Origin of the sequence: Streptomyces sp. NPDC049541, assembly GCF_044465725.1 — a bacterium.
In the GTDB taxonomy this organism is placed as follows: Bacteria; Actinomycetota; Actinomycetes; order Streptomycetales; family Streptomycetaceae; genus Streptomyces.
Map to the genome: position 1 here is coordinate 789706 of NZ_JBITLY010000001.1, position 226992 is coordinate 1016697.

At 70.3% G+C, this 226992-nt stretch carries 203 protein-coding genes, 1 tRNA gene, 1 other RNA gene, 8 pseudogenes and 2 riboswitches; of the genes and pseudogenes, 101 read left to right on the forward strand and 112 right to left on the reverse strand.

The window, feature by feature from the left end:
- Positions 1–144: 144 nt before the first annotated feature.
- Positions 145–591: a MarR family winged helix-turn-helix transcriptional regulator gene (locus ACIBW9_RS03555; protein ID WP_398950787.1), complete on the reverse strand. Its 447-nt coding sequence runs from the start codon at positions 589–591 to the stop codon at positions 145–147.
- A 123-nt stretch (positions 592–714) separates the two neighbouring features.
- Here ACIBW9_RS03555 and ACIBW9_RS03560 point away from each other — a divergent pair, with 123 nt between their 5' ends.
- Both ACIBW9_RS03560 and ACIBW9_RS03565 read left to right on the forward strand, forming a co-directional pair.
- Entirely contained in the window at positions 715–1713 is a 999-nt protein-coding gene (locus ACIBW9_RS03560) for an NADP-dependent oxidoreductase (RefSeq protein ID WP_398950789.1), read from the forward strand.
- A gap of 107 nt (positions 1714–1820) precedes the next feature.
- Positions 1821–2240, forward strand: a complete 420-nt coding sequence (locus tag ACIBW9_RS03565; RefSeq protein ID WP_398950791.1) for an organic hydroperoxide resistance protein — start codon at positions 1821–1823, stop codon at positions 2238–2240.
- A 239-nt stretch (positions 2241–2479) separates the two neighbouring features.
- Here the strand turns inward: ACIBW9_RS03565 and ACIBW9_RS03570 are convergent, their stop codons facing one another.
- Complete coding sequence (locus tag ACIBW9_RS03570; protein WP_398950793.1) at positions 2480–3631, reverse strand: serine hydrolase domain-containing protein; 1152 nt, start codon at positions 3629–3631, stop codon at positions 2480–2482.
- 215 nt (positions 3632–3846) lie between these two features.
- Between ACIBW9_RS03570 and ACIBW9_RS03575 the strand changes: the two genes are divergently transcribed.
- Positions 3847–4710 carry a hypothetical protein gene (locus tag ACIBW9_RS03575; RefSeq protein WP_398950796.1) on the forward strand — a complete coding sequence of 288 codons (864 nt, stop codon included), beginning with the start codon at positions 3847–3849 and terminating at the stop codon, positions 4708–4710.
- Between the two features lie 55 nt (positions 4711–4765).
- Entirely contained in the window at positions 4766–5581 is an 816-nt protein-coding gene (locus tag ACIBW9_RS03580; RefSeq protein WP_398950798.1) for an EI24 domain-containing protein, read from the forward strand.
- On the opposite strand, the gene ACIBW9_RS03585 is transcribed toward ACIBW9_RS03580, so the two are convergent.
- Positions 5559–6815, reverse strand: a complete 1257-nt coding sequence (locus ACIBW9_RS03585; RefSeq protein WP_398950800.1) for a pyroglutamyl peptidase — start codon at positions 6813–6815, stop codon at positions 5559–5561. The genes ACIBW9_RS03580 and ACIBW9_RS03585 overlap by 23 nt on opposite strands.
- A gap of 152 nt (positions 6816–6967) precedes the next feature.
- On the opposite strand from ACIBW9_RS03585, the gene ACIBW9_RS03590 reads away from it, so the two are divergent.
- Positions 6968–7306, forward strand: a complete 339-nt coding sequence (locus ACIBW9_RS03590) for a YrdB family protein (RefSeq protein WP_398950802.1) — start codon at positions 6968–6970, stop codon at positions 7304–7306.
- Positions 7307–7315: 9 nt separating this feature from the next.
- Here the strand turns inward: ACIBW9_RS03590 and ACIBW9_RS03595 are convergent, their stop codons facing one another.
- Positions 7316–7894 carry a TetR/AcrR family transcriptional regulator gene (locus tag ACIBW9_RS03595; RefSeq protein ID WP_398950805.1) on the reverse strand — a complete coding sequence of 193 codons (579 nt, stop codon included), beginning with the start codon at positions 7892–7894 and terminating at the stop codon, positions 7316–7318.
- Between the two features lie 103 nt (positions 7895–7997).
- On the opposite strand from ACIBW9_RS03595, the gene ACIBW9_RS03600 reads away from it, so the two are divergent.
- Positions 7998–10442, forward strand: coding sequence for a beta-glucosidase H (locus tag ACIBW9_RS03600; RefSeq protein WP_398950808.1), 2445 nt, complete (start codon positions 7998–8000; stop codon positions 10440–10442).
- Positions 10443–10519: 77 nt separating this feature from the next.
- Here ACIBW9_RS03600 and ACIBW9_RS03605 read toward each other — a convergent pair whose 3' ends face one another.
- Positions 10520–11494 (reverse strand): aldose epimerase family protein, encoded by a 975-nt coding sequence (locus ACIBW9_RS03605; RefSeq protein WP_398950810.1) that lies wholly within the window; start codon positions 11492–11494, stop codon positions 10520–10522.
- 46 nt (positions 11495–11540) lie between these two features.
- Positions 11541–12428, reverse strand: a complete 888-nt coding sequence (locus tag ACIBW9_RS03610) for an SGNH/GDSL hydrolase family protein (RefSeq protein WP_398950812.1) — start codon at positions 12426–12428, stop codon at positions 11541–11543.
- A gap of 266 nt (positions 12429–12694) precedes the next feature.
- Between ACIBW9_RS03610 and ACIBW9_RS03615 the strand changes: the two genes are divergently transcribed.
- Positions 12695–13189 (forward strand): DUF3145 domain-containing protein, encoded by a 495-nt coding sequence (locus tag ACIBW9_RS03615; RefSeq protein ID WP_115908388.1) that lies wholly within the window; start codon positions 12695–12697, stop codon positions 13187–13189.
- Between the two features lie 152 nt (positions 13190–13341).
- On the opposite strand, the gene fabF is transcribed toward ACIBW9_RS03615, so the two are convergent.
- From fabF to fasR, 5 genes are all read right to left on the reverse strand, one after another.
- Positions 13342–14613, reverse strand: a complete 1272-nt coding sequence (fabF, locus tag ACIBW9_RS03620) for a beta-ketoacyl-ACP synthase II (protein ID WP_398950814.1) — start codon at positions 14611–14613, stop codon at positions 13342–13344.
- A gap of 79 nt (positions 14614–14692) precedes the next feature.
- On the reverse strand, positions 14693–14941 hold the full coding sequence (locus ACIBW9_RS03625; RefSeq protein WP_015660680.1) for an acyl carrier protein: 249 nt from the start codon (positions 14939–14941) through the stop codon (positions 14693–14695).
- 108 nt (positions 14942–15049) lie between these two features.
- Entirely contained in the window at positions 15050–16051 is a 1002-nt protein-coding gene (locus ACIBW9_RS03630) for a ketoacyl-ACP synthase III (protein WP_398950816.1), read from the reverse strand.
- A 21-nt stretch (positions 16052–16072) separates the two neighbouring features.
- On the reverse strand, positions 16073–16990 hold the full coding sequence (locus ACIBW9_RS03635; RefSeq protein WP_398950818.1) for an ACP S-malonyltransferase: 918 nt from the start codon (positions 16988–16990) through the stop codon (positions 16073–16075).
- Between the two features lie 89 nt (positions 16991–17079).
- Positions 17080–18285, reverse strand: a complete 1206-nt coding sequence (gene fasR / locus ACIBW9_RS03640) for a fatty acid biosynthesis transcriptional regulator FasR (protein WP_398950820.1) — start codon at positions 18283–18285, stop codon at positions 17080–17082.
- A 71-nt stretch (positions 18286–18356) separates the two neighbouring features.
- Here fasR and ACIBW9_RS03645 point away from each other — a divergent pair, with 71 nt between their 5' ends.
- On the forward strand, positions 18357–19040 hold the full coding sequence (locus ACIBW9_RS03645; RefSeq protein ID WP_398952080.1) for a pirin family protein: 684 nt from the start codon (positions 18357–18359) through the stop codon (positions 19038–19040).
- A 135-nt stretch (positions 19041–19175) separates the two neighbouring features.
- Here ACIBW9_RS03645 and ACIBW9_RS03650 read toward each other — a convergent pair whose 3' ends face one another.
- Together ACIBW9_RS03650 and ACIBW9_RS03655 are read right to left on the reverse strand one after the other, a co-directional pair.
- Positions 19176–19997, reverse strand: coding sequence for a serine hydrolase domain-containing protein (locus ACIBW9_RS03650; protein WP_398950822.1), 822 nt, complete (start codon positions 19995–19997; stop codon positions 19176–19178).
- A gap of 18 nt (positions 19998–20015) precedes the next feature.
- On the reverse strand, positions 20016–20486 hold the full coding sequence (locus ACIBW9_RS03655) for a GNAT family N-acetyltransferase (RefSeq protein ID WP_398950824.1): 471 nt from the start codon (positions 20484–20486) through the stop codon (positions 20016–20018).
- Between the two features lie 127 nt (positions 20487–20613).
- Here ACIBW9_RS03655 and ACIBW9_RS03660 point away from each other — a divergent pair, with 127 nt between their 5' ends.
- Both ACIBW9_RS03660 and ACIBW9_RS03665 read left to right on the forward strand, forming a co-directional pair.
- Positions 20614–21054, forward strand: a complete 441-nt coding sequence (locus tag ACIBW9_RS03660; RefSeq protein ID WP_115908394.1) for a MerR family transcriptional regulator — start codon at positions 20614–20616, stop codon at positions 21052–21054.
- Positions 21051–22067, forward strand: a complete 1017-nt coding sequence (locus ACIBW9_RS03665) for an aldo/keto reductase (RefSeq protein WP_398950827.1) — start codon at positions 21051–21053, stop codon at positions 22065–22067. The genes ACIBW9_RS03660 and ACIBW9_RS03665 overlap by 4 nt, the downstream gene beginning before the upstream one ends.
- Before the next feature lie 174 nt (positions 22068–22241).
- Here the strand turns inward: ACIBW9_RS03665 and ACIBW9_RS03670 are convergent, their stop codons facing one another.
- The 3 genes from ACIBW9_RS03670 to ACIBW9_RS03680 form a co-directional block, all read right to left on the reverse strand.
- Positions 22242–23099, reverse strand: a complete 858-nt coding sequence (locus ACIBW9_RS03670) for a DUF4429 domain-containing protein (RefSeq protein ID WP_398952082.1) — start codon at positions 23097–23099, stop codon at positions 22242–22244.
- Positions 23100–23156: 57 nt separating this feature from the next.
- Positions 23157–24374 carry an alpha/beta hydrolase gene (locus ACIBW9_RS03675; RefSeq protein WP_398950829.1) on the reverse strand — a complete coding sequence of 406 codons (1218 nt, stop codon included), beginning with the start codon at positions 24372–24374 and terminating at the stop codon, positions 23157–23159.
- A gap of 113 nt (positions 24375–24487) precedes the next feature.
- Entirely contained in the window at positions 24488–25114 is a 627-nt protein-coding gene (locus ACIBW9_RS03680) for a TetR family transcriptional regulator (protein ID WP_398950831.1), read from the reverse strand.
- 66 nt (positions 25115–25180) lie between these two features.
- Here ACIBW9_RS03680 and ACIBW9_RS03685 point away from each other — a divergent pair, with 66 nt between their 5' ends.
- Both ACIBW9_RS03685 and ACIBW9_RS03690 read left to right on the forward strand, forming a co-directional pair.
- A complete protein-coding gene (locus ACIBW9_RS03685) occupies positions 25181–26800 on the forward strand; it encodes an MFS transporter (protein ID WP_398950833.1) in 1620 nt (539 codons plus the stop codon).
- A gap of 279 nt (positions 26801–27079) precedes the next feature.
- Positions 27080–27388: a small hydrophobic protein gene (locus ACIBW9_RS03690; protein WP_344406725.1), complete on the forward strand. Its 309-nt coding sequence runs from the start codon at positions 27080–27082 to the stop codon at positions 27386–27388.
- A gap of 146 nt (positions 27389–27534) precedes the next feature.
- Here ACIBW9_RS03690 and ACIBW9_RS03695 read toward each other — a convergent pair whose 3' ends face one another.
- Both ACIBW9_RS03695 and aceE read right to left on the reverse strand, forming a co-directional pair.
- Positions 27535–28272 (reverse strand): potassium channel family protein, encoded by a 738-nt coding sequence (locus ACIBW9_RS03695; RefSeq protein ID WP_398950835.1) that lies wholly within the window; start codon positions 28270–28272, stop codon positions 27535–27537.
- A 71-nt stretch (positions 28273–28343) separates the two neighbouring features.
- Positions 28344–31091 (reverse strand): pyruvate dehydrogenase (acetyl-transferring), homodimeric type, encoded by a 2748-nt coding sequence (aceE, locus tag ACIBW9_RS03700; protein WP_398950837.1) that lies wholly within the window; start codon positions 31089–31091, stop codon positions 28344–28346.
- A 353-nt stretch (positions 31092–31444) separates the two neighbouring features.
- Here aceE and ACIBW9_RS03705 point away from each other — a divergent pair, with 353 nt between their 5' ends.
- The 6 genes from ACIBW9_RS03705 (at position 31445) to ACIBW9_RS03730 (ending at position 36090) form a co-directional block, all read left to right on the forward strand.
- On the forward strand, positions 31445–31876 hold the full coding sequence (locus tag ACIBW9_RS03705; RefSeq protein ID WP_030931848.1) for a DUF3052 domain-containing protein: 432 nt from the start codon (positions 31445–31447) through the stop codon (positions 31874–31876).
- A 179-nt stretch (positions 31877–32055) separates the two neighbouring features.
- Entirely contained in the window at positions 32056–32514 is a 459-nt protein-coding gene (locus ACIBW9_RS03710; RefSeq protein ID WP_398950839.1) for a peroxiredoxin, read from the forward strand.
- Between the two features lie 230 nt (positions 32515–32744).
- A complete protein-coding gene (locus ACIBW9_RS03715; RefSeq protein ID WP_115908402.1) occupies positions 32745–33320 on the forward strand; it encodes a calcium homeostasis/redox stress adaptation protein in 576 nt (191 codons plus the stop codon).
- A 121-nt stretch (positions 33321–33441) separates the two neighbouring features.
- Positions 33442–34020 carry a TerD family protein gene (locus ACIBW9_RS03720; protein ID WP_115908403.1) on the forward strand — a complete coding sequence of 193 codons (579 nt, stop codon included), beginning with the start codon at positions 33442–33444 and terminating at the stop codon, positions 34018–34020.
- A gap of 52 nt (positions 34021–34072) precedes the next feature.
- The gene (locus ACIBW9_RS03725) at positions 34073–35221 is read left to right on the forward strand and encodes a DUF475 domain-containing protein (protein ID WP_398950841.1); all 1149 of its coding nucleotides are present in this window, start codon (positions 34073–34075) and stop codon (positions 35219–35221) included.
- A gap of 131 nt (positions 35222–35352) precedes the next feature.
- The gene (locus ACIBW9_RS03730; RefSeq protein WP_389071572.1) at positions 35353–36090 is read left to right on the forward strand and encodes a Tellurium resistance; all 738 of its coding nucleotides are present in this window, start codon (positions 35353–35355) and stop codon (positions 36088–36090) included.
- A gap of 84 nt (positions 36091–36174) precedes the next feature.
- On the opposite strand, the gene ACIBW9_RS03735 is transcribed toward ACIBW9_RS03730, so the two are convergent.
- Entirely contained in the window at positions 36175–36930 is a 756-nt protein-coding gene (locus ACIBW9_RS03735) for a TerD family protein (RefSeq protein WP_398950844.1), read from the reverse strand.
- A 205-nt stretch (positions 36931–37135) separates the two neighbouring features.
- Between ACIBW9_RS03735 and ACIBW9_RS03740 the strand changes: the two genes are divergently transcribed.
- Genes ACIBW9_RS03740 through ACIBW9_RS03750 form a run of 3 tightly spaced genes read left to right on the forward strand, consistent with a single transcriptional unit; the run spans position 37136 to position 41644 of the window.
- Positions 37136–38302 (forward strand): HpcH/HpaI aldolase/citrate lyase family protein, encoded by a 1167-nt coding sequence (locus ACIBW9_RS03740; RefSeq protein WP_398950846.1) that lies wholly within the window; start codon positions 37136–37138, stop codon positions 38300–38302.
- A 28-nt stretch (positions 38303–38330) separates the two neighbouring features.
- The gene (locus ACIBW9_RS03745) at positions 38331–40829 is read left to right on the forward strand and encodes a phosphoribosyltransferase (RefSeq protein WP_398950848.1); all 2499 of its coding nucleotides are present in this window, start codon (positions 38331–38333) and stop codon (positions 40827–40829) included.
- Positions 40829–41644 carry an HAD family hydrolase gene (locus ACIBW9_RS03750; RefSeq protein ID WP_398950850.1) on the forward strand — a complete coding sequence of 272 codons (816 nt, stop codon included), beginning with the start codon at positions 40829–40831 and terminating at the stop codon, positions 41642–41644. The genes ACIBW9_RS03745 and ACIBW9_RS03750 overlap by 1 nt, the downstream gene beginning before the upstream one ends.
- 3 nt (positions 41645–41647) lie before the next feature.
- Here the strand turns inward: ACIBW9_RS03750 and ACIBW9_RS03755 are convergent, their stop codons facing one another.
- Positions 41648–41863, reverse strand: coding sequence for a zinc ribbon domain-containing protein (locus ACIBW9_RS03755; protein WP_398950852.1), 216 nt, complete (start codon positions 41861–41863; stop codon positions 41648–41650).
- A 294-nt stretch (positions 41864–42157) separates the two neighbouring features.
- On the opposite strand from ACIBW9_RS03755, the pseudogene ACIBW9_RS03760 reads away from it, so the two are divergent.
- Positions 42158–42538, forward strand: a pseudogene (locus ACIBW9_RS03760) (penicillin-binding protein); the annotation flags it as partial.
- 78 nt (positions 42539–42616) lie between these two features.
- Positions 42617–43894, forward strand: coding sequence for a hypothetical protein (locus tag ACIBW9_RS03765; protein ID WP_398952084.1), 1278 nt, complete (start codon positions 42617–42619; stop codon positions 43892–43894).
- Positions 43895–44074: 180 nt separating this feature from the next.
- Here ACIBW9_RS03765 and ACIBW9_RS03770 read toward each other — a convergent pair whose 3' ends face one another.
- Positions 44075–45448, reverse strand: coding sequence for a hypothetical protein (locus ACIBW9_RS03770; RefSeq protein ID WP_398950854.1), 1374 nt, complete (start codon positions 45446–45448; stop codon positions 44075–44077).
- An 81-nt stretch (positions 45449–45529) separates the two neighbouring features.
- Positions 45530–46312, reverse strand: coding sequence for a DUF4097 family beta strand repeat-containing protein (locus ACIBW9_RS03775; protein WP_398950856.1), 783 nt, complete (start codon positions 46310–46312; stop codon positions 45530–45532).
- A 173-nt stretch (positions 46313–46485) separates the two neighbouring features.
- Here ACIBW9_RS03775 and ACIBW9_RS03780 point away from each other — a divergent pair.
- Positions 46486–46557: transfer RNA gene (locus ACIBW9_RS03780), tRNA-Val, on the forward strand.
- A 45-nt stretch (positions 46558–46602) separates the two neighbouring features.
- On the opposite strand, the gene ACIBW9_RS03785 is transcribed toward ACIBW9_RS03780, so the two are convergent.
- Positions 46603–46938 carry a hypothetical protein gene (locus ACIBW9_RS03785; protein WP_398950858.1) on the reverse strand — a complete coding sequence of 112 codons (336 nt, stop codon included), beginning with the start codon at positions 46936–46938 and terminating at the stop codon, positions 46603–46605.
- Positions 46939–47036: 98 nt separating this feature from the next.
- Here ACIBW9_RS03785 and ACIBW9_RS03790 point away from each other — a divergent pair, with 98 nt between their 5' ends.
- Positions 47037–47561, forward strand: a complete 525-nt coding sequence (locus ACIBW9_RS03790; protein WP_398950860.1) for a GNAT family N-acetyltransferase — start codon at positions 47037–47039, stop codon at positions 47559–47561.
- 31 nt (positions 47562–47592) lie between these two features.
- On the opposite strand, the gene ACIBW9_RS03795 is transcribed toward ACIBW9_RS03790, so the two are convergent.
- Positions 47593–48495, reverse strand: a complete 903-nt coding sequence (locus tag ACIBW9_RS03795; protein WP_398950862.1) for a ketopantoate reductase family protein — start codon at positions 48493–48495, stop codon at positions 47593–47595.
- Positions 48496–48588: 93 nt separating this feature from the next.
- Between ACIBW9_RS03795 and ACIBW9_RS03800 the strand changes: the two genes are divergently transcribed.
- Positions 48589–48813, forward strand: coding sequence for a DUF2277 domain-containing protein (locus ACIBW9_RS03800; RefSeq protein ID WP_232646796.1), 225 nt, complete (start codon positions 48589–48591; stop codon positions 48811–48813).
- 191 nt (positions 48814–49004) lie between these two features.
- Here ACIBW9_RS03800 and ACIBW9_RS03805 read toward each other — a convergent pair whose 3' ends face one another.
- From ACIBW9_RS03805 to ACIBW9_RS03820, 4 genes are all read right to left on the reverse strand, one after another.
- Positions 49005–49616: a DedA family protein gene (locus tag ACIBW9_RS03805; protein WP_398950864.1), complete on the reverse strand. Its 612-nt coding sequence runs from the start codon at positions 49614–49616 to the stop codon at positions 49005–49007.
- Between the two features lie 240 nt (positions 49617–49856).
- Complete coding sequence (locus ACIBW9_RS03810; RefSeq protein ID WP_398950866.1) at positions 49857–50312, reverse strand: DoxX family protein; 456 nt, start codon at positions 50310–50312, stop codon at positions 49857–49859.
- 510 nt (positions 50313–50822) lie between these two features.
- Positions 50823–52466: an alkaline phosphatase D family protein gene (locus ACIBW9_RS03815; RefSeq protein ID WP_398950868.1), complete on the reverse strand. Its 1644-nt coding sequence runs from the start codon at positions 52464–52466 to the stop codon at positions 50823–50825.
- 146 nt (positions 52467–52612) lie between these two features.
- Entirely contained in the window at positions 52613–53257 is a 645-nt protein-coding gene (locus ACIBW9_RS03820) for an HNH endonuclease family protein (protein WP_398950870.1), read from the reverse strand.
- A gap of 379 nt (positions 53258–53636) precedes the next feature.
- Between ACIBW9_RS03820 and ACIBW9_RS03825 the strand changes: the two genes are divergently transcribed.
- Both ACIBW9_RS03825 and ACIBW9_RS03830 read left to right on the forward strand, forming a co-directional pair.
- Positions 53637–54218 (forward strand): TMEM165/GDT1 family protein, encoded by a 582-nt coding sequence (locus tag ACIBW9_RS03825; RefSeq protein WP_398950872.1) that lies wholly within the window; start codon positions 53637–53639, stop codon positions 54216–54218.
- Positions 54219–54381: 163 nt separating this feature from the next.
- Entirely contained in the window at positions 54382–55050 is a 669-nt protein-coding gene (locus tag ACIBW9_RS03830) for an HAD family hydrolase (RefSeq protein WP_398950875.1), read from the forward strand.
- A 275-nt stretch (positions 55051–55325) separates the two neighbouring features.
- Here ACIBW9_RS03830 and ACIBW9_RS03835 read toward each other — a convergent pair whose 3' ends face one another.
- Positions 55326–56273, reverse strand: coding sequence for a peptidoglycan-binding protein (locus ACIBW9_RS03835; protein ID WP_398950878.1), 948 nt, complete (start codon positions 56271–56273; stop codon positions 55326–55328).
- A 168-nt stretch (positions 56274–56441) separates the two neighbouring features.
- Here ACIBW9_RS03835 and ACIBW9_RS03840 point away from each other — a divergent pair, with 168 nt between their 5' ends.
- Positions 56442–58535, forward strand: a complete 2094-nt coding sequence (locus ACIBW9_RS03840) for a DHA2 family efflux MFS transporter permease subunit (protein WP_398950880.1) — start codon at positions 56442–56444, stop codon at positions 58533–58535.
- Here ACIBW9_RS03840 and ACIBW9_RS03845 read toward each other — a convergent pair.
- Both ACIBW9_RS03845 and ACIBW9_RS03850 read right to left on the reverse strand, forming a co-directional pair.
- Complete coding sequence (locus ACIBW9_RS03845) at positions 58459–59025, reverse strand: GNAT family N-acetyltransferase (protein WP_398950882.1); 567 nt, start codon at positions 59023–59025, stop codon at positions 58459–58461. The genes ACIBW9_RS03840 and ACIBW9_RS03845 overlap by 77 nt on opposite strands.
- Before the next feature lie 50 nt (positions 59026–59075).
- Positions 59076–59780, reverse strand: a complete 705-nt coding sequence (locus ACIBW9_RS03850) for a hypothetical protein (protein WP_398950884.1) — start codon at positions 59778–59780, stop codon at positions 59076–59078.
- 64 nt (positions 59781–59844) lie between these two features.
- Here ACIBW9_RS03850 and ACIBW9_RS03855 point away from each other — a divergent pair, with 64 nt between their 5' ends.
- From ACIBW9_RS03855 to ACIBW9_RS03865, 3 genes are all read left to right on the forward strand, one after another.
- Positions 59845–60336 carry a CGNR zinc finger domain-containing protein gene (locus ACIBW9_RS03855; protein ID WP_398950886.1) on the forward strand — a complete coding sequence of 164 codons (492 nt, stop codon included), beginning with the start codon at positions 59845–59847 and terminating at the stop codon, positions 60334–60336.
- 102 nt (positions 60337–60438) lie between these two features.
- Complete coding sequence (locus ACIBW9_RS03860; protein WP_398950888.1) at positions 60439–61110, forward strand: hypothetical protein; 672 nt, start codon at positions 60439–60441, stop codon at positions 61108–61110.
- Between the two features lie 5 nt (positions 61111–61115).
- Positions 61116–61556, forward strand: coding sequence for a hypothetical protein (locus ACIBW9_RS03865; protein ID WP_398950890.1), 441 nt, complete (start codon positions 61116–61118; stop codon positions 61554–61556).
- Here the strand turns inward: ACIBW9_RS03865 and ACIBW9_RS03870 are convergent.
- Complete coding sequence (locus tag ACIBW9_RS03870) at positions 61545–61997, reverse strand: DUF1992 domain-containing protein (protein ID WP_398950891.1); 453 nt, start codon at positions 61995–61997, stop codon at positions 61545–61547. The two genes, ACIBW9_RS03865 and ACIBW9_RS03870, sit on opposite strands and share 12 nt — an antisense overlap.
- An 81-nt stretch (positions 61998–62078) precedes the next feature.
- Between ACIBW9_RS03870 and ACIBW9_RS03875 the strand changes: the two genes are divergently transcribed.
- Positions 62079–62471 carry a hypothetical protein gene (locus tag ACIBW9_RS03875; protein ID WP_344406529.1) on the forward strand — a complete coding sequence of 131 codons (393 nt, stop codon included), beginning with the start codon at positions 62079–62081 and terminating at the stop codon, positions 62469–62471.
- A 22-nt stretch (positions 62472–62493) separates the two neighbouring features.
- Here the strand turns inward: ACIBW9_RS03875 and ACIBW9_RS03880 are convergent, their stop codons facing one another.
- Positions 62494–63165, reverse strand: a complete 672-nt coding sequence (locus tag ACIBW9_RS03880; protein WP_398950894.1) for an O-methyltransferase — start codon at positions 63163–63165, stop codon at positions 62494–62496.
- 310 nt (positions 63166–63475) lie between these two features.
- On the opposite strand from ACIBW9_RS03880, the gene ACIBW9_RS03885 reads away from it, so the two are divergent.
- Entirely contained in the window at positions 63476–65527 is a 2052-nt protein-coding gene (locus tag ACIBW9_RS03885) for a bifunctional glycosyltransferase 87/phosphatase PAP2 family protein (RefSeq protein WP_398950897.1), read from the forward strand.
- Here the strand turns inward: ACIBW9_RS03885 and ACIBW9_RS03890 are convergent.
- On the reverse strand, positions 65509–66744 hold the full coding sequence (locus tag ACIBW9_RS03890; RefSeq protein WP_398950899.1) for a cytochrome P450: 1236 nt from the start codon (positions 66742–66744) through the stop codon (positions 65509–65511). The genes ACIBW9_RS03885 and ACIBW9_RS03890 overlap by 19 nt on opposite strands.
- A gap of 248 nt (positions 66745–66992) precedes the next feature.
- Between ACIBW9_RS03890 and ACIBW9_RS03895 the strand changes: the two genes are divergently transcribed.
- From ACIBW9_RS03895 to ACIBW9_RS03920, 6 genes and pseudogenes are all read left to right on the forward strand, one after another.
- Positions 66993–68162 carry a steroid 3-ketoacyl-CoA thiolase gene (locus ACIBW9_RS03895; protein WP_398950900.1) on the forward strand — a complete coding sequence of 390 codons (1170 nt, stop codon included), beginning with the start codon at positions 66993–66995 and terminating at the stop codon, positions 68160–68162.
- Positions 68163–68208: 46 nt separating this feature from the next.
- Positions 68209–68448, forward strand: coding sequence for a hypothetical protein (locus ACIBW9_RS03900; RefSeq protein ID WP_398950902.1), 240 nt, complete (start codon positions 68209–68211; stop codon positions 68446–68448).
- 98 nt (positions 68449–68546) lie between these two features.
- Positions 68547–69089, forward strand: coding sequence for a GNAT family N-acetyltransferase (locus ACIBW9_RS03905; RefSeq protein ID WP_398950904.1), 543 nt, complete (start codon positions 68547–68549; stop codon positions 69087–69089).
- A gap of 55 nt (positions 69090–69144) precedes the next feature.
- The gene (locus tag ACIBW9_RS03910) at positions 69145–69603 is read left to right on the forward strand and encodes a hypothetical protein (RefSeq protein ID WP_398950906.1); all 459 of its coding nucleotides are present in this window, start codon (positions 69145–69147) and stop codon (positions 69601–69603) included.
- Positions 69600–69794, forward strand: a pseudogene (locus ACIBW9_RS03915) (pyridoxamine 5'-phosphate oxidase family protein); the annotation flags it as partial. The gene ACIBW9_RS03910 and the pseudogene ACIBW9_RS03915, both read left to right, overlap by 4 nt.
- A gap of 154 nt (positions 69795–69948) precedes the next feature.
- Positions 69949–70254, forward strand: a complete 306-nt coding sequence (locus ACIBW9_RS03920) for a hypothetical protein (RefSeq protein ID WP_398952143.1) — start codon at positions 69949–69951, stop codon at positions 70252–70254.
- A gap of 16 nt (positions 70255–70270) precedes the next feature.
- Here the strand turns inward: ACIBW9_RS03920 and ACIBW9_RS03925 are convergent, their stop codons facing one another.
- The 9 genes and pseudogenes from ACIBW9_RS03925 to ACIBW9_RS03965 form a co-directional block, all read right to left on the reverse strand.
- Complete coding sequence (locus tag ACIBW9_RS03925) at positions 70271–70690, reverse strand: transglycosylase SLT domain-containing protein (protein ID WP_398950908.1); 420 nt, start codon at positions 70688–70690, stop codon at positions 70271–70273.
- Positions 70691–71002: 312 nt separating this feature from the next.
- The gene (locus ACIBW9_RS03930) at positions 71003–71815 is read right to left on the reverse strand and encodes an ECF transporter S component (protein ID WP_398950910.1); all 813 of its coding nucleotides are present in this window, start codon (positions 71813–71815) and stop codon (positions 71003–71005) included.
- A complete protein-coding gene (locus ACIBW9_RS03935) occupies positions 71812–73560 on the reverse strand; it encodes an ABC transporter ATP-binding protein (protein WP_398950912.1) in 1749 nt (582 codons plus the stop codon). Before ACIBW9_RS03935 ends, ACIBW9_RS03930 begins: the two co-directional genes overlap by 4 nt.
- Complete coding sequence (locus ACIBW9_RS03940) at positions 73557–74702, reverse strand: energy-coupling factor transporter transmembrane component T (protein ID WP_398950914.1); 1146 nt, start codon at positions 74700–74702, stop codon at positions 73557–73559. Before ACIBW9_RS03940 ends, ACIBW9_RS03935 begins: the two co-directional genes overlap by 4 nt.
- Positions 74692–75330 carry an SCO2322 family protein gene (locus ACIBW9_RS03945; protein ID WP_398950916.1) on the reverse strand — a complete coding sequence of 213 codons (639 nt, stop codon included), beginning with the start codon at positions 75328–75330 and terminating at the stop codon, positions 74692–74694. Before ACIBW9_RS03945 ends, ACIBW9_RS03940 begins: the two co-directional genes overlap by 11 nt.
- Positions 75327–76520: a prenyltransferase/squalene oxidase repeat-containing protein gene (locus tag ACIBW9_RS03950; RefSeq protein ID WP_398950918.1), complete on the reverse strand. Its 1194-nt coding sequence runs from the start codon at positions 76518–76520 to the stop codon at positions 75327–75329. Before ACIBW9_RS03950 ends, ACIBW9_RS03945 begins: the two co-directional genes overlap by 4 nt.
- A gap of 137 nt (positions 76521–76657) precedes the next feature.
- Positions 76658–76778, reverse strand: a riboswitch (cobalamin riboswitch).
- A gap of 187 nt (positions 76779–76965) precedes the next feature.
- Positions 76966–77301, reverse strand: a complete 336-nt coding sequence (locus ACIBW9_RS03955; protein ID WP_398952086.1) for a RidA family protein — start codon at positions 77299–77301, stop codon at positions 76966–76968.
- 72 nt (positions 77302–77373) lie between these two features.
- Positions 77374–77820 (reverse strand): annotated as a pseudogene (locus ACIBW9_RS03960) (nuclear transport factor 2 family protein); the annotation flags it as partial.
- A 42-nt stretch (positions 77821–77862) separates the two neighbouring features.
- Positions 77863–78891, reverse strand: coding sequence for an MBL fold metallo-hydrolase (locus ACIBW9_RS03965; RefSeq protein ID WP_398950920.1), 1029 nt, complete (start codon positions 78889–78891; stop codon positions 77863–77865).
- A gap of 283 nt (positions 78892–79174) precedes the next feature.
- On the opposite strand from ACIBW9_RS03965, the gene ACIBW9_RS03970 reads away from it, so the two are divergent.
- From ACIBW9_RS03970 to ACIBW9_RS03980, 3 genes are all read left to right on the forward strand, one after another.
- Entirely contained in the window at positions 79175–80632 is a 1458-nt protein-coding gene (locus ACIBW9_RS03970; RefSeq protein WP_398950922.1) for an aldehyde dehydrogenase, read from the forward strand.
- Between the two features lie 6 nt (positions 80633–80638).
- Positions 80639–80872: a ferredoxin gene (locus ACIBW9_RS03975; protein WP_398950924.1), complete on the forward strand. Its 234-nt coding sequence runs from the start codon at positions 80639–80641 to the stop codon at positions 80870–80872.
- Positions 80873–80962: 90 nt separating this feature from the next.
- Positions 80963–81150: riboswitch (TPP riboswitch) on the forward strand.
- A gap of 57 nt (positions 81151–81207) precedes the next feature.
- Positions 81208–82071: a tetratricopeptide repeat protein gene (locus ACIBW9_RS03980; protein ID WP_398950926.1), complete on the forward strand. Its 864-nt coding sequence runs from the start codon at positions 81208–81210 to the stop codon at positions 82069–82071.
- Positions 82072–82093: 22 nt separating this feature from the next.
- On the opposite strand, the gene ACIBW9_RS03985 is transcribed toward ACIBW9_RS03980, so the two are convergent.
- Positions 82094–82744, reverse strand: coding sequence for a TetR family transcriptional regulator (locus tag ACIBW9_RS03985; protein ID WP_398950928.1), 651 nt, complete (start codon positions 82742–82744; stop codon positions 82094–82096).
- 210 nt (positions 82745–82954) lie between these two features.
- Between ACIBW9_RS03985 and ACIBW9_RS03990 the strand changes: the two genes are divergently transcribed.
- From ACIBW9_RS03990 to ACIBW9_RS04000, 3 genes are read left to right on the forward strand one after another with little or no spacing between them, the layout of a single operon-like run.
- Positions 82955–84331 (forward strand): glycosyltransferase family 4 protein, encoded by a 1377-nt coding sequence (locus ACIBW9_RS03990; protein WP_398950930.1) that lies wholly within the window; start codon positions 82955–82957, stop codon positions 84329–84331.
- Positions 84325–85059: a class I SAM-dependent methyltransferase gene (locus ACIBW9_RS03995; protein WP_398950932.1), complete on the forward strand. Its 735-nt coding sequence runs from the start codon at positions 84325–84327 to the stop codon at positions 85057–85059. The genes ACIBW9_RS03990 and ACIBW9_RS03995 overlap by 7 nt, the downstream gene beginning before the upstream one ends.
- Entirely contained in the window at positions 85056–86126 is a 1071-nt protein-coding gene (locus tag ACIBW9_RS04000; RefSeq protein WP_398950934.1) for a prenyltransferase/squalene oxidase repeat-containing protein, read from the forward strand. The genes ACIBW9_RS03995 and ACIBW9_RS04000 overlap by 4 nt, the downstream gene beginning before the upstream one ends.
- A gap of 25 nt (positions 86127–86151) precedes the next feature.
- Here the strand turns inward: ACIBW9_RS04000 and ACIBW9_RS04005 are convergent, their stop codons facing one another.
- The 8 genes from ACIBW9_RS04005 to ACIBW9_RS04040 all read right to left on the reverse strand — a co-directional run bounded on the left by ACIBW9_RS04005 (position 86152) and on the right by ACIBW9_RS04040 (position 93250).
- Positions 86152–86439 carry a hypothetical protein gene (locus tag ACIBW9_RS04005; protein ID WP_398950936.1) on the reverse strand — a complete coding sequence of 96 codons (288 nt, stop codon included), beginning with the start codon at positions 86437–86439 and terminating at the stop codon, positions 86152–86154.
- 48 nt (positions 86440–86487) lie between these two features.
- The gene (locus tag ACIBW9_RS04010) at positions 86488–87498 is read right to left on the reverse strand and encodes an LLM class F420-dependent oxidoreductase (RefSeq protein ID WP_398950938.1); all 1011 of its coding nucleotides are present in this window, start codon (positions 87496–87498) and stop codon (positions 86488–86490) included.
- 118 nt (positions 87499–87616) lie between these two features.
- Entirely contained in the window at positions 87617–88426 is an 810-nt protein-coding gene (locus tag ACIBW9_RS04015) for a hypothetical protein (protein WP_398950940.1), read from the reverse strand.
- Positions 88427–88509: 83 nt separating this feature from the next.
- Complete coding sequence (locus ACIBW9_RS04020) at positions 88510–89481, reverse strand: N-acetylmuramoyl-L-alanine amidase (RefSeq protein ID WP_398950942.1); 972 nt, start codon at positions 89479–89481, stop codon at positions 88510–88512.
- A 241-nt stretch (positions 89482–89722) separates the two neighbouring features.
- A complete protein-coding gene (locus ACIBW9_RS04025; protein ID WP_398950944.1) occupies positions 89723–90142 on the reverse strand; it encodes a type II toxin-antitoxin system VapC family toxin in 420 nt (139 codons plus the stop codon).
- Positions 90139–90372 carry a FitA-like ribbon-helix-helix domain-containing protein gene (locus ACIBW9_RS04030; RefSeq protein ID WP_398950946.1) on the reverse strand — a complete coding sequence of 78 codons (234 nt, stop codon included), beginning with the start codon at positions 90370–90372 and terminating at the stop codon, positions 90139–90141. Before ACIBW9_RS04030 ends, ACIBW9_RS04025 begins: the two co-directional genes overlap by 4 nt.
- A 324-nt stretch (positions 90373–90696) precedes the next feature.
- Entirely contained in the window at positions 90697–91350 is a 654-nt protein-coding gene (locus ACIBW9_RS04035; RefSeq protein ID WP_398950948.1) for a class I SAM-dependent methyltransferase, read from the reverse strand.
- Between the two features lie 166 nt (positions 91351–91516).
- On the reverse strand, positions 91517–93250 hold the full coding sequence (locus ACIBW9_RS04040; RefSeq protein WP_398950950.1) for an MFS transporter: 1734 nt from the start codon (positions 93248–93250) through the stop codon (positions 91517–91519).
- 215 nt (positions 93251–93465) lie between these two features.
- Here ACIBW9_RS04040 and ACIBW9_RS04045 point away from each other — a divergent pair, with 215 nt between their 5' ends.
- The 4 genes from ACIBW9_RS04045 to ACIBW9_RS04060 all read left to right on the forward strand — a co-directional run bounded on the left by ACIBW9_RS04045 (position 93466) and on the right by ACIBW9_RS04060 (position 97560).
- Positions 93466–94656: a lipid-transfer protein gene (locus tag ACIBW9_RS04045; protein WP_398950952.1), complete on the forward strand. Its 1191-nt coding sequence runs from the start codon at positions 93466–93468 to the stop codon at positions 94654–94656.
- A 64-nt stretch (positions 94657–94720) separates the two neighbouring features.
- On the forward strand, positions 94721–96160 hold the full coding sequence (locus tag ACIBW9_RS04050) for an MFS transporter (RefSeq protein ID WP_398950954.1): 1440 nt from the start codon (positions 94721–94723) through the stop codon (positions 96158–96160).
- Positions 96161–96211: 51 nt separating this feature from the next.
- A complete protein-coding gene (locus tag ACIBW9_RS04055; protein ID WP_398950956.1) occupies positions 96212–96754 on the forward strand; it encodes a SigE family RNA polymerase sigma factor in 543 nt (180 codons plus the stop codon).
- Entirely contained in the window at positions 96754–97560 is an 807-nt protein-coding gene (locus ACIBW9_RS04060; RefSeq protein WP_398950958.1) for a hypothetical protein, read from the forward strand. The genes ACIBW9_RS04055 and ACIBW9_RS04060 overlap by 1 nt, the downstream gene beginning before the upstream one ends.
- Before the next feature lie 25 nt (positions 97561–97585).
- On the opposite strand, the gene ACIBW9_RS04065 is transcribed toward ACIBW9_RS04060, so the two are convergent.
- Positions 97586–98218 (reverse strand): response regulator, encoded by a 633-nt coding sequence (locus ACIBW9_RS04065; protein WP_398952088.1) that lies wholly within the window; start codon positions 98216–98218, stop codon positions 97586–97588.
- Positions 98219–98339: 121 nt separating this feature from the next.
- On the opposite strand from ACIBW9_RS04065, the pseudogene ACIBW9_RS04070 reads away from it, so the two are divergent.
- Positions 98340–98540 (forward strand): annotated as a pseudogene (locus tag ACIBW9_RS04070) (AbfB domain-containing protein); the annotation flags it as partial.
- Between the two features lie 23 nt (positions 98541–98563).
- Here ACIBW9_RS04070 and ACIBW9_RS04075 read toward each other — a convergent pair.
- The gene (locus tag ACIBW9_RS04075) at positions 98564–99826 is read right to left on the reverse strand and encodes a sensor histidine kinase (RefSeq protein WP_398950960.1); all 1263 of its coding nucleotides are present in this window, start codon (positions 99824–99826) and stop codon (positions 98564–98566) included.
- A 19-nt stretch (positions 99827–99845) separates the two neighbouring features.
- A pseudogene (locus ACIBW9_RS04080) lies at positions 99846–100178 on the reverse strand (ABC transporter permease); the annotation flags it as partial.
- 327 nt (positions 100179–100505) lie between these two features.
- Between ACIBW9_RS04080 and ACIBW9_RS04085 the strand changes: the two are divergent.
- From ACIBW9_RS04085 to ACIBW9_RS04095, 3 genes are all read left to right on the forward strand, one after another.
- Entirely contained in the window at positions 100506–101363 is an 858-nt protein-coding gene (locus ACIBW9_RS04085) for a MaoC/PaaZ C-terminal domain-containing protein (RefSeq protein WP_398950962.1), read from the forward strand.
- 29 nt (positions 101364–101392) lie between these two features.
- A complete protein-coding gene (locus tag ACIBW9_RS04090) occupies positions 101393–102469 on the forward strand; it encodes a Zn-dependent alcohol dehydrogenase (protein ID WP_398950965.1) in 1077 nt (358 codons plus the stop codon).
- A gap of 80 nt (positions 102470–102549) precedes the next feature.
- A complete protein-coding gene (locus ACIBW9_RS04095) occupies positions 102550–103455 on the forward strand; it encodes a 3-oxoacyl-ACP reductase (protein WP_398950967.1) in 906 nt (301 codons plus the stop codon).
- Positions 103456–103771: 316 nt separating this feature from the next.
- Here ACIBW9_RS04095 and ACIBW9_RS04100 read toward each other — a convergent pair whose 3' ends face one another.
- A complete protein-coding gene (locus ACIBW9_RS04100; RefSeq protein WP_398950969.1) occupies positions 103772–104950 on the reverse strand; it encodes a hypothetical protein in 1179 nt (392 codons plus the stop codon).
- A gap of 276 nt (positions 104951–105226) precedes the next feature.
- Between ACIBW9_RS04100 and ACIBW9_RS04105 the strand changes: the two genes are divergently transcribed.
- From ACIBW9_RS04105 to ACIBW9_RS04115, 3 genes are read left to right on the forward strand one after another with little or no spacing between them, the layout of a single operon-like run.
- The gene (locus ACIBW9_RS04105) at positions 105227–106078 is read left to right on the forward strand and encodes a Nif3-like dinuclear metal center hexameric protein (protein WP_398950971.1); all 852 of its coding nucleotides are present in this window, start codon (positions 105227–105229) and stop codon (positions 106076–106078) included.
- The gene (locus ACIBW9_RS04110) at positions 106075–106818 is read left to right on the forward strand and encodes a zinc ribbon domain-containing protein (RefSeq protein WP_398952090.1); all 744 of its coding nucleotides are present in this window, start codon (positions 106075–106077) and stop codon (positions 106816–106818) included. The genes ACIBW9_RS04105 and ACIBW9_RS04110 overlap by 4 nt, the downstream gene beginning before the upstream one ends.
- An 11-nt stretch (positions 106819–106829) precedes the next feature.
- Entirely contained in the window at positions 106830–108146 is a 1317-nt protein-coding gene (locus ACIBW9_RS04115; RefSeq protein WP_398950973.1) for a bifunctional RNase H/acid phosphatase, read from the forward strand.
- Here ACIBW9_RS04115 and eda read toward each other — a convergent pair.
- Together eda and yaaA are read right to left on the reverse strand one after the other, a co-directional pair.
- Positions 108121–108759 carry a bifunctional 4-hydroxy-2-oxoglutarate aldolase/2-dehydro-3-deoxy-phosphogluconate aldolase gene (eda, locus tag ACIBW9_RS04120; RefSeq protein ID WP_398950975.1) on the reverse strand — a complete coding sequence of 213 codons (639 nt, stop codon included), beginning with the start codon at positions 108757–108759 and terminating at the stop codon, positions 108121–108123. The two genes, ACIBW9_RS04115 and eda, sit on opposite strands and share 26 nt — an antisense overlap.
- 97 nt (positions 108760–108856) lie before the next feature.
- A complete protein-coding gene (gene yaaA, locus ACIBW9_RS04125; protein WP_398950977.1) occupies positions 108857–109639 on the reverse strand; it encodes a peroxide stress protein YaaA in 783 nt (260 codons plus the stop codon).
- 230 nt (positions 109640–109869) lie between these two features.
- Here yaaA and ACIBW9_RS04130 point away from each other — a divergent pair, with 230 nt between their 5' ends.
- The gene (locus ACIBW9_RS04130; protein WP_398950979.1) at positions 109870–111303 is read left to right on the forward strand and encodes an RNB domain-containing ribonuclease; all 1434 of its coding nucleotides are present in this window, start codon (positions 109870–109872) and stop codon (positions 111301–111303) included.
- On the opposite strand, the gene ACIBW9_RS04135 is transcribed toward ACIBW9_RS04130, so the two are convergent.
- The gene (locus tag ACIBW9_RS04135) at positions 111254–111823 is read right to left on the reverse strand and encodes a hypothetical protein (protein WP_398952092.1); all 570 of its coding nucleotides are present in this window, start codon (positions 111821–111823) and stop codon (positions 111254–111256) included. The two genes, ACIBW9_RS04130 and ACIBW9_RS04135, sit on opposite strands and share 50 nt — an antisense overlap.
- A gap of 56 nt (positions 111824–111879) precedes the next feature.
- Entirely contained in the window at positions 111880–112635 is a 756-nt protein-coding gene (locus tag ACIBW9_RS04140; RefSeq protein WP_398950981.1) for a MerR family transcriptional regulator, read from the reverse strand.
- A 163-nt stretch (positions 112636–112798) separates the two neighbouring features.
- Between ACIBW9_RS04140 and ACIBW9_RS04145 the strand changes: the two genes are divergently transcribed.
- The 4 genes and pseudogenes from ACIBW9_RS04145 (at position 112799) to rnpB (ending at position 115817) form a co-directional block, all read left to right on the forward strand.
- Entirely contained in the window at positions 112799–113377 is a 579-nt protein-coding gene (locus tag ACIBW9_RS04145; RefSeq protein ID WP_398950983.1) for a Uma2 family endonuclease, read from the forward strand.
- Between the two features lie 292 nt (positions 113378–113669).
- Positions 113670–114491 carry a helix-turn-helix domain-containing protein gene (locus tag ACIBW9_RS04150; protein ID WP_398950985.1) on the forward strand — a complete coding sequence of 274 codons (822 nt, stop codon included), beginning with the start codon at positions 113670–113672 and terminating at the stop codon, positions 114489–114491.
- An 85-nt stretch (positions 114492–114576) separates the two neighbouring features.
- A pseudogene (locus tag ACIBW9_RS04155) lies at positions 114577–115296 on the forward strand (DMT family transporter); the annotation flags it as partial.
- A 118-nt stretch (positions 115297–115414) separates the two neighbouring features.
- An RNA gene (rnpB, locus tag ACIBW9_RS04160) (RNase P RNA component class A) lies at positions 115415–115817 on the forward strand.
- Positions 115818–116853: 1036 nt separating this feature from the next.
- Here rnpB and ACIBW9_RS04165 read toward each other — a convergent pair.
- Positions 116854–117045, reverse strand: coding sequence for a hypothetical protein (locus tag ACIBW9_RS04165; protein ID WP_398950987.1), 192 nt, complete (start codon positions 117043–117045; stop codon positions 116854–116856).
- Between the two features lie 509 nt (positions 117046–117554).
- Here ACIBW9_RS04165 and ACIBW9_RS04170 point away from each other — a divergent pair.
- The 4 genes from ACIBW9_RS04170 (at position 117555) to ACIBW9_RS04185 (ending at position 120588) form a co-directional block, all read left to right on the forward strand.
- Positions 117555–118886, forward strand: a complete 1332-nt coding sequence (locus ACIBW9_RS04170) for an RHS repeat-associated core domain-containing protein (protein ID WP_398950989.1) — start codon at positions 117555–117557, stop codon at positions 118884–118886.
- A 20-nt stretch (positions 118887–118906) separates the two neighbouring features.
- Positions 118907–119506, forward strand: a complete 600-nt coding sequence (locus tag ACIBW9_RS04175; RefSeq protein ID WP_398950991.1) for a hypothetical protein — start codon at positions 118907–118909, stop codon at positions 119504–119506.
- A 1-nt stretch (position 119507) separates the two neighbouring features.
- On the forward strand, positions 119508–120089 hold the full coding sequence (locus tag ACIBW9_RS04180) for an RDD family protein (RefSeq protein ID WP_398950994.1): 582 nt from the start codon (positions 119508–119510) through the stop codon (positions 120087–120089).
- Between the two features lie 127 nt (positions 120090–120216).
- Positions 120217–120588 (forward strand): hypothetical protein, encoded by a 372-nt coding sequence (locus ACIBW9_RS04185; protein ID WP_398952145.1) that lies wholly within the window; start codon positions 120217–120219, stop codon positions 120586–120588.
- 474 nt (positions 120589–121062) lie between these two features.
- On the opposite strand, the pseudogene ACIBW9_RS04190 reads toward ACIBW9_RS04185, so the two are convergent.
- From ACIBW9_RS04190 to ACIBW9_RS04255, 14 genes and pseudogenes are all read right to left on the reverse strand, one after another.
- Positions 121063–121254 (reverse strand): annotated as a pseudogene (locus tag ACIBW9_RS04190) (DUF397 domain-containing protein); the annotation flags it as partial.
- 234 nt (positions 121255–121488) lie between these two features.
- The gene (locus tag ACIBW9_RS04195; protein ID WP_398950996.1) at positions 121489–123429 is read right to left on the reverse strand and encodes a DNA/RNA helicase domain-containing protein; all 1941 of its coding nucleotides are present in this window, start codon (positions 123427–123429) and stop codon (positions 121489–121491) included.
- A gap of 271 nt (positions 123430–123700) precedes the next feature.
- The gene (locus tag ACIBW9_RS04200; protein WP_398950998.1) at positions 123701–124219 is read right to left on the reverse strand and encodes a hypothetical protein; all 519 of its coding nucleotides are present in this window, start codon (positions 124217–124219) and stop codon (positions 123701–123703) included.
- A 131-nt stretch (positions 124220–124350) separates the two neighbouring features.
- Positions 124351–125772 (reverse strand): DUF6177 family protein, encoded by a 1422-nt coding sequence (locus ACIBW9_RS04205; protein WP_398951000.1) that lies wholly within the window; start codon positions 125770–125772, stop codon positions 124351–124353.
- Positions 125769–129776 (reverse strand): type VII secretion protein EccCa, encoded by a 4008-nt coding sequence (gene eccCa / locus ACIBW9_RS04210; RefSeq protein WP_398951002.1) that lies wholly within the window; start codon positions 129774–129776, stop codon positions 125769–125771. The genes ACIBW9_RS04205 and eccCa overlap by 4 nt, the downstream gene beginning before the upstream one ends.
- Positions 129773–131296, reverse strand: a complete 1524-nt coding sequence (locus tag ACIBW9_RS04215) for a hypothetical protein (RefSeq protein ID WP_398951004.1) — start codon at positions 131294–131296, stop codon at positions 129773–129775. Before ACIBW9_RS04215 ends, eccCa begins: the two co-directional genes overlap by 4 nt.
- Before the next feature lie 16 nt (positions 131297–131312).
- Positions 131313–132662, reverse strand: coding sequence for an EsaB/YukD family protein (locus tag ACIBW9_RS04220; RefSeq protein ID WP_398951006.1), 1350 nt, complete (start codon positions 132660–132662; stop codon positions 131313–131315).
- 13 nt (positions 132663–132675) lie between these two features.
- On the reverse strand, positions 132676–132969 hold the full coding sequence (locus tag ACIBW9_RS04225; RefSeq protein ID WP_398951009.1) for a hypothetical protein: 294 nt from the start codon (positions 132967–132969) through the stop codon (positions 132676–132678).
- Between the two features lie 121 nt (positions 132970–133090).
- A complete protein-coding gene (locus ACIBW9_RS04230) occupies positions 133091–133957 on the reverse strand; it encodes an immunity 49 family protein (protein ID WP_398951011.1) in 867 nt (288 codons plus the stop codon).
- A 15-nt stretch (positions 133958–133972) separates the two neighbouring features.
- Positions 133973–136567, reverse strand: a complete 2595-nt coding sequence (locus ACIBW9_RS04235) for a hypothetical protein (RefSeq protein ID WP_398951013.1) — start codon at positions 136565–136567, stop codon at positions 133973–133975.
- 2 nt (positions 136568–136569) lie between these two features.
- Positions 136570–136968 (reverse strand): DUF6507 family protein, encoded by a 399-nt coding sequence (locus ACIBW9_RS04240; protein ID WP_398951016.1) that lies wholly within the window; start codon positions 136966–136968, stop codon positions 136570–136572.
- A gap of 60 nt (positions 136969–137028) precedes the next feature.
- Positions 137029–137340 (reverse strand): pore-forming ESAT-6 family protein, encoded by a 312-nt coding sequence (locus ACIBW9_RS04245; protein WP_398951018.1) that lies wholly within the window; start codon positions 137338–137340, stop codon positions 137029–137031.
- Positions 137341–137401: 61 nt separating this feature from the next.
- Positions 137402–137734 carry a hypothetical protein gene (locus tag ACIBW9_RS04250; protein ID WP_398951020.1) on the reverse strand — a complete coding sequence of 111 codons (333 nt, stop codon included), beginning with the start codon at positions 137732–137734 and terminating at the stop codon, positions 137402–137404.
- Positions 137735–137995: 261 nt separating this feature from the next.
- On the reverse strand, positions 137996–138589 hold the full coding sequence (locus ACIBW9_RS04255; protein ID WP_398951022.1) for a hypothetical protein: 594 nt from the start codon (positions 138587–138589) through the stop codon (positions 137996–137998).
- Positions 138590–138825: 236 nt separating this feature from the next.
- On the opposite strand from ACIBW9_RS04255, the gene ACIBW9_RS04260 reads away from it, so the two are divergent.
- Entirely contained in the window at positions 138826–139860 is a 1035-nt protein-coding gene (locus tag ACIBW9_RS04260; protein ID WP_398951024.1) for a sulfotransferase, read from the forward strand.
- 30 nt (positions 139861–139890) lie between these two features.
- Here ACIBW9_RS04260 and ACIBW9_RS04265 read toward each other — a convergent pair whose 3' ends face one another.
- Positions 139891–142503 carry a LamG-like jellyroll fold domain-containing protein gene (locus ACIBW9_RS04265; RefSeq protein WP_398951026.1) on the reverse strand — a complete coding sequence of 871 codons (2613 nt, stop codon included), beginning with the start codon at positions 142501–142503 and terminating at the stop codon, positions 139891–139893.
- Between the two features lie 975 nt (positions 142504–143478).
- On the opposite strand from ACIBW9_RS04265, the gene ACIBW9_RS04270 reads away from it, so the two are divergent.
- Positions 143479–144486, forward strand: coding sequence for a substrate-binding domain-containing protein (locus tag ACIBW9_RS04270; RefSeq protein ID WP_398952094.1), 1008 nt, complete (start codon positions 143479–143481; stop codon positions 144484–144486).
- 18 nt (positions 144487–144504) lie between these two features.
- On the opposite strand, the gene ACIBW9_RS04275 is transcribed toward ACIBW9_RS04270, so the two are convergent.
- From ACIBW9_RS04275 to ACIBW9_RS04285, 3 genes are all read right to left on the reverse strand, one after another.
- The gene (locus ACIBW9_RS04275) at positions 144505–146127 is read right to left on the reverse strand and encodes an AMP-binding protein (RefSeq protein WP_398951028.1); all 1623 of its coding nucleotides are present in this window, start codon (positions 146125–146127) and stop codon (positions 144505–144507) included.
- Positions 146128–146241: 114 nt separating this feature from the next.
- Positions 146242–146607, reverse strand: a complete 366-nt coding sequence (locus ACIBW9_RS04280) for a MazG-like family protein (RefSeq protein ID WP_398951030.1) — start codon at positions 146605–146607, stop codon at positions 146242–146244.
- A 24-nt stretch (positions 146608–146631) separates the two neighbouring features.
- Positions 146632–147201: a DoxX family protein gene (locus ACIBW9_RS04285; RefSeq protein ID WP_398951031.1), complete on the reverse strand. Its 570-nt coding sequence runs from the start codon at positions 147199–147201 to the stop codon at positions 146632–146634.
- A gap of 222 nt (positions 147202–147423) precedes the next feature.
- On the opposite strand from ACIBW9_RS04285, the gene ACIBW9_RS04290 reads away from it, so the two are divergent.
- Both ACIBW9_RS04290 and ACIBW9_RS04295 read left to right on the forward strand, forming a co-directional pair.
- Positions 147424–147750, forward strand: a complete 327-nt coding sequence (locus ACIBW9_RS04290) for a nuclear transport factor 2 family protein (protein WP_398951033.1) — start codon at positions 147424–147426, stop codon at positions 147748–147750.
- A 76-nt stretch (positions 147751–147826) separates the two neighbouring features.
- A complete protein-coding gene (locus tag ACIBW9_RS04295) occupies positions 147827–148807 on the forward strand; it encodes an aldo/keto reductase (RefSeq protein ID WP_398951034.1) in 981 nt (326 codons plus the stop codon).
- Positions 148808–148848: 41 nt separating this feature from the next.
- Here the strand turns inward: ACIBW9_RS04295 and ACIBW9_RS04300 are convergent.
- Together ACIBW9_RS04300 and ACIBW9_RS04305 are read right to left on the reverse strand one after the other, a co-directional pair.
- Positions 148849–149140: pseudogene (locus tag ACIBW9_RS04300) on the reverse strand (ABC transporter ATP-binding protein); the annotation flags it as partial.
- Complete coding sequence (locus tag ACIBW9_RS04305) at positions 149125–149286, reverse strand: hypothetical protein (protein WP_398952147.1); 162 nt, start codon at positions 149284–149286, stop codon at positions 149125–149127. The gene ACIBW9_RS04305 and the pseudogene ACIBW9_RS04300, both read right to left, overlap by 16 nt.
- Positions 149287–149497: 211 nt before the next feature.
- Between ACIBW9_RS04305 and ACIBW9_RS04310 the strand changes: the two genes are divergently transcribed.
- Positions 149498–150646, forward strand: a complete 1149-nt coding sequence (locus ACIBW9_RS04310; RefSeq protein WP_398951036.1) for a D-alanyl-D-alanine carboxypeptidase family protein — start codon at positions 149498–149500, stop codon at positions 150644–150646.
- Between the two features lie 242 nt (positions 150647–150888).
- Here ACIBW9_RS04310 and ACIBW9_RS04315 read toward each other — a convergent pair whose 3' ends face one another.
- A complete protein-coding gene (locus ACIBW9_RS04315; protein WP_398951038.1) occupies positions 150889–151674 on the reverse strand; it encodes an SDR family oxidoreductase in 786 nt (261 codons plus the stop codon).
- Between the two features lie 142 nt (positions 151675–151816).
- On the opposite strand from ACIBW9_RS04315, the gene ACIBW9_RS04320 reads away from it, so the two are divergent.
- The 5 genes from ACIBW9_RS04320 to ACIBW9_RS04340 all read left to right on the forward strand — a co-directional run bounded on the left by ACIBW9_RS04320 (position 151817) and on the right by ACIBW9_RS04340 (position 156984).
- The gene (locus tag ACIBW9_RS04320) at positions 151817–153130 is read left to right on the forward strand and encodes a multidrug effflux MFS transporter (RefSeq protein WP_398951040.1); all 1314 of its coding nucleotides are present in this window, start codon (positions 151817–151819) and stop codon (positions 153128–153130) included.
- A complete protein-coding gene (locus ACIBW9_RS04325; protein WP_398951042.1) occupies positions 153082–154269 on the forward strand; it encodes a serine hydrolase domain-containing protein in 1188 nt (395 codons plus the stop codon). Before ACIBW9_RS04320 ends, ACIBW9_RS04325 begins: the two co-directional genes overlap by 49 nt.
- A 242-nt stretch (positions 154270–154511) precedes the next feature.
- Positions 154512–155507 carry a small ribosomal subunit Rsm22 family protein gene (locus ACIBW9_RS04330; protein WP_398951044.1) on the forward strand — a complete coding sequence of 332 codons (996 nt, stop codon included), beginning with the start codon at positions 154512–154514 and terminating at the stop codon, positions 155505–155507.
- A 40-nt stretch (positions 155508–155547) separates the two neighbouring features.
- The gene (locus ACIBW9_RS04335; RefSeq protein WP_398951046.1) at positions 155548–156210 is read left to right on the forward strand and encodes a TetR/AcrR family transcriptional regulator; all 663 of its coding nucleotides are present in this window, start codon (positions 155548–155550) and stop codon (positions 156208–156210) included.
- A 39-nt stretch (positions 156211–156249) separates the two neighbouring features.
- Entirely contained in the window at positions 156250–156984 is a 735-nt protein-coding gene (locus tag ACIBW9_RS04340; RefSeq protein ID WP_398951048.1) for a bifunctional DNA primase/polymerase, read from the forward strand.
- A 93-nt stretch (positions 156985–157077) separates the two neighbouring features.
- Here the strand turns inward: ACIBW9_RS04340 and ACIBW9_RS04345 are convergent, their stop codons facing one another.
- Genes ACIBW9_RS04345 through efeO form a run of 4 tightly spaced genes read right to left on the reverse strand, consistent with a single transcriptional unit; the run spans position 157078 to position 161356 of the window.
- Positions 157078–158079, reverse strand: coding sequence for a hypothetical protein (locus ACIBW9_RS04345; RefSeq protein WP_398951050.1), 1002 nt, complete (start codon positions 158077–158079; stop codon positions 157078–157080).
- Positions 158039–158911: an iron uptake transporter permease EfeU gene (efeU, locus tag ACIBW9_RS04350; RefSeq protein WP_398951052.1), complete on the reverse strand. Its 873-nt coding sequence runs from the start codon at positions 158909–158911 to the stop codon at positions 158039–158041. Before efeU ends, ACIBW9_RS04345 begins: the two co-directional genes overlap by 41 nt.
- 3 nt (positions 158912–158914) lie before the next feature.
- Positions 158915–160192 (reverse strand): iron uptake transporter deferrochelatase/peroxidase subunit, encoded by a 1278-nt coding sequence (gene efeB / locus ACIBW9_RS04355; protein ID WP_398951054.1) that lies wholly within the window; start codon positions 160190–160192, stop codon positions 158915–158917.
- 24 nt (positions 160193–160216) lie between these two features.
- The gene (efeO, locus tag ACIBW9_RS04360; RefSeq protein ID WP_398951056.1) at positions 160217–161356 is read right to left on the reverse strand and encodes an iron uptake system protein EfeO; all 1140 of its coding nucleotides are present in this window, start codon (positions 161354–161356) and stop codon (positions 160217–160219) included.
- Between the two features lie 247 nt (positions 161357–161603).
- Here efeO and ACIBW9_RS04365 point away from each other — a divergent pair, with 247 nt between their 5' ends.
- Together ACIBW9_RS04365 and ACIBW9_RS04370 are read left to right on the forward strand one after the other, a co-directional pair.
- Complete coding sequence (locus tag ACIBW9_RS04365; RefSeq protein WP_398951058.1) at positions 161604–162491, forward strand: hypothetical protein; 888 nt, start codon at positions 161604–161606, stop codon at positions 162489–162491.
- Positions 162484–163140 (forward strand): PhzF family phenazine biosynthesis protein, encoded by a 657-nt coding sequence (locus ACIBW9_RS04370; RefSeq protein WP_398951060.1) that lies wholly within the window; start codon positions 162484–162486, stop codon positions 163138–163140. The genes ACIBW9_RS04365 and ACIBW9_RS04370 overlap by 8 nt, the downstream gene beginning before the upstream one ends.
- A 9-nt stretch (positions 163141–163149) precedes the next feature.
- Here the strand turns inward: ACIBW9_RS04370 and ACIBW9_RS04375 are convergent, their stop codons facing one another.
- Positions 163150–163797, reverse strand: a complete 648-nt coding sequence (locus tag ACIBW9_RS04375; RefSeq protein WP_398951062.1) for a heme oxygenase (biliverdin-producing) — start codon at positions 163795–163797, stop codon at positions 163150–163152.
- 102 nt (positions 163798–163899) lie between these two features.
- Entirely contained in the window at positions 163900–164757 is an 858-nt protein-coding gene (map, locus tag ACIBW9_RS04380; protein WP_398951065.1) for a type I methionyl aminopeptidase, read from the reverse strand.
- 58 nt (positions 164758–164815) lie between these two features.
- Between map and ACIBW9_RS04385 the strand changes: the two genes are divergently transcribed.
- Positions 164816–165046, forward strand: coding sequence for a hypothetical protein (locus ACIBW9_RS04385; protein WP_398951067.1), 231 nt, complete (start codon positions 164816–164818; stop codon positions 165044–165046).
- Here the strand turns inward: ACIBW9_RS04385 and ACIBW9_RS04390 are convergent, their stop codons facing one another.
- Both ACIBW9_RS04390 and ACIBW9_RS04395 read right to left on the reverse strand, forming a co-directional pair.
- Entirely contained in the window at positions 165047–166342 is a 1296-nt protein-coding gene (locus ACIBW9_RS04390; protein WP_398951068.1) for an MFS transporter, read from the reverse strand. It lies immediately after the preceding gene.
- A 263-nt stretch (positions 166343–166605) separates the two neighbouring features.
- Positions 166606–167208: a hypothetical protein gene (locus ACIBW9_RS04395; protein WP_398951069.1), complete on the reverse strand. Its 603-nt coding sequence runs from the start codon at positions 167206–167208 to the stop codon at positions 166606–166608.
- Positions 167209–167376: 168 nt separating this feature from the next.
- Here ACIBW9_RS04395 and npdG point away from each other — a divergent pair, with 168 nt between their 5' ends.
- Together npdG and ACIBW9_RS04405 are read left to right on the forward strand one after the other, a co-directional pair.
- Complete coding sequence (gene npdG, locus ACIBW9_RS04400) at positions 167377–168093, forward strand: NADPH-dependent F420 reductase (protein WP_398951071.1); 717 nt, start codon at positions 167377–167379, stop codon at positions 168091–168093.
- Between the two features lie 63 nt (positions 168094–168156).
- Entirely contained in the window at positions 168157–168333 is a 177-nt protein-coding gene (locus tag ACIBW9_RS04405) for a hypothetical protein (RefSeq protein WP_398951073.1), read from the forward strand.
- Here ACIBW9_RS04405 and ACIBW9_RS04410 read toward each other — a convergent pair.
- Complete coding sequence (locus tag ACIBW9_RS04410) at positions 168318–169103, reverse strand: site-2 protease family protein (protein ID WP_398951075.1); 786 nt, start codon at positions 169101–169103, stop codon at positions 168318–168320. The genes ACIBW9_RS04405 and ACIBW9_RS04410 overlap by 16 nt on opposite strands.
- A 219-nt stretch (positions 169104–169322) precedes the next feature.
- Here ACIBW9_RS04410 and ACIBW9_RS04415 point away from each other — a divergent pair, with 219 nt between their 5' ends.
- On the forward strand, positions 169323–173234 hold the full coding sequence (locus ACIBW9_RS04415) for an AfsR/SARP family transcriptional regulator (RefSeq protein WP_398951077.1): 3912 nt from the start codon (positions 169323–169325) through the stop codon (positions 173232–173234).
- A gap of 28 nt (positions 173235–173262) precedes the next feature.
- On the opposite strand, the gene ACIBW9_RS04420 is transcribed toward ACIBW9_RS04415, so the two are convergent.
- The 3 genes from ACIBW9_RS04420 to panB form a co-directional block, all read right to left on the reverse strand.
- Positions 173263–174078, reverse strand: coding sequence for an ABC transporter permease (locus ACIBW9_RS04420; protein ID WP_398951079.1), 816 nt, complete (start codon positions 174076–174078; stop codon positions 173263–173265).
- On the reverse strand, positions 174075–175100 hold the full coding sequence (locus ACIBW9_RS04425) for an ATP-binding cassette domain-containing protein (protein WP_398951081.1): 1026 nt from the start codon (positions 175098–175100) through the stop codon (positions 174075–174077). The genes ACIBW9_RS04420 and ACIBW9_RS04425 overlap by 4 nt, the downstream gene beginning before the upstream one ends.
- A gap of 306 nt (positions 175101–175406) precedes the next feature.
- Positions 175407–176282 (reverse strand): 3-methyl-2-oxobutanoate hydroxymethyltransferase, encoded by an 876-nt coding sequence (gene panB, locus ACIBW9_RS04430; RefSeq protein ID WP_398951083.1) that lies wholly within the window; start codon positions 176280–176282, stop codon positions 175407–175409.
- A 201-nt stretch (positions 176283–176483) separates the two neighbouring features.
- Here panB and ACIBW9_RS04435 point away from each other — a divergent pair, with 201 nt between their 5' ends.
- The 4 genes from ACIBW9_RS04435 to ACIBW9_RS04450 all read left to right on the forward strand — a co-directional run bounded on the left by ACIBW9_RS04435 (position 176484) and on the right by ACIBW9_RS04450 (position 181352).
- A complete protein-coding gene (locus tag ACIBW9_RS04435; protein WP_398951085.1) occupies positions 176484–178073 on the forward strand; it encodes an MFS transporter in 1590 nt (529 codons plus the stop codon).
- Between the two features lie 60 nt (positions 178074–178133).
- Entirely contained in the window at positions 178134–178793 is a 660-nt protein-coding gene (locus ACIBW9_RS04440) for a TetR/AcrR family transcriptional regulator (protein WP_398951087.1), read from the forward strand.
- A 277-nt stretch (positions 178794–179070) separates the two neighbouring features.
- Positions 179071–180030 (forward strand): endonuclease/exonuclease/phosphatase family protein, encoded by a 960-nt coding sequence (locus tag ACIBW9_RS04445; RefSeq protein ID WP_398952096.1) that lies wholly within the window; start codon positions 179071–179073, stop codon positions 180028–180030.
- Between the two features lie 101 nt (positions 180031–180131).
- Positions 180132–181352 carry an MFS transporter gene (locus tag ACIBW9_RS04450; protein ID WP_398951089.1) on the forward strand — a complete coding sequence of 407 codons (1221 nt, stop codon included), beginning with the start codon at positions 180132–180134 and terminating at the stop codon, positions 181350–181352.
- A gap of 326 nt (positions 181353–181678) precedes the next feature.
- Here ACIBW9_RS04450 and ACIBW9_RS04455 read toward each other — a convergent pair whose 3' ends face one another.
- The 4 genes from ACIBW9_RS04455 to ACIBW9_RS04470 form a co-directional block, all read right to left on the reverse strand.
- Positions 181679–182155 carry an SMI1/KNR4 family protein gene (locus tag ACIBW9_RS04455; RefSeq protein ID WP_398951091.1) on the reverse strand — a complete coding sequence of 159 codons (477 nt, stop codon included), beginning with the start codon at positions 182153–182155 and terminating at the stop codon, positions 181679–181681.
- Complete coding sequence (locus tag ACIBW9_RS04460; RefSeq protein ID WP_398951093.1) at positions 182152–186639, reverse strand: RICIN domain-containing protein; 4488 nt, start codon at positions 186637–186639, stop codon at positions 182152–182154. The genes ACIBW9_RS04455 and ACIBW9_RS04460 overlap by 4 nt, the downstream gene beginning before the upstream one ends.
- A gap of 223 nt (positions 186640–186862) precedes the next feature.
- Positions 186863–187222: an ATP-binding protein gene (locus tag ACIBW9_RS04465; RefSeq protein ID WP_398951095.1), complete on the reverse strand. Its 360-nt coding sequence runs from the start codon at positions 187220–187222 to the stop codon at positions 186863–186865.
- The gene (locus tag ACIBW9_RS04470) at positions 187219–187449 is read right to left on the reverse strand and encodes a hypothetical protein (protein ID WP_398951097.1); all 231 of its coding nucleotides are present in this window, start codon (positions 187447–187449) and stop codon (positions 187219–187221) included. Before ACIBW9_RS04470 ends, ACIBW9_RS04465 begins: the two co-directional genes overlap by 4 nt.
- A gap of 111 nt (positions 187450–187560) precedes the next feature.
- Here ACIBW9_RS04470 and ACIBW9_RS04475 point away from each other — a divergent pair, with 111 nt between their 5' ends.
- Positions 187561–188424 (forward strand): helix-turn-helix transcriptional regulator, encoded by an 864-nt coding sequence (locus tag ACIBW9_RS04475; RefSeq protein ID WP_398951098.1) that lies wholly within the window; start codon positions 187561–187563, stop codon positions 188422–188424.
- Entirely contained in the window at positions 188396–188674 is a 279-nt protein-coding gene (locus ACIBW9_RS04480; protein ID WP_398951100.1) for a DUF397 domain-containing protein, read from the forward strand. The genes ACIBW9_RS04475 and ACIBW9_RS04480 overlap by 29 nt, the downstream gene beginning before the upstream one ends.
- Before the next feature lie 125 nt (positions 188675–188799).
- Here the strand turns inward: ACIBW9_RS04480 and ACIBW9_RS04485 are convergent, their stop codons facing one another.
- The 4 genes from ACIBW9_RS04485 to ACIBW9_RS04500 form a co-directional block, all read right to left on the reverse strand.
- Complete coding sequence (locus ACIBW9_RS04485; protein ID WP_398951102.1) at positions 188800–190836, reverse strand: NAD(+) synthase; 2037 nt, start codon at positions 190834–190836, stop codon at positions 188800–188802.
- Positions 190837–190965: 129 nt separating this feature from the next.
- Positions 190966–192873: a protease pro-enzyme activation domain-containing protein gene (locus ACIBW9_RS04490; RefSeq protein ID WP_398952097.1), complete on the reverse strand. Its 1908-nt coding sequence runs from the start codon at positions 192871–192873 to the stop codon at positions 190966–190968.
- A 249-nt stretch (positions 192874–193122) separates the two neighbouring features.
- Positions 193123–193755, reverse strand: a complete 633-nt coding sequence (locus ACIBW9_RS04495; RefSeq protein WP_398951104.1) for a DUF305 domain-containing protein — start codon at positions 193753–193755, stop codon at positions 193123–193125.
- Position 193756: 1 nt separating this feature from the next.
- On the reverse strand, positions 193757–194431 hold the full coding sequence (locus tag ACIBW9_RS04500) for a DUF3105 domain-containing protein (protein WP_398951105.1): 675 nt from the start codon (positions 194429–194431) through the stop codon (positions 193757–193759).
- A gap of 354 nt (positions 194432–194785) precedes the next feature.
- Here ACIBW9_RS04500 and ACIBW9_RS04505 point away from each other — a divergent pair, with 354 nt between their 5' ends.
- Positions 194786–196147: a glutamine synthetase family protein gene (locus tag ACIBW9_RS04505; RefSeq protein ID WP_398951106.1), complete on the forward strand. Its 1362-nt coding sequence runs from the start codon at positions 194786–194788 to the stop codon at positions 196145–196147.
- A gap of 74 nt (positions 196148–196221) precedes the next feature.
- On the opposite strand, the gene ACIBW9_RS04510 is transcribed toward ACIBW9_RS04505, so the two are convergent.
- On the reverse strand, positions 196222–196662 hold the full coding sequence (locus tag ACIBW9_RS04510; protein WP_389069758.1) for a VOC family protein: 441 nt from the start codon (positions 196660–196662) through the stop codon (positions 196222–196224).
- Between the two features lie 34 nt (positions 196663–196696).
- Entirely contained in the window at positions 196697–197209 is a 513-nt protein-coding gene (locus tag ACIBW9_RS04515; RefSeq protein ID WP_398951108.1) for a pyridoxamine 5'-phosphate oxidase family protein, read from the reverse strand.
- Positions 197210–197380: 171 nt separating this feature from the next.
- Here ACIBW9_RS04515 and ACIBW9_RS04520 point away from each other — a divergent pair, with 171 nt between their 5' ends.
- Positions 197381–200377, forward strand: coding sequence for a bifunctional [glutamine synthetase] adenylyltransferase/[glutamine synthetase]-adenylyl-L-tyrosine phosphorylase (locus ACIBW9_RS04520; protein WP_398951110.1), 2997 nt, complete (start codon positions 197381–197383; stop codon positions 200375–200377).
- 150 nt (positions 200378–200527) lie between these two features.
- Here the strand turns inward: ACIBW9_RS04520 and ACIBW9_RS04525 are convergent, their stop codons facing one another.
- Both ACIBW9_RS04525 and ACIBW9_RS04530 read right to left on the reverse strand, forming a co-directional pair.
- Entirely contained in the window at positions 200528–201379 is an 852-nt protein-coding gene (locus tag ACIBW9_RS04525) for a phosphatase PAP2 family protein (protein WP_398951111.1), read from the reverse strand.
- A gap of 131 nt (positions 201380–201510) precedes the next feature.
- The gene (locus ACIBW9_RS04530; RefSeq protein WP_398951113.1) at positions 201511–202545 is read right to left on the reverse strand and encodes a LacI family DNA-binding transcriptional regulator; all 1035 of its coding nucleotides are present in this window, start codon (positions 202543–202545) and stop codon (positions 201511–201513) included.
- A gap of 569 nt (positions 202546–203114) precedes the next feature.
- Here ACIBW9_RS04530 and ACIBW9_RS04535 point away from each other — a divergent pair.
- From ACIBW9_RS04535 to ACIBW9_RS04580, 10 genes are all read left to right on the forward strand, one after another.
- Positions 203115–204386, forward strand: a complete 1272-nt coding sequence (locus tag ACIBW9_RS04535; protein WP_398951114.1) for an extracellular solute-binding protein — start codon at positions 203115–203117, stop codon at positions 204384–204386.
- A 134-nt stretch (positions 204387–204520) separates the two neighbouring features.
- Entirely contained in the window at positions 204521–205528 is a 1008-nt protein-coding gene (locus ACIBW9_RS04540; protein ID WP_398951115.1) for a carbohydrate ABC transporter permease, read from the forward strand.
- A gap of 13 nt (positions 205529–205541) precedes the next feature.
- Entirely contained in the window at positions 205542–206450 is a 909-nt protein-coding gene (locus ACIBW9_RS04545; protein ID WP_398951116.1) for a sugar ABC transporter permease, read from the forward strand.
- A 208-nt stretch (positions 206451–206658) separates the two neighbouring features.
- Complete coding sequence (locus ACIBW9_RS04550; protein WP_398951117.1) at positions 206659–208335, forward strand: glycoside hydrolase family 13 protein; 1677 nt, start codon at positions 206659–206661, stop codon at positions 208333–208335.
- A gap of 63 nt (positions 208336–208398) precedes the next feature.
- Entirely contained in the window at positions 208399–208917 is a 519-nt protein-coding gene (locus tag ACIBW9_RS04555; protein ID WP_398951118.1) for a GNAT family N-acetyltransferase, read from the forward strand.
- Positions 208918–209040: 123 nt separating this feature from the next.
- Entirely contained in the window at positions 209041–210414 is a 1374-nt protein-coding gene (locus ACIBW9_RS04560) for an alpha-amylase family protein (RefSeq protein ID WP_398951120.1), read from the forward strand.
- A 137-nt stretch (positions 210415–210551) separates the two neighbouring features.
- Positions 210552–211952 (forward strand): glycoside hydrolase family 30 beta sandwich domain-containing protein, encoded by a 1401-nt coding sequence (locus ACIBW9_RS04565; RefSeq protein WP_398951122.1) that lies wholly within the window; start codon positions 210552–210554, stop codon positions 211950–211952.
- 144 nt (positions 211953–212096) lie between these two features.
- A complete protein-coding gene (gene pulA, locus ACIBW9_RS04570; RefSeq protein ID WP_398951124.1) occupies positions 212097–217475 on the forward strand; it encodes a pullulanase-type alpha-1,6-glucosidase in 5379 nt (1792 codons plus the stop codon).
- Between the two features lie 71 nt (positions 217476–217546).
- On the forward strand, positions 217547–219169 hold the full coding sequence (locus ACIBW9_RS04575; RefSeq protein ID WP_398951126.1) for a SpoIIE family protein phosphatase: 1623 nt from the start codon (positions 217547–217549) through the stop codon (positions 219167–219169).
- Between the two features lie 38 nt (positions 219170–219207).
- On the forward strand, positions 219208–219567 hold the full coding sequence (locus ACIBW9_RS04580) for a 5-carboxymethyl-2-hydroxymuconate Delta-isomerase (protein WP_398951127.1): 360 nt from the start codon (positions 219208–219210) through the stop codon (positions 219565–219567).
- 5 nt (positions 219568–219572) lie between these two features.
- Here ACIBW9_RS04580 and ACIBW9_RS04585 read toward each other — a convergent pair whose 3' ends face one another.
- The 5 genes from ACIBW9_RS04585 to ACIBW9_RS04605 form a co-directional block, all read right to left on the reverse strand.
- Complete coding sequence (locus ACIBW9_RS04585; RefSeq protein WP_398951129.1) at positions 219573–220262, reverse strand: TetR/AcrR family transcriptional regulator; 690 nt, start codon at positions 220260–220262, stop codon at positions 219573–219575.
- Between the two features lie 56 nt (positions 220263–220318).
- Entirely contained in the window at positions 220319–221359 is a 1041-nt protein-coding gene (locus tag ACIBW9_RS04590; RefSeq protein WP_398951130.1) for a PDR/VanB family oxidoreductase, read from the reverse strand.
- On the reverse strand, positions 221359–222252 hold the full coding sequence (locus ACIBW9_RS04595) for a metal-dependent hydrolase (protein WP_398951131.1): 894 nt from the start codon (positions 222250–222252) through the stop codon (positions 221359–221361). Before ACIBW9_RS04595 ends, ACIBW9_RS04590 begins: the two co-directional genes overlap by 1 nt.
- A gap of 88 nt (positions 222253–222340) precedes the next feature.
- Positions 222341–224260, reverse strand: a complete 1920-nt coding sequence (locus tag ACIBW9_RS04600; RefSeq protein WP_398951133.1) for a hypothetical protein — start codon at positions 224258–224260, stop codon at positions 222341–222343.
- A 49-nt stretch (positions 224261–224309) separates the two neighbouring features.
- Positions 224310–224837, reverse strand: a complete 528-nt coding sequence (locus ACIBW9_RS04605; protein WP_398951135.1) for a tetratricopeptide repeat protein — start codon at positions 224835–224837, stop codon at positions 224310–224312.
- A 105-nt stretch (positions 224838–224942) separates the two neighbouring features.
- Between ACIBW9_RS04605 and ACIBW9_RS04610 the strand changes: the two genes are divergently transcribed.
- Positions 224943–225359 (forward strand): hypothetical protein, encoded by a 417-nt coding sequence (locus tag ACIBW9_RS04610; protein WP_398951137.1) that lies wholly within the window; start codon positions 224943–224945, stop codon positions 225357–225359.
- 65 nt (positions 225360–225424) lie between these two features.
- On the opposite strand, the gene ACIBW9_RS04615 is transcribed toward ACIBW9_RS04610, so the two are convergent.
- Positions 225425–226981 (reverse strand): DUF1996 domain-containing protein, encoded by a 1557-nt coding sequence (locus ACIBW9_RS04615; RefSeq protein WP_398951139.1) that lies wholly within the window; start codon positions 226979–226981, stop codon positions 225425–225427.
- Between the last annotated feature and the right edge of the window lie 11 nt (positions 226982–226992).

Here is a 226992-nt window from a genome sequence, read left to right on the forward strand (position 1 = left end):
CGCCGCGCGGGCGGCCCCCGCCCCCCGCCCCCCCCCCCGCCGCCCCCGCCCCCCCCCCCCCCCCCCCCCCCCCCCCCCCCCCCCCCCCCCCCCCCCCCCCCCCCCCCCCCCCCCCACCTCTCGCGTGTCGGGCCCTGCCGGGTCTCAGCTCTCGGGCTGCTGCAGCATCCGCTGCAGCAGGCCCCTCAGCGCCAGCCGTTCCTCCCTGCCGAGCCCGGCCAGCGGTTCGCGCGCGAAGCGCAGGGACTCGCGCAGGTTCTTGGCCACCTGACGGCCCTCCTGCGTCGCCGCGGCCAGCTTCACGCGCCGGTCGGCCGGGTCGGGGCGGCGTTCCACCAGGCCACGGGACTCCAGGCGGTCGACGATGCCGGTCACGTTGGACGGCTCGCACTTCAGTTTCTGGGCCAGCTTGCGCATGGGCAGCGGTTCCAGGGAGAGCAGACTCAGCAGGCGGGCCTGGGCGCCGGTCAGCGAGTGCTCGGCGGCGGCGTTCTCGTAGTCCTCGTGATAGCGGGCCACGATGTCGCCGATGAGCTCGACGACCTCCAGGGTCAGTTCATCGGGACGACGGGTGTTCGGTGGAGTGGCCATGGGTTCAGCGTACCCCGTTACTTGACAACCTGAAATATTCAGGAGCATGGTTGTTTCAGGTACTGAAGTATTTGGTACCCGCAGCTTCTGAAGTTCTTCCCGCACGCTTGAAAGGCACTCGTCATGATCAACCGCGAATGGCACCTGCTCAGCCGTCCCGTCGGCTGGCCGAAGCCCGAGGACTTCGCCCTGGTCGAGACGGAGGTCGCGGCGCCGGGTGAGGGGCAGGTGCTGGTCCGCAACAAGTACCTCTCCGTCGACCCGTACATGCGCGGCCGCATGAGCGACGCCAAGTCGTACGTCGCGCCCTTCGAGCTGGGCAAGGTCATGCAGGGCGGCGCGGTCGGCGAGGTCCTCGAGTCCAACGCCGAGGGCATCGCCGTCGGCGACCATGTGCTGCACTTCCTCGGCTGGCGCGAGTACGCGGTCGTGGACGCGAAGACCGCCGTCAAGGTCGACCCGGAGGCCGCGCCACTGAGCACGTATCTCGGTGTGCTCGGCATGACGGGTCTGACGGCGTACGCCGGCCTGCTGCGGGTCGGTGCCTTCAAGGAGGGCGACGCGGTCTTCGTGTCCGGCGCCGCGGGTGCCGTCGGCAGCCAGGTGGGCCAGATCGCGAAGCTGAAGGGCGCCTCCCGGGTCATCGGCTCGGCCGGCTCCGACGAGAAGGTCAAGCTCCTGGTCGAGGAGTACGGCTTCGACGCGGCCTTCAACTACAAGAACGGCCCGGTCTGGGAGCAGCTCAAGGCGGCCGCCCCGGACGGCATCGACGTCTACTTCGACAACGTCGGCGGCGAGCACCTCGAGGCCGCGATCGGCGCGCTCAACCTCAAGGGCCGGGCCGTGATCTGCGGCATGATCTCGCAGTACAACTCGACCGAGCCGACGCCCGGCCCGCGCAACATGGTCAAGATCCTGCAGAACCGGCTCCGCGTCGAGGGCGTCCTGGTCGGCGACCACTACGACCTGCAGCCCGAGTTCGTCCGGGAGGTCGGCCCCTGGGTCGCCTCGGGGCAGCTGAAGTACCGCGAGACGGTCGTCGAGGGCATCGAGAACAACCTGGAGGCCTTCCTCGGGGTCCTGCGCGGCGACAACACCGGCAAGATGATCGTCAAGCTGTAGGTCTGCCCCGGACCCTTCTCGCTGTTTCCGGTATGCGGTAACTTCTTTCCGAAACCGTCGTCGATCGTGGGCGCGAGTCGCGGCGGACCGAGGAGGAAGACAACCGCATGTCCATCCAGCAGACCGACGTCCTCTACACGGCCGTCGCCACCGCCGAGAACGGTCGCGACGGCCGGGTCGCCACCCACGACGGCAAGCTCGACGTCGTCGTGAACCCGCCCAAGGAGCTGGGCGGCAGCGGCGCCGGCACCAACCCTGAGCAGCTGTTCGCGGCCGGGTACAGCGCCTGCTTCCAGGGCGCGCTGGGCGTCGTGGCGCGCCAGGAGAAGGCCGACATCTCCGGCTCGACGGTCACCGCGAAGGTCGGCATCGGCAAGAACGACGACGGCTTCGGGATCATCGTAGAGATCTCGGCCCACATCCCGAACGTCGACGCGGAAACCGCCGGTGCCCTCCTGGAGAAGGCCCACCTGGTCTGCCCGTACTCCAAGGCAACCCGCGGCAACATCACCGTGACGCTGGTCTGACGAACTCGTTGCTACGACGGAGGCCGCACCCTTGGACGTGGGGTGCGGTCTCCATCCTTTTGCTTCGTTCGCCTCCGGGGGCGCTTTGTGCCGGTGTCGAGAGACCGATCGTGCTCAGCGCTTCGCGCCTCCGCGCGTTCGGTCTCTCGACACCGGCGCGCCCCCTACGGCTCTCTTCACGGCCGGTGTCCGGTGGTGCAGTGGGCGTCGGAGGGCCTGTGGCCCTTGGTGCAGCGCTGTCAGCTTGCCAGGGCGGCTGTGTGCACCGCCTTCACCAGCCGCTCGTTCTCCGGTGCCGCCCCGCCCGGGAAGGCGATGCGCCGCCGGGTGTAGCCGTACGCCAGCCCGCTGCGCGGGTCCGCGAAGGCCTGGGAGCCGCCCGCCCCGGAGTGCCCGAAGGCCCCGGCGCCCAGGAACAGGTACCAGGCCTCGCCCGTCGCCTGGAAGCCGAGGCCGAAGGCCCGGTGGGCGCGGGTCACCAGGTCGTACCCGACCGAGTGGACCTGCCCGACCTCGGCGACGGTGTCCGGCTTCAGCAGTGGCGGCCGCCCCGCCACCTCGCTGATCGCCGCCGCGTACATCCCGGCGAGCCCGCGCGCCGCGGCCACTCCGCCCGCCGACGCCGGGCCCTTGGCCCGCACCGTACGGGAGTTGGCGTGGTCGACCAGGTCCCCGGGCTCGGGCACATGGGTGTTGAAGGCGATGGAGGAGAGCGTGTGCGGCCCTCTCGGCGCCGCGTCCAGCACGGCCTGCTGCTTCGCCGTCGGGGTCATGGGCTGCGCGGACCGGAAGCGGGGCTCCAGTGCCTCGGGCAGCCCCAGGTGGAAGTCCAGCCCGTAGGGCGCCCGCACCCGCTCCTCGTAGATCTCCTGGAGGGTGTGGCCTGTGGCCCGCCGCACCACCTCGCCGGTGAGCGCGCCGATGACGAGCGCGTGGTAGCCGAACGCCGTGCCCGGGCGCCAGAACGGCCGCTGGTCCGCAAGCCGTTCCGCGATCGCGCGGTCGTCGGTCAGCTCGTCCTTGCTGAACCCGGTGTCGAGCCCGATCAGCCCGGCGCGATGCGTGACCAGGTCGCGCAGCGTCAGCACCGCCTTGCCCTCGGCGCCGAACTCCGGCCAGTAGTACGCCACTTTGCGGTCCAGCTCCAGCGTGCCGTCCTGCACGAGGAGCGCGACGACCAGATGGGCGGCACCCTTGGTCGAGGAGAACACGCCGTAGAGGGACTCGGCGTCGTTGTCGTCCCCGGCCCACAGGTCGACGACCTTCCGGCCGTGCACAAAGGCGCACAACTGGCCCTCGTAGTCGGGCAGTTCCCCCGCCACGAACGCGGCGAACTCCTCACGCACCGCCTCGAAGCCGTCCGCGACGGTGCCGTGGATCTGCTGCGTCATCCGTTCTCCTCAAGCTCGGGCGCTGGGCGAGGGGGCTTGCTGAGATCGATACGGCGAGATGTACCTGTTCGACTCAACCCCAACAAGAGGCGGTTCATGTCACGGATGCCCCGTATGACGTGGCGCGGGTGGGCCGGAGGGGGCGACGCAGTCCGTCGGATGGGGGCATGCTGAGGGGCGACCGTCGGCACCGAGGCTCCATCCGAGGAGAGCCCATGGCAACGATCCGTTCGCTTCCCAGCAGGGACGACGTGCTGCGCATGGCACGCAACACCACCGACATCACCGGCCAGCTCCTGGACACGGCCGGGAACATCACCCGGATCGCGATCAACACCTTCGACCCGCGGGACGGCTCGGGCGCGGAGGTGCTGCGCGTGCTGCGCGAGACCACCGCGGAACTGGCCGAGGCGAGCGCGTCCCCGCAGGCGCAGGAGGCGTTCTACCGGATCGTCGACACCCTGACCCGGCTGGGCACGAGCGGGGCGCCGCTCGCCGTGCACCCCGTGAGCGAACCGGCGCAGGCCCTTCTGGCGGCGATCGGCGACAGCCTGCTGCCGGTGCTGGACGCGGTCGAGCCGGCCGTCGAGGAGTTCGCGGACGCCCTCGGCGACCTGGTCGAGGCGACGTCCCCCGTGCTGCCCGCGGCGGCGGGCGTGGCCGCGGGTGCGCTGCTCGCGTTGACGCCGGTGCTCCGAGCGGCAGCGGACGTCCTGCGCGACTCGTCCCCCGAACTCCGCCGCGTCGCCGACGCGCTGACCGCCGCCCTCGCCCCGCTGATGCCACTCCAGGTCGCCCTCGCAGAGCGCGCCGCAGCCGCCGGAGCGGGCGTGGTCCGAGCAACCCTGCCGCCACTGGCCGACCTCGCGGAGGCAGCAGCGGCCACGACAAAGGCGGCCCGCCCGCTCCTGGTCGCGAGCGAGGAGCTCCTGGTGTCCGGCCTGGAGCAGCTCCAGCCCTTGCTGCTGGCCGCGGCGGCCCGAGCGGGGCGGGTGGCACGGGCGGCGGCGATACGGGTGAGCGCGGCGGTGTCGCCGGCGGCGGATCAGGGAGTCGTGGTGGCCGTCACCCCGGTGTAGTGCCAGGTGTTCGACGGGGGCCGTCGGAGAAACCGGGGCCCGATAGGGTTCCCGCATGCGCGATCTCGGGGCGGGCTTCACCTACCTTCTGAAGGGCCAACGCTGGGTGTCCAGGCATGGCAAGCAGTACGGCTTCGGCCTGCTGCCGGGCCTGATCACCCTCGTCCTCTACGCAGCGGCGCTCATCGCCCTCGCCGTCCGGGGCGAAGACGCCGTCACCTGGGCGACCCCCTTCGCCAACGACTGGTCCAGCCCCTGGCAAGGCCTCTTCCGCGGTTTCCTCACGGCGGTGCTCTTCGCCCTGGCCCTCCTCCTCGCCGTCCTCACCTTCACGGCCGTGACCCTCCTCGTCGGCCAGCCCTTCTACGAGAACCTCTCGGAGAAGGTCGACGCGGACGTGTCGCCCGACGGCACCGCCCCCGAGTCCGGACTGCCCCTGTGGCGCGAGCTGTGGATCTCGGCCCGCGACAGCCTCCGTATCCTCGTGCGCGCACTGCTCTGGGGCGTCCTGCTCTTCGCCCTCGGCTTTCTGCCGCTCGTCGGCCAGACCGTCGTCCCGGTGATCGGCTTCTTCGTCACGGGGTTCTTCCTCACGGAGGAGCTGACCGCCGTCGCCCTCCAGCGCCGCGGCGTGGAACTGCGCGCCCGCCTCACCCTCCTGCGCTCCCGCAAGACCCTGGTCTGGAGCTTCGGCACCCCGCTGGGCCTGGCCTTCCTGGTGCCGTTCGTCGCGGTGTTCCTGATGCCGGGCGCGGTCGCGGGCGCGACGCTGCTGGCGCGGGAGCTGCTGGGCGAGGAGACCGAGGACGGCGACGAAGACACCGCCGAGGATGCCGAAGGGGAGGACGTCACCCAGCGGTCGTGGCGTTGACCGCGACGGTCAGGATCGCCCGTACCTGAGTGATGATGTCCTGCCGGTTCTGCAGGAACTGCGGGTCCGTGACCGACCCGGTCGCCGGATCGGTGTTGCCCGTGCCGAACTGCAGCACGGGCGTGTGCACATGGCCGCCGGGCAGGGTGTCGTGCAGCCCGAGACGGTCCCGCAGCAGGGTGGCCCGGTAGGCGATCTCGTTGGACAGGTAGTTCCCGCCGCCTCCGGCCCGCGCGGTGGACCCGTCCGTCGGCCCGTCCGGGCGTACCACCGCATCCGTGCCGCCCGCCGGGATCTCCGTCACCTCCGTGTGGTCGTACACCGGGAAGCGTCCCGTGTCCGCGGCCACGATCGCCTTGTACGGCAGGGTGGTCGTCGTCCACTGCGGCTGTGAGGCCGGATCGGTGACAGGGACGGTCTCCGTCCGGCTGACGTTGTCGTTGTCGGGGAACCCGCCCCGCCAGGCCCCGTTGGTCCGCTCCACGTCGAACCGCCCGACCCGCCCCTGGCTCACGGTCGTGAACAGGTCCACCCGCTTCAGATACGGCCGCAGCGTCCGCTCCACCGTCCCGTCCGCGAAGTCCTGCCAGCGCACCGGAAAGACGACCGTCTCGACCCGCGCGGGCCCCTTCGCCGTGTCGATCACCGTTCCGTCGAGCGCGAGCGCGGTGGCCCCGGAGGGATTGGAGATCCGGATGTCCCGGTCCAGCGTGAAGGGGTCGAAGCCGGTGACCAGCACGCGCCTGAGGTCCTTGCCGTGCTGCGGGTGGCGGACGTCCGTCTGCCCGCGCGAGGTGCGCTCCAAGACATCGATCAACGCGGCCCGTTGCTGGTCGCCCAGCCCGAACTCGGGCTCCCAGGTGCGCACTTCACGGGTCATCCCGAGCCGCGCCCAGTACAGCGGCCGGTCGTCGTCCCGTGCCAGGTCTCCACCCGCCGGACCACGCCCCTGAGCCCGGTCCACCGCCCGCCGCCACAGCACCGAACCCTCGTGTACGACGACGCGGCGGGCCTGCGCATACGAACGGGCCTTCTCCAGCGCGCGCGTGAGCCGTGGGGCCACGTCGTCGAACCCGGACCGTTCGAGGATCTCCTGCGGTACGGCCTTGTCGAGCCGCTGCTCCTCCGCGGTGGGGGAGGGGACGGTCGCGGCGGCGGTCGCCGTGGTGGGGGTCGCGAAGCCGGCCAGCAGCGCCAGTCCGAATACACCGATCCGAACACGTATGGAGTTCAAGGGAGTTCAGGTCCTTCCGTCGCCGTCGTGGGGGGAGCGTGGTGCGGACGGCCGCAGTATCGCCCGACGGAAGTGGTCTACGCCATGGTGCGGGTGTGTCAGGTGTGCATCGAGTGCTCCGGAGTGATCGATTCCGGGTGATACTGCCACCCATGAAGGCAGTCAAGGCAGTGAACCTCGGCGTCCTGTTCCTCATCGAACTCGGCGCCCTCGCTGCCGTCTCCTACTGGGGCTTCACCCGGGACGTGGCCGCCCCGCTCGGCTGGCTCCTCGGCCTCGGTGCCCCGGCCGTACTGATCGTGCTGTGGGCCCTGTTCGGCTCCCAGAAGGCCTCGTACAAGACGCGCGGTGCGGTCCGCGTCGGCTTCGAACTGCTCTGGTTCGGGGCCGGTGTGGCCGCGCTGTTCGCCGCCGGGGCGGTGGGCTGGGCCGTCGCCCTCGCCGCGGTGTGCGCGGTGAGCAAGACGCTCGCCGTGATCTGGCGTCAGTAGCGGGGGAGGTCAGACCTCCTCGCCCAGCAGCGCCAGGAAGTCCCGGAACGCCCCCGGCATGTCCACCGACTCGGGGTCCAGCAGCCACTGGTACTGCAGACCGTCCATCACCGCCACCAGCAGCGGAGCCGTCCGTTCCGGGGTCAGCCCGTTCGGCAGCCGCTCCCCGTACTCCGCCCGGAGCACCGCCGCCATGCTCTCCCGTACCTGCCGATACCGTCCGGTGAAGTACGCCCGCGCCGGATGCCCCTCCGTCACGCTCTCGCCCAGCAGTGCCGAGAAGGTCTGGATGATGCCGGGCCGCATCGCGTTGTACTCGACCAGCGAGGCCAGCAGATCCACCCGCCACTGCGTGGCCGGTACGGCGTCCCACTGGTCCCGGTCCTTCAGGACGGCGACCAGCAGCGCGTCCTTGGTCGGGAAGTAGTGCAGCAGCCCCTGCTGGGTCAGCCCGACGCGCTCCGCCACCGCGGCCAGGGACGCCCCCCGGTACCCGCGCTCGGCGATCACCTCCAGCGCCGCCCGCACGATCTCCGCGCGCCGCTCCTCGCTTCTGACCCTGGCGTTCATGGCGTCACCGTACGACATCCCCGTCCAGTCGATATTACGGCACGATAACGAAACCTACCAAGTTACAGGGAGCGGGTGCACGATGGGGCAGGACGACATGACTCGATGAGGAGGCACCGCCATGGCGGGAACCCCTGGAACCTCTCCGGCCGACCGGGCGCGCGAGGCCGCCGTGGACGCGGCGCTCGGCAAGCTGGACCTGGACGCCAAGGCCCGGCTGCTGTCCGGCCAGGACATGTGGTCCCTGCCCGCCCTGCCGGAGATCGGCCTGAAGTCCCTCGTCATGTCCGACGGCCCGATCGGCGTCCGGGGCGTGCGCTGGACCGCCGACGACCCCTCCATCGCCCTGCCGTCCCCGACCGCCCTGGCCGCCACCTGGGACCCGGAACTCGCCCGCCGCGCCGGCACCCTGCTCGCGCAGGAGGCCCGCCGCAAGGGCGTGCACGTCCTGCTCGCCCCCACGGTCAATCTCCACCGCTCCCCGCTCGGCGGACGGCACTTCGAGGCCTACAGCGAGGACCCGTATCTGACCGGGCTGATCGGCACGGGTTATGTGCGGGGCGTCCAGTCCGGCGGCGTCGGCACCACCGTCAAGCACTTCGTCGCCAACGACGCCGAGACCGACCGCTTCACCGTCAACAACCTTGTCTCCCCGCGCGCCCTGCGCGAGCTCTACCTGGCGCCCTTCGAGCTCATCGTCGAGAACGCCCACCCCTGGGGCATCATGACCGCCTACAACACGGTCAACGGCACGACGATGACCGAGCACCGATACCTGGTGAACGAGGTCCTGCGCGGCGAATGGGGCTTCGACGGCTACAACGTCTCCGACTGGATGGCCGCCCGGTCGACGGTCGGCGCCATCGAGGGCGGCCTCGACGTCGCCATGCCCGGCCCGCAGACCGTGTACGGCGCCCCGCTCGCCCAGGCGGTGCGGGACGGCGAGGTCGAGGAGGCCGTCGTCGACGAGGCCGTACGCAACGTCCTGCGGCTCGCCGCCCGCGTCGGCGCCCTGGAGAGCGCCGAGCCCGCCGTCACCGCCCTGCCCGAGCCCGTCGACGGCATCGCACTGGCCCGCGAGATCGCCCGCCGCGCCTTCGTCCTCGTCAAGAACGACAGCAACGCCCTGCCCCTCAAGCCCGGCACGGTGGCGCTGATCGGCGCCGCCGCCCGCGACGCCCGCGTCCTCGGCGGGGGCTCGGCCACGGTCTTCCCGGCCCGGATCGTCTCCCCGCTCGACGGCCTCACCGCCGCCCTCCCCGAAGGCACCCTCAGCTATGCCGTCGGCGCCGACCCCACCACCGAACTCGCCGTCGCCGACAAGGGCTTCGAACTGCGGGCGGTGTGCCGGGACGCGGACGGGAACGTCATCGGGACGGGCTCCGCACCGGGCGGCCAGATCCAGTGGATGGGTTCCGACCTCCCCGAGGGCGTCACCCACGACCGCCTGCACACCGTCGAGCTGACCGGCACCTTCACCCCGCGCGAGACCGGCCTGCACACCTTCGGCGCCAAGGGCACCGGCCACTTCACCCTCACCGTCGACGGCACGACGTACTACGACGACGTCCAGCGCCCCGCAGACGACAGCGACCCCTTCGAGGCCTTCTTCGGTGCCCCGGTACCCCGCGCCCAGGCCGAACTGACCGCGGGCCGACCGGTCGAGGTCTCCCTCACCTACGTCTACGCACTCCCCGAGGAGATTCCCTTCAAGGTCGTCGCCTTCGCGCTCGCCCACCAGGCGCCGCAGCGCGACGCCGACGAGCTGATCGCCGAGGCCGTCGAGGCCGCCCGCGCCGCCGACACCGCCGTCGTCGTGGTCGCCACCACCGACCGTGTCGAGTCGGAGGGCTTCGACCGCAAGGACCTCGACCTCCCCGGCCGCCAGGACGACCTGGTCCGCGCCGTCGCGGCCGCCAACCCGAACACCGTGGTGGTCGTCAACTCCGGCTCCCCGGTCGAGCTGCCCTGGCGGGACGAGGTGGCGGCGGTGCTGCTCAGCTGGTTCCCCGGCCAGGAGGGCGGCGCGGCCCTCGCCGACGTGCTGACCGGCGCACACGAGCCGGGCGGCCGCCTGCCCACCACCTGGGGCTCCCTGTCCGGGGCCCCGGTCACCCAGGTGGTGCCGGTGGACGGCGAACTCGCGTACACGGAGGACGTCTTCATCGGGTACCGGGCCTGGGAGAAGCAGGGCCGCACCCCCTCGTACCCCTTCGGCCACGGTCTCGGCTACACCGACTGGACCTACGAGTCCGTCGAGGTCGACGGCACCACCGCCACGATCCGCGTCCGCAACTCCGGCGAGCGCGCGGGCCGGGAGGTCGTGCAGGTCTACCTGGCGCCGGCCGGGCCCGGCCCGGACCGCCCGGCACGGTGGCTGGTGGGCTTCGCGGGGGTCGAGGCGGCCCCCGGCGAGACGGTGGAAGCGGTCGTCGAGATCCCCCGCCGCGCCTTCGAGGTCTGGGACGAGGAAACGAACTCATGGTCACTTGTGAAGGGTTCGTACGAGATCCAGGTGAGCCGCTCGATCAGCGACCGCCGCCTCGCCGCGACGATTAACGTCTGATCCGGGACAAGTCTCCCCACGAACAGCCCCGGCCCGGGACCTGACCCCTGGGCCGGGGCTCGTGCGTTCCGCTGCCGCTAGCGGATGGTGAAGCCGTACACCGTCTGCGACCGGAACACCCCGCCCGGCCGCAGCACCGTGCTCGGGAAGTCCGGGTGGTTCGGGGAGTCGGGAAAGTGCTGGGTCTCCAGTGCGATGCCCTCGCCGGGGGCGAAGGGGGCGGACAGGTGGTCCGCGGTGTAGATCTGGAGGCCCGGCTCGGTGGTGGCCACGGTCAGCACCCTGCCGGAAGCGGGATCGTGCAGCTCGGCCACCTCACGGGCCCTCTCGGTCACTCCGCCGTCGAGCACGAAGTTGTGGTCGTATCCGGCGCCGACCTTCCGCGCCTGACGGAAGTCGAAGCGCGTGCCCGTCACATCGGCGAGCTCGCCGGTCGGGATCAGATCGGCGTCGACCGGGGTGTAGCGGGAGGCGGCGAGCCGCAGTTCGTGGCCGCCCGCGCTGCCCGCGCCGCCGAGGTTGAAGTAGCTGTGGTTGGTCAGGTTCACCACGGTCGGCGCGTCCGTCACCGCCTCGTACGCGATGCGCAGGGCGCCGGACTCGTCGAGCGTGAACGTCGCCGAGACCTCCAGCCGCCCCGGGAAGCCCTCCTCGCCGTGCGCACTGACCCGGCTCAGCCGCACCCCGTACTCCCCGGCCCGCGTCACCTCCCACACCCGCTTGTCGAAGCCGTGCGCGCCGCCGTGCAGGGAGTTGGGCGGAGTGTTCTGCTCCAGCGCGTACGTCACCCCGTCCAGCGGGAAGCGGCCGCCCGCGATCCGGTTGGCGTACCGGCCGATCAGCGCGCCGAGGTACGGCTCCGGGTGCGCGAGATAGCCGTCCAGGTCCGCGAACCCCAGCACCACGTTCCCGGCCCGCCCGTCCCGGTCCGGGACCTCCAGGGACTGCACGATCCCGCCGTACGACAGGATCCGCACCCGCACGCCGGCGCGGTCCAGGGTCCAGCGGTGAACCGGGGTGCCGTCGGGAAGTGTGCCGAAGAGTTCGTTCATGTGCGGAACTTTAAAACACGGCCCTCTGACCCCGGATCACAGCACCTCACGCCTTCTTCCCCGTGACCTTCCGGTAGGCGATCTCCGCCAGCCGCGCCTGCCCGTTCACACTGGGGTGGAACCAGTCCCACTGGCTCAGCTGGGCCGTGCCGAACCGGTAGTCGTACACCGCGCCCCCGTCGAACCGGCACCGCCGGTCCTTCGCGCAGACCTCCTCCAGCACCTTGTTGTACGCCTCCACGCGCTTCTGCACGGTGTCCCGTCGCAGCGTCGCCGCCGAGTCAAGCGCGTCCGCGTCGCCCAGCATGGACGGGCAGATGCCGAGCTTCCACACCTGCTTGCCCAGCGGATTGGTGCGCCCCTCGGACCACAGCCGCTTCAGGTTCGGCACGCTCGCCACGTACACCTGCGTCTTCGGCAGCGACCTGCGCAGGGTGCTCAGCGCATCCTGGAAGTCGGCGCGGAAGCTCTCCACCGAGGTCATGGCGGCGGTGCTGGCCCGGCAGGCGTCGTTCGCCCCCGCCATCACCGTCACCAACTGCGGCCTGCGCGTCACCGCCTGCGCCATCTGACCCGGCAGGTCCGCCATCCGCGCCCCGGTCACCGCGTAGTTCCAGCTGCGCTCGGCGGCCTGCGCCTTCCCCAGCAGCCGTACCGCGAGGCTGTCGACCTTGGCGCTTGTGCCGGTCGCCCAGGACACCTCGGGGCAGTCCGACAGGACCGTACAGGCGTCGAAGCCACGCGTGATGGAGTCACCTACCGCCGCGATCGAACGGGGGCTCACGTCCCACGCCGGCGCGGGCTTCGCGCTGTGTGCCTTCGTGCCCGTCGGCCCGGCGGAGTTGCCACCGACGGCGTCACACCCGGCGACGCCCAGGACGGTCACCGCCACGGCGGCCAGAACGGTCCGTGAACGGTGGCTTGGCTTCCGCATACGCCGGTGATCCCCTCGGTGCGTCCGTCTGTGTACGGATGTGTCACCCCATAACAACGCGCGGGAGTTCCCGATCCACGCACCCTGCAACGGTTCACACCCGTACAAGCGTCCTGCCGGGTGAATGGCGGACGTTTCAGCGCATCGGGACCGACGGTACGTCACACTCCTTGCGCCGCCGCACGGTAGCCTCGCCATCAACGTGGCCGTCCGGCCACGGCCGTCCGCCCGTTCGCCAGATTGTCCTGCTCTGCCCGGAGGTCCCGGTGACGACACGTGGGGTTCTGTACGTGCACTCCGCGCCGCGCGCGCTGTGCCCGCACGTCGAGTGGGCCGTCGCCGGGGTGCTCGGCACACGCGTCAACCTCGACTGGATCCGGCAGCCCGCCGCGCCGGGCACCTGGCGCTCGGAGTTCTCCTGGCAGGGCGAGGTCGGCACGGCGTCCAAGCTGGCCTCCGCGCTGCGCGGCTGGCAGCTGCTGCGCTTCGAGGTCACCGCCGAGCCCTGCCCCACCGCGGAGGGCGAACGCTACAGCTGCACCCCCGACCTCGGCATCTTCCACGCCGTCACCGGCATCCACGGCGACATCCTCATCCCCGAGGACCGCCTCCGCGCCGCCCTGACCCGCTCACAGCAGGGCGAAACGGAACTGGAGTCCGAAATCACCAAGCTCCTCGGAAAGCCGTGGGACGACGAGTTGGAGCCTTTCCGTTATGCGGGAGAAGGAGCACCGGTTCGCTGGCTCCACCAGGTGGTGTGAGTTTTTGGGGGGCGCGGGGCTGTGTCGATATGCGGCTCCGCCGCGTGGGCGCGACAAGCCGCAGACGGCCCGCAGTAGGCCGACAACAGACGTCAGAACGGTGAGTGGCCCGCCCCCAATCCGGGGACGGGCCACTCACCGTTCACGACACATCAGATCGTGCGGAACGCGAGCACCACGTTGTGCCCACCGAACCCGAAGGAGTCGTTGAGGGCCGCGATACGGCCCTCAACAGGCAGCTTCCGCGCCTCACCGCGAACGATGTCCGCAGCCGCCTCCGCCTCAGGGTCAAGGTTCTCGACATTGATGGTCGGCGGCGCGACCCGGTGGTACAGCGCCAGGATCGTGGCGACGGACTCGACACCACCCGCACCACCCAGCAGATGACCGGTCATCGACTTGGTGGCCGAGACCGCCATGTGGTCGGCATCGTCGCCGAACACCTTCCGCAGCGCCTTGAGCTCGGCCACGTCACCGGCAGGCGTCGAGGTGGCGTGCGCGTTGACGTGCACGATCTCCGCCGGGTCCAGGTCGGTGCGCTCCAGCAGGTTCTGGAGGGCGTGCGAGATGCCGCGGCCCTCGGGCTCCGGCTGCACGATGTCGTGGCTGTCGGCGGAGATGCCCTGGCCGACCGCCTCCGCGTAGACGCGGGCACCGCGCTTGGCGGCGTGCTCGGCGGACTCCAGGACGAGGACGCCGGCGCCCTCGCCGAGGACGAAGCCGTCACGGGCGACGTCGTAGGGCCGCGAGGCGCCCTGCGGGTCGTCGTTGTTCTTGGACATCGCCATCATGTTGCCGAACGCGGCGATGGGGAGCGGGTGGATGGCCGCCTCCGTGCCACCCGCGACGACGACGTCGGCGCGGCCGGTGCGGATCATCTCGATGGCGTAGCCGATGGCCTCGGCGCCCGACGCACAGGCGGAGACCGGGGTGTGCACGCCCGCACGGGCGCCCACGAGCAGACCCACGTTGGCGGAGGGGCTGTTCGGCATCAGCATGGGGACGGTGTGCGGGGAGACGCGGCGTACGCCCTTCTCCTTGAGCACGTCGTACTGGTCGAGCAGGGTCGTCACACCGCCGATGCCGGAGGCGATGACGGCACCGAGACGGTCCGGGTCGATGCTCGCATCGTCGCCCGCCTTCTCGGTGAAACCGGCGTCCGCCCAGGCCTCCTTGGCCGCGATCAGCGCGAACTGCGCCGAGCGGTCCAGGCGGCGGGCCTGCGGACGGGGGATGACCTCGGTGGGCTCCACGGCGACCGGTGCGGCGATACGGACCGCCTGCTCGGCGGCCCACTCCTGCTCCAGGGGCTTCACGCCGGACTTGCCGGCGATCAGGCCCTCCCAGGTAGAGGCTGCGTCGCCACCCAGCGGTGTGGTTGCGCCGATACCGGTGACGACCACGGTGCGATTGGTCGGGCTCACGGGAATTCTTTCTCCAACGGATCGGGATTCAGCGGCGCCACCGCCGGGTGGCGGGGCAATGCAGCCGGGCCTAGAAGGCTCAGGCCTGGTGCTTGAGGATGTAGTCGGTCGCGTCGCCGACCGTCTTGAGGTTCTTGACGTCCTCGTCCGGGATCTTGACGTCGAAGCGCTCTTCGGCGGCGACGACGACCTCGACCATGGACAGCGAGTCGACGTCCAGGTCGTCGGTGAAGGACTTGTCCAGCTGGACGTCCTCAACCGGGATGCCGGCGATCTCGTTCACGATGTCGGCGAGACCGGCGACGATCTCTTCCTGAGTGGCGGCCATGTCAGGCGCTCCTTCGTAGTAATCCAGAGGGTGTGGCGCCCGCCGCGTCAGCGGCAGGTGTTGCAGTGCTTTCCGCACCGGATCCGATGATGATCCGGCACGGAGTGCCTAGGGGAGGGTAACGACCGTCGCGGCGTACACGAGACCCGCCCCGAAGCCGATGACGAGCGCGGTGTCGCCGCTCTTCGCCTCACCGGTCGCCAGAAGCCGCTCCATGGCGAGCGGAATCGAGGCGGCCGAGGTGTTGCCGGTGGTGCGTACGTCACGCGCGACCGTGACGTGCTCCGGCAGTTTCAGCGTCTTCACCATCGAGTCGATGATCCGCTCGTTGGCCTGGTGGGGAATGAAGACGTCCAGGTCGTCCGGGGTGATCCCGGCCGCGTCCAGCGCCTGCTGGGCGACCTTCGCCATCTCGAACACGGCCCAGCGGAACACCGCCTGGCCTTCCTGCGTGATCGCAGGGAACTTGGCGACCGAGCCTTCGCGGTAGTCCGTCCACGGCACGGTCTGCTTGATCGTCTCGGACTTGTCGCCCTCCGAGCCCCACACCGTCGGACCGATCGCCGGCTCCTTGGAGGGGCCGACCACGACCGCGCCCGCGCCGTCGCCGAACAGGAAGGCCGTCGCGCGGTCCTCCAGGTCGGTGAGGTCGGACAGCCGCTCCACACCGATGACCAGGACGTACTCCGCGGAGCCCTCGACGATCATGCCCTTGGCGAGGGTGAGCCCGTAGCCGAAGCCCGCGCAGCCCGCGGAGATGTCGAAGGCGGCGGCCTTGTTCGTGCCGAGCTTGTCGGCGATCTCCGTGGCCACGGCGGGGGTCTGCTTGAAGTGCGACACGGTCGAGACGATCACGCCGCCGATCTGCTCGGCGGAGATCCCGGCGTCGGCGATCGCCTTGCCGGACGCCTCGATCGACATCGCGGCGACGGTCTCCTCGGCGGAGGCCCAGTGCCGGGTCTCGATGCCGGAGCGCGAACGGATCCACTCGTCGGACGAGTCGATCGTCTCGAGGATCACCTCGTTCGGCACCACCCGGGTCGGGCGGTAGCCGCCCACACCGAGGATGCGCGCGTACGGGGCGCCCTTGCTGGGCTTGATCTTCGACATGTTCGTACGGCTCCTTGGGTGTCAGGCTTGGGCGTGCTCAGAGATGAGCTCGCGGGCCGCGTCGAGGTCGTCGGGGGTCTTGAGCGCGAGCGTCTTCACGCCCGGCAGCGCGCGCTTGGCGAGGCCGACCAGCGTGCCGCCGGGGGAGACCTCGATCAGGGCGGTCGCGCCGAGCTCCTTGAAGGTCTCCATGCACAGGTCCCAGCGGACCGGGTTGGCGACCTGGCCGACCAGGCGCTCCAGCACCTCGGCGCCGGTCGCGACCGTCTGCCCGTCCTTGTTGGACACGTACGTGAACTTCGGGTCGGCGGGCGCCAGTTCGGCGGCGGCCTTGGCCAGCGCGTCGACGGCGGGCGCCATGTGGTGCGTGTGGAAGGCGCCGGCGACCTTCAGCGGGACGACCTTGCGGACGCCCTCGGGCTTGTCCTCGTTCAGCACGGCGAGCTGCTCCAGCGTGCCGGCGGCGACGATCTGGCCCGCGCCGTTCACGTTCGCCGGAGTCAGGCCCAGCTTCTCCAGATGCGCGACGGAGACCTCGGGGTCGCCGCCGAGCAGCGCCGACATCCCGGTCTCGGTGATCGCGGCGGCGTCGGCCATGGCCAGACCCCGCTTGCGCACGAGGGTGAGCGCGGAGGTGTCGTCGAGGATGCCGGCGAAGGCGGCGGCGGTGATCTCGCCGACGCTGTGGCCCGCGACGGCGCCCGGCGTGACGGCACCGAGTGCCGCGGCGGACAGGATGCCGGCGGCGACGAGCAGCGGCTGGGCCACGGCGGTGTCGCGGATCTCCTCTGCGTCGGCCTTCGTGCCGTAGTGAGCGAGGTCCAGTCCGATGGCGTCCGACCAGGCGGCGACGCGGTCAGCGGCACCGGGCAGTTCGAGCCAGGGAGTCAGGAAGCCGGGCGTCTGGGCGCCCTGGCCGGGAGCGACGAGTACGAGCACTCTCACACTCTCTCTTGTGGACGGCCAAGGCCGCCCGTGGGGACAGGGACGAAGAACACGAGGGGGTTTTGTGGACCCCCGACAAAAGACTAGGCGGGGAGATCCCCGTCGGCTAGACGCCCCAGGATCAGCGCGATCCGTAGCGTGAAGGCGGAGCGTACATCGGAAGGCGACCAGCCGGTGACGTCAGTCACACGTCGGAGCCGGTAGCGCACGGTGTTCGGGTGAACGAAGAGCATCCGGGCGGCGCCCTCCAGACTGCTCGCCTGCTCCAGATAGACGGAGAGCGTCTCCAGAAGCGCCGACCCGGCCTCCTCCAGCGGTCTGTAGATCTCCTCCACCAGCTGCTCGCGCGCGCTCGGGTCACCGGCGATCGCACGCTCCGGAAGCAGATCGTCCGCCAGTACCGGCCGCGGGGCGTCCTGCCAGGCGGAACACGCTTTGAGGCCGGCGGCCGCGGCCTGCGCGGACCGGGTCGCGGCGAGCAGATCGGCCACCACGGGCCCGGCCACGACGGGCCCGGCGGCGTACGGGCCGATCAGCGACTTGGCCACGCCGATCGGGTTGTCGCTGCCACCGGCGATGACGACGAGGCGGTCCCCGAGCACCCCGGTGAGCACCTGCAGCTTGGCGTGCCGGGCGGCCCGCCGGATCGCCTCCACCGTCAACTCGGAGTCCCCGTCGGGCGCGGTTCCGAGGACCACACACACATGCTCCGGGGCGTTCCACCCCAGGGCGGCGGCTCGGCTGACGGCACCCTCGTCGGCCTCACCGCTCAGCACGGCATTGACGACGAGTGACTCGAGCCGCGCGTCCCAGGCACCGCGTGCCTCGGCGGCCTGGGCGTACACCTGGGCGGTGGCGAAGGCGATCTCCCGCGCGTACACGAGCAGCGCCTCGCGCAGCACGCTCTCGTCGCCGGGCGCCGCCACCTCGTCGATGGCGGACTCCATGACCTCGATGGTGGTGCGCACCATCTCCACGGTCTGCCGCAGCGTGATCGCCCTGGTCAGTTCGCGGGGCGCGGTCCCGAACACATCCGTCGAGATGGCCTGCGGGGCGTCGGGGTGCCGGAACCACTCGGTGAAGGCGGCGATACCGGCCTGGGCGACCAACCCGATCCAGGACCGGTTCTCCGGGGGCATCGCCCGGTACCACGGCAGCGTCTCGTCCATGCGCGCGATGGCCTGCTGGGCGAGAGAGCCGGAGGACTTCTCCAGTCGCTTCAGGGTCGCCGCGTGCGGGTGGACGCCGCGCGCGGCGGCTTCGGGCTTGCTCGTTTCGGGTTCGGGCACGGGGACAAGACTGCCTTATCCGGACGGGAGCGTGCGTCGCCGGGTGCGGGCTGAGGGCTACCGTGGAGTACGTGATGGACGTACGGCGCGCTGCGGAGCGCTATCCAGGGGGCGACCCGGCAGCCGGCATCGAGTCGTGGCACGCCTTCTCCTTCGGCCCGCACTACGACCCCGACAACCTCCGCTTCGGCGCGGTGATCGCCTGCAACGAGGAGCGGCTCGCGCCCGGCGCCGGCTTCGACGAACACCCGCACAGCCACACCGAGATCGTGACGTGGGTGGTCGAGGGCGAGCTGACCCACCGGGACTCCTTCGGCCACGAGACGACGGTCCGGCCCGGCGACGTCCAGCGGCTGAGCTCGGCGGCGGGCGTACGGCACGTGGAGCGCAACGACGGCGACGGCCCGCTGACCTTCGTCCAGATGTGGCTGGCCCCCCGCGACCCCGGCGGCGACCCCGCCTACGAGATCGTCCACGGCATCGCGGACTCGACGCCGTACGCGGTCCCGGAGGCGGGAGCGATGCTCCATGTACGGCGCCTGGGGGCGGGGGAGCGGACGGCGGTGCCGGACGCGGCGTATGTGTACGCGCATGTGGTGCGGGGTGAAGTGACCCTGGACGGGGAGCACTTGGGTCCCGGTGATGCGGCCCGCATCACGGACGCCAAGGACCTGGAGGCACTGGCCGCGACGGACGCGGAGCTGCTGATCTGGGCACTCGAGAACGAGGCGGGAAGACCCCCGCTTCCGGCCTGAACGGCCTCGTCCTCAAACGCCGGAGGGGCTGAAAAATTCAGCCCCTCCGGCGTTTGAGGAGCGGGGGTCCGGGGGCTGGCCCCCGGGTCGGGACGGGAAGGGGCGGGCGGGGGCGAAAAACCCGGGGTGCCGAACTCAGCGGCGCAGCTCCGAGAGCACCGCATCCGTGAACACCGGCCAAGCCTCCACCGCCCACGGCCCGAAGGCCCGGTCGGTCAGGGCCACGCCCGCCACCCCCGCATCCGGGTCGACCCACAGGAACGTACCCGCCTGCCCGAAGTGCCCGAAGGTCCGCGGCGAGGACGAAGACCCCGTCCAGTGCGGCGACTTGGAGTCCCGGATCTCGAAGCCGAGCCCCCAGTCGTTCGGATTCTGGTGCCCGTACCCCGGCAGAACACCCTTCGTCCCCGGGTACTGCACCGTCATCGCCTGCGCCACCGTCCGAGGATCCAGCAGCCGCGGCGCCTGCACCTCGGCCGCGAACCGCAGCAGGTCCTCGACCGTCGAGACACCGTCCTTGGCGGGGGAGCCCTCCAGGGACGTGCCGCTCATCCCCAGCGGCTCCAGCACCGCCTGCCGCAGATACTCCCCGAACGGGATGTCCGTCGCCTTGGCGATGTGGTCGCCGAGCTGCTCGAACCCGGCGTTGGAGTACAGCCGCCGCTCCCCGGCCGGCGCGGTCACCCGGTGCTCGTCGAACGCGAGCCCCGAGGTGTGGGCCAGCAGATGCCGGACCGTCGAGCCGGGCGGCCCTGCCGGTTCGTCGAGCTCGATCGCGCCCTCCTCGTATGCGACGAGGGCGGCGTACGCGGCGAGAGGCTTGGTGACCGAGGCGAGCGGGAAGCGGTGGCCGATCGGACCATGGGTGCCGAGGACCGTGCCGTCGCCCCGCACCACACCCGCCGCAGCGGTGGGAACCGGCCAGTTTTCGATCAGCGCAAGGCTCTTCAGCGACATGCCGTCGAGCCTAAGCGCTCACAGCGTGAGCTCCAGCAACGGGTCGGGCTTGGGCTTGAACCCGAGCGACACATAGAGCGGCTCGGCGTCCGGGGAGGCGGTCAGGTGCACACGCGCGGCGCCGCGCTCCCGGAACCAGTCCAGCAGTACGTCCATGCACGCGCGCGCATAGCCGCGACGGCGCGCGTCCGGATCGGTCGCCACACTGAAGACGAAGCCGACCGCCCCGTGCGGATCTCCCGCCTTCCCGATCCGGTAGTCCACCGTCCCGGCCACCAGCGCGGCCAACGCGCCCGGCCGCTCGGGATGGTCGACGACGAAGGCGGCGAAGTTCCCCTCCGTCTCGCCCAGCCTCTCCCGCAGCCCGGGCAGTGACTGCGCGTGCCAGTCCGTGGCCGGATCCGAACCCGGCAGCGCGTCGATCATCACCTGGCGCAGCCGCAGCACTTCCCGCGCGTCCTCGGGCCCGGCCCGGCGTACAAGACTCATGCCCCGCACGCTAGTCACCGCCACAGCGCCATGTCCCGCGGATTTCTGCTGTGCTGATCTCTGCTGTGCTTGTTTCTTACCGGTTCCGCTTGCTTGGAGTGCACTCGAAGGTCATAGCGTTGAGGCCATGACGGTGATGGAGACCACGCCCACCAGGACCGACAGCTGCGGTGCCCCGCCCCACCCCCATCGACGCCCCGAAGGCCAGGACAGTTACACGATCAGCGAGGTCGTCGCGTTCACCGGCCTGACCGCGCACACCCTGCGCTGGTACGAGCGCATCGGACTGATGCCGCACGTGGACCGCTCGCACACGGGCCAGCGCCGCTACAGCAACCGCGACCTCGACTGGCTGGACCTCGTCGGCAAGCTCCGGCTCACCGGTATGCCGGTCGCCGACATGGTGCGGTACGCGGAACTGGTGCGCGAGGGCGACCACACGTTCGGCGAGCGCTTCGAACTCCTCGAGCAGACCCGCCGGGACGTGCTGTCCCGGATGGCGGAGCTCCAGGACACCCTCGCGGTGCTCGACCGGAAGATCAGTTTCTACGCGGAGAAGGTGCGATGACGGACAGCAGGATCCCGACCGTACGACTGGGCGCCGACGGCCCCGAGGTCGGCGTACAGGGCCTCGGCTGCATGGGCATGAGCTGGGCGTACGGCCCCTCGGACGCGGAGGAGGCGCGGGCCACCCTGGAGCGGGCACTGGAGCTGGGCGTCACGCTGTACGACACGGCGGAGGGCTACGGCGACGGCGACAACGAGCGTTTCCTCTCGCCCTTCTTCAAGGCCCACCGAGACGAGGTCGTCATCGCGACGAAGTTCGGCGTACGCGTTCCGGCGGGTGACCGCACCAAGCGGGTCATCCGCGGCGACGCCGCGTACGTCCGCCAGGCCGCCGAGGGCAGTCTGCGCCGCCTGGACGTCGACGTCATCGACCTCTACTACATGCACCGGCGCGATGTGAAGGTCCCGATCGAGGAGACCGTCGGCGCCATGGCCGAGCTGGTCCGCGAGGGCAAGGTCAAGCACCTCGGCCTCAGCGAGGTCACCGCCGACGAACTGCGCGCAGCGCAGGCCGTACACCCGATCGCCGCCGTGCAGTCGGAGTGGTCCCTGTTCAGCCGGGACATCGAGACCAACGTGGTGCCGGCCGCCCGCGAACTGGGCGTGGCCCTGGTCCCGTACTCCCCGCTGGGTCGCGGCTTCCTCGCCGGCTCCTTCTCCAACGCGGCAAAGGACCTCACCGACGGCGACGTCCGCCGTACGATGCCCCGCTTCCAGGGCGACAATGCGGCCACCAACGCAACGCTCCTGGAACCCATCCGAGCGGTGGCCGAGGCCCACGGCGCCTCCCCGGCCCAGATCGCCCTGGCCTGGGTCCAGCAACGAGCAGCCGTACACGGCCTCCCGGTGGCCCAGATCCCGGGCACGACAAAGGTCAGGCGCGTAGAGGAAAACGCAGCGGCCACGTCAATCGTCCTGACGGATGACGAGCTGGCTGCGCTGGAGCCGATCGCGTCCAAGGTGGCCGGCACCCGCTACCCGGACATGAGCTTCGCTTCAGCAGGCAGGGAGTAGGGCTTCCAGGGGGCGCGGGGACGGCTCTTACGGGGGCCGCCGGGTCCGGCTTTTACGAGGGGGCGCGGGCACGGTTTGTAGGGGCGCGGGGCTGTATCGATTTGCGGCTCCGCCGCGTGGGCGCGACAAGCCACAACGCACCCGCACCAGCCAACGAACCGGACCCCGCACCCCCTAAAGCTCCGCCAGCAGTTCCGCCTTCTTGAGGGAGAACTCCTCATCCGTCACCAGCCCCGCCTGATGCAGCTCCCCCAGGTGACGAATGCGCTCAGCGATGTCGGCCGGATCGCGCCTCGGCGCACCGGCCGACACCACAGCCGCCGGCCCGGCATCCCGCACCGCGGCCAACACAGCCGCCGCAAACGGCAACGACTCATGCACAGGCCCGTACCCCAGCCCGAACACCACAGCCGCCGGATCCTGGTCCACCTGCTCAGCCTGCGCAGCATTCCGTCGCAACAACCGCAGATGCCCCTCGAACACCTCCGGTGACCGCCACTCCACCCCGCTCAGCTCCCCGACGGGAAAGCTCTGGTCGCCGGCCTTCCACTTCGCCGACGACGCCCCCGTCCAGAACCACCGGAAGTGCACGGTCTTCCCGTCGAAGGACGCCTTGGCGTCATACGCCTTGAACTGCCGGGGCGCCTCGGGCGCAGCCACCAGAAACCGCTCGGCGGGCTCCGGGTCCGCGGTCAGCTGCCCCCGCAGCTCATCGGCGTAGTACTCGGCGAGAGCGTCCCGTTCGGCAGGCAGCACCAGCCGGTACGGATCGCACCCTTCCTTCAGCTGCCCCGCAGCCGCCTCCAGCAGCGGATCGGCCCCGGGCCGCACCTCCGCCCGCAGGACGACGGTGCCGCGCTTGCCGGGTGACAGCGTCACCCCGGAGATCGCCTCCAGCGGAACCCGGCGTTCCCCCAGCGCCTGGAAGAGCTTGGGTGTTCGAATCCCCCGTTCGTAGCGGATGAGCACGGAGTCGGACTCGAACTCCCAGGCGGCATGAAATCCGGCCAGTACGTCACCCATGCGGCTCATCGTATGCATGACCCGCTCCTTCGTCTCCACCCCGCGCGGACCGCAGTTTCTGCGCCTCTACGCGCGTCCGGCCGTGGACGCGTCGGACAAACCCTCCCGGCACACGTTCTCCTCGCGTGCGCAGCGCACCGACCGGTACGCGCCAACGCCGATCTCCGCGAAGTTCCGCACGCTCTCCGTGCCCGGCTCGAAATAACCGGCATGTCCCTTCGCACCCTGCGCGGACAGCACTCGCGCCCCGAACGCGGCCGACACCGGGTCGGCGCCGTGGCCCAGCCCGCCGAGCTCCAGGTAGGGCACGTCCTGGACCCAGTCGGTGGCGTCCCGCATCGCCCACACCTGGGCGGTGGTGCGCAGATGGGAGGCGTTCGACACACGCATGCCGGGGCTGGCGGCCACCGCTATGTCCGCGACCCGGCGCGGCAGTCCTGGCGCGGCGATGCCGCACACCACGGAGCCGTAGCTGTGGCAGAACAGCGAGACCGGCGCCTTGCCTGGCAGCCCGCGCAACATGGCGTTCAGCCGCAGCGAGCCCTCCGCCGCGCGCATCGCCGTCGCCGAGTCGATGCCGAGCCCGGCGGGCGCCGTGTAGTCGGCCCAGGCGATCACGGCCGTACGCGTCGTCGGGCTCGCCGCCCGCTCCGCCGCGTACAGCGACTGGGCCATGCCGAGGGCCGCCGAGTACGGGCGGTTGGTCTTCTGGAAAGTGAGCAGGTTGGTGTCGACTCCGGGGACGACGACCGACACACGCTCGGCGCGCTTCAGGTCCCCGATCACCTCCGCGACCCGCCCCGAGCCCTCGGGGTCGAAGGCGAGGATCTGCCGGCCCTGTCGCAGCAGCGACTCGTAGCGGTGCATACGCCGGCCGGCGTCCTGCTGCCCGAGCAGCGAGAGCTGGCTGTCGTGCATGCGCCGGAGCTCGACCTTGCGCTGCGCGGTGAGCGCGAGCCGGTTGGCGCGGTAGCGCAGCACGAGGGGAGCACCGTTCATGTTGCCGACCGCGAGGGGGTAGCGGCGGGCGAGACGGTCGCGCTCCTGAGCGGTGAGCGAGGCGAAGAAGCGGGCGAGGCGCGCGGGGGACGCGTCCGGGTCCGGCAGATGGTGTCCGTGGAGAGAGCCGTGCTCCCAGGAGGAGAGCGAGGCCTGCAGCGGAGTCACCGCGCGATGGCTGCGCAGGGCGGTCCATCCGGTGGTCGCCAGCATCACGAACACGACGGCCAGCGCGAGCAGGGCGCGCCAGACGTTCAGTTGCGGGGAGGTGTCGAAGGAAGTCACTGGGAGGACACACTAGGAGAACGAGAGGGTCTCGCGTGAGCTGAGTGACGGGTATCACGTTTCGATAAACGCGACGATGACCTCAGTGTCTGTCAATGTCCTCGCGATGTGTCTCAGCGTGTGCGCCAGCTCTCCGTGAGTGCGGGCCCCACCTGTTCGAGGTACGAGATCGTCAACGCGCGCATCGCCTCGACACTGAAGTCCTCACCGGTGGACCACTGCCGTTCCGTCACCCGCATCACCCCGCTGAAGATCGCCAGGGCGAGGCGCGGCCGTGGGTCGGTGTCCACGTCCAGGCCCTCCCGCTCGGCGAGCACCCGCGCGATGGCCTCCTCGGTCTCCTCGTTGCGCCGCAGATGCGCGGCGAGCAGGACCGGCGTCGACTCGATCACCCGGTACATCCGCAAGTACAGCTCGACCGGTACGACGGCCTCGATGGTCTCGTGGAGCGTGTCCCAGCCCTCCAGGACCGCCTGGCGCAGCGCGGCCAGCGGCGCCTCGTCCGCCGGCCGCTCGCGCACGGCCTCGACGAACCGCGCCACCGCCAGCTCCTGCAGGGCGAGCGCGGCCTCCTCCTTGCCCGCGAAGTAGCGGAAGAAGGTGCGCTGCGAGACGTCGACGGCCTCGGCGATGTCATCGACGGTCGTCTGCTCGTACCCGCGGGTGGTGAACAGCTCGACGGCGGCCCGCAGCAGCGCGTCCCGGGTGCGCTGCTTCTTGCGTTCGCGGAGTGTTTCCATATGCGTCAGTTACTGACTTGTGAATTGGTTTGTCAATTGTCAGCGGCTGTCACTAGCCTCGAACGCATGACTAGTCAGACCGCCATCGACACGACGGGGCCGGGGGACAAGGCACCGGAAGCCCCGTCGGACGCGCCGGGGGCCTCCGGGCTGCGCGGCCACCCGTGGTTCACCCTCATCACCGTCGCCGTCGGGGTCATGATGGTGGCCCTCGACGGGACCATCGTGGCCATCGCCAACCCGGCCATCCAGAAGGACCTGGGGGCGAGCTTCGCCGACGTCCAGTGGATCACCAACGGGTACTTCCTCGCCCTGGCGGTCTCCCTGATCACCGCGGGCAAGCTCGGCGACCGCTTCGGACACCGCCAGACCTTCCTGGTCGGCGTGACCGGCTTCGCCGCCGCCTCCGGTGCCATCGGCCTGTCGAACAGCATCGCCGCGGTCGTCACCTTCCGCGTCTTCCAGGGACTGTTCGGCGCGCTGCTGATGCCGGCCGCGCTCGGCCTGCTGCGGGCGACCTTCCCGGCCGAGAAGCTCAACATGGCCATCGGCATCTGGGGCATGGTCATCGGCGCCTCCACCGCCGGCGGCCCGATCCTCGGCGGCGTCCTGGTCGAGCACGTCAACTGGCAGTCGGTGTTCTTCATCAACGTGCCGGTCGGCGCGATCGCCCTGCTCCTGGGCCTGCTGATCCTGCGCGACCACCGCGCGGAGAACGCCCCGCGCTCCTTCGACCTCCTGGGTATCGCCCTGCTCTCGGGCGCGATGTTCTGCCTGGTCTGGGCCCTGATCAAGGCCCCGGCCTGGGGCTGGGGCGACGGCAAGACCTGGACCTTCATAGCCGCGTCCGTCCTCGGCTTCGCCCTGTTCTCCTTCTGGGAGACGAAGGTCAAGGAGCCGCTGATCCCGCTGACCCTCTTCCGCTCGGTCCCGCTGTCCGCGGGTGTCGTGCTGATGGTCCTGATGGCCATCGCCTTCATGGGCGGCCTGTTCTTCGTGACGTTCTACCTGCAGAACGTGCACGGGATGAAGCCGATCGACGCCGGTCTCCATCTGCTCCCGCTCACCGGCATGATGATCGTCGGCTCCCCGCTCGCAGGCGTGCTGATCACCAAGCTGGGCCCGCGCATCCCGCTGGCCGGCGGCATGGCGGCCACCGCGATCGCCATGTACGGCATGTCGACGCTGAAGGCGGACACCGGCAGCGCCGTCATGTCCCTCTGGTTCGCCCTGCTCGGCCTCGGCCTCGCGCCGGTCATGGTCGGCGCCACGGAGGTCATCGTCGGCAACGCGCCCATGGAGCTGTCCGGTGTCGCAGGCGGCCTCCAGCAGGCGGCGATGCAGATCGGCGGCAGCCTCGGCACGGCCGTCCTCGGCGCCGTGATGGCGTCCAAGGTCGACAGCGACCTCGCCGGCAACTGGAAGGACGCCGGCCTCCCCCCGCTCACCCCGACCCAGCTCGGCCAGGCCTCCGAGGCCGTCCAGGTCGGTGTGGCCCCGGTCGCCAAGGGCACTCCGGACGCGATTGCTGCGAAGATCGCGGGCGTCGCGCACGACACGTTCATCTCCGGTATGAGCCTGGCGTCCCTGGTGGCGTGCGGAGTCGCGGTCGTGGCGGTCTTCGTCGCCCTGCTCACCAAGCGCGGCGAGAACGCGGAGGCGGGTGCGGGCGCGGCCCACATCTGACGCGGGGAAGCCCGGCGAACTTGACGGGTTTTCAAAGGACTTCGCCTATCAGGGTGAAGAAGCTAAAGATTCCTCGCATCCGGTGCGCACCGCAGGCCACAGTGGTCAAGTCCTCCCGCACGGCATGTTCCTCGGGCAAGTTCGTACGGAGTGGAGGGCGACCGGTGCTGCGGCGCGCTGCCGGAGGGGGGCAGCGCGCCGGCAGCACCGAGGATTAGGAAGCGCACCGTGGGTACTCGCTCGTTGAACCCCGAACAGACCCCGGGGTTCAGGGAGTTGATGATGGCGGGCTTCGGACATGGAACGCGCAGGTACCCCCGCTCACGTGGCCGTACGTGGTCACGGACCGGGCCGGATCGCGCAACGCTCGGAATCATCGGAACCATCTGCGCGGTCGCGGGATTCTTTGTGCTGGGGATCATCCTCGGCCCCGCCGCGATCGTCTGCGGCTGGCTCGCAATGGGCCGCACCTGGGCGGGCAGCCGCTCGGTTCCGGCCTTGGTCGCCTTCGTACTGGGCGCCATCGACACGCTCCTGGCGATCGTGTGGCTCGCAGGAGCGGCAACCCCGGGCAACGGTTTGTTCTGACCCGGGGCGAGTGAGGGACAGGGCCCCCGGCTGATGGACCGGGGGCCCGCCCGCATGGCAGTCGTGCCTCCGGGGCGGCGCCCGTCCCGAAGACAGCGGCACCGCGCAAGCGCGGGCAAGCAAACCCGCCCCCACAGCAACCCCGTTCACGGCGCACCCGACGGCTCCCGCAACGCCGCCACCTCGGCCCGAAGCGCCCGCACCTCCTCAGTGAGCGCCTCGATGGCCTCGGTCTGCCGCCGCTCCTCGACGTCGTCCATCTCGAACCGCGCAATGAACCACGCGGCGATGTTCGCGGTCACCACACCCAGCAGGGCTATCCCGGCCAGCATCAGCCCGACGGCGATCATCCGCCCCAGCCCGGTCGTCGGCGCATGATCCCCGTACCCCACGGTCGTCATCGTGGTGAACGACCACCACACGGCGTCACCCAGTGTCCGGATGTTCCCGTTCGGCGAGTCCCGCTCCACCGAGAGCACGGCCAGTGACCCGAACATCAGCAAACCGATGACGGCACCCGCGACATACGTCGTCAGCCGGATCTGCGAGGCCATCCGCGCCCGCCGCCCGACGAGTATCAGCGTCGACACCATCCGCAGCAGCCGCAACGGCTGAAGCATCGGCAGCACCACCGCACACAGGTCGAGCCAGTGCGTCCGCACGAACTCCTTGCGCCGCGGGGAGAGCCCCACCCGTACCAGGTAGTCCGTGGCGAACGCCCCCCAGACCACCCACTCCACCACCGTGCACGCGGACGTCAGCGAGTGCCCCGCGGAGTGGTCCACGATCGGCACGGCATACGCGACGGCGAAAGCCACCGCGAGCGCCAGCAGGGGCCGTTGGGTGTACTGCTCCCAACGTCCCTGCGCCGTTTGTTGCTTCATGCCCGCATCGTAAGGAATGAGTAAGGGCGGCGAGACCATCTGGTCCCGCCGCCCTTGCATCGGCCTCGGTGTTACGCGTCGCCGCCTGCGGCACCCGGATCCGCCGCCGCAACATCCAGCAACTGATACCGGTCAATGGCCTGCTTGAGCACCGACCGGTCCACCTTCCCCTCCTTGGCCAGTTCCGTGAGCACCGCCACCACGATCGACTGCGCGTCGATGTGGAAGAACCGCCGAGCCGCCCCCCGGGTGTCGGCGAAGCCGAACCCGTCGGCACCCAGGGACTGGTACGACCCCGGCACCCACCGGGCGATCTGGTCCGGAACCGCCCGCATCCAGTCGGAAACGGCCACGAAGGGACCCTGTGCGCCCGACAGCTTCTGTGTCACGTACGGCACCCGCTGCTCCTCCTCGGGGTGCAGGAGGTTGTGCCGCTCGACCTCGACGGCCTCGCGCCGCAGCTCGTTCCAGGAGGTCGCCGACCAGACGTCGGCCTTGACGTCCCACTCCTCGGCGAGGATCTTCTGCGCCTCGACGGCCCACGGCACCGCGACACCGGACGCCATGATCTGCGCCGGAATCGACCCCGAAGCGCCCTCGGAGAGCCGGTGGATGCCCTTGAGGATGCCCTCGACGTCCACGTTCTCCGGCTCGGCCGGGTGCTGGATGGGCTCGTTGTAGACGGTGAGGTAGTAGAAGACGTCCTCGCCGTGCGGGTGCTCCGCGTCCCCGCCGTACATCCGCCGCAGACCGTCCTGCACGATGTGCGCGATCTCGTACGAGTACGCCGGGTCGTAGGCGACACAGCCCGGGTTGGTCGAGGCGAGCAGCTGTGAGTGGCCGTCCGCGTGCTGCAGACCCTCACCGGTCAGTGTCGTACGGCCGGCGGTCGCACCCAGTACGAAACCGCGCGCCAACTGGTCGGACATCTGCCAGAACTGGTCACCGGTGCGCTGGAAACCGAACATCGAGTAGAAGACGTAGACCGGGATCAGCGGTTCGCCGTGTGTGGCGTACGCCGAGCCCGCCGCGATCAGCGAGGCCGTGCAGCCCGCCTCGGAGATGCCGTCGTGCAGCATCTGGCCGGTCGGCGACTCCTTGTACGCGAGCAGCAGATCGCGGTCGACCGCCTCGTACTGCTGGCCGAGCGGGTTGTAGATCTTCGCGCTCGGGAAGAAGGAGTCCATGCCGAACGTGCGGTACTCGTCCGGCGCGATCAGCACGAACCGCTTGCCGAGCTCCTTGTCCCGCATGAGGTCCTTCAGCAGTCGTACGAAAGCCATGGTCGTGGCGATCGACTGCTGACCGGAGCCCTTCTTCACGGTCGCGTACGTCTTGTCGTCCGGCAGGGCGAGCGGCTTGGAGCGCACGACGCGCGTCGGGACGTACCCTCCGCACTGCTTGCGGTGGTCGTGCATGTACTGGATCTCTTCCGAGTTCCGCCCCGGGTGGTAGTACGGCGGAAGCCCGCTCTCCAGGTCCTTGTCGGAGATCGGCAGGTGCAGCCGGTCGCGGAAGCGCTTGAGGTCGTCGACCGTCAGCTTCTTCATCTGGTGCGTGGCGTTGCGGCCCTCGAAGTTGGGGCCGAGCGTCCAGCCCTTGATCGTCTTGGCCAGGATCACCGTCGGCTGGCCCTTGTGCGCCTTGGCCGCCGAGAACGCCGCGAAGATCTTCCTGTGGTCGTGACCGCCACGGCCCAGGTGCAGGATCTGGTCGTCGGTCATGCCCTCGACCATCGCGCGCAGCCGCTGGTCGTCGCCGAAGAAGTTCTCGCGGATGTACGCCCCGGACTCGGTGGCGTACGTCTGGAACTGGCCGTCCGGCGTCGTGTTCATCTTGTTGACGAGGAGGCCGTCGCGGTCCTGCGCGAGCAGCGGGTCCCAGGAGCGGTCCCAGATCAGCTTGATCACGTTCCAGCCGGCGCCGCGGAAGACCGATTCCAGCTCCTGGATGACCTTGCCGTTGCCGCGCACCGGGCCGTCCAGGCGCTGCAGATTGCAGTTGACGACGAAGGTCAGGTTGTCCAGGCCCTCCCGGGCGGCGATGGTCAGCTGGCCGAGCGACTCGGGCTCGTCCATCTCGCCGTCGCCGAGGAACGCCCACACATGGGACTTCGACGTGTCGGCGATCCCGCGCGCGTGCATGTAGCGGTTCATCCGGGCCTGGTAGATCGCACCGATCGGGCCGAGGCCCATCGACACGGTCGGGAACTCCCAGAAGTCCGGCATCGAGCGCGGGTGCGGGTAGGAGGACAGGCCGTACGGGGCCTTCGACTTCTCCTGCCGGAAGCCGTCCAGTTGCTGCTCGCTGAGGCGGTCGAGCAGGAACGCGCGGGCGTAGATGCCCGGGGAGGCGTGGCCCTGGAAGAAGACCTGGTCGCCGCCGTCGCCCTCGTCCTTGCCGCGGAAGAAGTGGTTGAAGCCGACGTCGTAGAGCGACGCGGAGGAGGCGAAGGTGGCGATGTGGCCGCCGACGCCGATGCCGGGGCGCTGGGCGCGTGAGACCATGACCGCCGCGTTCCAGCGGGTCGCGTTCAGGACCTTGCGCTCGATCTCCTCGTTGCCGGGGAAGAACGGCTCGTCCTTGGTCGCGATCGTGTTGACGTAGTCCGTGCTGCGCATCTCGGGCACGGCCACGCGCTTCTCGCGGGCCCGCTCGATCAGCCGCAGCATCAGATAGCGGGCCCGCTCACGGCCGCGCTCGTCGACGGCGGCGTCAAGGGAGTCGAGCCACTCCTGGGTTTCCTCGGGATCGAAGTCAGGAACCTGACTCGGAAGGCCGCCAATGATGATCGGGTTGCGATCGGATCCGGAAGCCACGCTGTTCCTTACCTGTCAGAGGGCTGCATTGAGCTGCTTTTCGGTACGCCTGCACCGCTCCCCATCGTGTACCTCGGGGAAGCAAACGTCATCTCTACTGAGAGGTAACCGAGACCTACGTCAGCTCCGGCTGGTTCCCAATGCCACAAAGGGGGCAGAAAGGTGTGGTGTAGGTCACTTGTGGCGGCGGTTGCATGCCTGGAGTTGCGGTGACACGGCCAGGATCGTCACCGTTTCGGCGGTCTGAACGGCCGGGTACTTGCGCGATCCGCCCCGCCCGTGTGGACTACGGCCAATGCTTCGCGCACGCGCGTGGCTGAGATACTCACCAAGACATGATCAGGAGGCAACCCGTGAGCGCGACCGCGGACCACGCGGAGACGAGCCCTGCCGTCAGGCTGGGGTTCCAGCCCGAGCAGGTGGTCCAGGAGATCGGCTACGACGACGACGTAGACCAGGAACTCCGCGAGGCCATCGAGCAGGTCATCGGCAGCGACCTTGTGGACGAGGACTACGACGACGTCGCCGATGCCGTGGTGCTCTGGTTCCGCGACGAGGACGGCGACCTGACCGATGTGCTGGTGGACGCCACCACCTACATCGAGGAGGGCGGCTCCATCCTGCTGCTGACGCCGAAGACCGGCCGCGACGGCTACGTGGAGCCGAGCGACATCTCCGAAGCCGCGACGACGGCGGGGCTGTCCGCCTCCAAGAGCGTCAGCGTGGGCAAGGACTGGAGCGGCAGCCGGCTGGTGACGCCGAAGGCCGCCAAGTCCAAGCGGTGACCGGCGGCCGCAGCGGCCGTGGCTGGGGGCTGCGCCCCCGGACCCCCCTCTCGGCCTGAACGCGGCCTCGTCCTCGAACCCCGGACGGGCTGAATTCACTCAGCCCGTCCGTCGGCTTTCGGTGATCTCTGCGTAGGGTGGTGCCACCCGAACAGCCCCACCGAAAGGGACGTATCCCGATGGCGATCCAGGTCGGCGACAAGGCCCCCGACTTCGAGCTCAAGGACAACCACGGCGCCACCGTGAAGCTCTCCGAGTTCCGCGGCAGCAAGAACGTGATCCTGCTCTTCTACCCCTTCGCCTTCACCGGTGTGTGCACCGGCGAGCTGTGCGAGGTGCGGGACAACCTGCCGCAGTTCTCCGACCGCGACACCCAGGTGCTCGCCGTCTCCAACGACTCCATCCACACCCTGCGCGTCTTCGCCGAGCAGGAGGGCCTGGAGTACCCGCTGCTGAGCGACTTCTGGCCGCACGGCGAGGTCTCCCGCGCCTACGGCGTCTTCGCCGAGGACAAGGGCTGCGCGGTGCGCGGCACCTTCGTCATCGACAAGGAGGGCGTGGTGCGCTGGACCGTCGTCAACGCGCTGCCGGACGCCCGCGATCTGAACGAGTACGTGAAGGCGCTCGACACCCTGTGATGCTGTGTCTTCGGGTCAGCCTGCGAGGCGCTGAAGCCGGTGTCGGGAGGACGACCGTGCTCAGCCCTTCGGGCCTCCGCGCGCTCGTCCTCCCGACACCGGCGCGCCTCTTCGGCTGACTTCGGCTCCAAGCCATGCGTGGGGCGGGAACCCGTCACTAGGATCGACTCGTTGATCCGGTATCAAACGCACGGCGGGGCGCCCCGCCCCTGGACACCAATGGAGGACTCGTGGGAGTCAGCCTCAGCAAGGGCGGCAACGTATCGCTGACCAAGGAGGCCCCGGGCCTGACCGCGGTCATCGTCGGTCTGGGGTGGGACGTCCGCACCACGACCGGTACCGACTTCGACCTGGACGCGAGCGCACTGCTGCTGAACTCCTCGGGCAAGGTCAGCAGCGACGCCAACTTCGTCTTCTTCAACAACCTCAAGAGCCCGGACGGCTCGGTCGAGCACACCGGTGACAACATCACCGGTGAGGGCGAGGGTGACGACGAGCAGATCAAGATCAACCTCGCTGCCGTCCCGGCCGACGTCGAGAAGATCGTGTTCCCGGTCTCCATCTACGACGCCGAGAACCGCCAGCAGTCGTTCGGCCAGGTGCGCAACGCGTTCATCCGCGTGGTGAACCAGGCGGGCGAGGCGGAGATCGCACGCTACGACCTCTCCGAGGACGCCTCGACGGAGACCGCCATGGTCTTCGGCGAGCTGTACCGGCACGGCGCGGAGTGGAAGTTCCGCGCCATCGGCCAGGGGTACGCGTCGGGCCTGCGTGGCATCGCGCAGGACTTCGGCGTGAACGTCTGAGGCCCGTCACGGGGTCTCGAACCGTCCGGCGCCGCACCGTTCGTGTGCGGCGCCCGGGGGGTCCCCCTCCGGGGGAGCGCAGGACAACCAAAGAAGCACCATCTCGGGGAGGACCAGCATCATGGGCGTCACGCTCGCCAAGGGGGGCAATGTCTCCCTGTCCAAGGCCGCACCCAACCTGACCCAGGTGATGATCGGGCTCGGCTGGGACGCGCGCTCCACCACCGGAGCCCCGTTCGACCTCGACGCCAGCGCCCTGCTGTGCGGCGCCGGCAACCGGGTCCTGGGCGACGAGTACTTCGTCTTCTACAACCAGCTCAAGAGCCCGGAGGGCTCGGTGGAGCACACGGGCGACAACCTCACCGGCGAGGGCGAGGGTGACGACGAGTCGATCCTGGTCGACCTGACCCGGGTGCCGGCCCACTGCGAGAAGATCGTCTTCCCGGTCTCGATCCACATGGCCGACGAGCGCGCCCAGACCTTCGGACAGGTCAGCAACGCCTTCATCCGCGTCGTCAACCAGGCCGACGGCCAGGAGCTCGCCCGCTACGACCTCAGCGAGGACGCCTCCACCGAAACCGCGATGATCTTCGGTGAGCTCTACCGCTACCAGGGCGAATGGAAGTTCAGGGCGGTGGGACAGGGGTACGCGTCGGGGCTGCGTGGCATCGCTCTAGACTTTGGGGTCAACGTTTCGTAAAGGCGAGTACGGCGCGGGGGAGAGACCCGTACCGATACGGATTGGGTAGCCAGTGCTTCTGAAAACCTTCGGCTGGTCGTTCGCGATTACCGCGGTCGGCCTGGCCGTCGCCGTCCTCTACGGGGGGTGGGAGGCCTTCGGCATCGTGGCGATCCTCTCCATCCTCGAGATCTCGCTGTCGTTCGACAACGCAGTGGTCAACGCCGGAATCCTGAAGAAGATGAACGCCTTCTGGCAGAAGATCTTCCTCACCGTCGGCGTCCTCATCGCGGTCTTCGGCATGCGGCTGGTCTTCCCGGTCGTCATCGTCGCGGTCACCGCCAAGAAGAGCCCCATCGACGCCGTCAACCTGGCCCTGACCGACAAGGACCAGTACCAGCAGCTCGTCACCGACGCGCACCCGGCGATCGCCGCCTTCGGTGGCATGTTCCTGCTGATGATCTTCCTCGACTTCATCTTCGAGGACCGGGACATCCAGTGGCTGCGCTGGATCGAGCGCCCGCTGGCCAAGCTCGGCAAGGTCGACATGCTGTCGGTCTGCATCGCTCTGGTCGTCCTGCTGATCACCTCCTTCACCTTCGCGGTCCACGCCCACCAGCACGGCGGCGCGCACGTCGACAAGGCGCAGACGGTGCTGATCTCCGGCATCGCGGGTCTGATCACGTACATGGTCGTCGGCGGACTCTCCGGCTACTTCGAGGACAAGCTGGAGGAAGAGGAGGAGCGGGAGCACGAGGAGGAGGAAGAGGCCGCGCGCACCGGCAAGAAGCGCTCGGCGGTCGCCCTCGCCGGGCAGGCCGCGTTCTTCATGTTCCTCTACCTCGAGGTCCTCGACGCGTCCTTCTCCTTCGACGGCGTGATCGGCGCGTTCGCCATCACCAACGACATCGTGCTGATGGCGCTGGGTCTCGGCATCGGCGCCATGTACGTCCGGTCGCTGACCGTGTACCTGGTCCGCCAGGGCACCCTCGACGACTACGTCTACCTGGAGCACGGCGCGCACTACGCGATCGGTGCGCTGGCGGTGATCCTCATGGTCACCATCCAGTACCAGATCAACGAGGTCATCACGGGCCTCGTCGGTGTCGTCCTGATCGGCTGGTCCTTCTGGTCCTCGGTGCGCCGCAACCAGCGGCTCGCGGAAGCTGAGGGAAAAGCGGCGGGCTCGGACGAGAAGACTGAGATCTCGTCCGGGGTGTGAGACACCCCGGCCGGGGATACGGCACGGGCTCTGAGGGAACGCTCTGTGCGGGGCGGCCGGTCTCCGGTCGCCCCGCCGGTTTTTCAAGTGGAGCCGGGTCCAGCGGGGCCCGGGTGAATCTGGGGGCGGGAATGGGCTTCTTGGACGGACTCTGGCGTGGACGCGAGTTCGACTTCGACTCGGGCAGCGCCGCCACCAACTCCATCGAGCTGACCAAACGGCACCACCAGGTCTCCCTCACCAAGCAGGGCGCCGCCACCGGGCATCTGCGCATCAACCTGAGCTGGCGGATGCGGACGTCCGACATCGGCGGCTCACAACGGGAGTCCCTGCTGCGGCACCCCTTCAAGGCGCTCAGGCCCCCGGAGGTCATGGGACACAGCCAGAGCATGGTCAACGTCGACCTCGACCTGGCCTGTCTGTACGAGCTCCAGGACGGCACCAAGGGGGTCGTGCAACCGCTCGGCAACTACTTCGGGGACGTCAACACACCGCCGTACGTCAAGCTCAGCGGCGACGACCGGTTCGGGTCCGCGTCCGGCGAGACGATGTACGTCAACCTCGACCACCGGGACGAGATCAAGCGGCTGCTGGTGTTCGTCTACATCTACGACCAGACGCCGGCGTTCGACCGTACGCACGCGATCGTGACGCTGTATCCGAGCAATGGCCCCCGGATCGAGATCCATCTCGACGAGCGGCATCCACAGGCTCGGTCGTGCGCGGTGGTGATGATCGAGAACGTGAAGGGGGAGCTGGTGGTGCGGCGCGAGGTGAAGTTCGTGTACGGCTTCCAGGCGGAGCTTGACCGGTTGTACGGGTGGGGGTTGCAGTGGGGGCGGGGGTACAAGTCCGCGGTGGAGCGGTAGGTGCCTCATAGCTCGGGGAGCTGTGCGCGTGTGCGGCGGAGCCGCAAAGCGATACACCCCCGCGCCCCTTTGGGGGTGCCCCCGTTACCGCCCGATGAACTGCGGGCCCTGGGGCGGCAGGCGGAAGTCCGGGTTCGGGGGTGGGTAGCCGTAGCCGGTGGCTGCTGCTGCCGGCTGGGGGTAGCCGTAGGCGGGCTGGGTCGCGGGGGGCTGCTGGGGGTAGCCGTAGGCCGGTTGTGTGGGGACCGCGGTGGGCTGTTCCGGTGGCAGGGGCTGGGAGAGCTCGGGGCCGGGCTCCGACTCGTCCACCGAGATGCCGAACTCCGTGGCCAGCCCCTTCAGCCCGTCCGAGTAGCCCTCGCCGAGGGCGCGGAACTTCCAGCGGTCGTCGCGGCGGTACAACTCGCCGCAGATCAGGGCGGTCTCCTGGCCCGTCTGGGGCTTGATGTCGAAGAGGATCAGCGGCTCGTCGGCCGCGCTCGCCGCGTCGTACAGCAGGATGCGCAGTCCCTGTACGCGGTCGAAGGTGACGTCGTCCGCCGAAGCGACCAGGAGAATCCGGCTGACATCGGCCTCGACTCCGGCCAGATCTGTCTGGATGGTGTCGGTGAGGCCGTCGGCGACGCGTTTCTTGCCGAGCCACCTCGCCTTCCCGGAGGGGTGCCGGGGCTGGTTGTAGAAGACGAAGTCCTCGTCGGAGCGCACACGACCGTCGGGGCCGAGGAGCAGCGCGGAGGCGTCGACGTCCGGGACCCCCTGCCCGGGCGTCCAGCGCAGCACGGCGCGTACCGTGGTGGCCTCGAGCGGGACGTTCGACCCCTTCAGCATCGCGTGCGTCATGCGGTCATCCTGCCCTCTCGGTCCTGATCACGACAACGCGGGGGTAGGGACCCGCGGCCGGGGCGACGGCCTGTCGAATTGGCGTCGACATGGCCGAGTTACCAGAAATTCATGCCCTGCGGGAACCCCTGACATGACTTTCTACGTACTATTACCGGCCACCCATTACCAATCCATAGCCTTACCGGCGGCACGGGGGAGTTCTATGCGTCATTTCGGGCACATCGCCCCGGAGGTGCGGCAGCGCCTCTTCCATCAGGAGCCGTGCGAGTTCGGCACCGACTCCCCGGCCCGGCTGCTCTCCGCGGCCCTGGGCGCCACGCTCTACAGTCCGGCCACCAGGCCGCGGCTCGCCGACGACATCGTCAAGCAGGCCGGACTCGGCGTGGTCTCGATGGTGCTGTGCCTGGAGGACTCGATCGACGACGCGGACGTGGTCGCGGGGGAGGAGAACCTCGTCCGCCAGTTCGCCGATTTGGCCGGGCGGGACCGAGCCGAGCTGCCGCTGCTGTTCGTCCGGGTCCGTACGCCCGAGCAGATCCCCGACCTCGTTCAGCGGTTCGGGGCGAGCGTGCGGCTGCTGTCCGGGTTCGTGATGCCCAAGTTCACCGAGGAGCGCGGGATCCCCTTCCTGGAGGCCCTGGCGAGCGCCGAGACCGCGAGCGGGCACCGGCTGTTCGCCATGCCGGTACTGGAGTCGCCCGAGCTGCTCTACCGCGAGTCGCGGGTGGAGACCCTGGAGGGCATCGCCCGCGCCGTCGACAAGTACCGCGACCGCGTGCTCGCACTGCGCCTGGGCGTGACCGACTTCTGCTCCTCGTACGGCCTGCGCAGAGCTCCCGACATGACGGCGTACGACGTCCATGTCGTCGCCTCCGTGATCTCCGACGTGGTGAACCTGCTGGGGCGGGCCGACGGCACCGGGTTCACGGTGACCGGGCCGGTGTGGGAGTACTTCCGGGTCCCGGAGCGCATGTTCAAGCCGATGCTGCGGACCAGCCCGTTCCTCGAGGGGCAGGCCGTCGAGCTGCGCGAGAAACTGATTGAGCACGCCATGGACGGGCTGCTGCGGGAGATCTCCCTGGACCAGGCCAACGGCCTGCTGGGCAAGACCTGCATCCACCCCTCCCACGTACTGCCCGTGCACGCGCTGTCCGTGGTCAGTCACGAAGAGTTCGGTGATGCCGCGGACATCCTGCGGCCCGAGCGGGGCGGCGGGGGTGTACTGAGGTCGGCGTACACCAACAAGATGAACGAGGTGAAGCCGCACCGCGCGTGGGCCGAGCGGACCATGCTGCGGGCCGAGGTGTTCGGCGTCGCCCGCGAGGACGTCAGCTTTGTGGATCTGCTCGCCGCGGGCATTCCCGGCTGAGCCGGACGATCTAGGTATTCAGGAGCCAGTGATCAACGCAGTGAACAACCCGGTCTGGTCCGGCACATGGGTCGCCGAGCGGCTCGGTGTCGAACTCGTGGGCGACGACAAGCTGACCGACCTGTTGGGGCTGGCCCTGCGGCGCAACCCCAAGCGGGCGCATCTGCTGGTCTCCAACGTGCTCGGCAAGCATGTGCCCCAGTCGCCGTCCGTGGTGTACGGATACGGGTTCGCGCTGGGCCGCCGGGTGCGGGAGCTGCTGGGCGCGGAGGAGGCCGCCCGCGCGGTCGTCCTCGGGTACGCGGAGACAGCGACGGGTCTTGGCCACTCGGTCGCCGACGGCGTCGGGCTCGCCCCGTATCTGCACTCCACGCGGCGTCCGGTCGCCTCGGTGGCCCCGGCGGGCGGCTTCGAGGAGTCGCACTCGCACGCCACCTCCCACCTGTTGCTGCCGGAGGATCCGGCGCTGCTGGTGGGGGACGGGCCGTTGGTCCTGGTCGACGACGAGTTCTCGACGGGCAACACGGTCCTGAACACCATCCGGGACCTCCAGGGGCGCTACCCGCGGCGGCGGTACGTGGTGGTGGCCCTGGTCGACATGCGGTCGGCGGCGGATCTGGGGCGGCTGGAGGCTTTTGCCCGGGAGATCGGCGCGCGGGTCGACCTCGTGGCGGCCGCTTCCGGGACGGTGCGGTTGCCTCACGGCGTGTTGGAGCGGGGGCAGGAGCTGGTGGCGCAGTACGAGGCAGAGAGTGCCGCGATTGGTGGTCGGTCGTCTGCGGGACCAGCCCCCACCGGCCCGCACTCGGACGACAGCCGCAACCACCCCGCGCCCACCCGCGTAGACCTCTGCTGGCCGCGCGGCCTCCCCGACGGGGGCCGTCACGGCTTCACGCCGAGCCACCGCGCCCGCCTCGACAACGCCCTCCCCGCGATGGCAGCCCGCCTCGCAGAGGCGCTCCCCGCCGACGCGCGCCGCGTCCTTGTGCTCGGGTTCGAGGAGCTGATGTACGCCCCGCTGAGGCTCGCCCGCGAGCTGGAGCAGGTCGCCGACGCCCAGGTGCGCTACTCCACGACCACCCGCTCACCCGTCCTCGCGGTCGACGACCCCGGTTACGCGATACGCAGCCGCATCGTCTTCCCCGCCCATGACGACCCGGCCGACGGCCCCGGCGAGCGCTACGCATACAACGTCGCCGGCGCCGGCTTCGACGCGGTGGTCGCCGTCGTCGACTCGGCCGCCGACACCCCCGAACTGCACGCGCCGGACGGCCTGTTGGCCCAGCTGGCCGCCCACACCCCGCACGTCCTGCTGGCGGTCGTCCCCTCCTATGTGCCAGAGCCCCTGTACGTACCCGAAAGGCCCGCCATGCTGCCCGAGCCCCTCCGCGGCCCCGCCTTCTCCTCGTACCCGCCCGAGGAGGTCGGCTGGCTGCTGCAGGACCTCTCGGACGTGACCCTGGAGGCGCCGACCGAGGAGCGGGAGGAGGCCATCCAGAGCGGCGGGGCGCACTACGCGGAGTCGCTGCCGGTGGAGTACCAGCCGAGTGAGCAGTACCAGGAGCTGTTCCACGCCGCGCTCGAGGAGTCCGCCGCGCGTCTCGCCCTGGCGGTCGGCGCGGTGACGGAGATCGTGCTGGCCGAGCGGTCGCCGCGGCCGGTGCTCGTCTCGCTGGCCCGCGCCGGTACGCCCGTCGGGGTGCTGATGCGGCGCTGGGCGCAGTTCCGGCACGGACTCGACCTGCCGCACTACGCCGTCTCGATCGTGCGCGGCCGCGGTATCGACGCCAACGCGCTGCGCTGGCTGGCCGCCCACCACGACCCCTCCGACGTCGTCTTCGTCGACGGCTGGACCGGCAAGGGGGCCATCACCCGCGAACTCGCCGACGCCATCAAGGAGTTCGAGGCGTCCGACGGCATCACCGGCTTCGACCCGGAGATCGCGGTGCTGGCCGACCCCGGCTCCTGCGTGCGGACGTACGGCACCAGGGAGGACTTCCTCATACCCTCGGCCTGCCTCAACTCGACCGTCTCGGGCCTGATTTCGCGGACCGTGCTGCGCGCCGACCTGGTCGGCCCGCACGACTTCCACGGCGCCAAGTTCTACCGCGAACTCGCCGGCGCCGATGTCTCGGTGGACTTCCTGGACGCCGTCGCCGCCCGCTTCCCGGAGGTCGCGGACGCCGTCGCCACGCAGGTCAAGGAGCTGCTGTCCGGCGACCGCGAGCCGACCTGGGAGGGCTGGGCCGCCGTCGAGCGGATCAGCGAGGAGTACGGCATCCACGACGTGAACCTCGTCAAGCCCGGCGTCGGCGAGACCACCCGGGTGCTGCTGCGCCGGGTGCCCTGGAAGATCCTGGCGCGGGCCGGAGCGGGCGCCGACCTCGACCATGTACGGCTGCTCGCCGAGCAGAGAGGGGTCCCGGTGGAAGAGGTGGCCGAACTGCCGTACACCTGCGTGGGGTTGATCCACCCCAAGTACACGCGGGGCGCCACGGGCGCCGACGGCAAGGCGGTGAACGTCTGATGCCGGTACTGGTGGCGAGCGACCTCGACCGTACGCTCATCTACTCCTCCGCGGCCCTCGCGCTGACCATGCCGGACGCGCGGGCGCCCCGGCTGCTCTGTGTCGAGGTGCACGAGAGCAAGCCGCTGTCGTTCATGACGGAGACGGCGGCCGGCCTGCTGACCGACCTGGGCGACGCGGCGGTCTTCGTACCGACGACGACCCGGACCCGCAAGCAGTACCAGCGCATCAACCTGCCTGGCCCGGCGCCGAAGTACGCGATCTGCGCCAACGGCGGCCATCTGATGGTGGACGGCGTCTCCGACCTCGACTGGCATGCCCAGGTGACGCAGCGGCTGGCGGAGCAGTGCGCACCGCTGGACGAGGTGCGGGAACAGCTGCTGGCCACGGCGGACCCGGCGTGGGTGCGCAAGCACCGGGTCGCCGAGGACCTCTTCGCCTATCTCGTCGTCGAGCGTGAACTGCTGCCCGAGGAGTGGGTCAAGGAGCTCGCGGTGTGGGCGGAGAACCGCGGCTGGACGGTCTCCCTCCAGGGCCGCAAGATCTACGCCGTCCCCAAGCCGCTCACCAAGAGCGCGGCGATGCACGAGGTCGCCCGCCGCACGGGCGCTTCCCTCACCCTGGCGGCGGGCGACTCCCTCCTCGACGCCGACCTGCTGCTGGCCGCGGACCGGGGCTGGCGCCCGGGCCACGGTGAGTTGGCCGAGGCAGAGTGGACGGCGCCGATGGTCAGCGCGCTGCCCGAGCGAGGGGTCCTGGCCGGTGAGCGCATCCTGCGGGAGTTCTTGAAGGCAACGCGCACGGCAACGCCATAAGGCCTAGCCGCAGCACCCTCCACCGCAACACCCGCCGCCGCCTGCCTTGGGCGCCGCGGCGGGTGCACTTGCCGTACCCCCCACCGCCACGGTGGACAGCAGCTTCACCGTGTCCCCATGTCCGGCAGGGCACACCGCAGGGTCGGAGGACTGGGCCATCGGACGGCTCAGTTCGAACGTGTCGCCGCAACTCCGGCAGCGGTACTCATAGCGAGGCATGAGACCAGGTTAGCGGCGCCGCAACCCGGCGAGTGTGATCCAAGTCACGCGTCCATCATGTTATCTACTGCTCGGTATGTGATCGTTCCTGTTGGATTCTTATGTGGAGAACTCGCGAAGATCGTTGGTAGTTTCCCGGGCGTGACCGGGACAGCACCACGATGCGGCCGACCGGCCGGCCACCACCGCCGACGCGCGGCATCGAAGCGGCTCACCCGGGCGGCGTTACACCTCTTACGCCCCGCCTACCCGCGCCCCGGCCGGCGCCGCTGGCTGCCGTCCTGGCACCAGTTGCTCGGCCCCTCCACACCCAGCGCCATCCGCATGGCCACTGGCTACGCCACCTTCGCCGCGGCCGGCAAGCACACCGAGCCGTACTCGGTGCGCCGTATCACCCGCAACGGCACGGCGCTCCGGCTGACCACCCCCACCGCACACCGCGCGATCGGCCCCGACGTGGCCACGCAGGTCCACGAGGCGCTCACGGACTCCCTGAACGCCGCCCACCCCGACGCCTGGTACACGGGCACCCCCCAGTCCGTGTCGACCGCGGTCGTCGTCAACCACATGGACCTGGCCCGCTCCCTGGACCCGCTGCCGCTGAACGGCATCGCAGGAACGCCCGCCGACAGCGTGCCGTACGCCGTCTGGTCGGGCGCCATGGGCCCCGGCTGACCGCCGGGACCCGCGCCACACCCCCCACCCCCCTCGCAGAATGAGCACCGCATGCCCCAGGAACGCCGCATGCCCGGCATGAAACCTCCCACCGGCCGACGCCGCGGGGGCCCCGACCGCCACACCCCCCGGTGGGGATTCACCACCCTGGCCCCCTTCCTGATGGTGGCCTCGCTGGTCGCCGCCTCCCTGATACTGACCCGCCAGGACCACACCCAGCCCGCCGCCGAGAGCGACAAGAGCCCCAAGGCCGCCGCCCGCACACCCGCCCCGTCACCCACCTGGGACGGAAAGACCAGGATCCTCGGTGACGGATCCACCTCCGACACCGGTCCACAACCGGGCGAGTTGAAGGCCGAACCCCTCAAGCCCGGCCAGAAACCTCCCCAGTTCGTCGTCTTCTCCTGGGACGGCGCACTGGAGGGCAGCGACCATCTCTTCTCCCACTACCGGGAGCTGGCGAAGAAGTACGACGCCCATATGACGTTCTTCCTCACCGGCATCTACCTGCTGCCCAAGGACAAGGCGAAGCTCTACCACCCGCCCCAGCACCCGGCAGGCTCCGCCGCCATCGACTACGCCACCGACGACCACATCCGCACCACCCTGCAACAACTGCGCCTCGCCTACCAGGACGGCAACGAGATCGGCAGCCACTTCAACGGCCACTTCTGCGGCAACAAGGGCGGCGGCGACTGGAGCGTCGACGAGTGGAAGAGCGAGATCGACCAGTTCTACGCCTTCGCCGAGAAGTGGAAGACCAACACCGGCTTCGCCGACGTCCCCGCCCTGCCCTTCGACTTCAAGAAGGAGGTCACCGGCGGCCGCGCCCCCTGCCTCGAGGGCCAGCAGAACCTGCTCAAGACCATCAAGAGCTACGGCTGGCGCTACGACGCCTCCTCCACCGGCGACTTCCAGATCTGGCCCGCGAAGAAGAACGGCGTCTGGGACTTCCCGCTGCAACTCCTCCCGTACTCCGGCACCGGCTACCAGGGCCTGTCGACGGACCTCAACTTCCTCGACAACCAGTCCGACGGCGCGACCCACGGCAACCCCGCCCACTACCCCCAGTGGGAGAAGCAGACCGTCGCCTCCTACATGAACGGCTTCAACCGCGTCTACCACGGCAGCCGCGCCCCCCTGTTCATCGGCAACCACTTCGAGGACTGGAACGGCGGCATCTACATGAAGGCCGTCGACCAGATCATCAAGAACGTCTGCACGAAGAAGGGCGTCAAATGCGTGTCCTTCAAGGAACTGGCCGACTGGCTGGACGTGCAGAAGCCGCAGACCTTGGCACGACTGCGCGGCCTGGACCCGGCACAGTCGCCCGCCTGGTCGACGTTCGTGCGGTAACCACCGCCCACCGCAAGGAGAAATCCCCTTGGGACCCAGCAAGTCCGGGGAGCCCCGGCCTCCGCCCTCACCGCGACCACCGCCGCCGCCTTCGGCCGCCTCGGAGGCCGGCACCGTGATCTCCCTGCAAGATGATGACCACGTACCGCAGCCGGCAGGCAGATCCAAGGGGCCGGCGGCTCAGTGGCCGCCGCCGCGCTCCTCCCGGATCTGCGACACGACCCGCGCCACCGTCTCGCGCACCGCCTCCGTCTCCGTGAGGAAGTGCCAGTAGTCCGGGTGGCGGCCCTCCAGCCCGGCGATCGCGCGCTCCAGCCGGGCCACCGAGTCGTCCAGCGGGCGCGCATGCCGCGGATCCGGCGTCGACCGGCCCGTCATCGCCAGCCGCTGGGCGTCCCGGATCGCGAACCTCGTACGGTCGATCTCCTGCTGCGGATCCTTCTGCACGGCGTTCAGCCGCTGCAGCCGGTCCCGCGCCGCCGACACGGACTCGTCCGTCGTGTTCAGCAGCGCCCGCACCGTCGAGAGCAACGAAGTCGCGTCCGCCCACCGCTGGGCGTCCCGCGCGGCCTGCGCCTCCTTCAGCCTCAGCTCCGCCTGGCGCACGTTCTCCGCGGCCTGCTCCGGCACATGCTGCAGGTCCTGCCAGCAATCCGCCACGAACCGCCGCCGCAACTCGCTCAGCACCGGATCGACCTGCCCGGCACGCGTGGTCAGCGCCTGCGCGCGCGTCCGCAGCGAGACCAGCCGGTGGTCGATGTCGGCCGCCTTCTGCGGCAGCCGCTCGGCCTCCACCCGGATCGACTCGGCCTCCCGCGCCACCCGCTCGGCCCGCTCCAGCGTCTGCGGCACCCCGTGCTGCCCGGCACCCTGGTTCAGCTTCGTCAGTTCAGGACCGAGAGCGGCCAGCCGGGCGGCCAGATCATCCGCCCTGAGCTTCGTCTCCCGTACGGCATCCAACGCGTTCGAAGCGGCGAGCAGCCCCTGCCGCGCCCGCTCCACCGCCGGAGCCAGCCGGGCCAGCTGCGTCTCCGCCTTGCCCAGCAGCGGCCCGAGACTGTCACCGAAACGATCCAGCTCCCGCTTGACGTTCGCCAGCTCGTCCTTGGCCCTGGTCAGTTCGGTACGCGCGTGTGCCGCGACCGACGCCTCCAGATCGTCCCGGTCGAGATCATGCGCGTCCACCGCCTCGATATAGCGATGACTGGCCTCGTCGATCCGCCGCCCCAGCGCCTCGAAGTCCGCCACCGCCCGCCGGGCGGCCGGAGTGTCGTCCACGGCCGTGATCGTCTCGATCGAGATCCGCAGATCACGCTGGGCGGTGTCCAGCTCGTAGAACGCGGCCGCCGCGGCGTCCTTCGCGGCCTGCGCCTCCGCCCGCTGACTCTCGGCCCGCCCCCCGAACCAGCGCCGGGTGCCCCCGCCGGCGAACGCGGCGGGCAACGCCAGGGCGGCGACGAGAGGCAGCGCGACAAGGGTGAAGACGTCCCTCATCGCCTGACGATGTGCACGCGGCACCAACGGCGAGTACGGCTGCGAAGGTGTCGCCGTCACATCCCTCTCCCGTGCTGTCATCCGTCCAGGCCGGTGCCCCGCTTCATTCTCCCACCGGTTAAGGACGAACACACGGGCCGGTTAGTTCGCGGTCTTCAGGGTGACTTTGCCGTCACCGCTGTGCGCGGACACCACATGCGAGCTGGAGTCCGACCGCGGTACGGACACATCCACCGAGCCGTCGCCCGTCCCGGCCGTCACCCGGTACGTGGCCCTCGGCAGCGCGACGGTGACCGAACCGTCATGACTGCGCGAGTCCACCAGGTCCGGCACCGCACCGAGTTCGAGGTCCACGGACCCGTCACCCGTCTCGGCACGCACCCGCCGCGAGGAGACATCGGCACGCACGGACCCGTCCCCGGTGCGCACCTCCAGCGGCCCGCTGGAATCCGTCACATGCACGGACCCATCCCCGGTACGAATGCTCAACGCATCCTCGAACCCCCGAGCCCGCACGCTCCCGTCCCCGTCCTCCACCTTCACGGTCACCCCGCGCGGCACCTCGATCCGATGCCTGGCCGAACAGTCGGCGACCACACCGGAGCACTTCATCCGCAGCCTCAGCCTGTCGCCCTCCATCGCCCAGCTCACCTTCGGGCCCTTCCCGAGAGCGACGGACCCCTGGAACCACCGGGTGACCTCGACCTTCCCCGCCGGATTCCCGTCCGCGGCGACGATCTCCAGCGCCGAGTCGTCGGAATCCACGGTGAGGATGCGCCCCGTCAGCGAGAACGTCCGGTGATCGGGCTCCTTGTCGTCCCCCGCGGAAGCCCCGCAGGCGCCGACACCCCCGACGAGCACCACGACGACTCCGGCGGCGAGCCCGCTGCGGACGAGGACGGGACGGGTACGGACGCGGGCCATGACGATCTCTCCCTGGGTGGATGCCGAAGTGCTTCGACCCTACGGAGCCGGGAGCCGCGGGGGGATCCCGGTCACTCCCGGATCGCAGGTGGGGCTAACCCCCGCATGAGCCGGTGGCCAGATACAGGTTTGCAGGGCACTGCCTCGGGCAAGGTAGGCTGTCGACTCGTCTCGGGTGCGTAGCTCAGGGGTAGAGCGCCTGCCTTACAAGCAGGATGTCGGCGGTTCGAAACCGTCCGCGCCCACACGGGAGGAAGACCCCGGTCGATCATGGCCGGGGTCTTCTTGCGTCATGCCGTTCCTGCCTCGTGTGCGTGCTTCAGCCTGGTGCGGGCCTCCACTCGCTGTTCGGTCTCGATCTCCGACCAGAAGCGGTGGGTGCTGACGAACACGGCGAGTTCGTGTTCGCGTCGGCGTAGCTTCTCCACTTCCGCCTGTTCGTCGGCCGTCCAGCCGGGGGAGGCGGGGCGTTCCACCTTGCGCCAGCCGCCCGTGTCGCTGAAGCCGTCCAGGGGCTCGACCGACCAGGGCAGCCGCTTGAGCAGGGCCGACAGCTCCGAACGGACCTGATGCAGCTCCTCCTGACCGGCGAGGAGGTCACTCGGAAAGTCGTAGGTCGTAGCCACGGCCCAATGCTACGCCTGTTCGAATTTGGGATGCGAGTTCCTTCACGGGGTTCATGTGGAGCCGGGGCGTTGTCAGAGGCGGCTCCTATGGTGGCGGCATGGACTTCGTGGGCGTGGAGAAGGTGCGGCTGGAGCCCTGGGGCGAGGGTGACTTCTGGCTGCTGCGGCGGGCCAACAGCCCTGAGATGACGGTGCATTTGGGCGGGCCCGAGAGCGAGGAGAAGCTTGCCGACCGGCATCGGCGGTATCTGGAGCCGGGGGCCGGGCAGATGTACCGGGTGGTGCTGGCGGGCAGCGGGGAGAGCGTGGGCTCGGTGGGGTTCTGGCCCCGGGAGTGGCGGGGCGGCACGGTGTGGGAGGCCGGCTGGGGGGTGTTGCCCGAGTTCCAGGGGCGGGGGCTGGCCGTGCGGACGGCGCGAGCCGTTGCCGAGGCCGCGTGGGATGCCGGTGAGCACCGGTATCTGCACGCCTTCCCGAAGGAGGACAACGGCCCGTCGAACTCCGTGTGCCGACGGGCCGGGTTCACCCTGCTCGGGCCCGTCGACATCGAGTATCCGAAGGGGCACTGGATCACGTCCAACGACTGGCGGGTGGACCTGCAGTCCATACGGCAGCCCGGGTGACGGGACCCGCTCCGGCCGTGCTGCTCCGGCGTCAGTGGCCGGTGTCCGCCAGCTCCTTCACCACCCGCGCCGTCACCGGCACACTCACCCCGTGCCGCTCGGCCGCGCGCAGCAACGCCCCGCCGATCGCGTCCAGTTCGAGGGGGCGGCCCGCTTCGGCGTCGCGCTGCATCGAGGACTTGGTCCGGGGCGGGAAGGCGTCGTAGCGGGCCAGCGCCTGGGCCGGATCCGCCGGGCCTCCGCTCGCGCGGCTGACCGTGGCCGTCTCCGCCACCAGTGCCGTCAGCTCGTCGCGGTGCCGGGTGCGGATGTCGCCGAGGGGGAGGCCGTACCGGGTGGTCAGGAGGGCGAACGGCGCCAGGAACGACATCTTCGCCCACAGGGCGGCCGTCTCGTCGTCGAGCACGCGGGTGGCCGGACCGGCGGTGTCGAGGGTCCGGGCCAGGGAGTCCAGTCGGTCGCGGTCCACTCCCTCGCCGGTCAGGTCGATCTCGGCGAAGGGGCTGCCGTGCTCGATCACTCCCGCCGCGAGCCGGGTCGACTCGACGCGGATGACCGCGGGGGCGATCAGGTCGGGGCGGTAGCGGGCGCGCAGGGTTGCCGGGTGTTCGACGCCGTTCAGGAACGGTACGAGGAGGGCCTCGCCGAGGGCCGTGGGCGGGACGCGGTCGAGGGCGGCGTCCAGGGAGGTGTGCTTGACGGCGACCAGGCAGGCGTCGACCGGTTCGCGCAGCACGGTGTCCGTGCCCACGCGGGCCGTGAAGTCGCCGAAGAGGCCGCTGCGGACGCGGACCCCGTGCGTGCGCAGCGTGGCGGCGGTGGTCTCGCCGGCCAGGCAGATCACTCGGTGCCCGGCGCGGGACAGCAGCCCGGCGAGCAGGCCGCCGATGCCGCCGGGGCCGAGGACGGCCACCGTGAGTGCGTCGTTCGCCATGATTCTTTTGTCCTTCCGTCGGTCGGCCCCGTGGTGGTGGCCGCCTCGCGAAGGATCATCGCAGCCGACCCGGAGTTGGGCGAGACTGGTCTCATGTGCCGGAGCATCAAGACACTTCGCCCGCCCGTGCTGCCCGAAGAGGCGACGGAGGAAGAGATCAGGGCTGCGGCCCTGCAGTTCGTGCGGAAGGTGTCCGGCTTCCGGGCGCCGGCCGCCCATAACCGGGAGGTTTTCGACCGCGCCGTCGAGGCGGTTGCCGAGGCGACGGCTGAGTTGTTGGCCGGGCTTGAGGTGCGGGGGCAGAAGGCTTCTGCCTAGCTTTGGCGGCCGCCCGGATCTGCGGCTCCGCCGCGGGGGTGCGATGCCGTTGGCGTCTGCGGCTCCGTCGTGGCTGGTCGCGCCCGCGCGACGGAGCCGCAGATCGACACAGCCCCGCGCCCCCAAAAAAAAAGGGGGGCGCGCTGCCCGACCCGGCGTGCACTTCGTCCGCCCGGCCTCGGTCCCAGGCCCTACGACGCCTTCGCCGGCCGCCGCATCACATACGCCGCCCCCGCCCCTGCTCCGAACAGTGCCACTACCGAGACCGCCGTGGCCACCCAGGTGGTGCCCAGCCACTGGCCGCCGTAGTAACCGAGCGCCACGCTGTACGTCGCCCAGGTCAGGCCGGCAAGGGCGGACCAGGGGAGGAAGTCGCGGGCGCGACGGTGGGCGGCGCCCGCGCCGAGGGAGACGACCGAGCGGCCGGCCGGCGCGAAACGGGCGAGGATGACCAGGGCGCCGCCGCCGCGGGCCAGGGCGGCGCCGAGACGTTCCTGCGCGGTGGTGAGCCGGCGGGAGCGGGCGATGGCGCGGTCCAGGCGTTCGCCGCCGCGCCAGGCCAGCCGGTATGCCACCAGGTCGCCGACGACGGAGGCGATGGCGGCGCAGAGCGTCAGGCCCAGGATGTCGGGGACCGCGTGCGGGACCTGGCCGCTCGCCGATCCCGCGGCCGCCGCCGTGGCGGCCGTGATCACCAGCACGCCGCTCGGCAGCACCGGCACGAACACGTCGAGCAGGACCGACAGCGCCACCATGGCGTAGATCCATGGGCTGCCGGTCAGCAACTCCACACTCTCCAGCACCGCGAACTCCCCGTGACTCCCCCGTGGACCGAACCGTGCCGCGAACGTCGCGAGGGAGCGGCAAGGGCGGCCATGACAGCCATACAGCGTACGCCGGGGCTGTGACGGGAGTTTCATGGGGGGCACGTGGGATCGGCACAGGACGTTCACCGGCCGCCGCCCGCCCATGAACGCACAGGTCTTCGCACGCACAGGGCCTTCCCCCACCGGCGGGGGAAGGCCCTGGATCAGCGCACCGGATCAGGCGGCGACCGGCGTCTGCTCCGCCGTGGCCTTGTCCTGCGCCGTGGCGCGCTTGGCGAAGAGCCGGTCGAGGCCGAAGGCGCCGGAGCCGGTGAAGACCAGCAGCAGAAGGGTCCAGCTGAACATCGCGGCGGCCTCGCCGCCGTTCTCGATCGGCCACAGGGCGTTCGGCTGGTGCACCTTGAAGTAGGCGTACGCCATCGCGCCCGAGGCTATGAAGGCGGCTGCGCGTGTGGCGAGCCCGAGCAGCACGAGGGTGCCGCCGACCAGCTGGATGACGGCCGCGTACCAGAACGGCCAGGCACCGGTCTGGACGGTTCCGCCGTTGGTGCCGGCCACGCCGCCGAGGACGCCGAAGAGCGAGGCGGCGCCGTGGCAGGCGAAGAGCAGACCCACAACGATGCGGAACAGTCCGAGGGCGTACGGCTGCGCGCTGTTGAGGCGAGCGGTCATGTGGGGGGTACTCCTTCGGTCGGGCCGGTCCGGGGCGGGCCGGTCGGGGGGACGAGCCGAGCGAGTAATTCACCGTAGGTCCGCCCAATCGATGCTTGCAAGTTCAACATTCGGCCATCGGTCCGCTTCCGTTTCCGGCTCCGCTTCGCCCATAGCCGCACGTGGCGGCGCCCTGGCCACCGCGTCCGCGTCCGAAAGCATGACCGAATCCACTCCCGGCCGCGTCCTGGACGCCGGCACCCGGTGCACGCCTTCCGTGGCCACGCCGAAGGTGAACCGCCTTGAAAGGGGGCATTCTTGACGTACCATCAGGTCCGCGTGCTGCTCCGTCACAGCCCCGATCTCGCGAACCGTCGACGGAGTGCGACCAGCACTGTGCCGTCTTCAGTAGCCGGGCGTGGAGTTGGTCGGCGGTGCCTCACAGATCCGGTTCCGGTAGGAGGCCCCCATGAGAGTCGTCACACGCACCGAAGGCCCACGCCCCTGCCCAGGCGGGGGACGGTAGTCGCCTCACGTGGAGGTGAGGACGGACTCCTCCACGGTCTTCAGCACCCGGTTCGGCTGCGCCTGCTCCAGTCGTAGCCGGGCCGAACGGCCCTTCAGCGTCAGCGTCATCAGCTGGTTGCCGAACCAGGGCCCGCCCTTCTTGCGCCAGCCGACCGGCGGCCGCGCGCACCGTCCGTGCCGGGCGAACCGCCGGCCGAGGGCCCGGGCCGCCGCACTCCAGCCGAAGCGGAAGCCGATCCGGATCGACAGCGGGACGGAGTTGTGGACGGGTGAGCAGGTCAGCTGCAGGATGCGGGCGTCCGGGGCGGCGGAGGGCCACACCGGCTCGGCCACATACGCGTGGTGCACGTCCCCCGACAGCACGAGCACCGTCGCCGGCGCCTCCGCCCCCGAACCGGCCTGGGCGATCAGCCCGGTCAGCGCGGCGAAGGAGGCCGGAAAGGCCGCCCAGTGCTCCAGGTCGGCCCGCCGCCGCAGATCCTCCCCGAACCGCGCCCAGCGCGCCCCCCGCTCGCCCCGGCACAGCGCCGCGTTCCACGCCTCGGCGTCGTGCACCAGATGCGGCAGCAGCCAGGGCAGGGAGGTGCCGATGAGGAGATGGTCGTACGACCCCCGCTCCGTCAGGGCCTGCTCGCGCAGCCACTGGGTCTCCCCGGGGCCGAGCATCGCCCGGTCGTCCTCGTCCAGGACGCGGGCCGCCCGGGTGTCCACCATCAGCAGGCGTACGCGGCCGAAGTCGCGCCGGTAGCTCCAGCGCACGGCGGTTGGGTCGGCGTCGGCCTTGCAGGCGAAGGCGCGCAACTCGTCCGTGCCGTCGGGCAGTTCACGTACGGCCGCATACAGCGGGTCGGCCGCCAGCTCGGCCGGTGAGAGGTTCCCCAGATGCTGGTGCACCCAGTACGACATCAGGCCGCTCAGCAGCCGCTCCCGCCACCAGGGGGTGGCCCGCATCTCCTCCAGCCAGGCGGCGGAGGTGTTCCAGTCGTCGATGACGTCGTGGTCGTCGAAGATCATGCAGCTGGGCACGGTGGACAGCAGCCAGCGCACCTCGGGGTCGAGCCAGGACTCGTAGTAGAGGCGGGTGTACTCCTCGTAGTCCGCGACCTCGTTGCCCGGCGGGTCGCTCAGGTCGCGGCGGGCGGCCAGCCAGCGGCGGGTCGCCTCGGAGGTCTCGTCGGCGTACACCTGGTCGCCCAACAGCAGGAGCACGTCCGGCTGTTCGCCGTCCGGGTCGGCCGCGATGCGCGCGGCGAGGGTGTCCAGGGCGTCGGGCCCGACCGGATCGTGCTCATCCGGCGGCGGAGCGGCCCAGCGGCAGGAGCCGAAGGCCACGCGGAGGCCGTCGCCGTCGTGCGGGGTGCGGATGACGGAGGGCGGGAACCTCCGCGGGGAGCCGGGGGCCTCGGGCAGGGGCCACACGGGCGTGCCGTCGAGGAGGACGTCGTACGGCGTCGCCGTGCCCGGGGTGAGTCCGGTGACCGGCACGAGGGCGTAGTGATGGCCTGCCACCTGGAAGGTGCGGGCCTCGCCGCGGGAGCCGTCCGCGCAGCGCACCTCGGCGGTACACGGACGGCTCGCCTCCACCCAGACGGTCGCGGACGAGCCGTCGGCATACCTCAGCAGTGGACCCAGGCGCAGTTCGGCCACGTCATGCCCGCCCTTCCCATGGTCGGGCTCGCCTCCGGGGCGCCTCAGCCCCTTTGGCTCGCCCTCCTCCGTCGCCCCGTACGGTACGGAACGACAGGGGCCGGCGGGGAGGTTCCGTTACAGAATCCGCCGCAACGTCCGCGGGCTCAGCAGCCGGAGAGGTAGCTGGTCAGCGCGGACTTCTCGGCGGAGTCGACGGAGAGGTCGTAGTAGTACTTCACCTGGACCCAGGCGCGGACGTAGGTGCAGACGTACGCGGAGCGGGTGGGCACCCACTCGGCCGGGTCGTCGTCGCCCTTGGAGCGGTTGGAGCCGGCGGAGACCGCGATGAGCTGCGGGCGGGTGACGTCGTTGGCGAAGGCCTGGCGCTGGGCGGTGGTCCACGCCGAGGCGCCGGAGTCCCAGGCCTCGGCGAGCGGCACGACGTGGTCGATGTCGAAGGTGCTCGGGTCGGTGGTGGTGACCCCGTCGTACTGCGAGTACCAGGAGCCGCTGGTGGCGGTGCAGGCGGAGTTGGTGACGACGTTGCTGCCGTCCCGCTTGATGACGTACTCGCGGGTGTTGCAGGTCCCGGAGATCGTGATCCAGGTCGGGAAGAGATCGCGGTCGTAGCCGGTGCGGTTCTCGGTCGCCACGGTGAGGGAGGCGAGGTAGCTGCGGGCGGTGGCGGCGCTGACCGGGGTGGGGAGCGCGGCGGAGGCGGTCGGACTGTCGAGGAGTCCGGCGGAGGCTATGAGGCCGGTAAGAGCCGCGAGTATGCTGAGCCGTCGACGCGCGTAGAACTTCGGCATGCGAACTCCCTTGGAGGGTGGGGGCGTTGGGGTGCGAGCAGGGGAATGCTCACGGCGCCGTATTGCCGAGAGGTGTGCGTTCGGTAAGAAGTTAATGTCACGTCCATGACACAACAAGGTTTACGGCCGAACTTTCGCCCGCACGGCGGTCGCGTACGATGGGTGGTGCAGAAGGGGAGTAGCTCTTCGCCGGACCGTCGACATACTGCTCAGCTCGTCTGAGCCGGCGCCCGGAGGCAGGCCTCGTACGCGGGGCCGGCCAGCGAGACCTTCGGCAAAGCAGTGCACAACTGTGTCTTCCGCTGTGTGCTGCCGTGCCGAGGTGTCGTATCGCAGTCACAGCACTCTCGGCGGGGCGGCCCCGACCGATTGAGGAACCTTGATCAGCTTCACCGTGACGGCGCTCGTCTTCGGCGTCGTCTTCCTTGCCGAGCTGCCGGACAAGACCGCGCTCGCCGGGCTGGTGCTCGGCACCCGCTACCGCGCCTCGTACGTCTTCGCCGGCGTGGCCGCGGCCTTCGCGCTGCACGTCGCGCTGGCCGTGGCGGCCGGAAGCGTGCTCACCCTGCTGCCCCAGCAGATCGTCCACGCGCTGACCGGTGTCCTGTTCCTGGGCGGCGCGGCGGTCCTGCTGATGAGGAAGGGCGAGGACGAGGAGGAGATCCGCAAGCCCGAGAACCAGTCCTTCTGGAAGGTCGCGGGCGCCGGTTTCATGCTCATCCTGGTCGCCGAGTTCGGGGACCTGACCCAGATCATGACGGCGAACCTCGCGGCCCGTTACGACGACCCGCTCTCCGTCGGCCTCGGAGCGGTACTGGCGCTGTGGGCGGTGGCCGGGCTCGGCATCGTCGGCGGGAAGGCCCTGATGAAGCGGGTGCCGCTGGCCCTGATCACCAAGGTCGCGGCGCTGCTGATGCTGGCGCTCGGCGTGTGGAGCCTGTGGGAGGCCGTCGCCGGGTGAGCCGGACCCCGGGGTGAGCTGAACACCGGGTGAACTGTCGCCGGGGGTACTGGCGGATGCCGGACGCATTTTGTACCGTGGAGAAACAAAGTGGCTCCCGCCCGTTTTCCCTGACCGGCGGGCGGGGCCGCCTTGTTTCCTTCCTCGCGCCCTGGAGCTGCCGATGACGGTCACCACCGTGCCCACCGTCCTCACCGCCCGCGCCCTCCTGCTGGACATGGACGGCACCCTCGTGAACTCCGACGCCGTGGTCGAGCGCATCTGGCGTCGCTGGGCCGAGCGGCACGGGCTGGACCCCGACGAGGTCATGAAGGTGGTGCACGGACGCCAGGGCCACGCCTCGATGGCGCTGCTGCTGCCCGACCGGCCGATGGAGCAGAACCTCGCCGACAATGCGCGCATGCTCGCCGAGGAGACGGCGGACGTGGACGGGGTCGTGGCGATCCCCGGCGCGCCGGAGTTCCTCGCCTCGCTGCGGGGGCTGCCGCATGCCCTGGTGACCTCGGCGGATCTGGCCCTCGCCACGGCGCGGATGGGGGCGGCGGGGCTTGCGCTGCCGGAGGTGCGGGTGACTGCTGAGTCGGTGGGGGCGAGCAAGCCGGATCCCGAGGGGTTTTTGAAGGGGGCGGCTGAGCTGGGTGTCGAGCCGGGCTCGTGTGTCGTTTTTGAGGATTCCGCTGCGGGGATCGAGGCCGGGCGGGCTGCGGGGATGCGGGTTGTGGGGGTGGGGGCTCGGGCGGATCTGTATGAGCCGGATGTGGTGGTGCGGGATCTGACGCGGGTGCGGGTCGAGGGTGTGCCGGGTGGGGGGATTCGGCTGTACGTCGGGTGAGGGTGCCGTCGGGGAGTGGGGTGCGCAGCCCGGCGGTGCGGGGTGCCGCCTGCGCCCACCCGTGCCGCCCTTAGGCGGCATGATTGCCCGCAGGCTGGGGCGGTACTACTCGCGCCCGCAGGCTAGGTGAGGCGGCTCGGTTGCCCGCGGGCCACGTGAGGCGAATCAGCTGTGCGCAGGTCAGGTATTTCAGCCCGTCCGGCGTTTGAGGACGAGGCCGTTCAGGCCGAAGCGGAGGGCTGGGGGCGGCAGCCCCCAGTGGGAGATCCGCAGCCTCACGGCTGCGTGGTCTCCGACTCCAGCCGTGCACGGGTCGCCGCCCCGTACACCCCCAGCTCGTCCTCCGTGATCCCCCGCGCCCACTGGTACCGGCTGACCGCGTCCTCGACGCCCTGGTCGTAGTGGCCGCTCGGCGTTCCCGTGTAGAGGTCGAGCTGCGTCAGGCGCAGTTGGAGTTCGACGACCTCGGGGCCCTCGGAGCCGCGGCGCAGCACGGGAGGTGCCGTCCGGCGGCTGTCGGTCGCTCCGATGCTGGCACTGGCGGTGGCCGTCGGCGGGGTCCGGGTCGGCTCGGGCGAGCGGGACGGTCTCGGCGAGGCGCTCGTCGCCGACGGGGACGGCGAGAGCGACGGGCTCGCGCTGTGCACCGGTGCCGCCGGTGCGGGCCGTACGGGCGTGGCGCTCTTCGACGGCGACGCGGACTCCGGGCTCGGCGACACGTCCGGCACGCTCGCCCGTACGTCGTCGGGCAGCGCCGTGTCCCGCGTCGGCGCCTCGTAGGAGAACAGCCCGCTCGCCATCCCGGCCGCCGTCATCACGGCGACGACCGCACCGCCGACTCCGAGCAGCACGGTGCGGCGTCTGCGGCGCGCCCCGCCCGCCGCGTCGTCCTCGTCGTTCGGCTCCTCGGTGCCCTCCGTGCCCGCGCCTTCGAACAGGGGCAGAGGGCCGGCGCTCGGCACCTCGGACCCCACCGGCCGTAACGGCATCGTCGCCTCGACCGCAGGCGGCGCAGGTGGTGGGAAGGGCTCGCTGTCCTCGCCCTCCAGCTCCACATACGGCCGTATCCGCAGCGGGTCGAAGTCCTCGGCCGCGGCCTGTTCGGCCGTACGGGCGGCGCGCAGGGCGTCGGACGCCCGTTGAGTGCAGCCGCAGGACGGGGTGTTGTCCGCCCCTCTGGGCGCTCCGCACTCCGGGCACTGGTGACCTTTCGGGTCTGTCACGCGTTCGTCCCTCCCTTCACGCTCCCCTCGCGAACTTCAGAGGTTATCCAGATCATCTTCACGCCGGGCCCGTGGCCCCCGGAATATCGGCTTCCATGAGGACTCAACAGGCCATAACCGGTCACACCGATCACCATGGACGTGTAACGAGAGCCGCAGGAGGTCTTCATGGCCGGGGATGCGCACGGTAATACGGGGAATGTGACGGAGAATGTGCGAGACGCACAGGCATCCGCGAAGCCCCCGCAGCGGGGCGGCGCCACCCAGGAGCACGTGTCCGGGAACGTCCTCGTGTCGATCGGTGCCCTGCTCCTCGGGATGCTGCTCGCCGCCCTCGACCAGACCATCGTGTCGACCGCGCTGCCCACCATCGTCAGCGACCTCGGCGGCCTCGACCATCTGTCCTGGGTGGTCACCGCGTATCTGCTGGCCTCGACGGCCGCGACCCCGCTGTGGGGCAAGCTCGGTGACCAGTACGGGCGCAAAAGGCTGTTCCAGACCGCGATCGTGATTTTCCTCATCGGTTCCGCGCTCTGCGGAATGGCGCAGAACATGCCCCAGTTGATCGCGTTCCGGGCGGTGCAGGGCCTGGGCGGCGGCGGTTTGATGGTGCTGTCGATGGCGATCGTCGGGGATGTCGTCTCGCCGCGTGAACGCGGCCGTTACCAGGGTCTGTTCGGGGCCGTCTTCGGTGCGACGAGCGTGCTGGGGCCGCTGCTCGGCGGGCTGTTCACCGAACACCTCAGCTGGCGCTGGGTCTTCTACGTCAACCTTCCCGTCGGCGTCGTCGCGCTCGCCGTGATCGCGACCGCGCTGCGCATCCCGCGCCGGACCGCGCGGCACGTCATCGACTACCTCGGCACCTTCCTCATCGCCGCGGTCGCCACCTGTCTGATCCTGGTCGCCTCCCTCGGCGGCACCACCTGGGGCTGGGGTTCGACGCAGATCGTCGGGCTGATCCTGCTGGGCGTCGGACTGGCCGTCGCGTTCGTGGCCGTGGAGCGCAGGGCCGCCGAACCCGTCCTGCCGCTCAAGCTGTTCCGCATCCGCACCTTCGCCCTCTCCGCGGTCATCAGCTTCATCGTCGGCTTCGCCATGTTCGGCGCGATGACCTATCTGCCGACCTTCCTCCAGGTCGTCCAGGGCGTGACGCCCACCATGTCCGGTGTGCACATGCTGCCGATGGTGTTCGGCATGCTGCTGTCGTCCACCACGTCCGGCCAGATCGTCAGCCGCACCGGCCGCTGGAAGGTCTTCCCGATCGCGGGCACGGGCGTCACCGCGCTCGGCCTGCTGCTCCTCCACCGGCTCGACGAGCACAGCTCCACCGCCGAGATGAGCGTCTACTTCTTCGTCTTCGGCCTCGGACTCGGCCTGGTCATGCAGGTGCTGGTCCTCATCGTGCAGAACGCCGTCTCGTACGAGGATCTCGGTGTCGCCACCTCGGGCGCGACCTTCTTCCGCTCCATCGGGGCCTCCTTCGGCGTGGCGATCTTCGGCACGGTCTTCGCGAGCCGCCTCGGCGACAAACTGACCGACGCCTTCCGCGGCGCCCGGCTCCCCGCCGGTATCTCCCCGGACGCCCTCAAGTCCGACCCGCGCGGCATCGGCTCCCTGCCGCCCGCCCTGCGCGGGCCCGCCCTGCACGCGTACGCGGCGTCCATCACCGACGTCTTCCTGTACGCCGCCCCCGTCGCCCTCCTCGGCTTCGTCCTGGCCTGGTTCCTCAAGGAGGACAAGCTGCGCGGGTCCGTCACGGCGCCCGATGTCACCGAGACCCTGGCCAGCAATCCCGTCCAGCGGTCCTCGTACGACGAGGTGTGCCGGGCGCTGTCCCTGCTGGGCACGCGGGAGGGCCGGCGCGAGGTCTACCAGAAGATCACCGAACGGGCGGGCTGCGACCTGCTGCCCGCGTCGAGTTGGCTGCTGCTGCGGATCAAGAAGCAGGGGTGGGCGGAGCCGGCCGTCCTCGCCGAGCGCAGCACGGTGCCGCTCCAGGTCGTCATCGCCGCCGCCCGCCAGGTCGAGGAGCGCCGCCTCGCCGTCCGGGACGGCCTCGATCTGGTCCTCACCGACCAGGGCCTCGAGGTGGCCGAACGGCTCGCGCAGGCCCGTGAGGAGTCACTCGCGGAACTGCTCGGCGACTGGTGGGGCCCGGACCGGCCGACCGATCTGAACCGGCTGGTCAAGGAGTTGAACGAGGAGATGTGCGGCTCGGACCAGGAGCAGCCGCACAAGGAGTCGGCGGCGAGGGTCGGTTGAGGTCCTTGCGGAACCAGTGCTCTGCGTACCTGTCGTCGTTGTGCGGCGCGGTCTCCTCGTATCCCAGACGGGCGTACAGAGCGCGTGCCTCGGTGAGGTCGGCCCGGGTGTCGAGGACCAGACGGGCGGCGCCCAGGGCGCGGGCGGCCTCCTCGGCGGCCCGCACCAGCAGCGCGGCCCCGCCCCTGCCGCGCAGCTCCTCGACGACGAACACCCGGGTCAGCTCGGCGGTCGCCGCGTCGAGCAGTCGTACGCCCGCCGAACCGGCCGGCTCACCCCCGTACCGTCCGACGAGCAACTGACCGGTGGGCGGCGCGAGTTCGGCACCGGTGCGGGCCGCGATCTCCCGCTCCAGCTCCGCCGGGTCGGTCCGCCGCCCCTCGTGCAGGAGGTAGTAGCGGTCGCTGACCTCCGTGTAGTACGCCCGCCACAGGGCCGCCGCCACGGGGGAGTCGTAGGGCTCGGGGGCGATGGTCCAGGTCGTCGTCATCCGGCCATTCTGCGGAACCGGCGTGTCGTCCACGCAAGCGAATATGCGGGTCAGTCCTCGGACAGGAGCCAGCCGATGCGCAGTTCCTCCGCGGCGGGGCGGAACGTGCGGATGAGTTCGGCACGTTCCGGATCGGACTCCGGGAGGCTGTCGGCGAGGAGGGCCTGCGCGGCGACGGTCTGGGGGCGGGCGCCGAGGGCGGCGCGCAGGTGGAGTGAGCGGCGCAGCATCGCGAGTCGCTCGGCGGGCTCCTTGTGCGGGGCGAGGTGGCGGATGATGTAGGACTCGAAGTAGCCGTCGCCGGTCTTCGCGGCGATCTCCAGAGCCGACTCGTAGAGGGGGAGCGCGCCGGCCGGGTCCTCGTCGATGTTGTCCAGCAGGACGGCCCAGTGGTATTCGGCCCAGGCGCGCTGCTTCTCGTCGCCGCTCTCGGCCGCCGCGCGGTAGCCGGCCTCGGCCGTGGCGCGGTCGTCGGGGCGGGGGGCGACACCGGGGGCGAGACGGGGGTCGCGGCCGAACAGCAGTCGGCTGTAGGCCAGTCGCGCGGTGAGCAGATACGCGGTCGGCGATAGGGGATCGAGCGCGGTGACCGCCTTCTCGGCCTCCTCGTGGCCCTCGGTCCGGAAGAACCAGCGCTCGACAGCGATCTCCGCGCGCAGTTCGGGATCGGCGTCCGTGCCCAGGACGGCGAGCGCGGCGTCCCACTCTCCGAGCATCGTCAGACGGCGGGCCGTGTAGGTGTCGTCAGCTATCATGGCGCCTACATTAGGAAGCGGCGATGTAGGCGGTCAAGTGCAATACGGTGACTACATTGGGAACGTGACACGACTGGCCGTCGAGCTGGCCAACACCGGAACCCTCGACGAGCGCGGCGAACTGGTCGCCACCTTCTTCGCGGAGCACGGGATCACCCCGCCGCCGGACGGCGACTACGGCGAACTGCCGGACCTCGTGCGCACGGCACTGGCGCAGACGGTCGACGGCACCGCCCCCGACGCCGTGCACCGGCTGCTGCGCGACTACCCGCCGGAGATGCACCTGTCCGACCATGACGGCCTCGGCGGCTGGCACATCCACTTCAGCCGCAACGGCACCCCGGCCCAGCGCTGGGCCGGCCAACTGATCGCCGCCCAGCTCGCCCTGATCGTGGCCGGTGAACCGGCGGTGACGCTGGGGCGGTGTGCCGCGACCGGCTGCGACAACTACTTCGTGGACCAGTCACGGAACCGCACCCGCCGCTTCTGCTCCAACGCGTGCGCGAGCCGCACGACGGTCGCGGCGTACCGGGCCCGGACGGCCAAGAAGCCGTAGTCCCCGAAGAGGGGCCCAGGTGCCCGCGTCGTTTGAGCGGGGGCTTCCGGGTGACCCGTCCGGAGAACCGGCCCGCCTGGGCCGACACACCGGAAGGCAACCATGTCCACAGGCATGATCATTGCTCTCATCGTGATCGTGGCGGCCGTGGTCGTTGTAGCGGCCGCCCTGACCCTGCGTGCCAAGGGCCCCCGCGGCGGCCGGGACCTGAAGCGGCGCTTCGGGCCCGAGTACGACCGCACGCTGGCCCGGCACGACGGGGACGCCAAGGCCGCCGAGCGTGAGCTCACGGAGCGCGTGCAACGGCACGGATCGCTGCGCGAGCAGCCGCTGGAGCCGGCGAGGCGCGAGGAGTTCACGGCCCGCTGGACGGCCGCGCAGGAGCGCTTCGTCGACGCGCCGCGGGAAGCCGTCGCCGAGGCGGACCGGCTGCTCGCGGAGCTCGCCGCCCTCCGTGGCTTCCCCGACGCCGGCCAGTACGAGGAGCAGGTCGCCGCCCTCTCCGTCCATCACGCCGACCACGTCCACGGCTACCGGCGCGTCCACCGCGTCGCACGCGTCGGCGTGGGCGGGCAGGACGGCGACCGGGCCGACACGGAGGAGATGCGCGAGGCCATGGTCGAGGCCCGGGCCCTCTTCGAGGACCTGACCGCCCCGCCCCGCCGCACCGAGAAGGCTCCGGCGTCCACCGCCACCCGCACCAAGGCCCACCGGCACGAGAGCCGCAACCACCTGCCCTGGGCCCTCAACCGACGTCACGCCAAGGGGAGTTGAGCGACATGACGGACGCGACGACCGGCCCCGCCGCCGAAGGCACCGAGGCCGAGGACAGGACCAACCGCGCCACGGTGACACCCACCCCGCAGGAGGTCACGGAGGAGGCGGGGCCCGGGGTGGCTCACGAGGGCACGGCCCTCGGCGGGCCCACCGGCACCGCTGCCGCCACCACGCCCACCAGCGGCCGTTTCCTCCCGCAGGACGAGTGCGACAAGCTGGATCTCCGTCTTCGCCAGGCGGTCTCCGGGTTCGTGGACGGACCCCGGGACTCCGTCGAGGAGGCCGACCACGTGGTCGAGGAGATCGCCGGGCGGTTCACCGAGGCCCTCACCCGGCGCCGCCGCACCCTGCGCAGGTCCTGGCAGGACGGCGAGGACACCGAGCAACTCCGGCTTGCCCTGCGGGACTACCGCAACCTGGCGGAACGACTGCTACACGGGTGACCCGTTCGAAGTACCCGTGTCCCTCTCGGGATTCCCTGCCGCCGCCCGGCGCTCCCGCCACTCCCGTACGACCTCCTCGACGTCGTACGGCTTCATCCCGAGCGGGGGGCCGGGCGGCGGCTTGAACATCATGTCGCGGATCTTGACGTTGACGTCTGTGACGAGCTTCCGCGCGATCCGCTCCGAGGGCGCCGCATACGCCGCCACCAGCGCGTCCTCGGCCTCCTTGCGCAGGGCGAGCGTGGGCGGCAGCACGGAGAGTCCCTCGCGGGCCATCTTCTGCCTGATCCACCACAGTTCGTCGTACGAGGTGTCGGTACCGGCGGGCAACGGCTTGCCCGCGCCGGGCAGTTGGGCGAAATCGCCGCGTCTTTCGGCATCACGGATCTGTTTGTCGACCCACGACTCGAACGGCACACCCGGTGGCTTTCGCTCGGTCATGACTCCATTGTGCCGGACGCGGCATGCCCGGGCGATTTATCATGCGGCCGCCGTGTTAGGACACTTCAAGAGGAGCAGCGCGTGCTCGAACTGACCATGGCCACCGTCTCCGGGGCGGAAGAGGGGGCCACGGCCGGCATGCTCATGGCCGACGCACCCAGTGAGCCCGGCGCCGTGCTGCGGGTGGGGCGGGACACCTCGGTGTGCCGTCTCGCGACGCCCGACGACTGGCTGTTCATCTCCCGGGTCCACCTGGAGTTCCTGTGCGGCCCCGAGGGGACCTGGCAGCTGACCTGGCTGCGCGGCTCACAGCCCGACCCGTCCTCCGAGGTCCGGCTGATCGTCGGGGAGTATGCGCAGCCGCTCGCCTACGGCGGGACCGTGGCGCTGCCCCGAGGCGGCAGCGGCGAGATCGTCGTCCAGGACCGCACCGCCCCGCGCAGCGTCAACGTCGGCTTCTACCACGAGTTCTGAGCAACGTCCGAGGCCGCGAGGGCTACGCCAGCACGCGCGCCAGCGCGAAGCCGTCGTGGCCCTTGCCGCCCACCGTCTGGATCGCCGTGCCGCTCAACCGCGGGTGCGAGCCGATCAGTTCGACGGCGGCGCGGCTGCCCAGCACGTCGGGCGCCTTGCTGTCCGCGTCCGCGACCCGGCCGCCGCGTACGACGTTGTCCACGACGATCAGGCTGCCCGCGCTGGTGAGTCTGAGGGCCCACTCCACGTAGTTCGGGTTGTTGACCTTGTCGGCGTCGATGAAGACCAGGTCGAAGGGGGGCGGGTTCTCGTCGGCCAGCTTGGGCAGCGACTCCAGGGCGGGTCCGATCCGCACCTCGACGATCCGCTCGAGGCCCGCGCGCGCGAGGTTGCGGCAGGCGACCTCGGCATGCTTGGCGCTGTACTCGAGCGAGATCAGACGGCCGTCCTCGGGCAGCGCACGGGCCAGCCAGATGGTGCTGTAGCCGCCGAGGGTGCCGATCTCCAGGATGTTGCGGGCGCCCTGGATCTGGGCGAGGAGCTGCAGGAACTTGCCCTGGAGCGGGGTGATCGCGATCTGCGGGAGCTCGGCTGCGTCGCTGTCGCGGAGGGCCGCTTCGAGGGCGTCGTCGTTCCGTGACAGGTGCGTGGTGAAGTATTCGTCCACGTCGTCCCAGAGCTGCGACTCGCTCATTCGCTGTGCCTCCCGTGTGACTGCTTAGCGCTTCTAACTAGCTGCCCTAATGAATATAGCCGCGGGCCGGTACCCCGTCAGGGAGATCATGACGGCCGCGTTCAGCTGATCGGTGGAGGCGCGTGCACCGGCGGCGCAGGCGGCACCGGGCGCCGGGAACGGCCCGTCGGGGACCATCGCGCCGCAGCCGCACGCGTACGCCGGGGCCGCGGCGGTTCCGGAGGCGGTCACATATCGGGCGCACTATGGTCATCCCGACAAATGGAGCGCGTACGCGAAAAGGAGCGCAGAGGCGGGAGGCCGACCAGGCGTGGCGAACGTGGAGCACAGCGGGCGACCGGCGGAGACCTTCGGAGCGACAGCCGTCGAAGGGGCTCCCAGGCGCCTGCATGTGGTCCGCCTCGGCCTGTGGCTCGTCGCGGCCGTCCTCGCCGTACGCCAGGTGGCCGTCGTCCTCGGTACTCCCAGTGGTGAACGGCTGACGGATCTGGAGACCTGGGTCGGCCCCCACGGCGTCCTGCATGTGAAGGGATCGCTGTACGACTCGACGCGGTTCACCGGCACACCGTTCGGCGGACTGGTCCTCAAGCCCCTCACCCGGGCGGCCGAACAGGCCCTCGGCTGGGGCTGGACCTTCGGCACCCTGCTGCTGGTGGTCGCGCTCGGCCTGATCGCGGCCCGGGCGCTGCCGCAGCCGGTGAGCCGGCGGACCTCCCTGTTCGCCCCGCCGCTCGCGATCAGCCTGCTGATGCTGTCGCTGCCGGTCCGCAACACGCTGTGGCTCGGACAGACCAGCATCATCCCGGTCCTGCTGGTACTGGTCGGCTGCTTCGTCGTCCGCGGCGAACGCGCCAGCGGTCTGCTGATCGGGCTGGCGGCCGCCCTCCAGCCGACCGTGCTGCTCTTCGCCCCGCTGCTGTGGTTCACCGGCCGCCGCCGCGCCGCGGCCGCCACCGGGATCACGTTCGCCGCCTCCACGGTCCTCGCGTGGGCCGCGATGCCGCACGACTCGTCCGCCTACTGGGTGCACCACATCGCGGGAGCCGGCCTCGGCGGCAGGGCCGACGCCCTCGCCAACCAGTCCCTGCACGGCGCGCTGCTCCGGCTCGGACTCTCCGGCCCCGTGGAGACCGTCCTGTTCTTCGCGCTGGGCACGGCGGTCGCCGTGCTCGGGGTGCGCCGCGCCGTGCGCTACGCGCGCGACGGACAGCTGCTCCTCGCGGTCGCCGTCACCGGCTGCGCGGCGATCGCCGTGTCGCCGACGGCCTGGCAGCACCAGCTGCTGTGGGTGCTGCTCGCGGTGGTCGGACGGGTCGGCAGGCGGGCCTCCGACCGGTATGTGTGGCCGGTCGTCGTGGTCCTGGTGATGACGCTGCCGGCGACGATGCTGCTGCCGCACATGGCGCGGCTGTACCCGCTACGGGACAACATGGTGCTGGTCGCCGCCCTCGCCGTGGCCGCCTTCGTGCCGTTCCTGTCCCGTGCCTCGCCGTACTACCGCTCCCCCGTCCCGACGCAGTACGCCGCCCCGGTCCCGGCCCGCTTCCGGCACGTGCCCGTGGTCCCGTTCCTGCGTCGGGTCCTCACCCGCCCTAACCTGCTCCTCGAACTGCTCCTGATGCGCGTCACCTACGCCGCCTACCAGCAGATCCGGCTCGGGGTGACCGCCGACCGGGCCACCGCGGAACACCACGGACGCCAGATCCACCGGATCGAGCAGTGGCTGTCCGTCGACTTCGAGCACTGGGTCAACCACGCCGTGGTCGAGGTCGGCTGGCTGCGCGGCTTCCTCGACTACTACTACCTGTCGTTCCACTTCGGTGTCCCGCTGACGATCCTCGCCGTGCTCTATGTGCGGCGCCCCGTGGACTACCGCTGGGCCCGCTCGGCGCTGGGCCTGGCGACCGGGTTCGGGCTGATGGGCTTCTGGCTGTACCCGCTGGCGCCGCCGCGTCTGATGCCGGGGCTCGGCTTCATCGACACGGTGCACGGCGTCCAGGACTTCTCCAAGCCGAACTACGGCACGCTGACGGAGTTCACCAACGAGTACGCGGCCATGCCGTCCCTGCACTTCGCGTGGGCGCTGTGGTGCGGCGTCGTGATCGCGGTCCTGGCGCCGTGGTGGATGAAGCCCCTCGGGCTGCTGCATCCGCTGTGCACGCTGTCCTCGATCATCGCGACCGGCAACCACTGGTTCCTGGACGCGGTCGGCGGTGCGACCGTGGTCGGGGCGGGTTTCGGGCTGCAGTACCTGCTGTCGGGCCCGCGGGCGGCCACCCCGGCTGGGACGGGCCGGCGGCGCCGGGAGGCCGCCGGCCCGAGACCATCGTCAGCCGAACACCGTCAACGGACCTCGACCTGAAGGTGCTTCACGCCGTTGATCCACGCCGAGCGCAGCCGGGACGGGTCGCCGGCCAGGGTGAGGCCCGGCAGGGCGTCGGCGATCGCGTTGAAGATCAGGTCGATCTCCAGGACGGCCAGGGACTTGCCCAGGCAGTAGTGCGGGCCTCCGCCGCCGAACCCGAGATGGGGGTTGGGGTCGCGCAGGATGTCGAAGGCGTCGGGGTCGGTGAACACCTCCGGGTCGTGGTTGGCGGAGGCGTAGAAGATCCCGACCCGGTCGCCCTTCCTGATCAGCTTCCCGCCCAGTTCGGTGTCCCGGGTGGCCGTCCGCTGGAAGGAGTTGACCGGGGTCGCCCACCGCACGATCTCCTCGGCGGCGGTTGCCGGGCGCTCCCGCTTGTACAGCTCCCACTGCTCGCGATGGGTCAGGAAGGCGTGCATCCCGTGGGTGATGGCGTTACGGGTCGTCTCGTTGCCGGCGACGGCCAGCATCAGCACGAAGAAGCCGAACTCGTCGGAGTTGAGATTGCCCTCGTCCTCGGCCGCCACCAGCGTGGTCACGATGTCCTTCGCCGGGCACTGCTTGCGGTCGGCGGCCATGTTCATGGCGTAGGCGATCAGCTCGGTGGCCGACTCGGCGCCGACCTCCTCGGTGATCGCGTACTCCGGGTCGTCGTACGAGATCATCTTGTTGGACCAGTCGAAGATCTTGGCCCGGTCGTCCTGCGGGATGCCGATGAGCTCGGCGATCGCCTGCAGGGGCAGTTCGCAGGCGACCTCGGTGACGAAGTCGAAGGGACCCCTCTGCGCGCGGGCGCTCCGCGCGATCGTGTGGGCGCGCTCGCGCAGCCGGTCCTCCAGGGCCCGGATGGCACGCGGGGTGAAGACGCGCTGCACGATCTGGCGGACCCGGGTGTGCTCCGGGGGGTCCATGTTGAGCAGGATCAGCCGCTGGGCGTCGATGGCGTCGCGCTGGATGTGCTCGTTGAAGCGGATGATCGCCGTGTTGAGGTACGAGGAGAACAGCTCCGGGTGGGTGGAGACGTACTTGACGTCCGCGTGCCGGGTGACGGCCCAGTACCCCTCGTCCTGGAAGCCGGCGATGTTGCCCGACTGCGGGATCCAGCGGACCGGTTCGGCCCGCCGCAGCTCGGCGAACTCCGGCAGGGGCACACGGTGGTGCAGCAGGTCGGGGTCGGTGAAGTCGAACCCGTCGGGCAGAGCTGGACAGGACATGGGCGACTCCGGCTCGGATTCTGACGGACCATCAGGTACAGGTTTGCCGTGAAGGTAGTAACGGGTTCTACAAGAGGCAAGGGGTGCGGCAAACCGAATTGGAGCCGTATTGCATGCACGACTCTTGCGGTTGTGGACGGGCTGTCAGCAGACTGCTGCCAGAACTAGAACACGTACTAGTTCAGCGTGGCGGGGCCGGCCGGGACGCCCCCGCGCCGCGCGGGTACCGGAGGAGAGGATCCCCCACCATGGCCGCGGAACCCGTGATCGTAGAAGCCGTACGCACTCCCATCGGCAAGCGCGGCGGCGCGCTCGCCAACCTCCACCCCGCCTACCTCCTGGGCGAGACCTACCGCGAGCTCCTCGGCCGCACCGGGATGCCGGCCGACGTGGTCGAACAGATCGTCGGCGGCACGGTGACGCACGCCGGCGAGCAGTCCATGAACCCCGCGCGCACGGCCTGGCTGACCATGGGGCTGCCGTACGAGACGGCGGCGACGACGGTCGACTGCCAGTGCGGCTCCTCGCAGCAGGCCTCGCACATGGTGGCCAACATGGTCGCCGCGGGCGTGATCGACGTCGGCATCTCGTGCGGCGTCGAGGCGATGTCGCGGGTGCCGCTGGGCTCGGGTTCGAAGCACGGCCCCGGAAAGCCGTTCCCCGACGAGTGGAACGTGGACCTGCCGAACCAGTTCGAGGCGGCGGAGCGGATCGCGCGCCATCGCGGCCTGACACGCGAGAACGTCGACTCGCTGGGCCTGATCTCGCAGGAACGGGCCGCCGCGGCCTGGGCCGAGGAGCGCTTCAAGCGGGAGACGTTCGCGGTCCAGGTCCCCACCACGGAGCAGGAACAGCGGGCCGGACAGGGCATGTGGCGGCTCGTCGACCGGGACGAGGGGCTGCGCGACACGACCATGGAGGCGCTCGCGGGCCTGAAGCCGGTCATGCCGACGGCCATCCATACGGCGGGCAACTCCTCGCAGATCAGCGACGGCGCGGCGGCGATCATGTGGGCGTCCAAGCGGATGGCCCGCGCGCTGAAGCTGAAGCCGCGGGCGCGGATCGTGGCCCAGGCGCTGGTCGGCGCAGACCCGCACTTCCACCTCGACGGACCGATCGACGCGACGCGGGCGGTGCTGGGCAAGGCGGGCATGTCCCTGAAGGACATCGACGTCGTCGAGATCAACGAGGCCTTCGCGTCGGTGGTGTTGAGCTGGGCGCAGGTCTTCGAGCAGGACCTGGAGAAGGTCAACGTCAACGGCGGCGCGATCGCGCTCGGGCATCCGGTGGGGGCCACCGGGGCCCGGCTCATCACGACGGCACTTCATGAACTGGAGCGGGCGGACAAGGAGTTCGCGCTCATCACCATGTGTGCGGGGGGCGGGCTGGCCACGGGCACGATCATTCAGCGCCTGTAGGTGTAAGTCGGTAGCGCGGATTGACGCGGACTGGTCAACTTACCCCATGCTGATCAACGTAATCCTCCGCGTCCTGCCCTTCTACCTCCGCGAACCCATCATCATCGCCGTCTGTCTTTCCTTCGCCGGACTGGCCCTCTACTACTTCGTGCAGGTAGGGGGCTGGGGGCGGGGCGGCTTCGGGCTGCTGTTCCTGGCGATCGCGGTGCTGCGCGCCTACTTCTTCCGCAGGGAGCTGAGATCCCACCGGGCGGCGAAGGCGGGGGGTGTCGGACCTCAGGCGTAGCGCCGCGCCACCGGCCCGGCGGGGTTCTTGCGGCGGCGTCCCACGGCCGGCGGTGGTAGGACGGTGTGGTTCGACTGTGCGAGGTGAGGCGGTGAAGCATGGTGGAGACCGAAATCAGCGGCCCCGTGACGGTGCGTGAGATGACGCCGGAGGACGAGCCGGGGATCGGCTCTCTGTTCGCGGCCTGCGAGGACTACTTCGTCGCCGCGACCGGCGATCCGGCGCTCCTGGCGGACGTGCAGAGCCTGTACTACGCGCTGCCCGAGGGCGCGGACCCCGACCAGAAGCGGCTGCTGGTGATGTGCCGGGGCGAGAGCGTCCTCGGGCTGGTCGACGTCGTGGACCGGCACCCCGATGTCGCCGGCTGCTCGGTGGGGATGTTCCTCGTCGCCCCCGAGGCGCGGCGCGCGGGCCTCGGCACGTACGTCGCTCGCCGGTTGCTGGAGGAGGCGGCCGGGCGCGGGATGCGGAACGTGACCGCCACCTGTCCGTCGGGGTGGGAGCCGGGCCTGGGCTTCCTGCGGAGCCTCGGCTTCGAGATCGGACCGCCGCGGGAGGCGCCCGGCGGGACCGTGGGCAACCGGCTGCGGCGGCCGGAGGAGACCGGGCTGTGCACGGCACGGTTGCGGCAGACCCGCTGAGCGATGAGTTTCGTCCGCCGCTGCCGTCTGCACTGACGAGAGGGAGGTGCCGGCGATGGATGCAGCGGCACGGCAGGAAGCCTTGAAACGGCTGGACGTCCTGGTCGGGGAGTGGGTGGTGGAGGCCGAGTTCCCCGGGCTCGAGGTGCCTCCGGGGCACAGTGTGTTCGAGTGGGCCCTGGACGGACAGTTCCTGATCCAACGGACCCAGGCGCCGAACCCCGCCCCGGACAGCATGGCGATCATCGCCGTCGACCCGGAGACGGGCGGCTACACGCAGCACTACTACGACTCGCGGGGCGTCGTACGCCTGTACGCAATGACCTTCGCCGACGGGATCTGGCAGCTGCTGCGGAACACCCCGGACTTCTCGCCCCTGAACTTCCGGCAGCGGTACAGCGCGCAGGTCGGCGAGGACGGAAACACCATCCGCGGTGTCTGGGAGATGTGGCGGGACGACTCCGACGGCTGGCAGCAGGACTTCCCCCTTTCCTATCGGAGGATCCGCCGGTGAACCCCGCCGAGACCGCACGCGGCATCATCGACGCGAACCGGTACCTGGTGCTCGCCACCGCCGACGCGGACGGGCGGCCGTGGAGTTCGCCGGTGTACTTCGCCCACGAGGCCCACCGAGAGTTCTTCTGGATCTCCTCACCGGACGCCCTGCACTCCCGCAACATCACCGGGCGGCCCGAGGTGGGGACCTCGGTCTTCGACTCGTCGGCGGCCATCGGCACGTCTCCACCCGATCCACAAGAACCCGGCGGACGTCTTCCGCGCCCCGTACGCGAGCCGGGTCGAGGGCCTCTACGACGGCGACCACGAGGAGGACGACGTCCTCAAGGGCCTCGCCCCCACGGTGAAGGACCTGCTCACGCCCGCCTTCCAGAAGCGGCTGCGGCACCTGTCGGGCGGGCTGCTGGACGCGGCGCGCGCCGCCGACCACACCTGCGACTGGAAGCCGGACGTGCCGGTGCGGCTGTACGCCGGTGCCGACGACACCGACGTGCCCATCGGCAACACCCGCACATGCGCCCGCACCCTCGCCGGTCAGGGAACGAGGGTGCGGGTGGTCGATCAGGGAGCCGTGGACCACTTCGGCTCCTTCGCCGTGTCGGCCCCGCAGGTGGTGCGGTTCTTCGACGGCGTGAGGGCTCGGGGATGAGCCGGGGTGCGGCGGCTCAGTACCAGCCGTTGGCCTGCCAGAACGCCCAGGCGGCGGTCGGGCTGCCGTAGCGGGAGTTCATGTAGTCCAGGCCCCACTTGATCTGGGTCCGGGGGTTGGTCTTCCAGTCCGAGCCGGCGCTGGCCATCTTCGAGCCCGGGAGGGCCTGGACCAGGCCGTAGGCGCCGGAGGAGGAGTTGGTGGCGGTGACGTTCCAGCCGCTCTCACGCTCGACGATCTTGCTGAAGGCGTTGTACTGCGCCGCGTTCGGGATCATCTTGTGCGCGATCGCCTGAGCACTGGCGGCCGAGGAGGCGGTCGCGGCGTGAGCAGGAGCCGCGGTCAGCACCATGCCGGTGGTGGCGGCGGCCACGGCGGCGGAGGCGAGGGCCTTCTTCGGGGACGCGATGCGGCGGGCGATGCGGGAGACGAACACGGGGAACCTTTTTCTTCGGGGACAGGGGGTCGCACGCAGTCCGCAGGAGTCGTGAGAGAACCCGGGGGCATGCGTCGGCGCCGTGGCCCTGAGGGCACATCGGCGCCGTGCGACGTCATCCAGAGAAGCAGGCTCGGAAGGGGTCCGCAATGACCGTATTTGCTAGTTGTGGTCGTATGTGGGTGGGGTGGTGATCGTGTGATCTGGCTCTCAATGTGCAGGTCAGAGGTGGTTATGGCGTGGACATGGCTTCCGATTTGCACTACTAGGGCGGCTAGTGGGTGATGTGGGTCATGTGGGGTGGTTCACCGGTCAACGGGGGGCGAAAGTGACCGCCGTCTCGAACGCCGCCCGGCGGGTGGCTCTGCGTAGCGCCCTGAGCACGGCCGGGCCGAGCGTGAGCGTCAGTGCGACGGTGACGACCGCCCGGCCCAGGTCCCAGCCCAGCGAGGTGGCCGCGCAGTACGCGAGGAAACGGGCCAGGTTGGCGGGGACGGCGGCGTGCGGGTCGAAGGCGATGCCCGAGGCGAGCGAGCCCATGAAGGGCCAGCCGGCCAGGTTCATGACCGTGCCGTAGGCGAAGGCGGCGAGGAAGCCGTAGCCGGCGAGCAGGGCCAGCTCACCGCGGCCGCGCAGACGGTCGGGTCCCGGGAGCAGCCCGGCCCCCATCGTGAACCAGCCCATCGCGAGCATCTGGAACGGCATCCACGGGCCCACCCCGCCCGTGAGCAGCGCGGACGCGAACATGGTGAGCGAGCCGAGGGTGAAGCCGAAGCCCGGGCCGAGCACCCGCCCGCTCAGCACCATCAGGAAGAACATCGGCTCGATGCCCGCGGTCCCCGCGCCGAGCGGGCGCAGGGCCGCACCGGTCGCCGCGAGCACCCCGAGCATGGCGACCGCCTTCGGGCCGAGCCCGGACTCCGCGATGGTCGCGGCCACGACGGCCACCAGCAGTACCAGCAGCCCCGCGAAGAGCCAGGGGGCGTCCTGGGCGTGGGCGCCGATCTGTGAGCTGGGCGGGGCGAGGAAGGGCCAGCCGAAGGCGGCCACGCCCACGGCGCTGACCAGGGCGAGGGCCGTGAGGGAACGGGGGCCAAGGCGGACGGGGCGGGCCTGCGGTGTCATCCCAGGGCCTCCCGCACCTGCGTGACCGTGAGCCACTGCTGCGGGGCGAGGATCTTGGTGACCTGGGGGGCGAAGGACGGGGACGAGACGACGACCTCGGCCGTCGGACCGTCGGCGATCACCTCACCGTCGGCGAGCAGGACCACTCGGTGGGCGAGTTCGGCGGCCAGTTCGACGTCGTGCGTGGCCAGGACGATCGCGTGGCCTTCGGCCGCCAGGTCGCGGAGCAGGGTGACGAGGCGGGCCTTCGCCGCGTAGTCCAGGCCGCGGGTGGGTTCGTCGAGGAGGAGCAGGGGTGGACGGGCGGTGAGGACGACTGCCAGGGCGAGGGTGAGGCGTTGGCCCTCGGAGAGGTCTCGAGGGTGGGTGTCGTCGGTGACGTCGGTGAGCTCCGGGAGGAGGGTCGAGAGGAGGGTGCGGCAGGTGCCGGGGGTGGCGTCGGCGTCGCGGTCGGCCGCGGTGCACTCGGCTGCGACCGTGTCGGCGTAGAGGAGGTCGCGGGGTTCCTGGGGGACCAGGCCTACGTGGCGGATGAGGGTGGGGGGTGGTGTGCGGTGGGGGGTGAGGCCTGCGACGTTCACTGAGCCCGTGGTGGGGTGGGTCAGGCCTACGAGGGTGTTGAGGAGGGTGGATTTGCCGGCGCCGTTGCGGCCCATCAGGGCGAGGGTTTCGCCGGGGGTGATGGTGAGGTCTATGTGGCGGAGGGCTTGGGTGTTTGCGCGGCGGACGGAGAGGGCGTGGATTTCCGCGGTGGGGTGGACTGTGGCCGGAGGTGTGGGCTTGTGGCTGCGGAGGACGGGCAGCCAGCGGTGGGTGGGGGCTGAGGTAGGGGCGGTGACGCTGGCCCGCGCTGACGGGGTGCCGCCTCTCTTTGGGTCGGGAGCGGCCCCAGGCGGCACGCATGCCCGCAGGCTACGGGGCTGGGGCGGATGCGCCAGTTCCTCGCGCAGTGCGCCTGCCCGGCGGCGGGCGTCTCGTACCGTCAGAGGGAGCGGGGACCAGTCGGCCAGGCGGCCCAGGGCCACCACCGGGGGGTATACCGGGGATACGGCCATCATGGCGGCCGGAGCGCCCAGTTGTAGGGGGGCTCCCGGGGCCGGCAGGACGGCGACCTGGTCTGCGTACTGGATGACCCGTTCCAGGCGGTGTTCCGCCATCAGGACTGTGGTGCCCAGGTCGTGGACCAGGCGTTGGAGGACCGCCAGGACCTCTTCCGCCGCCGCCGGGTCGAGGGCCGACGTTGGTTCGTCGAGGACCAGGACCTGGGGGTGCGGGGTGAGGACCGAGCCGATGGCGACGCGTTGCTGTTGGCCGCCGGAGAGGGTGGCGATGGGGCGGTCGCGGAGGTCGGCGAGGCCGAGGAGGTCGAGGGTCTCCTCGACGCGGCGGCGCATCACGTCGGGTGCCAGGCCCAACGACTCCATTCCGTAGGCGAGTTCGTCCTCGACGGTGTCCGTCACGAAGTGGGAGAGCGGGTCCTGGCCCACCGTCCCCACCACGTCCGCGAGTTCGCGTGGCTTGTGCGTACGGGTGTCGCGGCCCGCCACCGTGACGCGCCCCCGCAGGGTGCCGCCCGTGAAGTGCGGGACGAGACCGCTGACGGCGCCGAGGATCGTCGACTTTCCGACGCCCGACGGGCCGACCAAGAGGACCAGTTCGCCTTCCGGGACCTCGAAGTCCACTCCCCGCACGGTGGGTTCGACCGCCCCCTCGTACGTGACGGAGACATCCTCGAAGCGGATCACGACGGCTCCTTCGGGGCGATGAAGGCGGGCAGCAGGGCGAGGAGTACGGCCGCCGCCGGCCACAGGGGCAGCGTGGGGGCGGCGAGCGGGACGACACCGGGGTGCAGGGCCGCCGGGTCGGCGTCGGCGGCGAGAGTGAGCAGCGCGGCGACCGCGGCGCCGGAGGCCGCCACCAGCCAGGCCCGGAGGTCCCAGCGGTCGGGCCGGTACCGGGTGCGCAGGCTGCGCCGGCCGCCCAGCCGCAGACCGGCCAGGGCCGCGGCGACCCCGGCGAGCAGCAGCGGCAGGCCGTACGTGCCGCCTTCGGCGGTGAGCAGCCCGTACGTTCCCGCGCAGACGCCGAGCAGGCCGCCGAGGGTGAGGGCGGCGGCGGTGCGGCGGACGGCGGGCGGGACGTCGGCCGTGCGGCCGTAGCCGCGGGCGTCCATCGCGGCGGCGAGCGCGACCGAACGCTCCAACGCGCCCTCCAGGACCGGGAGCCCGACCTGCAGCAGGCCGCGGATCCCGCTGTCCGGGCGGCCTCGCAGACGGCGGGCGGCGCGCAGTCGCTGGACGTCGGCGATGAGGTTCGGCGCGAAGGTGAGGGCGACCACCACCGCCACGCCGGCCTCGTACAACGCGCCCGGCAGGGACTTCAGGAGGCGGGACGGGTTGGCGAGGGCGTTCGCGGCGCCCACGCAGATGAGGAGGGCGGCCAGCTTCAGGCCGTCGTAGAAGGCGAACAGGAGCGACTCGGCGGTGACCCTGCCGCCCAGGCGGATGCCCTGGGCCCAGTGGGGGAGCGGGAGTTCGGGGAGGGTGGCGATCACGTGGGTGCCGGGAATGGGGGAGCCGAGCGCCACCGCGAAGACGAGGCGGATGAGAAGGACGGCCAGGGCGAGTCTGAGGAAGGCGGAGTAGGAGTGGGACCAGGGGGTTCGGGCGCGGCAGGTGGCTACGACGTAGGCGGACGCGGCGATGAGGAGGGAGAGGAGGAGGGGGTTGGTGGTGCGGGTGGCCGCGGTGCCCAGGCCCAGGGACCAGAGCCACCAGGCTCCGGGGTGGAGGTGTGCGGGGCGGTGGGGGTGCGTGGGGGCGGCGAGCGCGACCCGGCGGGGCGGGGTGCCGCTCTCCTGGCGCGGTTGCCCGGGCCTAGGACGCATTCCTTCTCCGCCTTGCCTGCCACACCGCTGCCGCGCCCAGGAGAGCAACCGCCCCCGCTCCCGCGAACAACCCGACCGACGGCCCCCCGCCCCCCTGCCCGTTCTTCGCCGCAACCGTCGGCTTCCTCCCCGCCGAGACCTGCTCCCCGCACCCCTTCTCCGGATACCCGGCGATGGCACACAGCAGCGCGTTCGTGTCGTACCGCAGCGGTTTCGCCACCGCCGCCAGCGCATCCGCCGTCGTCCCGTCGGCAGACACCCGTGCGCAGACCGTGCGACGGGCCGGCGGTGTCTCCCCGGACGGTGCGTCGGCGGCCGTACCGAAGTCGAGGACGAGCGCCACGCGCTTCTTGCCCTCCTGGGCGGGCGTCCGCGCGCAGATCGCCGGGAACGACACCGCCCCGCGCGGCTTCGCCGAGTCGCCCGAGTCCTCACTCACCGAGAAGCGGAAGCCCTGGACGGCGCCGTCGGAGGGGCGGGCGGTGGCGGGGCCCCGGGTGGCGTACGTCCAGTGACCGGCGTCGTAGTCCCAGAAGGACCAGTAGCGGTAGCCGGCGGCCTGCGCCTGGCCGTTGCCGGTCAGGGCCAGGAACAGGGCGGCGAGGAGCGGCAGGACGCGGCGGATCACGGCTGTGCCTTCTTCTTGCGGCCGCTGATCAGGAAGCCGACGCCGATGCCGCCGAGGAGGCCGACGCCGACCATCCACCAGACGCTGACCCCGGAGTCGTCCCTGTGTGCTGCCTTGTGCGAGGGGCGGGCGGGCGCCGGGCCCGTCGCGTTGAGAAGCCTGACCAGGTCCTGGCCGCCGAAGTCGTGGACGTCGGAGGTCTCCGCGTGCGCCGCGAGGATCAACTCCGCATACGCGGCCGGTCCGGCCTGCTTCGCCCACGCGGCGGAGTTGGCCTCCAGCCAGCGCATGGCGTCGGCAGCCTTGTCGCGGTGGCCCGCGGTGGCGAGGGCGAGGACCGCGTCGGCCGTGTTGCCGTAGTCGGGCTGGGGCTTGGCGCCGGGCAGCGTCGACGTCACGTGCTTGTCCTTGGCCAGGGCCTTGACGAGGTACGCGGCACCGTTCTGCGCGGCCTGCTCGCGGTCGGTGGCCTTCTTGCACGCCGGAGTGGTGCCGGTGGGTTTCGGGGAGTCCCCGGTCAGCCCCTTGCCGAGGGCGCCCACGACCGCCGCCGCGCTCGCGTCCGCGTTGGCGGACAGCCTGCCCTTCTTGTCCGGCTGGAAGGCGAAGGCACCAGAGCCGTCCCCTTCGCAGGGGAGGGCGAGCTTCAGCAGGGCGTCGTAAGGGGACCTGCCGTCCTTGAGGACCTGGTCCGGCTTCTCGCCCACGGCGGTCAGCGCGCCGATGACGACGGACGTCGAGTTCGCGTCACTCGCTCCGCCCGGGGCGTAGCCCCAGCCGCCGTCCTTGTTCTGCACGGACTTCAGCCAGGAGACCGCCTTGCCGGTGGCGCCCTTGTGTCCGCCGAGCGCGGCGAGGGCCTGGACGGCGGCGCCCGTACTGTTCGTGTCAACCATGAGCTTCGCGTCACAGGGCTTCGCCGGGTCCGCGCGGAACGGCGCGAACGCCCCGTTCGCACACTGCTGTCCCGCCAGCCAGTCCACCGCCTTCGCCGCCGGTTTCTCCCCCACGGTGTGCTGCGCGAGCAGCGCCAGCGACTGGCGCCAGACGCCGTCGTACTTCGGGTCGGACGTGCCGAAAAGCCCGTCGGGCCGGGACGGGGAGGGGGACGCGGCGAAGGCGGGGACGGCTGCGCCCAGTACGACGGTGGTGGCGGCCAGTGCCGCGACGCTGCGGCGGACGACGTTCATGATCGGCGGGTGCCTCTCCCTGCGGGAGCGGGCAGCACGGGACGACCCCGGCGGCTCGGCTCCGTATGCCTCGACGGTGCCGCGCGCCGACGGGTTGCCGACGCGCGTGAGCCGGTCACCACCGCGCGGGGCAGTCCGGCTGGCCGCCCGGTGCGGGCGGGTCACGGTTGCGGGTCAGCGCCGGAATTGCACCGGCTTCCCCCCGTACGGCGTGATGACGACCTGGCCACTGTACCGGCCCGTAGGAAAACGCTGAGAACCGCCTGTGAGGGGCGGCGGCTCCGGCGTCGTGGGCCCGTACGCGCGCACGCATACCTCGTGCCCGGGTACGGCTGTCCGCCTCCAGTCCAGCGACCCGGTGATGCAGCGGCTGTCCGGGCCATGCTTGCCGCCCTCCTCGGCGAGGCAGAGCAGTTGATCCGTACGATCGCGTAGGCGCGCGCGCTCAGCCGACGACGGCCACCGCGTCCACCTCCACCAGCACACCGTCCCGGACCGGCCGCGCCACCACCGTCGTACGAGCGGGCAGGAGCGAGCAGTCCGTGAAGAACTCCCGGTAGACACGGTTGAACTCGGCGAAGTGGGTGCGGTCGGCCAGATAGCAGGTGCAGCGGGTGATCGACCGCCGGTCGCCGCCCGCCGCCGCGACGACGGCCTCGACGTTGGCGAGCACCTGCCGTGCCTGCCCGTCGAAGTCCGCGGGCATCTCGCCGGTCGCCGGATCCAGCGGCCCCTGGCCCGAGGTGAACAGCAGCGGACCGCTCCGCACCCCTTGGGACAGCGGCGGTGCGCTGCCGTCGCCGAAGGGGACGAAGGGCGCGCGGTCGGTGCGGACGGGTTCGAGGGGGCCGCGGCCGACGCGCGGGGTCGGGCCGCCGAAGGGGAGGCGCAGGGTGCGGGAGGCGAGCAGCCAACGGCCGTCGACGCGGCGGAAGCTGTCCTCGTAGTGGCCCACCTGGACGGGAGGCCCGGCCGGGACCATGCCGCCCGTCCAGCCCTCGATCCGGTACGTCGTGAAGTACGACGTGGCCTCGGCCGTGTCCGCCGAGGTCACCGTCACACGGATGTTGGACATGACCCGCCGCGAGAGCTTGTCGGCGGGCCGTGCGCCGAAGTACTTCCGCAGCGCCTCCCGCCCCTCGGACCGCCTCCCGTCCCCCGGAGGCGGCCACTCCCACCAGCCGTCCTCCGTGAACAGCTCGGCCACGGCGGCCGGTTCGCCGAGGTCCAGGCGGTGGACGAAGTCGAGGATCAGACGCTCGCAGGCACGTTCGGCGAGGAGTTGCTGCAACGGGTTCATGGGACCGTTGGTACCAGCGGCGGATCACCGTGCGCGACCGCTTCACACCGCCACGTACGTCACCGGCTCGCTCCCCGCCACCGCCTCCGCCCGCCCCAGCTTCACCAGCCGCCGCAGATGCGCCTCGGCCTCCGAGACCGCGATGTTCCGCGACCCGTCCGGGATCTGGGCCCAGGGCCGGTTCCACTCCATCCGCTCGGCGAGTTGCCAGGGGGTGAGCGGCTCCACCAGGAGGGACTGGAGGCCGGTGAGGCGCTCCTCGTGATGGTCCAGCAACTCCCGGACGCGGGCGGGCGCGTCGGCGAACACGTGCTGGTGGGCGGGGAGCACCTCGGCGGGGGCGAGACGGCCGACGCGTTCGAGGGAGTCGAGGTAGTCGCCGAGGGGGTCGGTGACCGTGGTGTCGTCGGGGTCCTCGTACAGGCCGATGTGCGGGGTGATCTCGGGGAGCAGATGATCGCCGGAGAACAGCCGCCCGTGGCCCGGGAGTCGGTCCGGGTGCTGCTCCTCCAGGTGCAGGCAGACATGGCCGGGGGTGTGCCCCGGCGTCCAGATCGCGCGCAGCCGGCGGCCCGGGAGGTCGAGCAGCTCGCCGGGGACGATCTCCCGGTCGGGCAGGGCGGGGGAGAAGACCGGCAGGGTGGTGCGGGGCGCCGCGTCGCGCAACGGCGCCACGTGCTCCTCGGGGGCGCCCGCGGCGACCAGCTTGGCGGTCATGTACGCGAACCAGCGCCCCGGCCGGGTGTCTCGGGTGCGCCGCACGATCGCCGTGTCCGCGGCATGCATGGCGATCCAGGCGCCGGACGCCTCACGCACCCTGCCGGAGAGGCCGTGGTGGTCGGGGTGGTGGTGGGTGATGACCACACCGTGCACCTCGCCCACCGCCGTACCGCAGGCCACCAGCCCCTCGACGAGTGTGTCCCAGGAGGCGGGGGCGTCCCAGCCGGTGTCGACCAGTACGGGGCCGCGGTCGGTGTCGACGACGTAGACCAGCGTGTGGCCGAGCGGATTGTCCGGAATGGGGACCTTGATCGACCGGACGCCTCCGCCGTGGTCGTACACCTGCGTCATGGGCTCCCCAATCACCGCGAACCGGCCACGCTCGGCCCACTGCTGCGCCATTCCGGGGGACAACCCCCCGGACCCCCAGCAGAAAAGCAGGTCAGCCACGGCGGCCGACGCGGACATCGCGAGGCAGGCACGAGTATAACTAGAACGCGTTTCGATAGGAGCCCAAGTCACCTGTCCACGCGGTCAACTCGTGTGCGGTCCGTGGACTCCTCCGAGGGGAACTGGTATCAGTGCCGTATCTGATGAACCGTCAGAGACAGGCGCTTCGGGGAGGCAGTCGGCCATGACCGAGCTCGTGGAACACGGACAGCTGTTCATCGGCGGGGAGTTGACCGACCCCCTCGGCAAGGACGTCATCGAGGTGGTCTCGCCGCACACCGAGGAGGTCATCGGGCGGGTGCCGCACGCCTCTCGGGAGGATGTCGACCGGGCCGTCGCCGTCGCCCGCCGTGCCTTCGACGAGGGGCCCTGGCCGCGGATGACGCTCGACGAGCGGATCGAGGTCGTCACCCGGATCAAGGACGCGATCGCCGTACGGCACGAGGAGATCGCCCGAGTGATCTCCTCCGAGAACGGGTCCCCGTACTCGTGGAGCGTGCTCGCGCAGGCGCTCGGCGCGATGATGGTGTGGGACGCGGCGATCACCGTCGCCCGGAACTTCACGTACGAGGAGCGGCGCGACGGTGTGCTCGGGAAGATCCTGGTGCGGCGTGAGCCGGTCGGGGTCGTGGCGGCCGTGGTCCCCTGGAACGTCCCGCAGTTCGTGGCCGCCGCCAAGCTCGCGCCCGCGCTGCTCACCGGCTGCACGGTGGTGCTCAAGCCGTCGCCCGAGTCTCCGCTGGACGCCTACATCCTGGCCGACATCACCCGCGAGGCCGGTCTGCCGGAGGGTGTGCTGTCGATCCTGCCCGCGGACCGCGAGGTCAGCGAGTACCTGGTCGGACACCCAGGGATCGACAAGGTCGCCTTCACCGGTTCGGTGGCCGCGGGCAAGCGTGTGATGGAGGTGGCGTCCCGCAACCTCACCCGCGTGACACTGGAGCTGGGCGGCAAGTCGGCGGCGGTCGTCCTGCCGGACGCGGACGTGGCCACCACCGTCGCGGGCGTCGTCCCGGCGGCCTGGATGAACAACGGCCAGGCGTGCGTGGCCCAGACCCGCATCCTGCTGCCGCGCTCGCGCTACGACGAGTTCGCCGAGGCCTTCGCGGCCGCGGCGAGCGCCCTGGTCGTCGGTGACCCGCTGGATGCGGCGACCCAGGTCGGCCCCCTCGTCGCCAGGCGCCAGCAGCAGCGCAACCTCGACTACATCCGCATCGGCCAGGAGGAGGGCGCCAAGATCCTCACCGGCGGCGGCCGCCCGCCGGGCCTGGACCGCGGCTGGTACGTCGAGCCGACCCTCTTCGGCGACGTCGACAACTCGATGCGCATCGCGCGGGAGGAGATCTTCGGCCCGGTGATCTGTCTGCTCCCGTACGGCGACGAGTCCGAGGCCCTGAAGATCGCGAACGACTCCGACTACGGGCTCAGCGGGAGTGTCTGGACCGCGGACGTGGCTCACGGCATCGAAGTCGCACGCCAGGTCCGCACCGGAACGTACTCCGTGAACACCTTCAGCCTCGACATGCTCGGTCCGTTCGGCGGCTACAAGAACTCCGGCCTGGGGCGGGAGTTCGGACCCGAGGGCTATGGCGAGTACCTCGAACACAAGATGATCCATCTCCCGGCCGGCTGGGAGGGCTGAGCGACCATGGGCGACCGCTGGCACGTCGAGGTCGACCGCTCCCTCTGCATCGGCTCGGCCCAGTGCGTCCACCGCGCTACCGGGGCCTTCCGCCTCGACTCCGCCATGCAGTCGCACCCCGTCGAGCCGGAGCCCGACGCCAACGAGCGCATCCTGGAGGCGGCGGAGAACTGCCCGGTGGAGGCGATCGTGATCACGCTGTTGGGGAGCGGGGAACCCGTGTTCCCGCCGGAGGAGTAGAGCCCCGAGCAGGACCCGAAAAGAGTCCGAAAAAATCTACTTTCAGGGGTTTCATTCCCGGTCGGGCGTTCTATTCTGGGAATTGGCCTACGGGACGAGTGAGGGAGTCCGAACCGGAGTAGCCGATTCTGGCGTGAAGCAGTCAGTCCGCTGGGACCGACGTCGACGGTCCGGGCTGAGAGGCCGGAAGGCCGTGGATCGCGAGGTCCGCGACTGGAAGGCGACCTCCACTACCTGACCCGGGTAACGCCGGCGAAGGGAACCCGTCTCGTAGGTCCTTTGCGTGCCCGATACGCTCCTGCGGTTGCCGTAGGAGCGATCAGGGGCGGGGAAGCGTGCGCAAGGCCGAGGCCGGACAGCTGATCAAGCAGGCTCGTGAGGCATGGAAGGCCGAGGAGTGGTTGCGCGCCGCCGGCCTCTACGAGCAGGTGCTCGCCCGTTTCCCGGACGAGAAACCGAGCGCCGACTGGTGGTACGACGCGGCGCTCGCCCACAAGTTCCTGCGGAACTGGGCGAAGGCGTACGAGCTCGGACGCGAGGCCGCGGCCCGGGCGCCGCGCGGCGAGGGCGACCCCGCGTACTGGAACCTGGGCATCGCCGCGACCATCCAGCGCGACTGGGCGACGGCCCGCGACGCCTGGGCCGGCTTCGGCATCGACCTCCCCGACGGCGAGGGCGAGATCGTCGGCGGCTTCGGCAACGCCTGCGTGCGGCTCGACACCGGCGGCGAGCGCGAGGTCGTGTGGATCGAGCGGCTGTGCCCGACACGCGGGCGGGTGGTGAACGTGCCGGTGACCGGCGGCCGTCGGTACGGCGAGATCGTCGTCCACGACGGCGAGCCCAAGGGGGAGCGGATCCTCGACGGCGTGACCTTCCCCGTCTTCGACGAACTGCTCCTCTTCGAGGCCTCCGAGTTGCCCACCCTGGAGGTGACCGTGGCGGCCGGCGAGACGGACGACCTGCGGGCCCTGCTCGACCTGTTCGGCGAGCACGGCTACGGCGCCGAACCGGCCAGCAGCGTTCGCGTGCTCTGCGCCTGCTGCAGCGAGGGCACCCATCAACAGGAACGGAGCCTGCCGTCAGGTGCCCAGACGGTGTCCCTCGCGGCCCCCGAGGAGGACGCCCGACGGCTGCTCGCGCAGTGGGCGGACGGCGCGGCGATCGGGCGCAGCTGGAGCGGGCTGGCGACGGTCGGCTGAGACGCCGCCGTTTCGGGTGCGGCTAGGACGGTTTTTCGGACGCCGTCGGATCCGTCAGGTCGATCAGCCGGCACACCGTCTCGATGTCGATCTTGACCTGGGCGATGGAGGCACGGCCCGAGAGCCAGGTGATCAGGGCCGAGTGCCAGGTGTGCTCGATGACCCGGACCGCGGAGAGCTGCTCGGCGGTCGGGTTCTCCAGGCCCATCGCGTCCAGGATGATCACGGTGGTCTGGCGGGAGACCTGGTCCACCTCGGGCGACACGCTCCGGTCGGCGAAGGTCAGCGCACGCACCATCGCGTCGGCCAGATGCGGCTCGCGCTGGAGCGCACGGAAGGCCCGCATCAGCGTCTCGGCGACCCGCTCGGCCGCCGTCTCGCCCTGCGGCGGCTTCTTCCGCAGCGTGCCGTGCATGTGCTCCAACTGGTCCTGCATGGTGGCGACCAGCAGATGGATCTTGGACGGGAAGTAGCGGTACAGGGTGCCCAGCGCCACCTGCGAGGACTCGGCCACCTCACGCATCTGCACCGCGTCGAAACCACCCCGGCTGGCCAACTGCGCGCTCGCGTGCAGGATGCGCCGACGACGCGCCTCCTGCCGCTCCGTGAGGGGCGGGGAGGCCGGCTGCGAGGTACGTGCTTCCACCTTGGCCACCTTCGCTTGCGCAGGCATGGATCCCGTTCCGTGACAGTCGGTGAGGGCTGGTGATCGCACCGAGTTTGGCAGGGCCCCGGCCGTGGCGCGAATCACCTGATCCACTGCTCACCGCGCCCCTACCTGCCGGTAGATTCAGAGCCTCCTGGACGATCAAGTCTGAAACTTGTTCTAGATTAGCGTCCCGGCGTAATCTCGCGGGACAGTGCAGGCAGAAGGGGGCCCAGAGTGACCGCTGAGGCCAGTCAGGCGGGTCCCCAGGAGGACCTCGCCGCCGACGGCGAGCGACCGCTCCACATCGCGCTCCTCACCTATAAAGGGAACCCGTTCTGCGGCGGACAGGGCGTCTACGTCCGCCATCTCTCCCGCGAGCTGGCCCGCCTCGGCCACCGCGTCGAGGTCATCGGCTCCCAGCCCTACCCCGTGCTCGACGAGGGCGAGGACTACGCCGGCCGGCTGAGCCTGACCGAGCTGCCGAGCCTCGACCTCTACCGTTCCCCGGACCCCTTCCGCACCCCGGGGCGCGACGAGTACCGCGACTGGATCGACGCGCTGGAGGTCGCGACCATGTGGACCGGCGGCTTCCCGGAGCCGCTGACCTTCTCCCTGCGCGCCCGCCGCCACCTCCGCGCCCGCCGCGGCGAGTTCGACGTCGTGCACGACAACCAGACCCTCGGATACGGCCTGTTGGGCGATGTGGGCGCCCCCCTGGTGACCACCATCCACCACCCCATCACCGTCGACCGGCAGCTGGAGCTGGACGCCGCCGAGAACTGGCAGCAGCGCTGGGGCAAACGGCGCTGGTACGCCTTCACCCGCATGCAGAAGCGCGTCGCCCGCCGCCTGCCCTCGGTCCTCACCGTCTCCGGCACCTCGCGCGCCGAGATCATCGACCACCTCGGCGTACGGGACGACCGTATCCACGTCGTGCACATCGGCGCCGACACCGACCTCTTCTCGCCCGACCCGTCCGTCCCCGTGGTGCCGGGCCGGATCGTGACGACGTCCAGCGCGGACGTCCCGCTCAAGGGCCTGGTCTTCCTCGTCGAGGCGCTCGCCAAGGTCCGCACCGAGCACCCGGACGCCCACCTCGTCGTCGTCGGCAAGCGCCCCACCGAGGGGCCCGTCGCCCAGGCCATGGAACGCTACGGCCTCGAAGGCGCCGTCGAGTTCGTCAAGGGCATCTCGGACGCCGAACTCGTCGACCTCGTCCGCTCGGCGGAGGTCGCCTGCGTACCGTCCCTGTACGAGGGCTTCTCCCTGCCGGCAGCCGAGGCGATGGCCACGGGCACGCCGCTGGTCGCGACGACCGGCGGCGCGATTCCGGAGGTCGCCGGGAGGGACGGGGAGACGTGCCTGGCGGTGCCGCCGGGTGATCCGGGGGCGTTGGCGGCAGGGCTGAACCGTCTCCTGTCCGACCCGGAACTGAGGGCGCGGCTCGGTCGCGCCGGGCGTGAGCGGGTGCTGCGGCACTTCACCTGGGCGCGCGCCGCCGAGGGCACGGTGGCCCGGTACCGAGAGGCGATCGGCGGCTCCGCCGCCAGGAATCCCGGCCGCTTCGCGGCCTCAGAGGCTGTCTACTCCGAAAGCAGGGCCACGTGCTGACCGTCGACTTCTCCCGGTTCCCGCTCGCCCCGGGCGACCGCGTCCTGGACCTCGGCTGCGGCGCCGGCCGGCACGCGTTCGAGTGCTACCGGCGCGGCGCCCAGGTCGTGGCGCTCGACCAGAACGGCGAGGAGATCCGCGAGGTCGCGAAGTGGTTCGCCGCGATGAAGGAGGCGGGCGAGGCCCCCGCGGGCGCCACCGCCACGGCGATGGAGGGCGACGCCCTGGCGCTGCCCTTCCCCGACGAGTCCTTCGACGTCGTCATCATCTCCGAGGTCATGGAGCACATCCCGGACGACAAGGGCGTACTCGCCGAGATGGTCCGGGTGCTCAGGCCCGGCGGCCGCATCGCCATCACCGTCCCGCGCTACGGCCCCGAGAAGGTCTGCTGGGCGCTGTCCGACGCCTACCACGAGGTCGAGGGCGGCCACATCCGCATCTACAAGGCGGACGAACTGCTGGCCAAGATCCGCGAGGCGGGCCTCGAGCCCTACGGCACCCACCACGCGCACGCGCTCCACTCCCCCTACTGGTGGCTGAAGTGCGCGTTCGGCGTCGACAACGACAAGGCGCTGCCGGTGAAGGCGTACCACAAGCTCCTGGTCTGGGACATCATGAAGAAGCCGCTGGCCACCAGGGTCGCCGAACAGGCCCTCAACCCCCTGATCGGCAAGAGCTTCGTGGCCTACGCGACCAAGCCCCACCTGCCCTCGGTGGATGCCCGGTGACCACTCCCCGGACAGAACACCTCGTCCTGCCCGGGGTCCTCACCGCCGAGCAGGCCGCCGCGACCGTCCGCGGGATCCTCGCCGTACAGCGGGAGGACGGCGCGATCCCGTGGTTCCGGGGACACCACCTGGACCCCTGGGACCACACCGAGGCCGCGATGGCCCTGGACGCGGCGGGCGAGCACGAGGCCGCCGAGCGGGCGTACGAGTGGCTGGCACGGCACCAGAACGCTGACGGCTCCTGGTACGCGGCCTACGCCGACGGCGACTTCGCGGACGTCACCGACCACGCCCGCGAGACGAACTTCGTGGCGTACATCGCGGTGGGCGTCTGGCACCACTACCTCTCCACGGGGGACGACACCTTCCTGGACCGCATGTGGCCGGCCGTCTACGCGGCCGTCGAGTACGTCCTGCGGCTCCAGCAGCCCGGCGGCCAGATCGGCTGGAAGGGCGAGGAGGACGGCAGCTTCACCACCGACGCCCTGCTGACCGGCTCCTCCTCCATCCACCACGCCCTGCGCTGCGCGCTCGCCATCGCCGAACAGCGCGAAGAACCGCAGCCCGACTGGGAGTTGGCGGTCGGAGCGCTCCGCCATGCGATCCGTCGCCACCCGGAGCGGTTCCTCGACAAGGACCGCTACTCGATGGACTGGTACTACCCGGTGCTGGGCGGTGCGCTGACGGGCACGGAGGCCAAGGCCCGCATGGAGGAGGGCTGGGACCGCTTCGTCGTCCCCGGCCTCGGGGTGCGCTGCGTCGTCCCCAACCCATGGGTGACCGGCGGCGAGTCGGCCGAACTCGCCCTCACCCTGTGGGCGATGGGCGAGTCCGACCGCGCGCTGGACATCCTCCAGTCGATCCAGCACCTGCGGGACCCCGAGACCGGCCTGTACTGGACGGGCTACGTCTTCGAGGACGAGGCGATCTGGCCACGGGAGCTGACCACCTGGACGGCAGGCTCCCTGCTGCTGGCGGTCGCCGCCCTCGGCGGCCACGAGGCGACCTGCACGGTGTTCGGCGGCGAGCAGCTGCCGAGAGGGCTGGATCCGGACTGCTGCGCCTGATCTCCGGGCGCAGCCGGGCGGGTGGTCAGTGCCGCGTCATCCGTCCGGCGATCGCGTGGCCGACGAACAGGTAGACCACCGCTGCCAGGCCGTAACCCGCGACCACACGGGCCCAGGCCTTGTCGAAGGTGAACAGGTCACGCGACCAGCCGGCCAGCCAGTTGGCCACGTTGTGGACGAACTGCACCAGCTCGTTGGCACGGTTGGCGTCCAACAGGTACATCAGGATCCACAGGCCCAGTATGAGGGCCATGATGTCGGCGACGATCGCTATGACCGCCCCGGCTCGATTGCCGCTGCTGTATCGAGACATGCTTTTCGGATTGCCGCCGGATGCTGTATGAAACCCGAACGGGTTCCCTCAGGAGTTCAGCTCCGCCAGCACCCGCAGCGACTCCCGGTCGGGGGAGAGGGCCAGCAGGTCCGTCACGGGCCCCTTGCGCCACAACTCAAGGCGCTCGGCGATCCGTTCACGGGGTCCCACCAGGGAGATCTCGTCGGCGAAGGCGTCCGGTACGGCGAGTACGGCCTCCTCGCGCCGCCCGGACAGGAACAGCTCCTGGATGCGCCGGGCCTCCTCCTCGTACCCCATCCTCGCCATCAGATCGGCGTGGAAGTTGCGCGCCGCGTGCCCCATGCCGCCGATGTAGAAGCCGAGCATGGTCTTCACGGGCAGCAGGCCTTCGCTCACGTCGTCGCAGACCCGGACCTGTGCCATGGGGGCGACGAGGAAGCCCTCGGGGGCACCGGCGAGCGAGGCCTCGTAGACCTCCGGGCGGGTCGGCGACCAGTACAGGGGGAGCCAGCCGTCGGCGATACGGGTCGTCTGCGCGACGTTCTTCGGCCCTTCCGCCCCGAGGAGGACGGGAAGGTCGGGACGCAAGGGGTGCGTGATGGACTTGAGGGCCTTGCCGATGCCGGTGCCGTCCGCGCCGCCGTACGGATGGGAGTGGAAGCGGCCGTCGAGCACGACCGGCCCCTCCCGCCTGAGCACCTGCCGTACGACGTCCACGTACTCCCTGGTCGCGGTCAGCGGCGACCTAGGGAACGGCCGCCCGTACCACCCCTCGACCACCTGCGGCCCCGACAGCCCGAGGCCCAGCATCATGCGCCCGCCCGAGAGGTGATCGAGGGTCAGGGCGTGCATGGCGGTGGTGGTCGGGGACCGGGCGGCCATCTGCGCAACGGCCGTCCCCAGCTTGATGGTCGACGTCTGGGCGGCGATCCAGGTCAGCGGGGTGAAGACGTCGGACCCCCACGACTCGGCCGTCCACACGGAGTCGTACCCGAGCCGCTCGGCCTCCTGCGCGAGGGACACGTGGTCGGGGGAGGGGCCGCGACCCCAGTAGCCGAGGGCGAGACCGAGTCGCATGGCGCCTCCATCAGATACCTGACGGTCAGTCAGTCACGGGCTGCAAGCTGCGACTGTACGACACCGGCCCCCCACCCGGAAGGGCGAGGGGCCGGTGGCTGCCGGTGGTCGGCGGGTGTCAGCCGCGCTGGATGCCGGAGGTGTCCTGCAGTACACCGCGGCGGCCGTCCTGCGTCTGGGCGACCAGGGCCGGCCCGCGCTGCTCGACGGCCAGGTACCAGGTGCCCGGCGCCAGTTCGGCGATCGGCGTGGGCGAACCGTCCTCCGCGAACAGCGGCCGCGGCACCGGAACGGCGAACCAGAACGGCGAGAACTCCCCGGCCGGCGGCTGCGCCTGCGCCTGCGGCTGCTGGGCCCCGTAGGGCTGCCCGGCCTGCGGCTGCCCGCCGTAGGGCTGCTGCTGGGCGGCACCGGGGTAGCCGTAACCGCCGGGGGGCTGGGCGCCGTAGGGCTGGGGGGCGGCGGGCTTGGGGGCGGGGATGAGCGCGGCCTGGAGGGCGGGGACCAGGGGGGTGGCGATGGCGGCGCCGGCCATGACCAGGGTGGCGACCAGGGCGAGGATCAGACCGGTGCCGGGGTCGGGGCCGCTGCCCGCAGTGCGGAGGTTGTCCACGGCGCCGATCGGGTCGAAGACGTTACCGAGGGCGCTCCATGCGGCGAAGACCGTGAAGGCGATGCCGAACTGACCGAGGTCCAGCCCCGCGACCTTGCGCGGCTGCGGCAGGGCCCGGCTGACGACGACGAGCGCGGCACCGATGATCCCCGCCAGCACGACACTGAGCACGACCGGCCCGCTCCCCCAGAGGCTCGGGATGTCGCTGCTGCTTGCGCCGTCGATCGAGTAGATGCTGAGGAACGACGCGATGAACAGCAACACCGCTGCTCCGATCACCACGCCGTCGCCTCGTGTGAGGGAGCGGATATTCACTTCAGGTCCTTCGTAAGTCGTCTCGTCGTCGGTAGACACTATCGTCCGTCCGAGCAAGGCGTCCGCCGGGATCAGCTCGCTGATCACGAACCGTGCAAGAAACTCACGATTCCATCAGAGATTCCTTGCGCGGCCTTCTGCCGCCAGGCCCCGCTGGTGAGCAGTGCCGCGTCCTTGCTATCGCGCATGTTCCCGCATTCGATGAACACCTTGGGAACCGTTGACAGATTGAGACCGCCCAGGTCCTTACGCGTGACGAGGCCGGTGCCGTCGCCGACGTAGTTGGAGGGCGGTTCACCCGTGACGCGGACGAAGTTGCCCGCGATGCGCTCGCCGAGGGCGGCGGAGGAGGCGACGATGGGGCGGGTGTCGGCGGCGCCCGCGTGGACGGAGCCGGGAAGGATGACGTGGAAGCCGCGGTTGCCGGCCGCGGAGCCGTCCGCGTGGATGGAGATCGCGGCGTCGGCGTGGGCCCGGTTGCCGATCTGCGCCCGCCGGTCCACACAGGGGCCCCAGGCGGGGGAGTTGCCGTCGTGGGTCAGCTTCACGGTGGCGCCCAGCTTCTCCAGCAGGGCCTTGAGGCGATGGGACACGTCCAGGGTGAACTGGGCTTCGGTGTAGCCCGAGTTGGTGGACGTGCCCGTCGTGTCGCACTCCTTCTTGTTCGTGCCGATGTCCACCTTGCGGGCGATCTCGGTGGCGTGCTGGAAGTTGCCGGGGTTGTGTCCGGGGTCGATGACGACGACCTTGCCCTTGAGGGGGCCGGATGCGGCGGGCGCCGACGAGGTGGCCGAGGCGAGAGTGGGCGCCGGGCTGTTCGGGTTCTTGTCGTCGCCGGCGGGGGAGGAGGCGGACGCGCCGGAGGTCGCCGCCGCGGACGTCCGTACGGTCGCCTGAGCCGTCCCACCACCATCACCGCCGCTCCCGCCCACCGCTTCGTAGACAAGCCACCCGAGCAGGGCACCCGGCACGAGCGCGGCGACCGCCACGGTCAGGGGGCTGCGCCGGGGACGGCGGGGCTGGGGAGGATCGAAGTCCGGGCCTACGTAGGACACGTCTGCCACCCTAGCGGCCGTTCTGGGAGTGCATGCGATCCAAGGCGGCTCAACGGGTGGCTCGTGGGAAGCCTTCGATGATCAGCCGCGGGGCGAACGACAACCCGTTCGCCGCAGGGCGCGCAGCGCCTCGATGACCGAGACCTCAGCGAAGGCGGCTGATCAGGGCTCGACCTTGATGTTGGTGGCACAGTCCGCGGTCCAGGAACCGGTTTGGTTCAAGGATCCTCGGTCTTTCCGGTCAAGCACCGAAGTCGAGGATGCGGCACTTGGCGATCCGTCCGACGCCCCGGGCAATGCGGGCATCGGTGGTCACCAAGGTGAGGCCGAGGACCTCGGCCAGCGCCACATACGTCGCGTCATACACCGACAGATTCGCGGCCAGGGTCCGCACGCGCGCAGTGAGGGGGAGGGCCGGATGGCGCGTGAGGGGCAGGTCGGCGAACTCCTTGAGATAGCGGTCCACTTCAGCCTTGCCGAGCGTCGGCTTGCCTCCTCTGGTGCCCTTTCCCATGCCGAGCACCGACGAGGCGACCTCTGTGTCGATCAGGTACGGGGCGTGGATCTCGTCCTCGGCCGCGATTCGCTCGCGCACTCGCCGGGCGAGCGGGCCGCTGGAGGTGAGGAACTCGGTGACTGCGGAGGCATCGACGACGATCACCGGCCCCTCCGGCCCTCATCCAGGGCGGCGAGGATGTCGTCGTGGGTGACCTGGTCACTCGCGTAGCGCTCGGCGCGGGCGGCCATCTCGGCGAGGCTGGGTTTCGATGCCTCCCGCACGATGAGGCCGAGGAGATAGCCCTGTATCGACTGGCCGGCCTCGGCGGCGCGGATCTTGATGGTGCGGGCGATGTCGTCGGGTACGTCCCGCACGGTGAACGCAGTCGTCATGACTGCATTTTATCGTCAGTGCTGTCATTTTGCAGTCACTCAGCCCTTGGCTTCACGACGGACTGCTGACCGGTGAACTCGTCCTCCGGGACTGAGAACATGTCGCCACACGGAGATGGGGAGGGCCTTTGTCCGCTGACGGCCATGACGCCTGGCAGGAGACCGTCTATCTGCTGCGCTCGCCCGCCAGCGCCCGACGCCTCATGGAGGCTGTCGCCCGCGCCAAGACAGGTGAGGCGGCAGACACGAGGTTGATCTATGAACTACGCGACCTTGCAGGCGCCGAGGCGTGAGGAGTGTGGCCTTCTGTCCGGACGGGCAGGGCTACTGCCCCACCCCTGTCCGCCGCAAGACGCGCAGTGAGCCGGTCACCGCGACCTCCGTGAACGCGCCGGACTCCAGCGCCCGCAGGTAGACCCGGTACGGCGCCTGACCCGTGAACTCGTCCTTCGGGTCCGGGAAGACGTCGTGGATGAGGAGCAGGCCGCCTTCGGCCACATGGGGGGCCCAGCCCTCGTAGTCGGCGGTGGCGTGCTCGTCGGTGTGGCCGCCGTCGATGAAGACCAGGCCGAGGGGGGTGCCCCAGAACGATGCGATCTGCGGCGAGCGGCCCACCAGCGCCACCACGTGCTCCTCCAGCCCCGCGCGGTGCAGAGTGCGGCGGAACGTCGGCAGCGTGTCCATCAGCCCGATCTCCGGGTCGACGGTCTCCGGGTCGTGGTAGTCCCAGCCCGGCTGCTGCTCCTCGCTGCCGCGGTGGTGGTCGAGGGTCAGCGCGGTGACACCGCTCTCGCGGGCGGCATCGGCGAGCAGGATCGCGGAGCGCCCGCAGTACGTGCCGACCTCCAGCAGGGGCAACCCAAGACCGCCCGCCTCGACAGCGGCCGCGTAGAGCGCCAGCCCCTCATCGACGGGCATGAACCCCTTCGCCGCTTCGAACGCGGCCAGGATCTCGGGCTTGGGTGCGGCCGCGGGCATGCGGGTCCTTTCGGTCGTACGTACGTCTGCGGCCCCCATGCTGCCGCACCCCAGGTCGAGAGACTCGCTAGGGGGTGCGGCATGGTTTCGGCTTTTAGGGGCGCGGGGAACTGCGCGACCAGCCACGATGGCGAGTCAGCCGCCCGACAACAGAACCGACCGAGTGCTACGCGCTCACGGTCCCATCGGGGAACGACAGATCCAGATCCACCGCATCCTCACCGGGATGCGTAGCCGAAGACGCAAGCGGCCCATGCCCCGAGGCCCGTGCGGCCAGCACGTACGCCCCCTCGGCCGGCACGGCAAGTGCATAGCTGCCGTCCTCCTCGGACAGCGTCGCGCCCGCTTGGCGGCCCCGCCGGTCGATCAGCGTGACCTTCGCCCGGGCCACCGGAGAGCCGTCCGCACCGAGCACCCGGCCACGGAACCCGCGCAGCACTTCCTCCGCACGCTCCACGACGGCGTCGTCCTCCTCGCTGCTCGCAAGCAACTGCGGCGCCCGGTTCGGCTTGGGCAGGAACAGGGCCATCAGCAGACCGATGGCGACCGCGCCGGTCGCGATCAGGAAGGAGACGCGGAAGCCGTGCATGGTCGGGATCTCGACGCCCCCGACGTTGTTCGCGGTGTTGGCCAGCACCATGCCGATGACGGCGCTGGACACGGACGTACCGATGGAACGCATGAGTGTGTTGAGGCCGTTCGCCGCGCCTGTCTCGGAGGCCGGGACCGCGCCCACGATCAGTGCGGGGAGGGACGAGTACGCGAGGCCGATGCCCGCGCCCAGCACCACCGCGATGACCAGGCTCTGCCACGGCGCGCTCATCAGGCCGAGCCCGGCGCCGTAGCCGATCGCGATGATCAGCAGGCCGAGGATCAGGGTGACCTTCGGGCCGTACTTCGCGGACAGGCGGGCGTAGACCGGCGCCGTGAACATCATCGTCAGGCCCAGCGGGGCCACCAGCAGGCCCGCGACGACCATCGACTGGCCGAGGCCGTAGCCGGTCGCCTTCGGGAGCTGGAGCAGCTGCGGAAGGACGAGGGAGACGACGTAGAAGGAGACACCGACCATGATCGACGCGAGGTTGGTGAAGAGGACGGCCGGGCGGGCCGTCGTCCGCAGGTCCACGAGCGGGGCGCTCATCCGCAGCTCGAGGACGCCCCAGAGCACGAGTACGACGGCCGACGCACCGAACAGGCCGAGCGTCGTTCCGGAGGTCCAGCCCCAGTCGCTGCCCTTGGTGATCGGCAGGAGGAAGAGGACCAGGCCGGCGGAGAGGCCGAGTGCGCCGAGCAGGTCGAAGGAGCCCTCGGCGCGCATCGGGGACTCCGGTACGACCAGGAGGGTGAGCAGGATGGAGAGGGCGCCGAGGCCCGCGGCGCCGTAGAAGAGGGCGTGCCAGTCGGCGTGCTGGGCGACCAGGGCCGCGAGCGGCAGGGCGAGACCGCCGCCGACGCCGATGGAGGAGCTCATCAGGGCCATCGCCGAGCCGAGCTTCTCGCGGGGCAGCATGTCGCGCATCAGGCCGATGCCGAGCGGGATGGCGCCCATGGCGAAGCCCTGGAGCGTACGGCCGGCGATCATCGTGAGCAGTTCGCTGGTGAGGGCGCTGATCAGGGCGCCGACCACCATCACGGCGAGGCTGAGGATCAGCATCCGCCGCTTGCCGTAGAGGTCGCCGAGGCGGCCCATGATCGGGGTGGCGACGGCTCCCGAGAGAAGTGTCGAGGTCAGGACCCAGGTGGCGTTGCTGGGTGCGGTGTCCAGCAGCTGCGGCAGGTCCTTGATGACCGGGACGAGCAGGGTCTGCATCACCGCGACAACGATGCCCGCGAAGGCGAGTACCGGGACCACGGCCCCGCTCGCCCGCCGGGCGGGCTGTTCGGTCGTCGTGTGCGTCATGGGGTGAGGCCTCCAGGCCGTACGAGTGGAAGAGCTGTGCGAGATAAGTGCTGGGTAAACCTCGTATGCACAGGCAACTATTCCGTTGCTTCGGGTCTCTAATGAATTCTTGACCCGGTCATGGGAATCTGATCAGTCGTCAGGCCTGGCGGGTTGGTGGAACGTGTTCTAGTCTCGCGGGCCATGAAGGCATACCGCGTAAGGCGTACCGCGCCATGAAGGCCTACGTCGTCGGGGTCGGGATGACCCGGTTCGAGAAGCCTGAGACCCGTGACTGGCAGTACTGGGACATGGTGCGGGAGTCCGGTGGTGCCGCCCTGGCCGACGCGGGGATCTCGTACCGAGATGTGGAACAGGTTCCTGTCGGCTACTGCTTCCAGCCCTCGACCGCCGGGCAGCGTGCCGCGTATGAGCTGGGTCTCACCGGCGTACCCGTTTACAACGTCAACAACAACTGCGCGACCGGCTCGACCGCCCTGATGCTGGCCCGGCAGCTCGTGGAGGGTGGGGCCGCCGACTGCGTACTGGCGCTGGGCTTCGAGAAGATGAAGAAGGGCGCACTGGGCGGAGGCGCTGAGGGAGGAGACTTCGCCACCTCCCCGGTCGCGCGGCACTACGGCATCATGGCCGCCCGCCACGGCTTCGAGATGACCCCGCCGACCGCCCAGATCTTCGGCGACGCGGCCCGTGAGCACATGGAGCGGTACGGCACGACCGAGGCGCAGCTCGCCGCCGTGGCCGCCAAGAACCACCGGCACTCGGCGCACAATCCGTATGCGCAGTTCCGGGACGTGTACGAGGTGGACGACATCCTCGCCGCGCGCACCGTCCACCGGCCGCTGACCAAGCTCCAGTGCTCGCCGACCTCGGACGGCGCGGCGGCCGCACTCGTCGTCTCCGAACGGTTCGTGGAGCGGCGGGAGCTGGGCGCGAAGGCCGTCGAGATCGTCGCGCAGGCGATGACGACCGACACGGAGGAGTCCTTCGCGTCCGGGTCGTGCATCGACGTCGTCGGGCAGCCGATGTCGCGGGAGGCGGCCCGGCAGGTGTACGAGCGGGCCGGGCTCGGGATCGGCGACGTGGACGTCGTGGAGCTGCACGACTGCTTCTCCGTCAACGAGCTGCTGACGTACGAGGCGCTCGGGATGTGCGGGGAGGGGGAGTCCGGGAAGCTCGTCGAGTCGGGGGCGACGACGTACGGCGGGCGGTGGGTGGTGAACCCGTCCGGCGGGCTGATCTCCAAGGGGCATCCGCTGGGGGCGACCGGGATCGCCCAGGTGGCCGAGCTGGTGTGGCAGCTGAGGGGCGAGGCGGGGGCGCGGCAGGTGCCGGGGGCGCAGGTCGGGCTCGCGCACAACATCGGGCTGGGCGGGGCGGCGGTGGTGACGCTCGTCCGAGCGGTGTAGGTCCTGCGGAGGAGGACCCCGTGGGGCGAAATCCCGATGCAAGGACCGTAACCCGGTTGAGAGCATGACAGGCATGTTGGAAGCCGCTGACGTCACCCGGAGTTCGTCCCGTCGTACCGCCCCTCCCACCTGGCTGGTCGTGGCGCTCGCCTGCGCCGGGCAGTTCCTGGTGGTGCTCGATGTGTCGGTCGTCAATGTGGCGCTGCCGTCGATGCGGGCCGACCTGGGGCTGAGCCCGCAGGGACTGCAGTGGGTGGTGAACGCGTACGCGATCGCCTTCGCCGGGTTCATGCTGCTCGGCGGGCGGGCCGGGGACCTGTACGGGCGCAAGCGGATGTTCCTGGTGGGGCTCGCCCTGTTCACCGCCGCCTCGCTGGGCGGCGGGCTGGCGCAGGAGGGCGGTCAGCTGCTGGTCGCGCGGGCCGTGCAGGGGCTGGGGGCCGCGGTGCTCGCGCCCTCGACGCTGACCATTCTCACCTCGGCCGTTCCCGAGGGGGCCGCGCGGGCGCGGGCGATAGCGACCTGGACCGCGGTGGGCGCCGGTGGTGGAGCGGCCGGCGGGCTGGTCGGCGGGGCGCTGGTGGACGGGCTGTCGTGGCGGTGGGTGCTGCTGATCAACGTGCCCATCGGGGCGCTGGTGCTGGCCGGCTCGCTGCGCTGGCTGGCGGAGAGCCGCAACGGGGACGGGCGGCGGCTCGATCTGCCGGGTGCGCTGCTGGTGACGGCGGGGCTCGGGACGCTGGCGTACGGGATCTCGCAGACGGAGGCCGAGGGGTGGACGGCGGCTGCCACCCTGGTGCCGCTTGCCGCCGGGCTTGCGTTGATCGCGCTGTTCCTGGTCGTGGAGGCGCGTACGGCGGCGCCGCTGATGCCGCTCGGGCTGTTCCGGGTGCGGGCCGTGTCCTCGGCGAACGCGGCGATGTTCGTGAACGGGTCCGCGATGTTCTGCATGTGGTTCTTCATGACCTTGTACGCGCAGAACGTGCTCGGCTACACGCCCTTCGAGGCCGGGCTGGCGCTGGTGCCCAGTTCCCTGGCGGTGCTGCTCGGCTCCAAGTCGGCGCCCCGGTTCCTGCCGGTCTTCGGCGCGCGGAACGTGGCCGTGCTCGGGACGGTCCTGGCTGCGACGGGCTTCGCCTGGCAGTCGATGATGACGCCCGAGGGCAACTATCTGACGGAGATCATGTTCCCGGGGATCCTGATGATGCTGGGGGCGGGCCTCACGGCGACCCCGCTCGCCGCGCTCGCCACGTCCGGGGCGGCTCCGGGGGAGGCCGGGCTGGTGTCGGGGCTGGTCAACACCTCGCGCACGATGGGCGGATCGCTGGGGCTCGCGGTGATGTCGACGATCGCGGCGACGCGCACGGCGGGCAGTGGTGCGCCGGGGGCGCTCACGGAGGGGTACGCGCTGGTGTTCCGGACGGGCACCGGGGTGCTGCTGGCGGGGGCGGTGCTGATGCTGGCGTGGCTGCCACGGAGAATTTCGACGAGTTCCACGGGGTGAGGCAACGATCCGGGCTGTCCATGGACTCCTTCTGACATCTAGGAGGTACCCATGGGGGATCGCAAGGAAGCTCGGGACAAGGAGTTCCAGAGCTTTGTCACCGGCCGCTGGCCGCGGCTGCTGCGCACGGCATTTCTCCTCACGGGGGAGCAGCACGCCGCGGAGGACCTGGTCCAGTCGACGCTCGAGCAGGTCTACGTGGCCTGGCGCCGGGTCGGCTCGGCGGACGACCCGGAGGCGTATGTACGGCGCGTGATGATCAACGCGCATGCGCGCAAGCACCGCAGAAAACTGCGGGAGTTCCTGGCGCCGAAGCACGACTCGGGGCTGGCGCGCGAGATCGCCGACACGGGTGACCGCATCGCGCAGGCCGACGACCGGGGCGTCCTGCTGAAGGCGCTCGCCCAGCTGCCGGTGCGGCAGCGGGAGGCGGTGGTCCTGCGGTACTGGGAGGACCTCACCGAGACCCAGACGGCCGAGGCGATGGGCTGCAGCGTCGGCGCGGTGAAGAGCAACGCGGCCAAGGGGATCGCGAAACTGCGCGCCATACCGGGACTGGCGGACATGGTGACAAGTGGGGGAGGGCGTAAGTGATGAGCGCGGACCGGGAGACGAACCACGACATGACGAACACCGACATCGCCCTGCTGCTCGCCGATGCCGCGGACGGGGTCGAGATCGGTATAGCCCCCACCCAGGCGGTGATCCGCGGTGGCCGGCGACGCCGGGCCCGGCGCTGGGCGGTGGCCACGGCGGCGGCACTGGCGATCGTCGGCTCCACGGGGACGCTGGCGCTCGCTGGGCTGCCTGGGGAGCACCGGGCGCAGGAGGTGGCAAAGCCGACGTCTCCCGAGGCGCGGCATGTGTACGAGCCGCAGCGGACCGAGCTGGCCCGGGGCACCTACAAGGGCAAGGAGTGGCACGCCGCCGTCCAGTTGTGGGGGGCGCCGCGCGACGAGACGGAGGCGGCCGGGCAGTTCGCCGCCATGGCCGAGCTGGGGCTGAAACCGGATATCCGCAAGCCGGCCGACCTGATCGGCAAGATCTCGTTCTTCGCGACCCGGAGCTACGGCGACGACCGCGCCCAGCAGGTCATTTACAGCACCGCCAGCAAGCTGGAGCCCTTTGCCGGCACGGACCTGGAGGCGATCGCGACCCGGTTCTCGCCCGGTGCCGAGAGCTCGGGGCGGCTGGTGATCGGCTTGGTTGCCAAGTCGGCGCAGGAGGTCACCTGCCACTGGAAGGACGGCCGCAGCAGCGTGGCCCGTCCGGCCGATGGCTTCTCGGCCCACGACGACGGAAACGCGATCCGCGAGGCCGACGGCTTCACCACGGAGAACTTCTTCGTCTGCGTGGCCCCGCAGGGCACGGCCTACCAGTCGGCGGAGGTGACGAAGTAACGCCTTCGGCCGACCCGCCGGGAGGTCAGAGCCACCCCTGCTGCCGGGCCTCCCGTACCGCCTCCGCGCGGTTGCGGGTGCCGGTCTTGCCGATCGCGGCGGAGAGATAGTTGCGGACCGTCGACTCCGACAGATGCAGCTTGGCGGCGATGTCGGCGACCGTCGCACCGTCCACGGACGCCTTGAGGACGTCGCACTCGCGGGCGGTGAGCGGGCTCGGCCCGGCGCTGAGCGCGGCGGCCGCGAGCGCGGGGTCGATCACGGTCTCGCCGGTCAGCACCTTGCGGATCGCGGCGGCCAACTCCTCGACGGGGCCGTCCTTCACGAGGAAGCCGGCAGCTCCGGCCTCCATCGCGCGGCGCAGATAGCCGGGCCGTCCGAAGGTGGTGAGGATCAGCACCCGGCAGTCGGGGACCTGCTCGCGCAGCCCGGCCGCCGCGTCCAGGCCGCTCATGCCCGGCAGTTCGATGTCCAGCAGGGCCACGTCGGGCCGGTGGGTCAGCGCGGCGTCCACGATCGCGTCGCCCGCCGCGACCTGGGCGACGACCTCCAGGTCCGCCTCCATACCGAGCAGCAGGGCGAGCGCGCCCCGCATCATTCCCTGGTCCTCGGCGAGCAGGACCCGCACGTTCTTCGACGGCCGGTGATCCCGGGGCATCTCGTTCACCGTCCAAGAGTAGGGCGCGGTCGGGAGCGTGGCCCGACCAGGAAGGTGCGATCGTCCTCGGCACCGGCGGCGACCACAGCAACGGCTCCATCGGGTCCTTCTTCGAGGCGTCATGGCCTCCGGCATCCCCACGGACGCCGCGGTGCAGGCGAACATCGTCTCCGTCGGCTACGGCGGCGCGACCGGCTCCACCGGTTCGCTGACCCCGGGTTCGGAGACCTCCCTGTTCACATCCGACGCCACCTTCTGCCCGACGACCGGCAAGAGCGGCACCGGGACCTCGTTCGCCTCGTACAACTACCCGGCCAAGTTCCTCCGCCACTACGACTTCAACGTCTACATGGCGAACAACGGGGACACGTCGTCGGCCTCCACCGGGAGTTCGGCGGTGACGGTGAAACCGCCTCGCGGGGACGGGCCGGCCCGCAAGGAGCCGCCGGCCGCCGCGAGGCGCTCGGTCAGTCCCTTGAGGCCGGTGCCGCCGATGCCCGGCAGGGACGGGGAGGGGGTCGTGGACGGCACGCCCTCCCCGTTGTCCGCGACCGTGAGGCTGACGCGTTCGGGGCCGCTGTGCACGGTGATCTCGCAGCGCGTGGCACCGGCGTGCCGCACGACGTTGGTGACCGCCTCCCGCACCACCCAGCCCAGCAGTGCCTCGGTCTGCGGGGCGAGGGGCGCGCCGGTGCGGCGGACCACCGGCTCGACGGCCGCCGCGGACAGGGCCGAGCGGGCCCGGTCCAGTTCGGTGGCGAGGCTGCCCTCGCGGTAGCCGGTCACGGCCTCGCGGATCTCGGTGAGCGCCTGGCGGCCGACGGACTCGATGTCACCGATCTGGGTGAGCGCGGCCTCCAGGTTCCCCGGAGCCAGCCGCCGGGCCGCCTCCGACTTCACCACGATCACCGACAGGGTGTGCCCGAGCAGGTCGTGCAGATCGCGGGAGAAGCGCAGGCGTTCCTTCTCGACGGCCTGGTGCGCCAGCTTCTCGCGGGCCGCCTGCAACTCCCGTACCGCCTCGGACAGGGAGAGGATCGCGGCGGTGACCATCGTCGAAAGGAAGGTGCCGTAGGCGATGGTCACGGCGTCCGAGCCGTCGCGGTACACGGAGACGGCACCGGCGAACACGGCGAGCAGGATTCCCGTCCGGCCCAGCCACGGACCGCGCAGGACCGCGCCCGTGGCGAGACCGAGCAGCGGGAAGAACATCAGCCAGTTGCCGCCGTAGCCGAGGGCCAGAGCCGTGGTCAGCAAGGCCATCAGCAGCAGCGCGACCCGAGTGGACCGCTGCTCGCGCTTGCACCGGTCGAAGGAGCGGAACGTCACATAGATGTAGAGGGAGTTGAAGGCGAGCAGCCCGAGGCCGCCGATCCACGGGTTGGCGGTCTTGCCCTGGATGATGTTGGAGAACGCGCCCATGCCCATCAGCAGCCAGGGCAGCAGCCCGAAGCCGTTCGGCGGCGGGCCCAGATGCTGCTCGAACCGCTTCCCGGTCCTGCGCGCCTCCTTCTGTGCGGCCTTGAACTCCCTCATGTCGGCCTTCCAGCGCGCCCGCGCCGCCCGCCACTGGTCCACCTGGCAGGCGACCCCTCGTATCCAGGACATGTCTCCGCTCCCCCCCCGTTCAGGCGGTCCGTCCGGACCGCCGGTACGACAGCACAGCGTACGAACCGAAGGCCAGCAGCCAGAGGGCCAGCACCGCGATCGCGCCGAGGGCGGGGGCGCGGCCCTCCGCCGTCGAGGTGCCGAGCTGGGCGAACCGGTAGGTGGGCGTGTACGCCGACAGGGTGCGCAGCCAGTGCGGGAAGAGGGTGACCGGGAACCACAGGCCGCCGAGGACCGCGAGGCCCAGGTTGCACGCCATGTTGGTCACGCCGGTGGTCTGCCCGGTCAGCCGGTAGCCGTTGCCGAGACCCAGCAGGGTGAAGGGCAGCGAGCCCAGCCACAGCAGCGCTAAGGACACGGCGGGCGGCGCCCCAGTCGTCGCCCCGTCCGTCGTCCCTGTCGTCATCCCCGTCGTCTTCGTCATGTCTACGACGCTACGGAGACCAGGACCCCGCCCGGCAGATGCGCTTGTACGGACCCCGGCAGGACAAATGTCCCGGCCGGCGGCGCACTCAGCTGACACAGTGTCAGGAGCCTTCACAAGTGCGGAGCGCTGGGCTATACAGAGGGCGCCGGACTGGAACGCGTTCTAGATCGGCACTCGTGACGACCTCGGTCGCGGCCGACGGTGCGGACGGCCGCGCCGAGGTCTTGAACCATCCGAGCCACCAGGAGCCGTATGCCCATCGACGCAGCCAAGGCCCTCGCCGCCGAGCCCCGCTCCGGCGAGATCACCTGGGACCGCAAGGACGTCCAGCTCTACCACCTCGGCATCGGGGCAGGCATCCCGGCGACCGATCCCGACGAGCTGCGCTACACCCTGGAGTCCCGGCTGCACGTCCTGCCTAGCTTCGCCACCGTCGCGGGCAACGGCTCGCCCGGGGTGATCAGCGGCCTGTCCATGCCCGGCGTCGACGTGGACCTGGCCCGCGTCCTGCACGGCGGCCAGTCCCTCACCCTGCACCGCCCGATCCCCGTCGAGGGCACCGCGACCGCCACCGGCCGTATCGCCGCCGTCTACGACAAGGGCAAGGCGGCCGTCCTCGTCATGCGCACCGAGGTGGCCGACGCCGACGGCCCGCTGTGGACCAACGACGCCCAGATCTTCGTCCGTGGAGAGGGCGGCTGGGGCGGCGACCGCGGCCCCTCCACCCGCCTCGACCCGCCCACCGGCGGCCCCCACCGCACCGTCGAGCGCCCGATCCGCGAGGACCAGGCCCTGCTCTACCGCCTCTCCGGCGACTGGAACCCGCTGCACGCCGACCCGGATTTCGCCAAGACCGCCGGCTTCGAACGACCCATCCTGCACGGCCTGTGCACCTACGGCATGACGCTCAAGGCGGTCGTCGACACGCTGCTCGGCGGGGACGTGACACGGGTGCGGTCGTACGCCACCCGGTTCGCGGGCGTCGTGTATCCCGGCGAGACCCTGCGCATCCGCATGTGGCGGGGGGACGCGCAGGTCCGGGTGGCCGTGAGCGCCGTGGAGCGGGACGACGCGCCCGTCCTCGCCGACACGATCGTCGAACACTCTTGATCCAGCAGGCAGTTGAGGGGAGCCGCACCATGCGCGCAGCCGTACTGCACGAGATCGGTCAGGACAAACTCGAGGTCTTCGAGGACGTCGAGGCGACGGGCTTCGGGCCCGGCAAGGTGAGGATCCGGGTGCGGGCCACCGGGCTGTGCCACTCGGACCTGTCCGCGATGAGCGGGGTGCTGCCGCAGCCTGCGCCGTTCGTGCCCGGGCACGAGGGCGCGGGCGAGATCGTCGAGGTCGGCGAAGGCGTCGGCCATCTGAAGGCGGGCGACCGGGTCGTGGTCTGCTGGCTGCCGGCCTGTGGCGCCTGTCCGGCCTGCAAGCGCGGGCAGACCGAGCTGTGCCTGGCCGGGTTCATGAACGCGGGAACCCCCAACTTCCGCCGCCCCGGCGGTGACGTCTTCGGCTTCGCGGGCACCGGCACCTTCGCCGAGGAGGTCGTCGTGGACGCGGGCTGCGCGGTGCCGATCCCGGCCGACGTGCCCTTCGACATCGCCGCGCTGATCGGCTGCGGGGTCACGACCGGACTGGGCGCAGCGCTCAACACAGCCGATGTGGAGGCCGGTTCGTCGGTCGCCGTCATCGGCTGCGGCGGCGTCGGCATCTCCGCGATCCAGGGCGCGCGGCTCAAGGGCGCCGCCGAGATCGTCGCCGTCGACCCGGTCGCCTCGCGCCGTGAGTCCGCCCTCAGGTTCGGCGCCACGAAGGCGGTCTCGCCGGACGAGCTGGCCGACGCCAAGCAGAACGTCACCGGCGGCGAGGGCTTCGACTACGTCTTCGAGGTCGTCGGCAAGTCGGCCACCGCCCGCACCGCCTACGACAACACACGGCGCGGCGGCACCCTCGTCGTCGTCGGCGCGGGCGCCATGGACGACTTCCTGCAGCTCAACATGTTCGAGCTGTTCTTCGACGAGAAGCGGATCCTGCCGTCGATGTACGGCGGCGGCGACGTCCTGCGCTCCTACGAGCGGACCATCGCCCTGTGGCGGGCGGGCCGCGTGGACCTGGAGGGCCTGATCACGCACCGGGTGCCGTTGGGCGAGATCAACGAGGCGCTGGACCAGATGCGGACGGGCACGGCCCTGCGCACGTGCATCGAGATCTGACGGGGGTGCCTGTGTCGCTGCCACAGCCAGGACCGCAGCAAGGACCGCAGCAAGGGCCGCTGGAGGGGCTGTCCGCCGTCGTGACCGGTGCCGGTCGCGGCCTGGGCAGGGCCGAGGCGCTCGAACTCGCCAGGCTCGGCGCCGCCGTCGTCGTCAACGACTTCGGGCAGCCGGGCCGGGACGGCTCGGGGGAGGCCTCGGCGGGCCCCGCCGAAGAGGTCGCCGCCGAGATCCGCGCCGCGGGCGGCACGGCGCTCGCCCACACCGGAGATGTCGCCGACTTCCAACAGGCTCGAGAACTCGTGGAGTTGGCGATCCGGGAGTTCGGCAAGCTGGACGTCCTGGTCAACAACGCGGGCATCCTGCGCGACCGCATGGTCTTCTCCATGACCGAGGACGAGTGGGACGCGGTGATCCGGGTCCACCTCAAAGGTCACTTCAACACGACCCACTTCGCGGCCGCGCACTGGCGCGAGCGGTCCAAGGCCGCGGGAGCGCCGGTCTACGGGCGGATCGTCAACACCTCGTCCGAGGCCTTCCTGGCGGGCTCGGCCGGGCAGCCCAACTACGCGGCCGCAAAGGGCGGAATCGTCGGCCTCACCACCTCCACCGCCCTCGCCCTGGCCAAGTACGGCGTCACGGCCAACGCGATCTGCCCGCGCGCCCGCACCCGTATGACCGAGGACGTCTTCGCCGGCTTCGAACAGCCGGCGGACGGTCTCGACCCGCTCGCCCCCGAGCATGTCGCCCCGCTCGTCGGCTACCTCGCCTCGCCCGCCGCGGCCCGCGTCAACGGCCAGCTGCTCGTCGTGCACGGCGGCATGGTGGCCGTCGTCGACCGACCGCGGGTGCAGGCGAAGTTCGACAGCAAGCAGGACACCTTCACCTACGACGAGCTGGACGCCGTCCTCACTCCGCACTACGCGGACCGGCCGCCGGGGGAGACGTTCGCGGCGGCGGAAGTACTGGGACTCAAGCGGACGTAGACGGACGTAGACATACGAAAGGGGCTCAGCACCGGCCGGTGCTGAGCCCCTTCCCTGCGTACCCTCAGGCAGCCGCTTCGCTGTCCTCGGCCGGCTTGCGGTGCCGGCCGTGAGGGGCCGTGTCACCGTCCTGGGCCGAACTCGGACCCCGGTGCCGACCGTGACCGGCGTCTTCCCGGGACTCGGCGGACAGCGGCTGCATGGTGCTTGTGTCGCTCATCGGAAGGATTCACCCCGTCAACATGATCTTTCAAACAGCCGGGCGAGTTTAACCGGCCACCCTCCTCGCGACTCCAGACGGGCACGCCCATCGGCACTATTTCGTTACAAGACGCCCCAAGGGCGCTTGCTGCAAGGGCACGGGACGCGGTGCGACGGGCTCCGGAGGATCCGGCTGTGCCGGCTCACCCCGTGCCGGATCCTCCGGGCCCGCGCCCCCCGATCCCCCTGCATCCCCCGATTCCCCCGTCTCCCCCGAGGGCACCCTCACCTGCGTCACGCCGCACGGCACCTCGGCCGTGGCGTAGGGCAGTTGGAGCACCCCGTCCCTGGTCCACGTCCCCGCGCCCGCCAACCACCCGTACGGCGCGGCGAGATGGTCCACCTGGCGCCGGTCCGGCCGCCACAGGCCCACCCAGCTGCCGACGGGCCCGTCGATGCGCAGTGCCACCCCGCAGCTCTCCGGCAGCAGCACCTGCCCCGGCTGGATGGCGAAAGGCGTCACGACACACTCGGGCAGCCGCAGGCACTCCGGGAAACGCACCGGCAGGGTGCTGCCCAGCACCCCCCAACCGAGCCGCTCCTCGCCCGGCGAGGGCGCGTCGGAGCGGATCAGCAGCAGCCCGCTGTCCGGGTCGGCGAGCAGCAGCCGGTCGTCGCTGCCCTCGGCGATCTGCAGCAGCGGCGAGACCTCACCGGACCGCTCCAGGTCGGCCACGACCGCCTTGGTCCGGCCACCGGTCTCCCGGTCGAGCGCCAGCAGCCGCCCCGCCCGGTCCAGCCACACCCCGCCCGAGCAGCGGCCCGGGACCTCCGCGACCTGCTCGGGCCCGAAGGCGCCGCCCGCCACCAGCCACACCGTGCTGGAGCGCCGGCCCACGGCGAGGGCGTACGCCTTCTCCCCGCCCGGTACGGGCGGCAGCAGCCGCAGCCGGGCGCCCTCCTCCGGGCACTCCACCGCGCCGATCAGCACCTCACCCGTACCCGGTCCGGTCGGATACAGCAGCGAGAACAGGTGCCGCCCGTCCGCCCGCCGGTGGATGAGGACCCGCCCGTCGCCCATCGGCTGCACCTCGGCGCCGGGTTCCTCGGGCTGGTTGCCGGGCAGCGGCACGGCGTACGGCTCGGGGCCGTCCAGCGTCCAGCGCTCCGGGAACCAGGAGCCGTCGGCCGGCGCGAGGCGGGCGGCGTAGGCGCCGTCCACCGTGATGGTGCAGCCGGATTGCGGGGCGCCCTCCTCGGGAGCAGCCTCGGGCTCGATCGCACACGCCGTCATGGTCTGGTCACCTCCGGCGACGAAGCTAGTTTTCGCACGCATACACGTGGGACCACGAGGCTCCTGCTTCACACATAAGGGTGGCGGGGGAACGATTCGCCTGAGGAAACGGGGGCGGGTGTGCTGGGGGAGGCCCAGCTGAGGACCGGCTGCGGTGGAGCAAATTTCCGCGAAGACGGCCGCGACCATCAACTGAGGAACCGCGACGGCGAGCCACCAGGTCCGCGAGAGCGGCGCCGGTTCAGGCGCACAGAAGGGCCAGGTAGCCTTTTGTCCGTGCCCCGTCTGTCTGAAGTCATCGCCGCGCTGGAGAACCTGTGGCCCGCCGAGCGGGCCGAGTCCTGGGACGCGGTCGGCACGGTCGTGGGCGATCCCGACCAGGAGGTCACCCGGGTCCTGTTCGCGGTCGATCCCGTGCAGGAGATCGTCGACGAGGCGGTGAAGCTGGGCGCCGACCTGCTGGTCACGCACCACCCGCTCTACCTCCGCGGTACGACGACGGTCGCGGCGTCCCATTTCAAGGGCCGCGTCGTGCACACCCTGATCAAGAACGACATCGCGCTGCACGTCGCCCACACCAACGCGGACACGGCCGACCCCGGTGTCAGCGATGCGCTGGCCGGAGCGCTGGACCTGCGTGTCGTACGCCCCCTGGTGCCGGACCCGGCCGATCCGTCCGGCCGCCGGGGGCTCGGCCGCATCTGCGAGCTGGACCACCCGCTGCCGCTGCGCGAGTTCGCCCAGCGGGCCGCCGCCCGGCTGCCCGCCACCGCGCAGGGCATCCGCGTAGCCGGCGACCCCGAGGCGGTCGTCCGCACGGTCGCCGTCAGCGGCGGCTCCGGCGACAGCCTCTTCGACCAGGTACGCGCGGCCGGAGTCGACGCCTTCCTCACCGCGGACCTGCGCCACCACCCGGCCTCCGAAGCCGTCGCGCAAAGCCCCCTCGCGCTGCTCGACGCGGCGCACTGGGCCACCGAATGGCCCTGGTGCGAGCTGGCCGCCACCCAGCTCGACGAGATCTCCGACCGCCACGGATGGGACCTCAGGGTCCATGTCTCCAAGACGGTCACCGACCCCTGGACGGCCCACGCGGCCTCCGCCGATCCGACTGCAGGAGCCCCCAACTGAACGCCGCGCCCGCCGACCAGATCCGACTCCTCGACGTCCAGGCCCTCGACGTACGCCTGCAGCAGCTCGCGCACCGGCGCAGGTCGCTGCCCGAGCACGCCGAGATCGAGTCGCTCACCAAGGACCTCACCCAGCTGCGCGACCTGCTGGTGGCCGCGCAGACCGAGGAGAGCGACACCGCCCGCGAGCAGACCAAGGCCGAGCAGGACGTGGACCAGGTGCGCCAGCGCGCCGCCCGCGACCAGAAGCGCCTGGACTCCGGGGCCGTCACCTCCCCCAAGGACCTGGAGAACCTCCAGCGCGAGATCGCCTCCCTCGCCAAGCGGCAGAGCGACCTCGAGGACGTCGTCCTGGACGTCATGGAGCGCATCGAGTCCGTGCAGGAGCGGGTCGCCGAGCTCACCGAGCGGGTCTCCTCCGTCCAGTCGAAGATCGACGACGCGACCGCGCGCCGTGACGCCGCCTTCGAGGAGATCGACGGCGAGGTGGCGACGGTGACCAAGGAGCGCGAGGTCATCGCGGGCACCATCCCCGCCGACCTGCTGAAGCTCTACGACAAGCTGCGCGAGCAGCAGGGCGGCATCGGCGCGGCCAAGCTGTACCAGCGCACCTGCCAGGGCTGCCGCCAGGAGCTGGCGATCACCGACATCAACGAGATCCGCGCGGCCGCTCCCGACACGGTGGTGCGCTGCGAGAACTGCCGTCGCATCCTGGTGCGTACGGCCGAGTCCGGCCTCTAGGAGCCTTGACCGTGCGGGAGTTCATCGTCGAGGCCGACGGCGGTTCGCGGGGCAACCCGGGACCCGCGGGCTACGGATCCGTGGTGCTCGACGCGGCGACCGGGGAGACCCTGGTCGAGGCCGCGGAGTACATCGGGGTCGCGACCAACAACGTCGCCGAGTACCGGGGCCTGCTGGCGGGCCTGCGCGCCGCCCACGAACTCGACCCCTCGGCCAAGGTCCGTGTCCGTATGGACTCCAAGCTGGTCGTCGAGCAGATGTCGGGCCGCTGGAAGATCAAGCACCCGGACATGAAGCCGCTGGCGACGGTGGCGGCCCGGGTGTTCCCGCCGGACCAGGTGACATACGAGTGGATCCCGCGGGAGCAGAACAAGCACGCGGACCGGCTGGCGAACGAGGCGATGGACGCGGGCAAGCGGGGCGAGCAGTGGTCGCCGTCGGCCTCGACGGCGGAGCTGGAGGCGGCCGCCGCGAAGGCTGCGGCCGCTGAGTTGTCCGGTGCTCCGCGCGACGCGGCGGCGGGCGCGGCGAGAGCGAGCGCGGCACCGGCGGGAGGAGCGGCGTCTGCCGCCCGATCCGCGACCGCGTCCGCAGCCGGGGCGTCGGGCCCCGCCGGTGACGAGACGGCGGTTGCGGCGAAGGCCGAGGATGACACCCGCGCCGCGCGTGTCGTCGCCTCCCCCGGCTGGGCCCCCGCCGACCTGGGCGCGCCCGCGACCTTCGTGCTGCTGCGGCACGGCGAGACCCCGCTGACCCCGCAGAAGCGTTTCTCGGGCAGCGGTGGCACCAACCCCTCGCTCTCCGACGTCGGCCGGGAGCAGGCCGAGCGCGCCGGGGCCGCGCTGGCCCGGCGCGGCACGATCCAGGCGATCGTCGCGTCGCCCCTCGCCCGCACCCGCGAGACGGCGGGTATCGTCGCCCGGCACCTCGGCCTGGAGGTGAGCATCGACGACGGACTCATCGAGACCGACTTCGGCGCCTGGGAGGGCCTCACCTTCGCCGAGGTCCGCGAGCGCTACCCCGACGACCTGAACGCCTGGCTCGCCGACCCGCACGCCCAGCCCTCGGGCGGCGGCGAGAGCTTCGCGGCGACCGCAACCCGTGTCGAGGCCACCCGGGAGAAACTGGTGGCGGCGTACGCGGGCCGCACGGTCCTGCTGGTCTCCCACGTCACACCGATCAAGACGTTCGTACGCCTGGCGCTGGGCGCCCCGCCGGAGTCCCTGTTCCGCATGGAGCTGTCAGCGGCCGCACTGTCCGCGGTGGCCTACTACGCGGACGGCAACGCGAGCGTACGGCTCTTCAACGACACGTCCCACCTGCGCTGAGTCCCGCCGCTTCGCGGGCAAGGCCTTCGATCCGCCCCCAGTCGCGGGCGGCGAGGGCATCCGCCGGGAGCATCCAAGTGCCGCCCACACAGCCGACGTTGGGCAGCGCCAGATACTCGGGGGCGTTGGCCGGCCCGATGCCCCCGGTCGGGCAGAACCGCGCCTGAGGCAACGGCCCCGCCAGCGACTTCAGATACGCCGTGCCGCCCGCCGCCTGCGCCGGGAAGAACTTCATCTCCCGCACCCCGCGCTCCAGCAGCGCCACCACCTCCGAGGTGGTGGACACCCCCGGCAGGAACGGCACCCCGGACGCCTTCATGGCCTCCAGCAGTGCGTCCGTCCAGCCCGGGCTGACCAGGAAACGCGCCCCGGCAGCCACCGAGTCCTTCACCTGCTCCGGCGTGATCACGGTCCCGGCTCCGACCACCGCGTCCGGCACCTCATCGGCGATCGCCCGGACGGCGTCCAGCGCGGCCGGCGTCCGCAGCGTCACCTCGATGGCGGGCAGCCCGCCCGCCACCAGCGCCCGCGCCAGCGGAACGGCGTCCGCGGAGTCATCGAGGACGACGACGGGCACGACGGGGGCAAGGTCGAGGAGCGATGAGGCAGCCATGCCGTCATCGTGCCCGTGCCATGCAGCATGCGCAAAGGTCATTGCGCATGCTGCAACGCAATGGTGGGGTGGGTCAGTGGATGGATCCTGCGGTGGGTCAGTGGATCTCGTCCACCAGCACGTCGAGCAGCCACGCCTTCCCGGCCCTCGTCGGAGGCTCCACCTCCACCACGTAACCGAGCTCGCGCAGCGTCTCCACCAGCTCCGCCGGGCCCTTGGGCGCCGCGCCCGCCGTCAGCAGACTCCGTACGATCCGCCCCTTGGTCGCCTTGTTGAAGTGGCTGACCACCTTGCGGGTGGGCGCGTGCAGCACCCGTACGCTCGCCGTCCGCCCGGCGACCTCGCCCTTCGGCTTCCAGGCGGCCGCGTACGCCGAGGACCGCAGGTCCAGCACCAGCCCGTCCCCGGCGGCCTCGGGCATCACCTCGGCCAGCGGCGTCCGCCAGTACGCGCCCAGCGCCCCGATCCCGGGCAGCTTCACGCCCATCGAGCAGCGGTAGGAGGGGATGCGGTCGTTGATGCGCACCGCGCCCCACAGTCCGGAGAAGACGAGCAGGGAGCGGGTGGCGCGCTTCTTGGCGGCGGCGTCCAGGGAGGCCAGGTCGAGGGCGTCGTACAGCACACCCGTGTAGATCTCCCCGGCGGGCCGCGCCCCCGCGGTCCGTAGCTCGGCGTTCTTCGCGACCTCGCCCCGCAGGCCCTCGCTCAGCCCGAGCACCTCGCGCGCCTTCTCCTCGTCCCCGGCGCACAGCTCGACCAGTTCGCCGAGTACGGCCTCACGGGCGGGCGTGAGGCCCGGCAGCGACAGCGACTCCGTCTTCAGCGGGGCGCCACGGCCAGAGGACGCCTTGCCTTCGGAGGGAGGCAGCAGGACAAGCACGGAAGATCTCCTTCTGTTTGAGCTCCCGGACAGCGTACGGGGCCGGGTGTGCTGAGAGCCTGGGTCTGAGTCCCGCTCGGGCACCCGCCGTCTGGCACGCCCGCTCGCCGCGTTGCCGAAAGGCCTTGGCAGCTCCGCTACGAGGACCTTCCGGCGCCTCGCGATCGCACGCACCAGACGACGCGCGCTGGTCCGAGCAGGACTCAGACCCAGGCTCTACCCTCGGCTGTATGCCCCGCCGCCACATCCGCGTGACCGGCGCCCCCGAAGCCCCCCTCCGGGCCGCCCTCACCGCCCTGCGCACCGAACTCGGTGTCCCCGAGAGCTACCCGCCCGAGGCGCTGGCGGAGGCCCAGCGATCGGCGAAGGCCCCCGCGGTCCCTTCGTACGACGCCACGGACATCCCCCTGTTCACCATCGACCCGCCCGCCTCCACCGACCTCGACCAGGCGATGCACCTGTCCCGGCAGGGCAGTGGCTACCGGGTGCGGTACGCCATCGCGGACGTGGCCGCCTTCGTCGTACCCGGCGGGGCACTGGACGCGGAGACCCACCGGCGGGTGACCACCCTGTACTTCCCGGACGAGCGGATTCCGCTGCACCCGGCGCTGCTGAGCGAGGGCGCCGCGAGCCTGCTGCCCGGCCAGGTCCGCCCGGCCGCCCTCTGGACGATCGACCTCGACGCGGACGCCCGCACGCGCGCCGTCGACGTCCGCCGCGCCCTCGTCCGCAGCAGGGCCAAGCTGGACTACGCCGCCGTACAGCGACAGCTCGACGACAAGACGGCGGAGGAGCCGCCGGCGCTGCTCAAGGAGATCGGGGAGGCGAGGGAACGGCTGGAGGTGGAACGGGGCGGGATCTCGCTCAACGTCCCTGAACAGGAGATCATCGAGCGCAACCACGCATACGAGCTCAGCTATCGCGCCCCCCTCCCGGCCGACGGCTGGAACGCCCAGATCTCCCTGCTGACGGGGATGGCGGCGGCAGAGCTCATGCTGGCGGCGGGCACGGGCATCCTGCGCACCCTGCCCGCCGCCCCGGACGGCGCCGTCGGCCGACTGCGCCGCACCGCGCACGCCCTGCACATCGACTGGCCGCACCACGTCTCGTACGCCCAGCTCATCCGCTCCCTCGACCCGCACCGCCCGCGCCACGCGGCCTTCCTCCAGGAGTGCACGACACTGCTGCGCGGCGCCGGCTACACCGTCTTCCGGGACGGCGCCCTCCCGCCCATCACCACGCACGCCGCCGTGGCCGCCCCGTACGCCCACTGCACGGCGCCGCTGCGACGGCTGGCCGACCGGTACGCGTCGGAGATCTGCCTTGCGGCCGCGGCGGGCGAGCCACCGCCCGACTGGGTACTGGCAGCCCTGGGCGCGCTGCCGCACCAGATGGCCGAGGGCAGCCGCCGCGCGGGCACGGTGGAGCGCGAGTGCGTGGACATCGTGGAGGCGGCGCTGCTGGCGGGCCGGGTGGGGGAGGTGTTCGACGGCTGCGTGGTGGACGTGGAGGAGCGTCAACCGGGCTTCGGCACCGTCCAGTTGGAGTCACCGGCGGTCATCGGCCGCATCGAGGGCGAACACCTGCCGCTGGGGGAGCGGCTGCGGGTGCGCCTCACCCAGGCGGATCCGGCATCGTCGAAGGTGCGTTTCGCGCCCGCGTGACGGCAGGTAGGAGTGCTTGTCCGAGAGCCTGTACGAGGATGTCGGCATCGTCGGCGTGGAAGCGGACGAGGCGGATGTCACGCCGACGGCCGAGGAAGCCGAAGTGGTCGACGGGCTCGGTCAGTTCGAGCGTGACGGTGGTCTGTGCGCCCACGGGGATGTCGAGTTCGCCGTCGGCGCGTACGTGGGTGGTGCGCAGCTCGCGGCGCACGGTCGCGATGCGGTCGACCGGTATGCGCAGATCGACGTGCACGGCGCGGCGGATGCGCAGCACGTCGGGGCCGAGCACATGCGGTCGTACGACGGAGGCCGCGTGCACCCCGACGACGAACACGAGGGTGTAGACGTCGAGGACGAACACCACTTGGTGCACGGTGGGGTAGTCACGCAGCAGCACGGACATGGTCAGCGTCTCGACCAGGCACACGAAGGCGAACCCGAACATCATCGCGCCCTGCCCCCGCGCATACCCGAACACCCGCCCGCCGTCGGCCCCGTGCGTGCGCCGGGTCACCCACATCGCCAGGCTGGCGAGCAGCCGCAGCTCATGCCGGACGAGGACGTACGCCGCCGTCCTCACGGCTGTTCCTCGGTGAGGATCCGCAGCGCGAGGCGGAGGGCCTCCGCCTGGGCGGGGGCGAAGTCCGCGTAGAAGGCGCGCATGAAGCTGTTGTCCCCGTCGATCCTCACCTGGGGAACGAGGTCGCGGGGCATGCAGTCGGCGAGGGTGCGGGCGGCCTCCGCCACGCGCGGGTCGGTCGGGTCGGCGTCGGCGAGGTCGTCGAGCAGGGCGTACGCCTTGAGCGCCCGCGCGATCCCCTCGGGGGAGCCGAGGGCGCCGCGCAGCAGCTCCATCAGCCGCTCGCGGTCCTCCACGGCCGCCATGGTGTCGATCAGCGCGAGCATCTCGCGGTCCTTGACGGCCATGGGGGAGTCGGCCGCCACCTGCGCCAAGTCCCCGAACAGCGAGGCCAGTTCCGGCGAGACGGGCCCCTCGACGGTCAGCCCGCCCTCCGCCTCCAGCAGCGCCCGCAGCCGCGCCCGCCGCTCCCGGATCGCGGCCTCCTGCCGGGCCAGGTCCTCGTCCAGTTCGGTGAGCACCTCGACGAGGTCCTTCCCGGCGTCCTCCGCCAGCACGTCCCGCACCTCCGCGAGCCCCATCCCCAACTCGGTCAGCCGCCGGATCCGCGCGAGCACCACGGCATGCCGCAACGTGTAGTCCCGATACCCGTTGCCCAGCCGCTCCGGCTCCGGCAGCAGCCCCTCATGGTGGTAGTGCCGCACGGTCCGCGTGGTGACGCCGACCGCCGCGGCCAGTTCTCCGATCCGCATGGGGCCAGTACAAACGCTGACGCTGCGGGAGGGTCAAGCGGGCGGGTCGGCGCCTGACGACCATGGTGATCGTGTGCCACGATCGAGGGAACGGTTCCCGATCTCTCGGACAGGTGATCTCCCGATGTCCCAGTCTGGCGAGCGACCGAAGGAGGGGCGTGACATGACTGCCATGGCCCACGAGCCGCTCACGCAGGAGGAGGTCCTGCTGGAGGGTTTTCTCGCCCTGGACACCCCGGAGGGTTTTCGGGCCGAGTTGATCGAGGGGGAGATCGTCGTGACGCCGCCGCCGGACGGGGAGCACGAGAAGTACATCAGCCGGATCGTGCGGCAAGTGATCAAGCGGTCTGCGACCGAGATGGACTTCTCCGGGAACAAGGGCCTGAGACTGAGGAGCGGCGAGGCCTGCCCGAAGAACCACGTGGTCCCGGATGTCACCCTCGCGCCCCTTGAGCGTGACCTCTTCGGCGGCGCCGACTCCTGGATGCCCTGCGACGGCGTCGTCATGGTGCTGGAGGTGACATCCACCAAGCCCAGGGCCGACCGCGAGGCCAAACGCCGCTGCTACGCGCGCGGCGGCATTCCCTTCCACTTGCTGGTCGACCGCGATGCCGCCTCCGTCACGTTGTTCAGCGACCCGGAGAAGGACGACTACCGGGAGCTCTGCACCCGCCCGTTCGGCAAACCGCTCACCCTCCCCGCCCCCTTCGCCTTCGATCTGGATACCACGGACTTTCTCTGAACCGCCGACGCCTCGGCCGCGGCGGGCCGCCCCTCGACCGGCTCACCGCCCGCTTCCACCGGCACGTCCACGGCGCCCACACGCACCCCGCCGACTTTCGCGGCAGTGTCAAGCAACGCCGGACAGCCGGCGGCCGAGCAGATCGCGGACCACCGCGCACGCATGGAGGCGGTCTTCGACGTACCGGAGGGATGGATCCATGGCCCCCGTGCGGGCCGGGCATGGAAATGGGCCGTAGTTTGTTGCACCCCGTACGACGACGGAGACGTAGACCGACTGATGGGGGCGCACGGTGAGCGAGCAGGCACTGTGGACCCGCGCGCGCCTCGGCCGCTGCGGGCCGCCCCTCGACCTGCTCACCGCCCGCTTCCAGCGCCACGTCTACGCGCCGCACGCCCACGCCGAGTACACCATCGGCGTCTGCGTCGGCGGCTCCGAGGTCATCGACTACCGCGGCGGCCACGTCCGCACCGGCCCCGGCTCGATCGTCGTCCTCGACCCCGGCGAGATGCACACCGGCGGCCCCGACACCACCACCGACGGCTACGCCTACCGCGCCCTGTACGCCGACCCCGCCCTCCTCGCCGACGGCACCCTCGGCAACCTCCCGCACTTCCGCGAACCCGTGATCGACGACCCCGAGCTGGTCACCGCCCTCCGCCGCGCCCACACCGAACTCAGCGCCTGCCCGGACCCGTTGGAGACTGAATCCCGCCTTCCGTGGCTGCTCACGGCCCTGGCCCGCCGCCACTCCACGGCCCGCTCGGCCCCGGACGCGGTGCCGGGCGCCGACCACATCGCTCTCGTGGTCCGCGACCGCCTGGCCGACGAACTCCTGGACCCCCCGTCCCTGGCCGACCTCGCCCAGGACCTGGACCTCTCCCGCTACCAACTCCTCCGAGCCTTCCGTACGACGATGGGCATACCGCCGTACGCCTGGCTGGCGCAGCACCGGGTGAACCGGGCGCGCGGGCTGCTGGAGTCGGGCCTGCGCCCGGCCGAGGTGGCCACCCTGGTCGGCTTCGCGGACCAGGCCCACCTGACGCGCTGGTTCCGCCGCGTGCTGGGGGTGACCCCGGCGGCGTACCGCAACAGCGTTCAAGACGCCAGGTAGGGACCGGGCCGATTCTGTCCGCATGACTGCACGTGGCTGGTTCCTGTTCTCCCTGATGGGAGTGGTCTGGGGCATCCCCTACCTGATGATCAAGGTGGCGGTGGACGCCCCTCTGTCCCCATCGATGGTGGTCTTCACGCGCTGCGCACTCGGCGCACTCCTCCTGCTCCCCTTCGCGATACGACAGGGCGGCCTGATCCGCACGGTCCGTACCCACTGGCTGCCGATGCTGGCCTTCGCGTGCATAGAGATCATCGGCCCGTGGTTCACGCTCACGGACGCGGAACGGCACCTGTCGAGCTCGACGGCCGGCCTGCTGATCGCGGGCGTGCCGATCGTGGGCGTGGTGCTGGCCCGCTTCTTCGGCGACACGGAGCGCCTGGGGGTACGGCGGATCACGGGCCTCGGACTGGGCCTGGCGGGCGTAGCCGTCCTGACCGCCCCGCATCTGACCGGCGGCGACGCCCGCTCCCTGGGGGAGGTCATGCTGACGGTGCTGGGTTACGCGACGGCACCGCTGATAGCGGCCCGCTGGCTGAAGGACGTCCCGAACCTGCAGCTGACGGCCCCGTGCCTGGCACTGGCGGCGGTCGTCTACGCAACACCGGCGGCGGCGACCTGGCCGTCGACCATCCCATCCGCCTCGGCCCTGACAGCCCTGATCGGCCTGGGAGCGATCTGCACGGCACTCGCATTGGTGGCCTTCCTGGAACTGATCAAGGAGGTGGGCCCGACCCGCTCGACGGTGTTCACGTACGTCAACCCGGCGGTAGCGGTAGCAGCAGGAGCGCTCTTCCTGGACGAGCCCCTCACTGCCGGCATAGCAATCGCCTTCACCCTCATCCTGGCGGGCTCGGTCCTGGCGACGGCGGCCTCCGGTCCGGCGAAGGGCGGACGCCCGGTAGCATGGTCCACACGGCAGACGAGCCGGGCGGACGGCCGCGTGGAGTCCCCTTGAGGGCCTCCCCGAGGAACGTCCGGGCTCCACAGGGCAGGGTGGTGGCTAACGGCCACCCGGGGTGACCCGCGGGACAGTGCCACAGAAAACAAACCGCCCAGCACTCAGGTGCTGGGTAAGGGTGAAACGGCGGTGTAAGAGACCACCAGTGCCCAGGGTGACCTGGGCAGCTAGGTAAACCCCACCCGGAGCAAGGTCAAAAGGGAGCGCCCCGGCGCTCCTGCGGAGGCGTTCGAGGGCTGCCCGCCCGAGCCCCCGGGTAGACCGCACGAGGCCGGTGGCAACACCGGTCCTAGATGGATGGCCGTCTCCCCGGCTGCCGCGAGGCGGCCGGGTGACAGAACCCGGCGTACAGCCCGACTCGTCTGCCACCACCTGCGGCTTTGCCTGGGAAAGGGCCTCTGATCTGGGACGGAGGCTCTTTCCGGTCTTTCATCGGCTTACCGTGTTAGGCGGCGGAAAGTCCCTCAGAAGTCCCTCGGACAGCACTGAAAGTCCCTGAAAAGTCCCTGGCGCAGAGGTGCGGGGGACGCTTCTGACCTGGGGCAGGCCGTAGTTCCGTCGGTCTCGGTGCGTGGCTCTGCGATCGTCCCGTGAGGCGGGAACCGATGTCGCTTACAGCGTGGTGGCGGCAGCGGCCCTGCCGGACTCGCTGCGGGCCGCCGTGCCCGCTGCCCCGGCTGCTGGCGTTGTCGGGAATCCCGGGACCGCGGTGGTGGCTTGCCCCCAGCTCGCGCCCGCATTGAAGGAGGCCTGCCCGGTACCGGCCCGAGCGGCTTGGAACAACAGCCTCAGCCCGGTTCACGGAGGGCGACTGGCCTCGTCCGCCGCTTCACGGTGATCCCCCTCCAGACGGGTGCGGGAGGCAGCCCCTCCGCGCTTTACCGTCCAGGCCCGAGGTGCACACGAGTCCTTGGAGGATGAATATGAAAGGTGTCTGATCCGCACTTCAGGCACATAGATGGTTAAAGCGAAGTTCGCGGCACGCAGGGCTTCCTCGCCTCGACCAGCGTGCTCGGCCAGGCGGTCAGGCACCACAACCGCAGCTCGTCGAGCACCTCCGTGGCGTCCATGTTGAGGCTTTGTTCCCCTTTCAATAGCCAGGTTGTCTCGCCAGTGGTGATCTATGAAGGCGTCGAAAGCTGCTGACGCACTCGGTATCGCCGTCAGCGCGGTCTCGGGGGTGGTACCCAGCACGCCGGCACCTCCCCGTCCTCGCCCCCGGCCACCTCCAGACCGTCACCCCCACCGCCCAGCACCTCGGCGACGCCCTCGGCGCCGGCACCGCCTTCGACGGCGCCGGCTCCGATAGCAGCTCCCAGCAGCAGTCCGGCGGATCCTGCCTCTGTCGTCGAGAGTTTCTACGCAGCGATCAACGCCCACGACTACCAGCGGGCATGGGATCTAGGGGGAAGCAACCTCGGTCGGCTTTACGCCGACTTCGCGGGAGGCTTCGCCGACACCGCCGCCGATGTGATCAGCATCGACAACGTGAGCGGAGACGTGGTTAATGTCCAGCTTCACGCCGTGCACACCGATGGAAGCACCGCCGATTACGCCGGTTCGTACGTCGTCGAGAACGGGACGATCATTCACGGCGCGTTGCACCTCGTGGTGACGAGCGGAACGACCCACACTCCGGTGCCCACCACATCGGGTGGCCCGGCAGGAGCTCTCAATCCGGCCGTAACCCAATCCACGATCCGCTCGACCATCTGCGTGCCGGGCTGGACGGTGACGATTCGGCCGCCGGCCGTCGTGACCGAGCAGCTGAAGAAGCAGCAACTCGCGGCGTCCAGTGCGGCGGACAAGGACCCCTCGCACTACGAGGAGGACCACATCGTCCCCCTGGAACTGGGCGGGGCCCCGTCCGACCCGGCGAATCTGCGCCCCGTACCGCTCTCCCGGACGACGAGGGTCGCCTCGCGAAAGTCACCAACGCGGACAGCACCTCGGCCTCCTACCTGTACGACGCCGACGGCAACCGCCTGCTGTCCCGCGACGACTCCGGCACGACGCTCTTCCTGGGCGACACGGAAGTCCACCTGGCCAAGGGGACGTCCACGACCACGGGTACGCGCTACTACACCTGGGCCGGACGAACGGTGGCCGTTCGTACCGGCTCCGGCAGCCTCCAGTGGCAGGTCACGGACGGCCATGACACGGCCGAGGCGGCGGTGGACTCCGGCTCGCAGGGGATCACACGCCGCCGTCTTGACCCGTTCGGCAACCCGCGCGGCACTCAGCCGGCTTCGGGAGCGTGGCTCGGCGACAAGGGCTTCGTCAACGGTATCCAGAACGCCACCAGCGGCCTCACCCTCCTGGGTGCACGCGAGTACGACCCGACCATCGGTCGGTTCGTCTCCGACGATCCGATCCTCGAATTGACCGACGCACAGCAGATCGATGGTTACACCTACGCCGGCAACAACCCCCTCACCCACAGCGACCCGAGCGGCCTGATGTTCCCCGGCGACGGCCCCAACTGCTATTCCGACGGCTGCGGGGTCGAGCCCGCGCCGACGCCCGTCACCAAGAAGGACATCAGCAATGGCGGTGACAGTGGGGGAGGGGGCAGCTCTCACCACGGCTGCGGCTGGTCATTCTCCTGCCATCTGTCCAGCCTGGCCCACAAGGCCTATCACGCCGTCCAGCAACACCCGGTGATCGCGGCCGTGGTGGCCACCGCCGTGGTCGTCGGAGTGGTCGCCTGCGTGGCAGCGACAGCCGGTGGTTGCGGAGCCGTGCTGGTGGCCGGAGCCGAAGGCTTCACCGCAGGTGCGGAAGCGGGCAGCCTCGGGGCCGCAGCAGTGGGTGCGTCCGTGGGGGTCGCCAGCGAGGGTGGTGCCGTCATCGCGGGATCGATGGGCATCGCCGGCGCGGGAGCGGCAGCTGTTGCCGAAGGCTCGAAGACGGCCTCAGCGGAGGATGCGGCAGCGTCGACGGGAGCCAAGAGCGCAGATGCCGCAGCGGAACACACGGCCTCGTCCGGCTCGGCCAAGGCGGCCGAGCGTGCCGCAACCCGGGCGCAGGAGATCCAGGACAAGCACCTGAACCGCGCTCCGAAACAGCCGGATACCATCGCCCACAAGCAACGGATGGTTGCGGTGGTAGAAACGGACGGACCCAGCGTCGTCGGCGGAGGGGCGCGCGACCTGAACCCGGACCAACAGGCCATGATCGATTCGGGGACCGAAATGGCCGCCAAGATGCCACGCGCACACGGGGAGGAGACCGCCGTCACAGGTGCGGTGAATCATGGCTTGATTCCGCACTCCATCGGAACGTCCATGGACTTCTGCGACCTCTGCGAACTCTTCATCCAGGAAACGGGCGGGATCATCACCGGACCGCGCACTGCAGTATGGCCGCAGTTCGGGGGGCCTGAGATCGACCCGGGTCTCGTGGGCTGGGACGACCCTGCCACGGAGAACTAGCACGCGATTGGGATGTGTCAATGATTCAGGGTTATGACGGAGACGCACTTCTGTCGCAACTCGAAGACCTCACTGCTGCTCAGCGCAGGGCGTTTTCCGCAGCCTGTGCCGAAGCGCTGCTACTGCACTTCGGTTCCGTCCCGATGGCCGGAGAACCGGCCGGTACGGCGGAATGCGAGCGGTCGGTCCACTTCTGCTGGGATGCGGTGGAGCGTGGGGCGGTTGAATCGGGGCCATCGGAGACCGTGGACCTTCTGAGGGCAGAGCTGGAGGAAATCCTGTCCGAGGACGAGGAGGGCGAGCTCGAAGTCATGGAGCATGTGATCGCCGGCGCGTACTACGCGCTCGAGTCCTCCAGAGCAGGAGACGCGGGTCAGGCAGAGCTGGTGGCCAAGAACCTGTACGAAGCGGCCGACTACGTGGTCCTGGCGGATCCGGCCATCGACCTTGCCGACCCGAACGCGCGCCGCGAGATCCTCGCATCGGACGTGGTACAGAGGACGCTCTCCGCCATCATTCGGATTCGGGACCTCGTGGCCACTCGCACATTCCAGGGTGATGTGCGCGCCGTGGAAATCTCCCAGGTGCGGGAATTCGTCAGCCAAGGGATGGGGGGATGAGGTGAGCAGCGAAGCAGCGATGAACCGTGAGGCCCGGCCAGCGTGGGCGCAGGTCGTATATGCCGCTGACGGAGATACCGATGCGGTAGCGGGCGCGATTGGCACCCCCGTGCTGGTGCTGGCTCCCAACAGGCACAGAATCGCGGCACGCCTGGTGGACACGGTACTCGCGTCCGTGTTCGCGTGCCTCGGCTTCATGGCCGCGGCGGCGGCAAGTGACGGCATCGCACTGCTGGTTCTCGTACCAGTGGGTTGCGCGGCCGGTGGGTTGCTGTATCACTTGCCTCTTGTGCACTGGTGGGGTACTACCGTCGGCAAACGGATCCTCGGGCTGCGAGTGGTCCGGCGTTGGTCTGACGGGACGGTTCCGCCGTCATGGAAGGACACGTTCACCCGGGAGTTCGACCGAGCAGCCTTCCTATCGATCCCGGTGCTGAACGTACTCGTCGGCGCGATCCTGCTGGCGCAGATGGTCAAGGACCGGGGCACCTACCACCACAGCAAGTACGACCGGGCAGCCGGCACGGTGGTGGTGCGGTGGCCGAGACGTGTCGGAAGGAGCCGGACCAGCCAAGGCGACTGAGTGAGCAGTCCCTCGAGGAGAACTACGAACCACACCCATTCAACAGGGACGAGGACTGGGAGTTCCCCCAGCTGATCGCAGCCTGGGTAATCCGGGGCCGCAGAGCCCGTTGGCACGGACTCGACGAGTGACGCGCATGTCCTGTCTGAGGCGGGTGGCGATCGGCGGTTGTTCCACCCGGACGCAGCTGTACTTCGGTCCGCCCAAGGGCGGCGAGGAACGCGACGCGCCTCTGCCTCATGCGCTCGCGAGGCGGATCCGCACGCATCAGGAGCAATTCGAACCGATCGAAGTGGCCCTGCCGTGGCTGGATCCCGAGGAGTCCGACCTCGCGCGCGAGGACACGCGCAAGGTGACGGTCCGGCTGCCCGTCTACACCGGGCGGCGCGGCGCGATCAACCGCGCCACCTGGCACACCAAGGCCTGGAAGCCCGCGCCCGCCGAAGGGGGAGTCATTCCGCCGTTGCCCGGGCGGCAGCCGGGCGAGAAGCCACCGTGAGAATGGGAGCCGAGCCGCGAGCACGGATTCCACATCCTGCGCCACAGGCACGCCTCGGTGATGCTCGAAGCCCGGTCCGTCGATCGTCTCGCTCGCGAAGTGGCTGGGGCACTCCGACCCGGCGTTCACGCTCCGGACGTACACGCTCTTCATGCCGCAGGCCGGCGCGCGGAGACGGCCGCCATCGAGGCGTGGTTCACGGACCTCGACTGAAAGTCCCTGAGAAGTCCCAGAGAACTGAAGCAGCCGCCGGATGCCCGTAAATGGGCAGGTCAGAGCATGATCGCCACGGGGCGACAGAACCCGGCGTACAGCCCGACTCGTCTGCCGCTGGGGTTCTGGCCCGGCTTTTCGGAAGTTCCCGCGGCAGGATGCCTGCGACTCGAAACAGCGCGCACGGCTCCGGGGACCCTGAGCTACCGCGGTGGCGTCGATGACGCGGGGATGCGCCGTCGACAGGTCAACGCCCTCCCGGAAGGCAACCCACACCGAGGCGGTGAAGCGGAGGGGTTCGCGTCCGGGGTTCTTGGAGTCGCGGACCGCTCTTGCGCCGCTGGGGAGTTCTGCGACCTCGACGCAGTCGTGTTCCGCGCCGCTGGCGGATGCCTTCCGCCATATCGCCTCGGTGAGGTCGTACGCGTACAGCTCAGCCCTCAGGTCGTTCACTTCCGGTGGCCCTCTTCCAGCTCGGCGATTCTCGCGAGCGAGTCCTCCACGGGAAGCGCCGTCGCACGGATGCGTTCGAAGGCCTTGGCGAAGGGCGTCGCGTCGTCGCCCTCAACGTATGTCGCGCCGCTGAGATGAGGGCGGCATCGGCACCGGACGGCGTCACGCGCGGCGAAGTGGCCACCAGGCGCCACCGCCGACTGCACAGGATGGCCACCCCTCGCACGCGCTGAACTACACGAGCTGGGGCACCTCCGCCCGCGACGCCGGATGAATCAGCGACCGCAGCTTCTCGCGGGTCTCCGCGTCCGTCGAGTAGAGAATCGTCCCGACCATCCCGCGCGTCAGCAGCACCTTGTACGTGTTGCGGATGAGCCGGTCGACGTCGTCGTCCGGCGTCGCCTTGGTGAAGGACGGGTCCTTCGAAGCCGAGCGGTCCACGACCCAGCGGTCCGTCCGCCAGACCAGATCAGGGCCGATGATCACGCCCGACCAGTCGTACTCGAAGCCCTGCGCGGTGTAGACACAGCCGACCTGGGTGAAACCAGCCGGGTCCGTGGCCCAAAGGGGAGCGGGTGGCGCGCCGAGCACGGATCGGTCGCCGTACACGTTCCAGGGGCGCGCCCACTGGCCGATCACGACGTCTGTGGGCAGTGACGTCATATCGGGGGTGATCTTTGTGGTCCACTTCCAGCAGTAGCCGGCCGACATGCGGGCGCCGTAGCCCTCCTCCCGGCGCGCGACGAGGAAGTCCTCCAGTTCCTGCGGGGTCTCGGCGGTGAGCAGTTGCAGCTTGCCGTCGGGCTCCCACTGGGTGGGTGTGCCGCCGTCCAGTCCGAGCAGGTCGACGACCCACTTCTCGTACGCGTCGCTGCCGCCGCATCGGAACTGGCCGTCCAGTTCGACCACTGCGCAGTCCAGGCCCTCTGCCGCGGCGGCGCGTTCGATCTCCTGCCTGGTTCCCATCTCGCCGGGGCGTACGACCTGATGCTGGTCGAGCAGGAAGACGGGGACCCGGGCCGCGTCGATGAGTTCCGCCACCTGGGGCCGTCCAGTACGGAGTGCCGCCTTGGTGTAGCGGTTGGCGGAGGTCTTCCGCAGCCGGTGGGCCTCGTCGCAGATCAGCACGTCGAGGTCGTTGGGCTCGGCGTCCATGAAGCTGTTGAAGTACTTGAACAGCTGCTGCACTTCACGTTTCTTGTGCCCCGCCACCCGGCGCATCGTCTTTGTGAACGACTGCGACCCGGTTGCGTGCAGCGCGGGTACTCCGCGGCGGTACAGCTCACCCAGGACCGACAACGCGATCACGCTCTTGCCGGATCCGGGACCGCCGGTGACCACGATCACCTGCTTGTGGTTGCCGCGCTTGGCTTTGCGGACGGCGGACATCACCTTCTCGTACGCGACCCGCTGCTCGGCGATGAGCACGAACTGCTCGCGGTCGCGGATCTCGGCCGCCGCGACGGACATCAGCTGCTTCGACGGCCGTACCTTGGCGTCGAGCAGTACGTCGGCCACCTGTGCGCCGGGCTTGGCGGCGAGTCGCGAGCGCAGGAAGTCCAGGAAGGCGCCGCGCCGTTCCCCGGTGTACATCCGGCCGTACTGGTTCTCCTCGACGCTCCTCAACCCCGCGATCTGGAACTCGGTCGCGTTGTGCAGGAAGGCCACGCCGGCCAGCGAGTCGGGCATCCGCTCCAACGCCCCGTTGAAGGACAGCAGATATTCGCAGTAGCCCCGCACCTGCTCGATGGGGTTGAGCACGGGCTGCGCGTATGCGTCGATGCGGCACAGCAGCGGCTCGTCCTCCTCCGGGTAGGCCGCGCTCCACTGCTTGAGTTCGACAACGACGTACGACGGCTGGCCGGTTGTCGGGTGTACACCGGCGAGCACGGCATCCGCGCGCTTGCTGGTGAGGGGCAGGCTGTACTCGACGATGACTTCGACGTCGTCGAGCCCGGCCTCGATGAGCGCGTTGACGAGGGCGGGGAGGCTGCGTTCCCAGGACCGTATCTCCGCCTGCGCGGGGCTCCGGCCGTGCTGGTGACGGAAGTTCTCGGTCAGATGCAGCGCCAGCGACCCTTCGAGGAGGCGGGCGGCCACGGACGCCGCGGACTCACGGAACAGCAAGAAAATGCCCCCAGGCAGCACGAAGAAGACTCGTGCGGGTGGGGGCATGTCCTCCAATGTCCGCAGCGCAAGCGGATCAGGAAGCCCGTCGGGCCGCTGAGATGGTGTTCGCCATCCTAGGCGAGCGAGTCGATCACGTGGAGGGGATGGGGAAGGGTTCGCTCATGCGGAGTCTTCCCTCGCCGAGCGCCGCGTGCAGCCAGTCCAGGGATTGACGTCCCCGGTGCGGGTCTCCTGTGAGTCGTGCCCTCTGTCGCCGGTTCTGCCGATTGGGTCCCGTTTCTGGCGTACAGGCGTCAGACGGCGACCGTGCCCCTCCTCAGGAGAGGTGCGCGGCTGCGGCCTTGTACGTGGCGGCCTGCGCGGGCGTCAAGTAGTGCGAGACGCGGAGGACGACCGTGCCGTTGACGTAGTCGTACTCGGTGAGTGCGGGCATCGCCTTGGTGACTGCCTGGATGTACTTGGCGCGGGCTGTCGCATCGGCCGGACTGCTGAACACCTCGATGGCGCCGCCGCGTTCGACGTCGCCTTTCTCCGTACCGGTCACGTCGGTCGCCTTGATCCTGCTGTCCGTGAAGGTGACCTTCGACGTGTACTGGTTCGGTCGGCCGAGGAGGTGGTTCGGGTCGTTCTCGGCCGTGACCGTGCCGGAGAGCTTCGCGGAACTGACCTTGCTGGAGATGGACGCAAACGCAGCATCGGCGGTGACCGGCTTACTCGCGGTGGCACTGGGTTTCTGCGACGAGCTCGAGCCGCTGTTGGACGTGCCGTTGCTGCATGCGGTGAGTCCCGTGAGGAGGGCGGTGGCGAGCGCGGCGGTGGCGAGGGTTCTGTTCATGCGGGCGATCATGGATGCGCGGCACGTGCCGGGTGGGCGGTGTGGCGCAATTGTGACGGACTGTTCGGGGCGAACGAACGTCAGTTCCCCAGGTTGGGTTGTTCACGCAACAAAAGCCAGCGCATCGGCTGCTATGCCGAACTGGCAACACCCGGGCTGTTCTTGAGATGGCTGGTCAGCGTCTGAAGTGCCGCCCAGGCTTCGGCATCGCTTCCGTCGCCCAGCAGGTAGTGGAGCGCCGGATAGCTGGAAGAACCGAGCTGCCGCGGCTTCGCGGCGAGAGGCGGGCGGCGCGCGTGAGTGAGGCCGACCGCGCGCACGTCCCGCGGGCCCAGGGTGAAGGACACCGGCAGGGGCGGCGCCTCCAGGTGTGCGGGCAGGGTGAGGTCGGTTCGGCCGTTGCGGAGCGTGGTGAGCATCGTCGTCAGGCCGTGTGAGCTGACGAGCGTGGCAGCGAGGGATTCCAAGGCGGATAGGGGGACTTCGGCGGGTGTGGCGTAGCCCAGCGTCAGGGTCGCGTCCTCGGCGACGCCCGCCGTGGTGCGGGTGATGCGGTGGGTGGCGATGGCAGGGCGGTCGGAGTTGCCGATCGCGATGACGTGAGTGGGGGCGGGGGACCGGTCGCGGGCCAGGTCCGTCAACTGGCGTGGGGGCCAGGGGAGGTTGACCGGTTCCGCGGTGCCCCAGCCGGTGGGTGCCGTCCCGGTGAGGTGGCGCCACGCTGCCTCCAGTGCGCGGCCGAGTACGAGGTCGGTCTCGGGCGCGTGCACCGTGCGGAACGAAACCGTGAGTTGCCGCTGATCAGCGGGTGTGCTCGCTGCCGTGAAGGCATCGGCGACGGTGGTGTCGGTCGGCGCGAACGTGCCGTCCCGCCACGCGAGTCGTACGCCGGAGAGGCCGTCGTAGTAGCCGCCCGCCGGGTTCTGGATCACCCAGCGGTTGGGTGCGCCGCCCAGGGCCGTACGCAGCGGCAGGGTGAGGCGGACGTGAGATGGCGTGACCAGGTGGAAGGCACGGTTCGTCTGTGCGGTGGTGCGGAGGATGTCCGACAGCCAGGCTGTCAGAGGGACGAGTGGGCGGTCGGCCAGGACGACCGCCGTCGAGTCGGTCAGGACGTCGACGATGGGGAGTGCCGAGGCAGGTGTCTGCGGCTGGTCGCCCGTCGAGTCGTCCGGGATCGGGACGTGCGCCGTGTGTGCCGCGCCGGGCGGCCAACTGGTTCCGCCGAGCAGCATGGTGAGGCGTCCGCAGACTGATCCCGCTAGGGGTTCCGCCTCGGGTACGGCCGTGGAGGCTCGGGTCTCGGTCCACCAGAACGGCACGTCGGGCGCGGTCACCTGAAAGTCGAGGAGGCGTTCCGCCTCGCCAGGGACATGGACGAGGACCGGTGCCTCGACCGAGACCAGCGGGCGCCGGCCTGGCGTGCACAGTTGCAGGACCGCGCCGTCGTCGGTGGCCGTCAGGCTCAGCTCGGGGCCGCCGGCGTGCAGGCCGGCCAGGAGCGAGCGGGTGTCGGGCATCTTCGGGGTGAGCGCGATGACGTCCTTGGTCACGCCGGGTTCTCCACGGGGTCGGTCTCGGGCGCGAGGGCGGTCTGGATCAGCTGGTGGCGGCGGCCGCGGCGGACCAGGGTGCCCCGGCCGGGCGGCTGGGCGGAGGCGTACAGGCCAGGAAAGAGCTGGCCCTCCGTGCGGTCGCCCGTCATCACGAGGGCCGTGGCGCCGGTCTCGCGCAGGGTCGTCAGGAACGGCTCGTAGAGCGCGCGCGAGGCGCCCGCGACGCGGCGGGCGACCACGAAGTGCAGTCCGATGTCCTGGGCCGAGGAGATGTACGGAAGGAACGGGTCGAGGGGCTGCTGGCCGGCGGTGGTGAGGATGTCGTAGTCGTCGATGAGGATCACGATCCGGGGACCGGTGAAGGCCGGTTCGTCGTTCATCGTGTCCGGGTCGGCGCTCTCCGGGAGCCGTTTCTCCAGTTCGGTCGCGATGCCGGTGGCGAGGGCGGCGGACAGCTTCGCGTTGTGTGCGTAGCCGCCGCGGTACGGCTCCGGGATCACGCCGCGCAGGCCGCGCCGCGGGTCGAAGATGCCGAAGACGAGCTCGTCGTCGGCGTATCGGTCCACGAGCGCGCGGGAGATGAGCTTGAGGAGGTTGGTCTTGCCGCACTCGTTGTCGCCCAGGACGAGCAGGTGCTGGTCGGTGCCGAACAGGTCGAGGACGGCGGGGGACAGGACCTCCTGGTCGACGCCGATCGGGATCGCGCGCGGTACCTCGGCGGTGGAGGGCAGGCGCTGCGCGGGTAGCCGGGTGGGCAACACGCGTACGGGAGCGGCCTGTTCGCCGTGCCAGGTGGCGCGCACCGAGCGTACGGCGTCCTCCAGGGCCGGTCCCAGGTCCGTGGCCTGGGCGAGCGCGTCGAGGCGGGGGAGGGCGACGTGCGCGAACAGCTTGCCGTCGGTGAGGGCGCGGCCCGGGGTGTCGGCGGACAGGGTCTCGGAGAGTTTGCGGTCGACTGAGGAGTCGGCGGGGTCGTTGAGGCGCAGCTCGATACGGCTGCCGAACATCGACTGGGTGGCGATGCGGACGTCGTTCCAGCGGAGCATGCCCGCGACGACGTGGATGCCGTAGCCGCTGCCGCGTTTGAGGAGGTCGGCGACGGCGTCGTCCAAGTCGGCGAACTCGTCGCGCAGTGCGCCGAATCCGTCGATGAGCAGAACGACGTCCGTGGAGCCGAGTTCGGGCAGCTCGCCCTTCGCGCGCAGGGTGCGCAGCTGATCGACGGAGTCGATGCCGTGTTCACGGAAGAGGGCCTCGCGTTCGGCGAGCATGGTGCGCACCTCCGCTACTGTGCGGGCGGCGCGCTCGTGATCGGCTCGCCCGGCGATCCCGCCGACATGAGGCAGGCCGGACAGCGCGCTCAGACCGCCGCCGACCAGGTCGAGGCCGTAGAGCGCGATGTCGTGCGGTGTGTGGGTCACGGCGAGGGACAGGGCCAGGGTACGCAGCAGGGTTGTCTTGCCGGACTGCGGGCCGCCGATGACGGCCGTGTGTCCGCCCGCGGTGTTCAGGTCGTGCACCCACCGGCCCTGCCACTGCCGCGCGGGGTCGTCCAGGACTCCGAGCGGAATTCGCAACGGGCCCTCTGCGCGGGTGAGTTGTAGTCCGTCCGCCGATGCCTGCACGGGACCGGCCGCCCCCGTCAGCGTCACCGCGTCGGGCAGCGGCGGCAGCCAGATCCGTCGCACCGGTCCGGCCGCGCCCGCGAGCTGGTCCACCACGGTGGACAGCACGGTGGGTCCGCTGTCCCGCTCGCGTGGCGTGATCACGGTCTCGTCACCCGCCGCCCCGGTCGGCGTCTCCAGTGTGTTGTACGGCGGATACGGCCAGGCCAGCGGCTCGTCGTCGGCGACCGCATCGCGTTGCACCGGCCCGCGGTAGGCGCCGGAGACATAGCCGGCCTTGAACCGTGTGTACGTGGACGTGTCGACCTTGAGATAGCCGAAGCCCGGCAGCGGGGGCAGGTTGAAGGCGTCGGTGGTCTCCAGGACCGTACGCGACTCGTCCGCCGAGAAGGTGCGCAGTCCAAGCCGGTACGACAGGTAGGTCTCCAGGCCCTTCAGCTTGCCGCCCTCGATGCGCTGGCTGGACAGCAGCAGATGGACGCCGATGGAGCGGCCGATGCGGCCGATGGAGAGGAACAGGTCGATGAAGTCCGGCTTGGCGGTGATCAGTTCGCCGAACTCGTCGATCACGACGAACAGGTGCGGGAGCGGTTCGAGGTCCGGGCGGGCGGTGGCGCGCAGCGCCCGGTGGTGCCCGACGTCGGCGATGTTCCCCGCATCCTTGAGCACCTGCTGACGGCGTTTGATCTCACCGGCCAGAGAGGTGTGCACGCGCTCGACGAGACCGGCCTGGTTCTCCAGGTTGGTGATGACGCCCGCCACGTGCGGCAGGCCCGTGAACGGGGCGAAGGTGGCGCCGCCCTTGTAGTCGACGAGCACCATCGCCAGAGCCTCGGGCGGATGCGTCATCACCAGCGCGAGCACCAGACTGCGCAGCAGCTCGCTCTTTCCCGAGCCGGTCGCGCCCACGCACAACCCGTGGGGTCCCATGCCCAGTTCGGACGACTCCTTCAGGTCGAGCAGCACGGGCTCGTGGCGGTCGTCGAGCCCGATCGGCACCCGCAGGAAGTCACGCTCACTACGCGGCGCCCACTGCCGGGCCAGGTCCAGTGCGGCCGGATCGTCGATGCCGAGCAGTTGGGGGAAGTCGACCGGGCCGGACACCGGGGTGCCGTCGGCGGCCGACTCGGGGGACAGACGCAGGGGCGCCAGCATCCGGGCCAGCCCTTCGCCGCCGGCGGCGCTCACCGGATCCAGGACGCCCGAGACTCGTACGACGTGTTCGCCCCGCAGGTCATCGACCGTGACCCGATCCCCGTCGACGGTGATCCGCACGGCGACCTGATCGGGCTCGTGAACCTGCTCGGCGAGCAGGTGCACAACGGTCACGCCCATGTCACCGAGGGCAACGGTCGTGTCCGGGCGAGGCAGTTCGGCCGCGTTGTGGCCGTAGTCGTCGCTTACGACGAGCAACCGGCTGCCGAGACTCAGCGCGGCGCGGTCGGACAGGCCGCGGCGCACCTCGGCGGCGTAAGAGGAACGCTTCTTCAGGTCGCCGGCGACGACCCGCGCCAACTGGGCGAGATCGGGCGCGATGCGCCTGGCGGCCACCGGCCCGTCCAGCTCGTCCGGATGCAGGACGTGCGGCAGCCACTTCGCCCACTCCCACTCCGCCATGTGCTCCCCGGGCACGCCCAGCGCAAGCGCGACGTCGTCGGGCGCGTGCGTGACGGCGGCCTGTACGAGCAGTGCCCGGGCGACGCGCAGGACGCCCTCGCGGTCGCCGATGACGCTCACGTTGCCCGCGCGGTCCAGCGGCACCGTCAGCGGATGGTCGGTGGTGGTCGCGAACCGGGCCTGCAGCGCCCGTGCCTCGTTCAGCATGAACGGGTCCGGCGGTGTCAGCACCCCGCTCGCCGAGTTCTGCCCGACCACCACGTCCTGCACCGGTACGTCACCCACGCCTATACGCACCCGAAGGAAGTCGGCGTCCGTACGGCGCCGTTCCCACAGCCGCGCCGGATCGCGCACCAGGTCGTACAGGGCCGACGGCGGAGGATTCAACCCCCGGGCGGCCTGCCGCCGTACGCGCTCGGCCGCGCCCAACTCCTCGCGCAGTTCCTCCAGATACTCCAGATACCGTTCGCGCTGCACCCGCCGCTGCCGCTGTGCCTTACCGCGCTGCGACAAGAACAGCGCCACCGCCCCGAGCAGCGCGATGACGAGCACGACCGCGCCGAGGCCCGCGAACTGGCTGGAGCGGATGACGGTCATCATCACCACGGACGACATGACACCGGCCATCGGCAGCAATGCCGTGGCCGCGGTGCCCATCTTTCCTTCGGGAAGGTTCGGCGGCGGCTCGATGGTGCGCGCCTCGGCAGGAGGCAGCGGGCGGGTGGCCCGGGCCGGGCGGTGGATCAGGTGTTGCGTCATCGAACCCGCACCGCCCGCTGCAGAGCCTGGGCCGCGAGCTGCGTGGCCGCGCGGCGCGTGCCCGAGCCGAGCAGCTGCGTACGGATGGGTCCGCCGGCCGCGAGATGCCGGTCGTAAGGCAGGTGCACGATGGTGACCCCTGTTTCGCGCAGATGCGCTGTGGCCGTCTTCAGGTCGAGATTCAGGTCGGGGGCGGCCGAGGTGAGGGCGACGACGGTGGACGCGAGGGCGTCGTGCGGCAGTTGGGCGAGCCAGTCGAGGACGATGCGTGTGCCGCCGACGCCCTCGGCGGTGAGGGGGGCGACGACCACGCGGGCGTGTGCGGTGTCCATCGCCGTACGGGCCACTTCACCGGGCAGTGTCTCGCAGTCCACGACCGTGACGGAGAAGTAGCGGCGCAGCGCCAGCGTCACCGTGCGGTAGGTGCGGATGTCCAGTGGGGGGCCGAGGCGTCCCTGGCCGGCGGGCAGCAGCCAGCCGCCGTCTGTGACCGGCACCAAGTACCCGGTGATGTCGGTGAGTTGCATCTGGGGAGTGAGGATGTGGGCGAGTTCGGTGCACGACCAGCGCACCGACTCGGCGCCCAGTCGGACCGGCAGTGTGCCGAGCGCGGCGTCCGCCTCCAGGGCGAGCACCGGATCGTGCCGGTAGTGGTTGAACGTACGGGCGAGCAGCGCGGCAACCGTCGTCTTGCCTACGCCACCCCGGATCGACGTCACGGCGATCACCCGGCCCGTGGTGACCGGCTGCTGCAGCTCCCGGCCGATCCGGGTCTCCTCGGCGACCTCCTGGGAGGCCGATGAGGTCAGCCGTCGGATGGTCCCTGCGGTCCGGCGCGCCATGGAGTCACCGTGCGACGGTTTGCCGAGCGCGAGTGCGAGGCGGGGGTCGATGGTGGGGAGGGATTCGGGGGTGGGGAAGGGGAGGGCGGGGGTGCCGTGGCGGTGATGGACGACCGGCCTGGCACTCGGCGCTGGCGGGGCTGCGGAGGGCTCGGCGGGGTGGGCGGCCGGGGTGCCATGTTCTTGGGGCGTTGGGCGGGGGCCGGGCTGGGGCGCGTACATATGCGGAGCGGTGGAGCTGGGCAGGGGGAGCTGGCGTTGCGGATCGGTGGCGGAGGGACCCGGCTGTGCAGGCCCGGGCGGAGCGGTGGCGTCGCGGTTCGGCGCGGTGTGGGGAGTGAGGGGAGGAGGCTGAGACACGGGCTGGGGGAGCTGCTCGACCGGCCGGGTCGGCTGCACGGGTGGATGCCGCGGCAGGTCACCGGGGGTTGCAGCCGAGTCGGTGTGCAGGGGAGACGGCTGCCACGGGTTGGGGCGCTGTTCGTCGGGGTGACGGACCGGGAGCGGAGCCTTGGCGCCTTCCGCGTCCATCTGGCTCGGCGTACCGCGCTCATAGCCATCGGGTTCCATGGCGCCGTTCGCGGTGGCCGCGGTTTCCGGAGCGGCCGACGCCGGTGCGCTGCCTCGCAGTTCGCGCAGCACCTCGTCCTGCCAACCGCTGCCCTGAGCGCTGGTCATCGCTGCCGCCTCACGCTCACGCGAAGGTGCCGAGCAGCCGCCCGTACACCCCGAAGGCACCGATCACCAGGGGGAACAGCGCGATCACTCCGACCGACTCGAGTACGTCGCCGAACCGGCGCAGCCGCACCCGCACATGCTCGGGCGGCTGCACCACGAGCACGGCCAGCGGGAGGACCGCCAGCACCACCAGCGCCGCGAGCGGCCCGGTCGCGCCGGAGTGCTCCAGCCACACCCAGGCCAGCCGAACCGCCACCACCGCGGCCGCCACGAGCAGTGCGACGACCTCAGGGACCAGCGGATACGCCCGCGCCCGCAACGCGAGCACCAGCGCGACGGCCAGCGCGAGCAGCACCGTCCACACCGTGGTCGTACGGAGCACGAGCGCCCCGGCGACAGCGGCGGATACGGCCGTCACGATCGTCGCGAGGGCGAGCCCGCGGTGCGTGGCCGCGAGCGCCGTCGACACCTGATAGCGGCTCACCGACGCACCGCCCGAGCGCCGGTCGTCGAGCCCCGAGAGCCCGGACGCCATCAATGCGAACCGAGGCAGCAGTCCCAGTACGACCACCGACACGACGGCGAGCAACGCCGCGGCCCGTCCGGCCGACTGGAAGGCGAGCGCCCCCTCCCAGCACAGCGCGCCCCCAACGACCGCAGCAGCCCCGAAGACACCGCCGCGTCCGAGCGGCGAGCACCATCCGAGCAGCAACAACGCAATGGCCACCACCCCGGCGACACCCGCCAGCCGCACCGCGCCCGACCAGCCCTGGGCATCGGCCAGACTCCACACCCCGAACACTCCCAGGGCGCCACCGGCGACGACGAGTGTGCCGGCGAGCCCGCGCAGTCCGGGCCGGCCGAACGCGGCACCCGCGGCCGCGGCGAGCCCGGCGATAACGAGCAGCACGGCACCCACGGTCTGCGCGGCGAACGCCTGCCGTGCGAGGAGGGAGGCGGCCAGCGCCCACCCGACCGTCGCGCTCCCGGCGACGACGCGTCGCGCGGCGGGCCGCCACCGCCAGGCCCGGCCGTCGAGATCGTCGGCGGCCTCATCGGTCACGTCATGGACGACGGGAGCGGACGGCGCGTCCTCGACACGCACGAGCCGCAACACCGCACCGTCCGCCACAGCCGCGGACTCCAAGGTGGCGTCCGGATCCAGGACACTGCCGTCGCCCGCCACCAGATGACGTGTTTGCGGCCGCGTACCCACCCGATCGTCCAGCAGCCGCATCACCTCGGGAAGCAGCCGCCCGATCGGCTCCTGCGACGGCAGTACAAGATCGACCCGCCGTCGCTCACCCACCAGAGTGACCCGGCTCAACGCGAGCCCCGCACGGCTCGATGCCCCCGTAGATATCACGCGTTCGAACTTATCACCGGGCGGAAGGCGCACCGGTGGGTGTTTCGGCGGACGGTGAGGACGGTGCCGTAGTCGAAGTCCCATACGGGCTCGAGGCCTTGCCCAGAACCCGATGCGAAACGAACGACCACCCCACACACCCGGCACACAACACCGCAGCGATCACCACACCCGCAAACACCTTGCCCAGCCGCTCGTCCACGGTGCGCCGCTGCCGCTGCCCGCCGAACAGCACGGCATCGCGGAGCCGACGCCGCCGGACGGAGACCGACTCGAGGAGTTGGCTGTCGTAGTCCTGGGCTGGCATGGCTCAATTCCGAATTGTTGGTGGCGTGACGGCCTGGATGGAGATCACCGCTTCCTGCCCATTGCCACCACATCCTCCATGGGGATGTGCCAGCCTCCGAGGCAGGGAGATCTCCGGCCTATCAGGTGGGGAATGCGCCGACCCACGTCCGCTCCAAAAGATGCTTGGGCAGGTACTCGGACTCGACTTCGACAGGGATGTCTGCGTCGAAGGCCATGCAGGCGATGGCCAGTGGGCCCAAAGCTACTAGTCCCTCGCTGCTCTTGGGCCGTGCGGCATCGCCAGTCCAGTACTCGCGGTGCCAGGTGACCGCGTCTGCCAGGGCGGCGTTGAACGGCTCCGGCTCTTGCCGCTGATAGCGATGGAAGATCTCCAGCGGCGGGTAGAGGATCTTGAGCATGAGTTCGGCACTGGCGATGTGGGGCGCCGCTGGGTCCGTACCGTTGATGGCGGTGACCAGCGTGTCCCAGGTCTCCTGGCGGCCGAACCAGGCGTTCTGCAGCGTCTCCACCCACGCATAGATGTACTCGTCGAACTCCACCCCGGAAGCGCGGAGGAACGAGGTGGGAATACGCGCCAGTTGGTCAAGGCGCTCGTTGTCGCGGCAGATCACGGCCAGGTAGTACGAGGTGAGCCAACTGCCCGCGTGCAGGTACTCCTGGGGGCCCGTCGCGGGGAGGTTCTTGATCTCACCTTTGCTCCCGATACGGCACGGAACGGGGCCTTCCGCAGCAGCTCCTGAGATGAACAGCCCCGAGCCTACCTGCATCGCAGTCACCCACGCTTCCCACGTCGGGAATTCCCCTGCCGCAGGATCCGTCAGACAGGTCCACTTTGCGACGGTCAGCGCGTAATCCAGAGCGTCGAAACGGTCGAACTCTGAGGTCTCGAGTTCCGAGAGCGCCTCTATGGTGCTCTGGATGATCGGCGCCATGGCTTCGTCCACGTTGTCCACCATGAAGTCATGGCGGGGAATGCGGATGACCACGTACCCCCCTTCCTCTCAGTAGATCTTCAGTTCTTCCACTATGGCACCATCATAAAGGGAGCCGTTGGGCTCCTGGGCCTTGACCAGGACGTATCTCAACTTCCCTGCCTTCAGTGCGTTCCGGAACTCACGCGCAAGCTCGGCGTCACGGCCGCCACGTTTCGTCATCTCGGCCATGATGGTTCGCAGGTACAGAAGAGTGCCTTGCTTCACCCTCATGCCCGCTGCGCCGCCATCGTCGCCGAGATGCGGATTCGTGGGGTCCTCAGGATCGGCGCGCCCCTGTCGCCAGTCGAGGTCGTTCCCTGGGGCCTTGTCCTCGGCTATCAGGATTCCGTCGTCCTTGAGCCTGTATGCCCCGTCGAACATGTTGGCGCCGTTGGCTGTCTTGGGAAGCTCGATGGCCTCGGCACCCGGAAACTCGTGCGGAATCGCATGGAGCCTGGAGGCGTCCTCACCCAGGTTCTCGGAAATCTTACTGTTGGGTGGCACGTCACCAAGCTGTTTGGCGTACGTCTCTTGAGCAGCGGTAAGGGCCTCGTGGTTCGCTGCGGAGGGCGTCCCATCAAACGCTCTCTGCGCATTCATGAGGTCCCGATAGGCCTGACGTTCCGCAGCCCGCCTGTCGAGAGTCGGCAGGACCTTGTCGGGCGCAGTACCTCGCGGGAGCGGCTTCGAGCCGAACCGGACTTCGGACGGACCGCTCGGCAAGTTGTGCTTGGCGACCCAATGCCCGTGAGAATCCTTCGCGAGCTGAGGGAGTTCGACTCCGTCCACCAGCCCGATGTTGGGCTTCCTGCGTCCGAGGATGTCGTAGTGGTCCTTGCGCCACTCGGGATCTTCGTTGGCCCTCCGGACATGCTCGTCCTGGATGGCCTTACGCTCAGCAGGAGTCAGCTCCCGCTGTCGCTCGCCTTGGGCGCCGTCACCATGCGTACGGTCCGAGTTGTGCTCATCGGGTCCTGTTGAGTGCGCGGCGCCGTCATTCGACTGGTCATGCTCTGGGCCGGTGCCGGACACGCCGCGGCCCGCTACGGGGCCGTTTCCAGAACCGTGTGAAGCGCCGCTGGCGCCAGTAACCGGGCGCTCCCCGGTAGATGCACCGTTCCCGAGATCTCGTGCGTTGCCGCCGACGGTGTGGTCGCCACCCCTACTTGCGTCACCGACGGAATTCGTCGCCGCGTGTGCGCCGACAAGTTCAGGCTCTCGGGTGCCAGCAGCCGCTGAGCGCGGTGTGGACTCTTCGGTGGTGCGATCGGCGGTCGACGCCTCGACCTTGGCATCGGTGACGTGTTGCCGCAGAGTGCCGTCGGCATTGAGGACGTGGCCGTCGCTCGTGAGGTAGACCGGGTTGCCCTTGGCATCGACGTACTCGATGGCGTTGTCGGGCACGGAGGCCGGGCGTTCCCCGACCGGCAGCGGGTGTTCGGCGGGCGTGTACCTGTCGGCGACGTTAGCCATGTCCAGGTACGTGCCGGTGTGGAGATTCTTCAGCGTGCTGAACGTGTCGCCGACCTTGACGAAGGCGAACTTGCCCACCTTGCCGATGTACGTCATCGGGTCGATGGCCCGGCCGACCTTGCCGACCACCGAGAGGGTACGGGCCGCAGCACCGGCCTTGCCCGCCCCGCTTGCCGCGCTGCCGATGCCCTCGGTGCCGGCCACGGTCAGGACGTTGAAGCCGAATGCGCCGGCCGCGCGGGCCGGGTTGGTCTTCCACTGGTCGTAGGCGAGGAAACCTTTCACCGCCTGGGTGTGGACCTTGCGCGACTCGCGGAGCCACGAGGGCAGTTGGTCGTCCGGGATCAGCCACCAGGCGCCCAGCGTCGCGCTGGTGAGGGAGGTGGCCGTGCCCAGCTTGGCGAGGTTCTTCCAGGCCTCGCCGGCCGCGCCCCAGCCGTCCGAGCCGAACAGGGTGCCCAGGCCGTGGATGGTGCCGATGACACCGTCGTGCCAGACGCCGTCCCACACCTGTCCGGTCTGGTGGACCAGCCAGGACCAGCCTTCGTACTCCCGCTCGACCGGCGCTCCCCAGGGGGTTTCCTTGGCGTGGTCGAGATCGGCGGCGTTGTAACCGTATGTGTTCTTGCCGTGGGAGCCGTCGTCTGCGGTCAGGCCGGCTCCGCCGATCAAGGCCATGATCTTGTTGTAGGCGGTGCGTTCGGCGGCCTGGAAGGCGGCGACCGTGTGGTTGACGTCGTGCCACAGGTCGTTGTTGTGGTCGACCTTGTCCTGGTCCTTGCGCCAGTCGTCGTCCCCGGTCACCGAGTTCACGAACGCGGTCGCGTCGGCCTTGAGCGCGTCCAGCTTCTGTACCAGCGGCTGCACTTCGAAGCTGTAGTCCGACAGGGCCGTGGCGACCTTCTCGAGGTCGTCGGCGAACGCGTCCGACTTCTGCTTCACCGGCAGCGTGGTGGCGAACAGCTGCTCCGCCTCCGGCGCCGAATAGAACGCGGACAGGCCCTGGAACTCGGTGTGCACGTCCGAGCCGGACGCCCGGAACTGGCCCGCGTCCGCGGTCAGCAGCATCACATCGGTATCGAGCGTGGCCAGGTCGCCGATGAAGTGCGGGATCCCGGACGGGTCTATGAGCTTCGCCTCGTCGCCCACCGCTATTGGCCCTCCGTGCGACTGCCCGTCTCACCCTTGCCGGGCATGTCCACCTTCGGCTCCTTGGCCGCCGCCTGTTGGGCGTTCGCCGCCTGCTCCAGGGAGCCGGCCATGTAGTGGCGGGTGGCCTCGTCCGCTCCGTTCAGGGACTTCGACGTCCGCTCGGCGATGTAGCGGAGATCCCGGCTCCAGTGCTCCGCGAACTGGGCCAGTGCCGAACCGACCAGCCCGACCGTGCTGGTGTACGGGCCGTACTGGCTGGTCAGCGTCCCTGCCGCGGAGGCGGCTTCCTCGAGGCTGCCCTGCATCGCCGAGCCCGCGTCCGACATGTCCTTCGCCGCGGTCGCCGTCTTGGACAGCACGCCGTATACGCCTGCCGGATGGATGTCCCATCCCGTCACGACATTCCCCCTCGTCCCCGTACCTGCCGGGCACCTGCCCGCCGTGCGCCTTCCGCTGCGTCAGCCGATGTTGTCGACGGCCGCCTTGGCCTTGGCCAGGGTCGACTGGGCGGTACCGTCGTTCTGTTCCAGCGTCGAGCGGACCAGCCGGATGATCTCGCGGACCTCGCTGGCCGCGCGGTGCCAGCGGATTTCCTTGCCGTGGTACTCGTCGGCGACGCCGTCCGCGGTGAAGTCGGCCATAGCGGCCTTGACGACGCGGTCGCGGTCGGCCAGTACGCGCTCCAGCTGGCTGATGACGCCGGCGAGGCCGCCCTGGACCTCGGCGGAGGCGCCGGTGTCGTAGGAGCGCCGGTCCTGATTCTGGGCCATGATCGAGTGTCCCCCTGAAGTTGGTGACGGATGAGGCGACTTGACGGTTGTCGGCTACGACTCAGCGTGCGCCGAAGCGGGCCGCGTCGAAGTTGGCAGCGCTCATGTTCTGCTGGGCGTTGTCGCCCAGTTCCACGTCACCGGTACCGAATGCGGTGTCCATGCCGGACTGGCCGCCCAGGATGGCGCCGAGTGAGCCGTTCAACTCGTTGGTGATCTCGTCGGCATGCGCCTTGAACGCGTCGAACGCGGCCTTGCCCGCCCCGTTGAACTTCCCCTCGAGCGGTTCAGCCGCCTGGATCAGCAGTCGGATCAGCGCGCCCAGGTCCTCGCTGGAACCGGCGGTGCTCTTGCCGAGCTCCGACAGGGTCGTCGACCCCATGTCGAACTTCATCAACCCACCCCCGTAAGTGTGTTGTGTGCTGTTGCTGCATGACCGTCGCGACGTGATGGTGTATCACGCACGCCTCACAGCTCGTCGAACATCCTCTCGTGCCACACGTTGCAGGCGCAACGCAGAAGGTGGCGAAGTGGCGTGATCTAGTTCATGAGGGGCCGTGAAAGAACGTGTGGGGTGCAGGGCGGCCGGTGCCCCTCCCGGGTGACTGGGCTCGTCTTCGGTGCTCGACGAACGCGTAGCTCCGCTGCCGATACGTCAGGCGCGGTCGCGTCGGATCAAAGTGTCGTAGGCTCCGAAATTGGGCACGGACTCCCAGTTGCCGGAGACGTCAATGCCGTGGCGGCTTTCCCTGGATTCCTCGCCGTCGACCTCTGCAATGCGCCGAATGATGCCCTCAGTCGTGAACTCGTAGGACTCCGTGCGCTCCGCGTCCGCGTATCCACCTCGCTCCTCCGAACCGCCGTAGTCGTACGAGGTTGCTGTCTCCAGAAAAAGGGAGCCATCGATGAGGGTGAAGGTGTAGTCGAGAGAGTCGCGTCCGTGCTCGTCCATGAAAATGACTGAGGCGTAACCGGTCTCCAGTCGCATTTCCACGCGTAGCGCCGGGGTGGAGTGCTTATGGGCGGATGCGACAGCGGTGTACAGCTCGCCGGACGCATGCCTGGCCTGAGCTTGCTCGGGCGTCAGTGAGTTCATGGGCCCCTCGGTGAGGTTGTTCCACTGCTCGCAGTAAGTCCAGATCATCGCTGATTCAGCCCGTGCCCTTCGGTAGCCAAACGTCTCGGGCGGGTGAGGCGCTGCCCAGGTGACGAACCCCCAGTGGTTCCTGCTCCAAGCCTGGACGAGCACGCCGTTGGTGTGTGGCCGACCAGCCCGCCCGCCCGGCGCATCAGCGCGCCGCCCCCGACCCTCATCCCCGAGCCCGCCACCTGACCATGATCTCCAGCCCGCGCGAGGTCGCGGCAGCCGTGAAAGCCCGGCGGGCGGGCCCCCGACGCCCCGTAAAGTGGCGCCGTTACCAAGTTGGACGGCACGCACACACGTGTACGACCCCCGACGACCGGCGGACCATGCGGAAGGTGACCATGCGCTCCTTGACCTTCGTCATCGGCACCGGCCGCAGCGGCTCCACCGCGCTGTCGCGCATCCTCAACGCCCACCCGGACGTACTCAGCCTCAACGAGTTCATGGCATCGGTGGGTGACGCGGCCTTTCCCAAAGGGGAGTTGAGCGGTGAGGAGTTCTGGCAGGCGCTCTTCCGGCCCGCCCCGCACTTCCAGCGGATGATCCGCAGTGGGCTGCCGTTGCCGGAGTTTCTCTACACGCGTCGGACCGGGAGGTACACGGCGGCGGCCACCGGGATTCCCGCGCTCGCCCTCATGGTGCTGCCCCACCTCACGGACGATCCGGACGGGCTTCTCGACGAAATCGGGGCAGCGGTGGTTCGCTGGCCCGAACGGGGTGCCGCCGAGCACCACCGGGCGCTGTTCGGTCTGCTGTGTGCGCGGTTCGGGCGGACCGCGGTCGTGGAGCGGTCCGGGTACTCGACCGGCTGGGCGCCGGGGCTGCGGGCCGCGTTTCCGGACGCGAGGTTCGTGCACATGTTCCGGGACGGGCCGGACTGTGCGCTGTCCATGAGCCGCCATCCGGGATACCGCACGATCTCACTGCTGCTCGAGATCAAGGCACAAGCCTGCGTCGACAGCCTGGGTGACCTGACGCCCGAGCACGTGCGTGCGCTGCCCGCGGATCTGGCCCCGCTGCTCGACGAGCGCTTCGATCCCGCCCTCGTACGCGACCGGGACATCCCTCTGCGGACGTTCGGCGCGCTGTGGTCGGAGCTCGTCACCGAGGGCACGCGGTTCCTCGGTGAGTTGCCCGCCGAGCAGCGCAGCACGCTTTCTTACGAGAACCTCCTGGAGCGTACAGAGGAGGAGCTGACCCGTCTCGCCGGCTTCATTGGCGTGGCGCCCCTGCCAGAGTGGCTGCTCGCCGCATCCGAACTGCTCGACCACAGCCGCCGCGGATCCGCCCGGAGGCTGCCCGCGGCCGCATTCGGCGAACTCAGTGAGAGCTGCGCCCCGGGCACCCGCGTGCTGGAAGGGTGGCCGGGGCGCTGACCGGCATACGCGTAAGACGTCCGCGCGGTATCAGGTCAGGGTCAGTTCCAGGACCGTCACGGAGAGCGCCGGTACGGTGCTGGTGAAGGTCGCCGCGGCGCCCGTGACCGTGGTGGTAGTCGGCACGAGGGTGTCGGGGGATGTCAGCGTGTTGGTCGTGGTGCGTGAAGGGCCCGTCAGGACGGTTGCCTTGGCGTTTTTCCTGACGCCCTTCCCCAGCCCCTTCAGCTCGACCGGCACATCCACCTTCTCCGTCCCGGAGTTGACCACCGCGAGGTAGAGACGGTTCCCGGCGCGCGTGGCGACGGTGGCGACTGCGGGCAGCGCGCGTGCGGTGGCCGGGAGCACCGTGGTGCCGAGCTTGCTCGTCAGCATGTGCTGGGCCCAGTAGCTGGGCGAGACGTAGCTGGTGAGGTTGTCGTAGGCGATCAGGTTGGTGGCCCACACGTTGTTCTTGACGTGGGAGAAGAGCGGGGCGTAGCACTCCATCAGAACCTGGTCCGAGTTGCGGATCAGGCCGGCCAGCCACGCGGCGTCGCCCAGGGCGGCGTTGAGGTCGGGGGTGGGGCGGCCCTCCTGCGCGGCCCATTCCCCGACGAAGACCTTCGTCGAAGCGCGGTCCCGGTTGTCGTACTTGTGGGTGGCCGACTGGGCGGCGGACGGTGCGAGGTAGTAGTGCTCGTCGATCAGGTCCGGCGTGCGGCTCGTCACCGTCGTCGTGGCGATCAGCTTCAGGTGCGGGTACTTCGCCTTGATCGCGTCGTGGAAGGCCGTGAACCGGGCGTCGTAGGAGCCCGAGGAGTCGAACCAGTCCTCGTTGCCGATCTCCACGAACTCCAGCGGGAACGGCTTCGGGTGGCCGTCGGCCGCACGCTTGGCGCCCCAGGTGCTGGTCACGGGGCCGGTGATGTACTCGATCTCGTCGAGGGCGTCCTGGATGTACGGCTTGAGCGCGTCGCCGGTGACGTGTTCGCCCTGCAGTGCGTAGCCGGCGAAGACGGCCAGGACCGGCTGGGCGTGCAGGTCCTCGACCCACTCCAGGTATTCGAGGAGACCGAGGCCGTCCGTGGACCAGTAGCCCCAGGCGTCGTCCATGTGGCCGGGGCGCTCCCAGACCGGGCCGATGGTGTTCTTCCAGTTGAAGCGGGTCGCGATCGTGTTGCCCTCCAGGAAGTTTCCGCCGGGGAAGCGCAGGAACTTCGGCTTCAGGGCGACCAGCTTCTCCATCAGGTCGATCCGCAGGCCGTTGGGGCGGTTGTTGTAGGTGGGCGGGAAGAGGGAGACGTGCTGGAGCCACAGCGTCTCGCCCGCGGCGGTGGGGTCGGCCGTGGTGACGGTCAGCCTCGCGTCGCCGGTCACGGGCGCGCCCGAACCGGTGCGCAGGGTCAGTTCGAAGGGGCGGTCGGGAAACGCCGTGCCGATGTGGGGCACACGAGCGGACGCGTACACCGTCGCGCCGTCCGCCGACTCTAGGGCCACCGTGAGGGGACCGATCCGGCGCGACGCCTTGGCGAAGAGGCGGGCCGTGTAGGTGGTTCGGGGGCGTACGGGTATGCCCCAGAAGCCGTCGTTGGCCACTCCGGCACGGTTGCCGGCTCCGGTACCACTCGGCAGTACGACCTTGAGGGAACGGGTGAGTACGTCGTTGAGGGGCGTGGTGGTGTCGAGCGCGAGGGTCGTGCCGCCGACGGCGGACCAGTGCACGGGCGCGGTGTCGCTGGCCATCATCGAGCGGTTCTGGACCAGTTCGGCGTAGATGCCGCCCTCGCCGGAGTGGTTGATGTCCTCGAACATCAGACCGGGGAGGATGGGGGACACGGCGTGGGCGGGGTGTGCGACGTCCACGCTCAGCAGCGGGGTCGTGGTCTCCACCGGTACCCCCGCCAGCGTCGCGACCTGGTCGGAGGTGAGGGCGGTCGGGAACATCCAGACGTCGTCGATCAGGCCGTGCCACTGGTCGACGTGCCCGCCGCCGTAGAGCGCCCGGCCGATCGCGGTGTCGCCGGTGCCGGCCCAGCCCGCCGCGTAGTCGGCCTGGCCCTCCAGCACACCGTTGACGTAGAGGCGGGTGACGCCGGCCGAGGGGTCGCTCACACCGACCAGGTGGGTCCAGGTGCCGGTGGCGGGGGCGGAGGCGGCGGCCGCAACGGCGGCGCCCTGGGTGGCGTCCGAGGCGAGCCGGGCGAAGGCGAAGGTGCCGGTGTCGTCGCGCAGGCCCAGGTAGAAGGCGCTGACGACCTTGCCGTCGATGCTGACGGCGGTCTGGTAGCCGCCCAGCTGGCTGAGGTTGACCCAGGCGGCCACCGAGAACGCCTTGGAGGTGTCGAGGGCCGGCCCGGAGGCGGTCGCGTTGCCGCCGGCCGTGAGGCTCAGGCTGTGGGCGCCGACCTTGCCGGTGTCCCAGCCGGCCGCGCCCTGGAGGGTCGCGGCGTGACCGTTGCCGGAGGCGTCGGCGGCGGAGGTGCCGGAGCCCTCGTCGAAGGTCCAGTGCGCGGCCGCGGCGGGGAGGTCCGAGGCGCCGGCGTCCGTGGCCGCGCGCTCGACGGCCCGGGCCGGAGCGGCGGCGGCGAAGGTCCCGGCCAGCGAGGCGGCGCCGAGGGCTGTCAGAACGGTTCTGCGGGGGAGTCCGGCTGGTGAAGGCATGCGGGAGTTCCTTTGCGAGACGGATTCATCGGGACAGGGACAACTGCGTGGGGGCGTGGCCGGGGAGGGGAGGACGGGCGGGAGGTGGGCTGAGGTGGCGCGAGGTGGGGCCCTTCCTCGGCGCGGTTTCGACCGCGTCCGGAGGCAGTTGGACGTCCGGATTCAGCCGGACGTCAGCCCGCCCGTTGGACGCAAGCCCGCCCATCGACCGCGCCGCAGGACAGGCCGCCGGTCCGCAGGACAGGCCGCCGGTCCGCCGCAGGGACAGGCCGGCGGACCAGCGGCGAGCGGGTCGTCGGGTCAGGGGGCGATGTCCCCCTGCTGGCAGGTGTTGCCCAGCGCCGACCCGAGCTGCGTCGCGGTGCCGTTGTTGAAAGCTGTCAGGCGTCTGGCTGTCACTGTGAACCTCTTTCGTATTGCATTCTTCGCCGGGCCGCGTCACAGGAGCGTGGATTGTGGGCGCTAACAATCGAGGCTGTCGTATGCCGCCGCTCACCTGGAGCTCTTTGGGGGACGGGGGAAGGGGAGGCGGCCGGAGTGCGGGCTGCTTTGCAGGTCAGACAGGTGTTCCGGGCTCCGCCGGGGTGGGGCGCACATGGTGTTCTCGGGCGGTGGGGGTGATCGCCCGGTCTTGCGACTCCGTCTTTTTACGCCGGGATGAACAGCCGGTCAACACTGTTGCACGGTCAAGAGAGTGGAAACAGTAGGTGTGAACTCCGGTCGTTCCGATGTGTTTTCTGGCCCGATGGAGCTCTTCCTGAGGGTGAATGCGCTGTTCGCGGGGCCCTTACGTCTCTGGGGTTCTGTTGCTGTGCCGAGCGCGAGCCGTCCGGAGCCTTGACCCCGGCAGATTGTGCGCGCTAACAATTCCTCCACAGCGAGTCGACCCCACTCGGAGGAGCAGCCGATCGGAAACATCGGAAACAATGGCAGCAACGAAGGGGGTGGAGCGTGGACGCGGAACGCGCACCGGTGATGGCGGACGTGGCCCGGCTCGCGGGCGTCTCGCACCAGACCGTCTCGCGGGTGCTCCACGACCACCCGAACGTACGGTCCACCACCCGGGACCGGGTGCTCGCCGCGGTCCGCGAACTCGGCTACCGCCCCAACGCCGCCGCCCGCACCCTGGCGACCCGCCGCACCCGCACCCTGGGTGTGATCAGCTTCAACACCACGCTGTACGGCCCGGCCTGCATGCTCTACGGCATCGAACAGGCGGCCAGACAGCACGAGTACTTCGTCACCGTGGCCGCCGTGGGCGCTCTCGACCGGCGTTCGGTACTGGACGCCGTCGAGCGGCTTCGGGGGCAGGGCGTGGAGGGCATCATCGTGATCGCGCCGCAGACCACCGCGGTCGCGGCACTGGCGAACGTACCGCCGGACGTGCCCCTGGTCGCGGTCGGCTGCGGCACCCACACCGAACTCGCCTCGGTCGCCGTGGACAACGAAACGGGTGCCGAACTCGCCACCAACTACCTGCTCGACCTCGGCCATCGCACGGTGCACCACCTGGTCGGACCGCGTTCCTGGCTCGACGCCCAGGAGCGCGAGACCGGATGGCGCAGGACCCTGGAGAAGCGGGGCGTTGCGGTGACGGAACCGCTGGCCTGCGCCGACTGGACGGCTCGCACCGGATACGAGCTCGGCCGGCGGATCGCCGCCGACCCGGAGGTCACGGCGGTGTTCTGCGCCAACGACCACATGGCCCTCGGCCTGCTGCGGGCCCTCCAGCAAGCGGGGCGCGGAGTGCCCGAGGACATCAGCGTCGTCGGTTTCGACAACATGCCGGAGACCGAGTACTTCGGCCCCTCGCTGACCAGCGTCCACCAGGATTTCGACGAACTCGGCCGACGTGCCGTGGGCGCGCTGATCGAGATCGTCGGCGCCCCCGAGGCGGGGCTCCCGGCGGCCGAGGAGACACCTCACATCGTCATCCCGCCCACGCTCGTGGTGCGCACCTCGGCGACCCGCCCTCGCCCCTGACGCAGTAAGGGAACGACGTCACTTGGGCGGCCGGCCCGCCACGTACTCCTCCCGGAGCGTGTTCTTGCGGATCTTGCCTGAGCCGGTCAGGGGGAAGCCCTCGACGAACACCCAGGTGCGGGGCGTCTTGTGCGGGGCCAGGTGGGCGCGGACGTGGTCGAAGAGTTCCTTCTCCAGCACGGTCTCGTCCACCGTCCCGCCCGCCGTGTGATCGGGGGTGAGGCGGATGAAGGCCGCGACCCGTTCGCCCCAGACCGGGTCGGGGAGGCCCACCACCGCTGCCTCGGCGACCGCGGGGTGTTCGGCCAGGACCTGTTCGATCTCGCGCGGGTAGATGTTCTCTCCGCCGCGGATGATCATGTCCTTCAGGCGGCCTTCGATACGGCAGTAGCCGCGCTCGTCCATCGAGGCGAGGTCGCCGGTGTGCAGCCAGCCGTCGGCGTCGACGGCGGCGGCGGTCGCGTCCGGGGCGTCGAGGTAGCCGGTCATGACGTGGTAGCCGCGGGTGCAGAGTTCGCCGGTGGTGCCGGGGGGTACGGGCGTTCCCGCCGCGTCCACGATCTTCACCTCGGACAGGGGGAGGGGCTTGCCCACCGTGTGGGCGCGGTCGTCGGGGGTGTCGTCGAGGCGGGTGATCGTGATGCCCGGGGACGCCTCGGTCTGGGCGTAGATGATGGCCATCGGGACGCCGAAAGCCTCCTCGATCCGGCGGACCAGTTCGGGTGGGACCGAGGCGCCGCCGGACAGCATGAACCGCAGGGACGACAGGTCGGTGCGGGGGAGTGCCGGGTGTTCGAGCATGGCGATGAGCATGGTCGGCACGCCGCCCAGCATCACGCAGCTTTCGGACTCGGCGAGTTCGAGCATCAGGCCCGGCTCGAAGTACGGGGGCAGCACATGGGTACCCAGGCTGATGACCGAGGCCAGGGTGGCCAGTACGCAGCCCGCCGTGTGGAACAGCGGCATCGGGTTGAGCACCGCCTCGCCCGGCTGCAGGCCGAAGGTGCGGACGTAGGCCAGGCGCGCGTTGTTGGTGATGCCGCGATGGTGCAGGATCACGCCCTTCGGGATGCCGGTCGTGCCCGAGGTGTACTGGATCTGGGCCGGCGCCGAGGCGTCCCCCTCGGGCAGCGCGCGGTCGGGGGAGGCCTCGGCGCAGAACTCCGCCCAGTCCTCGAACAGCACGCTCGTGTGCAGATCGGGCAGGTCCGCGCGGATGTCGGCCAGCGTGCGGGCCATCGGGTTGCCGCGGTACTCGCGGAGGAGGAAGACGCCGGCCGACCGGGAATGGCCGAGAACGTGGCGCAACTCCGCCTCTCGCAGGGCCGGGTTGACCGTGACGAGCGTGATGTCCGCGAGGGCGGCGGCCATTTCGAGGATCACCCACTCCGGGATGTTGTTCGCCCACACGGCCACCCGATCGCCCGGTGAGAAAAGGCCGAGCAGGGCCCGCGCCGCGCGCTCGGACTCGTCGAGCAGTTCGGCATACGTCCACCGGCGGCGCCCGGCGGCATCCGGCACCCCCTCGACCAGGGCGACCGTCTCCGGTGCCAGCCGGGCCGCACGGCGCAGCAGTGATCCGACGGTCTCGTCCAGGAGTTCCTCGCCGGGCTCGCCCGCCCAGTACGACGTTGCCACCATGTCAGCCCCCCCGGAACGCTGTGCGCCGTGTGTCTCGGATCGGATACGGCGTCAGTATCCGGACCGCGGCACGCGATACGCCAGACCGTCCGCCCGATTCCCGTGCCCGCACGGCTACGCGGACGGCCCCAGGGAGCGCGTGGTCACCTTCGCCAGGTGCCGGGTGAACACCTCACGGGTGTCCGGTGTCAGTGTGCGCAGGGCCACCAGAGCCGTGATGACGACGTCGCAGAGTTCGCCCTGGACGTCCTCCCAGGTGTGGGTGATCCCCTTGCGCGGGTTCTGGCCGGTCGCGCCGATCACCGCCTCCGCGACCTCGCCGACCTCCTCGGACAGCTTGAGCATGCGCAGGAGCATGCCCTCCTGGCCGCCGTGCGGACGGTTCTCGTCGAGCCAGGTCCACAGGTCGTCGATGGCTGCCCAGACGTCGGGGGAGGCCGGGGAGGTCGGGGTCGCGGGAGGCAGGGGCTGATCAGTCATGGACCCAGCCTGCCCGAAACGAGGTCACTCCCTGAACAGCGCCTCCTCCTCCGCGAACAGTGCCTCCTGCTCGTCCGGCTGCTTCCTGTCCCGCAGCCGTTTGTTCCGCGCCCCCACGACCAGCGCGGTGGCCGCCGCCGTCACGCCGAGTGCCGTCGGGACCATCCAGCCGCGGTCGAAGACATGGCCGAGCGCATGGTCGAGGGAGAGACGGCCGGGGCCGGCGACCGCGAGGCCGGTGGCGGCCAGGGCGAGGGAGGCCGCGTACTCGTAGCCGCCCTCCGCGTTGAAGAAGCCGCTCGGGGCGTGCACCGCGGACGCCCCGGCCATCGCGCCGGCCGCCGCCGCGCCCGCCGCCGGGGTCGCGAGGCCCAGCGCCAGCAGGGTGCCGCCGCCGGCCTCCGCGAGACCCGCCGCCGTGGCGCTCGCCTTGCCCGGCGCATAGCCGACCGACTCCATGAACTGGCCGGTTCCCTCGATGCCGTGTCCGCCGAACCAGCCGAACAGCTTCTGCGCGCCGTGCGCCGCCAGCACGCCGCCGGTACCCAGCCGGAGCAGCAGCAGGCCCAGATCACGCCGGTCGTAAGAGCTCATGATTTCTCCCTGGGACAGACAATGGGGACAGACAAGGGGACAAGCAACGGGGACAAGCAACGGGGACGCACGACGGGGACGCACGACGGGGACGTGCAACGGGTTCCGGTAAACAGGAACACTCCCCTCCGCGTGTCCACCGTCCCACTCCTCACACCTCCCGGACCCCTCCGCGCAGCCGTTCGGGTGGCGGGTCCCGGCGGGCGGTGTGAATCTGCTGGCATGACGATTCAGCCAGCCAAACTCAGCGACCCGGCCGTCCGCGCGTTCGTCACCGCCGTCAACGCCCACGACCGGGACGCCTTCCTGGCCCTCCTCACGGAGGACGCGACCATGGCGGACGACGGCGCCGACCGGGACCTCGCCGACTGGATCGACCGGGAGATCTTCTCCTCCAACGGTCACCTGGACGTCGACAACGAATCCCAGGGCGGCCGCGCCCTCCTCGCCCACTACCGCAACGACGCCTGGGGCGAGATGCGCACCCGCTGGAACTTCACCGTCGACGACGACGGCCGCATCTCCCGCTTCGAGACCGGCCAGGCGTAAGCCACCCGCACAAACGCACGTAGATGCGTACGACCCCTTGCCTTCGTGCGCGCTCCAACTCCTACCGTTCTCGGTCATGGAGACGAACAGGACCCTCGGTCGCAGCGGCATCGGAGTAAGCGCTCTCGGCTTCGGCTGCTGGGCCGTCGGAGGCGAGTGGCAGGACACGGAGGGGCGGCCGCTCGGGTGGGGCAAGGTCGACGACGACGAGTCCGTACGGGCGATCCGGCGCGCCCTCGATCTCGGCGTGACCTTCTTCGACACCGCGGACACCTACGGCACCGGACACAGCGAGCGCATCCTCGGGCGGGCGCTGGGCAAGCGCCGCGCCGACGTCGTCGTGGCCACGAAGTGGGGCAACGTCTTCGACGAGGAGACCCGCACCCTCACCGGCAGCGACGACTCCCCGGCGCACGCCCGCCGCGCGCTGGCCGCGTCGCTGAAGCGGCTGGACACCGACTACGTCGACCTCTACCAGTTGCACATCTCCGACGCCGACCCCGAGCGGGCCGCCGAACTGCGGGACCTGTGCGAGGAGTTCGTGCGGGAGGGGCTGATCCGCGGCTACGCCTGGAGCACCGACGACCCGGCCCGTGCCGCCGTGTTCGCCGAGGGGGAGCACTGCGCGGCCGTGCAGCATGCGGCCAACGTGCTGCAGGACGCGCCCGAGATGTTCGCACTGTGCGAGGAGGCGGGGCTCGCGAGCATCAACCGCAGCCCGCTGGCCATGGGACTGCTGGCGGGGCGGCGGCAAGGCGCTCTGGAGGCGGGCGACATCCGCAGCAGGCCGCCGGCCTGGTTGGAGGGCTTCAGCGAGGGCTCCGGAGCCGACGCGGACTGGGTGGCCCGTATCGACGCGCTCCGGGAGATCCTCACCAGCGGCGGCCGTACGCCGGCCCAGGGCGCCCTCGCCTGGCTGTGGGCGCGCAGTCCGCGCGCCGTCCCGATCCCCGGCTTCCGTTCGGTCGCGCAGGCCGAGCAGAACGCCGGCGCGATCGCGAAGGGGCCACTCACCGCCGCGCAGTTGGCCGAGGTCGACCGGATTCTCGGACGGTGAGCGGCCCTCTCGTCGTGCTCGGACGGTGAGAGGCGGCCCCGTCAGGAGTGCACGCCCTGTTCCGTCAGAGTGATCCGGCCCGTCTTGATGGTCGCCAGGCGCGGGGCCCGGCGGGCGATGGACGAGTCGTGGGTGACCATGACGAACATCAGGCCGAGCTCGCGCCACAGGCCCTCCAGCAGGGCCATGACGTTGCCGCGGGTGCCCTCGTCGAGCTTGCCGGCGGGCTCGTCGGCCAGCAGCACCGTCGGCCGCTTCACCAGGGCGCGGCGATCGCGACGCTGCCTCGGCCGCGCGCTCGCGCCGCTCGGCGGGCGTCACGCCGAGCGGGATGGTCGGCTTCGCCTCACTGATCCGGGCGAGGTCCGGTCGAGCTGGTCGCCGTCCTCGATGGCGAGGTCGATGCCGCGCGGCGCCTCCACCGCGAGTCGTGCGACGACCAGGGCCGCCTTCTTTCTGGCCCAGTTCGCTTGAGACATACGCCGAACGTCCCGTGCGTCGAAGATTCTCGGCGCCCGCTGCGGGCGCTGCCACAATCCAGGGAGAAAGCTTTGAGCCGGACTGAGCAAAAGGTGTGTCAGGACTGAGAAAGTCGGTTGCCGGGTCAGAATTCCGTAAGACAGGCAATTCCTGCGCGGTAGACGGCGTACTGCCAGGAAACTGCTGTTGGGTGGGTGTTACGGTCCCGGGATGCACGGTTCTTCTCCGCTGTCCCGGCGTGCCGCTCTCGGCCTTGCCGCAGCCGCCATTCCGCTTGCCTCGGCGACTCCCGCATCCGCTGCCGGTACCGTCGTCGGCGGTGAGCGACTCGCCCGTAAGGGAATTCAGGTGAGCGGCGCCACAGGTCTGCCCGGGAAACTCACCGCAAGTGCCTGGATCGTCGCCGACTGCGAGAGCGGAGAGGTGCTCGCCTCGTTCGCCGCGCACCGGCGCCTGCCGCCCGCGTCCACACTGAAGATGCTGTTCGCCGACACCGTCCTGAAGAAGTTCCAGCGCGGTCAGCGATACAAGGTGACCGACGCCGACCTGGCCGACATCCCGGCCGGTTCCAGCCTGGTCGGGGTCAAGCCCGGGATCACGTACACCGTCGAGCAGCTGTGGCAGGGCGTCTTCCTCCGCTCCGGCAATGACGCCGTTCATGTGCTTGCCCACATGAACGGGGGAGTGGCGAAGACGGTCGCCGAGATGCAGGCCAAGGCCGAGGACCTGCAGGCGCTGGACACCCATGTGGTCAGCCCCGACGGCTTCGACCACAAGGGCCAGCTGTCCTCAGCCTACGACCTGACCCTCTTCGCGCGGCACGGCCTGAAGAACGCCGACTTCCGCGAGTACTGCCACACCAGGATCGCCGACTTCCCGGCCGGCGGCACAAAGACCTTCCAGATCCAGAACACCGACCGGCTGCTCACCGGCGCGTGGGGCCTGAAGACGTACGACGGACTGATCGGCGTCAAGAACGGTTACACCAGCCACGCCGGCAACACCTTCACCGGTGCCGCCACCCGCGGCGGCCGGACCCTGCTGGCCACCGTGATGCACCCCAAGAGCGGCTCCAACGCCGTCTACGAGGAGACGGCCGCGCTGCTCGACTGGGGCTTCACACACGGCGGTTCGGCCGAACCGGTGGGCACGCTGGTCGAGCCGCTCAGCGAGGGCGGGGCCAGGGTGACACCCACCCGCAAGACGGCCCGGGCGGCGGCCGGCGCCCCGGGTGCGGGGTCGGACGACCCCTCGGCCTGGCGGCTGCTGGAGGGCGCGGGCGGCTCGATCGCGCTGCTCGCGGGTGGCGTCTGGGCGCTGCGCAGACGCGGCAAGGGCAGCGGCAGGCACGCCAACTGACGTTCGCGGCAGCCGTTCCACGCACCGGTGCGCACCTCGCGGTCCCGCGCGAGATCCACCCCCAGCCCGGTGCGATGGAACGGCTGCCGTCTCCCCCCTCGGTTTGGCCTACGGAACTGCACTCCCCCAAGTGTGAAGCTCTTGTGGAGGAGATTTGAGCATAGGTCCATGACCGGCTGCAATGGTCCGGACGCACTAATTCCGCTTGTGCAAGTTGACGATTGGAGGATCCGCAGGTCAGGTCAGCCGCGGCCCACATACGGCATCGCGGTCGCCAGAACCGTCGCGAACTGCACATTCGCCTCCAACGGCAGCTCGGCCATGTGCCGCACCGTGCGCGCCACATCGGCGACGTCCATCACCGGTTCGGGGGCGATCTCGCCGTTGGCCTGCAGCGCTCCCGTCTGCATCCGCGCGGTCATGTCGGTGGCCGCGTTGCCGATGTCGATCTGCCCGACCGCGATGCGGTACGGCCGCCCGTCCAGCGAAAGCGACTTCGTCAGGCCGGTCAGCGCGTGCTTGGTCGCCGTGTAGGCGGCGGAGTGCGGCCGAGGCGTATGGGCGGAAATCGATCCGTTGTTGATGATCCGTCCGCCCTGCGGGTCCTGCGCCTTCATCTGCCGGTACGCCGCCTGCGCGCACAGGAACGCCCCGTTGAGGTTGGTGTCCACCACATGCCGCCAGGCCTCGTACTCCAGCTCCTCGACCGGCACCCCGCCGGGACCGAACGTCCCCGCGTTGTTGAACAGCAGATCCACCCGCCCGAACCGCTCGACCACGGCCGCGAACAGTGCGGCCACGTCCTCCGGCCGTGAGACGTCGGTCCGTACGGCGAGAGAGGCGCCGCCCGGCACCAGCGCCGCCGTCTCCTCCAGCGTCTCGGGGCGCCGCCCCGCCAGCGCCACCGACCAGCCCGCACGCAGCAGCTCCACGGCAACCGCCCGCCCGATGCCGGAGCCGGCACCGGTCACCACCGCGATCCTCGACTGCCCGCCGGTTGCCTGCTTCTCGGTCTCCATGGCATTCATGGGCCCGCAGCGTAGGCGAGGGTCCGGCATACGGGACGAGAGCGTCCGCCATCCGGGTCCCGGCGGCTCGAGGGCAAGTGACATTCGGCACTGTGTGCGAGCTGAGACCATAGGGACGTAGCACTCGGAAAGGGAGGGGCACATGCCCGAGCAGGGGGCGTCGACACCGGACATGTCGACACCGCACATACAACAGGCGGCCGGGCCGGAAGCGGAACCGGCCCCCGCCCGTACCCATCCCCGTACCGGACTGCTCGTCACCCTGATCCTCGGCGGCCTCACCGCGACGCCCCCGCTGGCGATGGACATGTACCTCCCCTCGCTCCCCGAGGTCACGAACTCCCTGCACGCACCCGCGGCCACCATCCAGCTCACGCTCACCGCCTGCCTGCTCGGGATGGCGCTCGGACAGTTGGTGGCCGGCCCGATGAGCGACCGCTGGGGCCGCCGCCGGCCCCTGCTGATCGGCATGGTCGCCTACGTCGTCTCGACCGTCCTGTGCGCCTTCGCGCCGACCGTCGAGCTGCTGGTCGCGTTCCGGCTCGCGCAGGGACTGGCGGGCGCGGCGGGAATCGTCATCGCGCGGGCCGTGGTCCGCGACCTGTACGACGGCGTGGCGATGGCCCGCTTCTTCTCCACCCTCATGCTGATCGGCGGGGTCGCCCCGATCGTCGCGCCGCTGATCGGCGGGCAGATCCTGCGGGTGACGGACTGGCGGGGTGTGTTCGTGGTGCTCACGGTGGTGGGCACGGTGCTGACCGCCTTCGTCTGGACGAAACTGCCCGAGACCCTCCCCGCGGCCGAGCGGCACGGCGGCGGAGTCGGCGAGGCCCTGCATTCGATGCGCCGCCTCCTCAGCGACCTGCCCTTCAGCGGGTTCATGCTCGCCGGCGGGTTCGCGTTCGCGGCACTCTTCGCCTACATATCGGCCTCGCCGTACGTGATCCAGGAGATCTACGGCGCCTCCCCGCAGACGTTCAGCCTGCTGTTCGGGCTGAACTCGGTGGGGCTGGTGGCCGTGGGCCAGATCAACGGAAAGCTGCTGGTGGGAAGGGTCCGCCTGGACAGGGCGCTGGGCGCGGGCCTGCTCGTCGTCATCGCCGCCGCGACCGCCCTGCTGCTCATGTCCACCGGGGTCTTCGGCAAGGTCGGCCTGGCGCCCGTCGCCGCGGCCCTCTTCGTCCTGATGTCCGCGATGGGGGTGACCCTGCCCAACGCCCAGGCCCTCGCCCTGATGCGCACCAAGCACGCCGCCGGGTCGGCGTCCGCGCTGCTCGGCACCTCCTCGTTCCTCATAGGCGCCGTCGCCTCGCCGCTGGTCGGGATCGCCGGAGAGCACACCGCCGTCCCGATGGCCGTCGTCCAACTGGCCGCGGCGCTGGTGGCACTGGGCTGCTTCGTGGGAATGTGCCGAACCCGGAGCGGGCGTACGAGCGTGGAAGGAGCGGGGAGCTGAGCGCACCGAGACTGCGCAGGGACAGTCCCGAGCGGGCCGGACTCGACCCCGGCGAGCTCCGCCACCTCGTCCAGGAGGTCCACGACCTCACCACCGGCGACCACCCCTGGGCCGCGGGCACCGTCGTCGTCGCCGGGCGGGGACCGGTGATCGCCGTCGAGGAGGCGGCGGGCTGGGCCGTCAGGTACTCGGCCTACGACCCCGACACCGACCGCGGTGTGGAGCTCCCGCCCGCGGACCGGGTCCCGATGACCGTCGACACACCCGTCGACCTGGCCTCCCTCACCAAGCTGTTCACCGCGGTCGCCGCCGTGCAGCAGATCGAGCGGGGCACGCTCGGGATCGATGCTCGGGTCGGGGCGTATCTGCCCGAGTTCCGCGGGGCGGTCCGGCACGGCATCACCGTGCGGGAGCTGCTCACCCATACCTCCGGGCTGCGGCCCGAACTTCCGCTGTACGACTGTGCCGACGACGCGGAGCGGCTGGAGAGGCTGCGGGCGGAGGTGCCGATCGGGGTGCCCGGCACGTACACGTACTCCGACCTCAACTTTCTGCTGCTGCAGTTCGTGCTGGAACGGGTTTCCGGGCGGACCCTGGACGTCCTGATCCATGACGGGATCACCCGTCCGCTGGGGATGCTGTCGACGGACTTCGGGCCCTGTCCCGGGGCGGCGGCGACGGAGGATCAGCGGCGGCCGTGGGCCAAGGTCGACCGGGGGATGGTGCGTGGGGTCGTCCATGACGAGAACGCGTGGGCGCTGGGCGGTATCGCGGGCCACGCGGGCCTGTTCTCGACGGGGCGTGACCTGGCGGTGTTCTGCCGCACGCTCCTCGCGGGCGGTTCCTACGGGCCCGCCCGCATCCTGGGCACGGACTTCGTGGAACTGCTGCTGACCCCGCCGGGGCTCGGCTTCGCCGTGGACCAGGCGTGGTTCATGGGGGAGCTGGTGGGGCGGGGGGCGGCGGGGCACACGGGGTTCACGGGGACGTCGGTGGTGCTGGATCCGGCGACGGACACGTTCTTGGTGCTGCTGGCGAATGCGGTGCATCCGCGGCGGCGGGGCCCCGACAGCCGCCCCCGCGCGGCAGCGGCGACCCACCTGGCACGGGCGGTGTACCGCAGCCCGTCCGGGGCTTGATCTCGCCCCCGCCGCCCCTTCCCGTTCCCGTCCCTGGGGGCTGCCGCCCCCAGACCCCCGCTTTCGGCCTGAACGGCCTCGTCCTCAAACGCCGGACGGGCTGAAAGATCAAACCCCGGCCGGCGAAAAATCAGCCCCTCCCGCCACAATCCAGCCCCTCCGGCGTTTGCGGAGCGGGGGTCCGGGGGCTGGCCCCCGGTACGGGACGGGTAGGGGCGGCGGGGGCGAAATAGAATCGGTGGGTGAACGACCCCGTAGCCCCGGCCGAAGCCCTGCGCCGCAGTCTTGCCGGCCTCCTCGACGGGCTGCCGCCCAGGCAGGCCGCCCAGGCCGTCGACCGCCTCATCGCCAACTACCGCGGAGCCACCCCCACCGACGCCCCCATCCTCCGCGACCGCGCAGACGTAGTCGCCTACGCCGCCTACCGCATGCCCGCCACCTTCGAGGCCGCGCACTCCGCGCTGGAGGCGTTCGCCGACGCCGTGCCCGGCTGGACACCCGGCAGTCACACCGACCTCGGCGGTGGCACCGGCGCCGCCACCTGGGCCGTCACCGCCACCTGGGACGGCACCCGCCCCGTCACCGTCCTCGACTGGGCCGAACCCGCACTCGCCCTCGGCAAGCAAATCGCCGCCGCCAACCCTGCCCTGCAACAGGCCAGTTGGCGCCGCGCCCGCATCGGCGCCGCCCTCACCCTGGACGCCACGGACCTCCTCACCGTCTCCTACGTCCTCAACGAACTCACCGAACCCGACCGCACCGCCCTCGTCGACGCAGCCGCGGCCGCCGCACAGGCCGTCGTGATCGTCGAGGCCGGCACCCCCGCCGGCTACGCCCGGGTCATCGAGGCCCGCGACCGCCTGATCGCCGCCGGGTTCCACATCGCCGCCCCCTGCCCGCACAGCGCCGGCTGCCCGATCGTCCCCGGCGCGGACTGGTGCCACTTCGCGGCACGGGTCAGCCGTTCCTCCCTGCACCGCCAGGTCAAGGGCGGCTCCCTGCCGTACGAGGACGAGAAGTTCAGCTATGTCGCCGCCGCCCGCTTCCCGGTCGCCCCGGCGCCCCACCGCGTCGTACGCAAACCCCAGATCCGCAAGGGCCAAGTGCTCCTGGACCTGTGCGAGACCGAACCCTCCCTCGGCCGCACCACGGTCACCAAACGCCACGGCGACCTCTACAAGGCGGCCCGTAACGCGGACTGGGGGGACCCCTGGCCGCCGTACACCTCCCCGTCGTAGAACCGCAAGCCGTCGCACCACGAGCCGGTACCGTCGCTCCATGGTCAAGAAGCCCGCCCCCGACGCCACCCGCCGCAGCGAGAGGTCCCGTCGCGCGATCTACGACGCCGCCCTCGCGCTGGTCGGTGAGATCGGCTACCCGAGGACGACCGTCGAGGGCATCGCCGCCCGGGCCGGCGTCGGCAAGCAGACGATCTACCGGTGGTGGGGATCGAAGGCGGACGTGCTGCTGGAGGCGTTCCTCGACCTCAGCGCGCGGGCGGCGCGGGACGCGGGCCAGGAGCCGTACGTCATCCCGGACACCGGCGACCTCGCCGCCGACCTCAAGGCCGTGCTGCGGGTCACCGTCGACCAGCTGAAGGACCCCCGGTTCGAGGTGCCGTCCCGGGCGCTGGCCGCCGAGGGCCTCGTCAACGAGCAGCTCGGCCGGGAGTTCGTGGCCAAGCTCCTCGAACCCTCGCTCCAGCTGTACGTCGACCGGCTGCGTTCCGCGCAGGAAACAGGCCAGGTCCGCCCCGAGGTCGACCCGCGCATCGCCCTGGAGCTCTTCGTCTCACCCCTCGCCCAGCGCTGGCTGCAGCACACGGGACCGATCTCGTACGCCTACACCGACACCCTCGTCGAGTACGCCCTGCACGGTCTTGCCCCTCGTACCCCGGATGTCCCTTCTGGCACCCCGGAGCACGGCGCGGTGGGACCATAGGGCATGCTGTTGCGCACGACAGCGAGGCGAGGGTGATAGATGAGCGCGGAGTTGGGCGGCCGGAACGGCCGGCAGGGCAAACTCTCCCAGTGGCTGCGTGGCCGCCGCCCGAAGGAGACCGGCGCCGACGACGGCGGCCGTGAGGCCCTGCTGCTCGCCGCCGCCGGAGCGGGTCTGCCGCTCGCCCCCGCCGCGCACCCCGCCCCCGGCTACCGCTGTTCCTGCGACCGCGTGGGCTGTCCCACCCCCGCCCGGCACCCCGTGTCCTTCGCCTGGCAGACGCAGTCCACCACCGACCGCGCCCAGATCGAGCGCTGGGCCCGCCACCAGCCGCAGGCCAACTTCATCACCGCGACCGGCATGGTGCACGACGTCCTCGACATGCCTCTGGAGGCGGGCCGGGAAGCGCTGGAGCGGCTGCTCGCGTCCGGGATCGAGGTGGGCCCCGTCGCCGAGAGCGACGACGGACGCCTGCTGTTCTTCACCCTTACCCGGGGTACCCCCGAGGACGAGGACGAGTGGTGGCCGTGCGAGCTGGACTGCCACCCGGAGACGATGGACGAGCATCCGGGGCTGCGGTGGCACTGCCGTGGCTCGTACGTCCTCGTACCGCCAGCCCGGCTGCCCGGCGACCAGAGCGTGCACTGGGTACGGGGCCTTGAGCATCCGCTGCCGGATCCGCTGAGCCTGCTCGAGATCCTCACGGACGCCGGTGCGCGGTATGCGGGCGAGGAGCCCGACCACGCCGGTGCGGGCTGGCCCCTTCGGCACTGAGAGCGCCCCAAAGGGGCGCGGGGCTGTGCCGATGTACGGCTCCGCCGCGCGGGCGCGAGCAGCCCCCACCGGCCTGCAGGTTGAGTACCGGCTCTAGGACCCCTGCGCAGAGGTCAGGCCCTCCAGCCGGGACAACACCGACACCTGGTCGCTGCCCGCGCCCCGTGGCGGGTCCAGAGCCACCCCGTTCGACATGTACTCCAGCGTCAGCGACTGCTTGATCTCACCGGTGGTCAGTGCCTTCACGCTCGCGGTCTGTGCGGGGATCGAGGTGCCCGTGGCGGCGGTCTGCTTCTCGTAGCGGCGGTTGGTGAAGAACACCAGCGCGCCGCCGTCCGCCGTGCGCAGCGCCAGCGGGGCGTAGCTGCCGCTGATCAGCGGCTCGTCGATGAACTGCGTGACCAGGCCCGGCTTCTTGGACAGCTTCTTGCGCTGGGCGCGCCACTGGTCGGTGTGCGGACCCGGGGCGAAGGCCTTCCCGCCGTTCTTCAGGTACGCCGCGTAGTCCTTGCTCAAGTCCCCCGGCGGCACGGCGAATTCGGTGGAGTTCACCGGTACGGTCTCGGCCCAGCCGGCCGTGTCCTTCTTCACCTTCGGCAGCGTGCCGGGGCGGATGAGCGTCAGATACGCCACCTTCCACGGCCGGCCCAGACCGTCGCGGTGGAACACCAGCAGCCAGTGCAGGTTGCCGCCCTTGTTGCCCTGGGCCTCCGCGACGAACCAGCGGGGCCAGCCTGCCTTCTTGGGGATCGTGTACGTCACGTCGGTCAGCTGCAGCGGTGTGTGCGCCGGATTGCCGGACGGGCTGAGCGTGTGACCGGCCTTGAGGCGGGCCGCGTCGATGTCGCCCAGGGCGCCGGTGACATGGTCGGCGTCGAGCGAACTGTCGTACGCCTTGTCCGCCTTGTTGTACGCGGACGTGAACTGCTCGAGCGCCTTGGCCGCTTCGGCGCGGGTGGAGGAGGGGAGCACCTCGCGCTCCCCGTGCACCACCACACAACCGCTCGCCGTCAACGACAAAGCGGTCACCGAGGCCGCAATCAGTGCGCTTCGCTCAAGCCTGCGGAGCCTTCGAGGGCCGCGATCCCTGCTCATCAGGTGTCTTCACCTTCCCCTTCCCGGAGGCGAACCCTACCGGGGCGAAGAACAGCGCGAGCGTCGGGATCAGGTACAGCAGCCACACCGTGACCTGAAGGACGGTCGGGTCCGGCTGGAAGTTGAACACGCCCTTGAGGAGGGTGCCGTACCAGCTGTCCGGCGGGACGGTGTCGCTGATGTCGAACGCGAGGTGGGTCAGGCCCGGGAGCCAGTCGGCCTCCTGAAGGTCGTGGAAGCCGTACGCCAGCACGCCTGCGGCCACGACGACCAGCATGCCGCCGGTCCAGGTGAAGAACTTCGCGAGGTTGATCTTCAGGGCGCCGCGGTAGAACAGCCAGCCCAGGAGGACCGCCGTCGCCAGGCCCAGCGCCACGCCGATCAGGGGCCGCGGGGTGCCGTCGCTGGCCGCGTGCACCGAGGCCCACACGAACAGGGCGGTCTCCAGGCCCTCCCGGCCGACGGCGAGGAACGCGGTGGCGACCAGGGCGCCCGTGCCCATGGCGAGGGCCGCGTCCAGCTTGCCGTGCAGCTCCGACTTCAGGTGCCGGGCGGTGCGCCGCATCCAGAAGACCATCCAGGTCACCAGGCCGACGGCGACGACGGAGAGCGAGCCGCCGAGGGCCTCCTGCGCCTCGAACGTCAGCTCCTGGGAGCCGAATTCGAGGACGCTGCCGAAGCCCATCGCGATCAGCACGGCGATGGCGATGCCGATCCAGATGGGCCGGATGGCGTCCCGGCGCCCCGTCTTGACCAGGTAGGCGATCAGGATGCAGACGACCAGGCTGGCTTCGAGGCCCTCGCGCAGACCGATCAGATAGTTGGAGAACACGGCTCACGCCTCCTTGGAGAACAGCGTGCTGCCCCACCAGTCGTCCTTGTCGCGGACGCCGGGCGGAACGGCGAACACCGCCGAACCCACGTGCTGGATGTACTCGTTGAGGGCGTCCTTCGCCGACAGGTTGCGCTGCAGCGGGATGAACCCCTTGCGCACGTCCCGCTGGTACGCGAGGAAGAACAGGCCCGCGTCCAGCCGGCCGAGGCCGTCGGTGCCGTCGGTGAAGGAGTAACCGCGGCGCAGGATCGTGATCCCGTTGTTGGAGTCGGGGTGCGCGAGCCGGACGTGTGCGTCGGGCTTCATGGCCTTCAGGAACGGCTTGTCGTGCTCCTTGGCCTTGCCGACCGGGGCGCCCTCGCCCTTGTCCCGGCCGAAGACGTCCTCCTGCTCCTGCAACGAGGTGCGGTCCCAGGTCTCGATGTGCATGCGGATGCGGCGGGCGACGAGATACGACCCGCCGGTCATCCAGTCGGGACCGTCCTTCTCACCGACCCACACGAACTTCTTCAGACGGTCCGTCTCCGTGCCCGCGATGTTGCGGGTGCCGTCCTTGAAGCCCATCAGGTTGCGCGGGGTCTGCGCGTCCGGGGTCGTCGAGGAGGTCTTGCCGAAGCCGAGCTGCGACCAGCGGATGTTGACCTTGCCGAAGCCGATGCGGGCCAGGTTGCGGATCGCGTGCACGGCGACCTGCGGGTCGTCCGCGCAGGCCTGGATGCACAGGTCGCCGCCGGTGCGGTTCTTGTCGAGGTTCTCGCCGGGGAACTGCGGGAGGTCCACTAGCGCCTCCGGCCGGTGGTCCTTCAGCCCGAACTTGTCGAACAGCGACGGCCCGAAGCCGATCGTCAGCGTCAGCCGCGAGGGCTTGAGGCCCAGCGCCTCACCGGTGTCGTCCGGCGGGGCCTCGGCGAGACCGCCGTACGCGCCTTCGCCGACCGCCTTGCCTGCCGTCATCCGGCGCGCCGCCTCGGTCCAGTCCTTCAGCATCTGCACGAACTCGGCGCGGTCGTCCGTCTGCACGTCGAACGCGGCGAAGTGCAGCCTGTCCTGCACGGGGGTGGCGATGCCGGCCTGGTTCACGCCGTGGAAGGCGACCGCGGCTCCGGCCTCGGCTGCCGTCGGGTCCGCGTCGTTGCCCACGCGGGTCATCGCGACCGCACCGCCGGCCGCGGCGGCACCGAGCGCGAGCCCGGCGCCGCCCCAGCCGATCAGCGAACGGCGGGAGGGGGCCTTGGAGCTGCCCGCCTCGGTGGTGGCGGCTTCCTGGGTGTCCGTCATGGTGGTGTCCGTCCCCTGCTTCGGCTACTTCACGACGGCGGCGGCGAGCTTGGACAGCGGCTCCGCGAGCGCGTTCACCGCGTCCGAGAGCTCCTTGCGCTGGTCCTCGGTGACCTTGTCGTACGACACGAAGCCGTCGGAGGTCTTGTCCGTGCGGTACTTGTCGAGCAGCGTGTTCAGCGCGGCGAACTGCTTGTCGAGCTCGGCGGTCAGCGCCTTGTCATTGGCCTGGGCAACCGGCTTGAGCAGCTCGTACGCCTGCTGCGCGCCCTCGACGTTGGCCTTGAAGTCGCTCAGGTCGGTGTGCGAGTAGCGGTCCTCCTCGCCGGTGACCTTGCCGGTGGCGACCTCGTCCAGCAGCTCCTTGGCGCCGTTGGCCATGGAGGTCGGGGTGATCACGGCCTTGCCGACCCGCTGCTGCCAGTCCTTCAGGTCCTTGACCAGCTGGTCGGCGAGGGTCTTCTGCTCGGCGCCGATCTTCTTGTCCTGCCACAGCGCCTTCTCCAGCGCGTGCCAGCCCGTCCACTTCTGGCCCTTCTCCAGGCCGTCGGCGCGGGTGTCGGTCTTCGGGTCGATGTCACCGAAGGACTCGGCGATCGGCTCCGTGCGCTCCCAGCCGACGCGGGAGGGGGCGTAGGCGTCCTGGGCGGCCTTCAGGTCGCCGGCCTTGATCGCCTTGGCGAAGACCTCGACCTTCGGGAGCGTCGCGTCGGCCTGCTCCTGCGCGTACTCGCGGTAGTCGGCAACGGCCTTGTCCAGCTTGGGGTTGCGCTTGGCGGTGGTGCCTGAGCCGGTGACGGTCAGCTTCTGCCGGACGCCGTGGCCCTTCATGCCGGGCCGGCAGGCGATCTCGTACTCGCCCGCCTTCACCTCGGCGGTCAGCGTGTACTTCGTACCGGAGCCGATGTTCTCCTTCTCGGAGACGATTCGGTCGTCCGGGAAGAGGATCTCGACCTCGGTCGCCTGGGAGCCCTTGTTCTCGATCTTCAGGGTGACCTGTCCGGCCGGCACCGACTTGGTGGAGGTGTCGCACTTGGAGTCGGCCGCGGTCACCTGGATCGCGGCGTCGCCGTCGGCCTTGCTCTTCTGCGTGCACCCGGTGACGGCGGTCAGCGCCGCTGCGGTGGCGACGGCGGTGACGACGGAGAGTCTGGCGGCTCGCATGCAGGCTCCTGAGGCTGGCGAAAAATCGCGTGTCGAGGCTCACGCAGGATTGGTGAGGCTCGCCTAACTTATCTAAGGCTTGCCTGTGTAATACCCAGTCATGCGGTGATTCAGCTCTCATGGACGCTGTATGAGCACGGCACGATCACGGTGGCTCAAATCAAATCCCAAGGAAAAGTCAAGGGATGGTCAAGCAATCGACTTCGGGGTGATCGGGGGAGGGTGAGCGGGGCGTAAGACTGTGCCCATGGACAGGGGACGCCGTGAACTCCTCGGGCCGGGGCGGCTCGTACTGCATGTGCAGGACCGCCCTGCCCCGCCGACCTTGCGTTTCGAGACGGCGGGGGACGGCCGGATTCTGCTGCGGCAGGAGGAGCGGCCCGTGCTGCTGGGCCGGACCGCGGGCGACGGCTGCTGCAGGGAGCTGTATCTGCACCGCCTCGGCGGCTACCGCTCACCGCTCCCGCCCCTCCGTTCGACGCTCATGCGGTCGTCGGTCAACTGGGCGCACCAGTACGCCCGTTGGCTGGAGGATGCGGACGGAACCCCGTTCCAGGACGGACGCTGGGAACTGGCCCATCGGCCCGTCTTCCAACCGGGAGTCTGGACCGAGGACTTCCCGCGCGACTGGCCGGCCACCCGGCTGGACCTGTACTGCGGGGGAGGCTGGCACGGCGTCCTGCCCCTGCGCCGGCTCTCACCGCCGGACGCGGCGCGCGTGAGGGCGTACCGCAGGCACGCCCGCGAGGGCAGCCTCGCGCCCGTACTCCTGTGGTGGGTGACCTTCCTCGACGGCTGGGTCGTCCTCGACGGCCACGACCGGGCGGTGGCCGCGCTCGCGGAGGGGCTGACGCCGCAGGGCGTGGAGCTGAGCCGGATCCCGGACGAGGAGGACTGGCGCCGAGTGGCGGACGAGGTGACCGAGGGGCACGAGCACCGCATGGCACAGCTGGCGGACCACCCCGCCGGCCCCGCGGCCGACCGCCGTCGGGCCACCCTGGAGCGGGCGTACGCCGAAACCCTCGCCACCCTCCCGTACGGCGTGGGCCCCACCCCCTTCCTGCCCCTCTCCGGTGGCCCCGCCACCTGGGAGGACCTCGCAGCCCGGGCAATGTTTCAATGCCCCCGTGACTGACTACGACGTGCTCCGCGTCTTCTGTGCCCCGAACGGCGGCTACGGCAACGAACTCGGTGTCGTCCGCGAGGGATCCGTCATGCCCGACCGGGCGGAGCGACAGGCGTTCGCCGCGAAGCTCGGGTTCAGCGAGACCGTGTTCGTCGACGACCCCGAGCGCGGAGTCGTCGACATCTACACCCCCACCCTGCGCCTGCCCTTCGCCGGTCACCCCTGCGTCGGCGCCGCCTGGCTCCTCGACGTGGACGAACTGGTCACCCCGGCCGGGCTCGTCGGGGCGCGCCAGGACGGGGAGTTCAGCTGGATCGAGGCCCGCGCCGAGTGGGCCCCGGCGCGCACCTTGCGCCAGTACGCCACGGCCGCCGAGGTCGACGACCTGCCCGTCCCGCCGAAGGGGGAGTGGATCTACGCCTGGGCCTGGGAGGACGAGCCCGCGGGACGGGTACGCGCGCGTGGTTTCCCCGGCCGGGACGACGGCATCGATGAGGACGAGGCCACCGGTGCGGCCGCTCTGCTCCTCACCGAGCGGCTCGGGCGGGCGCTCAACATCACCCAGGGGGCGGGATCGCAGATCCTTACGGCTCCGCAGCCCTATGGGTGGGTTGAGATCGGGGGGCGGGTGTATCTGGAGCGCCAGCCCGAACGCTAGGGCCCGGTCCTATGCGCTCAGCGGGAACTCCTCGCCCAGTGCCCGGAACACCGCCGTGTTCAAGGCGAACGCCCGCTTGCACTCGGCGACGATCCGCTGCCTCTCCAGGTCGTCCGCCCGGATCCCGTCCAGCAGTACCCGGTAACCCCTCTTGAACGCGGCCGGGTTGGCGACCCCCTCGAACACGTAGAACCGCACCCCGTCGCCCTTCCGCGCGAACCCCCACGTCTTCTCCGCCTTGTCCCGGATGATCTGGCCGCCGGAGAGGTCTCCCAGGTAGCGGGTGTAGTGGTGGGCGATGTAGCCGCCGGGCCACTGCTCGGCGCACTCCCTCACCCGCGCTGCGTACGCCTCCGTCGCCCGCAGCGCGGACAGTCCCGCCCGCCATCCGGTGCCCCGCAGATGGGCCAGGTCCCGCTCCAGTGCCGGCAGCCGGAAGAGTTCCGGCCGGATGAACGGCCCGGCCACCGGGTCGGATGCCAGCCGCTCGGCTCCGTCCTCCAGCGCCGCGTAGACGAACCACAACTGCTCGGTGTAGCGCGCGTACGCCTCCACGCCCAGCCGGCCGCCCAGCAGGTCGCTCATGAACGTCGAGGTCTCCGCCTCCGTGTGCTGCTCGTGGGACGCGGTGCGGATGACGGTCGAGAAGGAGTCCATGGGCCCCGACTTTCAAGGTTGCCGACAGGCTGTCGGTAAAAGTGTACGAGAAAAGACCCGCCCCGGCAGCAGGGCGGGTCGTCGAAGATCGCTACGGGCTCGCTACGGCAGGGTGAGGATCTCCGCCCCCGACTCCGTCACCACCAGCGTGTGCTCGAACTGGGCCGTCCGCTTGCGGTCCTTGGTGACGACCGTCCAGCCGTCGTCCCACATGTCGTACTCGTGCGTCCCGAGGGTCAGCATCGGCTCGATCGTGAAGGTCATGCCGGGCTGCATGACGGTCGTCGCGTGCGGGCTGTCGTAGTGGGGGATGATCAGGCCCGAGTGGAAGGACGAGTTGATGCCGTGGCCGGTGAAGTCGCGGACCACCCCGTAGCCGAACCGCTTGGCGTAGGACTCGATGACCCGGCCGATGATGTTGATCTGGCGGCCCGGCTTCACCGCCTTGATCGCGCGGTTCAAGGACTCACGGGTCCGCTCCACCAGCAGTCGCGACTCCTCGTCGACGTCACCCACCAGGTAGGTCGCGTTGTTGTCGCCGTGCACCCCGCCGATGTACGCCGTCACGTCGAGGTTGACGATGTCGCCGTCGCGCAGCACCGTCGAGTCCGGAATGCCGTGGCAGATCACCTCGTTGACCGAGGTGCACAGGGACTTGGGGAAGCCGCGGTAGCCGAGCGTCGACGGGTAGGCGCCGTGGTCGCACATGTACTCGTGCGCCACCTTGTCCAGTTCGTCGGTGGTGACGCCCGGCGCGATGAGCTTCGCCGCCTCCTCCATCGCCTGCGCGGCGATCCGGCCGGCGACCCGCATCGCCTCGATCGTCTCGGGCGTCTGCACCTCCGGTCCGGTGTACGGCGTCGGAGCGGGCTTGCCGACGTACTCGGGACGGCGGATGTTTCCGGGTACGGAACGGGTGGGGGACAGCTCCCCTGGTACGAGCAGCGACTGGCCAGACATGCCAGTGAGTCTAACGAGCGGGCATGGGGGAACATGTCGGTGGCGAGAGGAGCAGGTCATGGCCTTGTTCAAGAAGCGCACGGTCGGCAAGCCGGGCGAGTGGTACTACTGCCTGGAGCACAAGAAGGTCGAGGAGGGGCCGGAGTGCCCCGCCAAGGACCGTTTCGGGCCGTACGCCTCCCGTCAGGAGGCCGAGCACGCGATGCAGACGGCGCGCGAGCGCAACCTCGAGTGGGAGAACGACCCCAAGTGGCACGACGCCCCTGCCGCAACCCCTGACGACGACTGATCAGGCCTGCGCGGTGGTCTGTGCCGGTGCGGCTGCCGTCCGCTGGTCGCGCAGCCGCAGCGCGTGCTCGTTCGTGCGCACGTCGTACGTCATCAGCTTCGGCAGGCACAGCGCCAGCAGCCCCACCGCGCCCGCGCAGAGCAGGCCGCCGGACCAGACGGACGTCCGTACGCCCCACCGGGCGGCGAAACCGCCGGAGCGGACCTGGCCGACGGTCGGACCGACCGAGTACGACAACAGCTCGATCCCGGCGAGCCGGCCACGCAGCTCGTCCGGGATCGTCTGGTTCCACATGGCCCCTCGGAAGATCCCGCTGACCATGTCGCAGCCGCCGGCCACGGTCAGGAACAGCAGCACCAGCCATACGTCGCCGACGACTCCGGCGGCCGCGATCGCCAGGCCCCACAGCGCGGCCGACAGCACCACCATCCGCCCGTGCCGGTGCACCCGTGAGGTCCAGCCGCCGGTCAGCCCCACCAGCATCGAACCGAACGGGACCGCCGCGTACATCAGGCCCAGCGCCCAGTTCGCGTCCAACTCGTCGGCGAGGAAGGGCAGTACGGCGAGCGGCATCGCCAGGAACATCGCGGCGAGGTCGACGGCGTAGGTGCCGAGGAGTTCCTTGCGGCTCCAGGCGTAGCGGGCGCCCTCCGCGATGGCCGTCAGCGAAGGCTTCGCGGCCTCGTGGGCGGCGGGGGAGGCGGCGATGCGGACGATGAGGAGCACGGAGACGACGAAGGTCGCGAGGTCCGCGCCGTACGCCCAGCCGAGGCCCGCGTACGCCACGACCACGCCCGCCAGCGCCGGACCCGCGACGCCGCCGACCGTCCAGCGCAGGGAGTTCAGGGCGGAGGCGGCGGGCATGTGCTCGTGGGCCACGATCCGGGGCCAGAGGGAGTCGATGGCCGGGCGCTGTACGGAGACGAGGGCGGAGGACAGGGCGGCGACGGCGTACAGCGGCCATACGGCAGGGTGCGGGAGCAGGGCGTTGGCCAGCAGGGCCGCGCTGAGCAGGCCCTGTCCGGCCTCCGTCCACACGATCAGCTTCCGCTTGTCGAGTGCGTCGGCGAGGGCGCCGCCGTACAGCCCGAACACGAGCAGGGGCAGCAGCTCCACGGCGCCGATCGCTCCGACCGCGGCCGCCGAGCCGGTGAGTTCCTTCAACTGCACCGGCAGTGCGACGAACGTCAGGAAGCTCCCGAAGTTCGAGATCGTCCCCGAGACCCACAGCCGGCGGAAGTCGGAGGAGGCCCGCCAGGGGGTGAGGTCGGGGAGCAGTGCGCGCGTCCAGGTCACGATGGGCCATGGTCGGCGGGGGCGGCCCCCACAGGCAACCGGTTTTCGCCCCCGCCGCCCCTACCCGTCCCGACCCGGGGGCCGGCCCCCGGACCCCCGCTCCTCAAACGCCGGAGGGGCTGGATTTTTGCCGGCCGGGGTTTGATCTTTTCAGCCCGTCCGGCGTTTGAGGACGAGGCCGTTCAGGCCGAACGGGGGTCTGGGGGCGGAGCCCCCAGGGTCGGGACGGGTAGGGGCGGCGGGGGCGAGAACCTCTGGTGAGGTCACCAGCGGGCCGGTGGTGGGGCCGTCAGTTGTTCCGCAAGGCGGTAGAGGCGGTCACGCAGACGCCGGTTCCCCCGCGGCGCCGGCAGCGCGTTCTCACCGGCCGCCGCACTCACCAGATGCTGCACAGTGTCCAGATCCAGCTCGGAGCCCTCCGGGACAGCCAGCGACTCGTGCGCCATGGAAGCGAGATCACCCTCCCCCGCCCCGAGCGCCAACACCGTCGCCCCGGCCCGCCGCACGTCATACACCCGCTCCAGCAGCGAACCCCCCGCCCCGGCGGGTGCAACCACCAGCAGCGTCTCCCCCCGCCGCGCAGCCGCCAACCGCCCCAGCCCCACCGCCAGATGCGCCGGATCAGAGGCACGTGCCCCGTGCCGTACGAGCGTCGGCGTCAGCTCCGGCGTCCCCGACCACGCCGCCTCGTCCACCAGATGCGCCGCCAGATGCCACGGCTCGTACTCCTCCGTGCCCACCAGCAGCAGCCCCCCGCCGTGCGACACCACCGACCCGCGCAGCACCCCCGCGAACCGCCGCGCGGCCCCCAGCCACTCGGTCCCGGCGAGCACTTCACGCAGCAACGCGACACGTACGGCGTCCATGCCTGCGCATCCTGCACCAGTCGGCGACCGCTGACCGGGCGTTCACCCCGAATTCGCCCGACCTGGCGACAGGGCGCGACGACAGAATCCACCCGCCCTCCTCGAGCGCTCACGTGACCCGGCTCACCCGACCCGCAGGGCCGGCCGGGGCGGACGTAAAGTCGGCCCATGACCTCTACCGACAGTGCTGCACAGACCCCCGCGAAGGCCCCCGCCAAGGACCCCTGGGACCTGCCCGACGTCTCCGGGCTCGTCGTCGGCGTCCTGGGTGGGACCGGGCCGCAGGGCAAGGGCCTCGCCTACCGGCTGGCCAGGGCCGGCCAGAAGGTGATCATCGGCTCGCGTGCGGCGGAGCGTGCGCAGGCGGCCGCCGATGAGATCGGCCACGGCGTCGAGGGCCACGACAACGCCGAAACCGCTCGCCGCAGCGACGTCGTCATCGTCGCCGTACCGTGGGACGGCCACGGCAAGACGCTGGAGTCGCTGCGTGAGGAACTGGCCGGCAAGCTCGTCGTCGACTGCGTCAACCCGCTCGGCTTCGACAAGAAGGGCGCCTACGCGATCAAGCCGGAGGAGGGCAGCGCGGCCGAACAGGCCGCCGCCCTGCTGCCGGACTCCCGGGTCACCGCAGCCTTCCACCACCTGTCGGCGGTGCTCCTCCAGGACCCCGAGATCGCCGAGATCGACACCGATGTGATGGTGCTGGGGGAAGAGCGGGCCGACGTCGAGGTCGTGCAGGCGCTGGCCGGGCGCATTCCCGGCATGCGCGGCATCTTCGCCGGCCGGTTGCGCAACGCCCACCAGGTCGAGTCGCTGGTCGCCAACCTGATCTCCGTGAACCGCCGGTACAAAGCCCACGCCGGGCTGCGCGTCACGGACGTATGAGCGGATGGGGGACACTGGACGCCGTAACGGTGTCCCCCGGCCCGCCGACAGGAGTCGAACGAAATGCCCCGCCTTGGCCTCTATGCCCTGATCGTCTTTGTGCTCGCCGTGGCCGCGGCCGTGGTGTCCTTCGCGCAGGGCAGCTGGCTGGGCATCGTGTGGATCCTGCTCGCGGGACTGTCCAGCAACATGTGCTGGTACTACTGGAAGCGGGGCCGGGCGGCTCACCAGGGGCGGTAGAGGCTGTAGCCGTTTGAGCTCTCCCATTCGCTGACGCCGAGGCCACGCAGGATCGCGTGGATCATGTCGAAGAACGCCCCGTTGATCGAGAACGTCCCGTTGATCGGCGGCGCCCACAGCAGCGCGAACACGAGCAGCAGGCCGAACGGCGCGAAGGGTTCCACCTGCCGCTTGACCTTGTCGGACAGCCAGGGCTCGATGACGCCGTAGCCGTCCAGGCCCGGAACGGGCAGGAAGTTCAGGATGGCCGCGGTCACCTGGAGCAGGGCGAGGAAGGCCAGGGCGTACCGGAAGTCACTCGGCACGCCGTCCAGGGCGTCCAGCCAGAACGGGGCGGTGCAGACGACGGCGAACAGGACGTTCGTCAGCGGACCGGCCGCCGAGATCAGACTGTGCCGCCACCGCCCGCGGATCCGTCCGCGCTCGATGAAGACCGCGCCGCCCGGCAGACCGATCCCGCCCATGATCACAAAGAGCACCGGCAGCACGATGCTCAGCAGCGCGTGCGTGTACTTCATGGGGTTCAGCGTGAGATAGCCCTTCGCGCCGACCGAGATGTCACCGCTGTGCAGGGCGGTACGCGCGTGTGCGTACTCGTGCAGACACAGGGAGACGATCCAGGCCGCCGTCACGAACAGGAACACGGCCACGCCCGGCTGCTCGGCGAACCCGGTCCAAGTGGCCCATCCCGTGACCGCGGTGACGGCCAGGATCCCCAGGAAGACGGGGCTGATCCGCCGGTCGCTGCGGCTGGTGGTGGCGGTGGTCATGGGACTCCCTGGACAGTGCGTGCACGCGGTGGGACTGCCCGACGGTACCGGGCGTACGTGGAAAACGTCTCGCGGGGGGACGGTGGTTCCGTGGAAGGGTGGGGACATGGGGGATCGGCATGTGTGTTCCGCGCGGGCCGCGGAGAGCACGGTTGCGCTGCCCCCGTGACCGCGCCGCTCGCCCGAACCCCATGACCGCCCCCGACGTCAACGGAGACAATGGACCCCGTGCGCTATCGCATCCTCGGCACCACTCAGGCGCTCCGCCCCGACGGCACCCTCGTCCCGGTCGGCGGGGCGCGGTTGCGTGCACTGTTGACCGTGCTGGCCATGCGCGCCGGGCGTACGGTGCCGGCGGGCGTCCTGGTCGACGAGGTGTGGGGCGGTGACCCGCCCGCCGACGCGCCGGGTGCGCTGCAGGCGCTGGTCGGCCGGCTGCGGCGGGCGCTCGGCGCGGACGCCGTCGCCTCCGCGGAGGGCGGCTACCGGCTCGCCGCCCGGCCCGACGACGTCGACCTGCACCGTTTCGAGCGGCTGACCGGCGAGGGCACGCGGGCGCTGGCCGACGGTGACCCCGCCAAGGCGGCCGAGGTCCTCGACGACGCCCTCGGCCTGTGGCGTGGCCCGGCCCTGGCCGACCTCCCCGACCGCACCGCGGAGGCGGCCCGCTGGGACACCCGCCGCCTGGACGCCCTGCGCACCCGCCACACCGCCGCCCTCGCCCTCGGCCACGCCGAGCAGTCCCTGCCCGAGCTGACCGCCCTGTGCGACACCCACCCCCTCGACGAGCCCCTCCAGGCCCTACGCCTGCGCGCCCTCCGCGACGCGGGCCGCACGGCCGAGGCACTGGCCGCCTTCGAGGCCGTGCGACGCCTGCTGGCAGACCGCCTGGGAGCGGACCCCGGGAACGAACTGAGGTCGCTGTACGGGGAGTTGCTGCGCCCCGATGAGCAGGGGCGCAGGCTTGGTGCCGACGCCGCGCCGGGTGGTCGTGCGCGGGGTGTCGGTGAGGGGGCGCGGGGGTTGCTGCGGCCGGAGGCCGGGGGTTCGGGGGCGCGCGGCGGCGCAACCGGGGTTCCGGCGGGTGGTGCTGGGCGGGGTGCCGGTGAAGGGTCGGGGGAGTGGTCGCGGCCGGAGGAGCGGGAGGCGCGCCTGCGGGGCCGCGGTGTCGGTGAGCGGCCGGAGGGCGGGGGTTCGGGGGCGCGCGGCGGCGCAACCGGGGTTCCAGAGGATGGTCATTCTTGGCCGCGTGGCCGCGCAACCGGGGTTCCGTCGGGTGGTTCCGGGCGGGACGGCGGTGAGCGGTCGGGAGAGCCGGACGCGTGGGTACGTGGAAGTGTCACCGGTGCTCCGTCGGGCGGCCAGGGGTGGAACAGCGGTGCGTCGGCGGCCGGTTGGCCCGGTGCCGTCGGCGGTGGTGCGGACGGTGCGAGGTCCGGGGCCGTGGTGGGTGGTGCGGACGGTGCGAGGTCCGAGGGCGCGGTGGGTGGTGCGGACGGTGCGAGGTCCGAGGGCGTGGTGGGTGGTGCGGACGGTGCGAGGGCCGAGGGCGCGGCGGGTGGTGCTGGGCGGGGTGCCGGTGAAGGGGCGGCGGGTGCCGCTTCCGTGGCCGATGCACCCCGGCCTCCCGGCAACCTCCGTGCCCGCCTCACCTCCTTCGTCGGGCGGGAGGCCGATATCGAGGCCATCCGGGGCGATCTCGCGGCGGCCCGGCTGGTGACGTTGCTCGGGCCCGGTGGGGCCGGGAAGACGCGGCTGTCGCAGGAGGCCGCCGAGGCCGTGCGGTATGCGGCGCGGGACGGGGTGTGGCTGGCGGAGCTGGCGCCCGTCGACGACCCGGACGCCGTACCGGAGGCCGTGCTGACGGCCGTCGGGGCGCGGGAGACCGTGCTGTACGGCGCGGGGGCCGAGGCGATGCGGGCGGCGGGGGCCGAGCGGCACGACGACCCCGTCGAGCGGCTCGCCGAGCACTGCGGGCGGCGGCGCATGCTGATCGTCCTCGACAACTGCGAACATGTCGTCGAGGCCGCCGCCCGGCTGGTGGAGGAGCTGCTCGAACGCTGCCCGGAGCTGACGGTGCTCGCCACCAGCCGTGAACCCCTCGGCGTACCGGGGGAGTTGCTGCGCCCCGTGGAGCCGCTGCCCGAGCCGGTCGCGCTGCGGCTGCTCGCCGACCGGGGCGCGGCCGCCAGGCCCGGGTTCCGCGTCGACGAGGACCCCGAGGCATGCGCCGAGATCTGCCGGCGGCTCGACGGGCTGCCCCTGGCCATCGAACTGGCCGCCGCCCGACTGCGCATGCTGACGCCCCGCCAGATAGCCGACCGGCTCGACGACCGCTTCCGGCTGCTGACCTCCGGCAGCCGCACCGTCCTGCCCCGCCAGCAGACCCTGCGCGCGGTCGTCGACTGGTCCTGGGAACTGCTCGACGAGGAGGAGAGGGAGGTCCTGCGACGGCTCTCCGTCTTCGCGGGCGGCTGCGATCTCGCCGCCGCCGAGGCCGTCTGCGGACCCGCCGCGCTGGAAGCCCTCGGTTCGCTCGTCGACAAGTCCCTTGTGGTGGCCGCACCTTCGGGCGACGGCGGCATGCGCTACCGGCTCCTTGAGACCGTCTCCGAGTACGCCGGCGAGCGCCTGGACGCGACCGGGCGGCGCCCGGAGACCGAGCGCGCGCATCTGACGTACTACCGCGAACTCGCCCGCACCACTGACCCGTTGCTGCGTGGACCCGGTCAGCTAGCCGCCATCGAGCTGCTGGAGCGCGAGTACGAGAACCTGCGTACCGCCCTGCGCCACGCCGTCGCCGAGCGCGACGAGCAGGAAGCCCTCTGCCTCATCCTGTCGCTGTCCTGGTACTGGCAGATGCGGGACGCGCGCATCGAGGCCCGCAACTGGTGCGTCGAGGTCATGGCCCTCGGCCCCGACCCCTTCACCGCCCCCGCCCGGCGCGCCGAACCGCTCTGGCAGCGCTGCACCGACGTCCCGCCCCCACTGTCCGGCGAACTCCTCGCCGAGGCCCGGCGCGGCGTCCACCTCGCCCATCTGGCCTGCATGGACACCGAGTTGGAGGCCTGGGAGTCACCGCAGGCGAAGGCGAAACTGCGCACCATCACCGAGGTCTACCGGCCCGGCCTCCCGCAGAACTGCCGTACCCCCGGCATCCTCTGGTTCTACGCCGTGATGCTGACCGGCAGCGTGGAGCGGCTGCCGGGCATCCTCGACGCGAGCGTCGACACCTGCCGTGCCACCCCCGGCATGGAGTGGGAACTCGCCGCCACCCTGCAGATGCGCGCCAACCTCCTCGCCAACCGCAGCGACTGGGCGGGCGACGCCCGGCGCGACGCCGACGAGTCGCTGGAGATCTACCGGCGGATCGGCGATCTGTGGGGCACCGCCGAGGCGCTGTCCGCCCGCGGCGAGGCGCATGAACGCATCGGCGAGTACGCGGCGGCCGCCGCCGACTACGAGGCGGCGATGGAACGCGCCGAACTCCTCGGCGCCCGCGCCCAGATGGCCGTGCTCGGCGCCCGGCTGGGCAGCGCGCTGCTGGAGGCGGGCGAGACGGAGCGGGGCGAGCAGCTGCTGCGTGAGGTGATCGAGCGGAAGGACGGCTCGGGCAACGAGGCCATGCCCGCCGCCCGGATGTTCCTCGCGAGCCGTCTCGCCATGGTCGGCCGGACCGCCGAGGCGCGCGAGCAACTGCGGCTGCTGCGCGAGGAGTTCAGGATCGCCCACTTCATCGTCTTCGACGCCTTCATCCTCGGCTCGGAGGCCTTCGTGGAGGCGGCCGACGGGCACTACGAGCAGTCCCTGGACAAGGCCCGGCAGGCGCTGCAACGGGCCCGCGACCCGCTGTCCGAGGCCATCGCCCCGCACATGCGCCCCCTGTACCTGGCCCTCGCCGCGATCGGTCTCGCCGGTGCCGACGGCGGCCGCCGGGCCCGGGACGCCGCCCGCTGCGTCGGGGCCGCGCGGAGCCTGCTGCCGGCCGGCCATGCCGCGACGTCCATGGAACGCGAGGTCTACGCCCGGGCCGAACGGATCGCGCGGGCGGCCCTCGGCGACGAGGCATACGAGGCCGCCCACGCGGAGGGCGGCGGCCTCTCCGCGGAGGAGGCCGCCGCCCTGGTCTGACGCGGACCGAGGTACACCCTGGGCTGCGTCAGCTCTTGGTACGGAACTTGTGGATCGCGTACGGCGCCGCGACCGCCGTGATCGCCACGGACCAGCCGAGCGTCACCCACAGGTCGTGCGCGACCGGGCCGCCCACCATCAGTCCGCGCGCCGAGTCGGCGAGCGTGGACAGCGGGTTGTAGTCGGTGAAGGCCTGCAGCCACCCTGGCATGGTCTTCGTCGGCGCGAAGATCGACGAGCCGAACTGCAGCGGGAAGAGGACCAGGAAGCCCATCGCCTGCACGGACTGCGCGTTCTTCAGGACCACGCCCAGGGTGAGGAAGATCCACATGATCGAGGAGGCGAACACCGCGGACAGGCCGACGGCCGCGAACAGACCGCCCCAGTGGTGGATGTCGAACCCGACGAGCACGGCGACGATCATCAGCACGGTCGTGGCGAACAGCATCCGCACCAGCTCGACCGCGATCTTCGCGAACAGCACCGAGCCGCGTCCGATCGGCAGGGACCGGAAGCGGTCCATGACACCGGAGTTGAAGTCCTGGCTGAAGCCGGTGCCGACGCCCTGGGACAGCGACATGCTCATCATCGCGATCATGCCGGGGATGACGTATTGGACGTATCTGTCCTGGCCACCCCCCATCGCCTGCCCGATCGAGCCGCCGAAGACGTACACGAACAGCAGGGTGAAGATGACCGGCATCAGCAGCGCGTCGAACATCGACTCGGGGTCCTGCTTGATCCACAGCAGGTTGCGGCGGATCAGAGCGCCGGTGTGGCGCAGATGGCCGCGCAGCGGGATGTGCGCGTCGGCGGCCGGAGCGGTGGCGGTTGCCGCGCTCATACGGCGACCTCCTCGAGGGTGTCGGTGGGTACGGCGTCCTGCGGGGCACTGGCGCGGTGGCCGGTGAGGGACAGGAACACCTCGTCCAGGCTGGGCAGTTCGGTGGTGATGGAGCTGATCGTGATGCCCTGTGCGATGACCACGCCGGTCACGGCGGTCAGCTGTTCGTCGCTGAGGATCGGCACGAGCACGGAACCGCTCTCGGTGTCGACGGTCGTGGTGGCGAGCCCGGTGATGCCGAGGTCGTCGAGGGTGGCGGCGAGCGGCCGCAGCTGCTGCGGGTCGGCGGGCCGCACCCGCAGGGTCCGTCCGCCCACCTTGGCCTTCAGCTCGTCGATCCCACCGCCCGCGATGACCTTGCCACGGTCCACGACGGTCAGCTCGCCGGCGAGCTGCTCGGCCTCCTCCATGTACTGGGTGGTGAGCAGCACGGTGACCCCCTCGCCGACCATCCGCTTGACCTCGTCCCACACCTCGTTGCGGGTGCGCGGGTCGAGACCGGTGGTGGGCTCGTCGAGGAACAGCACCTCGGGGCGCCCGATCATCGAGGCCGCGAGGTCGAGGCGCCGCCTCATACCGCCGGAGTAGGTGCTCGCGGGCCGTCTGGCGGCCTCGGTCAGCGAGAACCGCTCCAGCAGCTCGTCGGCACGCGCGCGTGCCTCCTTGCGGGGCAGGTCGAGCAGCCGCCCGATCATGTAGAGGTTCTCCCAGCCGGGGAGCTTCTCGTCGACGGAGGCGTACTGCCCGGTCAGGCCTATCACCCGGCGCAGCTGCCGGGGCTGGCGCAGCACGTCGTATCCGGCGACGGTCGCCTGGCCCGAGGTGGGGGCGAGCAGGGTGGACAGGATCCGCACGAGGGTGGTCTTGCCGGCGCCGTTCGGCCCGAGCACACCCATCACGGTGCCCTCGCGCACATCCAGGTCCACGCCGTCCAGTGCCTTGGTCTCGCCGTAGTGCTTGACCAGTCCCCGCACGGTGACGGCGCTACCGCCGTCGCTGGGGTTCTTGTCGATTCGCGTCATGCCGATGACGGTGCCAGGACCGACCGACAAACGACCGACAGGTCACCGACACGCCTTGGCCGCCGCCTACAGACCGCCGACACTCCGGCCCGTCACTGGGGGCTGCCGCCCCCAGACCCCCGCTTTCGGCCTGACGGCCTCGTCCTCAAACGCCGGACGGGTTCAAAGCCCCTCCGGCGTTTGCGGAGCGGGGGTCCGGGGGCTGGCCCCCGGGTCGGGACGGGAAGGGGCGGCGGGGGCGAGGAAACAAAACGGCAGCCCGTCGACGGGGGAAGATCGACGGGCTGCCTCTGTGCCGCTGTGGCTCTAGTGGACGGAGTTCTCCTCCGACGGGAACACCCCGCCGACCACGTCCTCCGCAAACTCCTTCACCGCGTTCCCCATGACCTCACGCAGGTTCGCGTACTTCTTGACGAACTTCGGCACCCGACCGGAGGTCAGCCCCAGCATGTCCGTCCACACCAGCACCTGCGCATCCGTCTCGGGCCCCGCCCCGATCCCGACCGTCGGAATGTGCAGCACCCGAGTCACCTCGGCCGCCAGCTCCGCCGGCACCAGCTCCAGCACGACGGCGAACGCCCCCGCGTCCTGCACGGCCTTCGCGTCCCGCAGCAACTGCTGCGCGGCCTCCTCACCACGCCCCTGCACCCGGTAACCCATCGCGTTCACGGACTGCGGGGTCAGCCCGATGTGCGCCATGACCGGGATACCGGACTCGACGAGCAGCCGGATCTGTTCGTGCGAGCGCTCCCCGCCCTCCAGCTTCACGGCACCCACCCCGGCGTCCTTGACCAGCCGGGTCGCCGAGCGCAGCGCCTGCACCGGACCCTCCTGGTAGGAGCCGAAGGGCAGGTCCCCGACGATCAGGGCGCGCTGCGTGCCGCGTACGACCGCGGCGGACAGCATGGTCATCTCGTCCATGGTGACGGGCACGGTCGTCTCGTACCCGAGGTGGCAGTTGCCCGCCGAGTCGCCGACGAGGATCACCGGGATGCCGGCCTCGTCGAAGACGGACGCGGTCATCGCGTCGTAGGCGGTGAGCATGGGCCACTTCTCGCCGCGTTCCTTGGCGAGGGTGATGTCGCGAACGGTGATACGGCGGGTGCCCTTGCCCCCGTACAGCGTCTTGCTGCCGTCGGAGGACCTGTTCTGGACAGTCTGGGCAGCCGAAAGCTGCGTCATTGCAACGGCTCCTTCAGTCATCTCGAGGCGCCCTGACGGCGTCCCCGGATCACCCCCATGGTGGCACTTCGTGCCAGCCAGGGCCAGAGGGTACTCCGTCACGTACGCACGGATGCCGTAGGCGTCGGCGTACGTAAGGCCCGGGTAAAATATTTACGATACGACACGGTCTCGTATCGGAAATCACCTAGCCTGGACGGCATGACGACTCCACCCGCTCCCGCACCCCGGATACCCGAGGTCGTACACCGGCGCCGCTGGGCCATCCTCGGCGTCCTGATGCTCAGCCTGCTGATCGTGGTGCTCGACAACTCGATCCTGAACGTCGCGATCAAGACGATCTCCACCCCGGCCCCGACCGGGCTGGGCGCCACCCAGAGCGAGCTGGAGTGGGCGATCAACGCCTACACGCTCGTCTTCGCGGGTCTGCTGTTCACCTCGGGCCTCATCGGCGACCGGGTGGGCCGGAAGAAGGTGCTGCTCGGCGGTCTCGTCGTGTTCGGCGTCGGCTCCGCGCTCGCCGCCGAGTCCGGCTCGCCCGGCCAGCTGATCGCCTACCGCGCGCTGATGGCCCTCGGTGCGGCCTTCGTCATGCCGGCCACCCTCGCGGTCCTCATGAACGTCTTCGAGCGCGAGGAGCAGCCCAAGGCCATCGGCATCTGGGCCGGCGGTGTCGGCCTCGCCATCGCCATCGGCCCGATCACCGGCGGTGTCCTCCTCGACCACTTCTGGTGGGGCTCGGTCTTCTTGATCAACGTGCCGATCGTGCTCCTCGCGCTCGCCCTGATGATCTGGCTCGTCCCCGACTCCCGCGACCCGCGCCCCGGCCGGCTCGACCCCATCGGCGTCCTGCTGTCCGTGGTGGGCCTGGTCCTGCTCGTCTACGGCATCATCAAGGGCGGCGAGCTCGCCGACTTCAGGGACGCCCAGGTGCTGTCGACCATCGCCGCCGGTCTCGTCGTACTGGCCGCGTTCGTCGTCTTCGAGAAGCGCAGCGACCACCCCTCGCTCGACGTCACGTACTTCAAGAACAAGGTGTTCTCGGCCGCCATGGCCGCCATCGCGCTGGTCTTCTTCGCGCTGATGGGCGTCACGTTCTTCGCCGTGTTCTACACCCAGAGCGTGCGCGGCTACTCGCCGCTGCAGTCCGGTCTGCTGATGCTGCCGCTGGCCGCCGCGCAGATGATCTTCGCGCCGCGGGCCCGGCTGATCGTCGACCGGTTCGGCAACAAGGTCACCACCGGGGTGGGACTGCTGCTGCTCGCCGGGATGCTCGCCGCGTTCGCGGGCTTCGAGGCGGACACCCCGATCTGGGTCCTGGAGGTCGTGTTCTTCCTCATGGGTGCGGGCATGGCCCACGTCATGACCCCGACCAGCGTCGTCATCATGCAGTCCCTGCCGCGCGAGAAGGCCGGCTCCGCGTCCGCGCTGAGCAACACCTTCCGCCAGGTCGGCGGCGCACTCGGCATCGCGGTCCTCGGCTCGGTGCTGTCGACGGCGTACCGCAACGGCATCGAGGGCAAGCTCGGGCACCTTCCGGCCGGGCTGCGGGAGACGGCCGGTGAGTCCATCGAGGCCACCCTCGGCGTCGCGGCGAAGCTCGGCCCGCAGGGCAGGGCCCTGGTCACCCCGGCCAACGACTCCTTCCTGCACGCCATGCACGTCACCGCGCTGTGCGGCACGGTCGTCGCGGTCCTCGGCGCGCTCGTGGCCTTCGTGTTCCTGCCCGGGAAACCGCCGGTCCGTCAGAAGGGCGAGGAGGAGCAGGAGTTGGTGGCAGCGGCGGAATAGCGTCTTCCGCCGCTCCGGGGAGCAGGGAGAATTGCTCCAGCACAACGAAGGGACGCAGAAGTGAGCCTCGCCGACAGTCCGGCCCCTCCCGGGATGCCCACACGGGGACGCCCCCGCAGTGAGGCGGTCGAACGCGCCGTCATAGAGGGCGTGCTGAAGCTCCTGGAGGACGGCGTCCCGCTCGCCGAACTCTCCATCGAGCGCATCGCCCGCACGGCGGGCGTCGGCAAGGCCACCATCTACCGCCGCTGGAGCGGCAAGGAGGAGCTCTTCGTCGACGTCGTACGCGCCGCCGAGCCCTCGGACGCCGAACTCCCCGGCACCTCCATGCGCGACGACCTGGTGGCCCTCCTGGAGCAGCTGCGGCAGCGCGGCGTCGCGACCCGCAGCTCGGCTCTCCTGCACAACGTGTTCGCGCAGATGAAGAGCAGCCCCAAGGTCTGGGCCGCCTACCACGCGTCCGTCGTCCGGCCGCGGCGCAGACTGCAGATCGAGATCCTGCGCCGCGGTCAGGAGAACGGCGAACTCCGCGCGGACGTCGACATCGACCTGCTGAACGACCTGATCATCGGCCCGATGCTGGTGCGCACCGTCATGCGTCCGGAGGTGGACGCGGAGATCGACCTCTCCGAGGGTCTGTCGGAGCGGATCGTGGACACCCTTCTCGAAGGGCTACGACCCGTCGATGGACCACGGTCCGTCACATCCTCAACCGCCTAGTCGGAATGTGCGCGTTGCGTCACAGAGGGCGCTTTCCGGGGGTGCCTCCGGAACTCGTCGCGCCGGGTTCGTCGTCCTCGTGCCCGTACGGCCGTCATGCGACGGCAGGGACGGGCTCGATCATCCCCTAGGGTTTCAGATACGGGGGGACGGACGGGTTGCACGGCAGGCAGTGAGGCGACGCGGTATGGCGCAGCAGGCGTATGTGACGGAGACGGACAACGGCGGCTCGGGGCCCGAGCACCGGGGAGACCGGCTTCGGCGCCTGCTCAACCGCATGGTCTCCGGATGGCGGGGCGACCCGAGAATCTGGCGCCGTGGCCTGGTCGTCGCCGCGCTCGCGGTGATCCTGGCCCTGGTGATGCTGCTGCACGCCCGCATCCCGAACCGCATCGGCAATCTGGGCAGCCTCACCGAGACCTTCCTGCCCTGGCTGGGTCTCCTGGTCCCGCTGCTGCTCCTGCTCGCGCTGGTGCGCAGGTCGGCGACCGCGCTGATCGCGGTGGTGCTGCCCGCGGCCGTTTGGCTGAATCTCTTCGGCGGATTGCTGACGGACAAGACCGTCGGCGGCGGCGACCTGACCGTCGCCACGCACAACGTCAACGCCGACAACCCCGACCCCTCGGGAACGGCCCGCGACGTGGCCGCGTCCGGCGCGGACGTGCTGGCCCTGGAGGAGCTGAACCCGTCGGCGGTGCCGGTGTACGAGAGGGCGCTGGCGTCGACGTACAAGTACCACTCGGTGCAGGGCACCGTCGGGCTGTGGAGCAAGTACCCCATGACCGGGGTCAGGGCCGTCGACATCAAGCTGGGCTGGACGCGCGCCATGCGCGCCACCGTGACCACGCCGGAGGGTCAGGTCGCGTTCTACGTCGCCCACCTGCCGTCCGTGCGGGTGAAGCTGGAGGCCGGGTTCACGGCCCGGCAGCGCGACAAGAGCGCCAACGCGCTGGGCGAGGCCATCGCTCGGGAGCCGCTGAAGCGGAAGGTGCTGCTCGGCGACCTGAACGGCACGATGAACGATCGCTCCCTGAACGGCGTCACCTCCCAGATGCGCTCCACGCAGGGCGCGGCGGGCAGCGGATTCGGGTTCAGCTGGCCGGCCTCGTTCCCGATGGCGCGTATCGACCAGATCATGGTCCAGGGCATCGAGCCGGTGACCTCGTGGACGCTGCCGAGTACCGGGAGCGACCACCTCCCGATCGCTGCCCGTGTGAGCCTCGCCACCGGGTCGTAACCTCCCGGAATACTGGGCCCGAGAGACTTTGTTCCGTAACTGAACTTAAGCTGGTACGGAACTCAGCTCTCCCTTTGACCTTGAAAGGAACAGGCCTCTTCATGCCCCTGGCCCTGCTCGCTCTGGCCGTCGGCGCTTTCGGGATCGGCACCACCGAGTTCGTGATGATGGGCCTGCTGCCCGACGTCGCGGCCGACCTGCACGTCTCCCTCCCCACCGCCGGGCACCTGGTCTCGGCGTACGCGCTGGGCGTCGTCATCGGCGCCCCGCTGCTGGCCGCGGTCACCGCGCGGATGTCCCGCCGTACGGTGCTGATCGGCCTGATGGCGCTGTTCGTGGCGGGCAACGCGCTCTCCGCCTTCGCCCCCGGCTACGACTGGCTGCTCGCCGCCCGCTTCCTGAGCGGTCTGCCGCACGGCGCCTTCTTCGGCGTGGGCGCGGTCGTGGCGACGAACCTGGTCGCGCCGGAGCGCAAGGCCCGCTCGGTCTCGCTGATGTTCCTCGGCCTGACGGTCGCCAACGTCGTGGGCGTACCGGTCGCCACGCTGATGGGGCAGCACCTGGGGTGGCGGGCCACGTTCCTCGGCGTCAGCGCGATCGGCCTCGCGGCGATCGCCTCCCTGGCGGCACTGATCCCGCACGACCACACGCACGCCGCCCCGGCAGCGGGCCTGCGCGGTGAGCTGGCGGCCCTGCGCTCCGTGCCGGTCTGGCTGGCGCTGGGCACCACGGTCGCCGGCTTCGGCGCGCTGTTCGCCGCGTACAGCTACATCACACCGATGCTGACGGACTCCGCCGGGTACGCCGAGGGCAGCGTGACGGTGCTGCTGGCGCTGTTCGGCGTCGGCGCGACGGCGGGCAACCTGCTGGGCGGCCGCCTGGCGGACCACTCGCTGCGGGGGACGCTGTTCGGCGGCCTGGTCTCCCTGGCGGGTGTCCTGGCCCTGTTCCCGCTGCTGATGTCGACGACGTGGACCGCGGCCCTGGCGGTGATCCTGCTGGGCGCGTCGGCCTTCATCACCGGGTCGCCGCTCCAACTGATGGTCATGGAGAAGGCGTCGGCGGCGCCGTCCTTGGCGTCGTCGGCGAACCAGGCGGCGTTCAACCTGGCGAATGCGGGTGGCGCCTGGATCGGCGGGTTGGCGTTGGCGGCGGGCTTCGGGGTCACCTCTCCGGCGCTGGCGGGGGCGGGGCTGGCGGTGCTCGGCCTTGCGGTGGCTGGCGTGGCGTACGCGGTGGACCGGCGGCGGGTTCCTGCGGCGGGGCGGCAGCGCGTGGTTGCCTCCCACGTCCCGCAGGAGGCGGAGGCGCTGCAGCGCTGAGGACGGCTTGGACCACGCGCATGTCCAAGGGGACGGGCGCGGGCGCGTCACTGCCTTCCACGAATTTGTAGAGCGAAAGGCTGTAGCTCATGCGAAATCGCTTTCGTCGCTGAGGTGACGGCCCTGGGGTGTCTCCCGCCTGCATGCGGGTGACACCCCAGGGTCTTGTCACTTGGGGCCGACTCGGTCGATGACCGTGATGCCCTTGATGTCGTTGTCGATCACCATGTGCTGTGTCGCTGGTTTGAGGCTGAAGTGTGCAGAGGCCGAGGGGGTCCGCACGGTTGGTGTGCGGACCCCTGTCCAGGCTCGCTCTCGAGGGAGGATCAGCCAAGCTTCTGACGGCACTCGGCGAGCGTGAACTCTCCGAAGTTGTCCGAGACCTTCTCCATGAGCCCGCCCTCCAGAACCCCGGGGTTCCACGCGTAAACCGGGTACTCGCCTGCCTGGTCCGGCTGCGAGGTATCGAGGACGACAACTTCCCAGACGTCGTCATGCATGACGACCAAGAAGTGGTGCGGCAGTCCCAGTACCTCGCGGTCCTCCAGGGTGTACGCAGGAGAGCCCAACAACTTGTCTCCCAGGGCCGGAGTTTTATATACGCCAGGGAACTCAGTGGGGGGAATCTCCCACGTTCCGAACTCTTCGATCAAGCGCCGATATGAGGGAGGGAAAACAAGACCCATCTCAGCCTCGGCTCTGGCGATCACCTCTGCTGGGCAGCCGTCGCCATGTTGCACGATGTCCTCGTGGGCACGCATCAGCCTGATCGCCTGTTCGGCTGCCTGTAGACCGCTCGTCATCCGAAATCCTTCGCTCTGTTCTGCCAGTACGCTTTCTTCCACTTCTCGAACTCGGGCCGGTCGATTCCGCTGGGGATCTTAGTGCCCGACTTCCAGTGAAGTTTGCCGTAGTTGTCGAAGTGCATGGCATCCGTCACCTCGGCGATCGGCCCGTCCTGAGTCTGAAGCATGTGGTGAAGATTCAGAGGCTTGTCCACTCCACCACTCGCAGTCCTGCCCGGGCCCATCGGGGCGAGCCCCTGCTGCATGCGCTTCAGGTTGGTCCGACCGTAGGGGTCTTGGGGTGAGACGTAGTCGGGGTTGATCAGGTCGTCCCGCTGGTAGACACGCTGACCTCCGAAGTCGGTCAACTTCCAGAACTTGCACGGAGGGCCGACGCCCGCTGCTGCCATCCTGGTGATACCAGGGGCGCTGACGGCCTGGCAGGCGGTTGCGACGTCGTCCTCGTACGCGGACACCGTACGCCCGATGTTCGCGACGGCGCTGGGGTCCATGTCCAGAGCCCTGAGAGCCTTGTAGGCATCGCTGACGCCGATCCCGGTACGCAGTGAGGCGTCAAGGGCGCGGATGCTGTTGACCACGGCTTCGGTGATCTTGCCGCCGAAGACGAAGGTTGCGATGTCCACGCCTGCCCAGCCACAACCGCCCCAGCTTCCGCCATCGACTCCCGGGGCCACCTTTTTCGCGCAGTCGATCCAGTGGCCGATGAGGATGTCCACCGGGTCGATACCCGAGTTGAACTCAGTCATCGAGAGGGTCTTTGTGACCGTCTGCTTCTGGGGCTTGACCGGCTGCGTTCCGAGAAACAGCGTCTCCCACTCGGGACATCCCGCCTGGGTGGCGGGAAGGTCCAGCGCCGTGCAGAGGTAGACGTCGATCTCGACCTTGTATGTGAGGGTGGCCGTGACCGTGCAGTTCCCGATGTGGACAATGACGTTGCAGTTGTCCTTCTTGACGTTCTCCGGCTCACCGACGGTCTCGATGCGGTCGACGTAGAAGACGTTGCCGACGTTGCCGGCCGACGCTCCCTTCTGAACGCTGGTGTTATTGGCTGCTGTCTCCGCCCGCTCAGCCGCGTCCTGGGCTTCCTTGGCGTATTTGGCGGCGTCCTTGGCGGCCTGTTCGGCTTCGGTGGCGGCTGCGTCGGCGCGGGTGGCGGCGGCGCGGGCGTCCTTGGCGTCCTGTTCGGCCTGGCTGGCTGCGGTGCGGGCGGCTTCGGCGTCGAGGGCGGCGGCGTCGGCCGAGGCGCGGGCGTCCTTGGCGTAGCCCTCGGCGTTGCCGGCCGCGGTGTCGGCTGCTGCCGCGTCGGCGGCGGCCTGCTTGTCGTAGTCGATGGTGCGGGCCAGGGATTGCTGGGCTGCCGCGGCGGCCTTGGCTGCGTCGGCCGCGTAGCCGAGGGCCTGCTTGGAGTAGGTGCGGGCGTCGGCGGCGTACTGGGCCGCGTTGGCCGCGTGCTGGTAGGCCTCCTTGGCGTCGCCCTTGGCCTGGTCGGCGAGGTTCTTCGCCGCGTCTGCCTCGGCTGCGGCGTTCTTGGCGTGCGCGTCGGCGACCGCCTGCTGCTGGTCGGCGATGGACTTGGATGCCTGGCCGGTCAGGACGACCAGACCGGCGGCCGAGTCGGTGTCGACGTACGGCGAGCCGAGTTGGACGGCGTCGTTGGCCGGCTTGGCGACCTGTTCGGCCGCCTTGCCCGCGTCCACGGCCGCCTGCGCGGTGACGTGGGCGTATCCGGCGGCCTTCGCGGAGGCCGCGAGGGCGTTGCCGGCCTCGGTGTTCGCCGCGTCCGCCTGGGTCTTGGCGTCCTTGGCGTGCTGCTCGGCCTCGTCGGCGAGCTTGACCGCGGTCTTCGCCTCGGTGGCCGCGTCCTGGGAGGCCTTGATGGCGTCGGCTGCGGCGCTGGTGGCGGTCTTCACCGCTGCGTCGGCCTTCAGCTTGTCGGCCTGGGCGGCGTCCGCGTCGGAGCGTGCGCGTTTGGCGGCTGCCTCGGCGCGGGTGGCGGCGGCGTCGGCGTCGGCGGCTGCCCGGGTGGCAGCGTCGGCGTCCGCGCGGGCGTTCTTCGCGGCGGTCTCGGCGTCGTCGGCGTGCTTGTCGGCCTCGTTGGCGGCGGCACGGGCGGCGGTCGCGGCATCCCCGGAGTCCAGCGAGTCGGCGTAGGCGTCCTTGGCGTCTGCCTTGGCGCGGGCCGCAGCGGCCTTCTGCTCGGCGTCCCAGGCGTCGTCGCGTTTGGCCTTGGCGTTGTCGCGAGCCGTGACCGCGTCGTCGCGCTTGCCTTCGGCGGTCTTCTCTGCGGCGTCGGCCTTGTCCTTGGCGTCCTTGGCCGCCGTTGCCTGCTGCTGGGCGGCGGTCTTGTCGGCCGCGGCCTCGGCCTGCTTGGCCGCGGCGGTCTCCTTCTCGGCCTTGGCGGTCTTCTCCTGGGCCTCGGCGTCGAGCCGCTTGGCGTGGGCGTCGGCAGCGGCCGCCTTCGCATCACCCTCGGCCTTGAGCGCGGCGGTGAGCTTGGACTCGGCCGTTTCCTTGTCCTTCTTGGCGTTGTCCCGGTGGACCTTCGCCGCGTCCGCGGCCGCCTTGGCCTGTTCCTCGGCGGCCTTGGCGGCCTCTTTGCGGAACTCCGCCTTGGCCTGCGCCGCCTGGGCGAGCGCCCGCTGCGCGATTGTCGCGCTGTCACCGGCCGAGGCACGGGTGGCGGCCTCGGCGGTCTCGCCGGCCTTCTCCATCGCCTGGAGCGCTGCCACCGCGCCCCGGGTCACCTGTGTCTTCTGCTGACCCACCAGCAGACCACGCCCCCGCGGCGCACCAGCCGCGTCCGCGATGGCGTACGCGGACTGAAGAGCTGTGGCCGAGCTGGTTCCTGCCTTCTGCGCGGCTGCCAACTGCGTCTGGAGCACGGCGAGCTGCTTCTTCACGCCCGCCTGAGCGGCCGAGATGCCGGCGGTGGCCTTGGTGAACTGGGCCTTGTTCGGGTAGTCGAGCTTGTCCGTGCCGTCATGTCCTTTGGGGACGATGCGGATCTTCTGCGCGTCGGTGCCGTTGCACGTGTACAGCTGGGCGTCGTTGCCGTTGGTGAAGGTGTGCAGGTCCAGGCACTTGTCGGTGGCGGCGTTGCGTAGCTCACCGGCGGCGCGGACGTCGAACTGCCACTGCTGCGGAGCGCTGCCGTTGCAGGTCCAGAGCCGGATCTTCGTACCGTTGGCGTCGTTGCCGTTCTGCACGTCCAGGCACTTGCGCGCGTTGGTGTTGTACAGGGAGTAACCGCCGTCGTACAGGCCCCCGAACTTCCACTCCTGGGCAGCGCTGTTGTTGCAGGTGTAGATCTGCACCGGGGTGCCGTTGGCCGTCCCGCTGCCCTGGGCGTCCAGGCACTTGCCCTGGGCCGCCTCGACCCTCATCACAAGCGAGGAGTCGCCGATCCAGCCGATGCCGCCCGGGGACCAGTAGTCCTGCCAGCGCGTGAGGTGGTCGGCGACCCAGGAGTGCCCCAGCATGTCGCTCAGCGCCTTCGCGCCCTTGGTCAGGGCGTCGACGGCGGTCTTGTTCGCGTCCAGGATCTGGTTGCGCTGGGCGGTCTGGGAGGAGACCTCCTGCTGCCATTCGCCGGCCGCGGTGGAGGTGATGTCGCCCAGTACATTGTCCGGGTCCAGCGGATCACGCCAGCCGCAGGCCGCGAACCGGGACTTCACGTCCTCGACCGCGATGCGGTACTCCGGCGTGCCCGGCTGCGGCGCGGTGCGCGGGAAGCCGCCCGAGGACAGGAAGACGCGGGCGTCGTCGGCGCCCGCGTTATGGGCTGAGCCGCCGTGCATCCACTGGAAGGCGTCGTGCTCCTTCCAGTCCTTCTCCGTCTTTCCGACCGGGTCCTTGCCGTAGAGCGGGCTGCCGACGGCGTCGACGGCCTTGAGGGTCGCGTCGTCGGCCTTCGGAGTGTCGTCTTGGTAGAAGTCGTAGTCGTTCGTCCAGAACCGGTCGGCGACCCACTTGCTCAGACCTGTCTGGTTGTAGAAGCTCTGCTCGCCGTCGGGCGGCCAGTGGAACCCGGTGTCCGTGAACCCGCCAGGGGTCGACAGGCCGTCGAGAGGCTTCTTCCAGGCGTCCCGCTGAGCAGCGAGATCGTCCATCTGCTTGCTCGCCGCGTCCCGGTCCTTCTGGTACGCCACGGCCAGCGGCGTCTGCTCCCAGTGCTCGCGGTTCGCCAGGACATGCAGCTTGTCGGCGGGCTGGTTCAGGCCGTCCTGCGCGGTCGCGGCCATCGTCGGCCCGCCCAGCCGCAGTACGTGGGCCATCAGGCACTGGTCCTGCCGCAACTGCTCGGCGGGGGTGTCGTCGTACCAGGGAGAGGAATCGCCCGCCGGTTCGGCGCCCAGGCCGGCCAGGCCGGGCTGAACCGCCAGACCCGCCAGGACCGCCAGGGCGGCTACGGACGTGACGGCGGACGTGAGTTTTCGTGATCTTCGCGTTCCGGGCAGCCGGAACCATGGTCTGGGGTGCAAGGAAGCATTCCGTTCTGCGTTCAGCCAGGGGTGCAGGCCGGAAAGGCGTATGACGACATGGCGACGCGACCCCTCCCCGGAGCGACGGCGTTCCCCCGGTCGCTGACTGATGTGCGCCTATGGAGTGGTCAGGCTCCGCCGATGCGCGGCATCACTGTAGACATACACAGAAGTGTTCGTACAGGTGATTCTTTGTGGTTTCTGTGTGCGGACGGCTGACCGACTACCGCCCCGGTGCGGCCAGCTCGCACCAGACCGTCTTGCGGTCCCTTCCCTGGTCAACACCCCAACGCCGGGCGAGTATGTCGACCAGGGCCAAGCCCCGGCCCGACTCGGCCGTGCCGGTGGCGGAGAGGAGGACCGGCAAGGCGCGCGGGTCGGGGTCGGTGACCTCGATGCGGGTGTGGCCGCCGGGTGTGCCGGTGACGCGGATCGTCACCGGAGTGCCCTCGCCGAGGTGGTCGATGACGTTCGTCAGCAACTCCGTCACGCACAGGCGGACTTCGAAGCCGTGGGCGTGGAGGTGGTGGCGTAGTTCCGGTACGGCCTTCGGGGTGGCGAGCAGGTCGAGTTCGAACGTCACTGCCCGGCTGCCGTCTTCCGGAGCGCGGTGGCCAGCGCCTGGGCCGTTGCGGTGTTGCAGTTCCCGAGTGTGATGAGGCCGGCGGGCGGTGTGTGCGTACCGGCGAAGCTCGCGAGGTCCACGCGCAGGGAGGGCAACGTGATGCCGTGCAGGGCGAGCGCGGTGCGGAGTTCCTCCACGCAGAGGGGCACGTCGTAGGCCGAGGCCGTGGGGGAGTGGTCGGGCATGGGGGCTTCGCCTTCCTGTGCGTTGTGTGACGAACTCCTCACAGGTTGTCGTTGAGATCGCTACCGTGAAAGGGGTTTCGCGTTCGCGAGCGGGACAGCGGAAGGTGAACGATGGTGCGTCGCAAGGACATTGACGGCTCGATGAGCGTCCCGACCTTCTACGGCAAGGAGTTGCGGTGGAAGAGGGAGGCGGTGGGGCTTTCGCTGGAGGCGTTCCTTGAGGGCAGCTTCTACGGCAAGACGTACTTGAGCGATATTGAGCGCGGGGAGCGCCGGATGCCGTTGGATCTTGCCGTGCATGCGGACCGGGTGCTGGAGACCGATGGGTTCTTCGAGCGGCGGTGCGAGGATGTGCGGAAGGCGCGCAGAGTCGGGCATGCCCAGTACTTCGAGCAAGTCCTAGAGGCGGAGAAGCACGCCAAGACAATTGAAGAGTGGTGCCCCAGCCTCTTCCCGGGGTTGCTCCAAACCCCGGCCTACGCACGGGCGGTGGTCCTGGCGACTCACCCGCTGTCTCTTGATGGTGAGGTGGAGGAGAAGGTCAGCGCCCGGATGGCGCGTGCCCAGCTCTTCGAGAGGGATCACCGCACCCCGGAGTACTGGGCGATTCTGCATGAGTTGCTGATCACCGACCCGATCCTGCCGCCACTGGAAATGGCTGAACAGCTCGACCGGCTTGTGGAGTTGGCTGAGCGCCGCCGGATCACTCCGCAGCTTGTTCTGCGGAAGTGCGGCACGCATCCGTTCATGACAGGCACGGCGAAGATTATGACCTTTCCTGATGCCCCACCGCTGTTCTACACGGAGTCGCTGCACAGCGGTGACACCATCGACGATCCGGCCCTCGTTGAGGAGTACCGCAGGTCGTACGATCGCCTCAGGGCCGTCGCGCTGTCACCGGAGGCGTCCCTGGCCATGATCAAGGCAGCGGCAGAGGATTACCGAAATGGCAAGCAACCGGATCGACTTGAGTGACGCGCTCTGGCTCAAGAGCAGCTACAGCAACGGCAGCGGCGGAGACTGCGTGGAGGTAGCGAGAGACTTCCCCGGCGCCGCCCTCTGGCGCAAGTCGAGCTACAGCAACGGTGACGGCGGCAACTGCGTGGAAGTCGCCGACAACATCCCCGGCCTCGTCCCCGTCCGCGACTCCAAAGCCCCCCAAGGCCCCGCCCTCATCCTCACCGCCGCCGCCTGGGCGCCCTTCGTCGTCTCGCTCAAGGGGTGAACTTGGCCCGGGGGGCAATACTCAGCCCGTCCGGCGTTTGAGGACGAGGCCCTTGGGCCGACGGGGGTCTGGGGGCGCAGCCCCCAGGGCCGCGCACCCCCATCCACCCGCACCGGATTGACCGGCTAGTCGAAGCGGGAAAGATCCCGCAGCCAAGCCGTCGCCGAACTGTCCGACGGTGCGCGCCAGTCCCCCCGCGGCGACAGCGAACCCCCCGCCGACACCTTCGGCCCGTTCGGCATCGCCGAGCGCTTGAACTGGGCGAAGGCGAAGAAGCGGCGGCAGAAGACCTCCAGCCAGTGGCGGATCTCCGGCAGGTCGTACGCGACCCGCTTGGCGTCGGGGAAGCCCGGCGGCCAGCCGCCCGCGTCCGCGTCGTGCCAGGCGTGCCAGGCCAGGAAGGCGATCTTGGAGGGGCGGAAGCCGTAGCGCAGGACGTGGAAGAGGGTGAAGTCGTGCAGCGCGTACGGGCCGATCTTCGACTCCGTCGACTGCATCTCCTCACCCGGCACCAGCTCCGGGCTGATCTCGGTGTCGAGGATCGCGGCCAGGATCTTGCCCGTCTCCTCGTCGAACTGCCCGCTGCTGATGACCCAGCGGATGAGGTGCTGGATCAGGGTTTTCGGCACCCCGCCGTTGACGTTGTAGTGGCTCATCTGGTCGCCCACGCCGTACGTGGACCAGCCGAGCGCCAGCTCCGACAGATCACCGGTGCCGAGCACGATGCCGCCGCGCTGGTTGGCGAGCCGGAACAGGTAGTCGGTGCGCAGGCCCGCCTGGACGTTCTCGAAGGTGACGTCGTACACCGGCTCACCCGAGGCGAAGGGATGCCCCATCTCCTGCAGCATCAGCCGTGCCGTCGGCGTGATGTCCAGCTCCGCCGCCGTCACGCCCAAGGAACGCATCAGCGCGTGCGCGTTGTCCTTGGTGTGGTCGCTGGTGGCGAAACCGGGCAGCGTCCAGGCCAGGATGTCGCTGCGCGGACGCCCCGCACGGTCCATCGCCCGCGCGGCGACGATCAGCGCATGCGTGGAGTCCAGGCCGCCGGACACGCCGATGACCACCTTCGGGCCGCCGATCGAGGCGAGCCGCTGCTGCAGGCCCGCCACCTGGATGTTGTACGCCTCGTAGCAGTCCAGGGCGAGCCGCTCGGCGTCGGCCGGCACGAACGGGAAGCGCTCCAGGCGGCGGCGCAGACCCAGGTCGGTCAGCGGAGGGTCGAGCTCGAAGCCGACCGTCCGGAAGTCGGCGGTCCGCGCCCGGTGCGTACGGCGGTTGTCGTCGAACGTGCCCATCCGCTGCCGCTCCTGCCGCAGCAGGTCGAGGTCCACGTCGGCCACCGCGTACTCGTCGCCGAGCGGGAAGCGTTCGGTCTCGGCCAGCAGCAGGCCGTTCTCGTAGACCATGGCCTGGCCGTCCCAGGACAGGTCGGTGGTCGACTCGCCGAGCCCCGCCGCCGCGTAGACGTACGCGGCGAGGCAGCGGGAGGACGCCGAGCGGCACAGCAGCTTGCGGTCCTCGGCCCGCCCGACCGTGATCGGGCTGCCCGACAGATTCACCAGAAGAGTCGCGCCTGCCAGTGCCGCCTCCGCGCTCGGCGGCACCGGCACCCACATGTCCTCGCAGATCTCCGCGTGCAGCACGAGCCCGGGCACGTCCTGCGCCGCGAACAGCAGGTCCACCCCGAAGGGGACCTCCTCGCCGCCGACGCGGATCGACCCGCCGCGCTCGTCGGCGCCGTCGGCGATCTGCCGGCGCTCGTAGAACTCCCGGTAGTACGGCGGATACGACTTCGGTACGACACCCAGGACCCGGCCGCGGTGCACGATCACCGCGCAGTTGTAGACCCGGTTGCGGTGGCGCAGCGGGGCCCCGACGACCAGCACGGGCAGCAGGTCCGCCGAGCCGGCCACCACCTCCCCGAGCGCCTGCTCGACCTGGTCGAGCAGGGCGTCCTGCAGCAGCAGATCCTCGATGGAGTAGCCGCACAGCACCATCTCCGGGAAGACGGCGACCGCGACGCCCTCCTCGGCGCACCGGCGCGCATGGTGCAGGACCGCTTCGGCGTTGGCGAGCGGCTCGGCGATGACGGTGTGACCCGTACACGCCGCGACGCGGGCGAAGCCGTGCTGATAGATCGACCAGAAGTTCAATTCAGGCACGCGCCCAGTGTAATCGTCAGAGCGACGCGATCGCTGGGGGCGGGGGTGTGCGTCACCCCACGCACGCCGAAGGGGCGCGGGATGACCACATCCCGCGCCCCTCCTGGGGTTGCCGTTGCCGGCGCCGCCTCAGGGCTTGCGGTACGACTCGACGTAGCCGTTCGCGGGCGAGCCCACGCCGGTGACGTCGTCGTAGCCCTTGACCGCGGACAGCGAGCTGTCCTTGCCGAGGCTGCGGACCGAGGTGATCAGACCGTCCGAGGCGTCAACGCCGTTGGCGAAGTCGACACGGGCGACCGCGAGGTCGGTGCCGGTCGGCTTGTCGGTGACGTCGTGGTACACGCCCTTGGTGTAGCGGGCGTAGATCTCCGGGTTGGCGAAACCGATCGCCTCGCCGCCACGCGCCTGCTGGGCCAGGGCCTGGACCGCCGCGATCACCGGAGCGGCGAGCGAGGTGCCGCCGATGCGGTACTCGCTGTACTGCTCCGACCCGTCCGGGAAGGTCTGCGTCTGGCCGACCTTGAAACCGGTGTTGGGGTCGGCGATCGCCGCGATGTCCGGGACGACGCGGTTGCCGGCGGCGTTGTTGGCCTTGGCGAGCGCGTCCGGGACGATGCCCTTCTGGTAGTACGGCTCGGCGACCGTCTTGCTGGTGCCGCCGCCCGCGCCCGAGGTGAACGCGCCGGGGAAGTTGGTCCAGCTCTTGCCGTCCGCGGACAGCACGGCCTTCTCGGTGCCCCAGCCGGTCTCCCACTGGTACGTGTCGCCCTTGCCGACCGCGAGCGACGTACCGCCGACCGCCGTCACCCAGGCCGAGTTGGCGGGGGTGTCGACCTGCTTCGTCTTGGTGTGGGCGACCTCGTCGCCGTTGTCACCGGAGGAGAAGTAGAAGCCGATGCCCTCGACCGCGCCGAACTGGAACACCTGGTCGTAGGCGGCCGCGAGGTCCGGCGTCTGGTTGGCCTCGATGTCGCCCCACGAGTTGGAGACGATATCGGCGAGGTGGTGGTCGACCACCTTGCTCAGCGAGTCCAGCAGGTCGTCGTCCAGGCAGGACGCGGCGCCCACGTACGTGACGTGCGCGTCCGGCGCGACCGCGTGCACGGCCTCGACGTCGAGGGTCTCCTCGCCGTACCAGCCGGAGGCGTCGCACTCGTCGGGACCTGTGTTCGTGTACTTCTTGGGCAGCACCTGCTTCAGCTGGCCGGTCTTCCAGGCCGCGTCACCGTGCTTCTTCGCGTACGTCTGCGCGTCGAAGGCGATGGTCGGCGAGGCGAACGCGTCCGTGATGGCGACGCGCACCCCCTTGCCCGTGTACTTGCCGGCGCCGTAGGCGGCACGCAGCTGCTTGCCGGTGTAGCCCTCGATGGCGTACGGGATCTTCGTGCCGTACGCGTCCGGCAGCGTGGTCGCGATGTTCGAGCCGTAGTACGAGGAGAACGGCCCGGAGTTCTTGAACACGGCGCCGGGACCGGGCAGCTGGTCGTCGTGGCTCGCCTTGTGCGGCGCGTTGTCCAGGCCGGTGACGGTCAGGACGGCGCCCTTGAGGCTGTCCGGGACAGAGGCGGCCTTGGCCGGCGCCCGGTAGGTCTTCGAGCCCTTGGTGTAGTTGTGCAGCTGGGTGCCGAACGCCTTCTCGGCGGCGGCCACGTCACCGGTGACGGAGACGTAGTGCTGCGTGACACCGGTGACCTTCAGGCCCGCCGAGTTCAGCCAGGACTTGACCGCAGCCACCTGGGCCTTGGTCGCGCCGAATCGGGCCTGGGCCTTCTTGGCGCTCAGGTACTTGCCGTACGAGGCCGAGCTCGGATCGGACACGGCCTTCGCGTACGCGGCGAGGCCTGCGGCGTCCTTGCCGGCGAGGTACACCCGGAGCTTCACCTGGGCGGCGTTCGAGGCGTCGCCCTTGTCCGCCTTGGCCGTGGCCCAGGCGGGCTTGGTGCCCGCCAGAGCGTCACGGGCCGGGTTGTTCGCGGCATGCGCCGCGGGTATGCCGAGCGCCAGCGCACCCGCGACCATGGGCAGAGTTGCTGCCATGCTCACGGCGCGCAGTTTGGCGCGGTTGGATCTCATAGAACCCCCTGCGATGCGGTTCTTCGCATGTGTGGTCGGTCGTCGCTGTGATCCGCGTAGACCACCCGCTCCGCGGCGGAGGCGCGGGCAGTGGATCAAGCGATGGGGGCCACTCTTTCGATGAACCGTTCATGCCAGGGGAATGCGCAAGCCAAGAGAAACCCAAGGAACCGTCATCAAGGGTGATTTGGGGCTTTCGTTCCCGCTGGAGGGTTATGAACGCGCTTTCGCCCCGCGCTCCTTGAGCATGTCCGCCATCAGCGCGATCTCCGACTGCTGGGCGTCGACCATGCCCTGCGCGAGACTCTTCTCCACCCCGACCCTGCACTTGGCGACACAGCCCTCGGCCATGTGGATCCCGCCCTTGTGATGGTCCGTCATGAGCTGCAGATAGAAGATCTCGGCCTGCTTGCCGTTGAGCGTGCCGAGCTTCTTCATCTCCGTGTCGGTCGCCATGCCGGGCATCAGCGAGCCGTCGCCGCGCTCGGGCATGTCGCCCATGCCCATCCACGACATCGGCGGCTTCGCCGACACCTTCGGCAGCCCCCACAGATCCAGCCAGCCCAGCAGCATGCCGCGCTGGTTGGCCTGGGTCTGCGCGATGTCGTAGGCGAGCCGCCGCACCTCCGCGTTCTTCGTACGGTCGCGCACGATGTACGACATCTCGACGGCCTGCTGGTGGTGGACCGCCATGTCCCGCGCGAACCCCGCGTCCGCGGAGTCGGCGGTGGGCGTGCTCATGCCCGTGTCCGACCCGCCGTCCTCGGCCACCGCGTAGGTGATCGCGCCCGCGGCGACGAGCGCGGCCGCCGTCGCCCCCGCGATCCAGCCGATGTGCTTCCTCATGTCACATCGTCCCGCCGGTGCAGGAGGCACCCGGCTCGGGGGTCTGCTTGCCCTGCACATACGTCTCGAAGAACTTGGCGACCTTCGGGTCGTCGGCGCTGGTCACGCTCAGTTGGTGCCCCCACGCCGACAGCTCGATCGGCGCGCTCTGGTTCGGGTACGGGCTCATCAGCGTGTACGGCGTCTGCTTCACCTTCGCCGCCAGCGCGTCCACGTCGGACTTCTTCGCCTTGTCGGTGTACGTCACCCAGACCGCGCCGTGCTCCAGGGCGTGCACGGCGTTCTCGTCGTGCACGGCCTTGGTGTAGACGTCGCCGTTGCAGTTGAGCCACACCTGGTTGTGGTTGCCGCCCACCGGCGGGTGCATCGGGTAGTTGACGGTCCCGGTGACATGGGTGCGGGCCAGCTTGCCCGTCCAGGTCCGCACCCCGTCCTTGCCGGTGACGAAGTGCCCCTTGCCGTCGCCCGAGGACGTCGTGTCGCTCGCCGTGTCGTCCTTCTTGCCGTCCTGCGACTTCACGATCAAGACACCGCCGACCACCAAGGCGGCGACGACCAGCACGCTCGCGCCGATCGTCAGGATCCGGTTGCGCCGCTCGCGGGCCTGCTCGGCACGCCGCATCTCCTCTATTCGCGCCTTGCGTGCCGCGCTGCTGCTCTTCTTGGCGGTGGCCATCGCAGTGTCCTTCTGGGGGAATCGGGTGGGGAGTGCAAAAAAATGTCGATCGGGTCGCCTGATCGTAGTGGGAGACCAGTGCTGTTTTGCAGACGGGGCAAGGGAAAGCCGGGTCCTGTGGAGGCGCTCATTACCTTCTGCGGGGCCTGCCATTACGGATGTCGGTCCGAGCAGGCAAGATGGGCGGTGAGCAGTACACCCGCCGTTGGTGAGGCGTTCAGTCCGCGGTCGGTCGGCCGATCATGGTCGGCAACGCGCACGAAATGCTGTTGTGGTGTGATGCTCAGGTGCCCGACCGCCTCCTGCGGGACACGGAGACAGGCGGCCTGACCAGCAAGGATGGGGAAGCGGAAGATGGACAAGCAGCAGGAGTTCGTGCTCCGGACACTGGAGGAGCGCGACATCCGGTTCGTACGGCTGTGGTTCACGGACGTGCTGGGCTTCCTCAAGTCCGTCGCCGTGGCCCCGGCCGAGCTGGAACAGGCCTTCGACGAGGGCATCGGCTTCGACGGCTCCGCCATCGAGGGCTTCGCCCGCGTATACGAGTCCGACATGATCGCCAAGCCGGACCCGTCGACCTTCCAGATCCTGCCGTGGCGCGCCGAGGCCCCGGGCACCGCCCGCATGTTCTGCGACATCCTCATGCCGGACGGCTCGCCGTCCTTCGCCGACCCGCGCTACGTCCTCAAGCGCGCCCTCACGCGCGGCTCCGACCTGGGCTTCACCTTCTACACCCACCCGGAGATCGAGTTCTTCCTGCTGAAGGACCGCCCGCTGGACGGCACCCGCCCGACGCCCGCGGACAACTCCGGCTACTTCGACCACACCCCGCAGAACATCGGCATGGACTTCCGCCGCCAGGCGATCACCATGCTGGAGTCGATGGGCATCTCCGTCGAGTTCTCCCACCACGAGGGCGCCCCCGGCCAGCAGGAGATCGATCTCCGCTACGCCGACGCGCTGTCCACGGCGGACAACATCATGACGTTCCGCCTGGTCATGAAGCAGGTGGCGTTGGAGCAGGGCGTCCAGGCGACCTTCATGCCGAAGCCCTTCTCGGAGCACCCGGGCTCCGGCATGCACACGCACCTCTCCCTCTTCGAGGGCGACCGGAACGCGTTCTACGAGTCGGGTTCGGAGTACCAGCTCTCCAAGGTCGGCCGCTCCTTCATCGCGGGCCTGCTCAAGCACGCGGCGGAGATCTCCGCCGTCACCAACCAGTGGGTGAACTCCTACAAGCGCATCTGGGGCGGCTCGGAGCGCACGGCCGGCGCCGGCGGCGAGGCCCCCTCCTACATCTGCTGGGGCCACAACAACCGCTCGGCCCTGGTCCGCGTCCCGATGTACAAGCCCGGCAAGACCGGCTCCGCGCGCGTGGAGGTCCGCTCGCTGGACTCCGGCGCCAACCCGTACCTGGCCTACGCGGTCCTGCTGGCCGCCGGCCTGAAGGGCATCGAGGAGGGCTACGAGCTCCCGCCGGGCGCCGAGGACGACGTCTGGGCCCTCTCCGACGCCGAGCGCCGCGCGATGGGCATCGAGCCGCTGCCCCAGAACCTGGGCGAGGCCCTGACCCTCATGGAGCGCAGCGACCTGGTCGCCGAGACCCTGGGCGAGCATGTCTTCGACTTCTTCCTGCGCAACAAGAAGCAGGAGTGGGAGGAGTACCGCTCCGAGGTCACGGCCTTCGAGCTGCGGAAGAACCTGCCGGTTCTCTAGTTCCGGACCTCCGGCTCTCCGCTCGAGGAACGCCCGGGAAGGCCGCGGCGCCGAGGCGCCGCGGCCTTCGTCGGCTACTGCCGCTGGGCGGCCAGGTCGGCCAGCACCTTGTGCAGGGGCTCCGTCTCCCGGCGCTTGTACTCCTGGATCGCCCAGCCGTTGCCGTCCGGGTCCTTGAAGTACATGAAGGTCGCGCCGTCCTGCGGGGCGAACTGGACGGGTTCGCTGATGTCCAGGCCTCGGGCGGTGAGCTCCTCGTAGGCCGCCTTCGCGTCCGTCACGCACAGCTGCATGCCGTGGTACGTCCCCGGCTGCGGCGTCCCGGTCGGCACCTGCAGCCCGTCGACCAGCGCGATCGAACACCCCGAGCCGGGCGGGGTGAGCTGCACGATCCGCACCCCCTCCATCACCTCGCCGTCGAGGTCCACATGGAAGCCGACCTTGTCCCGGTAGAACTCCTTGGCCCGGTCCACGTCCGAGACCGGCAGCAGGATCACTTCGAGGCTCATCTCCATGGAGCGACTCCCTTGTCGTTGCGTCGGTCGTACGTCACTCGAAACGCCACCGCGTCTGGCTGAACGGCTCCCCCTTACCGAAGCCGAAAACGGTGCGGGGCGCCACAGAGAATACGAACGCGGACCCGCCACCGTGGTGGAACGCCCCGTCCCGCACCTCGAAGTGCCAGAAGCTGCCGTACTTCGCCTCCCACGCGGCGGCCAGCTCGCGCAGCCTGCCGTCCTCGGAGACCCGCACCGCCTCGCCCTCCACCACCAGGTCGTAGCCCTTGTTCCAGCTGTTGCTGCCGGTCGTCAGCACGACGTGCCGATCGGCAGCGAGGTTCTTCGCCTTGCGCTCCTCGGGACCCGTGCAGAAGTGCAGTGCGCCGTCCGCCCACACGGCGGGCAGCGGTGTCACATGCGGTCGTCCGTCCGGCCGCACGGTAGAGATCCAGAACAGCTCGGCCCGCGCGAGCTGCGCCTCGGCCTCGGACCAGGCGGTCGCGGTGGCCTGCGGGTCGCTGTAGCGGGGGTCGAGACGGGTCTGCGGGTAGTCGGCCGCCATGGGCTGTCACTCCTCGTACCGGAGAATCCCTACGGAAATCTCTGCGGACACCTCTACGAAGAAGAGACCCCGTCCGCCGGGCGAACTCATCGGCCGTCCGCTCCGGCGCTTGTGTCAGAGTCTCCGGTTAGGCTCGGGCCAGTACGACCTTGATCCGACAGGAGGACGGGGATGACGGTGCCCGGGCGCAGGAGCAGTACCTTCACGCGGCTGCTGCGGCACGGTTTCACCGATCCCTCCGCCGCCGAGCGGCTGCTGGACAGCGTGGAGCTCATGCACGTGCGGGACGACCCGGTGCTGCTCGACGCGCTGGGCGCGACCGCGGACCCGGACCTGGCGCTGCTCGGTCTGGTACGGCTCCTGGAGGCCCAGCCGGGGCCGACCGCGCGCCGCGAGCTGCTCGACACGCTGATAGCGGCCAAGCCGCTGCGCGACCGGCTGCTCGGTGTGCTCGGGGCCTCCGCCGCGCTCGCCGACCATCTGGCCCGGCACCCGCGCGACTGGGAGGCGCTGGTCACCTACGAGCCGCGGGACCTGCACCCGGGGGTGGAGGAGTTCGAGCGGGGACTCGCGGAGGCCGGCGACCCCGTCTCCCTGCGTGTCGCCTACCGCCGATGCCTGCTGTCCATCGCCGCCCGCGACGTGTGCGGCACCACCGACCTCGCCGAGACCGCCGCCGAACTCGCCGACCTCGCCACCGCCACCCTGCGCGCCGCCCTTGCCATCGCCCGTGCCGCGGCCCCCGAGGACACCGCGCTGTGCCGGCTGGCGGTCATCGCGATGGGCAAGTGCGGAGGCCATGAGCTCAACTACGTCTCCGACGTCGACGTGATCTTCGTGGGGGAGGCCGTCGACGGGGCCGACGAGGGCAAGGCCCTGCGCTCCGCGACCAAGCTGGCCTCGCACATGATGCGGATCTGCTCGGAGACGACCGTGGAGGGGTCGATCTGGCCGGTCGACGCCAATCTGCGCCCCGAGGGCAGAAACGGCCCGCTGGTGCGCACCCTCTCCAGCCACCTCGCCTACTACCAGCGCTGGGCCAAGACCTGGGAGTTCCAGGCCCTGCTCAAGGCCCGCCCGGTGGCCGGCGACCTCGAGCTCGGCGAGGAGTACGTCGCCGCCCTCGAACCCCTCGTCTGGAAGGCCGCCGAGCGGGAGAACTTCGTCGCCGACGTGCAGAAGATGCGCCGCCGGGTCGTCGAGAACATCCCCGCCGCCGAGATCGACCGCGAGCTGAAGCTCGGCCCCGGAGGCCTGCGGGACGTCGAGTTCGCCGTACAGCTGCTGCAGTTGGTGCACGGGCGGGCGGACGCGGCGCTGCGCAGCGGCACCACCCTGGACGCGCTGCAGGCGCTGGCGGCGGGCGGCTACGTGGGCCGGGCCGACGCCGTACAGCTCGACGAGGCCTACCGCTTCCTGCGGACCATGGAGCACCGCATCCAGCTGTACCGGCTGCGGCGCACGCACCTCGTGCCGGAGGACGAGGCCGACCAGCGGCGCATCGGGCGCTCGCTCGGCCTGCGCGTCGACCCGGTCGCCGAGCTGAACCGCGAATGGCGGCGACACGCGGCCGTCGTACGCCGGCTGCACGAGAAGCTCTTCTACCGCCCGCTGCTCGACGCGGTCGCCCAACTCGCCCCCGGCGAGGCCCGGTTGAGCCCGGAGGCGGCCCGCGAGCGGCTGGTCGCGCTCGGCTACGGCGACCCGGCCGCCGCCCTGCGCCACCTGGAGGCGCTGGCTTCCGGGGTGACCAGGAAGGCCGCCATCCAGCGGACCCTGCTGCCCGTGCTCCTCGGCTGGTTCGCGGACTCCGCCGACCCGGACGCGGGCCTGCTCAACTTCCGCAAGGTCTCCGACGCGCTCGGCAAGACCCCCTGGTATCTGCGGCTGCTGCGGGACGAGGGCGCGGCCGCCGAGAACCTCGCCCGTGTGCTGTCCGCCGGCCGCCTCGCCCCCGACCTGCTGATGCGCGCCCCCGAGGCGGTGGCCCTGCTCGGCGACGGCGACGGCGGGGGACTGGAGCCGCGCGAGCGGGCGCAGCTGGAGCAGGAGATCCTCGCCGCCGTCGGCCGCGCGGAGAACGCGCAGCAGGCGGTCACCGCGGCCCGCGGCGTCCGCCGCCGCGAGCTGTTCCGTACGGCAGCCGCCGACATCGTCGGCTCGTACGGCACCGAGACCCAGCCCGCCGCGGCCGACCAGGGCGCGCTGGTGGACCTGGTCGGCGGCGCGGTGTCCGACCTGACGGCCGCGACCCTCGCCGGGACCCTGCGCGCGGTGGTGCGCGACGGCTGGGGCGACACCCTGCCGACCCGGTTCGCGGTGATCGGCATGGGGCGCTTCGGGGGACACGAGCTGGGCTACGGCTCCGACGCGGACGTGATCTTCGTGCACGAGCCGTGGGAGGGCGTGCCCGAGCAGGAGGCTTCGGAGGCCGCGAACCGGGTCGTCTCCGAGATGCGGCGACTGCTGCAGATCCCGAGCGCGGACCCGCCGCTGCTGATCGATGCGGACCTGCGGCCCGAGGGCAAGTCCGGCCCGCTGGTGCGGACACTGAAGTCGTACGAGGCCTACTACCGCCGCTGGTCCCTGGTCTGGGAGTCGCAGGCGCTGCTGCGGGCCGAGCCGGTCGCCGGGGACGAGGAGCTGGGGCGGTCCTTCATCGAGCTGATCGATCCGCTGCGGTATCCGGCGGAGGGGCTCGGGGACGACGCCGTACGGGAGATCCGCCGCCTGAAGGCCCGTATGGAGTCCGAGCGGCTGCCGCGCGGCGCCGACCCCAAGCTGCACACCAAGCTGGGGCCCGGCGGCCTGTCCGACGTCGAGTGGACCGTGCAGCTGCTGCAGCTGCAGCACGGCTGGTCCGAGCCGGGCCTGCGCACCACCCGCACCCGTCAGGCGCTGGCGGCCGCGGCCGCGGCCGGGCTGATCTCGGCGGAGGACGCGTCGATACTGGACGAGGCATGGGTCCTGGCCACCCGCGTCCGCAACGCCGTGATGCTGGTGCGCGGCCGTGCGGGGGACACCTTCCCTTCGGGAGGGCGCGAACTGGCCGCCGTGGGGCGGTACTTGGGGTATGGGGACGGGCACGTGGGGGACATGCTGGACGCGTACCGCCGTACGGCGCGGCGGGCTCGGGCCGTGGTGGAGGCGCTGTTCTACGGGGCGTAAGGACGGTTCTCGACTGCGGGTGCGTTGTGGTTGCTCGCGCAGTTCCCCGCGCGCCTTCAGGGCGCTCTCGTCCACCGGCGGGGATGTGCCCCGCCAGGGGCGCGGGGAACTGCGCGACCAGCCACGACGGCGCAGCAGCCGCATGACGACCTATCGCGGCGCTTCCCACCGCGGCGCAGCCGACGCAGCGCGCGGCAGCGCATACGGCAACGCTCCGTACCAGACCCTGGCCACCGCGAACCCGAACGCCAGGCAGAGCAAACCACCCACCGCATCCAGCCAGAAGTGATTGGCGGTAGCCACGATCACCGTCAGCGTCACCACCGGGTACAGAAGACCAAGAACCCGCACCCACGGCACCCTGGCCAGCGCGAAGATCGTCAACCCGCACCACACCGACCACCCGATGTGCATGGACGGCATCGCGGCGTACTGGTTCGACATGTGCTTCAGGTCCCCGGAGGCCATCGACCCCCAGGTCTGATGGATCATGACCGTGTCGATGAAGGTGCTGCCGTTCATGAGCCGCGGCGGCGCGAGCGGATACAGGTAGTAACCGACCAGCGCCACACCCGTCGTCGCGAACAGCACCAGGCGCGTCGCCGCGTACCGGCCCGGGTGGCTACGGTAGAGCCACACCAGCACACCCAGCGTCACCACGAAGTGCAGCGTCGCATAGTAGTAGTTCATGCCGACGATCAGCCAAGTCACCGAGTTCACCGTATGGTTGACCGACTCCTCGACGGCGATGCCGAGATGGTGCTCCATCCGCCACAGCCAGTCGGCATTGCGCAGCGCCTGTTCGCGCTGTTCCGGAACCGCGTTGCGGATCAGTGAGTACGTCCAGTAACTCAGCGCGATCAGAGCGATCTCGAACCAGAGGCGGGGACGGCGCGGGGTGCGCAGCCGACGCAGGAACACCGGGCCGTTCGCGGCCGTGAGGGAGTCGGGAGCGGCCGTTTGTTCACGGTCGTCCAGACTGGTCACGGTCGAGTCACCCATGGGCACAAAGTCTGCCAGAAACGCCTTCTGCGACCGATCATCCCGCGGTCGGGTTCAGGCCGCATGTTCTACAACAGACGGACGTGCGCGCCTACTCCCGACGCACTGCACGAACTCGAGGGTTCTCCGCCCTAGGGACGATTCCGGTCCCCAGGCGCCGAAGCGGTCGAACCACGCACCACCAGCTCCGGCATGAACACGAACTCACTGTGGGGCGCAGGCGTCCCGCCGATCTCCTCCAGCAACGTACGCACCGCCGCCTGCCCCATCGCCGGGACCGGCTTGCGGATCGTGGTCAGCGGCGGGTCCGTGAAGGCGATCAGGGGGGAGTCGTCGAAGCCCACCACCGAGACGTCCCGCGGGACTTCGAGGCCGAGCTGGCGCGCCGCCCGTATCGCGCCGAGCGCCATCATGTCGCTCGCGCACACCACCGCCGTGCAGTCACGGCCGATCAGCGCGGTGGCGGCGGCCTGGCCGCCCTCCAGGGTGTACAGCGAGTGCTGGACGAGTTCCGTCTCGATCGTCTGCGTGCTCATGCCGGTCTGGTCCTGCATCGAGCGGACGAAGCCCTCGATCTTTCGCTGCACCGGCACGAAGCGCTTGGGGCCGAGGGCGAGACCGATCCGCACATGCCCGAGCGACACCAGGTGCGTGACCGCCAGCGTCATCGCCGCGCGGTCGTCGGGGGAGATGAACGGCGCCTGCACCTTCGGCGAGAAACCGTCCACCAGCACATACGGCACGCCCTGCGCGCGCAGCCGCTCGTAACGCTCCATGTCGGCGGTGGTGTCGGCGTGCAGTCCGGAGACGTAGATGATGCCGGCGACCCCGCGGTCGACGAGCATCTCCGTCAGTTCGTCCTCGGTGGATCCGCCGGGGGTCTGGGTGGCGAGCACCGGGGTGTAGCCCTGCCGGGTCAGGGCCTGGCCGATGACCTGGGCCAGCGCCGGGAAGATCGGGTTCTCCAGCTCCGGGGTTATCAGGCCCACCAGGCCCTCGCTGCGCTGCCGCAGTCGCACCGGGCGCTCGTAGCCCAGCACGTCGAGTGCGGCGAGCACGGACTGGCGGGTGGTGGCGGCGACGCCCGGCTTGCCGTTGAGGACGCGGCTGACGGTCGCTTCGCTCACCCCCGCCTGAGCAGCGATGTCGGCAAGCCGTGTGGTCACAGGGGTGGACTGTACCGGCCGACCGTCACTTTGCACACCAATCGGGCGCCGAGCACGAGCGGTTGCACGGCCCCGAGCGGGTTGCTGCGTCATCGCGGTCCCTCGTGTTCTGGTGGGCGCCTGGTTCGGCAAGAGCTTGCAGAGTCTTGCACAAGACTCCCATGGCCCGCTCAGCGGCTTCAATACTCGGTTGCGCGGGGGTCGAGGAGAGGTCACGGACCGGTAACTCTCGCGCCTCCTTGCAATTTTTTGCTGCAAGACCTTTCGCGCAGCTTTCAACGCTGTTACGTTCACGTCGCCCGGCGGCGGCAACGGCGCAGTCGGCACGACAGCAGGAACGGCAGACGGGGCCGCACCTGCGGGCCCTGTCGTCACATTCCCGTCTGCCTCGCGACGCCTGGCACGCACGCTCGCGGCGTTGCCGAACCTCCCACGTGGCTCCGCCACGAGGGCGCTCCGGCGCCTTGCGATCGCACGCGCCAGACGCCGCGAGGCCCGCCCTTCGGGCGGACGACGGGAATGTGACGACAGGGCCCACCCACACGGGCTTTCACCCTCAAGGAGAACTCATGCGGCGTGGCATAGCGGCCACCGCGCTGGTGGCGTCCTTCGCCCTCGCGGCGACGGCCTGCGGCGGAAGCGACAGCGGCGACAAGGCCGACGGGCCGGTCACCATCACCTGGTGGGACACCTCCAACGCCACCAATGAGGCGCCGACGTACAAGGCCCTGATCAAGCAGTTCGAGGCCGTCAACAAGGACATCAAGGTCAAGTACGTCAACGTCCCCTTCGACCAGGCGCAGAACAAGTTCGACACCGCCGCCGGCTCCAAGGGTGCCCCGGACGTGCTGCGTTCCGAGGTCGGCTGGACCCCCGCCTTCGCCAAGAAGAGCTACTTGCTGCCGCTGGACGGCACCGAGGCCCTCAAGGACCAGAGCAAGTTCCAGCCCAGCCTGATCAAGCAGGCCCAGTACGAGGGCAAGACCTACGGCGTGCCGTTCGTCACCGACACCCTCGCCCTCGTCTACAACAAGGCCCTCTTCAAGAAGGCCGGCATCACCGAGGCCCCCAAGACCTGGGACGAGCTGAAGGCCGACGCCGCCAAGATCGACTCCAAGGCCAAGGTCTACGGCTACTGGGGCTCCACCCAGTCCTACTACGCGCAGACCTTCCTCTACGGCGAGGGCACCGACACCGTCGACGCCGGCGCCAAGAAGATCACCGTGAACTCGGCGCCCGCGAAGAAGGCCTACGGCACCTGGCTGAGCCTCTTCAAGGGACAGGGCCTGCACAAGGCCGACACCACCGCCGACGCCTACGCCCACATCCAGGACGCCTTCGTCAACGGCAAGGTCGCCTCGATCATCCAGGGCCCCTGGGAGATCACGAACTTCTACAAGGGCTCCGCCTTCAAGGACAAGTCCAACCTCGGCATCGCCACCGTCCCGGCCGGTTCCACCGGCAAGGCGGGCGCCCCCACCGGCGGCCACAACCTGTCCGTCTACGCCGGCTCGGACTCCGCCCACCAGAAGGCGGCCCTCAAGTTCGTCAACTTCATGACCTCCGCGAAGTCCCAGACGGAGATCGCCCTGAAGAACTCCACGCTGCCGACCCGCGACGACGCCTACACCGCCGAGGTCAAGGCCGACCCGGGCATCGCCGGCTTCCAGACGGTTCTGCCCTCCGCCCAGCCGCGCCCCGCGCTGCCCGAGTACAGCTCCCTGTGGGGCCCGCTGGACACCGAGCTGCCGAAGATCGCCGACGGCAAGGAGTCCCTGGACAAGGGCCTGAGCAACGCCGAACTGGCCATCGCCAAGCTGGTGCCGGACTTCAGCAAGTAAGCCCGAGTGACCGCCGGGTCCGCCATTCCATGGGGGGACGGACCCGGCGGTCACCGGCCTGTGCCGAGCCGCCCGGCCACTTCGCACTGCCGTAGAACTTCCCAGGCCGTAGAACTCCCCAGAAGGTGTCGAACATGACAGTCGCCATCGACCGCGCCACCGGCAAACGCTACGGTGACCGCGCGCCACGGCCCGGGTTGGGCGGGCGCATCAAGCGCAGCTACCAGAAGTACTGGTACGCGTACGCGATGATCGCCCCGGTGGTCGTCGTGCTCGGGGTCCTCGTGCTGTACCCCCTGGTGTACGGCCTGTACCTCACCCTCACCGACGCCAACAGCCTGAACACCGCGCGCACGATCGGCGTCAACCACATCGACGCCACCTACAAGTTCATCGGCCTGGACAACTACAAGGACATCCTGTTCGGCCCGCTGTCGTACGACCGCTTCTGGTCGCACTTCATCTGGACGGTCGTCTGGACGGCCCTGTGCGTCGCCCTGCACTACACGATCGGGCTCGGCCTCGCGCTGCTGCTCAACCAGAAGATGCGTGGACGCACGCTCTACCGGCTGCTGCTCATCGTGCCCTGGGCCGTGCCCACCTTCGTCACCGTCTTCGGCTGGCGCATCATGCTCTCCGACGGCGGCATCCTCAACAGCTTCCTCCACACACTGCACCTGCCGACGCCCGACTGGCTGGAGGACACCTTCTGGCAGCGGTTCGCGGCGATCATGGTCAACACCTGGTGCGGTGTGCCGTTCATGATGATCTCGCTGCTCGGCGGACTGCAGTCCATCGACGCCTCCCTCTACGAGGCCGCCGAGATGGACGGCGCGAGCGCCTGGCAGCGATTCCGGTACGTCACCCTGCCGGGCCTGAGGTCCGTCAGCTCCACCGTCGTACTCCTCGGCATCATCTGGACCTTCAACCAGTTCGCCGTGATCTTCCTGCTGTTCGGCCCGACCGGCGCCCCGGACGCCCAGATCCTCGTCACCTGGGCCTACTTCCTCGGCTTCGGACAGCAGCCGCGTGACTTCGCGCAGTCGGCCGCCTACGGCATCCTGCTGTTGGCCATCCTGATCGTCTTCACCTCGTTCTACCGCCGCTGGCTGAACCGCAATGAGCAGCAGCTCGCGGTCTGAGGCAGGAGTTCCCATGAGTACGACCACTGTCGAAACCTCCGCCGCGGTGACCAGGGACGGCTCGGCGCAGGGCCCTCGCAAGGTCCGAAACCGCGGCGAGCGCAGCCTCGCGGCGTCCCTCGCCTCCCACGGCATCCTGATCGCCGGGAGCGTCGTCGCGCTCTTCCCGATCGCCTGGCTCGTCTTCCTCTCCCTCGGGCCCGACAAGGACGACTACCTCCACCCGGGCGGCATCTGGAAGAAGATGACGTTCGACAACTACTCGTTCGTCCTGCAGCACACGAGCTTCTTCGACTGGCTGAAGAGCTCGCTGATCGTCTCCCTCGGCACCACCGTGCTCGGCGTCCTCGTCGCCGCGACCACCGGCTACGCCGTCTCGCGGATGCGCTTCCCGGGCTACCGGAAGTTCATGTGGGTGCTCCTGGTCACGCAGATGTTCCCGGTGGCCGTACTCATGGTGCCGATGTACCAGATCCTGTCGGACCTCGGGCTCATCGACAGCTACCTCGGGCTGATCCTCGTCTACTGCTCGACCGCGGTGCCGTACTGCGCCTGGCTGCTCAAGGGCTACTTCGACACCATCCCGTTCGAGATCGACGAGGCGGGACGCGTCGACGGGCTGACCCCCTTCGGCACGTTCGCACGGCTGATCCTGCCGCTCGCCAAGCCGGGCCTCGCGGTCGCCGCCTTCTACAGCTTCATCACGGCCTTCGGCGAGGTCGCCTTCGCCACCACGTTCATGCTGGACGACCAGAAGTACACGCTCGCCGTCGGCCTGCAGACCTTCGTCAGCCAGCACGACGCCCAACGCAACCTGATGGCCGCCACCGCGGTGCTGATCGCGATACCCGTGTCCGCGTTCTTCTACCTCGTGCAGAAGAACCTGGTGACGGGACTTACCGCCGGCGGCACCAAGGGCTGACCGCCGGTTGGGCAGCGCCCCGAAGGGGCGCGGGGCTGTATCGATTTGCGGCTCCGCGCGCGGGCGCGACCAGCCACGACGGTGCCGCACCCAGATCCCGGGGCGGCCGCGGTCTCCATCCGACCCCGCTGTGACCGCGGCCGCCTCGTCACCACAGTCGCCTACGCACACCACTGACCCAATGACTCCGTTACGTATCAAGGACGCCATGAGCCAGCAGCACTCCCTCATCGCCCCGGCACCGAACCCCGCCAAAGCCCAGCGCAGCGACTGGTGGCGGGACGCGGTGATCTACCAGGTCTATCCGCGCAGCTTCGCCGACAGCAACGGTGACGGCATGGGCGATCTGGAAGGCGTACGCTCCCGACTCCCGTATCTGCGCGACCTCGGCGTGGACGCCGTGTGGCTCAGCCCCTTCTACGCCTCGCCGCAGGCCGACGCCGGCTACGACGTCGCCGACTACCGGGCCGTGGACGCCATGTTCGGCAGTCTCCTCGACGCCGACGCGCTGATCCGCGACGCCCACGAACTGAGCCTGAGGATCATCGTCGACCTCGTCCCGAACCACTCCTCCGACCAGCACGAGTGGTTCAAGCGGGCGCTGCGCGAGGGCCCCGGCTCGCCGCTCCGGGAGCGCTACCACTTCCGCCCCGGCAAGGGCGAGAACGGCGAACTCCCGCCCAACGACTGGGAGTCCATCTTCGGCGGCCCGGCGTGGACACGCGTCACCGAGCCGGATGGCACGCCGGGGGAGTGGTACCTCCACCTCTTCGCCCCCGAGCAGCCCGACTTCAACTGGGAGCACCCGGCGGTCGGCGACGAGTTCCGCTCGATCCTGCGCTTCTGGCTCGACATGGGCGTCGACGGCTTCCGCATCGACGTGGCCCACGGCCTGGTCAAGGCGGAGGGCCTGCCCGACCTCGGCTCGCACGAGCAGCTGAAGCTGCTGGGCAACGATGTCATGCCGTTCTTCGACCAGGACGGCGTGCACGAGATCTACCGCCAGTGGCGCACCATCCTCGACGAGTACTCCGGTGAGCGCATCTTCGTCGCCGAGGCCTGGACCCCGACCGTCGAGCGCACCGCCAACTACGTCCGCCCGGACGAACTCCACCAGGCCTTCAACTTCCAGTACCTGTCGACCGACTGGGACGCGGACGAGCTCCGCAAGGTCGTCGACCGCACCCTGGAGGCGATGCGCCCGGTCGGCGCCCCCGCCACCTGGGTCCTGTCCAACCACGACGTCACCCGTCACGCCACCCGCTTCGCCAACCCGCCCGGCCTCGGCACCCAGATCCGCTTGGCCGGCGACCGCGCGCTGGGGCTCAGGCGCGCCAGGGCCGCCACCCTGCTGATGCTGGCGCTGCCCGGATCGGCGTACGTCTACCAGGGCGAGGAGCTCGGCCTCCCGGACGTCGTCGACCTCCCGGACGAGGTGCGCCAGGACCCGGCGTACTTCCGCGGCGCCGGCCAGGACGGCTTCCGCGACGGCTGCCGGGTGCCGATCCCCTGGACGCGCACAGGATCCTCGTACGGCTTCGGTGACGGCGGCAGCTGGCTCCCGCAGCCCGAGGGCTGGGGCGAGCTGAGCGTCGAGGCGCAGACCGGCGTGGCCGGCTCGACCCTCGAGCTGTACCGCTCCGCCCTCGCCGTCCGCCGCGAACAGCCCGACCTGGGTGCGGGCGACACGGTGGAGTGGCTGCGCGCCCCCGAGGGCGTACTCGCCTTCCGGCGCGGGGAGTTCGTGTGCGTCGCGAACACCAGCGGTGAATCGGTGAGCACCCCGGCGTACGGCCGCGTCCTGCTCACCAGCGGCGAGGTCACCGAGGCGGACGGCGAGACGAAGGTCCCGGCGGACACCACGGTGTGGTTCACGACGGTCTGATTCCGCCACCTTCCGGAGGCCTGCCACCCGACCGGGCGGCAGGCCTCTGCGATGCTCACCGTCATGTCCGACAGACCCGCCTTCCCCCGATGGCCCGCGTCCCTCACGTCACCACGCCTGCTCCTGCGCCCCGTTGAGCCACCGGACGTCCCGGCCCACGCCCGCCTGTGGACCGACCCCGATGTACGTCGCCACCTGGGCGGCCCGGCCGACGAGGGCGTGGTACGTGCCCGCGAGGAGCGGTGCGTGGGCGCGCCGGGGCTCCTCAGTGTCGTACGGAGGGCGGACGGCCTCGTCATCGGTTCCGTACTGGTGGAGCCGGGGGCGCGGGAGGGCCGTACTGAGCTCTCCTATCAACTGCTGCCCGAGCACTGGGGTCTCGGGTACGCCCGCGAGGCCGTGGCGGCCGCCGCCGACTGGGCTCTGGCCATCCGGCCGGAAGCGGACCTCGTCGCCGTCACCCAGGAGGCCAACACACGCTCCCGGAGGCTCCTCGACGCCCTGGGCGCCACACTCACCGAGCGTTTCGTACAGTTCGGGCAACCCCAGGTGCTCTATCGGCTGGCGGCTGCCGGGTCATGAAAGTTCTTGCATCAACTTCACACGGACCGCTGCCTTTTCAGCCAGCGGGCCTTTAACATCTCCGTCACCGCAAGTTTGCGGGAAAGTTGCTGCAAGAGCCTTCAACGGTGAAGGAGCCCCCACATGGCCCGCAGATCCCTCTCGGCGGCCGTCGCCCTCACGGCGGCCGCCTTTGTCATGACCCCGTCCGCCGCGGACGCGACCCCACCCGGCGCCAAGGACGTCACCGCCGTCCTCTTCGAGTGGAACTTCGCCTCCGTCGCCAAGGAGTGCACCAACACCCTCGGCCCCGCCGGCTACGGATACGTCCAGGTCAGCCCGCCCGCCGAGCATATACAGGGCTCGCAGTGGTGGACCTCGTACCAGCCGGTGAGCTACAAGATCGCGGGCCGGCTCGGAAATGCCACCGCCTTCAAGAACATGATCGACACCTGTCATGCGGCGGGTGTGAAGGTCGTCGTCGACACGGTCATCAACCACATGACGGCGGGCAGCGGCACCGGAACCGGCGGCTCTTCGTATACGAAGTACAACTACCCGGGCCTGTACTCCTCGTACGACATGGACGACTGCACGTCCACCATCAGCGACTACACCAACCGCGCCAACGTCCAGAACTGCGAACTCGTCGGCCTCGCCGACCTGGACACCGGCGAGGAGTACGTCCGCGCCACCATCGCCGGCTACATGAACAGCCTTCTCGGCTACGGCGCCGACGGCTTCCGCATCGACGCCGCCAAGCACATCCCGGCCGCCGACCTCGCCAACATCAAGTCCCGGCTGACCAACTCGTCGGTGTACTGGAAGCAGGAGGTCATCTACGGCGCCGGCGAGGCCGTCCAGCCCACCGAGTACACGGGCAACGGCGACGTCCAGGAGTTCCGCTACGCCTACGACCTCAAGCGGGTCTTCAACAACGAGAAGCTGGCCTATCTCACGAACTACGGCGAGGGCTGGGGCTATATGAACAGCTCGGTGGCGGGCGTCTTCGTGGACAACCACGACACCGAGCGCAACGGCTCGACCCTGAACTACAAGGACGGGGCGAACTACACCCTCGCCAACGTGTTCATGCTCGCCTACCCCTACGGCGCCCCGGACATCAACTCCGGCTACGAATGGTCCGACAAGGACGCAGGACCGCCGAACAACGGCCAGGTCAACGCCTGCTGGCAGGACGGCTGGAAGTGCCAGCACGCCTGGCCCGAGATCATCCGTATGGTCGCCTTCCGCAACGCCACCCGCGGCCAGTCGGTGACCAACTGGTGGGACAACGGCAACAACGCCATCGCCTTCGGCCGCGGCAGCAAGGGCTACGTCGCCATCAACCACGAGGCGAGCAGCCTGACCCGCACCTACCAGACGTCGCTGCCCGCGGGGACGTACTGCAACGTGCAGAACAACACGCTCGTGACGGTGAACTCCAGCGGGCAGTTCACGGCCACCCTCGGCTCCAACACCGCCCTCGCGATCTACGCTGGCAAGTCGAGCTGCTGAGCGACGGGAAACAACGCGAAACAGCGGATCCACAGCCACCAAAGGGGAACGTGGGATTGACGCTCAACGAGTGTCGTCCTACGTTCCCTGATGTCTTTGGGAGCGCTCCCAGGTGGCGTTCCCGTGAAGGGAGCATCATGCAGTGCAGGCTCAGAACGTGGGCGTTGACGTCCTTGGCGGCTCTGCTGACGGCCGCCGCCACCACCGCGGCCGCCCTGCCGCAGCCGGCGGCCGCCACCACGGCGACCATCGACGGCTCCACCACGTACCAGCCCATCGACGGCTTCGGCTTCTCCGAGCACTTCGGACGGGCCGCCATCATGAACGGCTCGCAGGGCTTATCCGCCCAGCACCAGAAGGAGATCCTCGACCTGCTGCTCGACCGCAGCACCGGCGCGGGGCTCAGCATCCTGCGCCTGGGCATCGACTCCGGCATCCAGCCCACCGATCCGGGCGGCCCGAACGCGACCCCCAAGTACACCTGGGACGGCATCGACAAGGGCCAGGTCTGGCTGGCCAAACAGGCCAAGGCCTACGGCGTGAACCGCTTCTACGCCGACGCCTGGACCGCCCCCGGCTATATGAAGACCAACGGGACGGACGCCGACGGCGGCACCCTGTGCGGCCTCTCCGGTGCCACCTGCGCGAGCGGCGACTGGAAGAAGGCGTACGCGAACTTCCTGGTCCAGTACGCCAGGTTCTACCGCCAGGAGGGCATCCGCATCACCGACCTCGGGTTCACCAACGAGCCCGACTGGACGGCGACGTACGACTCCATGCGTCTGACGCCCGCCCAGGCCGTCGAGTTCATCAGGACCTTCGGGCCGATCGCGCGCGCCGCCGGGTACAAGGTCGCCTGCTGCGACTCCTTCGGCTGGGACGAGGAGAAGGCCTACAGCAGTGCGATCGAGGCGGATCCGACGGCACGCGGTTACGTCACCACCCACACCGGCCACACCTACGCCAGCAAGGTCGACGGTCCGCTGCCCACGCACAAGCGCACCTGGATGTCGGAGTGGTCCCCCGACGGCACCACCTGGAACGAGAACTGGGACGACGGCAGCGGCTACGACGGCTTCACCGTCGCCTCCGCCGTCCACGACGCCCTCACCAAGGGCAACACCAGCGGCTACGTGTACTGGTACGGCGCCTCGCTGGGCGCCACCCGAGGCCTGATCCAGATGGACGGCGACAACTACCACGTCTCCAAGCGCCTGTGGGCGCTGGCCAACTACAGCCGCTTCATCCGCCCGGGAGCCACCCGCATCGGCGCCACCACCTCCGACACCGACCTCAAGCTGTCGGCATTCCGCAACACCGACGGGACCGTGACCGTCGTAGCGCTGAACACCTCCACCAGCGCCACTCCGGTGACCGTCAATCTGAAGAACACGGGGATCGCGAAAGGGACCGCGACCCCCTACCTGACCGACGCCACACACAGCACGGCACAACAGCAGACCGTGGCGGTCGGCAAGAGTTCACTGACCACCACGGTGCCGGCCCGGGCGCTGGTCACCTACACCCTCAGGCGATAGGGCCCGCTCACTTCCAGGTGTCACTCAGGTTGCTCGTGAAATTCCTTGCTGTGACTTTCAAGCCTATTGCTGTAAACCTTGCGTCAGCGATACGGTCGCGCGGGGTCGGACCCAACAGAGCCGTCATCGCAAGGAGTTTCGCCTGTGATACCGAGAGCGAGACGGGTTGCGGCCGTCACCGTCGTGGCCGTTGCCGCCGCCCTGATCCAGCCATTGGCCGCGCAGGCGGCCCCCCCACCCCCGCCGCCCTCCGACGCGAAGCTCGCCGCCGCGCCCGCCCGGCACGACGACACCCGTGAGCAGTTCTACTTCGTCATGCCGGACCGTTTCGCCAACGGAGACACCAGCAATGACAGGGGCGGGCTGACCGGTTCGCGTCTCAGCACCGGCTACGACCCCACCGACAAGGGCTTCTACCAGGGCGGCGACCTCAAGGGCCTGACCAGGAAGCTCGACTACATCAAGGGCCTCGGGACCACCGCCATCTGGATGGCCCCGATCTTCAAGAACCGTCCCGTGCAGGGGACGGGCAGCAACGCCTCGGCCGGCTACCACGGCTACTGGATCACCGACTTCACGCAGGTCGACCCGCACTTCGGGACCAACAAGGACCTGGAAACCCTCATCGCCAAGGCGCACGCCAAGGGCATGAAGGTCTTCTTCGACGTCATCACCAACCACACCGCGGACGTCGTCGACTACAAGGAGAAGTCCTACGACTACCTCTCCAAGGGCGCCTTCCCGTACCTGACCAAGGACGGCCGCCCCTTCGACGACGCCGACTACGCGGACGGCAGCAAGAAGTTCCCCGCCGTCGACGCAGGCTCCTTCCCGCGCACGCCCACCGTCGCCGCCGCGGACAAGAACGCCAAGGTCCCGGCCTGGCTCAACGACCCGACCATGTACCACAACCGCGGTGACTCCACCTTCGCGGGTGAGAGCGCCACGTACGGGGATTTCGGAGGCCTCGACGACCTGTGGACCGAGCGTCCCGAGGTCGTACACGGCATGGAGAAGATCTACGAGCGCTGGGTGCGCGACTTCGACATCGACGGCTTCCGGATCGACACGGTCAAGCACGTCGACATGGACTTCTGGACCCAGTGGGCGACCGCCCTCGACGCCTACGCGGCCAGGCAGGGGCGCAAGAACTTCTTCATGTTCGGCGAGGTCTACTCCGCCGACACCTCGATCACCTCGCCCTACGTCACCCAGGGCCGTCTCGACGCCACCCTCGACTTCCCCTTCCAGGACGCGGCCCGCAGCTACGCCTCCCAGGGCGGCAGCGCACAGAAGCTCGCCTCGCTCTTCGGCGACGACTACAAGTACACGACCGACAAGGCCAACGCGTACGAGCAGGTCACCTTCCTCGGCAACCACGACATGGGCCGCATCGGGTACTTCCTGAAGCAGGACAACCCCAAGGCCACCGATGCGGAGATCCTCAAGAAGGACGAGCTCGCCAACGAGGTGATGTTCCTCAGCCGCGGCAACCCGGTCGTCTACTACGGCGACGAGCAGGGCTTCACCGGCTCCGGCGGCGACAAGGACGCCCGCCAGACGATGTTCGCCTCGAAGGTCGCCGACTACCTCGACGACGACGAGATCGGCACCGACCGCACCCACGCGAGCGACTCGTACGACACGAGCGCGCCGCTCTACCGGCAGATCGCCGCGCTGAGCAAGCTGCGCAAGGACAACCCGGCCCTCGCGGACGGCGTCCAGACGCAGCGGTACGCTGCCGACGGCTCCGGTGTCTACGCGTTCTCCCGTACCGACGCCAGGACCGGCCGGGAGTACGTCGTCGCCCTCAACAACGCCGGCGAGGCCAGGACGGCCACCTTCGCGACCGGCTCGGCAGGCATGAAGTTCCGTGGGATCTACGGGACTTCGGACGAGGTCACCTCCGACGCCGACAAGAAGATCACGGTCACCGTCCCGGCCGGTTCGGCGATCGTCCTCAAGGCGGCGGGCAGGCTCGCCGAGCCGACCACCGCACCGACCCTCACCCTCAAGGCCCCCGACGCCGGCGCCACCGGCACCGTGGAACTCTCCGCGGACGTCGCCGGCGGTCAGCTCAACCGTGTCGTCTTCGCCGCCCAGGTGGGCGCCGGCAGGTGGCAGGTCCTGGGCTCCGCCGACCACGCCCCCTACAAGGTCACGCAGACCATCGGCAAGGGCGTCCCGGCCGGAACGGCCCTGCGCTACAAGGCGGTTGTCGTCGACACCGCCGGGCACACGGCGAGCGCCACCGCCGCCTCCACCACCGGCACCCCGCCCGCCGCGGAGACCCCCACCGCCTCCTCCCGCGACTACGCGATCGTCCACTACAAGCGCACCGACGGCGACTACGACAAGTGGGGTCTGTACGCCTGGGGCGATCTCGCCGACGGCGAGTCGACCACCTGGCCGGCCGGGCACCCCTTCGTCGGCCGTGACGCGTACGGCGCCTTCGCCTACGTCAAGCTGAAGCCGGGCGCCTCCAGCGTCGGGTTCCTGGTCGTCGACAAGGACGGCAACAAGGACGTCTCCACCGACCGCACCATCGACGTCACCAAGAACGGCGAGGTCTGGATCGAACAGGGCAAGGAGGCCGTACAGACGACCCGCCCCGACTACCCGGCACAGGACAGGACCAAGGCGGTCATCCACTACCACCGCGCCGACGGGAACTACGACGGCTGGGGACTGCACGTGTGGACCGGCGCCGCGAACCCCACGGACTGGTCGAGCCCGCTGAAGCCGGTGAAGACCGACGCCTATGGTGCGGTCTTCGAGGTGCCGCTCAGCGACGGTGCCTCCAGCCTCAGTTACATCATCCACAAGGGCGACGAGAAGGACCTCCCGGCCGACCAGTCGCTCGATCTCAAGTCCAACGGCTACGAGGTGTGGCTGTTGAACGGCCAGGAGAAGTACCTGCTGCCCCAGCCCGCGGGTTCCGCCGCCGCGCTCGACCTGAGCACCTCCAAGGCGGTCTGGATCGACCGGAACACGGTCGCCTGGAACGGCTCCGACGCCGCCGTCTCCACCCAGCTGCTCTACTCCCACGACGGCTCGATCGCCGTGAAGAACGGCGCGCTGACCAGCGACGACGAGCGCTGGCTGCGCCTTGCGAAGACCACCCTCACCGATGCCCAGAAGGCCAGGTTCCCCTATCTGAAGGACTACACGGCCTGGTCCGTCGACCCGCGCGACCGCGACCGGGTCCGCGAGGCCCTCGACGGCCAGATCGTCGCGTCCCAGCGGGCCGCCAACGGCGCCGTGCTCGCGGCGACCGGCGTCCAGATCGCCGGGGTGCTCGACGACGTGTACGCGAGCGCGACCAAGGCCGAGCTGGGGCCGACGTTCCACAAGGGCCGTCCCACGCTCGCCGTGTGGGCACCGACCGCGCAGAGCGTGGCACTGGAGCTCGACGGCTCGCTCAAGAAGATGAAACGCGAGGACTCCACCGGTGTCTGGTCCGTCACCGGCCCGGCGTCCTGGAAGGACAAGCCCTACCGGTACGTCGTGAAGGTGTGGGCGCCCAGCGTCCGCAAGGTCGTCACCAACAAGGTCACCGACCCGTACTCGGTCGCCCTCACCGCCAACTCCGGGCGCAGCCTGGTCGTCGACCTGGACGACAGGTCCCTCGCCCCGAGCGGCTGGTCGAAGCTGGCCAAGCCCAAGGCCGTACCGCTGAAGGACGCCCAGATCCAGGAGCTGCACATCCGGGACTTCTCCGTCGCGGACAGGACCGTACCGGCGAAGGACCGGGGCAGCTACCTCGCCTTCACCGACCGGAACAGTGACGGATCCAAGCACCTGCGCGAGCTGGCGAAGTCGGGCACGTCGTACGTCCATCTGCTGCCCGCCTTCGACTTCGCGACCGTCCCCGAGAAGAAGGCGGACCAGGCGACGACGGACTGCGACCTCGCCTCCTACGCCGCCGACTCCGACAAGCAGCAGGCGTGCGTCGCCAAGACCGCCGCGAAGGACGCCTACAACTGGGGGTACGACCCGTTCCACTACACGGTCCCCGAGGGCTCGTACGCGACCGACCCGGACGGGACCGGCCGTACCGTCGAGTTCCGCAAGATGGTGAAGGGGCTCAACCAGGACGGTCTGCGGGTCGTCATGGACGTCGTCTACAACCACACGGCGGCCGCCGGTCAGGCCGACACCAGCGTCCTCGACAAGGTGGTGCCCGGCTACTACCAGCGCCTCCTCGCGGACGGCTCGGTCGCCAACAGCACCTGCTGTGCGAACACGGCCACCGAGAACTCCATGATGGGCAAGCTGGTCGTCGACTCGGTCGTCACCTGGGCCAAGGAGTACAAGGTCGACGGCTTCCGCTTCGACCTCATGGGACACCAGCCGAAGGCCAACATCCTCGCCGTGCGCAAGGCGCTCGACGCGCTGACCCTCGCGAAGGACGGCGTCGACGGCAAGAAGATCATCATGTACGGCGAGGGCTGGAACTTCGGCGAGGTCGCCGACGACGCCCGCTTCGTGCAGGCCACGCAGAAGAACATGGCGGGGACGGGCATCGCCACCTTCTCCGACCGCGCCCGTGACGCCGTGCGCGGCGGCAGCCCCTTCGACTCCGACCCCGGGATCCAGGGCTTCGCCTCCGGCCTGTACACCGACCCCAACTCGTCCACCGCGAACGGCACTTCGGCCGAGCAGAAGGCCCGGCTGCTGCACTACCAGGACCTGATCAAGGTCGGTCTGTCCGGAAACCTCGCCAAGTACCGCTTCACCGACACCGACGGCAAGGAGGTCACCGGCGCCGAGGTCGACTACAACGGCCAGCCGGCCGGTTACGCGGACGCGCCCGGAGACGCCGTCGCCTACGCCGACGCGCACGACAACGAGTCCCTCTTCGACGCCCTCACCTACAAGCTGCCCGCCTCGACGAGCGCGGCCGACCGGGCCAGGATGCAGGTCCTCGCGATGGCGACGGCGACCCTGTCGCAGGGCCCGTCCCTCTCGCAGGCGGGCTCCGACCTGCTGCGTTCCAAGTCCCTGGACCGCAACTCGTTCGACAGCGGCGACTGGTTCAACGCCATCCACTGGAACTGCGCGGACGGCAACGGCTTCGGGCGGGGGCTGCCGATGGCGGCCGACAACCAGTCCACGTGGCCGTACGCGAAGCCGCTGCTGGGCTCGGTGCGCGTCGGCTGCCCGCAGATCGAGGGCGCCTCGGCCGCCTACCAGGACCTCTTGAAGATCCGTTCGACGGATGGCGTCTTCTCGCTCGACACCGCCGCGCAGGTGCAGTCGAGGCTGTCCTTCCCGCTGTCAGGGAAGGACGAGACGCCCGGAGTGATCACCATGAAGCTGGGTGACCTGGTCGTCGTCTTCAACGCGACGCCGAGCAGGCAGGAGCAGCGCGTCGACTCCCTGGCCGGTACCGGTTACCGGCTGCACCCGGTGCAGGCGGCGGGCGCCGACCCTATCGTCAAGACCTCTTCCTATGAGCGGGAATCGGGCACGTTCGCCGTTCCGGGGCGCAGTGTCGCAATATTCTCCCGGATCTCCTGAAAGGGGCATTACTTTGGTGGGGGCAGGCCGAATCCCGGTCTGCCCCACCGGCGTTGCCCCAGGGCTGGAAGATGGACCTCAACGGCAAGCTCACAGACACGACCGTGCTGGTCGTGGACGACGTCGCGGCCAACCGGTACGCGATGGGGACGGTGCTGCGCCGGGCCGGACACCAGGTCGTACCGGTCGCCACCGGTCAGCAGGCGCTCGTCGAACTCGATGTACGGCTGCGCAAGGGCGCCCTGCCCGACGTGGCCCTCGTCGACATCGACCTGCCGGACATGAGCGGCTTCGATCTGTGCCGGCGGCTCAAGGAGCGGCCGCACATGGCGGGCCTGCCCGTCGTGCACTTCTCGGCCGCCGCCGCGGCCCCGGGCAACCGCTGCCAGGGGCTGGACGCGGGCGCCGAGATCTATCTGACGGTGCCCGCCGAGCCCGAGGAGATCGAGGCGGTCGTCCGCTCCGCGGTGCGCACCGCCCGGCTGCGCGCCGACGACCAGGCGCTGGTACGGCGGCTGACTCTGCTGTCCCAGGCGATCGTCACCATCCAGTCGGCGCGCTCCCTGCAGGAGCTCGCCGACGCCGCCGCCGACGGCACCGCGCGGCTCGTCGGCGGCCCCGCCGCCGTCTTCGTCCTCGGTCCGGACGACGAGCTGTACAGCGGCCTCTCCCGGGACCGCACCTCCCTCGCCCTGCCGGACGCCGGCGCCCACCGCACCGTCGCCGGTCTGCTGCGGCGGCTGACCCGCGGACAGGCCGGGGTGCAGATCACCACCGTGCCCGCGCCGCTGTGGCCCGCCGGGTTCTTCCGGCCCGGCATGCAGCACGACGCCCGGCTGGCACTGGTCCTCACCCAGGACGGCCAGGCCCCCGTGTGCCTGGCCACGCCCACCCGCGGGGTGCGCCGGGTGAACCCCGAGGAGGAGGCCCTGGTGGCCCAGCTGGCGCAGGCCGCCGCGCTCGCCGCCGAGCCGCTGCTCATGTACCAGGTCGAGCGGCATGTCGCCCTCACCCTCCAGCACAGCTTCCTGCCCCAGCCGCACCGGCTGCCCGAACTGCCCGGCATCGACGTCGAGGTCCGCTACGTACCCGCGTCCCGGGAGACCGAGATCGGCGGTGACTTCTACGCGGCCCTGCGTACCGACGAGGGCGTGCTCACCGCGGTCGGTGATGTCGTCGGACACTCGCTGGAGGCGGCCACCGTCATGGTCGAGATCCGGCATGCGCTGCGCGCCTACTGCGTCGAGGAGAGCGACCCGGCCCTGCTCGCCGAGCGGCTCGACCGGATGCTGCAGCACTACCACCCGGAGGTCACCGCCACCGTCTGCCTGGCGCTGATCGATCCTGGGACCGGCCGCACCCGGATCGCCAACGCGGGCCACATCCCGCCGCTGATCCTGAGCACCACCGGGGACGCCGAGTACGCCAAGGCCGACGGCCCGCTGCTCGGCCTGGGGCTGCCGCACCCGCCGCCCACCGAGCTGTTCCTGGAGCCCGGCGACCGGCTCCTGATGGTCACCGACGGCCTGATCGAGACCCGGGGCACGGACCTGAGCCTCTCGATGGAGCAGCTCCGCTCGGCGGCCGTCGGCGCCCTGCCCGGCCTGCACGCCCTGTGCGACACGCTCCTGGCCTGCTTCGGGCACGACCGCGAGGACGACATCGCGATGCTCGCGCTCCAGCTGAGGAATTAGGCTGCCCCTGTCGTCGCCGCTCTGGAACAGGAGTGCCCATGCCGCAGATCACCGTCGACCACTCGAAGTCGATCGACTTCGACCGGGAGGGCTTCGCCCACGACCTGCACACCGCGCTCGTCGAGATCGCGGCCGCCAAGCCGGAGGCCTGCAAGACGCAGTTCCGCGCGTCCGAGGTCACCGCGTTCGGCTACGAGGACCCCGCGGACGACGGGCACGCCGTGGTGCACGTCATGATCGGACTGCTCGCGGGCCGCACCGAGGAGACGAAGGCGAAGCTCACCGAGACCGTCCTCGAGCTGCTGAAGAAGCATGTGGCGGACGACGGCCAGCCGGTCCTGCACGCCTCCGCCGAGGTCCGGGACCTCGACCCGTCGTACCGGAAGTTCGAGCGTTAGAGGTCCTACGACGCCAGTGAGAGCAACCGGGCGACCAGCTCCGCGAACGGGCCGTCCGGCGGCTCGTCCTTGACCATGCGGCGCAGTAGCGCGCCCATCTCCTCGTCGTAGGCCGCGCTCACCGCTGCCAGTGCCGCGAAGTCGTGGACCAGTTGGGCTTCCAGTTCGGCTCGTGGGATGCGACGGCCGTCCAGCCAGATCAGGGCCGTCGACTCGGCCAGGGAGATCCAGGAGCGTACGACCAGTTCCAGACGGGCGGGCGGGTCCCGGACGTCCAGGTGCGAGAGGATCTGTTCGTAGGCGGCCTGGCGCACCGAGTCGATGAGGGCGTTCGTCGCTGAAGAGCCCACCGCCGGGCCGCCGCGCATCAGTGCCGAGAAACCGGGGCCGTGGTCGTCCACGAAGTCGAAGAAGCGGCGCATCGCCCGCAGCAGCCGCGCGCCCAGCGGGCCCTCCTGCGGCTCCTTGAACCGGCCCGCCAGATCCTCGGCCGCACGCCTCAACGCGGCCTCGTACAGGCTGAGTTTGCCCGGGAAGTAGTGGTACACCAGCGGACGCGAGATGCCCGCGGCGGCGGCTATCTCGTCGATGGAGACGTCGTCGGGAGAGCGTTGGCTGAACAGTTCGAGGGCGACGCCGATCAACTGCTGCCGCCGCTCCTCGACTCCCATTCTGCGGCGTACCCCGGTAGTCATACGAACACCTTACCGATCGGATCCGGCCCGGAACGGTCTGGTCCGGCCATCGGTGTTCACATATCCAGCACCAGACGCTCACTTCGCGCCCGCGAAACGCAGATCAGCATCGAGTCCGCGCGCTCGGCGTCCGTCAGCAGTTCGTCCCGGTGCTCCACCTCGCCCTCCAGGACCCGCTGCTCGCAGGTTCCGCAGAAGCCCTGCTCACAGGAGTAGGCGGTGTTCGGCAGCTCGGCGCGTACGGCGGCGAGCACGGTCGAGTCGGCCGGCACGCTCAACGTCCGTCCGCTGCGCCGGAGTTCGACCTCGAAGGCGCCGTTGCCGTCGGCCGACGTACGGGGTGTGAACCGCTCCAGGCGGACGTGCGGGAACCGCTCCTCCACCGCGGCGATGAGTCCCTCCGGGCCGCAGCAGTACACAGCGGTGTCCTCGGCCGTACCCGCCAACAGGCCGTCCAGATCGGGCAGTCCGTCCTCGTCCTCGGCGGCGACGGTCACCCGGTCACCGCCCAGCTCCCTGAGCTCCTCGAGGAACGGCATCGACGCCCGCGTCCGCCCGCCGTACACCAGTCGCCACTGCGCGTCCTGTCCGAGCGCCCGCAGCATCGGCAGCACGGGAGTGATCCCGATGCCGCCGACGACGAAGAGGTACGACGGGGCCTGGACGAGAGGGAAGCGGTTCCGCGGCCCGCGCACCTCCAGTTCCATCCCCTCCGTGACCTGCTCGTGCACCTCACGCGAGCCGCCCCGCCCGTCCTCGATGAGCCGGGTGGCGACGGTGTACGAGGAGGTGTCCTCCGGATCGCCGCACAGCGAGTACTGCCGCACAAGCCCCGACGGCAGCACGAGGTCGAGATGAGCGCCGGGCTCCCAGCGCGGCAAGTCCCTTCCCTCCAGGCGCAGTTGTACGACGTCGTCGGCGACCGTCTCGCGCGAGGCGACCAGCAGCCTCAGCGCCCGCGACCGCGGCCGCCCGGACGTCGGGTTCTCCAGGGCGGGCATCGGCCACAGCGGCGAGGCCTGGATGCGGTGCCGCATCGCCCGCCTGACCAGCAGCGCGGCCCCCGCGGCGACCACGACCGTGCGCAGCTTCGGCATCACAGGGTTCCCTTCTCCGCCGCGAGGGCCGCGACCGCCGCGGGGGAGGAGGCGAGATAGGCGACGGCCTGCTCGGTGGAGCCCTCCTGGGAGGGGTGGTAGCCGCGGCTGAGATACCGCGGGATGGACCTGACCATCTCGCCGGTCGCGGGCAGGGTGCCCCGCCTGCCGCGCACATAGAACTCCTTGAAGCTCGCGCGGCCGTCGATCAGCGTCGGATCGTTCTCCATGAAGAAGCGCGCCCCGCGCTGCCACAGGAACACGAGCGCCGCGAAGGCGGTGGCCCAGGTGCGCACCCGCCGCCGGTAGCCGCCGTCGACGTGCTGGAACAGGTCGAAGGCGACGGACCGGTGCTCGACCTCCTCCGCGCCGTGCCAGCGCAGCAGATCCAGCATGGTCGGGTCGGCACCGCACCGGTCCAACTCCTCGGCGTTGAGGACCCAGTTGCCGAGGAACGCGGTGTAGTGCTCGATCGCCGCGATGATCGCGACCCGCTCCATCAGCCACCACGTGCGCGCCCGGCCCGGCGGCAGCGTCCGGTCGCCGAGCAGTTTCTCGAAGAACCAGTCGACCTGCGCGGTGTACGGCGTCGGATCGAGCCCCAGCTCCTTGAGATGCGGCAGGACCTCGTCGTGGGCCTGCGAGTGCATCGCCTCCTGCCCGATGAACCCGATGACGTCCTCACGCAGCCGCTCGTCCCGGATGTAGGGCAGCACCTGCTTGTAGACGTGCACGAACCACCGCTCACCGGCGGGCAGCAGCAGATGCAGCACATTGATGGTGTGCGTGGTGAAGGGATCCCCAGGCACCCAGTGCAGCGGGGTCTCCTCCCACGAGAAGGACACCTTCCGCGCCTTGAGGGCGACCTGCTCCGAGGCCTGCTTGTTGGACATGGCGTCAATGTACTGACGGGTAAGGTCGAAAGGAACCCTTCGGTGAGCACTTGTTGACATCAATGTCAGCAAGGGTGTGGAGAGACCGCTAGTGCAGTCCGCTGATCTGCCGGCCGTCCTCCAGAGTCCCTGCCAGCTCCGCCCGCGCCCCCTCCTTGGCCCGTACGGCCAGCAGAGCGCCCGGGGACGAGGCGCTGACCCCTCCCGTCGTACGGATCGAGGACGTTCCCGGGCTGCCGGCCGCGAGGAGGTACCAGTTCTTCGCCTCCGACTTCCACAGCACCCCGGCGAGCACATGCGGGTCCTTCGCCCCGCACGCCGGTACGTTCTCCGCCTTCGCGGCGACCGCCCCGTACGCCCCGCCCGGCGTGTGGAACTGCGCCAGCACGCGCGACCCGCCGCCCCGCCAGGTGTCGGCCCGGGTGCACACCCAGTCCGCCGCACCGCTCGCGTCGGGCAGCGGCTGCCGGCCGTACGCCCAGGCGTTGACCGTGCGCACGCCCGCCGAGCGCATCGAGGCCAGCGAGCAGGCGTACGGCGCCCAGGTGTGCAGAGCCGCGGCGCCGGTGACCTCGTGGGTGGCGCCGGGCCGGCCGGCGGTGAGGTGGGCCGGGACGAGCTCGCCGAGGTCGGTGCTGAGGCGGGTGCCGGTGGCGTCGGTGAGCTGGAGCACCTTCCACGACGTGCAGTCACCGCTCTCGGCGGCGGGGCCGGCCAGCGGCGCCGTGACGCCGCCGGTCAGGGCGAGAGGTGTCGTGCCGCTGCCCGGTTTGAGCAGGTCCCGCTCGGCGGCCTGCTTCACCCAAGGGGCCGTCAGATAGCGGACATTGCCGTCCGCCCGGTCCAGGACCAGGGCGTTCGCCTCGGAGCGGTCGGCGCCGTCGACCCGTGCGAAGTCCAGGGCGGCGCCCTTCGTGCCGCTCTTCGGCTCGGCGTACCGGGCGATGCGCAGACCGTCGTAGAGCATCACCACCCGGGCGCTGTCGACGGTCCCGGCGTACAGCAGCTGGGGCGGGCCGGACGGGCCGCCGGCGGGGGTGCCGGGGGTCGCGGAGACCTGGACGCTCTCGCCGGGGCGGGCCCAGACGGCCAGGGCGCGGCGCAGCAGGGCCTTGTCGCCGGTGAGGTCGCCCCGGGCCGGCCAGACGGAGAAGTCGGTGCGCGCGGAGGTCGTCCAGGCGGTGGGGGCGACCCGCAGCAGCTTGGCGGGGTCCAGGGCGGCCTCGGCCGCCGGGTTCCGCGCGTACACGGGGGCGGCGGCGCCGTCGGGGGCCCAGCCGTCCCCGGGCAGACCGAACAGCACCCCGCACACGGCGACGGCCGCCGCGGCGGCCAGCGCGGCCCTGGTGTGCTGTCTGCGGCGCATCAGATCGGTGGGCCGGGCGTGTAGTGAGCAGGGGTCGAACTCGGGGGAGTCGAGCAGGGCGTACTGCTCCGGGACCTCGGAAGCCTCCCGCAGCGCGTCCTGCGGGTCCTCGCAGCCGGCCGCGGCCAGCACCTCGGCCGCGTCACCGTCGGGGAGTTCCTCCAGGCCGCGCAGGACGTAGGCGGCGCGGGCGGGTCCGGACAGGGCGGACAGCCGCTGGTCCAGGGCGAGTTCGTCGGCACCGCCGGAGCGCGGGAAGAGGCGCAGGCCCCACACCTGGGGGAGCAGCGGCGGCAGCTGGGAGCGCTTGGGAAGCGCCGTGCGCTTCAGCGGCAGGCCCGCCTCCAGTGCCGTACGCAGCACCTGGAGGCGGACGAAGGCGTACCCGGGGTCGCCGTTGCGTCCGGTCGAGCGGGCCGGGGCGGCGGGCGCCTGCGCCCGGCCGCGGGGCAGGGCGCGCTGGGTGAGGGCGTGTGCGGTCACCACGCGCCGGTTGCGGCCGAGGCTCGGCGGCAGCACCAGATAGGCGAGCCGGACCAGCCGCGGGTAGTGCTCGACGAGCGCGGCCTCGGCCCGCTCGACGTCGACGGCCAGGTCGGAAGGGGACGGTGCGGGGGGCGGGGCGACATCCTGTGACTGCACGTTCAGCAAAACGAGCGAATCGTGGGATAGTCACCGCCGCCCGGGTGACTCAGTCCTCGGGTTCGACGAGCGCCCGCGCGTAGTTCGCCATCGAGCGCTGGTAGCGGGGGAGATGCGGCGCCAGGGCGCCGAGCACCAGGGAGAGCCCTTCGCGGTCCCGGTCGAGACTGGAAAGGCACAGCGCCAGACACGCCCGTACCGCGTCGTCCAGCTCGTCGGAGGGTGCGTCCAGTTCCGGTGTCAGCAGCTTGACGCCCTCCTCCGGCTGCCCGGTGTTCCTGAGCGAACTGGACAACTGGATCTTGGCCCGGCGGCCCTTGTACTGGCTGATCTCGCCCAGCCCGCGCGCCAGCGCCTCCCGGTACAGCGGTACGGCCTTGTCCGAGTGCCCGGTGGAGTCCCAGGCGCAGGCCTGCTCGAAGAGACCGAGCGGGCTGCCGTCCGGCAGTTCGGCGGCGAGGGCGTCGATCACGGCCCTGAAGTCGGCGGCTTTCTCCTCCGGATAGTCGTCGAAAGTGGCCCAGGCGGCGGTCACGCGATCTTCCCAGTCTTGATTCACCGGAGAAGCTTCGCACACACGTGCACGGCGGACAGTCGTATTTTTGAGCGCACCGGCGTTCACAGCCGTATCGAAGGGGACGGGCCCTCAGGGCCTTTCTGGCAGAGCGACCCGGAGGAACAGATGAGGTTGACCCGACCGATGCTCGCCGTGGCCTCAGCCGCGGGCGTCCTGGCGCTGGCGGGCTGTGGAACCGCAAACAGCGACGCGGCCGCCAAGGTGCCGACCGCCGCCACCGGCTCCCTGGAGAGCCTGGCCGCCAAGGTGAAGTGCAAGCCGGACATGCAGATCGACTCCGACGAGGTCCGCCAGGCCATCTGCAAGACCTCCGACGGCAAGTACGTCTTCGCCACCTTCGCCACCGACCGCGGTCAGCGCGAGTGGATCAACGACGCGAAGGACTACGGCGGTTTCTACCTCGTCGGCCGCAAGTGGGTCGCCGTAGGCGAGGACAAGGTGGTCAAGGCGCTGCAGCACACGCTCGGCGGCGAAGAGGAGATCGGCACCGACCACAGCGCGCACGCCGGCCACCACGGCTGAGCTTCGCGCCACATACGAAAAGCGGGCGGTGGGAGATTCCCACCGCCCGCTTTCCTAGGGCCTCGTCACTGGCAACGCTGCCCGCTGTTGATGCAGTTGGCGATCTTGTTCGCCAGGTTGTTCTTGAAGACCGCGATGAAGTCGTCGTGGTCGGTGGCCGCCTTGTGCAGCTGCTCGGGGAAGCCGTCCACCGCGTAGGCGTTCTTCACCTGGCCGTTCTGCAGGACCGGCGGGTTGATCTTGTACACCAGACGCATCGTCAGCTGCGGGATCGCCTTGAAGCCGTTCTGGCAGTTGCCGTTGGCGTCGGCGAAGGCGACGTGCGTGCGGTGGTTGGCGCTGTCGATGTTCTTGCCGTCCCAGCAGGACTGGAAGGCGAAGGTGCGCACCACGTTGCTGCCCTGCGGGCAGATCGGGTACTGCGTCGTCAGCTGGACCTTGTTCTCGAAGCCGGTGCAGCTCCAGTGCGCGTTGGCGTTCGCCAGACCGTTGGTCGTGGTCTTGGCGTCACCGGTGATGATGCGCAGGAACTGGGGCATCGCCGTGACCTTGCTGGTCGGGCTGCCGACGTACTTGATCTGCGCCTGGACCGGCGTCAGGATCTTGCCGACGTTGCCCTCCTTGCCGCCGCCGTCCCTGTTCTGGTCGAAGTCCTGCGTGCCGTCCTGGATGCGGAGCACCGGCCAGTAGTAGGCCGACAGGTCGCCCTGGTTCTGGCAGCTGGTCTGGTCCGCGATCAGCGTGTTGTTGTTCGCGAACGCGTCGACCTTCTGGTTGCCGACGTAGTCGTGCAGGTGGTGCGCGCCGTTGGTCACACCGGGAGCCACGATCACGTTGTCCGTGTTGTGGTTCTTGTTGGCGTTCACACCGCACTTGGTGATGAACACGCCCTTCGAGGCGTTGCCGTTGGCCCGCGGCTTCGCGGGGACGTTCGGCTGGACCTTGGTGATGTCCACGAAGTCGGCCGCGACCGGGCCGTTGCCGGCCTGACCGCCGATGTTCTGACCGGCCCCGGCCTGCCCGTTGCCCTGCTGCTGGCCACCGTTCTGCTGCTGGCCGCCATTTTGCTGCTGGCCGCCGTTCTGCTGCTGCTGGCCGCCGTTCTGCTGCTGGCCGCCGTTCTGCTGACCACCGGCGGTGGTCTGGTTGGCGGTCTGCGTCGTACAGGCGGCGAGCGCGCTCAGCCCGGCCGCGTCGACCTGGCCGCCCACCCGCTGGATGTCGATGCGGATGCGGTCGAGCGTCGCGGCGCGCTTCTCCTTGAGCGGGCCGACGATCGCGTTCTGCACGAAGTTCGCGTCGCCCGCCTGCGCCTGCCGGGTGGAGGCGAGCCGGGCGTAGGCCTCGGTGATCTGCTTGTCGAGGTTCGCCAGCTCCGTGGCCACGCCCTGCTGGGCCCTGGCCGGGATGTTCGTCAGCTTCTGCTGGACGTCGGGGCAGGCGATCGTGGCGACCTGACCGGCGGCGGCCTTCGTCTGGTTCTGCCCGTAGTTGTTCGACTCGTGCGCCGAGGCGTAGAAGTTCGCCCAGATCAGCCCGCCCCCACCGAGCGCTAGGGCCGCCGATGCGGCTATGGCCTTGGTGGCCAGCGGCGTACGGCGTTTTCGTGTGTTGCGTCCCATGGAACTCCTCT

Coding starts and splice junctions, on each gene's coding strand:
- efeO (WP_398951056.1), bottom strand. CDS start 161,356: ATGCGAGCCGCCAGACTCTCCGTCGTCACCGCCGTCGCCACCGCAGCG.
- ACIBW9_RS03740 (WP_398950846.1), top strand. CDS start 37,136: ATGCGTCATTTCGGGCACATCGCCCCGGAGGTGCGGCAGCGCCTCTTC.
- ACIBW9_RS04585 (WP_398951129.1), bottom strand. CDS start 220,262: ATGACTACCGGGGTACGCCGCAGAATGGGAGTCGAGGAGCGGCGGCAG.
- ACIBW9_RS03590 (WP_398950802.1), top strand. CDS start 6,968: ATGAAGGCAGTCAAGGCAGTGAACCTCGGCGTCCTGTTCCTCATCGAA.
- ACIBW9_RS04560 (WP_398951120.1), top strand. CDS start 209,041: ATGGCCCGCAGATCCCTCTCGGCGGCCGTCGCCCTCACGGCGGCCGCC.
- ACIBW9_RS03690 (WP_344406725.1), top strand. CDS start 27,080: ATGATGGCGGGCTTCGGACATGGAACGCGCAGGTACCCCCGCTCACGT.
- ACIBW9_RS04495 (WP_398951104.1), bottom strand. CDS start 193,755: ATGAGGAAGCACATCGGCTGGATCGCGGGGGCGACGGCGGCCGCGCTC.
- ACIBW9_RS04100 (WP_398950969.1), bottom strand. CDS start 104,950: ATGACGGCGTGTGCGATCGAGCCCGAGGCTGCTCCCGAGGAGGGCGCC.
- ACIBW9_RS03850 (WP_398950884.1), bottom strand. CDS start 59,780: ATGATAGCTGACGACACCTACACGGCCCGCCGTCTGACGATGCTCGGA.
- ACIBW9_RS04555 (WP_398951118.1), top strand. CDS start 208,399: ATGTCCGACAGACCCGCCTTCCCCCGATGGCCCGCGTCCCTCACGTCA.
- ACIBW9_RS04320 (WP_398951040.1), top strand. CDS start 151,817: ATGCCCGAGCAGGGGGCGTCGACACCGGACATGTCGACACCGCACATA.
- ACIBW9_RS04175 (WP_398950991.1), top strand. CDS start 118,907: ATGATTCAGGGTTATGACGGAGACGCACTTCTGTCGCAACTCGAAGAC.
- ACIBW9_RS04270 (WP_398952094.1), top strand. CDS start 143,479: ATGGCGGACGTGGCCCGGCTCGCGGGCGTCTCGCACCAGACCGTCTCG.
- ACIBW9_RS03560 (WP_398950789.1), top strand. CDS start 715: ATGATCAACCGCGAATGGCACCTGCTCAGCCGTCCCGTCGGCTGGCCG.
- ACIBW9_RS03625 (WP_015660680.1), bottom strand. CDS start 14,941: ATGGCCGCCACTCAGGAAGAGATCGTCGCCGGTCTCGCCGACATCGTG.
- ACIBW9_RS03940 (WP_398950914.1), bottom strand. CDS start 74,702: ATGCGTCCTAGGCCCGGGCAACCGCGCCAGGAGAGCGGCACCCCGCCC.
- ACIBW9_RS03765 (WP_398952084.1), top strand. CDS start 42,617: ATGAAACCTCCCACCGGCCGACGCCGCGGGGGCCCCGACCGCCACACC.
- ACIBW9_RS03860 (WP_398950888.1), top strand. CDS start 60,439: ATGTCCACAGGCATGATCATTGCTCTCATCGTGATCGTGGCGGCCGTG.
- ACIBW9_RS03890 (WP_398950899.1), bottom strand. CDS start 66,744: ATGTCCTGTCCAGCTCTGCCCGACGGGTTCGACTTCACCGACCCCGAC.
- ACIBW9_RS03845 (WP_398950882.1), bottom strand. CDS start 59,025: ATGACGACGACCTGGACCATCGCCCCCGAGCCCTACGACTCCCCCGTG.
- ACIBW9_RS03735 (WP_398950844.1), bottom strand. CDS start 36,930: ATGACGCACGCGATGCTGAAGGGGTCGAACGTCCCGCTCGAGGCCACC.
- map (WP_398951065.1), bottom strand. CDS start 164,757: ATGTCTGGCCAGTCGCTGCTCGTACCAGGGGAGCTGTCCCCCACCCGT.
- ACIBW9_RS03790 (WP_398950860.1), top strand. CDS start 47,037: ATGGACTTCGTGGGCGTGGAGAAGGTGCGGCTGGAGCCCTGGGGCGAG.
- ACIBW9_RS04455 (WP_398951091.1), bottom strand. CDS start 182,155: ATGACGAGCGGTCTACAGGCAGCCGAACAGGCGATCAGGCTGATGCGT.
- ACIBW9_RS03880 (WP_398950894.1), bottom strand. CDS start 63,165: ATGAGCGAGTCGCAGCTCTGGGACGACGTGGACGAATACTTCACCACG.
- ACIBW9_RS04090 (WP_398950965.1), top strand. CDS start 101,393: ATGCGCGCAGCCGTACTGCACGAGATCGGTCAGGACAAACTCGAGGTC.
- ACIBW9_RS03655 (WP_398950824.1), bottom strand. CDS start 20,486: ATGAGTCTTGTACGCCGGGCCGGGCCCGAGGACGCGCGGGAAGTGCTG.
- ACIBW9_RS03555 (WP_398950787.1), bottom strand. CDS start 591: ATGGCCACTCCACCGAACACCCGTCGTCCCGATGAACTGACCCTGGAG.
- ACIBW9_RS04405 (WP_398951073.1), top strand. CDS start 168,157: ATGCCCCGCCTTGGCCTCTATGCCCTGATCGTCTTTGTGCTCGCCGTG.
- ACIBW9_RS04195 (WP_398950996.1), bottom strand. CDS start 123,429: ATGCCCCCACCCGCACGAGTCTTCTTCGTGCTGCCTGGGGGCATTTTC.
- ACIBW9_RS04420 (WP_398951079.1), bottom strand. CDS start 174,078: ATGAGCGCGGCAACCGCCACCGCTCCGGCCGCCGACGCGCACATCCCG.
- ACIBW9_RS03720 (WP_115908403.1), top strand. CDS start 33,442: ATGGGCGTCACGCTCGCCAAGGGGGGCAATGTCTCCCTGTCCAAGGCC.
- ACIBW9_RS04365 (WP_398951058.1), top strand. CDS start 161,604: ATGGACAGGGGACGCCGTGAACTCCTCGGGCCGGGGCGGCTCGTACTG.
- ACIBW9_RS03895 (WP_398950900.1), top strand. CDS start 66,993: ATGGCCGCGGAACCCGTGATCGTAGAAGCCGTACGCACTCCCATCGGC.
- ACIBW9_RS03580 (WP_398950798.1), top strand. CDS start 4,766: ATGCGCGATCTCGGGGCGGGCTTCACCTACCTTCTGAAGGGCCAACGC.
- ACIBW9_RS04615 (WP_398951139.1), bottom strand. CDS start 226,981: ATGGGACGCAACACACGAAAACGCCGTACGCCGCTGGCCACCAAGGCC.
- ACIBW9_RS04610 (WP_398951137.1), top strand. CDS start 224,943: ATGAGGTTGACCCGACCGATGCTCGCCGTGGCCTCAGCCGCGGGCGTC.
- ACIBW9_RS03865 (WP_398950890.1), top strand. CDS start 61,116: ATGACGGACGCGACGACCGGCCCCGCCGCCGAAGGCACCGAGGCCGAG.
- ACIBW9_RS03730 (WP_389071572.1), top strand. CDS start 35,353: ATGGGCTTCTTGGACGGACTCTGGCGTGGACGCGAGTTCGACTTCGAC.
- ACIBW9_RS03930 (WP_398950910.1), bottom strand. CDS start 71,815: ATGACACCGCAGGCCCGCCCCGTCCGCCTTGGCCCCCGTTCCCTCACG.
- ACIBW9_RS04450 (WP_398951089.1), top strand. CDS start 180,132: ATGCCCCTGGCCCTGCTCGCTCTGGCCGTCGGCGCTTTCGGGATCGGC.
- ACIBW9_RS03755 (WP_398950852.1), bottom strand. CDS start 41,863: ATGCCTCGCTATGAGTACCGCTGCCGGAGTTGCGGCGACACGTTCGAA.
- ACIBW9_RS03630 (WP_398950816.1), bottom strand. CDS start 16,051: ATGTCGAAGATCAAGCCCAGCAAGGGCGCCCCGTACGCGCGCATCCTC.
- ACIBW9_RS03695 (WP_398950835.1), bottom strand. CDS start 28,272: ATGAAGCAACAAACGGCGCAGGGACGTTGGGAGCAGTACACCCAACGG.
- ACIBW9_RS03570 (WP_398950793.1), bottom strand. CDS start 3,631: ATGACGCAGCAGATCCACGGCACCGTCGCGGACGGCTTCGAGGCGGTG.
- ACIBW9_RS04245 (WP_398951018.1), bottom strand. CDS start 137,340: ATGGCCCAGAATCAGGACCGGCGCTCCTACGACACCGGCGCCTCCGCC.
- ACIBW9_RS04375 (WP_398951062.1), bottom strand. CDS start 163,797: ATGGACTCCTTCTCGACCGTCATCCGCACCGCGTCCCACGAGCAGCAC.
- eda (WP_398950975.1), bottom strand. CDS start 108,759: ATGGCTGCCTCATCGCTCCTCGACCTTGCCCCCGTCGTGCCCGTCGTC.
- ACIBW9_RS04135 (WP_398952092.1), bottom strand. CDS start 111,823: ATGTGGGTGACCCGGCGCACGCACGGGGCCGACGGCGGGCGGGTGTTC.
- ACIBW9_RS03975 (WP_398950924.1), top strand. CDS start 80,639: ATGGGCGACCGCTGGCACGTCGAGGTCGACCGCTCCCTCTGCATCGGC.
- ACIBW9_RS04275 (WP_398951028.1), bottom strand. CDS start 146,127: ATGGTGGCAACGTCGTACTGGGCGGGCGAGCCCGGCGAGGAACTCCTG.
- ACIBW9_RS03595 (WP_398950805.1), bottom strand. CDS start 7,894: ATGTCGTACGGTGACGCCATGAACGCCAGGGTCAGAAGCGAGGAGCGG.
- ACIBW9_RS04265 (WP_398951026.1), bottom strand. CDS start 142,503: ATGCCTTCACCAGCCGGACTCCCCCGCAGAACCGTTCTGACAGCCCTC.
- ACIBW9_RS04535 (WP_398951114.1), top strand. CDS start 203,115: ATGCGGCGTGGCATAGCGGCCACCGCGCTGGTGGCGTCCTTCGCCCTC.
- ACIBW9_RS04475 (WP_398951098.1), top strand. CDS start 187,561: ATGGTGCGTCGCAAGGACATTGACGGCTCGATGAGCGTCCCGACCTTC.
- ACIBW9_RS04425 (WP_398951081.1), bottom strand. CDS start 175,100: ATGACGCGAATCGACAAGAACCCCAGCGACGGCGGTAGCGCCGTCACC.
- ACIBW9_RS04590 (WP_398951130.1), bottom strand. CDS start 221,359: ATGCCGAAGCTGCGCACGGTCGTGGTCGCCGCGGGGGCCGCGCTGCTG.
- ACIBW9_RS04540 (WP_398951115.1), top strand. CDS start 204,521: ATGACAGTCGCCATCGACCGCGCCACCGGCAAACGCTACGGTGACCGC.
- ACIBW9_RS04200 (WP_398950998.1), bottom strand. CDS start 124,219: ATGAACAGAACCCTCGCCACCGCCGCGCTCGCCACCGCCCTCCTCACG.
- ACIBW9_RS04225 (WP_398951009.1), bottom strand. CDS start 132,969: ATGCCAGCCCAGGACTACGACAGCCAACTCCTCGAGTCGGTCTCCGTC.
- ACIBW9_RS04525 (WP_398951111.1), bottom strand. CDS start 201,379: ATGGGTGACTCGACCGTGACCAGTCTGGACGACCGTGAACAAACGGCC.
- ACIBW9_RS04565 (WP_398951122.1), top strand. CDS start 210,552: ATGCAGTGCAGGCTCAGAACGTGGGCGTTGACGTCCTTGGCGGCTCTG.
- ACIBW9_RS03985 (WP_398950928.1), bottom strand. CDS start 82,744: ATGCCTGCGCAAGCGAAGGTGGCCAAGGTGGAAGCACGTACCTCGCAG.
- ACIBW9_RS04045 (WP_398950952.1), top strand. CDS start 93,466: ATGAAGGCCTACGTCGTCGGGGTCGGGATGACCCGGTTCGAGAAGCCT.
- ACIBW9_RS04305 (WP_398952147.1), bottom strand. CDS start 149,286: ATGTCTCAAGCGAACTGGGCCAGAAAGAAGGCGGCCCTGGTCGTCGCA.
- ACIBW9_RS04545 (WP_398951116.1), top strand. CDS start 205,542: ATGAGTACGACCACTGTCGAAACCTCCGCCGCGGTGACCAGGGACGGC.
- ACIBW9_RS03900 (WP_398950902.1), top strand. CDS start 68,209: ATGCTGATCAACGTAATCCTCCGCGTCCTGCCCTTCTACCTCCGCGAA.
- ACIBW9_RS03870 (WP_398950891.1), bottom strand. CDS start 61,997: ATGACCGAGCGAAAGCCACCGGGTGTGCCGTTCGAGTCGTGGGTCGAC.
- ACIBW9_RS04060 (WP_398950958.1), top strand. CDS start 96,754: ATGAGCGCGGACCGGGAGACGAACCACGACATGACGAACACCGACATC.
- ACIBW9_RS04140 (WP_398950981.1), bottom strand. CDS start 112,635: ATGCGGATCGGAGAACTGGCCGCGGCGGTCGGCGTCACCACGCGGACC.
- ACIBW9_RS03800 (WP_232646796.1), top strand. CDS start 48,589: ATGTGCCGGAGCATCAAGACACTTCGCCCGCCCGTGCTGCCCGAAGAG.
- ACIBW9_RS03680 (WP_398950831.1), bottom strand. CDS start 25,114: ATGGAAACACTCCGCGAACGCAAGAAGCAGCGCACCCGGGACGCGCTG.
- ACIBW9_RS04055 (WP_398950956.1), top strand. CDS start 96,212: ATGGGGGATCGCAAGGAAGCTCGGGACAAGGAGTTCCAGAGCTTTGTC.
- ACIBW9_RS04395 (WP_398951069.1), bottom strand. CDS start 167,208: ATGGACGCCGTACGTGTCGCGTTGCTGCGTGAAGTGCTCGCCGGGACC.
- ACIBW9_RS03750 (WP_398950850.1), top strand. CDS start 40,829: ATGCCGGTACTGGTGGCGAGCGACCTCGACCGTACGCTCATCTACTCC.
- ACIBW9_RS04340 (WP_398951048.1), top strand. CDS start 156,250: ATGAGCGCGGAGTTGGGCGGCCGGAACGGCCGGCAGGGCAAACTCTCC.
- ACIBW9_RS04285 (WP_398951031.1), bottom strand. CDS start 147,201: ATGAGCTCTTACGACCGGCGTGATCTGGGCCTGCTGCTGCTCCGGCTG.
- ACIBW9_RS03650 (WP_398950822.1), bottom strand. CDS start 19,997: ATGTCGCTGAAGAGCCTTGCGCTGATCGAAAACTGGCCGGTTCCCACC.
- ACIBW9_RS03685 (WP_398950833.1), top strand. CDS start 25,181: ATGACTAGTCAGACCGCCATCGACACGACGGGGCCGGGGGACAAGGCA.
- ACIBW9_RS04505 (WP_398951106.1), top strand. CDS start 194,786: ATGGACAAGCAGCAGGAGTTCGTGCTCCGGACACTGGAGGAGCGCGAC.
- ACIBW9_RS04130 (WP_398950979.1), top strand. CDS start 109,870: ATGCCCCGCCGCCACATCCGCGTGACCGGCGCCCCCGAAGCCCCCCTC.
- ACIBW9_RS03665 (WP_398950827.1), top strand. CDS start 21,051: ATGACGGACAGCAGGATCCCGACCGTACGACTGGGCGCCGACGGCCCC.
- panB (WP_398951083.1), bottom strand. CDS start 176,282: ATGACGCAGCTTTCGGCTGCCCAGACTGTCCAGAACAGGTCCTCCGAC.
- ACIBW9_RS03830 (WP_398950875.1), top strand. CDS start 54,382: ATGACGGTCACCACCGTGCCCACCGTCCTCACCGCCCGCGCCCTCCTG.
- ACIBW9_RS04515 (WP_398951108.1), bottom strand. CDS start 197,209: ATGGCGGCCGACTACCCGCAGACCCGTCTCGACCCCCGCTACAGCGAC.
- ACIBW9_RS03605 (WP_398950810.1), bottom strand. CDS start 11,494: ATGAACGAACTCTTCGGCACACTTCCCGACGGCACCCCGGTTCACCGC.
- ACIBW9_RS04295 (WP_398951034.1), top strand. CDS start 147,827: ATGGAGACGAACAGGACCCTCGGTCGCAGCGGCATCGGAGTAAGCGCT.
- ACIBW9_RS04490 (WP_398952097.1), bottom strand. CDS start 192,873: ATGGCAGCAACTCTGCCCATGGTCGCGGGTGCGCTGGCGCTCGGCATA.
- ACIBW9_RS04580 (WP_398951127.1), top strand. CDS start 219,208: ATGCCGCAGATCACCGTCGACCACTCGAAGTCGATCGACTTCGACCGG.
- ACIBW9_RS03565 (WP_398950791.1), top strand. CDS start 1,821: ATGTCCATCCAGCAGACCGACGTCCTCTACACGGCCGTCGCCACCGCC.
- ACIBW9_RS04075 (WP_398950960.1), bottom strand. CDS start 99,826: ATGTCCTGGATACGAGGGGTCGCCTGCCAGGTGGACCAGTGGCGGGCG.
- eccCa (WP_398951002.1), bottom strand. CDS start 129,776: ATGACGCAACACCTGATCCACCGCCCGGCCCGGGCCACCCGCCCGCTG.
- ACIBW9_RS04575 (WP_398951126.1), top strand. CDS start 217,547: ATGGACCTCAACGGCAAGCTCACAGACACGACCGTGCTGGTCGTGGAC.
- ACIBW9_RS04040 (WP_398950950.1), bottom strand. CDS start 93,250: ATGACGCACACGACGACCGAACAGCCCGCCCGGCGGGCGAGCGGGGCC.
- ACIBW9_RS03910 (WP_398950906.1), top strand. CDS start 69,145: ATGGATGCAGCGGCACGGCAGGAAGCCTTGAAACGGCTGGACGTCCTG.
- ACIBW9_RS04280 (WP_398951030.1), bottom strand. CDS start 146,607: ATGACTGATCAGCCCCTGCCTCCCGCGACCCCGACCTCCCCGGCCTCC.
- ACIBW9_RS03710 (WP_398950839.1), top strand. CDS start 32,056: ATGGCGATCCAGGTCGGCGACAAGGCCCCCGACTTCGAGCTCAAGGAC.
- ACIBW9_RS04500 (WP_398951105.1), bottom strand. CDS start 194,431: ATGGCCACCGCCAAGAAGAGCAGCAGCGCGGCACGCAAGGCGCGAATA.
- ACIBW9_RS04010 (WP_398950938.1), bottom strand. CDS start 87,498: ATGCGACTCGGTCTCGCCCTCGGCTACTGGGGTCGCGGCCCCTCCCCC.
- ACIBW9_RS04065 (WP_398952088.1), bottom strand. CDS start 98,218: ATGCCCCGGGATCACCGGCCGTCGAAGAACGTGCGGGTCCTGCTCGCC.
- ACIBW9_RS03810 (WP_398950866.1), bottom strand. CDS start 50,312: ATGACCGCTCGCCTCAACAGCGCGCAGCCGTACGCCCTCGGACTGTTC.
- ACIBW9_RS03670 (WP_398952082.1), bottom strand. CDS start 23,099: ATGAGCCGCATGGGTGACGTACTGGCCGGATTTCATGCCGCCTGGGAG.
- ACIBW9_RS04410 (WP_398951075.1), bottom strand. CDS start 169,103: ATGACCACCGCCACCACCAGCCGCAGCGACCGGCGGATCAGCCCCGTC.
- ACIBW9_RS04050 (WP_398950954.1), top strand. CDS start 94,721: ATGACAGGCATGTTGGAAGCCGCTGACGTCACCCGGAGTTCGTCCCGT.
- ACIBW9_RS04335 (WP_398951046.1), top strand. CDS start 155,548: ATGGTCAAGAAGCCCGCCCCCGACGCCACCCGCCGCAGCGAGAGGTCC.
- ACIBW9_RS04215 (WP_398951004.1), bottom strand. CDS start 131,296: ATGACCAGCGCTCAGGGCAGCGGTTGGCAGGACGAGGTGCTGCGCGAA.
- ACIBW9_RS03965 (WP_398950920.1), bottom strand. CDS start 78,891: ATGACGCAGGTGTACGACCACGGCGGAGGCGTCCGGTCGATCAAGGTC.
- ACIBW9_RS04480 (WP_398951100.1), top strand. CDS start 188,396: ATGGCAAGCAACCGGATCGACTTGAGTGACGCGCTCTGGCTCAAGAGC.
- ACIBW9_RS04345 (WP_398951050.1), bottom strand. CDS start 158,079: ATGAGCAGGGATCGCGGCCCTCGAAGGCTCCGCAGGCTTGAGCGAAGC.
- ACIBW9_RS04510 (WP_389069758.1), bottom strand. CDS start 196,662: ATGGAGATGAGCCTCGAAGTGATCCTGCTGCCGGTCTCGGACGTGGAC.
- ACIBW9_RS04445 (WP_398952096.1), top strand. CDS start 179,071: ATGGTCTCCGGATGGCGGGGCGACCCGAGAATCTGGCGCCGTGGCCTG.
- ACIBW9_RS04415 (WP_398951077.1), top strand. CDS start 169,323: ATGGACCCCGTGCGCTATCGCATCCTCGGCACCACTCAGGCGCTCCGC.
- ACIBW9_RS04145 (WP_398950983.1), top strand. CDS start 112,799: ATGACTGCCATGGCCCACGAGCCGCTCACGCAGGAGGAGGTCCTGCTG.
- ACIBW9_RS03775 (WP_398950856.1), bottom strand. CDS start 46,312: ATGGCCCGCGTCCGTACCCGTCCCGTCCTCGTCCGCAGCGGGCTCGCC.
- ACIBW9_RS03840 (WP_398950880.1), top strand. CDS start 56,442: ATGGCCGGGGATGCGCACGGTAATACGGGGAATGTGACGGAGAATGTG.
- ACIBW9_RS04035 (WP_398950948.1), bottom strand. CDS start 91,350: ATGCCCGCGGCCGCACCCAAGCCCGAGATCCTGGCCGCGTTCGAAGCG.
- ACIBW9_RS04030 (WP_398950946.1), bottom strand. CDS start 90,372: ATGACGACTGCGTTCACCGTGCGGGACGTACCCGACGACATCGCCCGC.
- ACIBW9_RS04005 (WP_398950936.1), bottom strand. CDS start 86,439: ATGTCTCGATACAGCAGCGGCAATCGAGCCGGGGCGGTCATAGCGATC.
- ACIBW9_RS04260 (WP_398951024.1), top strand. CDS start 138,826: ATGCGCTCCTTGACCTTCGTCATCGGCACCGGCCGCAGCGGCTCCACC.
- efeB (WP_398951054.1), bottom strand. CDS start 160,192: ATGACGGACACCCAGGAAGCCGCCACCACCGAGGCGGGCAGCTCCAAG.
- ACIBW9_RS04310 (WP_398951036.1), top strand. CDS start 149,498: ATGCACGGTTCTTCTCCGCTGTCCCGGCGTGCCGCTCTCGGCCTTGCC.
- ACIBW9_RS04250 (WP_398951020.1), bottom strand. CDS start 137,734: ATGAAGTTCGACATGGGGTCGACGACCCTGTCGGAGCTCGGCAAGAGC.
- ACIBW9_RS04315 (WP_398951038.1), bottom strand. CDS start 151,674: ATGAATGCCATGGAGACCGAGAAGCAGGCAACCGGCGGGCAGTCGAGG.
- ACIBW9_RS04290 (WP_398951033.1), top strand. CDS start 147,424: ATGACGATTCAGCCAGCCAAACTCAGCGACCCGGCCGTCCGCGCGTTC.
- ACIBW9_RS03820 (WP_398950870.1), bottom strand. CDS start 53,257: ATGCCGAAGTTCTACGCGCGTCGACGGCTCAGCATACTCGCGGCTCTT.
- ACIBW9_RS03950 (WP_398950918.1), bottom strand. CDS start 76,520: ATGAACGTCGTCCGCCGCAGCGTCGCGGCACTGGCCGCCACCACCGTC.
- ACIBW9_RS04385 (WP_398951067.1), top strand. CDS start 164,816: ATGGCCTTGTTCAAGAAGCGCACGGTCGGCAAGCCGGGCGAGTGGTAC.
- ACIBW9_RS04595 (WP_398951131.1), bottom strand. CDS start 222,252: ATGTCCAACAAGCAGGCCTCGGAGCAGGTCGCCCTCAAGGCGCGGAAG.
- ACIBW9_RS03970 (WP_398950922.1), top strand. CDS start 79,175: ATGACCGAGCTCGTGGAACACGGACAGCTGTTCATCGGCGGGGAGTTG.
- ACIBW9_RS03660 (WP_115908394.1), top strand. CDS start 20,614: ATGACGGTGATGGAGACCACGCCCACCAGGACCGACAGCTGCGGTGCC.
- ACIBW9_RS03795 (WP_398950862.1), bottom strand. CDS start 48,495: ATGGCGAACGACGCACTCACGGTGGCCGTCCTCGGCCCCGGCGGCATC.
- ACIBW9_RS04085 (WP_398950962.1), top strand. CDS start 100,506: ATGCCCATCGACGCAGCCAAGGCCCTCGCCGCCGAGCCCCGCTCCGGC.
- ACIBW9_RS04470 (WP_398951097.1), bottom strand. CDS start 187,449: ATGCCCGACCACTCCCCCACGGCCTCGGCCTACGACGTGCCCCTCTGC.
- npdG (WP_398951071.1), top strand. CDS start 167,377: ATGACCTCTACCGACAGTGCTGCACAGACCCCCGCGAAGGCCCCCGCC.
- ACIBW9_RS03575 (WP_398950796.1), top strand. CDS start 3,847: ATGGCAACGATCCGTTCGCTTCCCAGCAGGGACGACGTGCTGCGCATG.
- ACIBW9_RS03905 (WP_398950904.1), top strand. CDS start 68,547: ATGGTGGAGACCGAAATCAGCGGCCCCGTGACGGTGCGTGAGATGACG.
- ACIBW9_RS04435 (WP_398951085.1), top strand. CDS start 176,484: ATGACGACTCCACCCGCTCCCGCACCCCGGATACCCGAGGTCGTACAC.
- ACIBW9_RS04550 (WP_398951117.1), top strand. CDS start 206,659: ATGAGCCAGCAGCACTCCCTCATCGCCCCGGCACCGAACCCCGCCAAA.
- ACIBW9_RS03600 (WP_398950808.1), top strand. CDS start 7,998: ATGGCGGGAACCCCTGGAACCTCTCCGGCCGACCGGGCGCGCGAGGCC.
- ACIBW9_RS03610 (WP_398950812.1), bottom strand. CDS start 12,428: ATGCGGAAGCCAAGCCACCGTTCACGGACCGTTCTGGCCGCCGTGGCG.
- ACIBW9_RS04520 (WP_398951110.1), top strand. CDS start 197,381: ATGACGGTGCCCGGGCGCAGGAGCAGTACCTTCACGCGGCTGCTGCGG.